Origin of the sequence: Pantoea sp. Fr-CA_6, from assembly GCF_024520895.1 — a bacterium.
Taxonomy (GTDB): Bacteria; Pseudomonadota; Gammaproteobacteria; order Enterobacterales; family Enterobacteriaceae; genus Pantoea; species Pantoea agglomerans.
In genome coordinates, this window is the sequence record NZ_JALNPO010000003.1 from 1 (window position 1) to 228,452 (window position 228,452).

The 228,452-nt window shown below is 53.1% G+C and carries 222 protein-coding genes, 5 pseudogenes and 1 riboswitch (1 of these 228 running past the window's edge); of the genes and pseudogenes, 101 read left to right on the top strand and 126 right to left on the bottom strand.

The features are described 5' to 3' along the window. Nucleotides 1-299 precede the first annotated feature (299 nt). Genes NR201_RS05980 through NR201_RS06015 form a run of 8 tightly spaced genes read left to right on the top strand, consistent with a single transcriptional unit; the run spans nt 300 to nt 9,461 of the window. Nucleotides 300-1,934, top strand: a complete 1,635-nt coding sequence (locus NR201_RS05980) for a TIGR04028 family ABC transporter substrate-binding protein (RefSeq protein WP_052061784.1) — start codon at nt 300-302, stop codon at nt 1,932-1,934. Between the two features lie 12 nt (nt 1,935-1,946). Beyond that, nucleotides 1,947-2,888, top strand: coding sequence for an ABC transporter permease (locus NR201_RS05985; RefSeq protein ID WP_045140088.1), 942 nt, complete (start codon nt 1,947-1,949; stop codon nt 2,886-2,888). Further along, nucleotides 2,885-3,736, top strand: coding sequence for an ABC transporter permease (locus NR201_RS05990; RefSeq protein WP_256849494.1), 852 nt, complete (start codon nt 2,885-2,887; stop codon nt 3,734-3,736). The genes NR201_RS05985 and NR201_RS05990 overlap by 4 nt, the downstream gene beginning before the upstream one ends. After that, the gene (locus NR201_RS05995) at nt 3,733-5,352 is read left to right on the top strand and encodes an ABC transporter ATP-binding protein (protein ID WP_060679216.1); all 1,620 of its coding nucleotides are present in this window, start codon (nt 3,733-3,735) and stop codon (nt 5,350-5,352) included. Before NR201_RS05990 ends, NR201_RS05995 begins: the two co-directional genes overlap by 4 nt. Next, nucleotides 5,349-6,356: a putative FMN-dependent luciferase-like monooxygenase gene (locus tag NR201_RS06000; protein WP_062758887.1), complete on the top strand. Its 1,008-nt coding sequence runs from the start codon at nt 5,349-5,351 to the stop codon at nt 6,354-6,356. Before NR201_RS05995 ends, NR201_RS06000 begins: the two co-directional genes overlap by 4 nt. Continuing rightward, the gene (locus NR201_RS06005; RefSeq protein ID WP_256849495.1) at nt 6,353-7,453 is read left to right on the top strand and encodes an alkylhydroperoxidase domain protein; all 1,101 of its coding nucleotides are present in this window, start codon (nt 6,353-6,355) and stop codon (nt 7,451-7,453) included. The genes NR201_RS06000 and NR201_RS06005 overlap by 4 nt, the downstream gene beginning before the upstream one ends. A 2-nt stretch (nt 7,454-7,455) precedes the next feature. Continuing rightward, on the top strand, nt 7,456-8,595 hold the full coding sequence (locus NR201_RS06010) for an amidohydrolase (RefSeq protein ID WP_256849496.1): 1,140 nt from the start codon (nt 7,456-7,458) through the stop codon (nt 8,593-8,595). Nucleotides 8,596-8,615: 20 nt separating this feature from the next. Continuing rightward, the gene (locus tag NR201_RS06015; RefSeq protein WP_010670393.1) at nt 8,616-9,461 is read left to right on the top strand and encodes a VOC family protein; all 846 of its coding nucleotides are present in this window, start codon (nt 8,616-8,618) and stop codon (nt 9,459-9,461) included. 114 nt (nt 9,462-9,575) lie between these two features. Here NR201_RS06015 and NR201_RS06020 read toward each other — a convergent pair whose 3' ends face one another. Both NR201_RS06020 and fhuE read right to left on the bottom strand, forming a co-directional pair. After that, nucleotides 9,576-9,986, bottom strand: coding sequence for a type II toxin-antitoxin system HigA family antitoxin (locus NR201_RS06020; RefSeq protein WP_010247048.1), 411 nt, complete (start codon nt 9,984-9,986; stop codon nt 9,576-9,578). A gap of 170 nt (nt 9,987-10,156) precedes the next feature. Then, the gene (gene fhuE / locus NR201_RS06025) at nt 10,157-12,379 is read right to left on the bottom strand and encodes a ferric-rhodotorulic acid/ferric-coprogen receptor FhuE (protein ID WP_256849497.1); all 2,223 of its coding nucleotides are present in this window, start codon (nt 12,377-12,379) and stop codon (nt 10,157-10,159) included. Nucleotides 12,380-12,823: 444 nt separating this feature from the next. On the opposite strand from fhuE, the gene pagP (NR201_RS06030) reads away from it, so the two are divergent. Further along, a complete protein-coding gene (pagP, locus tag NR201_RS06030) occupies nt 12,824-13,393 on the top strand; it encodes a lipid IV(A) palmitoyltransferase PagP (RefSeq protein WP_033768928.1) in 570 nt (189 codons plus the stop codon). 18 nt (nt 13,394-13,411) lie between these two features. Here pagP (NR201_RS06030) and NR201_RS06035 read toward each other — a convergent pair whose 3' ends face one another. Next, the gene (locus tag NR201_RS06035; RefSeq protein ID WP_256849498.1) at nt 13,412-14,518 is read right to left on the bottom strand and encodes a site-specific integrase; all 1,107 of its coding nucleotides are present in this window, start codon (nt 14,516-14,518) and stop codon (nt 13,412-13,414) included. A 306-nt stretch (nt 14,519-14,824) separates the two neighbouring features. On the opposite strand from NR201_RS06035, the gene NR201_RS06040 reads away from it, so the two are divergent. Next, nucleotides 14,825-16,999 (top strand): TonB-dependent siderophore receptor, encoded by a 2,175-nt coding sequence (locus NR201_RS06040; RefSeq protein ID WP_256849658.1) that lies wholly within the window; start codon nt 14,825-14,827, stop codon nt 16,997-16,999. A 294-nt stretch (nt 17,000-17,293) separates the two neighbouring features. Next, nucleotides 17,294-17,515, top strand: a complete 222-nt coding sequence (locus NR201_RS06045; RefSeq protein ID WP_010247042.1) for a hypothetical protein — start codon at nt 17,294-17,296, stop codon at nt 17,513-17,515. 175 nt (nt 17,516-17,690) lie between these two features. Here NR201_RS06045 and NR201_RS06050 read toward each other — a convergent pair whose 3' ends face one another. The 4 genes from NR201_RS06050 to NR201_RS06065 all read right to left on the bottom strand — a co-directional run bounded on the left by NR201_RS06050 (nt 17,691) and on the right by NR201_RS06065 (nt 19,969). Then, on the bottom strand, nt 17,691-17,873 hold the full coding sequence (locus NR201_RS06050) for a hypothetical protein (protein ID WP_073999505.1): 183 nt from the start codon (nt 17,871-17,873) through the stop codon (nt 17,691-17,693). Beyond that, nucleotides 17,870-18,508 (bottom strand): TetR/AcrR family transcriptional regulator, encoded by a 639-nt coding sequence (locus NR201_RS06055; protein ID WP_061703176.1) that lies wholly within the window; start codon nt 18,506-18,508, stop codon nt 17,870-17,872. Before NR201_RS06055 ends, NR201_RS06050 begins: the two co-directional genes overlap by 4 nt. Before the next feature lie 171 nt (nt 18,509-18,679). Continuing rightward, nucleotides 18,680-18,991, bottom strand: a complete 312-nt coding sequence (locus NR201_RS06060; RefSeq protein ID WP_022624371.1) for an antibiotic biosynthesis monooxygenase — start codon at nt 18,989-18,991, stop codon at nt 18,680-18,682. 111 nt (nt 18,992-19,102) lie between these two features. Continuing rightward, entirely contained in the window at nt 19,103-19,969 is an 867-nt protein-coding gene (locus NR201_RS06065; RefSeq protein WP_060679232.1) for an alpha/beta fold hydrolase, read from the bottom strand. A gap of 175 nt (nt 19,970-20,144) precedes the next feature. Between NR201_RS06065 and NR201_RS06070 the strand changes: the two genes are divergently transcribed. After that, the gene (locus NR201_RS06070; RefSeq protein WP_033760565.1) at nt 20,145-20,546 is read left to right on the top strand and encodes a VOC family protein; all 402 of its coding nucleotides are present in this window, start codon (nt 20,145-20,147) and stop codon (nt 20,544-20,546) included. 206 nt (nt 20,547-20,752) lie between these two features. Here the strand turns inward: NR201_RS06070 and fetB are convergent, their stop codons facing one another. From fetB to NR201_RS06090, 4 genes are all read right to left on the bottom strand, one after another. Beyond that, nucleotides 20,753-21,532, bottom strand: a complete 780-nt coding sequence (fetB, locus tag NR201_RS06075) for an iron export ABC transporter permease subunit FetB (RefSeq protein ID WP_256849499.1) — start codon at nt 21,530-21,532, stop codon at nt 20,753-20,755. Continuing rightward, the gene (fetA, locus tag NR201_RS06080) at nt 21,519-22,187 is read right to left on the bottom strand and encodes an iron ABC transporter ATP-binding protein FetA (protein WP_010247035.1); all 669 of its coding nucleotides are present in this window, start codon (nt 22,185-22,187) and stop codon (nt 21,519-21,521) included. Before fetA ends, fetB begins: the two co-directional genes overlap by 14 nt. Nucleotides 22,188-22,488: 301 nt before the next feature. After that, nucleotides 22,489-22,977 carry a hypothetical protein gene (locus NR201_RS06085; protein WP_256849500.1) on the bottom strand — a complete coding sequence of 163 codons (489 nt, stop codon included), beginning with the start codon at nt 22,975-22,977 and terminating at the stop codon, nt 22,489-22,491. Nucleotides 22,978-23,411: 434 nt separating this feature from the next. Continuing rightward, nucleotides 23,412-24,770: an esterase-like activity of phytase family protein gene (locus NR201_RS06090; protein WP_256849501.1), complete on the bottom strand. Its 1,359-nt coding sequence runs from the start codon at nt 24,768-24,770 to the stop codon at nt 23,412-23,414. Between the two features lie 305 nt (nt 24,771-25,075). Here NR201_RS06090 and NR201_RS06095 point away from each other — a divergent pair, with 305 nt between their 5' ends. Then, nucleotides 25,076-25,675, top strand: a complete 600-nt coding sequence (locus tag NR201_RS06095) for a hypothetical protein (RefSeq protein WP_010670405.1) — start codon at nt 25,076-25,078, stop codon at nt 25,673-25,675. Nucleotides 25,676-26,204: 529 nt separating this feature from the next. Here the strand turns inward: NR201_RS06095 and NR201_RS22680 are convergent. Beyond that, nucleotides 26,205-27,380, bottom strand: a complete 1,176-nt coding sequence (locus NR201_RS22680) for a PAS domain-containing protein (protein WP_111534220.1) — start codon at nt 27,378-27,380, stop codon at nt 26,205-26,207. A gap of 818 nt (nt 27,381-28,198) precedes the next feature. Here NR201_RS22680 and NR201_RS06110 point away from each other — a divergent pair. Further along, a complete protein-coding gene (locus tag NR201_RS06110) occupies nt 28,199-29,371 on the top strand; it encodes an EAL domain-containing protein (protein ID WP_256849502.1) in 1,173 nt (390 codons plus the stop codon). Between the two features lie 166 nt (nt 29,372-29,537). On the opposite strand, the gene NR201_RS06115 is transcribed toward NR201_RS06110, so the two are convergent. Further along, nucleotides 29,538-30,401: a LysR family transcriptional regulator gene (locus tag NR201_RS06115; RefSeq protein WP_256849503.1), complete on the bottom strand. Its 864-nt coding sequence runs from the start codon at nt 30,399-30,401 to the stop codon at nt 29,538-29,540. A gap of 101 nt (nt 30,402-30,502) precedes the next feature. Here NR201_RS06115 and NR201_RS06120 point away from each other — a divergent pair, with 101 nt between their 5' ends. The 3 genes from NR201_RS06120 to NR201_RS06130 all read left to right on the top strand — a co-directional run bounded on the left by NR201_RS06120 (nt 30,503) and on the right by NR201_RS06130 (nt 33,465). After that, a complete protein-coding gene (locus NR201_RS06120) occupies nt 30,503-31,354 on the top strand; it encodes an alpha/beta fold hydrolase (RefSeq protein ID WP_033773445.1) in 852 nt (283 codons plus the stop codon). Nucleotides 31,355-31,358: 4 nt separating this feature from the next. After that, the gene (locus tag NR201_RS06125; RefSeq protein ID WP_256849504.1) at nt 31,359-31,961 is read left to right on the top strand and encodes a glutathione S-transferase; all 603 of its coding nucleotides are present in this window, start codon (nt 31,359-31,361) and stop codon (nt 31,959-31,961) included. 376 nt (nt 31,962-32,337) lie between these two features. After that, on the top strand, nt 32,338-33,465 hold the full coding sequence (locus tag NR201_RS06130; RefSeq protein WP_256849505.1) for a GGDEF domain-containing protein: 1,128 nt from the start codon (nt 32,338-32,340) through the stop codon (nt 33,463-33,465). 33 nt (nt 33,466-33,498) lie between these two features. Here NR201_RS06130 and NR201_RS06135 read toward each other — a convergent pair whose 3' ends face one another. From NR201_RS06135 to NR201_RS06210, 16 genes are all read right to left on the bottom strand, one after another. Continuing rightward, nucleotides 33,499-35,106: a mechanosensitive ion channel family protein gene (locus NR201_RS06135; RefSeq protein WP_372340243.1), complete on the bottom strand. Its 1,608-nt coding sequence runs from the start codon at nt 35,104-35,106 to the stop codon at nt 33,499-33,501. Between the two features lie 64 nt (nt 35,107-35,170). Continuing rightward, nucleotides 35,171-35,968 (bottom strand): hypothetical protein, encoded by a 798-nt coding sequence (locus NR201_RS06140; protein WP_182504810.1) that lies wholly within the window; start codon nt 35,966-35,968, stop codon nt 35,171-35,173. 61 nt (nt 35,969-36,029) lie between these two features. After that, nucleotides 36,030-36,314, bottom strand: coding sequence for a YicS family protein (locus NR201_RS06145; protein ID WP_256849506.1), 285 nt, complete (start codon nt 36,312-36,314; stop codon nt 36,030-36,032). A gap of 48 nt (nt 36,315-36,362) precedes the next feature. Further along, nucleotides 36,363-37,376 (bottom strand): HAD family phosphatase, encoded by a 1,014-nt coding sequence (locus NR201_RS06150; RefSeq protein ID WP_182504985.1) that lies wholly within the window; start codon nt 37,374-37,376, stop codon nt 36,363-36,365. Then, nucleotides 37,376-38,392, bottom strand: a complete 1,017-nt coding sequence (locus tag NR201_RS06155) for an oxygen tolerance domain protein (RefSeq protein WP_256843882.1) — start codon at nt 38,390-38,392, stop codon at nt 37,376-37,378. Before NR201_RS06155 ends, NR201_RS06150 begins: the two co-directional genes overlap by 1 nt. Continuing rightward, nucleotides 38,389-39,915 (bottom strand): VWA domain-containing protein, encoded by a 1,527-nt coding sequence (locus NR201_RS06160; protein ID WP_256849507.1) that lies wholly within the window; start codon nt 39,913-39,915, stop codon nt 38,389-38,391. The genes NR201_RS06155 and NR201_RS06160 overlap by 4 nt, the downstream gene beginning before the upstream one ends. Further along, complete coding sequence (locus NR201_RS06165) at nt 39,912-40,889, bottom strand: VWA domain-containing protein (RefSeq protein ID WP_256849508.1); 978 nt, start codon at nt 40,887-40,889, stop codon at nt 39,912-39,914. The genes NR201_RS06160 and NR201_RS06165 overlap by 4 nt, the downstream gene beginning before the upstream one ends. After that, a complete protein-coding gene (locus NR201_RS06170; protein ID WP_256843885.1) occupies nt 40,882-41,319 on the bottom strand; it encodes a DUF4381 family protein in 438 nt (145 codons plus the stop codon). The genes NR201_RS06165 and NR201_RS06170 overlap by 8 nt, the downstream gene beginning before the upstream one ends. Next, on the bottom strand, nt 41,300-42,226 hold the full coding sequence (locus NR201_RS06175) for a DUF58 domain-containing protein (protein WP_256843886.1): 927 nt from the start codon (nt 42,224-42,226) through the stop codon (nt 41,300-41,302). Before NR201_RS06175 ends, NR201_RS06170 begins: the two co-directional genes overlap by 20 nt. Next, nucleotides 42,226-43,224, bottom strand: coding sequence for a MoxR family ATPase (locus NR201_RS06180; protein ID WP_256843887.1), 999 nt, complete (start codon nt 43,222-43,224; stop codon nt 42,226-42,228). The genes NR201_RS06175 and NR201_RS06180 overlap by 1 nt, the downstream gene beginning before the upstream one ends. Further along, complete coding sequence (locus tag NR201_RS06185; RefSeq protein WP_256843888.1) at nt 43,224-44,516, bottom strand: anaerobic sulfatase maturase; 1,293 nt, start codon at nt 44,514-44,516, stop codon at nt 43,224-43,226. Before NR201_RS06185 ends, NR201_RS06180 begins: the two co-directional genes overlap by 1 nt. A gap of 54 nt (nt 44,517-44,570) precedes the next feature. Continuing rightward, nucleotides 44,571-46,154 (bottom strand): arylsulfatase, encoded by a 1,584-nt coding sequence (locus NR201_RS06190; protein ID WP_182686921.1) that lies wholly within the window; start codon nt 46,152-46,154, stop codon nt 44,571-44,573. A 107-nt stretch (nt 46,155-46,261) separates the two neighbouring features. Beyond that, a complete protein-coding gene (locus tag NR201_RS06195) occupies nt 46,262-47,446 on the bottom strand; it encodes an OmpP1/FadL family transporter (RefSeq protein WP_256849509.1) in 1,185 nt (394 codons plus the stop codon). Nucleotides 47,447-47,478: 32 nt separating this feature from the next. Continuing rightward, on the bottom strand, nt 47,479-47,772 hold the full coding sequence (locus tag NR201_RS06200) for a YicS family protein (protein WP_256843890.1): 294 nt from the start codon (nt 47,770-47,772) through the stop codon (nt 47,479-47,481). Between the two features lie 115 nt (nt 47,773-47,887). Continuing rightward, nucleotides 47,888-48,679 carry a hypothetical protein gene (locus NR201_RS06205; protein WP_256843891.1) on the bottom strand — a complete coding sequence of 264 codons (792 nt, stop codon included), beginning with the start codon at nt 48,677-48,679 and terminating at the stop codon, nt 47,888-47,890. A gap of 66 nt (nt 48,680-48,745) precedes the next feature. Further along, nucleotides 48,746-50,722 carry an alkyl/aryl-sulfatase gene (locus NR201_RS06210; RefSeq protein WP_256843892.1) on the bottom strand — a complete coding sequence of 659 codons (1,977 nt, stop codon included), beginning with the start codon at nt 50,720-50,722 and terminating at the stop codon, nt 48,746-48,748. A gap of 1,313 nt (nt 50,723-52,035) precedes the next feature. Here NR201_RS06210 and NR201_RS06215 point away from each other — a divergent pair. Next, entirely contained in the window at nt 52,036-52,383 is a 348-nt protein-coding gene (locus NR201_RS06215) for a hypothetical protein (protein ID WP_031591685.1), read from the top strand. A gap of 163 nt (nt 52,384-52,546) precedes the next feature. Here NR201_RS06215 and NR201_RS06220 read toward each other — a convergent pair whose 3' ends face one another. Together NR201_RS06220 and NR201_RS06225 are read right to left on the bottom strand one after the other, a co-directional pair. Further along, complete coding sequence (locus NR201_RS06220; protein ID WP_256849510.1) at nt 52,547-53,890, bottom strand: MFS transporter; 1,344 nt, start codon at nt 53,888-53,890, stop codon at nt 52,547-52,549. Between the two features lie 483 nt (nt 53,891-54,373). After that, nucleotides 54,374-55,537 (bottom strand): mandelate racemase/muconate lactonizing enzyme family protein, encoded by a 1,164-nt coding sequence (locus tag NR201_RS06225; protein ID WP_256849511.1) that lies wholly within the window; start codon nt 55,535-55,537, stop codon nt 54,374-54,376. Nucleotides 55,538-55,729: 192 nt separating this feature from the next. Here NR201_RS06225 and NR201_RS06230 point away from each other — a divergent pair, with 192 nt between their 5' ends. Next, nucleotides 55,730-56,656, top strand: a complete 927-nt coding sequence (locus tag NR201_RS06230) for a LysR family transcriptional regulator (RefSeq protein WP_256849512.1) — start codon at nt 55,730-55,732, stop codon at nt 56,654-56,656. Between the two features lie 161 nt (nt 56,657-56,817). On the opposite strand, the gene NR201_RS06235 is transcribed toward NR201_RS06230, so the two are convergent. Next, on the bottom strand, nt 56,818-56,970 hold the full coding sequence (locus NR201_RS06235; protein WP_080701291.1) for a DUF1232 domain-containing protein: 153 nt from the start codon (nt 56,968-56,970) through the stop codon (nt 56,818-56,820). Nucleotides 56,971-57,193: 223 nt separating this feature from the next. Then, the gene (locus NR201_RS06240) at nt 57,194-57,814 is read right to left on the bottom strand and encodes a TetR/AcrR family transcriptional regulator (RefSeq protein ID WP_033773452.1); all 621 of its coding nucleotides are present in this window, start codon (nt 57,812-57,814) and stop codon (nt 57,194-57,196) included. A gap of 173 nt (nt 57,815-57,987) precedes the next feature. Here NR201_RS06240 and NR201_RS06245 point away from each other — a divergent pair, with 173 nt between their 5' ends. After that, a complete protein-coding gene (locus NR201_RS06245) occupies nt 57,988-59,196 on the top strand; it encodes an MFS transporter (RefSeq protein WP_256849513.1) in 1,209 nt (402 codons plus the stop codon). 106 nt (nt 59,197-59,302) lie between these two features. Here the strand turns inward: NR201_RS06245 and NR201_RS06250 are convergent, their stop codons facing one another. The 3 genes from NR201_RS06250 to NR201_RS06260 all read right to left on the bottom strand — a co-directional run bounded on the left by NR201_RS06250 (nt 59,303) and on the right by NR201_RS06260 (nt 61,881). Then, nucleotides 59,303-60,295: an MFS transporter gene (locus NR201_RS06250; protein WP_187505819.1), complete on the bottom strand. Its 993-nt coding sequence runs from the start codon at nt 60,293-60,295 to the stop codon at nt 59,303-59,305. Further along, nucleotides 60,276-60,740 carry a cytochrome P450 gene (locus tag NR201_RS06255; RefSeq protein WP_256849514.1) on the bottom strand — a complete coding sequence of 155 codons (465 nt, stop codon included), beginning with the start codon at nt 60,738-60,740 and terminating at the stop codon, nt 60,276-60,278. Before NR201_RS06255 ends, NR201_RS06250 begins: the two co-directional genes overlap by 20 nt. Before the next feature lie 187 nt (nt 60,741-60,927). Beyond that, nucleotides 60,928-61,881, bottom strand: coding sequence for an MBL fold metallo-hydrolase (locus NR201_RS06260; protein ID WP_256849515.1), 954 nt, complete (start codon nt 61,879-61,881; stop codon nt 60,928-60,930). A gap of 81 nt (nt 61,882-61,962) precedes the next feature. Between NR201_RS06260 and NR201_RS06265 the strand changes: the two genes are divergently transcribed. Further along, nucleotides 61,963-62,889, top strand: a complete 927-nt coding sequence (locus NR201_RS06265) for a LysR family transcriptional regulator (protein WP_256849516.1) — start codon at nt 61,963-61,965, stop codon at nt 62,887-62,889. Nucleotides 62,890-63,086: 197 nt separating this feature from the next. On the opposite strand, the gene NR201_RS06270 is transcribed toward NR201_RS06265, so the two are convergent. The 5 genes from NR201_RS06270 to NR201_RS06290 form a co-directional block, all read right to left on the bottom strand. Beyond that, entirely contained in the window at nt 63,087-64,511 is a 1,425-nt protein-coding gene (locus NR201_RS06270; protein ID WP_256849517.1) for a trehalose-6-phosphate synthase, read from the bottom strand. Between the two features lie 454 nt (nt 64,512-64,965). Then, a complete protein-coding gene (locus NR201_RS06275; protein WP_022624394.1) occupies nt 64,966-65,406 on the bottom strand; it encodes a GNAT family N-acetyltransferase in 441 nt (146 codons plus the stop codon). Nucleotides 65,407-65,521: 115 nt separating this feature from the next. After that, on the bottom strand, nt 65,522-66,199 hold the full coding sequence (locus NR201_RS06280; protein ID WP_256849518.1) for an anti-sigma factor domain-containing protein: 678 nt from the start codon (nt 66,197-66,199) through the stop codon (nt 65,522-65,524). Further along, complete coding sequence (locus tag NR201_RS06285) at nt 66,196-66,744, bottom strand: sigma-70 family RNA polymerase sigma factor (RefSeq protein ID WP_052271357.1); 549 nt, start codon at nt 66,742-66,744, stop codon at nt 66,196-66,198. The genes NR201_RS06280 and NR201_RS06285 overlap by 4 nt, the downstream gene beginning before the upstream one ends. A 61-nt stretch (nt 66,745-66,805) precedes the next feature. Continuing rightward, nucleotides 66,806-67,366, bottom strand: coding sequence for a fasciclin domain-containing protein (locus NR201_RS06290; protein ID WP_033768877.1), 561 nt, complete (start codon nt 67,364-67,366; stop codon nt 66,806-66,808). Nucleotides 67,367-67,964: 598 nt separating this feature from the next. On the opposite strand from NR201_RS06290, the gene NR201_RS06295 reads away from it, so the two are divergent. From NR201_RS06295 to NR201_RS06305, 4 genes are read left to right on the top strand one after another with little or no spacing between them, the layout of a single operon-like run. Next, complete coding sequence (locus NR201_RS06295; RefSeq protein ID WP_072044071.1) at nt 67,965-68,123, top strand: IS3 family transposase; 159 nt, start codon at nt 67,965-67,967, stop codon at nt 68,121-68,123. 35 nt (nt 68,124-68,158) lie between these two features. Beyond that, nucleotides 68,159-68,413, top strand: a complete 255-nt coding sequence (locus NR201_RS22715; RefSeq protein WP_354438813.1) for a helix-turn-helix domain-containing protein — start codon at nt 68,159-68,161, stop codon at nt 68,411-68,413. 34 nt (nt 68,414-68,447) lie between these two features. Continuing rightward, nucleotides 68,448-69,503, top strand: coding sequence for an HNH endonuclease signature motif containing protein (locus NR201_RS06300; protein WP_045140067.1), 1,056 nt, complete (start codon nt 68,448-68,450; stop codon nt 69,501-69,503). A 7-nt stretch (nt 69,504-69,510) separates the two neighbouring features. Further along, complete coding sequence (locus NR201_RS06305) at nt 69,511-70,017, top strand: YrhA family protein (protein ID WP_064703955.1); 507 nt, start codon at nt 69,511-69,513, stop codon at nt 70,015-70,017. A 276-nt stretch (nt 70,018-70,293) separates the two neighbouring features. Here the strand turns inward: NR201_RS06305 and NR201_RS06310 are convergent, their stop codons facing one another. Next, nucleotides 70,294-71,868, bottom strand: coding sequence for a methyl-accepting chemotaxis protein (locus NR201_RS06310; RefSeq protein ID WP_245115009.1), 1,575 nt, complete (start codon nt 71,866-71,868; stop codon nt 70,294-70,296). Between the two features lie 298 nt (nt 71,869-72,166). Here NR201_RS06310 and NR201_RS06315 point away from each other — a divergent pair. Continuing rightward, nucleotides 72,167-72,445, top strand: a pseudogene (locus NR201_RS06315) (GrpB family protein); the annotation flags it as partial. A gap of 27 nt (nt 72,446-72,472) precedes the next feature. On the opposite strand, the gene NR201_RS06320 reads toward NR201_RS06315, so the two are convergent. The 3 genes from NR201_RS06320 to NR201_RS06335 form a co-directional block, all read right to left on the bottom strand. Next, entirely contained in the window at nt 72,473-72,994 is a 522-nt protein-coding gene (locus tag NR201_RS06320; RefSeq protein ID WP_050679304.1) for a GNAT family N-acetyltransferase, read from the bottom strand. Nucleotides 72,995-73,103: 109 nt separating this feature from the next. Then, on the bottom strand, nt 73,104-73,778 hold the full coding sequence (locus tag NR201_RS06325; RefSeq protein ID WP_256849660.1) for an SOS response-associated peptidase family protein: 675 nt from the start codon (nt 73,776-73,778) through the stop codon (nt 73,104-73,106). Nucleotides 73,779-74,871: 1,093 nt separating this feature from the next. Then, on the bottom strand, nt 74,872-75,288 hold the full coding sequence (locus tag NR201_RS06335) for a cell envelope integrity TolA C-terminal domain-containing protein (protein ID WP_033743904.1): 417 nt from the start codon (nt 75,286-75,288) through the stop codon (nt 74,872-74,874). A gap of 340 nt (nt 75,289-75,628) precedes the next feature. Between NR201_RS06335 and NR201_RS06340 the strand changes: the two genes are divergently transcribed. Both NR201_RS06340 and map read left to right on the top strand, forming a co-directional pair. Beyond that, nucleotides 75,629-75,874: a ParD-like family protein gene (locus NR201_RS06340; protein WP_033780321.1), complete on the top strand. Its 246-nt coding sequence runs from the start codon at nt 75,629-75,631 to the stop codon at nt 75,872-75,874. Beyond that, entirely contained in the window at nt 75,871-76,656 is a 786-nt protein-coding gene (map, locus tag NR201_RS06345; RefSeq protein WP_010247003.1) for a type I methionyl aminopeptidase, read from the top strand. The genes NR201_RS06340 and map overlap by 4 nt, the downstream gene beginning before the upstream one ends. A 35-nt stretch (nt 76,657-76,691) precedes the next feature. Here map and NR201_RS06350 read toward each other — a convergent pair whose 3' ends face one another. Together NR201_RS06350 and NR201_RS06355 are read right to left on the bottom strand one after the other, a co-directional pair. Further along, entirely contained in the window at nt 76,692-77,786 is a 1,095-nt protein-coding gene (locus NR201_RS06350) for a sensor domain-containing diguanylate cyclase (RefSeq protein WP_045140061.1), read from the bottom strand. A 202-nt stretch (nt 77,787-77,988) separates the two neighbouring features. Continuing rightward, nucleotides 77,989-78,297 carry a hypothetical protein gene (locus NR201_RS06355; protein WP_010247001.1) on the bottom strand — a complete coding sequence of 103 codons (309 nt, stop codon included), beginning with the start codon at nt 78,295-78,297 and terminating at the stop codon, nt 77,989-77,991. Nucleotides 78,298-78,527: 230 nt separating this feature from the next. On the opposite strand from NR201_RS06355, the gene NR201_RS06360 reads away from it, so the two are divergent. The 3 genes from NR201_RS06360 (at nt 78,528) to NR201_RS06370 (ending at nt 79,777) form a co-directional block, all read left to right on the top strand. Further along, the gene (locus NR201_RS06360; RefSeq protein WP_010670434.1) at nt 78,528-78,752 is read left to right on the top strand and encodes a hypothetical protein; all 225 of its coding nucleotides are present in this window, start codon (nt 78,528-78,530) and stop codon (nt 78,750-78,752) included. Nucleotides 78,753-78,754: 2 nt separating this feature from the next. Further along, a complete protein-coding gene (locus NR201_RS06365) occupies nt 78,755-78,997 on the top strand; it encodes a hypothetical protein (protein WP_045140060.1) in 243 nt (80 codons plus the stop codon). A 93-nt stretch (nt 78,998-79,090) separates the two neighbouring features. Further along, a complete protein-coding gene (locus NR201_RS06370; RefSeq protein WP_256849520.1) occupies nt 79,091-79,777 on the top strand; it encodes a hypothetical protein in 687 nt (228 codons plus the stop codon). A gap of 220 nt (nt 79,778-79,997) precedes the next feature. Here the strand turns inward: NR201_RS06370 and NR201_RS06375 are convergent, their stop codons facing one another. Further along, a complete protein-coding gene (locus tag NR201_RS06375; RefSeq protein WP_033780325.1) occupies nt 79,998-81,047 on the bottom strand; it encodes an NAD(P)-dependent alcohol dehydrogenase in 1,050 nt (349 codons plus the stop codon). 111 nt (nt 81,048-81,158) lie between these two features. Between NR201_RS06375 and NR201_RS06380 the strand changes: the two genes are divergently transcribed. Further along, entirely contained in the window at nt 81,159-81,551 is a 393-nt protein-coding gene (locus NR201_RS06380; protein WP_010246990.1) for a helix-turn-helix domain-containing protein, read from the top strand. A gap of 29 nt (nt 81,552-81,580) precedes the next feature. Here NR201_RS06380 and NR201_RS06385 read toward each other — a convergent pair whose 3' ends face one another. Continuing rightward, nucleotides 81,581-82,402 (bottom strand): Cof-type HAD-IIB family hydrolase, encoded by an 822-nt coding sequence (locus NR201_RS06385; RefSeq protein ID WP_139016403.1) that lies wholly within the window; start codon nt 82,400-82,402, stop codon nt 81,581-81,583. Nucleotides 82,403-82,657: 255 nt separating this feature from the next. Between NR201_RS06385 and NR201_RS06390 the strand changes: the two genes are divergently transcribed. Further along, nucleotides 82,658-83,920 (top strand): DUF1479 domain-containing protein, encoded by a 1,263-nt coding sequence (locus NR201_RS06390; protein WP_256849521.1) that lies wholly within the window; start codon nt 82,658-82,660, stop codon nt 83,918-83,920. Nucleotides 83,921-83,996: 76 nt separating this feature from the next. Continuing rightward, the gene (locus NR201_RS06395; protein ID WP_158149835.1) at nt 83,997-84,746 is read left to right on the top strand and encodes a DNA-binding transcriptional regulator YciT; all 750 of its coding nucleotides are present in this window, start codon (nt 83,997-83,999) and stop codon (nt 84,744-84,746) included. On the opposite strand, the gene NR201_RS06400 is transcribed toward NR201_RS06395, so the two are convergent. Continuing rightward, nucleotides 84,743-85,762 carry a LacI family DNA-binding transcriptional regulator gene (locus NR201_RS06400; RefSeq protein ID WP_256849522.1) on the bottom strand — a complete coding sequence of 340 codons (1,020 nt, stop codon included), beginning with the start codon at nt 85,760-85,762 and terminating at the stop codon, nt 84,743-84,745. The genes NR201_RS06395 and NR201_RS06400 overlap by 4 nt on opposite strands. 256 nt (nt 85,763-86,018) lie before the next feature. Here NR201_RS06400 and ascF point away from each other — a divergent pair, with 256 nt between their 5' ends. The 6 genes from ascF to NR201_RS06430 all read left to right on the top strand — a co-directional run bounded on the left by ascF (nt 86,019) and on the right by NR201_RS06430 (nt 92,385). Continuing rightward, nucleotides 86,019-87,485 carry a PTS cellobiose/arbutin/salicin transporter subunit IIBC gene (gene ascF, locus NR201_RS06405; RefSeq protein WP_256849523.1) on the top strand — a complete coding sequence of 489 codons (1,467 nt, stop codon included), beginning with the start codon at nt 86,019-86,021 and terminating at the stop codon, nt 87,483-87,485. Between the two features lie 36 nt (nt 87,486-87,521). After that, on the top strand, nt 87,522-88,952 hold the full coding sequence (locus NR201_RS06410) for a 6-phospho-beta-glucosidase (RefSeq protein ID WP_122889425.1): 1,431 nt from the start codon (nt 87,522-87,524) through the stop codon (nt 88,950-88,952). Between the two features lie 106 nt (nt 88,953-89,058). Continuing rightward, nucleotides 89,059-89,161: riboswitch (TPP riboswitch) on the top strand. Between the two features lie 68 nt (nt 89,162-89,229). Continuing rightward, nucleotides 89,230-89,931 carry a TenA family protein gene (locus NR201_RS06415; RefSeq protein ID WP_256849524.1) on the top strand — a complete coding sequence of 234 codons (702 nt, stop codon included), beginning with the start codon at nt 89,230-89,232 and terminating at the stop codon, nt 89,929-89,931. Further along, on the top strand, nt 89,928-90,668 hold the full coding sequence (locus tag NR201_RS06420) for an ABC transporter ATP-binding protein (RefSeq protein WP_256849525.1): 741 nt from the start codon (nt 89,928-89,930) through the stop codon (nt 90,666-90,668). Before NR201_RS06415 ends, NR201_RS06420 begins: the two co-directional genes overlap by 4 nt. Continuing rightward, entirely contained in the window at nt 90,665-91,426 is a 762-nt protein-coding gene (locus NR201_RS06425; RefSeq protein ID WP_010246973.1) for an ABC transporter permease, read from the top strand. Before NR201_RS06420 ends, NR201_RS06425 begins: the two co-directional genes overlap by 4 nt. 23 nt (nt 91,427-91,449) lie before the next feature. Beyond that, nucleotides 91,450-92,385, top strand: a complete 936-nt coding sequence (locus tag NR201_RS06430) for an ABC transporter substrate-binding protein (protein WP_010246971.1) — start codon at nt 91,450-91,452, stop codon at nt 92,383-92,385. A 42-nt stretch (nt 92,386-92,427) separates the two neighbouring features. On the opposite strand, the gene NR201_RS06435 is transcribed toward NR201_RS06430, so the two are convergent. Beyond that, nucleotides 92,428-94,194 (bottom strand): EAL domain-containing protein, encoded by a 1,767-nt coding sequence (locus NR201_RS06435; RefSeq protein WP_033760659.1) that lies wholly within the window; start codon nt 94,192-94,194, stop codon nt 92,428-92,430. A gap of 152 nt (nt 94,195-94,346) precedes the next feature. Further along, complete coding sequence (locus NR201_RS06440) at nt 94,347-95,573, bottom strand: FAD-dependent oxidoreductase (protein ID WP_256849526.1); 1,227 nt, start codon at nt 95,571-95,573, stop codon at nt 94,347-94,349. 165 nt (nt 95,574-95,738) lie between these two features. On the opposite strand from NR201_RS06440, the gene NR201_RS06445 reads away from it, so the two are divergent. Next, complete coding sequence (locus NR201_RS06445) at nt 95,739-96,047, top strand: YicS family protein (protein ID WP_256849527.1); 309 nt, start codon at nt 95,739-95,741, stop codon at nt 96,045-96,047. Between the two features lie 154 nt (nt 96,048-96,201). After that, nucleotides 96,202-97,530: a H(+)/Cl(-) exchange transporter ClcA gene (gene clcA, locus NR201_RS06450; protein WP_061902398.1), complete on the top strand. Its 1,329-nt coding sequence runs from the start codon at nt 96,202-96,204 to the stop codon at nt 97,528-97,530. Between the two features lie 19 nt (nt 97,531-97,549). On the opposite strand, the gene NR201_RS06455 is transcribed toward clcA, so the two are convergent. Then, the gene (locus NR201_RS06455) at nt 97,550-98,074 is read right to left on the bottom strand and encodes a phenolic acid decarboxylase (protein WP_256849528.1); all 525 of its coding nucleotides are present in this window, start codon (nt 98,072-98,074) and stop codon (nt 97,550-97,552) included. A gap of 398 nt (nt 98,075-98,472) precedes the next feature. On the opposite strand from NR201_RS06455, the gene NR201_RS06460 reads away from it, so the two are divergent. Next, a complete protein-coding gene (locus tag NR201_RS06460) occupies nt 98,473-98,985 on the top strand; it encodes a LysR substrate-binding domain-containing protein (RefSeq protein WP_233273093.1) in 513 nt (170 codons plus the stop codon). 1,081 nt (nt 98,986-100,066) lie between these two features. Here NR201_RS06460 and NR201_RS06465 read toward each other — a convergent pair. Continuing rightward, a complete protein-coding gene (locus tag NR201_RS06465) occupies nt 100,067-100,747 on the bottom strand; it encodes a type 1 glutamine amidotransferase domain-containing protein (RefSeq protein ID WP_033787144.1) in 681 nt (226 codons plus the stop codon). A 161-nt stretch (nt 100,748-100,908) separates the two neighbouring features. Between NR201_RS06465 and NR201_RS06470 the strand changes: the two genes are divergently transcribed. Together NR201_RS06470 and NR201_RS06475 are read left to right on the top strand one after the other, a co-directional pair. Then, entirely contained in the window at nt 100,909-101,826 is a 918-nt protein-coding gene (locus tag NR201_RS06470; protein ID WP_010670454.1) for a LysR substrate-binding domain-containing protein, read from the top strand. Nucleotides 101,827-101,935: 109 nt separating this feature from the next. After that, nucleotides 101,936-102,151: a YdgH/BhsA/McbA-like domain containing protein gene (locus NR201_RS06475; protein WP_022624516.1), complete on the top strand. Its 216-nt coding sequence runs from the start codon at nt 101,936-101,938 to the stop codon at nt 102,149-102,151. A gap of 63 nt (nt 102,152-102,214) precedes the next feature. Here the strand turns inward: NR201_RS06475 and NR201_RS06480 are convergent, their stop codons facing one another. The 3 genes from NR201_RS06480 to NR201_RS06490 form a co-directional block, all read right to left on the bottom strand. After that, entirely contained in the window at nt 102,215-103,417 is a 1,203-nt protein-coding gene (locus NR201_RS06480; protein WP_022624517.1) for an MFS transporter, read from the bottom strand. Nucleotides 103,418-103,583: 166 nt separating this feature from the next. After that, entirely contained in the window at nt 103,584-104,324 is a 741-nt protein-coding gene (locus NR201_RS06485) for a nitroreductase family protein (protein WP_256849529.1), read from the bottom strand. 470 nt (nt 104,325-104,794) lie between these two features. Next, entirely contained in the window at nt 104,795-105,034 is a 240-nt protein-coding gene (locus NR201_RS06490; RefSeq protein WP_256849530.1) for a DNA polymerase V, read from the bottom strand. 205 nt (nt 105,035-105,239) lie between these two features. Here NR201_RS06490 and NR201_RS06495 point away from each other — a divergent pair, with 205 nt between their 5' ends. The 3 genes from NR201_RS06495 (at nt 105,240) to NR201_RS06510 (ending at nt 110,463) form a co-directional block, all read left to right on the top strand. Further along, nucleotides 105,240-106,235, top strand: a complete 996-nt coding sequence (locus NR201_RS06495) for a P63C domain-containing protein (protein ID WP_256849531.1) — start codon at nt 105,240-105,242, stop codon at nt 106,233-106,235. Between the two features lie 516 nt (nt 106,236-106,751). After that, nucleotides 106,752-108,368, top strand: coding sequence for an AAA family ATPase (locus tag NR201_RS06500; RefSeq protein WP_256849532.1), 1,617 nt, complete (start codon nt 106,752-106,754; stop codon nt 108,366-108,368). An 862-nt stretch (nt 108,369-109,230) separates the two neighbouring features. Then, the gene (locus tag NR201_RS06510) at nt 109,231-110,463 is read left to right on the top strand and encodes a hypothetical protein (RefSeq protein ID WP_256849533.1); all 1,233 of its coding nucleotides are present in this window, start codon (nt 109,231-109,233) and stop codon (nt 110,461-110,463) included. 131 nt (nt 110,464-110,594) lie between these two features. Here the strand turns inward: NR201_RS06510 and umuC are convergent, their stop codons facing one another. Beyond that, nucleotides 110,595-111,659: a translesion error-prone DNA polymerase V subunit UmuC gene (gene umuC / locus NR201_RS06515; protein ID WP_256849534.1), complete on the bottom strand. Its 1,065-nt coding sequence runs from the start codon at nt 111,657-111,659 to the stop codon at nt 110,595-110,597. Nucleotides 111,660-111,738: 79 nt separating this feature from the next. Continuing rightward, a complete protein-coding gene (locus NR201_RS22720) occupies nt 111,739-112,320 on the bottom strand; it encodes a DUF6886 family protein (RefSeq protein WP_245115039.1) in 582 nt (193 codons plus the stop codon). 1,584 nt (nt 112,321-113,904) lie between these two features. Here NR201_RS22720 and NR201_RS06520 point away from each other — a divergent pair. Further along, a complete protein-coding gene (locus tag NR201_RS06520) occupies nt 113,905-114,816 on the top strand; it encodes a phytanoyl-CoA dioxygenase family protein (protein ID WP_182504846.1) in 912 nt (303 codons plus the stop codon). 49 nt (nt 114,817-114,865) lie between these two features. Next, the gene (locus tag NR201_RS06525) at nt 114,866-115,504 is read left to right on the top strand and encodes a LysE family translocator (RefSeq protein WP_182504847.1); all 639 of its coding nucleotides are present in this window, start codon (nt 114,866-114,868) and stop codon (nt 115,502-115,504) included. Between the two features lie 130 nt (nt 115,505-115,634). Here the strand turns inward: NR201_RS06525 and NR201_RS06530 are convergent, their stop codons facing one another. From NR201_RS06530 to NR201_RS06550, 5 genes are all read right to left on the bottom strand, one after another. Beyond that, nucleotides 115,635-115,847 (bottom strand): hypothetical protein, encoded by a 213-nt coding sequence (locus NR201_RS06530; protein ID WP_182504848.1) that lies wholly within the window; start codon nt 115,845-115,847, stop codon nt 115,635-115,637. A 426-nt stretch (nt 115,848-116,273) separates the two neighbouring features. After that, nucleotides 116,274-116,576: a hypothetical protein gene (locus tag NR201_RS06535; RefSeq protein ID WP_182504849.1), complete on the bottom strand. Its 303-nt coding sequence runs from the start codon at nt 116,574-116,576 to the stop codon at nt 116,274-116,276. After that, nucleotides 116,576-116,878 (bottom strand): hypothetical protein, encoded by a 303-nt coding sequence (locus tag NR201_RS06540; RefSeq protein ID WP_182504850.1) that lies wholly within the window; start codon nt 116,876-116,878, stop codon nt 116,576-116,578. The genes NR201_RS06535 and NR201_RS06540 overlap by 1 nt, the downstream gene beginning before the upstream one ends. Nucleotides 116,879-116,935: 57 nt before the next feature. Further along, entirely contained in the window at nt 116,936-118,312 is a 1,377-nt protein-coding gene (locus NR201_RS06545) for a glycoside hydrolase family 10 protein (protein ID WP_256849535.1), read from the bottom strand. 97 nt (nt 118,313-118,409) lie between these two features. After that, on the bottom strand, nt 118,410-119,900 hold the full coding sequence (locus NR201_RS06550; protein WP_182500568.1) for a PLP-dependent aminotransferase family protein: 1,491 nt from the start codon (nt 119,898-119,900) through the stop codon (nt 118,410-118,412). Between the two features lie 110 nt (nt 119,901-120,010). Here NR201_RS06550 and gabT point away from each other — a divergent pair, with 110 nt between their 5' ends. Both gabT and gabP read left to right on the top strand, forming a co-directional pair. Continuing rightward, nucleotides 120,011-121,297, top strand: a complete 1,287-nt coding sequence (gene gabT, locus NR201_RS06555; RefSeq protein ID WP_256849536.1) for a 4-aminobutyrate--2-oxoglutarate transaminase — start codon at nt 120,011-120,013, stop codon at nt 121,295-121,297. 76 nt (nt 121,298-121,373) lie between these two features. Beyond that, complete coding sequence (gabP, locus tag NR201_RS06560; RefSeq protein ID WP_256849537.1) at nt 121,374-122,789, top strand: GABA permease; 1,416 nt, start codon at nt 121,374-121,376, stop codon at nt 122,787-122,789. A gap of 318 nt (nt 122,790-123,107) precedes the next feature. Here the strand turns inward: gabP and NR201_RS06565 are convergent, their stop codons facing one another. From NR201_RS06565 to NR201_RS06575, 3 genes are all read right to left on the bottom strand, one after another. Further along, nucleotides 123,108-123,410: a type 1 fimbrial protein gene (locus tag NR201_RS06565; RefSeq protein ID WP_172608613.1), complete on the bottom strand. Its 303-nt coding sequence runs from the start codon at nt 123,408-123,410 to the stop codon at nt 123,108-123,110. 485 nt (nt 123,411-123,895) lie between these two features. Further along, nucleotides 123,896-124,315: a VOC family protein gene (locus NR201_RS06570; RefSeq protein WP_256849538.1), complete on the bottom strand. Its 420-nt coding sequence runs from the start codon at nt 124,313-124,315 to the stop codon at nt 123,896-123,898. 38 nt (nt 124,316-124,353) lie between these two features. Beyond that, nucleotides 124,354-125,235, bottom strand: coding sequence for a LysR family transcriptional regulator (locus NR201_RS06575; RefSeq protein WP_022624525.1), 882 nt, complete (start codon nt 125,233-125,235; stop codon nt 124,354-124,356). A 146-nt stretch (nt 125,236-125,381) separates the two neighbouring features. Here NR201_RS06575 and NR201_RS06580 point away from each other — a divergent pair, with 146 nt between their 5' ends. Beyond that, a complete protein-coding gene (locus NR201_RS06580) occupies nt 125,382-126,233 on the top strand; it encodes a Vmh family MBL fold metallo-hydrolase (RefSeq protein ID WP_256849539.1) in 852 nt (283 codons plus the stop codon). Nucleotides 126,234-126,323: 90 nt separating this feature from the next. On the opposite strand, the gene NR201_RS06585 is transcribed toward NR201_RS06580, so the two are convergent. The 3 genes and pseudogenes from NR201_RS06585 to NR201_RS06595 all read right to left on the bottom strand — a co-directional run bounded on the left by NR201_RS06585 (nt 126,324) and on the right by NR201_RS06595 (nt 128,194). Further along, the gene (locus NR201_RS06585) at nt 126,324-126,995 is read right to left on the bottom strand and encodes a hypothetical protein (protein WP_256849540.1); all 672 of its coding nucleotides are present in this window, start codon (nt 126,993-126,995) and stop codon (nt 126,324-126,326) included. Nucleotides 126,996-127,209: 214 nt separating this feature from the next. After that, nucleotides 127,210-127,305, bottom strand: a pseudogene (locus NR201_RS06590) (transcriptional regulator); the annotation flags it as partial. Then, nucleotides 127,283-128,194, bottom strand: coding sequence for a LysR family transcriptional regulator (locus tag NR201_RS06595; RefSeq protein WP_256849541.1), 912 nt, complete (start codon nt 128,192-128,194; stop codon nt 127,283-127,285). The gene NR201_RS06595 and the pseudogene NR201_RS06590, both read right to left, overlap by 23 nt. A gap of 97 nt (nt 128,195-128,291) precedes the next feature. Between NR201_RS06595 and NR201_RS06600 the strand changes: the two genes are divergently transcribed. Beyond that, on the top strand, nt 128,292-129,350 hold the full coding sequence (locus tag NR201_RS06600; RefSeq protein ID WP_256849542.1) for an SDR family oxidoreductase: 1,059 nt from the start codon (nt 128,292-128,294) through the stop codon (nt 129,348-129,350). 58 nt (nt 129,351-129,408) lie between these two features. Here NR201_RS06600 and rluF read toward each other — a convergent pair whose 3' ends face one another. Together rluF and NR201_RS06610 are read right to left on the bottom strand one after the other, a co-directional pair. Beyond that, nucleotides 129,409-130,287, bottom strand: coding sequence for a 23S rRNA pseudouridine(2604) synthase RluF (rluF, locus tag NR201_RS06605; protein ID WP_033768811.1), 879 nt, complete (start codon nt 130,285-130,287; stop codon nt 129,409-129,411). Nucleotides 130,288-130,390: 103 nt separating this feature from the next. Beyond that, nucleotides 130,391-130,861, bottom strand: coding sequence for a GNAT family N-acetyltransferase (locus NR201_RS06610; protein WP_256849543.1), 471 nt, complete (start codon nt 130,859-130,861; stop codon nt 130,391-130,393). A gap of 312 nt (nt 130,862-131,173) precedes the next feature. Between NR201_RS06610 and sfnG the strand changes: the two genes are divergently transcribed. After that, complete coding sequence (gene sfnG, locus NR201_RS06615) at nt 131,174-132,259, top strand: dimethylsulfone monooxygenase SfnG (protein WP_031594135.1); 1,086 nt, start codon at nt 131,174-131,176, stop codon at nt 132,257-132,259. Between the two features lie 145 nt (nt 132,260-132,404). On the opposite strand, the gene NR201_RS06620 is transcribed toward sfnG, so the two are convergent. Beyond that, complete coding sequence (locus NR201_RS06620) at nt 132,405-134,378, bottom strand: autotransporter outer membrane beta-barrel domain-containing protein (protein WP_256849544.1); 1,974 nt, start codon at nt 134,376-134,378, stop codon at nt 132,405-132,407. A gap of 204 nt (nt 134,379-134,582) precedes the next feature. Next, the gene (locus NR201_RS06625; protein ID WP_010670553.1) at nt 134,583-135,473 is read right to left on the bottom strand and encodes a MurR/RpiR family transcriptional regulator; all 891 of its coding nucleotides are present in this window, start codon (nt 135,471-135,473) and stop codon (nt 134,583-134,585) included. Nucleotides 135,474-135,944: 471 nt separating this feature from the next. On the opposite strand from NR201_RS06625, the gene NR201_RS06630 reads away from it, so the two are divergent. After that, complete coding sequence (locus NR201_RS06630; protein ID WP_167430110.1) at nt 135,945-138,065, top strand: TonB-dependent siderophore receptor; 2,121 nt, start codon at nt 135,945-135,947, stop codon at nt 138,063-138,065. Nucleotides 138,066-138,087: 22 nt separating this feature from the next. Further along, a complete protein-coding gene (locus NR201_RS06635) occupies nt 138,088-139,194 on the top strand; it encodes an ABC transporter substrate-binding protein (RefSeq protein WP_256849661.1) in 1,107 nt (368 codons plus the stop codon). On the opposite strand, the gene NR201_RS06640 is transcribed toward NR201_RS06635, so the two are convergent. The 5 genes from NR201_RS06640 to NR201_RS06660 all read right to left on the bottom strand — a co-directional run bounded on the left by NR201_RS06640 (nt 139,183) and on the right by NR201_RS06660 (nt 144,683). Further along, nucleotides 139,183-140,166, bottom strand: a complete 984-nt coding sequence (locus tag NR201_RS06640) for an XdhC family protein (protein WP_033760766.1) — start codon at nt 140,164-140,166, stop codon at nt 139,183-139,185. The genes NR201_RS06635 and NR201_RS06640 overlap by 12 nt on opposite strands. After that, the gene (locus NR201_RS06645; protein ID WP_256849545.1) at nt 140,163-140,729 is read right to left on the bottom strand and encodes a nucleotidyltransferase family protein; all 567 of its coding nucleotides are present in this window, start codon (nt 140,727-140,729) and stop codon (nt 140,163-140,165) included. The genes NR201_RS06640 and NR201_RS06645 overlap by 4 nt, the downstream gene beginning before the upstream one ends. Before the next feature lie 95 nt (nt 140,730-140,824). Next, nucleotides 140,825-143,209 carry a xanthine dehydrogenase family protein molybdopterin-binding subunit gene (locus NR201_RS06650; RefSeq protein ID WP_033760772.1) on the bottom strand — a complete coding sequence of 795 codons (2,385 nt, stop codon included), beginning with the start codon at nt 143,207-143,209 and terminating at the stop codon, nt 140,825-140,827. Further along, nucleotides 143,206-144,198 carry a xanthine dehydrogenase family protein subunit M gene (locus tag NR201_RS06655; RefSeq protein WP_033768799.1) on the bottom strand — a complete coding sequence of 331 codons (993 nt, stop codon included), beginning with the start codon at nt 144,196-144,198 and terminating at the stop codon, nt 143,206-143,208. Before NR201_RS06655 ends, NR201_RS06650 begins: the two co-directional genes overlap by 4 nt. Beyond that, on the bottom strand, nt 144,195-144,683 hold the full coding sequence (locus NR201_RS06660) for a (2Fe-2S)-binding protein (protein WP_022624540.1): 489 nt from the start codon (nt 144,681-144,683) through the stop codon (nt 144,195-144,197). The genes NR201_RS06655 and NR201_RS06660 overlap by 4 nt, the downstream gene beginning before the upstream one ends. A 439-nt stretch (nt 144,684-145,122) precedes the next feature. Here NR201_RS06660 and NR201_RS06665 point away from each other — a divergent pair, with 439 nt between their 5' ends. Next, the gene (locus NR201_RS06665; protein ID WP_256849546.1) at nt 145,123-146,016 is read left to right on the top strand and encodes a LysR family transcriptional regulator; all 894 of its coding nucleotides are present in this window, start codon (nt 145,123-145,125) and stop codon (nt 146,014-146,016) included. Between the two features lie 20 nt (nt 146,017-146,036). Here NR201_RS06665 and NR201_RS06670 read toward each other — a convergent pair. Next, nucleotides 146,037-146,246 (bottom strand): annotated as a pseudogene (locus NR201_RS06670) (metal ABC transporter permease); the annotation flags it as partial. A gap of 804 nt (nt 146,247-147,050) precedes the next feature. Between NR201_RS06670 and NR201_RS06675 the strand changes: the two are divergent. Beyond that, nucleotides 147,051-147,419 carry a type IV secretion protein Rhs gene (locus NR201_RS06675; protein WP_256849547.1) on the top strand — a complete coding sequence of 123 codons (369 nt, stop codon included), beginning with the start codon at nt 147,051-147,053 and terminating at the stop codon, nt 147,417-147,419. Beyond that, the gene (locus NR201_RS06680) at nt 147,419-147,844 is read left to right on the top strand and encodes a putative T6SS immunity periplasmic lipoprotein (RefSeq protein WP_050499133.1); all 426 of its coding nucleotides are present in this window, start codon (nt 147,419-147,421) and stop codon (nt 147,842-147,844) included. The genes NR201_RS06675 and NR201_RS06680 overlap by 1 nt, the downstream gene beginning before the upstream one ends. Nucleotides 147,845-147,913: 69 nt before the next feature. Here the strand turns inward: NR201_RS06680 and NR201_RS06685 are convergent, their stop codons facing one another. The 5 genes from NR201_RS06685 to NR201_RS06705 form a co-directional block, all read right to left on the bottom strand. Then, the gene (locus NR201_RS06685; protein WP_033768791.1) at nt 147,914-148,237 is read right to left on the bottom strand and encodes a hypothetical protein; all 324 of its coding nucleotides are present in this window, start codon (nt 148,235-148,237) and stop codon (nt 147,914-147,916) included. A 97-nt stretch (nt 148,238-148,334) separates the two neighbouring features. Continuing rightward, nucleotides 148,335-149,186, bottom strand: a complete 852-nt coding sequence (locus NR201_RS06690; RefSeq protein WP_256849548.1) for a metal ABC transporter permease — start codon at nt 149,184-149,186, stop codon at nt 148,335-148,337. Further along, a complete protein-coding gene (sitC, locus tag NR201_RS06695; protein ID WP_010246899.1) occupies nt 149,186-150,046 on the bottom strand; it encodes an iron/manganese ABC transporter permease subunit SitC in 861 nt (286 codons plus the stop codon). The genes NR201_RS06690 and sitC overlap by 1 nt, the downstream gene beginning before the upstream one ends. Nucleotides 150,047-150,048: 2 nt before the next feature. Beyond that, nucleotides 150,049-150,864: a manganese/iron ABC transporter ATP-binding protein gene (locus tag NR201_RS06700; protein ID WP_256849549.1), complete on the bottom strand. Its 816-nt coding sequence runs from the start codon at nt 150,862-150,864 to the stop codon at nt 150,049-150,051. Continuing rightward, nucleotides 150,861-151,751 carry a metal ABC transporter substrate-binding protein gene (locus NR201_RS06705; RefSeq protein WP_370516265.1) on the bottom strand — a complete coding sequence of 297 codons (891 nt, stop codon included), beginning with the start codon at nt 151,749-151,751 and terminating at the stop codon, nt 150,861-150,863. Before NR201_RS06705 ends, NR201_RS06700 begins: the two co-directional genes overlap by 4 nt. Before the next feature lie 482 nt (nt 151,752-152,233). Between NR201_RS06705 and NR201_RS06710 the strand changes: the two genes are divergently transcribed. The 4 genes from NR201_RS06710 (at nt 152,234) to NR201_RS06725 (ending at nt 153,904) form a co-directional block, all read left to right on the top strand. Further along, a complete protein-coding gene (locus NR201_RS06710; RefSeq protein WP_256849550.1) occupies nt 152,234-152,527 on the top strand; it encodes a hypothetical protein in 294 nt (97 codons plus the stop codon). A 247-nt stretch (nt 152,528-152,774) separates the two neighbouring features. Further along, complete coding sequence (gene ycgZ / locus NR201_RS06715; protein WP_010246891.1) at nt 152,775-153,020, top strand: regulatory protein YcgZ; 246 nt, start codon at nt 152,775-152,777, stop codon at nt 153,018-153,020. 174 nt (nt 153,021-153,194) lie between these two features. Next, entirely contained in the window at nt 153,195-153,488 is a 294-nt protein-coding gene (locus NR201_RS06720) for a hypothetical protein (RefSeq protein ID WP_010670560.1), read from the top strand. 161 nt (nt 153,489-153,649) lie between these two features. Further along, a complete protein-coding gene (locus NR201_RS06725; RefSeq protein ID WP_010246887.1) occupies nt 153,650-153,904 on the top strand; it encodes a biofilm/acid-resistance regulator YmgB/AriR in 255 nt (84 codons plus the stop codon). A gap of 469 nt (nt 153,905-154,373) precedes the next feature. Here NR201_RS06725 and NR201_RS06730 read toward each other — a convergent pair whose 3' ends face one another. After that, entirely contained in the window at nt 154,374-154,568 is a 195-nt protein-coding gene (locus tag NR201_RS06730; RefSeq protein WP_010246886.1) for a hypothetical protein, read from the bottom strand. 424 nt (nt 154,569-154,992) lie between these two features. Between NR201_RS06730 and NR201_RS06735 the strand changes: the two genes are divergently transcribed. Beyond that, nucleotides 154,993-156,009, top strand: a complete 1,017-nt coding sequence (locus NR201_RS06735) for a substrate-binding domain-containing protein (RefSeq protein WP_052271318.1) — start codon at nt 154,993-154,995, stop codon at nt 156,007-156,009. A gap of 116 nt (nt 156,010-156,125) precedes the next feature. Continuing rightward, nucleotides 156,126-156,521 carry a cupin domain-containing protein gene (locus NR201_RS06740; protein ID WP_010246880.1) on the top strand — a complete coding sequence of 132 codons (396 nt, stop codon included), beginning with the start codon at nt 156,126-156,128 and terminating at the stop codon, nt 156,519-156,521. Nucleotides 156,522-156,541: 20 nt separating this feature from the next. On the opposite strand, the gene NR201_RS06745 is transcribed toward NR201_RS06740, so the two are convergent. Next, complete coding sequence (locus tag NR201_RS06745) at nt 156,542-157,426, bottom strand: LysR family transcriptional regulator (RefSeq protein ID WP_256849551.1); 885 nt, start codon at nt 157,424-157,426, stop codon at nt 156,542-156,544. A 99-nt stretch (nt 157,427-157,525) separates the two neighbouring features. Between NR201_RS06745 and NR201_RS06750 the strand changes: the two genes are divergently transcribed. Further along, on the top strand, nt 157,526-158,251 hold the full coding sequence (locus NR201_RS06750; protein WP_256849552.1) for an SDR family oxidoreductase: 726 nt from the start codon (nt 157,526-157,528) through the stop codon (nt 158,249-158,251). Nucleotides 158,252-158,297: 46 nt separating this feature from the next. On the opposite strand, the gene NR201_RS06755 is transcribed toward NR201_RS06750, so the two are convergent. The 4 genes from NR201_RS06755 to NR201_RS06770 form a co-directional block, all read right to left on the bottom strand. Continuing rightward, a complete protein-coding gene (locus tag NR201_RS06755) occupies nt 158,298-159,038 on the bottom strand; it encodes a YoaK family protein (RefSeq protein ID WP_029519590.1) in 741 nt (246 codons plus the stop codon). 211 nt (nt 159,039-159,249) lie between these two features. Continuing rightward, nucleotides 159,250-159,579 carry a DHCW motif cupin fold protein gene (locus tag NR201_RS06760; RefSeq protein WP_010670565.1) on the bottom strand — a complete coding sequence of 110 codons (330 nt, stop codon included), beginning with the start codon at nt 159,577-159,579 and terminating at the stop codon, nt 159,250-159,252. Nucleotides 159,580-159,612: 33 nt separating this feature from the next. Further along, nucleotides 159,613-160,305, bottom strand: a complete 693-nt coding sequence (locus tag NR201_RS06765; RefSeq protein ID WP_033760791.1) for an aspartate/glutamate racemase family protein — start codon at nt 160,303-160,305, stop codon at nt 159,613-159,615. A 67-nt stretch (nt 160,306-160,372) separates the two neighbouring features. Then, a complete protein-coding gene (locus tag NR201_RS06770) occupies nt 160,373-161,530 on the bottom strand; it encodes an MFS transporter (RefSeq protein WP_010670567.1) in 1,158 nt (385 codons plus the stop codon). A 137-nt stretch (nt 161,531-161,667) separates the two neighbouring features. On the opposite strand from NR201_RS06770, the gene NR201_RS06775 reads away from it, so the two are divergent. Further along, nucleotides 161,668-162,174, top strand: a complete 507-nt coding sequence (locus NR201_RS06775) for a MarR family winged helix-turn-helix transcriptional regulator (RefSeq protein ID WP_022624551.1) — start codon at nt 161,668-161,670, stop codon at nt 162,172-162,174. A gap of 5 nt (nt 162,175-162,179) precedes the next feature. Here NR201_RS06775 and NR201_RS06780 read toward each other — a convergent pair whose 3' ends face one another. Further along, nucleotides 162,180-162,782, bottom strand: coding sequence for a helix-turn-helix transcriptional regulator (locus NR201_RS06780; RefSeq protein WP_033768765.1), 603 nt, complete (start codon nt 162,780-162,782; stop codon nt 162,180-162,182). A 43-nt stretch (nt 162,783-162,825) separates the two neighbouring features. Between NR201_RS06780 and NR201_RS06785 the strand changes: the two genes are divergently transcribed. Together NR201_RS06785 and NR201_RS06790 are read left to right on the top strand one after the other, a co-directional pair. Next, a complete protein-coding gene (locus NR201_RS06785; RefSeq protein ID WP_033768764.1) occupies nt 162,826-163,521 on the top strand; it encodes a B3/4 domain-containing protein in 696 nt (231 codons plus the stop codon). A gap of 115 nt (nt 163,522-163,636) precedes the next feature. Beyond that, complete coding sequence (locus NR201_RS06790) at nt 163,637-163,957, top strand: hypothetical protein (protein WP_256849553.1); 321 nt, start codon at nt 163,637-163,639, stop codon at nt 163,955-163,957. Between the two features lie 294 nt (nt 163,958-164,251). Here NR201_RS06790 and NR201_RS06795 read toward each other — a convergent pair whose 3' ends face one another. Next, entirely contained in the window at nt 164,252-164,590 is a 339-nt protein-coding gene (locus tag NR201_RS06795) for a type II toxin-antitoxin system RelE/ParE family toxin (RefSeq protein WP_010246865.1), read from the bottom strand. A 14-nt stretch (nt 164,591-164,604) separates the two neighbouring features. Further along, entirely contained in the window at nt 164,605-164,880 is a 276-nt protein-coding gene (locus NR201_RS06800) for a hypothetical protein (RefSeq protein WP_010246864.1), read from the bottom strand. Between the two features lie 450 nt (nt 164,881-165,330). On the opposite strand from NR201_RS06800, the gene NR201_RS06805 reads away from it, so the two are divergent. Next, nucleotides 165,331-165,708: a RidA family protein gene (locus tag NR201_RS06805; RefSeq protein WP_191924091.1), complete on the top strand. Its 378-nt coding sequence runs from the start codon at nt 165,331-165,333 to the stop codon at nt 165,706-165,708. Between the two features lie 25 nt (nt 165,709-165,733). Here NR201_RS06805 and NR201_RS06810 read toward each other — a convergent pair whose 3' ends face one another. From NR201_RS06810 to NR201_RS06820, 3 genes are read right to left on the bottom strand one after another with little or no spacing between them, the layout of a single operon-like run. Continuing rightward, complete coding sequence (locus NR201_RS06810; RefSeq protein ID WP_033768760.1) at nt 165,734-166,261, bottom strand: DUF4865 family protein; 528 nt, start codon at nt 166,259-166,261, stop codon at nt 165,734-165,736. Beyond that, nucleotides 166,258-166,647: a tautomerase family protein gene (locus NR201_RS06815; protein WP_089414711.1), complete on the bottom strand. Its 390-nt coding sequence runs from the start codon at nt 166,645-166,647 to the stop codon at nt 166,258-166,260. The genes NR201_RS06810 and NR201_RS06815 overlap by 4 nt, the downstream gene beginning before the upstream one ends. Beyond that, nucleotides 166,647-166,952, bottom strand: a complete 306-nt coding sequence (locus NR201_RS06820) for a carboxymuconolactone decarboxylase family protein (protein ID WP_256843967.1) — start codon at nt 166,950-166,952, stop codon at nt 166,647-166,649. The genes NR201_RS06815 and NR201_RS06820 overlap by 1 nt, the downstream gene beginning before the upstream one ends. 96 nt (nt 166,953-167,048) lie before the next feature. Here NR201_RS06820 and NR201_RS06825 point away from each other — a divergent pair, with 96 nt between their 5' ends. Next, nucleotides 167,049-167,930 (top strand): LysR substrate-binding domain-containing protein, encoded by an 882-nt coding sequence (locus NR201_RS06825; RefSeq protein ID WP_033779946.1) that lies wholly within the window; start codon nt 167,049-167,051, stop codon nt 167,928-167,930. Here the strand turns inward: NR201_RS06825 and NR201_RS06830 are convergent. The 3 genes from NR201_RS06830 to NR201_RS06840 all read right to left on the bottom strand — a co-directional run bounded on the left by NR201_RS06830 (nt 167,917) and on the right by NR201_RS06840 (nt 169,433). Further along, on the bottom strand, nt 167,917-168,483 hold the full coding sequence (locus NR201_RS06830; RefSeq protein WP_022624560.1) for a TetR/AcrR family transcriptional regulator: 567 nt from the start codon (nt 168,481-168,483) through the stop codon (nt 167,917-167,919). The genes NR201_RS06825 and NR201_RS06830 overlap by 14 nt on opposite strands. 127 nt (nt 168,484-168,610) lie before the next feature. Further along, nucleotides 168,611-168,742: a hypothetical protein gene (locus tag NR201_RS06835; protein ID WP_022624561.1), complete on the bottom strand. Its 132-nt coding sequence runs from the start codon at nt 168,740-168,742 to the stop codon at nt 168,611-168,613. A gap of 142 nt (nt 168,743-168,884) precedes the next feature. Continuing rightward, entirely contained in the window at nt 168,885-169,433 is a 549-nt protein-coding gene (locus tag NR201_RS06840; protein ID WP_010670580.1) for a GNAT family N-acetyltransferase, read from the bottom strand. 409 nt (nt 169,434-169,842) lie between these two features. Between NR201_RS06840 and NR201_RS06845 the strand changes: the two genes are divergently transcribed. Then, the gene (locus NR201_RS06845; RefSeq protein ID WP_010246855.1) at nt 169,843-170,460 is read left to right on the top strand and encodes a pyridoxamine 5'-phosphate oxidase family protein; all 618 of its coding nucleotides are present in this window, start codon (nt 169,843-169,845) and stop codon (nt 170,458-170,460) included. A gap of 124 nt (nt 170,461-170,584) precedes the next feature. Here the strand turns inward: NR201_RS06845 and NR201_RS06850 are convergent, their stop codons facing one another. From NR201_RS06850 to NR201_RS06860, 3 genes are all read right to left on the bottom strand, one after another. Beyond that, nucleotides 170,585-170,977 (bottom strand): VOC family protein, encoded by a 393-nt coding sequence (locus NR201_RS06850; protein WP_256849662.1) that lies wholly within the window; start codon nt 170,975-170,977, stop codon nt 170,585-170,587. A 289-nt stretch (nt 170,978-171,266) separates the two neighbouring features. Then, complete coding sequence (locus NR201_RS06855; protein ID WP_029519587.1) at nt 171,267-171,632, bottom strand: type II toxin-antitoxin system PemK/MazF family toxin; 366 nt, start codon at nt 171,630-171,632, stop codon at nt 171,267-171,269. Then, the gene (locus tag NR201_RS06860; RefSeq protein ID WP_033773606.1) at nt 171,632-171,904 is read right to left on the bottom strand and encodes an antitoxin; all 273 of its coding nucleotides are present in this window, start codon (nt 171,902-171,904) and stop codon (nt 171,632-171,634) included. The genes NR201_RS06855 and NR201_RS06860 overlap by 1 nt, the downstream gene beginning before the upstream one ends. A 151-nt stretch (nt 171,905-172,055) precedes the next feature. Here NR201_RS06860 and NR201_RS06865 point away from each other — a divergent pair, with 151 nt between their 5' ends. Together NR201_RS06865 and NR201_RS06870 are read left to right on the top strand one after the other, a co-directional pair. Continuing rightward, on the top strand, nt 172,056-173,246 hold the full coding sequence (locus NR201_RS06865) for an MFS transporter (RefSeq protein ID WP_256849554.1): 1,191 nt from the start codon (nt 172,056-172,058) through the stop codon (nt 173,244-173,246). Nucleotides 173,247-173,355: 109 nt separating this feature from the next. Next, nucleotides 173,356-177,888 (top strand): ATP-dependent helicase, encoded by a 4,533-nt coding sequence (locus tag NR201_RS06870; RefSeq protein WP_256849555.1) that lies wholly within the window; start codon nt 173,356-173,358, stop codon nt 177,886-177,888. Here the strand turns inward: NR201_RS06870 and NR201_RS06875 are convergent. Further along, nucleotides 177,853-178,800 carry a LysR family transcriptional regulator gene (locus NR201_RS06875; protein ID WP_256849556.1) on the bottom strand — a complete coding sequence of 316 codons (948 nt, stop codon included), beginning with the start codon at nt 178,798-178,800 and terminating at the stop codon, nt 177,853-177,855. The two genes, NR201_RS06870 and NR201_RS06875, sit on opposite strands and share 36 nt — an antisense overlap. A 95-nt stretch (nt 178,801-178,895) precedes the next feature. Between NR201_RS06875 and NR201_RS06880 the strand changes: the two genes are divergently transcribed. Further along, complete coding sequence (locus tag NR201_RS06880; RefSeq protein WP_122459681.1) at nt 178,896-179,750, top strand: aldo/keto reductase family oxidoreductase; 855 nt, start codon at nt 178,896-178,898, stop codon at nt 179,748-179,750. A gap of 39 nt (nt 179,751-179,789) precedes the next feature. Here the strand turns inward: NR201_RS06880 and NR201_RS06885 are convergent, their stop codons facing one another. The 4 genes from NR201_RS06885 to NR201_RS06900 form a co-directional block, all read right to left on the bottom strand. Beyond that, a complete protein-coding gene (locus NR201_RS06885; RefSeq protein WP_256849557.1) occupies nt 179,790-181,289 on the bottom strand; it encodes an alpha/beta fold hydrolase in 1,500 nt (499 codons plus the stop codon). 18 nt (nt 181,290-181,307) lie between these two features. Continuing rightward, entirely contained in the window at nt 181,308-181,868 is a 561-nt protein-coding gene (gene pagP / locus NR201_RS06890; protein WP_010246837.1) for a lipid IV(A) palmitoyltransferase PagP, read from the bottom strand. Nucleotides 181,869-182,213: 345 nt separating this feature from the next. Beyond that, complete coding sequence (locus NR201_RS06895) at nt 182,214-183,665, bottom strand: sugar porter family MFS transporter (protein WP_022624569.1); 1,452 nt, start codon at nt 183,663-183,665, stop codon at nt 182,214-182,216. Between the two features lie 199 nt (nt 183,666-183,864). Beyond that, nucleotides 183,865-184,767: a LysR substrate-binding domain-containing protein gene (locus NR201_RS06900; RefSeq protein WP_022624570.1), complete on the bottom strand. Its 903-nt coding sequence runs from the start codon at nt 184,765-184,767 to the stop codon at nt 183,865-183,867. Nucleotides 184,768-184,964: 197 nt separating this feature from the next. Here NR201_RS06900 and NR201_RS06905 point away from each other — a divergent pair, with 197 nt between their 5' ends. From NR201_RS06905 to NR201_RS06920, 4 genes are read left to right on the top strand one after another with little or no spacing between them, the layout of a single operon-like run. Further along, the gene (locus tag NR201_RS06905; RefSeq protein WP_256843973.1) at nt 184,965-185,714 is read left to right on the top strand and encodes an SDR family NAD(P)-dependent oxidoreductase; all 750 of its coding nucleotides are present in this window, start codon (nt 184,965-184,967) and stop codon (nt 185,712-185,714) included. A gap of 54 nt (nt 185,715-185,768) precedes the next feature. Next, entirely contained in the window at nt 185,769-187,067 is a 1,299-nt protein-coding gene (locus NR201_RS06910; protein ID WP_010246829.1) for an MFS transporter, read from the top strand. A gap of 12 nt (nt 187,068-187,079) precedes the next feature. Beyond that, nucleotides 187,080-187,922: a transketolase gene (locus tag NR201_RS06915; protein ID WP_031292457.1), complete on the top strand. Its 843-nt coding sequence runs from the start codon at nt 187,080-187,082 to the stop codon at nt 187,920-187,922. Between the two features lies 1 nt (nt 187,923). Then, on the top strand, nt 187,924-188,934 hold the full coding sequence (locus NR201_RS06920) for a transketolase family protein (protein ID WP_256849558.1): 1,011 nt from the start codon (nt 187,924-187,926) through the stop codon (nt 188,932-188,934). Between the two features lie 1,144 nt (nt 188,935-190,078). Here the strand turns inward: NR201_RS06920 and NR201_RS06925 are convergent. From NR201_RS06925 to NR201_RS06935, 3 genes are all read right to left on the bottom strand, one after another. Then, nucleotides 190,079-191,050, bottom strand: a complete 972-nt coding sequence (locus NR201_RS06925; RefSeq protein WP_010246824.1) for a ParB family protein — start codon at nt 191,048-191,050, stop codon at nt 190,079-190,081. 7 nt (nt 191,051-191,057) lie between these two features. After that, nucleotides 191,058-192,257: an AAA family ATPase gene (locus tag NR201_RS06930; protein WP_010246822.1), complete on the bottom strand. Its 1,200-nt coding sequence runs from the start codon at nt 192,255-192,257 to the stop codon at nt 191,058-191,060. A gap of 1,878 nt (nt 192,258-194,135) precedes the next feature. Beyond that, on the bottom strand, nt 194,136-195,065 hold the full coding sequence (locus NR201_RS06935) for a RepB family plasmid replication initiator protein (RefSeq protein WP_010246820.1): 930 nt from the start codon (nt 195,063-195,065) through the stop codon (nt 194,136-194,138). Nucleotides 195,066-195,524: 459 nt separating this feature from the next. Here NR201_RS06935 and NR201_RS06940 point away from each other — a divergent pair, with 459 nt between their 5' ends. Continuing rightward, nucleotides 195,525-196,895 carry an aldehyde dehydrogenase family protein gene (locus NR201_RS06940; protein ID WP_256843976.1) on the top strand — a complete coding sequence of 457 codons (1,371 nt, stop codon included), beginning with the start codon at nt 195,525-195,527 and terminating at the stop codon, nt 196,893-196,895. 3 nt (nt 196,896-196,898) lie between these two features. Here the strand turns inward: NR201_RS06940 and NR201_RS06945 are convergent, their stop codons facing one another. Together NR201_RS06945 and zigA are read right to left on the bottom strand one after the other, a co-directional pair. After that, entirely contained in the window at nt 196,899-198,077 is a 1,179-nt protein-coding gene (locus NR201_RS06945; RefSeq protein ID WP_045139965.1) for an FAD-binding oxidoreductase, read from the bottom strand. Nucleotides 198,078-198,169: 92 nt separating this feature from the next. Next, nucleotides 198,170-199,399 carry a zinc metallochaperone GTPase ZigA gene (zigA, locus tag NR201_RS06950; protein ID WP_256849559.1) on the bottom strand — a complete coding sequence of 410 codons (1,230 nt, stop codon included), beginning with the start codon at nt 199,397-199,399 and terminating at the stop codon, nt 198,170-198,172. 119 nt (nt 199,400-199,518) lie between these two features. On the opposite strand from zigA, the gene NR201_RS06955 reads away from it, so the two are divergent. Beyond that, nucleotides 199,519-199,857 (top strand): ASCH domain-containing protein, encoded by a 339-nt coding sequence (locus NR201_RS06955; RefSeq protein ID WP_256849560.1) that lies wholly within the window; start codon nt 199,519-199,521, stop codon nt 199,855-199,857. Here NR201_RS06955 and NR201_RS06960 read toward each other — a convergent pair whose 3' ends face one another. Continuing rightward, the gene (locus NR201_RS06960; RefSeq protein ID WP_010246810.1) at nt 199,858-200,406 is read right to left on the bottom strand and encodes a helix-turn-helix domain-containing protein; all 549 of its coding nucleotides are present in this window, start codon (nt 200,404-200,406) and stop codon (nt 199,858-199,860) included. Nucleotides 200,407-200,517: 111 nt separating this feature from the next. On the opposite strand from NR201_RS06960, the gene NR201_RS06965 reads away from it, so the two are divergent. From NR201_RS06965 to NR201_RS06980, 4 genes are all read left to right on the top strand, one after another. Continuing rightward, the gene (locus NR201_RS06965) at nt 200,518-201,186 is read left to right on the top strand and encodes an AzlC family ABC transporter permease (protein WP_010246808.1); all 669 of its coding nucleotides are present in this window, start codon (nt 200,518-200,520) and stop codon (nt 201,184-201,186) included. Continuing rightward, entirely contained in the window at nt 201,183-201,506 is a 324-nt protein-coding gene (locus NR201_RS06970; RefSeq protein WP_010246806.1) for an AzlD domain-containing protein, read from the top strand. Before NR201_RS06965 ends, NR201_RS06970 begins: the two co-directional genes overlap by 4 nt. Nucleotides 201,507-201,613: 107 nt before the next feature. Then, the gene (locus NR201_RS06975; protein WP_010670596.1) at nt 201,614-202,516 is read left to right on the top strand and encodes an alpha/beta hydrolase; all 903 of its coding nucleotides are present in this window, start codon (nt 201,614-201,616) and stop codon (nt 202,514-202,516) included. A gap of 56 nt (nt 202,517-202,572) precedes the next feature. Next, nucleotides 202,573-203,265: a DJ-1/PfpI family protein gene (locus tag NR201_RS06980; RefSeq protein ID WP_187491787.1), complete on the top strand. Its 693-nt coding sequence runs from the start codon at nt 202,573-202,575 to the stop codon at nt 203,263-203,265. On the opposite strand, the gene NR201_RS06985 is transcribed toward NR201_RS06980, so the two are convergent. From NR201_RS06985 to NR201_RS06995, 3 genes are read right to left on the bottom strand one after another with little or no spacing between them, the layout of a single operon-like run. Then, a complete protein-coding gene (locus NR201_RS06985; RefSeq protein ID WP_010670598.1) occupies nt 203,251-204,216 on the bottom strand; it encodes an acyltransferase family protein in 966 nt (321 codons plus the stop codon). The two genes, NR201_RS06980 and NR201_RS06985, sit on opposite strands and share 15 nt — an antisense overlap. Then, entirely contained in the window at nt 204,209-207,271 is a 3,063-nt protein-coding gene (locus tag NR201_RS06990; RefSeq protein WP_256849561.1) for an efflux RND transporter permease subunit, read from the bottom strand. The genes NR201_RS06985 and NR201_RS06990 overlap by 8 nt, the downstream gene beginning before the upstream one ends. Beyond that, nucleotides 207,271-208,359 (bottom strand): efflux RND transporter periplasmic adaptor subunit, encoded by a 1,089-nt coding sequence (locus NR201_RS06995; protein ID WP_256849562.1) that lies wholly within the window; start codon nt 208,357-208,359, stop codon nt 207,271-207,273. Before NR201_RS06995 ends, NR201_RS06990 begins: the two co-directional genes overlap by 1 nt. 514 nt (nt 208,360-208,873) lie before the next feature. Here NR201_RS06995 and NR201_RS07000 point away from each other — a divergent pair. Further along, complete coding sequence (locus NR201_RS07000; protein ID WP_010670601.1) at nt 208,874-211,603, top strand: cation-transporting P-type ATPase; 2,730 nt, start codon at nt 208,874-208,876, stop codon at nt 211,601-211,603. On the opposite strand, the gene NR201_RS07005 is transcribed toward NR201_RS07000, so the two are convergent. The 3 genes from NR201_RS07005 to NR201_RS07015 all read right to left on the bottom strand — a co-directional run bounded on the left by NR201_RS07005 (nt 211,592) and on the right by NR201_RS07015 (nt 213,705). After that, a complete protein-coding gene (locus NR201_RS07005; protein WP_256849563.1) occupies nt 211,592-212,623 on the bottom strand; it encodes an AI-2E family transporter in 1,032 nt (343 codons plus the stop codon). The genes NR201_RS07000 and NR201_RS07005 overlap by 12 nt on opposite strands. A 171-nt stretch (nt 212,624-212,794) precedes the next feature. Beyond that, nucleotides 212,795-213,265 carry an RES family NAD+ phosphorylase gene (locus NR201_RS07010; protein ID WP_256849564.1) on the bottom strand — a complete coding sequence of 157 codons (471 nt, stop codon included), beginning with the start codon at nt 213,263-213,265 and terminating at the stop codon, nt 212,795-212,797. Continuing rightward, nucleotides 213,262-213,705 (bottom strand): antitoxin Xre/MbcA/ParS toxin-binding domain-containing protein, encoded by a 444-nt coding sequence (locus NR201_RS07015; RefSeq protein ID WP_022624589.1) that lies wholly within the window; start codon nt 213,703-213,705, stop codon nt 213,262-213,264. The genes NR201_RS07010 and NR201_RS07015 overlap by 4 nt, the downstream gene beginning before the upstream one ends. Nucleotides 213,706-214,085: 380 nt before the next feature. Between NR201_RS07015 and NR201_RS07020 the strand changes: the two are divergent. Then, nucleotides 214,086-214,238 (top strand): annotated as a pseudogene (locus NR201_RS07020) (aldo/keto reductase); the annotation flags it as partial. A 25-nt stretch (nt 214,239-214,263) separates the two neighbouring features. Then, nucleotides 214,264-215,253: an aldo/keto reductase gene (locus NR201_RS07025; RefSeq protein WP_256849565.1), complete on the top strand. Its 990-nt coding sequence runs from the start codon at nt 214,264-214,266 to the stop codon at nt 215,251-215,253. Nucleotides 215,254-215,287: 34 nt separating this feature from the next. Here NR201_RS07025 and NR201_RS07030 read toward each other — a convergent pair. Further along, nucleotides 215,288-215,705, bottom strand: a pseudogene (locus NR201_RS07030) (LysR substrate-binding domain-containing protein); the annotation flags it as partial. 213 nt (nt 215,706-215,918) lie between these two features. On the opposite strand from NR201_RS07030, the gene NR201_RS07035 reads away from it, so the two are divergent. The 7 genes from NR201_RS07035 (at nt 215,919) to NR201_RS07065 (ending at nt 221,986) form a co-directional block, all read left to right on the top strand. Beyond that, nucleotides 215,919-216,533, top strand: a complete 615-nt coding sequence (locus tag NR201_RS07035) for a TetR/AcrR family transcriptional regulator (RefSeq protein WP_256849566.1) — start codon at nt 215,919-215,921, stop codon at nt 216,531-216,533. Between the two features lie 50 nt (nt 216,534-216,583). Then, a complete protein-coding gene (locus tag NR201_RS07040) occupies nt 216,584-217,483 on the top strand; it encodes an alpha/beta fold hydrolase (RefSeq protein WP_228312738.1) in 900 nt (299 codons plus the stop codon). Between the two features lie 241 nt (nt 217,484-217,724). After that, the gene (locus tag NR201_RS07045; RefSeq protein ID WP_033760875.1) at nt 217,725-218,912 is read left to right on the top strand and encodes a M20 family metallopeptidase; all 1,188 of its coding nucleotides are present in this window, start codon (nt 217,725-217,727) and stop codon (nt 218,910-218,912) included. A gap of 21 nt (nt 218,913-218,933) precedes the next feature. After that, complete coding sequence (locus NR201_RS07050; protein WP_010670606.1) at nt 218,934-219,782, top strand: transporter substrate-binding domain-containing protein; 849 nt, start codon at nt 218,934-218,936, stop codon at nt 219,780-219,782. Nucleotides 219,783-219,788: 6 nt separating this feature from the next. Further along, nucleotides 219,789-220,514 carry an ABC transporter permease gene (locus tag NR201_RS07055; RefSeq protein ID WP_176442685.1) on the top strand — a complete coding sequence of 242 codons (726 nt, stop codon included), beginning with the start codon at nt 219,789-219,791 and terminating at the stop codon, nt 220,512-220,514. A 9-nt stretch (nt 220,515-220,523) separates the two neighbouring features. Then, a complete protein-coding gene (locus NR201_RS07060; RefSeq protein WP_010246777.1) occupies nt 220,524-221,210 on the top strand; it encodes an ABC transporter permease in 687 nt (228 codons plus the stop codon). Continuing rightward, nucleotides 221,207-221,986 carry an ABC transporter ATP-binding protein gene (locus NR201_RS07065; RefSeq protein ID WP_045139956.1) on the top strand — a complete coding sequence of 260 codons (780 nt, stop codon included), beginning with the start codon at nt 221,207-221,209 and terminating at the stop codon, nt 221,984-221,986. Before NR201_RS07060 ends, NR201_RS07065 begins: the two co-directional genes overlap by 4 nt. A 122-nt stretch (nt 221,987-222,108) precedes the next feature. On the opposite strand, the gene NR201_RS07070 is transcribed toward NR201_RS07065, so the two are convergent. After that, the gene (locus tag NR201_RS07070; RefSeq protein WP_022624594.1) at nt 222,109-222,831 is read right to left on the bottom strand and encodes a glutathione S-transferase; all 723 of its coding nucleotides are present in this window, start codon (nt 222,829-222,831) and stop codon (nt 222,109-222,111) included. A gap of 136 nt (nt 222,832-222,967) precedes the next feature. Between NR201_RS07070 and NR201_RS07075 the strand changes: the two genes are divergently transcribed. Continuing rightward, a complete protein-coding gene (locus NR201_RS07075; RefSeq protein WP_050679225.1) occupies nt 222,968-223,537 on the top strand; it encodes a TetR/AcrR family transcriptional regulator in 570 nt (189 codons plus the stop codon). Nucleotides 223,538-223,626: 89 nt separating this feature from the next. Here the strand turns inward: NR201_RS07075 and NR201_RS07080 are convergent, their stop codons facing one another. Continuing rightward, nucleotides 223,627-224,223, bottom strand: a complete 597-nt coding sequence (locus NR201_RS07080; RefSeq protein WP_033760897.1) for a TetR/AcrR family transcriptional regulator — start codon at nt 224,221-224,223, stop codon at nt 223,627-223,629. Between the two features lie 141 nt (nt 224,224-224,364). On the opposite strand from NR201_RS07080, the gene NR201_RS07085 reads away from it, so the two are divergent. Beyond that, a complete protein-coding gene (locus tag NR201_RS07085; RefSeq protein WP_033768711.1) occupies nt 224,365-224,790 on the top strand; it encodes a RidA family protein in 426 nt (141 codons plus the stop codon). A 75-nt stretch (nt 224,791-224,865) separates the two neighbouring features. Next, on the top strand, nt 224,866-225,066 hold the full coding sequence (locus tag NR201_RS07090; RefSeq protein ID WP_022624598.1) for a helix-turn-helix domain-containing protein: 201 nt from the start codon (nt 224,866-224,868) through the stop codon (nt 225,064-225,066). Nucleotides 225,067-225,121: 55 nt separating this feature from the next. On the opposite strand, the gene NR201_RS07095 is transcribed toward NR201_RS07090, so the two are convergent. Then, nucleotides 225,122-225,631, bottom strand: coding sequence for an anti-virulence regulator CigR family protein (locus NR201_RS07095; RefSeq protein WP_033760899.1), 510 nt, complete (start codon nt 225,629-225,631; stop codon nt 225,122-225,124). A 463-nt stretch (nt 225,632-226,094) separates the two neighbouring features. On the opposite strand from NR201_RS07095, the gene NR201_RS07100 reads away from it, so the two are divergent. Further along, nucleotides 226,095-226,664, top strand: coding sequence for a DUF4142 domain-containing protein (locus NR201_RS07100; protein ID WP_256849567.1), 570 nt, complete (start codon nt 226,095-226,097; stop codon nt 226,662-226,664). 174 nt (nt 226,665-226,838) lie between these two features. Here NR201_RS07100 and NR201_RS07105 read toward each other — a convergent pair whose 3' ends face one another. After that, the gene (locus NR201_RS07105; protein ID WP_033780002.1) at nt 226,839-227,207 is read right to left on the bottom strand and encodes a helix-turn-helix domain-containing protein; all 369 of its coding nucleotides are present in this window, start codon (nt 227,205-227,207) and stop codon (nt 226,839-226,841) included. A gap of 100 nt (nt 227,208-227,307) precedes the next feature. On the opposite strand from NR201_RS07105, the gene NR201_RS07110 reads away from it, so the two are divergent. Further along, a complete protein-coding gene (locus NR201_RS07110) occupies nt 227,308-228,054 on the top strand; it encodes an NADPH-dependent F420 reductase (protein WP_033768704.1) in 747 nt (248 codons plus the stop codon). A gap of 142 nt (nt 228,055-228,196) precedes the next feature. Here NR201_RS07110 and NR201_RS07115 read toward each other — a convergent pair whose 3' ends face one another. Then, a protein-coding gene (locus NR201_RS07115; protein WP_236571057.1) for an NmrA family transcriptional regulator crosses the window boundary here: on the bottom strand, nt 228,197-228,452 show its 3' portion. Its footprint extends 23 nt past the window's final position; 256 of the gene's 279 nt are visible here — the last part of the coding sequence; its start codon lies beyond the right edge, outside the window; it ends in the stop codon at nt 228,197-228,199.

Consider the following 228,452-nt stretch of genomic DNA (forward strand, 5'->3'; position numbering starts at 1 on the left):
CCCCGAACGGTTCGTCGGCACGACGTCAAAGCCGAAGGTACCGCGTGAGCGGCGCGAGGACGGCCCGGCAGCAGCAGAGGTGCGCTGGCCCGCACTGCGGCTCGCTCGCCCGGAAAAAAAGCTGCCACGTCTGACCGTGACAGCCTTTTACAAATCTAATCTTAACTGATCAGCTTCCCACCCAATCCCGCATTTATTTTTTTCAGATAAGCTTTGACCAAATCGTTACTTTATCTGTGTGTTGCGTCATTCGATGATGATTCCGCCTGCTGAGGCAATTGATAACAAAGGAATTCACCATGAAGACGTTATTTCCCCTTAAACCACGCGCGCAAACGCTGGTTTTTACTTTACTTGCCGGGACGCTGACCTTTAACGCGGTGGCTGCACCGGTCAAAGGCGGTACGCTGATTTATCTTGAACAGCAGGCACATACCAACCTCTATCCGCCTGCCGGTGGCTTTTACCCTAATGGCGGCATTCTCAATCAGATCACCGATAAATTAACCTGGCAGAATCCCGAAACGCTGCAGGTTGAACCCTGGATTGCAGAAAGCTGGACTACCAACGCCGACAAAACCGAATACACCTTTAAATTACGGCCTGGCGTGACTTTTTCCGATGGCACACCATTAGATGCGAACGCGGTGGCGAAAAACTTTGATACCTACGGGCTGGGAAATAAAGCGCTGCGCCTGCCGGTATCGGAAGTGATTAATAACTATGAACGCAGCGAAGTGATCGACCCGCTGACGGTGAAATTCTATTTTAAAAAGCCCTCACCCGGATTTTTGCAGGGCACCGCCACCATTGGCTCTGGCCTGGTCTCACTGAGTACCCTGGCGCGCAGTTTCGATCAGCTGGGCGATGCCCGTCACATTATCGGCTCCGGCCCGTTTGTGGTCAGTGATGAGAAACTCGGTCGGGAGGTGGATCTGGTAGCGCGTAAAGATTATCAGTGGGGACCGAAAAACATTCAGCAGCAAGGTCCGGCCAATCTGGATGCGATAAAAGTGATCGTGACGCCGGAAGACAGCGTGCGCATCGGTGCACTGCTGGCGGGCCAGGCAGGCCTGATCCGTCAGGTGCAGGCCTACGATGAGAAGCAGGCTAAAGATCAGAACTTCCCGGTTTATGCCGCGCCGACCCGTGGCGTAAACGACAGCCTCAGCTTCCGTCCGGATAATCCGCTGGTCAGCGATATCCGGGTGCGTCAGGCGCTGCTGCACGCCACCAATTCCAAACAGGTGGTTGAGACGCTCTTCTCGCCGAACTATCCGCAGGCAACCTCGGTCGTGGCGACCACCGCCGCCGGCTACGTCAATCTGGCGGACAAACTCACTTTTGATCTGGCAAAAGCGAAGGCATTGCTGGACCAGGCGGGCTGGCAACCGGGTGCCGATGGCATCCGTGAAAAAGCTGGCCAGCGACTGGCGCTAACCGTCTATGAATCACTGCCGCAGCCGCAAAACAAAGAGGTGCTGCAACTGGTGGCGCAGCAGTGGCGCCAGGCGGGCGTCGCCCTCAGCGTTAAAGCGGGCGATGCCGGCAGCAAAACGCTGGATAATCTCGACCCCCTTAAGACCCCGCTGAACGTCACCGAAGTCGGCCGCGCCGATCCCGACGTGATCAAAAGCAGCTTCTACCCGGCTAACCGCGACAACCTGCTGCAGAAAGGCGGCTCCAGCGACAAAGTGAAAAACTTCCGCGATGACAAACTGAACCAGCTGCTGGTCGCCATCTCCGCTGAAGTTGACCCGGCAAAACGGTTACAGCTGACCGGTGACGTTCAGCGGTATCTGTTGGATCAGGCCTATGTGATTCCGATCTTCGAAGAGCCGCAGGTCTATGCCGGTGCGCCCTGGCTGAAAGGGGTCAGTTTTGAAGCGGTAGGCCGTCCGGCGCTCTATGGCGCCTGGCTGGAAAAACAGTAACCGGAGGTGAGGATGCGTCATTATCTGCTGCAACGTGCTGGCCTGGGGGTATTGGTCCTGTGGGCCGCGTTTACCCTGTCGTTTGTGCTGCTGCAGGTACTGCCAGGCGATGCGGTCCTGATCAAATTTCAGAATCCGGATCTCGGCCTGAGTCCGCAGCAGATTGCTGAGATGCGTCAGGCCTATGGCGCGGACAGCCCGCTGTGGCAGCAATATCTGCACACGCTGGTGGCGATGCTGCACGGCGACTTCGGCTATTCGGTGCAGGCGGGCGTGCCGGTCAGTGAACTGCTGACCAGCAATCTGCCTGGCACGCTGCGACTGGCCCTGTGCGGCTTTTTGCTGGCGACACTGCTGGCATTCGTGCTGGCGACACTGTCGCGGCTGCCTGCCCTGCGCGGCCTGCGTAATCTGCTGCAGTCACTGCCCGCGCTGTTTATCTCAGTGCCGACCTTCTGGCTCGGCATAGCCCTGATTCAGCTCTTCTCATTCCAGCTGCGCTGGATCCCGGTAATCAATCCCTCACCGTGGCAGGGACTGATTCTGCCCATTATTACGGTCGCCGTTCCGATCTCAGCGCCGCTGGCTCAGATTCTGTTGCGCAGCATCGATGAGGTCTCAACCCGGCCTTTTGTGGCGGTGGCGCGCGCCAAAGGGGCCAGCGAGCACTCTGTGCTGTGGCGGCACATCCTGCGCAACGCCATGCTGCCGGTGCTCACCGTGGCGGGCCTGCTGCTGGGAGAACTGATTGCCGGTGCGCTGATCACCGAAACGGTGTTTGGCCTGGGTGGTCTGGGACAGCTGACGCAGCAGGCGGTGAACAATCAGGATGTGGCGGTGTTGCAGGCGGTGGTGATGATCTCCGCGCTGGGTTTTGTGGTGATCAACCTGCTGGTGGATCTGCTGATGCCGCTCTTTGACCCGCGCTTACAGCTGTTACGAGGTGCAACATGAGTCTGGTTGATTACGCTGCTGCGCGGCAACCCGTGGCGGCAAAGATGCGCACTTTACGGTTTTCGCCGGGCCTGTGGCTCGCCGTTTCAGTCATGCTGCTGGCCGTACTGGCAGCCCTGTTCCCGGCCCTCTTTACCCAGGCCAGCCCGATTGAAGGAATTGCGGGTGCACAGCGACTCGCTCCGCAGGCCGGACACTGGCTCGGCACCGATCAGCTCGGCCGCGATCTTTTTGCCCGCATCGTTTACGGCGCGTCCCATTCGCTCTCCGCCGCCGTCATGGCGGTGGCGATCGGACTGCTGGCAGGTACCGCGCTGGGTCTGGTGGCAGGGGCTATCGGTGGCAAAACTGAATCAATTGTGATGCGCGCAGTGGATGTCCTGCTGGCGATTCCGGCGCTGCTGCTCTCTCTGAGCGTGCTGATTTTACTCGGCTTCGGCACCCTGAATGCCGCATTAGCGGTGGGCATCGCCTCCATCGCCAGCTTCGCCCGACTGGCACGCGCCGAAGTGGTACGCATCCGTCACAGCGAGTATGTCGAAGCGGCTTACGGCAGTGGCGGCCGCTTTTTCAGCGTGCTGTGGCGTCACATTCTGCCCAATGCGCTGACGCCGGTGATCGCCTATGCCGCCCTGCAATTTGGTCAGGCGATTCTGGCGCTGTCGACTCTGAGCTTCCTCGGCTACGGCACCCCACCGCCGGTGCCGGAATGGGGTCTGTTAATCGCTGAAGGGCGTAATTATCTGGCTACCGCCTGGTGGCTGACCACTTTTCCTGGTGTGGTGGTGGTCGCTGTGGTGCTCGCAGCCAACCGCATCAGCCAGCAACTTTCAGGAGGACGCCGATGAGCGCTCAGCCGTTACTCGCGGTCAACAATCTGACGCTAAGCTATCGCAGCGGCAACCGTTGGCAGCCGGTGGTACATAACGTCAGCTTCGAGCTGCAGCCCGGTGAGATGGTGGCGCTGGTCGGGGAGTCCGGCTCCGGTAAAACTACCACCGCACAGGCGATAATGGGTCTGATGGCGGAAAATGGCCGTCGCGAAGGGGGCGAGATTCTTCTCAACGGCGTGGATATCAGTCAGTGGTCGCAAAAGCGTTTCGATACGCTGCGCGGGGCGCGCATCAGTCTGGTACCGCAGGATCCCGGTAATTCCCTGAACCCGGTGAAAACGGTCGGCGAACAGGTGGAAGAGATCCTGCGACTGCACCTGAAATTACCGTCAGCGCAGCGCCAGCAGCGGGTGATTGACCTGCTGAATCGCGTCGGACTTAGCCATCCGGAACAGCGGGTTAAGCAGTATCCGCATCAGCTGTCGGGCGGCATGAAGCAGCGGGTATTGATCGCCATTGCCCTCGCCCTGCAGCCGGAGATCATTATTGCGGATGAGCCGACCAGCGCGCTGGATGTCACGGTGCAAAAGCGCATTCTCGATCTGCTGGACAACCTGCGGCAGGAATCCCGCACCGCCGTGCTGTTTGTCACCCACGACCTGGCGCTGGCGGCGCAACGCGCAGATCGTATTATCGTGTTTCGTCACGGCGAGATTCAGGAATCGGGCCGCACTGAACAGGTTATCAGCGCGCCTGCTCATCCTTATACCCGTCAGTTACTGAATGATGCGGCACCGCAGCGACCCGCCAGAGTTAAATCTGCAACCGCCCGTTTTTCTGCCCCCGCCATCCGGGCAACCGGCGTGATGAAAAGCTTTTCGCTGGGCAAACAGCAGCGTTTGCAGGCGCTGAACCAGGTCAGCTTTCAGGTTGCGCGCGGCACTACGCATGCACTGGTAGGCGAATCCGGCTCAGGCAAAACCACGCTGGCGCGCATCGTTATGGGTTTTGAAACCGCAGACAGCGGCGAGGTGACGCTGGATGGCATCGTGGTCAACGGATTACGCGGCGAGGCGCTGCGTCAGCTGCGGCGGAAGATCCAGTTTGTCTATCAGAACCCATTTGCCTCGCTCGATCCGCGTCAGACGCTATATGCAATTATTGAAGAGCCACTGCGTAATTTTGAGCGACTGAGCCGCAGTCAGCGCCGTGAGCGCGTAGAAGGGATGACCACGCGGGTGGCGCTGCCGCTCTCTCTTCTTTCACGTCATCCTCACGAACTTTCCGGCGGACAGCGGCAGCGTGTGGCGCTTGCGCGGGCACTGATCTGCAAGCCGGAGATTCTGGTACTGGATGAGGCGACCTCGGCGCTGGATGTCACGGTGCAGGCGCAAATCCTCGACCTGTTGCAGCAGCTCCAGGCCGAACTGGGTCTGACCTATCTGTTTATCACGCACGACCTGGCGACGGTGCGGCAGATTGCCGACAGCGTCACGGTGTTAAAAGCGGGCGAAGTCGCAGAGCAAGGTGACGTTGTCACTATTTTCAGTGCGCCACAGCATCCTTATACCCGGGAATTAATGGCTGCCATTCCTCCGCTTATTCCCTTAACCCACAAGGAGTCAGCATGAGCCGACGTCTCGGATTTTTTACCCGACTGCTGGATAAGGTGCCGGCGAAACAGCGCTATCAGCTGGCCACCGAACAGATTCAGCATGCCGAACGCTGCGGATTTGATAATGCGTGGATTGCTCAGCACCATTTTCATCAGGATGAGGGTGGTCTGCCGTCGCCGCTGCTCTTCCTGGCGCATGTCGCCGCGCAGACCCGCACCATCCGGCTCGGCACCGCCATCATCACCCTGCCAATGGAAAATGCGCTGCGGGTGGCTGAAGATGCCGCAGTACTGGATCTGCTGGCAGATGGGCGGCTGGAGATCGGGCTGGGCTCCGGTGGCACGCCGGATTCGTTTTTGCCGTTTGGTCTGACCTTTGCCGAGCGCGGTGCCGCTTTTGCCGACCATCTGCATACGCTGCTCAGCGCCTGGCGCGGGGATTCACTGGGGCATCCTGATAATCATCTCTATCCCGCCGCGCCGCAGCTTGCCGGACGGGTGTGGATCGCCACCTTCTCGGTTGAGGGCGCAATCCGTGCCGCTCAGGGCGGCCATGGCCTGATGCTGTCCCGCACCCAGCCGCGCCCGGCGGGCCAGCCTGAGCTGCCGCTGGATGCATTGCAGAATCCGCTGATCGATGCCTATCTTGCGGCACTTCCTGCGGGAACCACTCCGCGCATCCTCGCCTCCCGTACCGCATTCGTGGCCGATTCTGACCGCTATGCCCGTCAGGTAGCTGAACCGGGAATTCGTCAGCAGGCTGCGCAGTATCGTGGCGAATTACGCGGTGAACGCTTTGATGACCTGCTGGCGCAGTTTGATGCCCATGTTGGCGGCATCGATCAGGTGCAGCACTCGCTGGCGCAGGACAGCGCACTGGCGCGCGTCACCGACATCTCATTTCAGGTGCATTCGGTTGAGCCTTCGCATGCCGACACGCTGCGCTCGATTGAACTGATTGCCCAACATCTTGCGCCCGCGCTTCGTGCCGCTGGCGAACCTCACAGGAGAATTTCATGAATCAACCTGACGATTTGATCGCCACACTGGCAGATATCAATCCCGATTCCGAACTGGCCCATGCGCGCCAGACACGTCACGCCGCCACACAACATGCTCAGGGTAGCTACACCCTGTTGTTTAGCCAGGGTGATGAAGATTTTCCGCTGGCGGAGCGCCGTCTGCTGGCCGCTCAGGTTGCCGGCTGGCATGCACAACCAGGCCTGCAGGCGCACTACCAGCCACAGGAGAGTCTGGCCGGGAGTGATCGGATCAACGCGGCACAGGCTTTTGCCCATCGCCTGACCTTTGAGCCGGTTACTGCTGCTCCCGCGCATCTGGAGGCTTTAAAACAGTCGGGCTGGAGCCTGCGCGGCATTGTCACACTGGCACAGCTGGTGGCATTTGTCAGTTTTCAGAGCCGGTTGCTGGCGGGTCTGCGCAGCTTACAGGGCGATGAGGCGTCGGGTGAGGTTGCCCCGGTAGTCGCCGGTCACTGGCACGAGGCCTTACATACCGCCAGCGGCAAAACTGCCCTGACCGCGTTTACGCAACAGGAACTCGGCTGGGAGCCCTGGCTGCCGGCAAAACCGCTGTCGGAATTCAGCGAGGAAGAACAGGCGACACTGGCAAAATTCGGTCACACCGACTCCGACTATTTTCGCCTGCTGGCGCGCAATCTGCCGTTGCTGGAGCAGCGCACCCTGACCGATAAAGGCATTTTTTATACCGCAGGAGGGCTGCCACGCGCCGAGCGCGAACTGGCTGCCACCGTGGTGAGTAAGGTCAACGGCTGCATTTACTGCGCCTCAGTCCATGCGCGTAAAGCCAGCCAACTCTCAAAGCAGGATGAAGCGGTACAGAAGCTGCTGAATGTTGCACCCGGCGCGGTGTTATCTCACGGACACACCGCGCGCTGGCAGGCGATCATCGAATTCTCAGCAGCACTGTCACTGACACCTGCCCAGCCGACACAGTCGCAGCTCTCTGCACTGCGTGAACAGGGTCTGGATACGCTCGCCCTGCTCGATCTGATTCAATCAACCGCCTTTTTTGCCTGGGCTAATCGCCTGATGCTGACGCTGGGCGAACCTTTTCTGCCGGAACAACAGGGATAATCATGACTTTGCCTTTAACCGACCAACTGGTGCAGTGGCGTCGCGAACTGCATCAGCATCCGGAACTTTCGAATCATGAATTTGCCACTACGGAACGTATTACCCGCTGGCTGGAGCAGGCCGGGATCCGGCTGTTGCCGCTGGGGCTGAAAACCGGCGTCGTGGCTGAAATCGGTCAAGGCGAATCCCTGATCGCCCTGCGCGCGGATATCGATGCGTTACCGATTGAAGAAACCACCGAACGCCCGTGGCGATCACAGCAGCCGGGCGTGATGCACGCCTGTGGTCACGACGTTCACAGCGCCGTGATGCTCGGCGTGGCGTTACGGCTGAAACAGCAGGAAGACACACTGCCAGGCCGGGTACGGATTCTGTTTCAGCCCGCTGAAGAGACCTTCAATGGCGCACGTCAGCTGATTGATGCCGGTGCGCTGGAAGGCGTTCAGGCGATATTCGGCCTGCACAACGCGCCCGACCTGCCGCTGGGCACACTGCGTAGCCGGGCGGGTGCGTTTTATGCCAACGTAGACCGCTTTGTTATCCGCATTGAGGGCAAAGGCGCCCATGCCGCGCGACCGCAGGAGGGCATCGATTCGATTGTGATTGCCAGCCATATCGTAACGGCTCTGCAGACCCTGCCGAGCCGGGTATTCAGCTCGCTGGAAACGGTGGTGCTGAGCGTGACGCGCTTTACCGCCGGTAACACCTGGAACGTGCTGCCACAAAGCGTTGAGCTGGAGGGCACCGTGCGCACCCACAACGGCGAAATTCGGGCGCAGATCCCGCACCGCATGCGATCCCTGATTCAGGGTATTGCCGCCGGGTTTGGTGCGACCGCCGAACTGGAGTGGACTGAAGGACCGCCGGCCCTGATTAACTCGCCAGGCTGGGTGGATGTTGCGCTGGACGTTGCCCAACAGAGTGGCTATCTCGCGGAGCACGCTGAGTCGCCGCAAATGGGAGGAGAAGATTTTGCCTTCTATCTGCAGCAGGTGCCGGGGGCATTTGTCAGCATCGGCAGTGCCAGCGAATTTGGTCTGCATCACGCCGCCTTCGATCCTGATGAAGCGTTGATTGGACCGGCGGTGGACTACTTCACGCAGCTGGTGCCGCGCGCGTTGCAGATTGTGGCGGCGCAATGACGAAAAAAAGGAGTGCTGCTATGTCAGTTCAGGTTCCACAACCGATTCTTGATCATGCTGTGATTAACGTGGCCGACCAGCTCGACAGCGCCAGCGCGCGCTTCCGAAGGCTCGGCTTTCAGCTCACTGAACGGGGTCATCACTCGCTGGGATCGAGTAATCACCTGGCTATTTTTGGTGAGAACTACCTGGAACTGCTGGGCTATGAGACGGGCAAAGGGAGCCAGCGCGCCGATCTCTGGCAATCGCCGCTGGGATTGAGCGGTCTGGTGTGGAAAAGCAGCGATGCAGAGAGTGAGTTTCAGCATCTGCAACGGCAGGATCTGGATGGCGATCCGCCAGCGGCTTTTCATCGTCCGGTTACCCTGCCCGACGGTTCGGTGAGTGAAGCGCACTTTAGGACCGTACGGATTCGCCCTTCGCTGGTACCCAATGGCCGCAGCTTTTTTTGCCAGCATCTGACGCCCGAAGCGGTATGGCAGCCGGCATGGCAGCGTCACCCCAATGGCGTGCGTAATATCAGTGAGTTTGTGATTGTCGCGCAGGATCCGGCGCTTTCAGCGCTGGTCTATAGCCGCCTGTTTGGGGCCGCTAAAGTGCTCGCCTGTCCCGAAGGCGCCTTTGTCCTGCGCGCGGGTGCTGCCACGGTTCGTTTTGCTTCGGCAGACTATGCGCAGCAGCGATTTGGCCCGCTGCCGGAAGACTATGATGGCAGCGCCCGGATGGTCGCGCTGGGTTTTGAGACGGAAGATCTCGACCTGGTGAAACGCGCGCTGGTGAAGGGTGAAATTGCCTTTCAGGAGCAGCCCGAGGCGATTGTGGTGGAGTCGGCAGAAGGTTTTAACCTGGCATTGCGTTTTACCTGAGTGCAGATTCAGGAGGTGATGAAAAACGCCTCAAGTGAGGCGTTTCTTCAGAGCACGGACCGATAAAATATAAAGACTTATCGAATCTTAATAGTCCATCGCAGCACGCTTAAATCAGAAAAACAGAGATGGCGACAGGCCAAACCGGGCGCATAATGCCCGGATATGCGACACAGTCAACTGACGTTCGCCGCTGAGGATTCGGCTAACCAGCGATTTTTTACCGATCTCATTTTCGAAGTCGCTCAGGCTAAGATTGTGTTGCTCAATAAGCACGCGCAGAATGCCGGGGCCTGTGCTGATTTCATTTTGACGTGCATTAAATTCGGCCAGCTCCGGATCTTTATCTTCATAGTGAGCAATGCGCGCGCAAAGCAGGTCAACCAGCGGATTATCCGGCTCATGTTCAATCAGATATTCGACCAGTTTCAGTGCTTCTTCATAATCCTCGCGCTGGCTGCTGCCAGCCAGCAGCGGTACCGCTTCAGCGAGCTCATTTGACAGCCTGATAGCTTCAGTATTCATTCGGTAACCTCCCGATATTTCGCGGACAACTGTTGATCGCTCTGCACATGCTGTGAAGCCTTTCAGCCGATCGTTTCAGCAGACAAAGGCCATAAAATTAAACTCTCCGATCTTAATATAAAAAAACGCCTCAACTGAGGCGTTTTTCACAGGCTTTACAACGACACAAATCAGAAAGTGTAGCTGGCGGTCACTGAGAAATTACGCGGTTCGCCGTAGACTACGGAGCTGGCCACGTTAGTGTCATACTCTTTGTCGAACAGGTTATTGAGGTTGCCCTGCAGCGACAGATTTTTGTTCACCTGATAACGGGCGAAGAGATCAACCAGCGCATAGCTGCCCTGACGGGCACGCCAGGTGCCATTGCCTTCCGGGCCACCGACGTCATTCCAGATATGTGTCTGCCAGTTCACGCCGCCACCCAGCGTCAGCTGCTGCAGCGTCGGCAGGCGATAGCTGCTGAACAGGTTAAAGCTGGTCTGCGGCAGTTGCGGGTTAAAGGTGCTGCCATCGCGGTTTTCCGCAATGTAGCGCGTGCCGCCCAGGGTCATCTGCCAGTTGTCGGTTAATGCGCCGTTGACTTCAAACTCCACGCCACGACTCACCACGCCTTTACGGCCAATGTACGCGACATCACCTGACCCCTGAACCGTCTGAGTGGTTGCTTCACCGACATTATTCAGCTCGGTGCGGAACACCGAAATCGAGGTGGTGAAGCGACTATCCATCCAGTCAGATTTCAGGCCTGCCTCGTAGTTTTTACCGATGATCGGCGACAGGTAATCGCTGTTTCGGTCGCGATAGTCCTGTGGCTGGAACACCGAGGTATAGCTGGCGTAAGCCGACCAGTTTTCAGCGAAGTCATAAATCAATCCGCCGTAAGGGGTGGTGTTATTTTCTTCCATTTCACCACCAGGCGTTTCACGGTTCCAGTTGGTGTAACGGGCACCGATAATCAGGTGCAGCGGATCGGCGAGCGACAGACGGGTCGCCATATAAGTCGATTTCTGGCGAACCAGTTGGGTATCGCTGGCAGGCAGACGCGGCGTCCAGGCCGATTCCGGATACTGACCGTTAAACTCGTTGTAGTTGCCCAGCGACTCTGATGAGATATTCTCAAAGGTACTGAAGTACTTGTTATCCTGGCGGGTGTAATTGACGCCGACCATCAGCTCATGCTGACGACCCAGCAATTCATAAGGACCGCTGGCGAAGGCATCAACGGCATCCACTTTACGTTTACCCGTGTTGTAACCGGTCCCGCCTACCACCGGATAGTTGGCATAGGAAGAGACGCCCGCCCCGGTGTTACGATCGAAATAGCCATCAAGATAGATCTGCTTACTGTCGAGGCGCATCTCGTTGTGCGCGCCGTTCAGCGTGATGTTCCAGCCGTTATCGAAGTCCTGTTTCAGGTTCACAAAGACTTTACGGTTCTCTTTATCGTTGTAGGCCCAGTCAGGTGCGGTGTTGTAGCCGCGTCGGGTATGTATCTGCGTGCCGTCTGTGTACCAGCGCGGCGCGCCACCCCACATGGTGGAATCCGTATTGACCTGGCTGAATTCATAACCGACCGAAAGCGTGGCAGAGTCGGTCAGGTCAGCGTCAACCACGCCATAGATGAACTGTTTTTTGGCGCCATAGCGCTCTATGAAGCTGTTGTTATCCTGCCAGCCCGCGATCAGCCGGCCACGAACATTGCCGGAGTCACTGAGCGGAGCCGAGAGATCGGCCACGTAACGCTGCTTATTCCAGCTGCCGTAACTGGCGGAGACAGTGCCGCCGAACTCTTTGCTGTCGGCGTGTTTGCGCACCATATTGATGGCGGCTGATGGATTACCCGGTCCGGTTAACAGACCGGTCGCTCCGCGCACCACTTCAACGCGCTCATACATTGCCATATCGGTCTGCGCATCACCCAGGTTCCAGCGAGCGGCAAAGGCAGTAGGGATACCATCGACCATGTAGTTGTCGATCATAAAGCCGCGCGCATAGTAGTTGGTGCGATCCATATCACCACTGATACCGCGAATACCGGTGGTATTTGCGAGCACATCATTCAGCGACTGGAGTTGCTGATCGGCCATACGCTGCTTACTGACGATGCTGACTGACTGCGGGACATCACGTACGGTGCCCAGCATTTTAGTGCCCGCACGGGTAACCGGTACGCTGTAATCAGTGGCGGGCGAAGCGGCTACGGCATCATCGGCTGACGCGCTGACCGTCATAGTCTGGTTATCGCTGGCAGTGGGTGCGCCTGTCTCTGCGGCATGAGCAGCGTTATGCGCCAGCGACGAGGCGACGATGACAGCCAGCAAGGAGAAGCGGAATGGACGTTGCAGAGCAGAAGTGTCCGTTGCCCTGGGGTGTTGAAGATCGAAAGCGTTCATTAATTCCTCAATTATCTTTATGTTTTTATGCTGCCACTGTCACGACCATGCTTCCTGCGGACATCGCTGCCCTGCTTATGGTTTGAGGAACCAGAAACCTTTCCCTGAGCGCCTGCGCGCGGGTGTGATGAACTTCTAAAACAAATGAGAAATATACGCATTGCGATTATCATTGCAAGATTTTGTTAGCAAACAATACGAATTTTTTCAGGGAATTGTCTGCGCGTGAAAGGCGGCTGGAGGGTAATAAAGGCAAGGAGGCGTTTATGGGGTCAGCGCGCCCGCTGACTTGTCAGAGAAGCAGGGCTGCTGCATCATTTTTTGATAAAGATAAAATCCTGTAATGGCCGTTCATTGAACTGTAGTTGTCACTCCTGATGCCACAATATCCGTCTTAAATCTTTTATCACCTTATTTAACACCAGATATTGCAGGAATTCGTACGTGCGCAAAATTTCAATGCTTAAAGCGCTGATAACGACCACCGTTTTCAGTGTTTTTTCAGCCCACTCCGCCACACTTGTGGAGACCGTGAGTGCGGGCTGGGATAATTTCAGTGATAAAGTCGCCACAACCTGGCAGCAGCCTGAAGGTTACGACTTTTATCTGCCCGCGATTACCTGGCACAACCGTGCCACTTACGATCGTGAACACATCAATAAATATAATGAAAGACCCTGGGGCGCGGGCGGAGGTATCTCCCGCTACGATGAAAAAGGGAACTGGAACGGCATCTACTTAATGGCGTTTAAGGACTCCTTTAATAAATGGGAACCCTTTGGTGGCTATGGCTGGGTGGCAACCTGGCGTCCGCTGGCCGACCAGAATTTTCACTGGGGCGCGGGTTACACGGCGGGCTTTACCGCACGGCACAACTGGGATTATATTCCGGTGCCAGCGCTATTGCCGCTGGCCTCTGTCGGCTATGGCGATCTCGATTTCCAGATGACCTATATTCCCGGCACCCATAACAACGGCAACGTCTATTTTGCCTGGCTGCGCTACCACTTCTGACAGTTGCCGATATAAGCGTTAGCGTGACATTGCCATGAGCGAGAGATCGTCCAGCGTGAGGGTTTCGCCATCATAGCGATGACGCAGGAGATGGTAGCTTTCGCATTCAATAATCTGCTCAACCGCGTCCGAAAAGATAGTCATGGCGCTGCGCATCTGGCTCAGATAGTCATGAGTGTCATAGACCCGATCGATACCTTCCAGCGCATGGTTCATGATTTTTCGGGCGACGTCATTAGGCGTGTCGAGCGCTGAGAGTTTTGAACGCGCAGTCCTGCGCAGATCGCGCGGGGTAAACGCCTCCAGTCCCAGCCCACGGGGAGCGCGGATCATCCGGCGAAGTGCCTGATTCATCGCGCCTTTTGACAGCGGCTGTTGCGGATCGCGTGGCGCGGGCACCAGCCAGGGTGAGGCTGGCTCGGCGGCGCGCAGCAGTGCTTCGATGCATTGACGCATCAGCGGTGAAATGGGCAGCACATGCTCCCGCTGCGATTTATTGCGCGTACCCTGCATCCACAATCCTAATTGCAGATCGAACTCCGCTTTCTGCGCCTGCACAATTTCATCCGGCCGCCGGGCGCTGACCAGGCATAAACGCAGCGCCCAGCGCGCCTGTTCCGAGAGTGCCCAGTTATCCAGCCCGTGCCAGAACACCCAGATTTCTGCATCGGTAAGTTGCCGACTGCGCGGCGGCGTAGCGCGACCCGCGACATCACGCTTTTTCATTGAAGCGATGGGTGAATGATCGAGATAGCCCTGCATCTCGGCCCAGGCAAGAAATTGTTTGGTCAGCGCGAACACCCGCCGCGCCTCCTCTTTTTTACCGTCGGCGATCAGAATGTTATAGAGCCGGTTAAGGCGTAAGCGGTTCAGCGTTTTGAGTGGCTGCGAACCGATGTTCGGCAGGACATGTTTCAGCAATGAGGAGATGGCGATCTCAGGACGACGCCGGCTGATCAGCAGCGAGAGTTTTACCCAGACCTTCATCACCTGCTCCACCGTGCCTTCATCGCCAAAATTATCCAGCTCGCTAAGTGAAGCCTTTTTAACCTGCTCCAGCCAGATCAATACATGGCGGCCTACGTGGGCTGAACGCGCAGGGATCTGTGTCAGATCTGGGGTCACATTTATACCTGTTAGACATGAAGAGCGGGCCATTCTATCCATTGTTTATCTGTGACTCCAGACCTAATAAGTCTGGAGTCATAAAGACGCGTTCTGATGAAATCTGAGGAAGTTTTCGGGTGATGACCAACAAGTAAAACTAACGTCACTTCTCCCTTCTGGTCACGGTTATGGCGAATAAATAGCCCATTGTTATGGAATGTAAAGGTGGCTTACCGCGATATACAATGATAACTATTATCATTATCATACGCATTTGCTTACATGCCTTAATACTTCAGGGAGATTTTCTAAGTGAATGTAACCATGCGTGTCCATAAGCGCCCTGTTGCGCTACTGCTGGCCGGTTTATTGAGTACCTCTGCTAACGGCGCTAATCAGGAAGAGACAGAAAAGCTGGCTGATGATGAGACGATGCTGGTCACTGCTGAACAGGAGCTGAAACAGCAGCCTGGCGTTTCGGTGATCACCTCGCAGGACATTGAGAAAAACCCGCCGGTCAACGACCTTTCCGACATTATCCGTAAAATGCCAGGCGTTAACCTTACCGGCAACAGCGCCAACGGCGTACGCGGTAACAATCGTCAGATCGATATTCGCGGCATGGGGCCGGAAAATACGCTGATTCTGATCGATGGTGTGCCGACCACCTCGCGCAATTCGGTGCGTTATAGCTGGCGCGGCGAGCGCGATTCCCGCGGTGACTCAAACTGGGTACCACCAGAAATGGTTGAACGGATTGAAGTGATTCGTGGACCGGCGGCAGCGCGTTACGGTTCCGGCGCGGCCGGTGGCGTGGTTAATATCATTACCAAACGCCCGACCAATGACTGGAGCGGATCGCTGTCGCTTTATACCAACCAGCCGGAAGATGATAAAGAAGGCGCAACCCGCCGCGCTAACTTTAACCTGAGTGGTCCGCTGGCGGGCGATGCTCTGACCATGCGGCTCTATGGCAACATCAACAAAACCGACAGCGATGCTTTCGACATTAACCAGTCGCACAATGGCTCCGGCGCCGCCGGTCGCGAAGGCGTTCGCAATAAAGACATCAACAGCGTGCTGTCGTGGAAGATTACGCCATTACAGGTGCTGGATTTCAGCTACGGATACAGCCGTCAGGGCAACATTTACACCGGGGATACCCAGTACAGCAACGGTGCCGGTAATGCCTTGATCGAATCTCTCGATGGTTCGGAAACCAACCGTCTGTATCGTCAGACCTGGGGCCTTGCGCATAATGGCATCTGGGACTGGGGACAATCTAAGCTCACCTTTAACTATGAAAAAACCAATAACACCCGCCTGAATGAAGGCACGGCGGGTGCGGGTGAAGGCCGGATCAACAGCAACACGTTCTCAACCAGTCGCTTTGAAAGTTACCGGGCAGGAGGCGAAGTCAGCTTCCCGCTGGAACTGCTGCGTGAACAGACCGTTACGCTGGGAGCCGAGTGGAACCGTGATGAGCTGAACGATCCAAATTCAATGAACGGCACCAGTGCGCCTGGCGTATCCATCGACGGTGTCAGTGGTGATGCGGGCAGCCGCAACAGTAAAAACAGCGCAACGCTGAGCTCACTCTATTTTGAAGATAATATTGCTGCGACCGATAGCACTGAAGTGATCCCCGGTCTGCGCTTTGATTATCACGACACCTTTGGTGCGAACTGGAGTCCGTCGCTCAATATTTCTCAGGCTCTGGGAGAAAGTTTTACCCTGAAAGCGGGTATCGCCCGTGCGTTTAAAGCCCCTAACCTTTATCAGTCCAGCGAAGGCTATTTACTGGCGACGCGGGGAAATGGCTGTCCGATCAACGTTACCCGTGGCAGTTGCTATCTGCTGGGCAATGAAAATCTCGATCCTGAAGTCAGCATCAATAAAGAGCTGGGTATCGAGTTCAGCCAGGATGGCTATGTTGCGGGTATCACCTGGTTCCGCAATGACTATAAAAACAAAATCGTCTCCGGGACGGAGGTGCTGGGTTACGCCTCTAATGGTAACAATATCCTGCAATGGAGTAACGGCGGCAAAGCGGTAGTGGAAGGTCTGGAAGGCAATTTCACTATCCCGCTGGTCAGTGACGAGCTGGAGTGGCGGACTAACGCAACTTATATGATCGAGTCGAAGGATAAAAAGACCGGTAATCCGCTGTCGATCATTCCTGAATACACGATCAATACAATGCTGGACTGGCAGGTGACGCAGGATTTCTCCACTAATCTGAACTGGACAATGTATGGTCGTCAGAAACCACGCCAGTATGCGGAATCCCGCACAGAAAACAATTCTATGTCGAATCGCGAAGTCGGCGCTTATTCAGTATTTGGTGTCAATTTTAATTATGACATCACCAAAAATCTGCGTGCCAATGCCGGGATTAATAACCTGCTAGATAAGCAGCTATATCGCGAAGCTGATGGTGCATCAACCTATAACGAACCGGGACGCGCATATTATGCCGGGCTGACAATGTCCTTCTGATCTGCAGCAGCGCTTCCCGGTGGAAGCGCTGTTTTTTCGTCTTCGTCGAAAAACCTCCTGTTTACACTCCCCCCGATTTATCTTCTCAGTGCTAATCTCTGGCTGCCGCTTATCGAGCCGGAAAGTATCTGGCTCACGGGTATGGCATTAAATACTTACATTCCCTCTGGAAAGCGTAACGATAGGTAACTAATGTCGTGATTCCTGTATCCCGGCCAGCGAAACACCCCAGAGTACGGCTATGCTCTGTCGGGTTCAACCTGCAACTATAACTAGCTATCAGGATATTAAGTGATGAAAAAATTATCAGTTATCGTTATTGCTACCGGACTGTTTTTGTCGGTGAATTTACAGGCTAATGCCCAGGGCTGTCTTAAGGGAGCCGCAGTAGGCGGCGTCGCAGGTCATGTTGCTCATCATGGTGTGGCCGGTGCCGCAGCGGGCTGCGCAGTCGGTCATCATATGGCAAAGAAAAAACAGAAAGAGGCTGAGCAAAATCAGCAGTCTCAAAAATAAGCTGAGTTTGTAGCATCGATGTAAATCAGCCGATTACCGGGCAATGATAATGTCCGGTAATCGCTGAGTGATAACTATTCAGAGTCTGTTGCATCGCTAAAGTACGGCGCATTAAGGGCAGCCGGTTATGTTAATTATGTTTATTTGAACTCGATGTCTTTAAAGGTGCAGTGATTTAGGTGAGTGACCAGAAATTTGAATAAGGTACGCATATTTTTAATTCAGACAGTGGAAAACGTCTTTTGAAAAAACGTCCTTTATCGACCCAGCCGCACAATGCCATGCCATCTTCATATTCAATTACCACCATTATTCTTCTTCTTTTTCTTCGCCGAACAATGGTGCCCACTTCAATCATGCGGATGCCTTAACCGCACTATTGCCGGTTACGTCATGGGTATCTGAAAGTATCGTTCTGACAATGAAGTCATTACTTTTTCTCAGATCTCCAATCGCTGGCTGGAGTTTTCCATATATCCGCATACCTTCCAGCATCATGAAAATGCTTTGAGCCATGACTCGCGCATCTTCATCCTGGCGAAATACCCGCTGATCCTGGCCTCTTTTTAAGATGTTCTCTATCTCGTTAATTAAATGGTTAAATTTAAAGGAAACTTTCCCTTTAACCTCTTCGTCTCCGGGTAAAAGTTCACTGGCTGCCGCAATAGTAAAGCACCCTTTCTCTCCGGCAGGAGCAGATGATAACTGAGCCACAAATTCGAGCGTTTCTCGCAATGCAGCTTCTGGCGACATTTCTTCATTTCGTTTCACTGTCCTTGAAATGCCTTCATCCATATATCGCTGCAAAGCAGCCAGGTAAATAGCACGCTTATCGGGATAAAGTTTATAGATGCTGGCACTTGCAAGACCTGATGCTTTCATAAGATCAGCCATAGATGTTGCCTGATATCCCTTCTGCCAGAAGCATTCAAGTGCGGTGTTGAGGAACGTCTCTGGATCGAATTCTCTGGGTCTGCCTGCTGATGCTTTCATGAGGTTCTCCTGTTTTGAAGATTGATTGTAGATCGATCAATCTACAATTAAAAGGCTTTATCTAAACCTTGTGTTAAAAGTCATGCTTTTTGCCTGGTAAAATTTAATGCTGAGTCAGCGGACAGGTTCAGGTGAGTCATTGGCCGCCTTCTGGCGGCGGCAGGCAAATACTTATAATGGGATTACAGTCTGGACCTGATGCTGAAAAACGTAGGGATCTGATAGCAACTCATATTCTTCATCGTCCGGATAGGTAACAGCAATTTGATACTGTTCGCCTGCAAAGGCTTTGATGGCTTCTAAATCTTCCCAGTACGTCGCAAGGAAGAAATGTTCCCACTCACCCTGCGTTTCTCTGCGTACATACGCTCCCAGATTCCCTGGCGTCGCTTCTGAATGTTCAACACCAGTCTTCTGCAAGTGAGTTGCAAAACCTTCAGCGTGCCTGGCCGGTACGCATCCGTGCCATGTTCTGACAATCATGTTGCTATCCTCATGTTGTTGAAGGGTTTTAACCATAACATGACAATGCAGGAACAACGATTCGTTTTCTGGGGTGGAGAATGGGATGTTATGTTACTGCGCACCGGCCAGTTAAGGATTCTCATGCAACAAAAAATGCCGGAGCTCAGTGGTAACTTCTTCTGGTGCTTCTTCAGCCATATGGTGACCGCTGGCTATCGCTTTACCCCGAACATGCGGTGCCCAGGATTTCCAGATGCCCAATACGTCGCCGTAAATATCTTCCAGATCATCATATTTTGACCATAAACAGAGCGTCGGGCATTCAATCAATCGCCCATTCTGACGATCATAAAGCTCATGCTCTTTGTCTATAGTAAGACCGGCACGATAATCCTCGATCATCCCATGTACAGTCTCCGGATCGTGTATAGCTCGTCTGAATTCAATGTATTCATCATTCCCCATTGTTTCGGGCTGGCCTCCATACCACTTGTCCGGATCGGCTAAAATTGCCATTTCGGGTTTTTCAGGCTGAGCAAAGAAGAACCAGTGATACCACTGTCGGGCAAACTTCTCATTACATCGGTTTAGCGCTTCAAGTATGGGTATACAATCCAGTACAGCAAGCCGTGTAATTCGCTCAGGGTAATCAAGTGCGGCCCTATATGCTGTATAACTACCTCTGTCATGTCCCACCAGCGCGAATTGATCAAAACCTAACTGGCTCATCAACTCAATACAATCTTTCGCTTTAGCTCGCTTAGAAGAACCAGCATGATTGGGCTCATCTGCAGGTTTAGATGAGCGGCCAAATCCCCTTAAATCGGGACAAACCACGGTAAAAGATTCGGCAAGTTGCGGGGCCACCTTTGACCAGGTTACATGGGTGCGGGGGTGTCCATGCAGCAGCAAAACCGGAGGACCATTACCTCCATAGCGAACATTTAGCACTGCTTCAGAAAGTCTGATTTGTGTATGAGTAAATCCCTCAAACATTTTTTGATACCCGCGCCATGGATTTATAAAAATTATAGGCTTAAGTCAGCTGATGTATCTTTATTACAACGGCTTAATACTGTGAAGACTGAATCAATTCACTTAAACCAGGGATACTCGTTTGTGTTAAAACAATGTTTCAAGGCAACCAGGCCTGAAACATGACGGAGCAGAAATGAGAACGCAAAAGCGATGTATGGGATATGTGGCCATCGTGGTTGATGACTATGATCGGGCAATTGAGTATTACACCGAAAAGCTGGGTTTTACCCTTGTTGAGGATACACCGCAGCCAGGTAAACGCTGGGTTGTAGTTACACCTGACCCTGAAAGCGACTGCAATCTTCTTCTGGCTCGCGCTTCAGATGACAGACAGGAAGGTTTTATCGGCAATCAGTGCGGCGGAAGAGTATTCCTTTTTCTGCAGACGGATGACTTCTGGCGAGACTACAAAGCCATGAAATCGAAAGGCGTTACATTCTCCCAGGAGCCTCGTGAAGAGGAGTACGGAACCGTGGTGGTTTTTGAAGATCTGTACGGCAACCGCTGGGACCTTTATCAGAACAGGCAGAATTAAACACCAAAGCCAGTTGTGTATCAGGCATTCAGATGAACAATCAAAGCACGAACCCTGCAGGGATATTTCAGATCAGCGGGGAGTTTTTTGCAGCATCCCCTGAGCACTCTGCTATCAATTAAGCGCTCGCGAGCAACAGAGCGCCGTGTGATAGCAGACTTACTTTCCTCACCAGCTATAACCTTCAGATCCGCCAATCAGTTTCGCTAATCCAGCGATCTATCCGATATGTTTAGCTGCGCCCTGGCATTATAAAAACGACGATAGGATAAATAGACAGCAATGATCGTTGACAGACTGGCAGTTCCTATCAGCATAAACGTAACCATAATCTGATACTTAATCGCCTTGAGCGGATCTATTCCGGCGAAAATCAGTCCGGACATCATCCCTGGCAGGCTGACCAGTCCGACGGTTTTGGCAGCGTCCACCGTCGGCATCATAGCTGTACGAATGCTGTCGGCAATGATGCGGCCCGATGCCAGCTTCACCGATGCGCCAAGGCTCAGCATCTCCATAATTTTCTGCTGGTTGTCGCTGAAGCGCTGGTTCAGGTTGCTGTAACAGAGCCCTACTGCGACCATGGCATTACCGGCGATCATGCCCGTGATGGGGATGACCTGCATCGGAACAAACGCTATCGCCCCGCTCAGCACCAGAATCGTTAGCGTGATAACGGTGCCACTAAAAATAGCGACAAACGATATCGTAAAGGCGTTATCAATATTTCGTCCGCGTTTACGGGCGTTGATCGCGGCATTAACGCAGATAAACAGCACCATCAGTACCGTCAGCCAGCTGTTATTAACATCGAAGATCGACTTTAATACAAAGCCGACAATGACCAGCTGAATTATCGCCCGGGATACACTCCAGAGAATATCTTTGCTCATGCCGAGCTTTTCTTTCTGGCTGATAAGCAGCGCTATGGCCACCAGCGTCAGTGACAGCAATAGAGAGGTGTCACTGATATTATGCTGATTCACGCTTATTCTCCTTTTCTGGCGGCTCAAGCCGAAGCACCTGCTCAGCCTGCTGGATATCGTTAACGTCATGGCTAATCCGCACCACGGCTACCTTTTCTTCAGCTGCGATCCGGTTAATCAGTGAAAGTACTGATAGTCTGTTCTCTTCATCAAGTGCGCTGGTGACTTCATCCAGTAACAGTACCTCAGGCATAAACTGCAGATTGCGCAGTAGTCCGACACGCTGCTTTTCTCCGCCTGATAGTTGTTCAACAGGTTTATTCAGCATATCCGGAGAGAGATTTACGCTTTCCAGCGCAGCAACAAGTTTGTCCCGCTGAGGTTTCTGACGTCGAATCTGCCATGGCAGCGCCAGGTTGTCATATACCGTCTGACCAAACAGTTGCGGCGTCTGAAAACAGTACGAGACCTGCTGGCGATAGGCCTCTGCTCTCAGCGTGGTGATATCACTGTTCCTGAAGAAAAGTTGCCCGGAGGTGGGGGTAATCAGCGAAGCAAGGATTTTGAGGAAGGTACTTTTTCCGCTTCCGGATGGGCCGGTCAGCAAGACGCAATCACCCTGATATAACTGCAGGGAGACCGGTTTCAGTAGCTGCCTATCCCCGACTGAAAAAGCGACATCCTGCACATCCAGCAGGAGTGAAACTCTGTCCATATTTGCGCCTCAGGACCTGACAAATTGAGTGTTGGCAGTATCAAAAAAAGCAGGAGTTACCCTTCATAGGCAAATTACCGGTACTGCATGTTGCAGCGCACTCACACTGCTGGCGTGGGCGCTGCAAGGCAAATGTACATCAGGCTATGAAATATAAGGCATTTAATTGCGGCTATGCATCTTCTGAGTAAAAAATCAGTGTGTAAAGGTGTCCGCCAGCCAAAATTCAATATGATCCTGCGCGAGGAAGTGACAGGCACCGGGTTTGAATCAGAGTGGCAGACACGCTGCCACCCGACAATTATTTGTTTTTCCAGCTGGTTGAAACCGGGTTGGTTACGGTGTTTTTTTCCTGAGTATAGGTGCCGTTCTGCTGCGCAATGGCTTCACCGGTATCCACAATGGCATTCTGAATAAAGACGTTCTGCTTGTCACCTCTGATAAAAGTTAACTGATGAAAAGCCGTTTTATTGCCCCAGTCAGCAGAAGGCAGAGAGATAAAACGCACGGTGAAAGTTTCATCATCAAACTTGCCCTGCATGACGTAAACACCGTAGTGGTTTTCGCCCTGAGAAATGATTTTATAGGTACCGTTGTCGTAATAATAAATCTCCGCATCCGGAAACGGCTTTTTGTCATACATTTTTCGGTAGTGCAGCACCTGTTTGATGGTGGGCTGGCCGAAGCTGACGGTGAGGTTTTTACCATCTGCCGACGTCGTCAGACCTTCAGCGTGAACACTGCTCATCAGCATTAACAGACTTGTAGCGGCCATTGCGGTTGCTTTCACTCTCTTTCTCCTCAGCGGATTATGGGGACAACAAACGTATAAGATCCCAGAACTTACACGGTGTGGAGGGTCTGTTGAAGAGGCAGATAACACATTATTACACAATGTTATAATCACGCCCTGTAACCTGCGGTGGTGAGCCGTAGTTGGCCGGGTTGCCCGCTATCGAAAGCCATCCTGTGCGGAATAAGACGGTTATCAAACTGAAAGTAAAAAATAACCGCCAGGCTGGCGTTTAAAGTTCGCTAGTGACGCTTAGCATCGCAACGCAACGCAGTGGAAAGCTGTTTAACTGCTTAAACGAATATCGGTCTGCTGCCGGCCGCTATAACAAAACGGCGCAGACCGATATTTCGCGGGTATGTCCGGGCTGTATCCTGCTCTTTTACAGAAAGTCAGGAAATTAAGGAGACAGCCCAGGGTAAGGGGAACGTTTATTTCAACGATTCCGGCAGCGTTACGATCCATAACTCGCTGTCCGACTCCGGTTTCTTCAGCGGCTTCACGCCGATCGTCGTTGCAACCGGCTTACCCTCTACAGTAAGTTCCCCCTTTTCGTTCAGCCGATAATCCTTGCGCTTCTTACCTTCCACCGGATTTTGCATGACCGTTTTCACGCCGAAGTCATTGTCATTGGTGACTGCCAGAGTTTTACTGTCGATCAGCGCCAGTCCTTCGGCCTTCTCCTGCTGCCAGCCGAGTTGACGTAAATCGACCACCAGCGTTTTAGCTGCGAGCTTAATGCCTCGCTGCGCCAGCGCTTTCTCATCGTCCGACTCCGGATACTCACCAGGCTTGTCGAATGCGGCAAGATCGGTAGCCGCACTGAGGTCCACCTTATAGATAAGGTTGCGCATCGCGTCGTTTTTATCGCTGCCTTGTTCAATTAAGAGGATATGCTGATTATCGAGCGCCACGATATCGCCAATTTTGGCGTCGCTGTTTTTACTATAAGCCTCGCTGTCGATAGGGTATCCATACATCGCGGTTTTACCGGTCGCCGGATCGAAGCTCACCAGCCGGGTAAAGCGCGCCTGCTTTTTACTTTTACCGTCGATATCCAGCGTACTCTGCACCGCGGCGATGATGCGCCCGTCCGGCATACGGGTAAGCCCTTCAAAACCACGATTAGGCTGACGCCACTTAAGAATATTAGGCAGTCCGCCCGCAATGGATTTTTCCCCTGCCATGGCCTGCGGCCCGTGAATCGCCAGAATCTTGCCGCGTTGATCAACGTTAATCAGAAACGGGCCATATTCGTCGCACAACCAGTACCCGCCCTTCCCGTCCGGCGTAATGCCTTCCGTATCCAGACCACGGTTATCGCCCTTCAGCACTTTCAGTGTGTCGCTTAACGCGACTTCATTGGTTGAGCCGATGACACCATCCTGTAGCGGCAATCCGTTAATGTTGCCCTTGTCGTCATGCAGCGGTCGGGCATCCGTGGCTTCTGCTTTGCCGTTCTGCACCCGAATATTCATCAGCAGCGGAGCGAAGTCTGGCGTGACGAAAATTTTTGACTCATGCTTGCCCACATCGGGTGAGTCGGCATTCGGCCCGCGATCGGTGACGGTCGCGAAGGTGAGCGCATCCCCCTGCTTACCGGTAAAGAGCAAACCGGAGCCGATTCCCACCGGCAAACCATCCGGAAACGCACTGGCGAACGCGCCGCTGTAGCTCACGCGCGTACCTTCCGGAAAACTGACGATATAGTGCTCAGCCGGAGGTTGCGCCGCAAGACCAGAAAACGAGAGCGCACAACTGATAATCAAAGAAATCGTTTTTATTTTCATAATATTAAAATCCATGAGGGAAAGCTGACAGCGTAAAGACGATAAATGACAGGAAAATGATATTTGCGGTAAAAACGGACTGCTAACAGGTTGATTTTTCCACCGTTAAGGCGCCGGCTGGTGAGGTGGTGAACGTAGAGTGAACGTTGCCTTGTGCGCAACGCTGCCTGCTCAGTGCCAGGAGCTGACATTGGCAGAAAAATGATTGTTATTCATCACCATATTGCTATCGTTATGCACTTCCGGATGTGAACCACAGATGAGAAAGCTTACGGGCTACTCACTTTTCAAAAAAAGGATTTGATATGTTTATGCGCCGTGCTTCTCTGTTTTTAATGTCAATGATGGCTATATCCCAGGCCCAGGCTGCTAACCTGCGGGCTGCCGATGTAATCACCTTTGATGTTGCCGGGGTAAAAACCGGTATGGATTATGATGAGGCCGTAAAAGCCATGACTGAGCACTTTCATGTGCCAGCATCATCGTTAGACGTTGATAAATACCCGGCTCTAAATGTGGTAACAGGAGATAAGCAGCCACAGTATATTGCTTACGAAAAAAATGGCGTCAAACTGCTTGTACATTTTGAAGGCCGTGTTCCTGCAGATCCGAAACATGCGCTGGCTGTGTCTCAGATTTCTTACGAGCTCCCATACTCCACTGAAAATAAAAATGCCATGGCCAAAGCCGCCGTTGAAAAATATGGTGTCCAGTCAAATGCACCTTACACACCGATGGTTTGGTGTAAAGCGCCCGGCAAGATGGCAACCATGGCATGCGGCCCGGATCCTGAGCAGCCGGTACTGAAATTATCAGGTACATCCCTGGAGATGAATGACCCATCGTGGACGAATGCCCGTATTAAAATGATGGACAGTAAACAAACCCGCACACCTGGTTTCTAAAGTGACTGATGCCGCCAGATGATCTTCTGGCGGCTAAGTGCCAGACGCTGATCATGGTTTTATGACAAAGGCTGAAGAGCAGCAGGTGATATTCAGGCGAGATGATTATCAAACGTGATGCGGGACAGATCTGCACAAAGCCAGCTCAGATAAGCTTTCAGTCCTTATTGAAAATTTTCATAAACACACAGAGCCTCAGCCACCAGCAGGCTGACATTCTCTAATGACTTTAACCTGACTCAACGTATGCCTTGCGCCCTTAACAAACCTCTATCAGACACATGATTTCTTAAAGCCCAGGCTGATAAAAGATGACAAGGCCATACTCTCTGCTCTGAGGTGGTGAGTAACTCTCAGAGCAAGTTTGCATACGGAAATGTGTACTCGCTCCGGGAGAATTTTCATAGGGTGAAACTGCGAACTGAACTGATGTTCTGGTTAGAGTAAATCAGAGACAGGCCGTCGTATCTCTTCACCAGAACATCCCTGTATTTACCTGTGGTAAGTGTTCATCAATGTGTGATGTTTATTATTCAGGCGATTTTTCTATGCCGCTAGCCGAATTACTTATTCGCATCTGAAGACGAGAAATGTGTCCGGTGATATCTGCCGTTCTTTCTGCTAATCCCCGGATAGCACTGGCGATGACAGAAAACCCACGGCCATGTACACCTGCTCTCGCGGCTTCGATACTGGCGTTCAGTGAAATGAGTTTGATCTGCGCAGCAATAATCCCGTTTTCAGAGACGAGTTCGGCAATTTCTTTTGCGGTTTCGGCGGTCTGAATGTTTCGCCTGACTTCGCTTTCCTCATGTCGCCCACGGTCTTTACGGCCCTGAATATCAATAAGCGCGCCGACGGCACGCAAAGGGGTACCATCAGGTGCACGTTTAGTCTGCCCGCGGGCCTGAAACCACCGGTATTCACCACTTCGCAGTTTAAGACGATATTCAATATCAAAACCGGTTTTACCACTGAAGTCCATCAGGTGGTTGACGAAAGCATCGAGCGCATTCTGTTTGTCATCCGGGTGAAGGCGTGATGCCCAGCTGTCCATCACATCAGGGAACTCTTCAATGGTTTCAAAACCCAGCAGCTTCCTGAACTGCGGTGACCACCAGAATACGTTGTCGGGATTCAGGGGATTTCCGCCAATAATATCCAGATCCCAGAGGCCGTCATTAAGCATTTCGCGCGACAGGTCAAAACGGGTGGAGACAATATCAAACTTGCGGGACTGTGACGTTTCTTCTTCTGTATTCTCTATAACGGCAACCAGGCGCGGCGGCGTAAATTCACGACTGTATGATGCACGGATGCAAAACCACTGAAAGGTATTTGCGCCAGTTTTGATCAGGCAGCGTAACAGCTTTTCATCACCGCTATGTTTGAGTGTATGACTTATCAAACCTTTGAACGCTTCCCGGAAATCCGCATGGATCATCTGGATCAGCGAAGAGAGCCCGACCTCCTTCTGCAGAGGCAATCCCATAAGCTGGCGTGCTTCAGGTGAAACAAATGCAGGCGCGTCACTTTTAAGATCGGTCGTCTCAACATACCAGTAGCCTTTCTGGCTGAGGTTCATAATACATTTCAGCAGCGTGGCATCACTATGATCCACATCCAGCGTTTCATCGATAAATTTCTCAGCGATATCCATCGTTGTCGGCTCTTTGGCGGACTGTTTCCGGAATAAATTCAGCATTATTTCTCCTGGTGAGCATATACAGGCATAAAAATATGCCTGAAAGGGTTATCGGCAGAACTTTCTGGATATTCAGTTAAAGGTCGCTGGTTTGAATTAATACTGTAACAAGATGCTATAGATAGCTCGCCAGCTAAAGCTACCGGAACAGAGATGATGGATGAGCATCACCACCAGCGTGCTAAATGTATTTTTTTGAAATCATGTGGCACAAAATTATCTTTGGTCTATGATATCTGAAAAATTTCAGGCCTTATAATCCCGACGCTCCGATCCCCCATGAAGATTCACAGTGAATTGTTATGCTGAGTTTTGACATACGGTTGTGAGTTTATATTTTCCGGCTATCGCAGGTATTAAATGAGTGGCTTAGCTTTGAGCTGCCACCTCTGCCTGCAGACAAAAGTCCGGACATGACTTATTGATATCCATAAGTATAATTCGTCAACGCATAAGAGAGCCTAGCTGCTGATCATATTGGATGTATTAACAGGGTTTAATATTTAACTTAAGCGATATTTTTATGAGATTGGTTTCACTTTGTTTCTGGCTTACCATACCAGATACCATCAGCCTCATGCAGACCCGTGAGTTAAATAAGTATGGCATTTTATGTTCATGAACTTTCCCCGCTCACTGACATCATAGCTATGTGTATCGCACTTAATAACCATAGACAATTTAAGGCCTCCGCAAAATGACGTTTGCAAAAGATTAATTTTTCCGCCGCAAACAAAACAGGGTTTTAAAAAAGGTTTTCTATTCCATTCCCGCTCAGGTCATCAATGCCTTACAGAAATACGTTTCAGGATATTTAAATGAATGAAAAATTGAAAGATACTGATTCTCGTGCAGCTTGTCAGCAGCTAATTAAGTCGGGCGAGTTTAAACCTTTTTTTCAGCCGATAGTCTCACTTGAGGATCAGCGCGTAGTAGGTTTTGAATTGCTGGCACGGCGTATTTTGCCCGAAGGGCTTATCGTATCTCCGGCTGAGTTCATTCCGGCTATGGAACATCATGGGTTACTCAATGAGCTGATGACAAGTCTGGCCACTCAGGGATTCATGACAGCGAGCACCTGGCCAGAACACCAGTTTCTGTCTTTAAACGTTTCTCCTTCACAACTGAACGGTAAGCACCTTCCCGAAATTTTAAGAAAACTGGCTGAACGTTATCAGTTCAGCCTTTCACGGCTCAGGATAGAAATCACCGAGACAGCATTGATCGATGATATTGAGACGGCTCATGCAGAACTCGAAGCATTGTCTGAAATGGGTTGTATGATTGCTATGGATGACTTTGGCACCGGCTGTTCAAGCCTTGCCTGGCTTATCCAGCTTCCCGCCAGCACGATTAAGATTGATGGCAGTTTTATTCGTTCAATGCTTCAGAAAAAGGATAGCCGGAAAATTATCTCCAGCGTAGTCGGTTTGGGCCGCAGCCTGGATATGGACGTCATTGCTGAGGGTGTTGAAACAGAGGAACAAGCTGAGATGTTGCGGGGTATCGGCTGCGCTTATGCACAAGGCTACTTATTCAGCAGGCCGATCCCGGCTGAAGAAACACATAATTTTCTCACCGCTGGCTCTGGCCGTAAATTTCATAGTCGTGTGGCACGAATGTCTCTTGAGCAGCGCGCGCATCAGATTTCATCGATGTATGCTGCGCCTGACACCTCTATCTGTTTTCTCAGCCCTGAACTGATGATTGTTGACGCAAGTGATACCTTTGCAGCGCGGGTTGGCTGGCCAATGCAGGACATTACCCATCGCCATATTTTTGAAGTGATACCGTCTCAAGCCGAGAAGTTGCTTTGGTTGCAGGATTTCAGGATAAAAGGTCTTCCTTACCCTCCGTTTGAAGTAAAGCTGCCCGGCGGTAGCACCGATTTGGTTATGATTACGCGGGTGGAGGATGAGGCAAAAGATTTACTGGGGTTTTGTGTGTTTGGCTTTAACATTGACCGTCAGAACAACCTTGTTCAGCCTTAGTGCCAGTTTACGACATCAGATGATACTTCCCTGTCGCTAAAATAACCTTAACGGTGCAGGCTTCAGTTTCAGGTTGTTAGCTGAAGATGGGGATAAGTCCGCCTGGTCGGAAGCGGACATTATTAACAACGCCTCTTTTCATCAACTAATTGCAGCCACTTCACTTTCAATCTTTATGCATCAGCCGGGTCAGCATCTCGCAGAAGGCCTCGCTTGCTGGATTAACGCGGTGTTTATTCAGGCGTAGCAGGCAATCGACCGACGGCAGAGGCATCAATTTCTCAAGTTCAGACACGCTACAAATCGCTTTATCAACGCTGTATTGATTGAGTATTCCCACCCCCAGCCCCGTGGTTATCGCCGCAAGCATACCTGCTACTGAAGGACACTCCAGCATCACAGCAAATGGAATGTTTGCCTGGCGAAGTTTCTCCTCAGCCAGGTTACGGTAATAGCAATCCGGTCCCCAGGTAATAAGCTTCAGGCTCTTATCCGAGTCATGTCGCCAGGCAGGCGTTGCGTACCAGTATAAATTTTCACTCCACAATACCTTATCTTCCATCGATGCCGTGCCCGTGAAATCCTGATGTAAAATGATCTCCAGACTTCCTTCAGAAAAATGCTGACGCAGGAGATGACTTTGCTCCACCACCAGTTGTATATCCACCTCTGGATGGTGGTGAGTGAAGGTTGAAATCACCCCGCAAATTTCAGTCATTGAGATGTGTTCAGTGACTCCGATTCGCAGCTTGCCACGCAGCGCCGAAGGCGAAAAATAGGCTACGGCATGATCGTGTTCAGTGAGTATTTTTTCCGCATGTTGCAGCAGAACGCTGCCCTTTTCTGTCGGAACGGCTTTTCCGGCGATTCGCGTTAGTAGCTGGCATTGAAGTTGATCCTCAAGCCGTCTGAGCTTCCAGCTTACAGCGGACTGGCTCAGGTTGAGGAGTAATGCGGCCTTACTCATATTGCCCGTTTGCAGCACGGTCCGGAACACTCTGAGTGAGTCAACGGAGAGTCGTTTATTCATTTTTGTATGACAAAAGTAGGATTGCAGCGGGAAAGAATGTCACTGGTGTCATATTCAGTCAACGGATAGCCTGACTGAAACAAACATAACGGAGAAAGCAGATGCCCGCTAATAACCCATTACTGAATGACGACGTTCTGATAAATGGTTGTCGCATTGCGACCGGAGTCCATGGTTCAGGAAGACCTCTGGTGCTGGTTCATGGCACGCCCGCACACTCAGTAATCTGGCAGTCACTGGTGCCGGTATTTGTCGATGCGGGTTTTCATGTTCATCTGTATGACCTGGCTGGGTTTGGCGCGTCAGAGCGCCCTTTGACGGCTGATACCTCGGTTGCCGCTCAAGTCGGTTTTCTGCTGAAACTGCTTGAACACTGGCAGCTCAAAAAAACAGATCTTTTTGGTCACGATATAGGCGGGGCCATTTCACTCAGACTGGCGTTCGACAACCCATCCCTTCTGAAGACGCTTACGATTGCGGATATTCCGAGCTACGATTCCTGGCCTTCGCCCACATGGAAAGATATGCGGGATCACTATGCGGATTATGCGCTGATCCCCGCCACTGAGCATTACCGCGCGATGTGTCGCCAGTTAAAGATGGCTGTTTTTAATAAGGATCGTATGACAGAGCAGCGGCTGGATAGTTATCTTGCACCGCTTTGTGGTGTGGTAGCGCAACCTTCATTTTATCAGCATCAGGTTGCGCACTATAATGAGTGTTACACCAGTGACTTTGCAGAAAAATTGCCGCAACTCCGGCTGCCAGTACAGATTTTATGGGGCGCCGAAGATGAATGGCAACCCGTTGAGTATGCAAGGCGTTTGCAGCGCGACATCGTCTCTTCCACGCTGCATATCTTTGAACAGGCCGGACACTTTTTAATGGAAGATGCCCCCTTGCCAGTCGCCGCACAGGTAATTGATTTTGTTAATCAACATAATATGAGGTAGAGCCATGATCCTTATCGGAATGCTGGATTCACCCTATGTCAGACGGGTTGCTATTTATATGAAAGTATTGGGTATTCAATTCGAGCATCGCCCGCTTTCGGTATTCGGCGATTTTGATGCCTTAACGAAAATTAACCCGGCCGTTAAAGTTCCAACGCTTATCACAGATGATAATCAGGTGCTGATCGATTCCACACTAATCATTCATTACCTTGAGAAATATTGCGGTCATTCGCCTGCACCTACATCAGCGTCCGGCGTAGAAGAGTTCCGGGATCTGCATCTTACCGGCTTCGCCCTGGCCGCCTGCGAAAAAGCGGTGCAGATTGTGTACGAACAGCGTCTCAGGCCGGAAGAAAAACAGCATCAGCCCTGGGTGGATCGCGTAACTCAACAACTGCATGGTGCCTGGCAGACGCTGGAGAACGGGCTGCGGGAAAGTCATCCTGACATGCTGTCCGTGGCCGGTATCAGCATCGCAGTGGCCTGGAGTTTTACAGAATTGATGCTGCCGGATACCGTCAGCCGTGAGCGATATCCGGAATTGGCCGGGTTTACATTGCTAGCCGAACAGCGACCGGAATTTCTGGCTACGCCTTTACGTTAGAGAGAGTGTGTTGCGCCTCACTGATGCAGTATCTGCGTAAGTGAAACACTACTGCATCAGAATCAGCGCGTTGCAAAAAGCGACTCTATGGACGCCAGTTGAATATCTATAGAAAAAAATCATATCCCTTCATTCCAGCTAAAGTACACAAATCGTTTTCAGCTGCTTTTGATGATAATGGACATATGTAATACGCGCATGTATGCCTGGTGCCAGAAGCGGACAACAGTTCCAAATAAAAAGTCCGCCTGATTTGTGCTAATGGATAAATTTTGCATTCCTCCATAATACTTATCCCACCACTCCGGACATTTCCTCCTGAAATATATCTGTCTATTACACTGGAAGGTAATACTTCATTTATGAGGCTCTCAGGATGGTACAGAACACGGACAGACGCCGTGCTTTAAATAAAGATAAAGTGTGGCAGGATCAAAAGGATATGGTCAGGCAGGCGCTATCAGCGAGTCTTCCATGGTTTGCATTTGTGAATGTCAGTTTTGCTCTGATCATTCTGTTCCGGCATGTTCTTATTCGTGATTTTGACCGGTCCATTAGCGCTCACACTGAAATACTGCCGTTAATCGATCTCACCGCGGGCGCTATTATCGCTTTCTCACTACTGTTACTCCTTCTTTCATACCGCCTGCCAGCGCGCTTGATACCGCTAAGCACGGTGCTGTTGCTGATTCTCGGCGTGATGTGGAGCTATTGTAGCTACTGCTTTATTGTCTGGTGGCAGCTGCCTTTTGCCTGGCCTCTCAGTGTCATCCTTATGCTCACCGCACTGGCGGCGTTTTATTATCACCCTCCCGCGTTAATGCTGTTTACCATACCCCTATGGCTTACTGCCCTGTTGGCCAGCGTGCAGCTTAACCAGGGGGTGAATATCCGGTTTTTACTGGTCTGGCTTCCGCTTACCGCTATTCTTATTTATGGCCGCGTTATCCTGCAGCGCTGGTTTGATGAAGCCTGGTTGCGTTATCAGGATAACCGGATGCTTATCGCCCGACTCGACCTGTTGGCGCATCAGGATGCGCTGACCGGGACCGCTAACCGGCGTCTGATGGAGAAGTTTCTTGCTGACGCTTTTCGCCAGGCACTGCCGTTTGCGCTGATCATGCTTGATGTGGACTATTTCAAACGCTACAACGATCACTACGGACATCAGGCAGGAGATACATGCCTGGCGAAAGTGGCCGATATTTTGAAATCATCAGTCCGGACACCCGCGGATCTGGTGGCGCGTTACGGGGGCGAAGAGTTTGTTGTTGTGCTACCCGCGGCTTCTCTGGATGAAGCTACGCGGGTTGCTGAACGTATTCAGGCAATTCTTCATGAAACGGCACTGCCACATGCAGCATCAGCAGTTAGCGAGTCGGTCACTGTCAGCATGGGGATCGCGCTTTCAGGCATGCATGATAACGCAGAAGGCGTGATTGCCCGGGCGGATGAGGCGCTTTATCGTGCAAAACAACAGGGACGTAACCGGTGGGAGAAATAAATCCACTCTTTCAGCGCTAATCACTGGGATATCTCACTCCTGTTTTTCTTCAGCCGGTGGGGCAAACCAGTTCGGCCTGGTCACAATTACAGGCTGTTCGGGCTGACTGATGAAGTTTGGCGACATGATTTGTACACCGAATTGATTGAATACATCCTGTATATGGCCGTGGAGAACGCTCCTTACTCCGGCCAGCGACTCTCCCGGTCGGAGTCGGACCTGTAGCTCATAAGCCACGTACCAGTCCTGAAGCGCAAGCTGGCGCACCAGCGGCGCGATGTCGTGGTTAATGCCCGATGTGCGGCTGGCAGCCAGCTCCAGCATCGCCTCTACCTGCCGCCAGGGCGTGTCATAACCAATCGTGACGCTGGTCGTCATATTGATGCCTTCGCCTTTAAGCATTGCGCTTAAATTCACGATCCTGCCACTGACGACCACCGCATTAGGAACCGTGACTTCATAATTTTCTCGGGTCAGAATTTTGGTGGCCAGCATGCCCACTTCACTGACCACGCCCTCATGATCGGCAATCCTGATCACTTCTCCTTTGCGCAGTGCTCGTGAGTAGGTCAGAACCAGCCCGCTCATGGCATGGTTCATGATGCCAGCTGAGCCCAGCGTCAGCATCAGGCCGAAGAACACGCTGATCCCTTTGAAGGCGAGTGAATTGGCGCCTGGCAGAAAGGGATATGCCGCTGACAGCGCGAATAGCCAGATGGCGATGCTGATCAGTTTACGCGTCACCCCCACCGTATCCGGATGCAGGCCCGGCAGGCGTAACTGTCCGGTCTCAACCCGCCTTAGCACCAGTCTGATTAATCGCGTCACCAGTGCCGTAATGAGGAAGATAACGACGACAATCAGCAGGCCTGGCAGCGCAGAAAATATCGCCAGCCCCAGACGCTGCAGCAGGCCTGTCGCATACCCGCCCAGCTCCATGCCCCAGATCCGTGTCCATGGAAACAGCCGTAATACCCAACTCACCCAGAGGTAAAGTGCTACGAGTACGGCGGCGATTAGCACCAGGGCATAGAGCCGTACCTCAACCGGACCGAGGAAGGCGCGCAGTGCATCAGGGATAAGGCTTTTTCGCTGCAGGAGTCGTGCAGCATAACGCCGCTTCAGCCAGTCATGGGAGCGGACGGCAAACAGAATGAACAAAGCCAGCAGCATCGCACCCGCCACACTTTTCACCGAAGAAAGCAGAAGATAACGGGAAGAATACTGTTCACCCAGTGAAAGACGGAGGGTATCCAGCCGCAGCCGGATGCGTTCAACCGCCTGGGCAAGTGACAGGTCATCGCCCTCATCCAGATCGCCCTGTGCCAGCAGCATAAAAGGTTTGCCGTTAACCGAAAAGAGCACGGCAGGCTGCCGGTAACGCGTCACGTTATGGGTTTCTACCGGCTGTGCCAGGTCATGATCATTGAGCGATCGCAATAGCGTCACGATACGCTGTACCCGCTCTTCGGGCGTGGTGAGTCCAAATGTTGCCTGTAGCATAACAACGGGCTGATTAAGCAGATACAGGGTACGAGCGCGCTCCTGCGGCGACGGCGCCTGACGCGGCTCCGCACCGGTTGCACACTGTACGGTGAAAAGCATCATGCAACAGGCTAAACACAGAAGTGTTTTAAACATTTCGCCTCCTGATCAACGTTATTACCGGGCTGAGTTTCAGCCCGGCGGCTACTCTTCATATCCGCTATTCAAACTGCCAGGTATAAGAGACCAGAAAGCGTGTGTCGGGATCGTCCAGATAAGTATTGTTATCCATAATGAACGTCAGCAGGTTTACTGAACTGTGTTGATCAAAATGGTAACCAGCTCCCAATCCGCCAAAATAGCCCTGGTAATGGTTACCTTCCTCATTTCTGGAACCGTAAGAGCCTGCCGCAAATCCAATCATGGTCAGTTTCGAAGTCAATGGCCGCAGCGTAAATGCGCCCAGATAGCCGCTGCTGCCGGAGGTGGTGATAGTGCTGAAGCCATACTCTGAGGGGATAGCATCGGTGAACTGAGGCGCTTTGCAGTCAGCCGGATTACCGGTGCTGCAGCCCGTTATCTCCCCGGTGTTGTAGGTATAGCCGGCCATCGGGAATATCTGGAAACCCGCAGGCGTGAAGCCATAAATGCTAAGGGGGATAAAGGTACCGACGGAATAGTTAGTCTGGGTTGCACCGTTGGTGTACTCGTTTTTGCCAAAGTTAAAGTTGATAATCCCCACCGGAAACAACCAGGAGCCGCCAACGCGCCATTCACTGGCGTCGCTGTTAACCCGCGCATTCAGTTTCTTAGCCTTATCCAGCGCCACAGAGCCGGAAAAAGAGAGATTGCTGTCGTCCATGTCGTAGGTATCTGACCATGAAACCCCAGCCTTGGTTGTCACCTTTGTCGGGTCATCATCCAGCTTGTCACGATGATCGTTAATTTCTGCGCTAACGGCTCCCTGGCTTAGTGCCAGCACTCCGAGAACCCATGCTTTACCAAAATGATCTGACATAGTCACACTCCGGCTCACGTTGATTTGGTTTCCCGGAAGCGTGGCGCCCCAGGCTATTTCGTCATTCAGGACAGTTAACTTGGTTCAGGGAGATCTGATAACGCTGCTGATTATTTTCGCTCATCGCTTTTACGGCTGACAGCACGGCAGAGTTATCATGCGTACTATTAAGAAAGCGGGCCCGTAACTGTTCATCAGATACAGACGCCGGTAGCTGACACTTTTGTCGCAGGTCATCGGTAATCTTCTGCTGTCTCAGCGCGTAGGCCAGATTTTCGTAGGCGGAGTTAGCCAGTGCTGGCGTTTGTGACAGCAAAATTAATACGATCGGTATCAGGTATTTCACTCTTATCTCCCGGCCCATTCTGGCCATTTTTACACCCGGATTAAGCCCTTACTTATCGCCTGCAACCGCAGCACATTGCGCAGGGTCAAAAACCGTTTTCCACTCTTTTTTCATATCAACAATCACCCAACCCTTTTGGGGTGCCAGTTTGAGACCGCTGATAAGCTTGCCACTGGCGGGCGGATGCGTGTCGTAGGCATATTCACGCACCGCATCGGTGTGGTGAACCAGTAAACCAAAGGTTTTATAGGTCGGATTGGCGGAGGTGTACTGAAGCATCGGCACGTCGCCGTCGCTGTTGCCGAAAGCACCGACCGGACGCCGCCCCATAAACAGATGAATGGCGACCGGCTTCATCGCTTCGTCATCGTAGAAGGCACCGTTCATGGTTTTACGTAATTGCGTGCCATTATCTGTCAGTGAAAATTCACTCAGCGAAAAGGAGCCGACTACCTGCTCAGGTGGAATGCCATACATTTTTTCTGCCAGTACGCGCATAAAATCGATGCCACCGCCGGATACAATCCAGGTTTTGAATCCGTTATCCCGCAGATAATCGAGGAGCTGACGCATCGGCTGATAGCCAAGCTGGTCATAACGGCAGCCGAAACGCACATGTCGATGACTATCAACCCAGTTGCTGACGCGTTGACTGAATTCTTCCGTCGTCATGCCGCTGTGCGTGAGAGTCATCAGCTGCATCAATCCCTTTTTGCCCGACTGCATCACCGCGTTCATATCGTTGTTAATTACTGCCTGCACTAACGCATCGCTATTCCATTCCGGGTGTTGCGGAGCGAGGCGTTTGATTTCATCAATCACGAACTGCAGCTGAAAGGTCAGCGGGGCTTCCGGCCACAATGTGCCGTCATTATCAAACACCACATAACGCTGACTCACAGGAATGAACGCTTTGCTATTGGCTGTCGTAGCGCCATTCACCCATGTCTTAATCGCCTGTTTTGCGTGACCGTCATTCCAGGCACTGAGCGGATCGTCTGCCGCAACAGCCGAACCGAGATACGCCGTTAGCAGCAGTGCCAGCAGAGGATTTAATTTCATCATCTTTTCCTTTTGGTCGGAATGAGGTCAGGTAGCGGAACGATCCGCCAGTATTCCCGTGTGCGCTGCACTACTCTTTGCAGGCTTTTTTTAAGGGCGTGTCGAAAAAAGAAGCTCAACAGCAGCAACGTCAGCAGGATGGCCGGGCCCATCAACAACGACGTCCAGTTGACCGGGGCGTGGGCTTTCAACGTTTGTTCACTGCCCGCCGGACGCGCAGCGGCAATGGCGTAATGCGTTCCGGGTAATTCGGCCAGTTGCCACTGATGCTGACGTGTATCCCACCAGCGTAAACGCAACGGTGGTATCACCAGTTCACCAGGCTGAGAGGGCAGATATCGCAACCGCTCTTCTCGCTGTGCGCCGATGATTTCATCGCGTCCCTGCGTCAGGTTGCTGTTTACCGGCGGCAAACGTTGCGCACCGGAACCGGGAATGGCGTAAAGCAGTTGCGGGATTTGTACAGCAATCACATCGGTCGCGCGCAATGTCACGACGCGCTCAATGACGTCACCGACATGGAGCTGCTTATCCTCAGTAGCGCGATAAAGTTTCCATTGTTGCGAAAGTTCAAGACTGCTGGCGGGCAAGAAGCGGTCAGGCTGACGCACATCCGCGGGCCAGCTGACCGGTTTCTCCAGAAGCGGCAGCGATACCGTTTTCGGTGGCTGATTCGCAGAACGCATCACCACATCCGCAGCGGGAAAACGCAGCTTGCCCTGATCCCACGCCATCACCTGACGCTCCATGCGGATACCGCTCCAGCTGACTCCGTCGCTATTACGCGTTACCAGCTGGTTGGGCAGCGGCGTATTAAGTAAATTACCGTTTTCAATCACCATATCCGGCCACTGTGGCGGTGGATTGAACCAGCTATCCGTCCAGAAGGTCACCGCAATCGTTACGGGCTGGCCTGGCACCAGTTGTTCGGGTGCAACCAGCTCACGCGTCATGGCCATTTCAGCCCGAACCGGCAGGTTAATTAGCAACAGCAGACAAAGGAGAAGTCGCTTCATGGTGCCTCCGCCGGCGCTGAGCGGTAGAGATTTTCCAGCAAACCGCCAGGCGAAAGCGTGAGATTGCTGTACCACTGTTCAGCCGAGGGCGCAGCGCCTGCGATGGGTTTCATATCCAGCTGATTCACGCCCTGTTCGGGTTTGAGATCGTGTTTAATGGCATCAGGATCTTCATCTTTTTGCTCATGCTGATCGGCCTGACGGTCGCGTTCTTTTTGTCGCAGCTGCATGATGATGTGCGCAATTTTTGCCCGATTTCCCTGAGCCATAGCCCATTCGGGACGTAAACTCAGCGCCTGATCGTAGTTGTTCAGCGCCTGCTGCCAGGATTTCTGCTGTGCGTAGCAGTTGCCAATCCACAACAGACTTTCCGGAGTAGCGGGAACCTGACGAAAAGCACCCAGCGCCGAAACGAAATCCCCGGCGTAGTAGAAGGCAATCCCCCGTCGCAACGGATCCTGAAAGCGCTGCGCAGCAGCTTCATAATTACCGTGATTAAAGGCAAGCTGCCCTTGCACATCGGGCCTTACCCAGGCATCCAGCAGTGCTGCTGAACTGCCGGGAGACCAAAGCAGTAAGGGCAGCATCACGACAGCCAGGCAGAGCAGTTGCTGTCGCCAGAGCAGTAAAAGCAGCAGCATAGGAATAACCAGCAAATAGCCACTGTTCTTCCACTGCAAATCCTGTCGGCTGTTCTGCTGCGCCGTCACGCTCTGCTGAATGTGGCCGCTGACCGCACGCAGATCATCATCTTCTGCAGAGACCAGCGTGACCGGAATCCCGCCATCACGGATTTGCTCGAAGCGTGCGACATTGAGTCGCGTATCGATGCCCTGCGATGCCTGCGCTTCCGGCAATCTGCCGCCGTTCGCCGTGCCTGCTACCCAGATCTGCAGAGGCAGATTTTGCTGCCGCAGCCATTCAGCGTCCTGCTGTGCCACATTATTCGCGACCAGAATTAGCGCGCGTGGTGCTTCAGGCGCTGAGGGCAAATTTTTAAGCGCCAGAGCGATGGCCTGACGCAGTCCGGAACCCGCTTCCTGCGGCACCAGCGTCGGCTGCTGAGCCGTCAGGAACAGATTATAAAAATCGGCATCACTGGTCAGCGGCGTGGTAAGCCAGGCATTCGCGCTGTAAACCACCAGACCAAAGTGACTGCCGGGCATTTGCGCCATCAGCGCGGCGATTTTCTGTTGCATGCGCTGATGACGGTCAGGCGGCACATCCTGCGCCAGCATGCTGAGATCCTGCTGCATGATCACCATCACATTATTTTCAGGCGTGAAGGCGGCGGGCAAATCGCGTTGCCAGCTCGGACCCGCTAAAGCCAATACCCCCAGGCCAAAGAGCCACGGTAATACCTGTCGAGCCCGTACGTGCTGACCTTTAATCAATGCCGACGCAAAAGGCTTTTCCATAACACGATGCCAGGCACTGCCCGAACGCTGAGCCAGAAAATAGAGCACCGGAAAGAGCAGCAAACCCAGTAATCGCCAGGGATAGAGGAAGTGGAAATCGCTCATGCGCGTCGCCTCATCATTGTGCTGCCGATGGCGAACAGCAGTAAAATCAGTAGCGCTACCGCTAGCGGCCAGACGAACAGCGGACGATGCCAGGATAAACCCAATATTTTCACCTGTTCCGGAGTCTGGGCATCAATTTGCTGCCACACCTGGGCCAGCGCATCACGGTTAGTGGCGGCGCGCCAGGCGTTACCGCCGGTGATACTGGCAATGTTATCCAGCAGCGCGGTATCCACTTTGTCCTCGCCGCTGCTGTTAACATCGCCAAAGGCGATGGTGTGCACCATAACGTGATGCGCGGCAGCGAGTTGTGCGGCGAGCGTGGGTTGCAGCTGAGAGGCAGTGTCATTGCCATCGGTCAGCAGAATCGCCATTTTGGACGCATCGGCTTCAAGGCTGTGATCCAGCAACTTCACTGCCACGCCCAGCGCATCCCCCACCGCAGTCTGCTGGCCAATCATGCCCGGCGCGAGCTGGCTGATGCGCGCCTGCAGCGCCTGTTTATCTTCGCTGATCGGCGCAAAAGGCCACGCCTGGCTGGCAAAAATCACCAGACCGATGCGATCATTTTTGCGCTGATTGATAAAGGTATGCACTGTTTGCTGTACCGCCTGTAAGCGCGTCTGACCATTCTGCCCGTCGCTTGTCTCCATTGAGCCGGAAACGTCCAGAATCAGTACGATGTTGCGCATGGGTTTTATCACCGTTTTCGGTGGCATCAGATATTCAGGGCGGGCCAGCGCAGTAACCATTAAGATCCATACCGTCCAGAACAGTAGCCGATGGCGCCAGCTGGCCTGCGGTGCTGGCGCAGAGAGTTGCAGGGCTTCAGCCAGTTTAGGTAAAAAAGGCACCCTCACCTGTTCACTCACTGGCTGTTTTGCCGGGAGCAGATAGTGCGTAATCAGCGGCAAAAACAGCAGCACGCCCATCCATGGCCAGGCAAAATCGATCTGCGATAAAAACTCAGACATGAGGCAGCGTCTCCAGCCAGTGGCGTAATTGCTGTGCGATACGCTGATTGATAACGCCTTCCAGTTGATTATCCGGCTGACAGTAGCGACGACACATCAGCGCGCGCAGTTCTTCGTCCAGCGGCGTCTGTGCCAGAAGCTGTTCCGGCGTTTGCCACTGGCTGACCTGGGCGCGAGGGTGTTGCACCAGTAGTACCCGCTTAACCCATGTAATCCAGCCATCCACCTGCTGCTGGGCGAGTTGTTTTCGCGCTTCACGCCGCCAGCGATTACGACGAAAGCGCGCGAGCAATATCAGCAGGACAATGAAAAGCCCCAATAACAGCATCACGCCGAGCACCGTCCAGCCTGGCGGGAGCGGGAACCACGAGGCGGCGTCTGGCAAAGCAGGATGTGCCAGTTCCGGCGTGCTAAATCCTTTTGCCAGCATGTGCATCCTCCTGCTTTAGCTGAGGCAGAATTTCCTCACCGGTCACGACAGTTTTCACCGTGATCCCCATACGCTGTAACCGGCGCTGCTGCTGCGACAGACGTTCGGTAACGCTTTGCTGGATGCGATCGCTGAGGTGTGAGGTGAGATTGAGTGCGGTGCTCAGGTCATGGTAATAAGCCGCAAGTTGGCCGCGTGGCGGCAGGCGGCGATGAAGATCATCCAGCGTGACATAAGCGGTAATCTCGCAGCGGTGACGCAGGTAGGCCAGCACTGCATCGCAGCGCGCATCCAGATCGTGAAAGTCACTGATGATCCCCAGCCAACTGCCCGATGGCAGCAGGGGGACGATACGCTGCAACGCCTCTGATAAAGAGACGGCTTGCCGGCGATTTTGCGCGTAGTGGTCGGGAAGCATGGCGTTCACGCGCTGAATATCGGTGAGAACAGGCATCAGGTTTCGTTTTGGTGCACGACAGGGATGCAGGGCCAGTTCATCATCGCCCAATATCGCGCAGCCCAGCCGATCACCGTCATGCCAGCTTCGCCATGCCAGCAATCCGGCAATCTTTCCAGCGGCCACCGATTTCATCTGCTGGCGGGTGCCGAAGTACATGTCCAGTCGCTGATCCACAAGGATAAACACCGGGCGTTCGCGTTCCTCATTGTAGAGGCGGATCCACGGTGTGCGCAGACGCGCAGTGGCTTTCCAGTCGATCAGCCTGACGTCATCACCGGGCTGATAGCGGCGTAAGCTATCGAAGTTCAGGCCACGTCCCTGCTGGCGGGACACGCGCTCACCGCTTAACGCGCCGGGTGGGATTTGCCCCGGCGGATTATCCAGTCGCTGTGCATCAACTGCCAGCGACATCAGGTCAGCCATTTCAAGCGTCAGCGGCTGCGGCATCACGCCACCACTGCGTTAAGAAGCATGGCAATCGCCTGATCGGGCGTGCAGTTATCGGCATTTGCCTGATAGCTCAGCAGCAGGCGATGGCGCAGCACCGCCGGTGCGATGCGTTGAATATCTTCAGGCAACACCGCATCACGTCCATCCAGCCACGCGCAGGCGCGGCCACAGCGGTCCAGTGCCAGCGTACCGCGCGGGCTGATGCCCAGGCTGATGTAACTCGCAAAAGCTTCGCTGACCTGATCAGGATGACGCGTCATCTCCACCAGATTAACGATGTACTGCTCTACGGTTGGCGCGACATAAACCGTGGCAATTTCACGCCAGCAGTCGGCGATATCCTGTTGCCCAATCAGTAAAGGGTCCGTAGCTGGTGGCGGATTTTCATGCCGTGCAGCCTGATATCTGGCTTGCTGCTCGGCGCGCACCAGTTTCATCACCTGCAGCTCATTCTCTTTCGACGGATAATCGACAATCACCTTCATCAGAAAGCGATCAAGCTGGGCTTCAGGTAAGGGCCAGGTGCCTTCCTGATCCACCGGGTTCTGTGTCGCCAGGACCATAAATACGCCCGGCAGCGGCCAGGTTTTGCCCGCGACGGTCACGTGACGCTCTTCCATGGCCTCCAGCAGCGCTGACTGCACGCGGGCTGAGGCGCGGTTGATCTCATCGGCAAGGATAATGTTGCCGAACACCGGGCCGGGACGGAACCGGAACTGATCTTCTTCTCGCGTGGCATTTTGCTGATAGATTTCGCTGCCGGTAATGTCTGACGGCAGCAGGTCAGGCGTGAACTGAATACGACGAAATTCCCCTTCGATATGGCGAGCCAGCTCACGCACCGCGCGCGTTTTCGCCAGACCCGGTAAGCCTTCCAGCAGCACATGACCGTCACACAACAAGGCGACGATTAGCATCCGCACCAGCTCCTGCTGTCCGATCACCTGTTTGTTCATACTGGCTTCCAGCGCCAGCAGCTTTTCACGATTATTCATTATGCAGGTTCCACCGTCTGACGTTTGAGCAGTGTCCCGATGCCAACCAGAATCGGTTGCGCATAGCTAAAGAAGGCCTTGATACCGGGACAGAGATAATTCATCCCCAGTTCACCCTCCTCGCTCCTGACGATGCGGTTTTTCGGGCATTCGCCGTAACAGAGCTTCAGATAGGGACAGCGTTTGCAGGCAGCGGGCAGCGTATCGCGCTTACCTAAACCAAAGGCTTTTTGTCTTTCAGAAAAGGCCATGTGCGCCAGCCTGGTACTTTGCACATTACCTAATTTGTATTCGGGATAGACGTAGTGGTCGCAGGAGAAGATGTCGCCGTTCTTTTCAATCGCCAGCCCTTTGCCGCAGAACTCTGAAGTGATACAAATCTGCGCCGGCATGCCCATGGTCTGTGCCACCGCAGTTTCAAACAGGTTGACCTGAACGCGGCCTAAATCGTTGTTTACCCACTCTTCAAACACCGCAATCAGAAAGCGGCCCCAGTCATCGGGATCCACTGACCAGTCGGTGACAATCGAGTCGAGATCGCCGGGTCTGGCGCGGCGGGTCCCGGTAACCGGTATCGTGTCATCCCGCCAGAACTGCGGAGCGGTTTGCTTAAAATCCACCGGCTCAACGCAAGGATTGAACTGGATATAGGTGGCACCCAGCTCGCGCGTCAGAAAGTGATAGACCTCCAGCGGGAAGCGCGCATTGGTTCGGTTGACGGTAACTAAGGCGTTGAAGGGAACTTGGTGGCGCTTCAGCGCCGCAACCCCTGCCATCACTTTCTCAAACGTGGGTTTACCGCTGCGCGTCACGCGATAGCGATCGTGCAGCTCAGCCGGCCCATCAATCGAAATGCCGACCAGAAAATTGTGCTGGCGTAAAAAGCGTGCCCAGTGGTCATTTATCAGAATGCCGTTGGTCTGCAGATCGTTTTCTATGCGCTGGCCTGGCTTCTGATATTTCTTTTGCAGCACTACTATTTTTTCAAAGTACTCCAGCCCCATTAGCGTGGGTTCGCCGCCCTGCCAGGAGAACACCACCTGCTCGCCATCCTGGCTGTCTATGTACTGCCGGATGAAGGTTTCCAGCACCTCATCGCTCATCCCACTATGTCGGTCCTGTTCCAGAAGCTGTTCTTTGTGCAGATAAAAACAGTAGTTGCAGTCGATATTGCAACGCGATCCGGTGGGTTTCGCCATCACATGAAAACGGCGCGTGTAGGCCGGTCCTTTGCCACTGAATTTTTCCGCCGTAGGAAGAGGTTTAACCGGCAACGTAGTGCTGTATTTCATGAGCGCCTCCTGAGTACCGGGTGAACTATTTCACCCGGTAGTGTGGTCAGAGCATCAGTTGGTAGCCGGACTGCCTTCCTCAATCAGTTTCGAAACATCAGAAACGGTGAATGAACCCGGTTTCTGACGTGGCGGAAACTCTTTGAAGCTCTGCAGCATTTCAGTGGCATATTTCTGCGCACCGCCCAGCAGGAACAGGCGATCGTAGAACCAATGGTTGTAATCCATGCCATCGGTGCCTTTTTCCAGAGGGTCGATTTTCAGGTCAAAGATCAAGGGTACGCGCAGTTTGACGAACGGGTATTTCCACACATCCATGCCTGACCGTTCCTGAATCATGAAGTGTGCTTTCCAGCGACCGTAACGCATCGCCAGCAGATCACCGTCATCACTCCAGTAGAAGAACTCTTTGCGCGGATCCTCCTGAGTTTTACCGGTGATGAAATCAAGCTGGTTATAACCATCCAGATGCACTTTGTAGGTCATGGCACTGGTTTTGTAGCCTTTCAGTAACTGCTGCTTGATGTCCGGCACGCCTGCTGCTGCCACCAGCGTTGGGAACCAGTCATTACTGCCGATGATGTCGTTGATGAGCGTTCCGGGTTTAATATGTCCCGGCCATTTCACCATCGCAGGCACGCGGAAGCCGCCCTCCCAGCCAGTATTTTTTTCACCCCGGAACGGTGTGATACCGGCATCGGGCCAGGTTGCTGTCATCGGGCCGTTGTCGGTGGTGTAAACCACAATCGTATTGTCTTCTATGCCAAGATCTTTGATTTTCTTCAGCACTTCACCGACGATTTTGTCGTGCTCCACCATGCCGTCGGCATAGTCACCTAAACCGGTCACGCCTTTGTCGCCCGGTTTAATGTGCGTTTTGTTATGCATACGGGTGGTGTTGTACCAGGTGAAGAACGGCTTGTTAGCTTTTACCTGCCGCTCCATGAAGTCGTTGTTCGCCGCCAGCGTCTCTTCATCGACGGTTTCCATACGCTTAGTGTTCAGCGGGCCGGTATCCTCAATTTTTCCATCCGCGCTGGACTTGATCACGCCACGCGGGCCGAATTGCTTCTTATACTCAGGATCTTTCGGGTAGTCCGGATTCTCCGGTTCTTCTTCCGCGTTCAGATGGTAAAGGTTGCCCATAAACTCATCGAAACCATGCGCGGTAGGCAGAAACTCGTTGCGATCGCCGAGGTGGTTTTTCCCGAACTGACCGGTGGCATACCCCAGCTGTTTAAGTACAGTGGCAATGGTCGGATCTTCTTTCTGCAAACCTTGTGGGGCGCCGGGCATGCCGACCTTACTCATCCCGGTACGGAATGGCATCTGACCTGTAATGAACGATGAACGGCCAGCCGTAGAACTCTGTTCCGCGTAATAAGAAGTGAACTTGGCACCTTCCGCCGCAATACTGTCAATATTGGGGGTTTGATAACCCAGCATTCCCTGATTGTAGGTACTGACGTTCCAGTACCCGATGTCATCGCCGAATATGACGACGATGTTGGGCTTCTGATTATTCTGCTCCGGCGCCGTCGGAGTGGTGCTTGCCGGGGCTGCATAGGTGCTGGTCGCACAACAGGCGACAGACAGCACTGAGGCGAGCAGCGATTTGCAAAATGGCACTTTTGACATTTCTGTGCTCCAGATAAGTGGACTCTCATAGGAAAGGCATAAATTTCGCCCATCAGGTCAGATCGTTCGATATCAGGTTATGTGATGCGCCTCCTTGGTTTGCCCGGTCAGAATGTCCGGCTGTAGTTGATGCCAAAAAAGTAGAGAGCAGGGTTGTCATAACGCCCTTTAATCAAGGGCGATGCGACCTGGGAGGAGTCAATGTGCGCGTATTCGAAGGCCGCGCCGATGCTGCTGGCAGGATCGAGCTGGTAACGCACGCCAGCCCCCCAGCGCCATGTATCGCCGGAAGGCATGGTCAGGGAGGTATCCTGCTGGTTGCGGTAGAAACTGCTGTCGAAGGCAACGCCGGTATTCAGCGTCCAGTCAGAAGTGAGTCTGAATTGGGTACCCAGCGCGAGGTGCCAGGTATCACGCAGACGTCCGTTATCGCCCACCTGATTGCCTGCCACGGTTATTTCACTGTTGCTGTAATCGCTCCAGTCCTGCCATCCCGCATCACCCATAACAGCCCAGCGATCATTTAGCTGGTGGAAAAGGCTGAGCATGATCTGCTGAGGCGTATTGACGGTGGCGGCAATGGGTAATGTCCAGGACGGGGAATTATTGAGCTGGTCAAGCCGGATAGTGTTGTTAACGTTGAAGTGATAATTTGTCCGGCTGGTATAGGTTAATCCGGCACGCGTCTGCGGGGTAAACTGCCACAACGCACCGACTTTTCCATTGAGCGCCCAGTCATGGTCGGAGAGTTCATCGCCGCGGGCGCGTTTGATTTTTAGCAGGCCATAGTTAATCCCGACACCCGCACCCAACGAAACGGCGTCGTTGAGTTGCCAGGCAAGCGCAGGCATCAGGGTGACCGCCAGTAGCGTACTGTCCCTGATCAGGTTTTCTCCGGCCCAGTCACCGAAATGCAGACCCAGCCCGTAGTTGCCGTAAAATCCTACTCCGGCACTTACGGTTGGGTTGATCCGTTGCGTGTAAAAAGCGCTGCCACCGGGAAACCAGCCAATAACATTGCCAGGGCTGTTTCCGCTGAGTTGGGCATCATCGTCCAGATGATAAGGCGCATCGCCATACAGGGCCTGTGCACCTATCGTTAGCATTTTATCTGGCAGCATTGTCATGCCCGCCGGGTTGGTGAACAGGGTTGAGGCATCCTGCGCACGTGCCGCCTGACCGGCACCAGCCAGACCGATATCATCCGTACCAATTTCATAAAGGTACAGCCCGCTGGCCTGTGATGAAGCGGAAACTAAAAGCAGTGCAAACAGTCCTGTGATTCGCCGCATAGCGTCTCCGGAAGATTATGGCTGTGGCGGGTTTATTTGATGTCGGGACACTGAATCTTTTCTACAGACTCTGCGTAAACCTGCTGGTTACCCGCAGAGAGAGCCTTTGCTGCAGCAAGGATCAGGTCATGACTGCTTTCGTTGCTAAGAAATACGGACCGGATTTTCTCATCCGAAATGTTTTCTCCGAGCGTGCAGTGTGTCCGCAGGTCAGAAATAATCTTCTGTTCCTTTAGTGCGTACTCAAGATTCTGGTAGGGCGAGGCCGCAATCGGCATCGCTGATAACAGTAGCAGTGAGCCAACAGCGGCTGAGGTAAGTTTCATTTTCGGGCTCCGCTAAACGGTGAAATTTTGCCTGATTTCCTGTAAAGCTTCAGGCCGGTGGCGCGAATCATTCTTCTCTCTTCGCCGGTAAAAATGTTGGGGCATCCCCCGGCTATCAGTTCAGGAACTGCAGGTTAAGCCCGGCAAAAATCTGCCAGCGTGGCTGTCCCGGACCGTCGTCGGCGACCGATGCCTGCGGCTCAACGAAAAAGTTATAAACCGTTTTACCCTGTTTGATGACCTGCCCGACGCCCAGACCCAGCGGCAAGCCATAGCTGTCGTTCTGGAAGTTATAGTTCCAGATTGGCGCGGAACGCAGATACGTTCCCCCGCCCAGCTGGTAGAAAACAAACGGCTGAAAAGCACCCAGATTAACGTCGCTGCGATCGCCCTCGCCCGCAAAGCTGTGCTGCCAGGAGGCCAGATAGCCATACTGAATTTTCGGTGAGCTGGCATCAAACAACACGTTCACCAGCCCGGCGGACCACTTCTCGCTGCCGAGTGAGTTTTCGGTCGCGGTGGGTGCGGTGATCTGCGGGCCAAAGCCAAAACTGACAGCCGGATTGCCGGTATCTATCAGATAAGCGGTAAACAGGTTCAGGTCGCCCAACCCTGTCTGGTGTCCGCCGGTGGGCGGAGAGGGATAAGTATTCACAGGAAGCGAGGCGCGAAGCAGCCATTTGCTTTCACCCAGCGAGAAAGGCTGGGCGTAGCGGAACCAGAACTGGTTGGCGTCTTTGTCACTTTCGCTGACGTCACCGATGTAATAATTCTGCATGTTAAAAGCAGTCATGTTCGCCAGCGGGTTATTCGCCTGAGCGGCGTCTGCCGGCGGTTCGGCTGAGTACGCATTGCCTGCAAGGGAAGAAAAAAGCAGACACGCGACGCTCATCTTGGCAGTTTTCATTGAATATCACCCGGCGTTTCTGTCGCTTAAAAAAAAGCCGGTAGCGTTATGCTACCGGCTGGGTTTTTACGGCGTAACCATGTTGAACCAGAAGTCGAACTTATCCATGTAGCCCAGCAGCTCGCTGACCTTGTCGGCGTTGCCGGTGATTTTTACTTCGCCTTTATCCTGCGCCTGCTTCAGCGTTTCCTCTTTCAGGATCACCTTATTCAGGGTTTCACGGGAAAGCGTCAGCGTTGCATCCGCGTTCTGCGCTTCTGAATTTGCCGTGTGGTTAAGCACGCCATTTTCCAGCTCCAGCTTGTACTTGCCGCCGTCTTCACCAAAATCTACGTTCAGCACGGCTTTGGCATTGGCCGCTTTTTCACCGTTAATGTGCAGTGCCAGGTAATCAAAGAACATCTCCGGCGTCATGGCACGGACCGTATCCGGACTGGCGGTATTCGGCGTCGGCAGCTGTTTCACGCCGTTACGCAATTCCTGCGCACCCGTCAGGTAGAAGTTACGCCACGGGCCGGATTCGGCCTGATAGCCCAACTGCTCCAGCGCATCGGCTTCCAGATTACGCGCAGCTTTATTCTCCGGATCGGCAAACACCACTTTACTGACTACCTGGGCGACCCAGCGGTAATCCCCTTTGTCATAGTCCGTTTTGGCTTTCTGCAGAATGCTGTCGGCACCGCCCATGTACTCAACGTATTTCTTCGCAGCATCTTCCGGCGGCAGTTCATCAAGCGTTGCCGGGTTGCCGTCAAACCAGCCGAGATACAGCACGTAGGTCGCCTTCACGTCATGGCTGACCGAGCCGTAATAGCCGCGGTTGGCCCACATGGTGGCCAGTGACGGCGGAAGTTTGAACTGAGCGGCAATCTCATCGCGCGTCAGGCCTTCGTTGGCCATGCGCAGAGTCTGGTCATTGATGTAACGATAAAGGTCGCGCTGACTTTTCAGCAGCTTGTTAACATTCTCATTGCCCCAGGTCGGCCAGTGGTGCTGCGCCATCAGGATGTCTGCCTTGTCGCCCCAGCGGTTAATGGCGTCATTGATGTACTTGGACCAGGGAAGCGGCTCACGGATTTTGGCCCCGCGCAGCGAGTAGGTGTTATGCAGGGTATGAGTGACGTCTTCGGCTGTCTGGATGACCTTCTTCTCTTCGATAAACCACAGCATCTCTGCCGGAGCTTCCGAGCCGGGAGCCATCATAAAATCGTAGGTCAGACCATCAATGACGCGTTTCTCACCGGTTTTGGTCACATAATCGGTAGGCGCTATCAGGGTGACGGTGCCAGCAGAAGTGGTGGTGCCCAGCCCTGCACCTACCTGACCTTTGGCATCGGCTTTCAGCAGGTTGCCGTACATGTAACTGGCACGACGGCTCATGACATTGCCTGCCATAATGTTTTCAGAGACGGCAGATTCCATAAAGCCGGCCGGTGCATAGATTTTGACTTTGCCCGATTTGACGTCAGCTTCATCGACAACCCCACGCACGCCGCCATAGTGGTCAACGTGGCTATGGGTATAAATGACCGCAACGACAGGTTTTTTACCGCGGTTTTTGAAATAGAGATCCATACCGACTTTGGCGGTTTCAGCCGAAACCAGCGGGTCAACCACGGTAACGCCCTCTTTACCCTCAATGATGGTCATATTGGAAAGGTCGAGATTACGAATCTGATAGATTCCCGGTGTCACTTCAAACAGACCGCTGATATTGATCAACTGAGACTGGCGCCACAGGCTGGGATTGACCGTATCCGGTGCTTTCTCACCCTCTTTAATAAAGGCGTACTGTTTCGGATCCCAGATAACATTGCCGGACTCGCCTTTAATGACGGCATCAGGCAGTGCAGCAATGAACCCTTTATGGGCATCTTCAAAGTCGCTTTTGTTATCGAAGGGTAATTGCTGATAGAGGGCATCATTGGCCTGTTTGGTAGCAGGCGCGGCATCCTTTTGTGCCTCATCTGCAAATACACTAAGCGAAGCGGTGGAGAGTAAACCGGCCAGGGCCAGACTGCGGGCTAGAGGTGTTAATTTCATGAGTTCCTCGGGATTTCAGACGAATGAAGACTGTATCCGGTACAACGGAATTAAAGACGTGCTTACAGCGTCCGGCATAATGCGCCAGCAGCAACTGTTACGAGGTAGCAATAATTGCTAACATTTGTTTTAACGTTAGCAAATCCTTTAAAAAACACCAGTTTGAGTTAAGTAAAACAGTGGATTTTATTCGCTAAATTTGATGAGTGTCAAAAATTGAGAATTTAAAATTACAATGTAAATCTTTATATCCATATGATTTTTAAAGAATATTTTACTTATTCAGCTAAATTCAGGTTTATCCCTTCTGTAAGTCAGCATCTTAATTTTTGAGAATTACCTCATTTTTTTAATGTGATGAATGTTCAGGAAGAATTACTAAAAAAAACCAGAAATAAATGGTCCTGACGCGCATAATGACCTGACGCTCCTGAATTCAGGTTATGCAAATCAGATACTTTGCTGACCGCGCTTTTGTCCGGTTTCTGTTGTGAGACCAATTCAATGCTGATAGTGTCGCAGTATGGTATACGTCATGAGAGAATTGATTGTCAGAAGGCTTTTAACATAGCCTTGCGATGTCAAAGTACTCATTCGCCTGTAATTTCGTCAGAAAGGTGAATAATGCTTTCAGCCTGTCAGGGTGAATAAATAACCTATTTCATTTGTGGCAGATATAACGCGCTTCATTTCCGCCCCGTCACTTTGGGCTGTCAGTAAATTAATATCGTTCGCGTTGCCGTAGAGGCGATCGCTCTGGCGATGGTGTCTGCATGTTTAACGGAAATGAATGTTCAAAATTTAAAATTACCGTTCATGGGTATAGGTCAGAGGTAATGCACCAGGGTGCTGGATGGCGTCAGTACTGAGCTGACTGCAGCGTTGCTACACGGATAACAACAGTATATGAGTCAGCACCTGATGTCATACTGATGGCTTACGGTTAAACGTGACGGCCGGATTGAGAAATGAGCGATTGAAGAGCGCGAAAAATCTTAAACTTAATCTGATGTTCATCCTGTTAAGTGGCTGAAACACGCAGCTAACGCATTGCGCGTACAGATAAATACATTCCCCACTGGAACGATTAACCTGCCACCTGCGGGCCTTTCCTTAAGTCAAATCCGCACCCCACCGCCATGATCGGGTTACACGTCAGTTATTAATAGTACCAGCGAAAACTGGAGTGAAAATAACGCGCGTTATCGTAACCTTTGAATTCTACATTTTTCATTCAAAAACAGTAACTTCTCCTCTGATTACAGTTCGCCTATGCTGGCGGCTCATTAAGTTTCGCTTCAGAAGGATCTGTTATGTTTGTTGTGCCCGCATCCTACAGTGCAGAGGCTGTTGAGTGCCTTTATGAAGTCATCGGCATACTCAACCTGAACGGCGTACGCTGCCACGTTATCTTTGACAGTCAGGCATCCCGCGCCGCAGTGATCCAGGCGGATGCGACAGAGGAACATGGCGAAATGCGCCATCCTGTGCTGGCCGTGCTGGAAATGGAACGCGTAACGAGTATCAACACTATACTGCGCATCAAATCGTTCTGGACCGATTCCGAGGGCGCTCAATCAGGTGTGGAACCAGGCACTCTGGCAAAAGCGTTATATAAGGCGCTGACAACAAAGAAACATATCACGCTGGTGGGATTGTAGGCATTCTGAAGCCCGTGAAGTACGGGCTGTAACAGTCAGGTATTGAGAGAGATACACGCCGGGGATGAGCATGATAATTCCACAGGTGCACAAGAGTGCTTAATGCTGATCCGCGCATCCTGACCGATCGGGCGTTCGATGGCAGTGTGAAGATTCCGCTTTATTATTGACGTGTTGATACTGCTCTGTGTGAAGACACAGAGAATGCCTTGCTGAAGTCCCGGATGCGTTCCTCACGTCCCACGGCAAGGGCAAACAGCATGCCACCCACAATTGAGAACAGCCCCAGAACACCCCATGCCAGCGTCATATCACTACCGCCACCCAGATGCTTGAGGTATCCGGCAACAAGGGGGCCGCCAGACTGTCCAATGAAGTTGCTGCATGCGCCGACAAAAGCCACCGCAGGGACTGCTTTCTTTGTCGGGAGAATTTCAGTCAGCCTGACGTAAACCAGCGGCACCAGCATCTTCATTGTCAGGCCGACAAACATGAACAATCCTATCTGAGTCCAGTAATATGACAGCGGCACAAAAGCGGCTGCCAGTAATGCCACACCACAGAGGACGGTAGGAATAGCGGCATGCAGTCGTCGCTCCTGGTTGTACTTATCTGAACGCCGGGTGATGTACCAGATGCCCAGCATCGTCATCAGGAATGGCATCCCACTGATGAGACCGACCATAAATTCACTGAGCGTGCCATACCCTTTGAGAGCTGTCGGCAGCCAGAGCGTAAAACCGTAAGCGAGCATGCTATGCAGGGAGTAGCCGATCAGCATCAACCAGAGGGCCGGTATTTTGAGAATGGTCCACCAGGGATCGGATTTCTCATTCCTGTAGTTTGACTGCTCAGCCGCCAGGTCTTTCTGGATATAATCCCGATCTTCGGCACTCAGCCAGCTAGCAGCCTGAATACTTTTAGGAACCAGATAAAACCAGATGATGCAAAACAGCCAGGCCGGAGCACCTTCAATCACCATCATCAGGCGCCAGTTATGATGTGCAAGGATCCAGCCAGATATCGGACCGGCCAGAAACGCGCCCGCACCCAGGCTAAGATTCCAGATTCCGAATGCCCGCCCCCGTTCAGGCTTCATAAACCACTGGGCAAGGAACATGGCCGTGGCGGCCTGAATTGGACCTTCAGCGATGCCCAGTAAGAAACGGATCGCTACCAGTTCACCGAAGTTACGCGTCAGGCCGGTAAGCATTGCGCAGGCCCCGAACAAAAACAGGCTGATGCCGATTATTTTCCGTGATCCAAAACGGAGAGCCAGCCATCCTGCAGTAAATTGTGTGGCGACGTAACCCCATGCAAATGCGCCGCCAAGCCAGCCGGCTTTAACAGGACTCAGGCCCATTTCAGCTGTTATATGGGGCAGCGCCATGCCTATATTTACCCGATCAAAAAATGAAATGGTATACATGATGAATACGGCAGGTAATATGATTGTCCAGCGTTTATTTCCGATAAGCGCATGACCCTTGAGAGTTTTCTCACTCATGATAACTTCCTCATTTAACACTGTGGCAGGGGGAAGAAATACTGATTGCAAATCCATCTGAATATCAGTCAAAATGTTTTATTCATTACCCGTAGGATGTAACGGAGAAATGAGCGATCTGAAAGCAAAAGGCGCGGATAAACAGGCCGGGCGCCAGGGTTAATGAGTGGTTCGAAATGCCTGATATTTCTCAAAATTTCCAGTGCATATCTAATCCAAAAATAATATCTGAATGCCGATAATTCAATGGATGGCTGATATACCTACAAGAAGATGTTGTGCCTGAATCAAAGCCAGCCCTTCAACCCGAAATTATTAACAATGCTACCGTTAGCCAGTTCAATAACGCCCTCTCCTCTCAGATTCAGATAAATTTATTCTTCCTGAGGCGTCAGGTTAATTAAGAGATTGATATTTTTCCGCAGCCCCTCGGCTTAACGAGGGGCGCATTGACATTAAACATACCGTAATGTAAGCGAAAACTTATTCAGCCAGCGCCCGCATCTCTTTAATAAGGTCTGATTTGCCTTCGAAACCGATACCCGGCAGTTCCGGCATAATAATATGGCCATCTTCAACTTTCACCGAGTCAGGGAAACCGCCGTAAGGCTGGAAAAGATCGGGATAGCTTTCGTTACCACCCAGACCGAGGCCGGCGGCGATATTCAGGGACATCTGATGGCCACCATGAGGTATGCAGCGTGACGGTGACCAGCCAAACTGCTCCAGCACATCCAGTGTGCGCAGATACTCAACCAGCCCATAGGAGAGCGCGCAGTCAAATTGCAGATAGTCGCGATCCGGACGCATACCGCCATAACGCAGCAGGTTTCGCGCGTCCTGATGTGAAAAGAGGTTTTCGCCCGTTGCCATTGCGCCTGGATAGAACTCCGACAGGGCTGCCTGCAGAGAATAATCGAGCGGATCGCCAACCTCTTCGTACCAAAAGAGCGGATATTCACGCAGCATTTTTGCGTAGGCAATACCGGTTTCCAGATCAAAGCGACCATTAGCATCAACGGCGAGGCGCGCTTCGCTGCCGATTTCTTCGAGTACGGCCTCAATACGGCGGCGGTCTTCGTCCAGAGAGGCACCACCGATTTTCATTTTCACAACGTTATAGCCGCGGTTCAGGTAGCCGCGCATTTCCTGTCGCAGTGCGCCAGGGTTTTTACCCGGATAGTAGTAACCCCCAGCCGCATAGACGAAGACGCGCGGATTAGCCTCAACGCCCTTCATTTCGGCCAGCAGGCGGAACAGCGGCTTGTTTGCAATTTTTGCCGTTGCATCCCAGATGGCCATGTCCAGGGTTCCCACTGCAACTGAACGCTCGCCATGACCGCCAGGCTTTTCGTTGCTCATCATCACAGCCCAGACTTTATGCGGATCCAGGTTGTTACCTTTGCCATTCAGCAGGCTTTCGGGATCGGCTTCCAGGATGCGGTCACGGAAGCGTTCCCGGATGAGGCCACCCTGGCCATAACGGCCGTTAGAGTTAAATCCGTATCCCACTACACGGTGCCCGTCGACTTCAACATCGGTCACAACGGCGACAAGGCTTGTCGTCATCTTGCTGAAATCGATGTACGCATTACGAATAGGGGAAGCAATGGGTTTGGTAATTTCTACAACATCAAGGATGCGCATGATCTCTCCGGTAGTTCTCAGTCAAAGACTGTTTTACTAAAATACCTACGCAATCAGTTATGTCATGCCATCTGTTTATCGGCATTCATCGGCACAATGAAGTAGCGTAGTGTTAAGGGACCTGATTGTTCTGTCTGCTATTATCCTAAGCAGTACATGGGTTCCGTTCTAATGCCAAAGAGGCAGCCTGTAATGCAAAATCGGCATCACCTGGAGTTAACCTGGCTTGAAGACTGTATTGCGCTGGCGCAATCACTCAATTTTTCCCGTGCGGCAGCTTCACGATATGTGACACAGCCTGCATTCAGCCGCAGAATCGTCTCGCTAGAAGAGTGGCTTGGCACGCCAATTTTTGAAAGAAATCGTCGGGGCGTCAGCCTGACCCGCGCCGGAGAGGTTTTCGTCAGGCAGGTGCCGGAACTTATTCGTGCACTTTATACACTGAGGAGTGAATCTATCGAGGCCGCAGGAGAAGCCCGACCGGATGTTATTTTTTCCGCCACGCACGCGCTGTCATTTTCTTTTTTTCCGGCACTGATGCGGAACAACGAAAAAATTGCCCGCTTCGGATCTTTTCGACTGTTATCAGACTCATTAAGTGCCTGCGAACGCATGATTGAGAAAGGTGACGCGCAATTTCTGCTTTCTTATTACCATCCTCATATGCACATTCATCTCGATCAGTCGAAATATCTCAGCGTACGGCTTGGACGGGAAGTTTTACAGCCTTATTCACGATGCGATCCGACAACGCATGAGCCTCTATTCCATGCGTCAGGCGGTAAAAAGTTTCCTTTCCTCTCCTATTCTGCTGAATCCGGCCTGGGCCGCATCCTGTCTAATACCTCACAGGTTAACCGGGCCAGACGCGGAATGGATATTGCTTTCACGGCTGATCTTGCTGCCACCTTACTCGCCATGGTCAAAGCCGGAGACGGCATCGCATGGCTGCCGGAAACACTGGCAGCGTCGGATGTTGATGCTGGCTCGATTGCCGTAGCAGCTAATAAGGAGAGCGCACTCTGGATACCCATAGAGATCCGGCTGTTCAGACCCGCAGCGAGGATGTCCCGGGCGGTAGAAGCGTTGTGGGAAATTTTCTTAGATGGTCAAATCTGAGCGGAAAACCATTTTGCGCTGATCGCGACGGCATCTGAAATGAATAAAGCGAGAACACATCAGAACCACAAGCTGACGCTCTAAGTGGCCTGACAAGCAGAGTAGCACAAACTACCCATATCAATATAAACACCGCTTGCCTTCATGCGACCGACCGGAGATTAACTAGCTTGCGCTGCGGTTTCCCGGTTTTCACGCATGACATCGACTGGGTAAGACGTCCCAGGCACTATAAGCAGGTAATCGGGATAACCGATGATGGGAATGAAATCGGGTATTAAATCAAGTGGGTTAAACAGTATAGGCTGCGACAGTCAACGCCAGCACTTCAGCGAGCATCGGCGTGCGGAGATCGCGGGCGGCAAGCCATACCGCGTGCAGTCCCGTTTGATGTCTCACACCCATTGTCTGGTGTCAGCAATAAGTTTGATACTCACTAACAGGCATTAACTTATTGAGACGTGCTTACTTTACGCTTCCGCACAGTTGCTCTCTGACAGGCACAAGCTTCGTGCTGAAACTAAGCGCCGTTCTCTGTCACTCAACAACGTTCAGTGCATTAGCATCCCAGGCTTTCATCGCGGTTGATACCGCCGAATCGAGTTCATTGCCGGTTGCGCCATCACGGGCTTCAGTCGACAGGCCGATCTCAAAACTGTGAAGGGTCGTGGCCAGCGCGCGCACGTCGGTATCGAAAGCCAGGAGTCCCGCCTCTTTCGCTCTTGTGACACATCGCAAAAATCCCGCCCTGGTCCGATCGCGCTGCGCTGCCAGAATCTCACGAATGTGCTCGTTCGCTGGCGAACAGGTATTAACGGATAGCGCAATCAGGCAACCACTGGGATGCCCCTGTTCTGTCTGCATTTTTGCAGAACGACGCAACGCTAGTTCAATAGCGTCACGGGGTTCAAGCGTGTCATCCCATAGGCAATCGTTAACCTGACCAAAAGTCGTCATATAACAATCGACAACCTCCTCAAACAGCGCTTCTTTTGAACCAAACGCGGCGTAGAAACTTGGGGCGGTGATGCCGTTGCCGAGGTTTGACTTGAGCATGGCAAGCGAAGTGGACTCGTAACCATGCTGCCAGAAAAGGGTCATCGCCTGACGAATTGCCTCGTTCCGGTCAAATGTCCGTGGGCGTCCCATCTGAGCCATATCCGCTCCTTTTTCGCTTATCGTATATAAATACTAATCGATACATATATACTTGACAAGCCTCAGTGTAGCCTATACTTTCTGATATATACCGATCGGTATATATATTGTAAAACCCGTTATCCGGAGGGTTTCGCAATTTTTAGTCGTTACAAACTAAAAAAGGGGCCAACGTGCACGCCAATACAGTATTCAGTGAGACCACAACACAACGGGGTCTGCCACTGGCTTCCCTGCTGGCATTTGCCATGACAGGCTTTATTGCCATCCTGACCGAGACCCTTCCGGCGGGTTTACTTCCGGAAATTGGAATGGGTCTTGACGTATCTCAGGTGATGGCGGGTCAGTTGGTCAGCATTTATGCGCTGGGTTCGCTACTCGCGGCAATCCCTCTGACGGTTCTGACCAGTGGCTGGCGTCGTAAAAAGGTACTATTACTCGCCGTAGGTACCTTCCTGATTTTCAACACTATTACCACCCTTTCGTTCAGTTACTGGCTGACGATGGCAGCCCGATTCATGTCGGGTGTGGCTGCAGGACTTGCATGGGGAATTCTGGCGGGCTATGCCCGCCGCCTCGTTCCTGCTGAAATGCAGGGCCGCGCTCTCGCTATTGCTATGGTTGGAATACCGGTTGCCCTGTCCCTTGGAACCCCGGCTGGCGCATGGCTTGGCAGCACGATGGGATGGAGAGTCCCCTTTGGTATCATGGCAGCATTGGCAGTCATTCTGTTCATCTGGACATGGGTGGCGGTTCCTGACCTGCCGGGACAGCAGGCCGACCGCCGACTACCGGTATGGCAAGTTTTCCAGATGCCCGGAGTCAGACCTGTTCTGGCGGTTATCTTTCTATGGATGACGGCACACAATATTCTTTATACATTCATCGGACCGTTCCTGCAGTTGTCGGGGCTGACCGGAAATGTCGGGCTTATCCTGCTGATTTTTGGCATTGCGGCACTTATTGGCATCTGGATAACCGGGATGCTGGTGGATCGCCATCTGCGCAATCTGGTTCTGCTCAGTCTGGCGGCACTGGCGGCGGTTTCTGTGGCACTCGCCGCAGGCATGCGGGAACAGATTGTGGTCTTTCTGGCCGTCATCGTATGGGGATGGTCGTTTGGCGGCGCGTCAACTCAGATGCAGACGGCTGCCGCTGATGCGGCAAGCAATCATGTCGATGTCGTTCAGGCAATGGTTACAACTGCCTGGAATCTGGCTATCGCAAGCGGCGGCGTCATTGGTGGTCTGCTTCTCAATAATGCCGGTGCGGTATCTTTCCCATGGGCGCTACTGATCTTTATGGCTGTTGCGTTGATTATCGCCTGGTGCGCGAAAAAGCATGCTTTCAGGCCCGGTGCAAGAGAACCTTTAGTAAAATAGTGACTTCCAGGGACGTCCGGAACGGACGCCCTGTTTTGGCACCAACCGCCTGCTTTGAATATCTAAAAGAGACCTCAGTTATTTAAGTCGTCCATTTGGGCACTCTTTAAACAGAACTATCGGATTCGTTGCTTCCCGAAATATTCTTTTGTTTTTTGTCTGGAAGACAAGCCATTGAGATAATGCCAGTGAGTACGATGAGAGAACTCATGCCTGCAAAAACAACCATCAGACTCGCAGCGGCGGCCAGTCCGGAAAGGAGACCAGAAAGTGCTTCAGCAGTATTAGCCAGGGTAGAAAACGTGCCGAATGTCTTGCCTGTGTTCTCTGCAAAAGACCAGGACTGTATGAGTGTCACCAGAGAAATATCAACGAATGCACCACTCATACCAAGGACGAATGCTACCGGCAGCAGAGCCTCGAGCGAATAGAGGGCAATAAATGACATTAAAATCAGTAAAATTCCGTAAAAGAACCAATTGCGCATAACATTCAATGGTGAAATATTTATGGCAAACCGTCCGTAAATGAGCCCCCCGGTAATTGTGCCTGCAGCCATTAGAGAAAATATCCAGCTGGTAAATATCTCCCCATTCCCCTGACTGACAGCTACAGCGGGAATAATAAAACGAAGTAATGATCCGGTAAAGAGAATGCAAACAGATGAACCAAAAATAGCAATAAATAAGCCAGGAGCTTCCTGAAATAAACTTTTAATGCAGGATAGATTCTCCTGATATACTTGTTTCAATCTGAACGCCGACGTTTTATTCTGTGAATTTTCTGAAAACGTACAAAGTATAACAATTGAAATTGCATACGTTAATGTATTGAACATCAGCACCCAGGGCTTGTCTGCCAATGAGAGTATAACTGAACATTTGATGCGCCAATTGTCTGCCATCCAGCCACCAGCGGGGCCGAAAAATAGAAAAGGAATAAAACGAAAAAAATAGACGCAGCCGGCAAGAAGATAATTATTATGCGTGTTCTCGAGCACAATAAACACAAAAACGACCTCATATACATAATCGCCCAACTTCGAGATGAAAAGAGAAGCGAGTAACGTGCGGAAATCTTTAATTTTCAGCCAGTTCATTGAAGTCTATTCCAATATTAAAATCTGAAGCACCTGGCGCAGACACACCCTCTGCAAATTCGATTATGCTAACGTCCCTGAGCATGTAATGTGAGTTCATGTGGCCAATAAACGACGAAGCAAAGCTGAGTGCTATGCCCATACCAATACACATATGCATGCCCGTGCCGAATGATAGTGGCTTTTCTTTTCGCCCCGCAATAAAACGGAATGGGTTATCGAAAACTTTTTCATCGAAGTTAGCCAGCGCCGTGTAAAACATGACCCTGTCACCTTCTTTAAGGTTCTGGCCTCGGAAAATCAGGTCCTGCGCTATTACTCTACCTACAGAAAGAACGGGACTGTATAAGCGAGAAGCTTCTACAACGATATCCCGAACATTGACTGTATTCACCTTCAGGTTGAAGTGAGAAATGGCCCAGAGCGCAGCGACAATGAGTGGCATAACGCTGTCGACTTTATCAGCCCCATAACCTCATTGATTACTAATCTGTACGGCAACGCTCTGGCCCCTCTTACAGAGAAGCCTCTAAACTAAAAGACATTATTCAATTTGTTAATATTGAAGCGCCGCCTGTTAACTTACATCAAAATTTTTCTCCCTGATATTATTACATTTTTTAGTTAACAACCTACTGCCCGAGCTGCGTAGTGTAATTAGCGGGCACCCAGCGATAAGCGTTACCTTCATGTTGAACATGGCCCAGGCCAGGGAAGGCGATATGCGCCGCAGCCACCCAGTAGCCCTGATCTGCAGCCTGTTTCAGTACCCTTTCACGTGCAGTGATAGCCTGTTTCTGATCGACATCAAAATGGATGGCCACTTCAGGATCGGGCAATTGCACCGCTTTGGCATGGATGATATCTCCCCACAGCACCAGGGTCTGACCTTCACTCTCTACGCGATAAAGTACGCTACCCGGCGTGTGCCCAGCTGTCGACTCTGCACGGATTCCCCCCGGTAGTGTGGCTGGTGCCATAAACGTTTTAAGCAGGCCAGCATTGATGACTGGGCGAAGAGTCCGTTCAGATTCTGCAAAGGTATGGGCCTGACTGGTCTCTACCCTGCTGACGTTAGCCGGATTAAGCCAGAAATCGACATCCCGTTTATCCACGAACACTTCGGCCTTTGGAAAAGCAGGCTTGCCCGCGCGTGAAACACCGCCTGAATGATCGGCATGAATATGGGTTAAGAGTACGGCATCGATCGACTCTGCCGGATAGCCAGCGGCGGCCAGATTAGTCAGCAGATGTCCGCCATTGTGTCCAAAAAGCTCACCGGCCCCGGTGTCGATTAAAATGCGCTTTTTACCATCATCGATAACGAAGGCATTGATTGATGTTTCGGCCTGCGGCGTCATCGAATCTCTGGCCATTGCATGGTTTAGTTTTTCAGGCGAAATGTTAGTCAGTAATTTATTCAGGGGAACGGTTACCGTGCCGTCGGAAACCGCGGTAATGCGTAATTTCCCCAATGTCATCCGGTAATAACCCGGAGCTTGCTGATCCCGTACAGAGGTCTGTTCGGCAGCATAGACCGGACTGAACGCGATAAGAGAAGCCACCAGCATCAGTAAAATTTTCATAAATATCTCTCCAGAAAGTTTCATCACAACGTGGTGGGCAGTATCCTTACGCAACCTGTATCACTCAAATTGATTAAACTGATGCTCACTATCAGAGAAAATGATTTTCATCGAATCGATCTGAATTTACTGACGGTGTTGTTGGTTCTGAAGCGGGAAGGCAGCGTGTCGCGTGCGGCAGAAAAGCTGCATCTGGGTCAGCCAGCAGTCAGTAATGCACTGGCCCGATTGCGGCTAATGTTCAGCGATCCACTGTTTGTGCGCACGGCGAAAGGCATGGAGCCTACCCCGCGTGCTGAAGCGCTGATCGCTGAGCTGGGCCCGTTAATGGCACAGATGCAGAACGTATTGTTTCAGCCAGCATCCTTCACGCCTTCTGAGGCGACACATGTTTTTCGGCTTGGGATGAGCGACTGGGTTGAACGCTGGCTGATGCCGGGACTGTATGCGCGCATCACGCGCACCGCTCCCGGCGTGACGCTTCAGGTTACGGCCAGCGATCCCTTCCGGGATGCAGAACTGGTCGCGCGTGGCGAGATCGATCTTGCCATTTCGGTTGGCGAGAGCACACCCGCCACGCTCCAGCGCGAGAAGATTGTGTCACACAACTTTTGTACGTTGTGGCACCCGGAACAGCTTTCGTTGCATGCACCGCTGACGCTGGAGGATTATGTGGCGCATGATCATCTGCTGGTTTCCTATCGAGGGGCGAACTGGAGCGCCATCGATGACCAGCTTGCGGCATCAGGAAAGGCACGTTCGATTCGCTACGTGACGCCGCATTTTTCCTCTCTGCCTCCGCTGCTGGCGCGCGCACCCGCGTTAGCCACCGTTCCCGCCGGGCTGTCGGATGAGTGGGTGACGCATTACGGCTTATGCTGTAGCCCCGTTCCCGTTGAAACACCGGAAATAGCCCTGTCACTGCTCTGGCATAAACGGTTTGATAACGATTTGTCACTGCGCTGGCTCAGGGAGGAACTGCGTAGCGTGATGACAGAACGAACCTGAATAGCTGCTCTCATGTGAAGCTAAGACCTGTAGTGACACCTTCGTTCGATGAGGACCTTAACCTCATGTTATTGAGCGCAAACTCAAAGAGCCCATGAATAAGCAGGTAAAAGTTTTACCTGCCCTGTTCTCTATCCGCGTGATGCTGTTTGACGTCCACACCATCCCTTTTAAATCGCCGTTTTAACCTATAAAACTCAGTACCTCGCCCGGCTACTGCTCAGGTGCGGAAAAAAGGCAGGCGACGGCAAGGCTTCCGGAGCAGTTGGCTCAGCGTTCAGCATGCGCAAAAATGACTCAGCCCAGTGATGGCTGTTGTGCATATGCAGTCCCTTCATCAGACGGGCATGCAGAGACCGCCGTTCGTGTAACGGCATCTGCAATGCACGATGTACCGCACTGGCCATTGCATCAGGATCATAAGGATTGACGATGATGGCACCCTCCATCTGCCCGGCTGCACCGGCAAACTGCGAGAGGATAAGCACCCCGGGTTTTTTCGGGTCCTGTAAGGCGATATACATTTTGGCCATCAGGCTCATGCCTGCCATCAACGGCGTCACCAGCGCAACGCGTGAGGCACGATAGATACCAGCCTGCTCTTCCCGGCTGTAACCATGAGTCAGATAGTTCACCGGATACCAGTTCATTGTGCCATGCACGCCATTAAGTTCCCCGCACAACGCCTCCAGAGCGTGACCGAGTTCTGACGCATCATGTGCGTGTCCGGCTGCCGGAGGCGCCAGCTGCAACAGCGTGATATTTTTCTGGTAGCAATCATGTTTTCGCAGCAGCACCTCCAGGGTGCTGATTCGGTAAGGCAGCCCTGAGCTCTCATCAAGATGGCCGCCGCTTAGCACGGTATTTTCGGGCAGGCTTTCGCGGCACTGCATTTCCATGTAAGCACAGCTATTGCTATCACGCAGAGACTGGACATCGTCAAGGTCAATTCCGACAGGAAACACACCCACCCTGATAATCCGGCCATGAACACGAAAGCTTTGCGCCTCCAGCCGTTCTATACGGAATTCGCTCTCCAGCCAGACAAGGAAGTTATTCATATCCTGCACGGTCTGAAAGCCAATCAGATCACAACATAACAGTGAGTCAGTGAACCAGCGCCATTCGGGTATGGTTTCAAACATTCTGCCAGCCGGGAAAGGCTGATGCAGAAAAATACCCACTAAGTTGGTCAATCCTTCTTCACGGATATAGGTGGCACAGCCTAGCAGATGGTAATCCTGAATCCAGATAACATCGTCGGGTGCGGCGTTTTCGCAGATGGCGCGCGCATAGGCTTTATTGATGTTTTTATATTCCTGATAGCCGCTGGCGGAAAAACGAGCCATGTCCGGACGCTGATGAAAAACAGGCCAGAGCCCTTTATGAATATAATTGTGGTACCCCTCATTAAGCTCGCCAGGCGTATACGGGAAGGTCACGGTTTCATACTGACCCATCTGCTGCACGGCGTAGGGTCTTGACGCATCCGGAGGCATCACCCTGCTTTCACCATCCCAGCTAATCCAGACGCCTCCCTGACGGGAAAGGATGCCGTCATAAATTGCAGTAAGCGTCGAACGTTGACATTGATTATGCGAAACAAGAATAAGGCCTGACATGCTGTATTCCTTAAGAACCCGCTGCGGAGAGGCACCAGTGCCTGGCAGCGAGCCGCTATTAATAGGAGGTCGGAGAATAAACTGGAGAAAACCACTCATGAATGTGCACCCTGTCCACTTAATGCCTGCAGACGCTTTTTGCAAAATCGGGTTGTGACCGCCATCGTGTAACGTTGTCACGTAAATGCCCGGTGCCGTTAATTAAACCGAACGGCCTGTAAAAAAGGCGTAAAAAGAGTCTGATGAAGTGTAAAAACGCTGCAAATCACGCGCCCGATATAGCATTAGCGGGCAGCGATGGCGCAAAAAGTCAGTGAGTTGAAGACAGTGAATATACGCGGGTATAAATAAGGCGGGTTGGCCCGGTTCCGCTCACCCTCAAAGCTGGTTTGATAAATGCGTGGCCGGGCCGTTTTATTGCGGAAACAGAGAACCTAAAAATCTCTTTGTTAATTCAGAGCTGAGCGATCATTGTCTGGAATGATACGCCGTTAAAAAATTTGACCTCCCCGACTTTTTTAAATCCCCTTTTCTCATAAAAAGGGACGGCAAGGAGTGATGACCGTACGCTGATTTCTGAACGCAGTTCGGGAATCGCCCGCTGCCAGAGTGCCCTCGCTACCCCTTTTCGCTGAAATTTCGGATGTACAAAAAGGTATTTAACTAAATTGCCTTCGAAAAGGGTGAGTACGCCTGTCACCTCACCTCTTTCCACGGCAATCAGCCAGAGATAGTCATCTGAAACAATCAACGGCTGAAGCACATCGGGCTTTGTGCTGTCGATAAACCATTGCGGACAGGGCTCTGTCTCTGAAAAATTACATTGCACAGACACAAGCTGTATCAGCTCACTGATGCCTGCCGCATCAGACTCCAACGCCGTTCTGATTTCCATTCTTTTGTCATTCCCCCTGATTAGGTTAAGGCAAGGGCATGGAGGCCTGCCATTCGAAAAGCCATCCACTCCCCTTTTCCGCTGAATCCCGGTCCGTGGACCCGCGTCCTGATGATTAAAGCACCGTGACTTTGCCCTGGAAAATCACCGGACCGGACGGCCCGCTGAGCTTAGATCCCCCCAGCGGCTCCAGACTTACCGCCAGTACCGTCTGATTATCTAACTCGCCAGGCGGTAACCGGAAAACATTACTGTCGCGGTGATTGATCAGCCCCAGAGATTGTGGCGCAGCACTGCCCCTGATCAGCCAGAGCTGCAGGTTTTTATTCTCTGGCAGCGTGATGTTCAGCGCCGAAACCTGAAGGAGTGAAGCTGACTTATCCAGATTCACCACAAACTGTGCATCGGGCTGTGCGCCGCTGAGTACCGCAATCGGCTGCAGAGACTGTGGGGCATCCGGCTTGCTTAAATGGGTGAAAATGAGGATGCCAGCCATTGCCGCCGCCAGGCCCCAGCCGAGCCAGAAGCCAGGATGCCTGCGGATTGATGGCGTGCCAGAGACGCCTGCATTCCGGCCAAGATCCTGCTCAATCTGCTGCCAGACCGCAGAAGGCGGGATAACGGCGTGAGTGAGCAGATCAATGCCGCTGAACGCTTTCTGCCAGTTCAGCACTTCCGCGGCGAATACTGAATCGTTATTGAGGCGTTTATCCAGCCGATGACGGGTCACATCATCGGTAAGACCAAGCACATATTCCGCGGCAGTAAGATCATGTTGTTCCTGACCAGTCATAGGCCTATGCACTCCCGAAGATGGGTTAACGCGCGACGGATCCAGCTTTTCACCGTCCCTTCAGGCTGACTCATTGAGAGCGCAATCTCACTCTGTGAGAGGCCACGATAATAGGCGAGCGAAATGCTTTGTCGCTGCTCAGAGGGTAAGTGCGCCATGCAGTGCTGAAGGCGACGCGCCTCCGCATGACTCGCATCGGCAGGAAGTGGCGTCTGGAAACCTGCTTCCGCTTCGCTGATCTCATCCACGGAACAGCTTCTGTTTTCATGTTTACGAAGGAAATCAATCGCCCGATTTCTGGCGATGTGACTGAGCCAGATATGCGGCTCACTGCGCTTATCGTCGTAATAGTTAGCCGACTGCCAGATTTGGATAAACGTATCGTGAAGGATCTCTTCTGCCCAGTCCCGGCGTCTCACCATTCGCAGAATGATCCCATAGAGTCGGGGCGACAGAACGCGATAAAGCTGCTCAAGAGCAGCTTTATCGCCGACGGCTATCTGATTCATTAAATCGGCCTGAATATGGGGCACATTTTTTGTCATCGGCTTCCCTGTGAAAGATGTAGCCACGCGATAAGTGGCTACACACAGTATAGGTAACGCCTTACGGCATCAGCACGGTATCAATAACGTCAATCACACCGTTACTCTGGTTCACATCATACGTGGTGATACTGGCAATATTGCCCTGAGCATCTTTAAGCTGAATATTGTGCGGGCCATTTGCCATCACCCACAGTGATTCGCCATTCACCGTTTTCAGCTCGGCTTTGCCTCCTCCCGCTTTGATTTTTTTCTCCAGCGCTTTCATGTCCAGTTTTCCTGCAACCACGTGATAGGTCAGGACACTGGTGAGTTTTTGTTTATTCTCTGGCTTAAGCAGGGAGTCGACGGTGCCCTTAGGCAATTTATCAAAGGCGGCATTGGTGGGCGCGAAAACGGTAAACGGCCCCTTCCCTTCAAGTGTCTGGACCAGACCGGCGGCTTTAACAGCCGCGACCAGCGTGGTGTGGTCTTTCGAGTTAACAGCATTCTCAACAATATTTTTCGATGGGTACATAGCAGCACCGCCGACCATCACCGTGTCGCTGTCCATGCTCGCCGCGTAACTGGCGCCACTGAAGACTAATGCAGAAAAAATCAGAGTTGGCAGGAATGGTTTCATTTTCACTTCCCTCATTGAGTTAACGGACAGGGCGAGAGCGCCCTTATCTGTTAATACGAATGAGCAGCGAAAACGGATGCAAAAAAATTTAAATTTTTTTAGCGGGGGGTGTTCTGCTTCATGAGAATGCGGATTGACGGGTACAGAACAGCCCTGTTTATGTTGCTCATGCCTGACTTATCGGACTAACGATAAAGCCATGAAGGTAATTACTAAAACGGCTCCTTTCCTTCAAGCTGATACTGCCAATGCGGACATAACGGCGGTTAATGACCATATATTTGTTAAAATGACGGATAAGGTTTACTCCTTCACAAACTCTGCATTTTTCTACGATGGTAAGACGCCAGTGATGCCACGTGTTGATTTAACTTCAACCGCGCCCGACCCATGGAAGTAGAGGTTAATCTTGTGATTTATCATCATTTCCCTCATAAACAAACCTGTTTTTCAAAAGGCTAAAACTTACGGGCGAGGTCAATATGTTTACATTGAATATTTCAGTCTCTGAGCGTCCCGGAATGTCCGCCAAAAGAAAAGCCCTCCGATTGAACTGCACCCCAAAAGTTGGAAACCCGACTGATTAAGGTGCAGTTCAGTGAGCAGTCCTAAGTTTCCCCTTGAATTACGGCTCGCCGTTGTCACGCATTATCTCAACAGCAGGGATGGTTATCGTGAGACGGCTAACCGTTTTGGCGTGGGCCGCACGGCGGTTCGCCGCTGGGTTTCCGCACGGCAGCCGGCATTGACGGGCTGACATGGAAAACGGGTGACTACACTCCTGAGTTCCGGCTGAAGGTTGTCCGCGCCGTCATCAATGATAAACTCTCGCTTCGCGATGCCACCGCTCAGTTTAACCTTCCCAATGAGAGCACCGTTTACCAGTGGGTCAAACGCTTTCAGGCGTCCGGGGCCGGGGCGCTCTCCGGCCTGAAACGCGGAAGACCGAAAAAGCCGGCACCAGAATTTAGGTGCAGACTTCTGATCTACCACCAAAAAAGTATTCCGCTGCTCATTTTTTCCATTAACTACGCTAATTCTCTATAATTGGAGTGTCACCGATATAGCGTAAAGGGATATTATGCTACGTAACTGCCAGGCCAGAACTCTGGATGATATCTACCTCAACGATATTCCCCATATTGTTCCCCCCGATACCGCGTACAGCTATCTTTCAGATACGGCAAATCCCGGACGTATCATTCGTGAGTGGGATTTGCCTGATGGATACTCGCTGCTTGTAAGGCGCTATCTCAGCATGCATTTCCAGCAGCCACATATGGCCTACCGGGACGCGTTGTATGAGGTGAGAAGCGGAAATATCGTTATACTCCGGCGCGAAAGTGGCACAATTTACGGCAGTGTTGCTAACTCAGACGGCAGTCTTATCAGTACGCTGCCGCTTTTTCTGCGTTCTCGCCTTGAAGTTGTGATAAGACGACAGCTTGTCCGCCCCGTAGCCACCAGAGGTAATCCGGCTCAGCGCCCACAGACAGGTAATACTATCAACAGCAAAGCTGCGGGAAGGCTTCTGGCCGCTGGCGGGATTTATAATGGCAATCCGGAAGGATTCAGAAAGACCGCCGAACAGTTAGGCGGTGATGCGGTGAAGGGATACGACAGCGTTCTCAACGAAACCACTTCCGGGATGATGGTCGCAGCTGCTTCACTGCTGGTTGTCCGTAACCCAGTTGCTGCGGAAGAATTGACCAGCTATCTGGGAAAATACAAAAAGGCACACGTTCTCCTGGATGATGTCAACGTGTCAGAGTTGAACTATGTTCGCCGTGACCGCGCTGAATATGCCGCGCTACGTGGTGAGTTCAACAGTTCTGTTCGTCCCAACTTCCTCAAATCGATTTCCGGGCACCCTGATGCACTATCAACGTTTGATTCTAACAATCTTATACGCCTTGCCGATGGTAAAGTGCCGCCCGGTTGGCAGGTTCACCACAAGATCCCACTCGATGACAGTGGAACAAATGCTTTGAATAATCTGATACTGATCCAAAACTCGCCATATCACTCCGCGCTTTCAAAGACACAGGCGATAATCACTAAAGACCTCCCATACAACGCCAGCACTAACGTTTTATGGCCTTCGCCGAACGGCGTAATTTACCCTGTAGGGAAGTGAAAACGATATGAATAACACAATTCAGATAATGGGTATCTTCAAAAATTTGATGATTTCCGATAGTTACCCGATAGCCAGCCCAATAGCACCAGATGTTATTACGGACTTGAAGCGCAATCCTGCGCCAATGGAATGGGATGAAACTAAACGCGGTGTTTACTCGGATATTCAGAAACTAGTGATGAATCGCCAGGACTACGCCGATATGCTCGAAGTCATGGATGGTCTGGAATACAACGGACTCACCCTGTATAGCCTGACGCAGGCAGAGAATGGTGAGTTGGCATGGTCAAATATCTATATCAGGAACATTGATACGCGCGATAATGACGTCTACGTTGATCCCAATCTGACAGACAAACTGCTGATTGGTGAAGATGGAATGTCCGTATTCGTGTACAGCTTCAAAGAGAAATGTTTTCAAATTCGTGACAAAGCATCAACTGATTACGTTATTGAAGAGTACGAAACCTTCAGCGACCTCTTATCGGCCCTTATCGACATAGTAAAATAAAGTTATCTCTGTCTTAGGGGCATTGACAATAGAACACCCAAAGTTGATAGAACACAGAATTATAAAGTGCTGTTGAAGCCCCCCGACCAATATATATCAAGATGGTCGAGGGGATCCTCCGATGAAACAGTGTCCAACATTACGGGGACAGTTCACGATGGAGGGCTTGTACTAATCTGAGAGAAATCGCTCCCTGACATCCATTCCGGCAATATGAAACGGACAAATCAGCCGCGTTTCTCCCGCATCTTTCAACGTGAGCTGTAACCATAATGCTTAAATGCGAAAAGCATTCACGGCTTCACGTAAAGCGTGTGCCTGGGCTGAAAGCGACTGTGATGCCGAAGAGGACTCCTCAACCAGCGCGGCGTTATTCTGCGTGACGCCATCCATCTCGTTCACTGCGATGCTGACCTGTGAAATGCCCTGCATCTGTTCAGCTGAGGCGAGTGAGATGTTATCCATCGCGACGGCGAGTTTTCCAACCATCGCATTGATATCAAGAATGCTCTTGCCGGTCCCGGTTGCCACGACAACACCACTTTCGACCTGCGCCACAGCCTCTTCTATCAGATGTTTAATATCTCTGGCTGCCGTTGCACTGCGCTGCGCCAGCGTCCTGACTTCACCCGCGACGACGGCGAAACCTCGACCCTGTTCGCCCGCTCGCGCAGCTTCGACTGCCGCGTTAAGCGCCAGAATGTTGGTCTGAAATGCAATTCCTTCGATAACGGATGTGATATCCCGGACTTTCACCGCGCTTTTTGAAATATCATTCATCGTCTCTGACATGCGCTGCATATCGTGTTCACCCGAACGCGCCAGCGCAGCGGTTTCACGGGCCGAATCCGCAGTCTGCTGTGCGCCCGCTGCATTGCTTTTCACTGTAACCGTGAGCTGTTCAATACTGGCGGCGGTTTCCTGCAAAGCGGCGGCCTGCTGCTCTGTACGGGAAGAGAGTTCGGTATTGCCCTGGGAAATTTCATCAGCCGCCATGGCGACCAAAGCGGAAGAATCTTTAATCTGCGAGACCAGGTCGCGCAGATTGCTCTGCATGCTATCAAGAGAAGCCATCATGCTGAGGGTATCCCCCTGACGAAGGGTCACTTTTGTCGTCAGATCGCCCGCCGCAATCGCAGCGGCCAGGCCCTGCGCATGAGAAGGTTCGCCACCCAGCTGAGTCTTGATCCAGCGGGTAATCAGCCCACTCATCACAAATCCCATCACAACAAACAGGGTGGTCAGGCCTGCCAGCGTCATATAAACACCGGAGAGCGCCTGCGTGGACGTTTCCGCCGTTTTACTCGTTACCCGCGCCTGATAATCAACCATCCCATCTACCGCACTGCGGTAGTGCGAAAGCGCAGGGATCAGTTCACCACGGAGTTTTTCCGGGAACGTAGTGGCGTTCTGCATAAACAGGTTTTGCTCTGCCTGATGAAGCGGACCCGCTGCCACTTCGATTTTATTTAATTGCGTGGAAGCCTCTTCTACTTCAGCAAGATTGATCCCCGGAATGCTTTTGGCACCGTTGATCAGTTCGCGAAAATGCGCGGTGGTATTATCACTGTTGGTCTGCAACGCAGAGAACTGGGTTTTTATAGTGGTCTCTGCCTGAGGCTGAGTGTCTGAAGCCACGGACAGTAAAAGGACAGTTTGCTGAGTTAAATTATCTTTTAGCGTCTGCAGGGCCTGGAGATCGCCCAGCCGCGCGCGCGTCAATTCCTGCTGATCGCTGGCCGTATTGAGTTTAAACCCGGCAAATCCTGTCACAAAAACGCCCGTTAAGATGACTGTGAGGAATGCCGCAGTGAGCATGACGCTTAATTTTATTTTTTTGTTCCGATACATAGGAGACCCCGATGTTTGAATTAATAGGTTATCACCGACGTTCCGCTTCTATGGCTCGCTGGTACTGGATCTGTTATCGGCAGCGGGGAAAGAAATTACAGTAATGAAAGGGGTAAGAAGCGATGATTCCTGGGCTGAGTAAAGGGTAAATCCCTGACGGATGCCATTAAGGCAGTGAGTGTTATTCTCGTAACTTGTCGCCTGAATGCGGATAAAACTATTCCAGCTTCGCTTGTGGCACCACGGATTTAACAGACTCTTCAGCGTCATTTGAGATGACTGACAATAGAAGTGTCCTCGTGGTGAGAACGGAATCTCAGGCCGCAGATATTTTATTAAGGGTGGGGAACGGCGTAGCCATCAGGTGCATGCGTTTGCAGCTGGAGACGAACAGATAATAAGGCACCTTGCTTTCCGTGATTACCTCAGAGAAAACAGAGATATCGCAGCAACCTATGCTGAGATAAAGCGTGAAGCAGCATCACTCTGTAACAACGATGCTCAACGCTACAGCGCGCTGAAAGCGAACTTTATAGCGCATCATCTACAGCTCGCACTGATTGACCTGAAACGATAGGTACTGACAGGACAGGATATATCCTCCTCACCCCCGTTTTTGATTCCATTCATCCTGACTCAGGGTAAACAGCATGCTTGCGGGCGCATTTTCCACATCATAAATATCCCGGGTATGACGGAGTCCGGCCTTAATCAGAACCTTTTGTGAAGCCAGATGATTCGCTCTTACGACTGCAGAAATTTCAGCCAGTTTTATCTCTTCGAACCCATAACTAACTGCATAGTTCGCAAATTCCGTCGCCAGTCCTTTCCCCCAGGATTCCGGAGAGAAACGATATCCCAGATTATTGATCGTGATATCGGCAAAGCTTCTGATGCTCAATCCCCCAAAACCGATGATTCTTTCTGGATTATCCTGAAGCGAGATAGCCCAACTGCCGAAGCCATTCAATTCCCAGTGACGGATAGAGCGCGATAGCACCTCCCGTGAATGATGGATATCCGGATGAGGGCCCGCGGGATTAAACGTATTCGTCGCAGGGTCGCCGTAGATCCTGTAAAGATCATCGGCATCTGATGGGGTGACTGGCCGAAGAAACAACCGCATAGTGTCTGGCTGCAAAATAAACGCTCTCAGATTAAGAAACGAGTGATCCTGTTTTTATAACGGGAAACGGTGCGGGAAACTATGTAAATCTCTCACCTCATCAGTCTGTTCAGTCAGGCTTGATCTCTTTAATAAGCGCTTCACCCTGATTGTGGATGTTGCCGACTTTGGCTGTAACAGGATGCCAGGTAAAGTCCTTTTCCGGCAATGCGGCTTCATGTGCAATTTCCTGAGCACGTTCTGACGTGGTTTCGGCACTGAGCCATTCGCGTACAGCATCCGCACTTAAAACCAGCGGGCGTCGGTCATGGATATCAACCATGCCTTTATTGCTCGCTGCCGTTACGATAACAAAACCCTCATGCCCATGATCCTTACCATAAGGAGCGTTGCCGATAGCGGCGAAGAACAGCGGTTCTTTCTCTTTGTGGTAAATAAAGTAAGGCTGTTTTTTGTCGCCCTCTCGCTTCCATTCATACCAGCCATTGGCAGGAACAATGGCGCGACCATGCTCCCACAGCGGTTTGAACATGCGTCCCGTCGCAGCGGTTTCACCACGCGCATTGATAAGCGGTTGTTTGTCCCACCACTCCGGACCGTAACCCCAGTAAACCGGATCAAAGTGCAGTTCATTATCCCGCTCATTGAGCAAGAGCACTTTGGTGCCTGGAGCAACGTTAAAGCGGTCTATCGGCTCCGGATCATAAATAATTTCATCGGGCTTCATCCCCAGGGATGCAAAGTAATCGTCTCTGCTGCTGTACTGCGCAAACCGTCCACACATGGGGACCTCCTCCCATAAGGATAGCGCAGCGTTGAACGAGTTAAATAAATCTAAAAAAATTGTTCTTCTGGCTGAAGATATCGTGATTTTTGACGAGAACATAATTAATGAATATGAATAAACTGGAGCAGTAATGAAGGGAATTATTTTAAGTCTGGCTATGGCATCACTGATGGCTGCCTCGTTTACAGCTGATGCGCGCGGCCATCGTGGTGGGGGTGGGCATAGAAGCTACAGCCATAGTTTTAGTTCAGCTTACTCATCACAAACAACGACACCCAGAATCAAGAAGAGATATTCCAGCAGCAAGCGAACGGCCAGATATGCTACTGCGGGCGTGGCGGGTTATGGCGCATACCAGGCCCATAACTACACGTCATCCTAAGTGCGTGAGAAGGGCCGTCAGGCCGCAAGAAAACCCTCAACGAACAGCTATGACAACCAGTATCCAAATCAGCCCCAGGCTCAGCCAGTTAGCCAGAATATGGCACCGACATGTTCACCCTTATCTATGGTAAGCCAGCCGGGCTATACAAACCTGCCTGTATGCCTGGGCAGTGTTAATTGATTTCAAGCCTTGTAGCGATGAAACGACGATGAATTGATATTTTTCAGGAAGACACATTTTACAGAATGCCACTTACCGCACCCCGGAGAGGTCATATTTTAGTGACTTCGTAGGGACACGAACCTTTAATAATATGAGATATAACTCATGACCATAGTTTTTATACCTGCCCTCATCCCATTACTGATGAGAATTGAGAATGAGAAAGGAAGCCCGCTTACTGAGCAGGAAGTCAGTAGCATCCGTGATAATGCCACAACTATCGAAGTGCCGCGTGATGTTGCTCTCGCCATGGCTGAATGCCGCGGTTACTTCGATATCAACCCTGAAAGTTGCTGGGCTGAATGGAGCTTGTACCGGAGTAAGAGTTTGCTGTCTGTTGCTGACAACGGATAACTGCATCGCGGTGCACAGTTTTAGCAGCCGGTATCTGACGGCATAGCTTCAGAGCAGCACGGTGCCTTATGGGATTGTGAGTTTAGACATTTAAGTGCAACGCTTAACACTTTCCTTAGCTATGTAATCTTATTGCGGAGCAAAATGTATCGGGATTTCATCCTTCATAAAGGCGGGTCTCATTGGAAAAGTGTGGGCATCTGCAGCTTGTTTGATTGCTTTAATTGCAGCAGCGCACAGAGCTGGATCTCCGCCCTGAACGTTGATGCTTACCGGAGGCTCGCCTTCCGGCTGCCTGATCCTTACATCACATGTTTTACCGCGATAATTATCTGCATCGAAAAACCGATATTGTATTGCTGTAACAGCCTGGCAGAGCCAAAGCTGAGTTTCACGCTCTTGAGTTTGCTGTGGTGTCTGAGATTCACACTGACTTTTAATCTCTGACGCGTCGGGAGTCTTAATTCCCTTTTGTCGGATGTGATTTGTGCTCATATGGCATCCTGAAACTGCCAATGCGGCAGTCAAAGCAATTATTCTTTTCATGATTACATCCCTGATCTTTGCCCATATTTTATACCATTAATTCTACTGACTTAATATCCACAGCCACCAGAACAACCCAGTATTTCATCTGCTCAGTCATCAGCTAACCTTTCAGCAAATAGCCAGTGTGTCAGTGCTTTTTCGGCGGAGCTTGCACTACTGTTACCTGGCCATACACACCTCTCTATTATCTATAAATTTTTCTGTTCCGATCGAAATGCGTGGCCGTTGGTCATCATTCTGTACCCTGCTTCAGACGCGCAACAATCTCACCCCTCTTTTCAAATCACGCCGATAACGTTAAGCTATACGAAACATATACGTTTCATATAAGGCTTGCATGGGTATCGTAAAAATCTCCGATCTGATGCATGAGAATCTGCGCATCGCCAGTCAGGCGATGAGCCGCTCAATTAATGCACAGGCAGAACACTGGCTAAAACTCGGTATGCTGGCTGAACTCTATCCGCAGCAGACTCAACATCAACTGGCGCAGATGCTAATCCGGCTTGAACTGGAAGGCAGCGCTGATATACGCAATATGCTCTCTAAAGAGAGCCTCACCACACAAGGAGACGTGTCATGAACAGCGTTAAAATTCATACCGCAGCGGAAATCGAAATGGCACGGGCAGCCGGACAGGCTGCGGCTCAGGTGCTGGCGATGATTACACCTCACGTCCGTCCCGGCATCACCACGGAAGAGCTGGATGATATCTGTCACGATTTTATTGTGAATGAGCTTAAAGTGACGCCAGCAAACATCGGTTACCACGGTTATACCCGTACCACCTGCACGTCGGTTAATCATGTGGTCTGCCACGGCATTCCGGCCAGCAAAAAACTCAAGGATGGCGATATCGTTAATATCGATGTAGCGATCATTAAAGATGGCTGGTATGGCGATACCAGCCGGATGTACTTTGTCGGCACACCGTCAGTCCGTGCAAAACGTCTGGTCGAGATCACCTATCAGTCGATGGTCGCCGGTATCAAAACCGTCCGTCCTGGCGCGACGCTGGGCGATGTGGGCGCGGCTATCCAGCGTGTCGCTGAATCGGCTGGCTTCTCGGTGGTGCGTGAATATTGCGGTCACGGTGTCGGCGAAATTTACCACACCGATCCACAGGTGCTGCACTACGGCACGCCGGGCGAAGGGATGCCACTCAAAGCAGGCATGATTTTCACTATCGAACCGATGATTAATGCCGGTAAAGCCGGAACCAGCGTGCTGTCAGATGGCTGGACGGTGGTCACCAAAGATCGCTCGCTCTCGGCGCAATGGGAACATACCGTCGCCGTTACCGATGAGGGTTTTGATCTGCTCACGCCCTGGCCTGAAGGAACCGGCGACTACCCGGCGATTTAATCTCTCAGCCTGAGACAGGGTCTCAGGCTGCATTGTTAACTGCCCCTGACTTCACTCAGCGTTTCCAGCGTGCCGGAATGCCACACCTGCACATCGTTACGTCCGGCGCGCTTGACCTGATACAGCGCCTCATCGGCGCATCTCAGCCATTCATGAATTGTCGCCGCATCGCATGCCGGTGCAATCCCGATACTCACCGAGCACTGAAAGGTAGATGAAGCCGGCAGCCGCAGCAGGGCAATCCCCTGTCTGATCTGCTCTGCCAGCAACATGATGCTGGTTTCATCCGCATCCCGCACAATCACACACAGCTCATCGCCGCCAAAGCGGGCAGGTATATCTTTCAGGCCGACGCTGTCACGCAGCAGTGCCGAGATTTCTGCCAGCAGGAAGTCGCCGGCTTCATGCCCGAAGGTGTCGTTAACCTGTTTGAAGTGATCGACATCCAGCAGCATCAGCCAGGCTTTACCCTCACCTCGCTGGGTACGTAAAAACTCGCTTTCAAGCCGCCGCTCAAACAGACGTCGGTTAGGTATTTTCAGACCAGGATCCATCAGCGCAATGCGTTCCAGCTCCTGATTCTTCTTTCGCAGACTCAGGGTCAGATTGTGTGAAACCACGCTGAGCGCCAGCAGATAGCCGCTGGCGAGCGGCAGAGTCAGCCAGACGGTGCGGGTAGAGAAGGTCAGCTGCAAAGGCGCCTTTTCGGCTAACCAGGCCAGTAAAAAGGTCAACAGAAAGGCCTGCAGAGCAGACTTCAGCTGAACCCAACCGCCCGCCGAGTAACGATCAGAGATCAGTACCGCCATGATAATAATCGAGGGAAGCGGACTCAGCGCCATGGTTGCCACCCAGAAGCCGCCGAATGCGGCATCCAGCGTCAGATTCTTACGTTCAAAACCCGTGGGATCGCGCGATCGCAATGCCAGTCTGAAAGCGGCATAGGGCCAGACAAACGCATTAGTAAATAGCAGTGCGCAGAGTTCCAGGCTTTTTCCCAGCTCCATCAATACTGACAGAATGGGCAGGAAACAGAGAAAGGTGCCGAGCTGGCGCATCATGAACATGCGGCGCACAAATCGCGTCGATCGGCGCTTCAGCTGAATATCGTCAGGAGTGTAGTAATTCATATGCAGACTGAAGCAGCAACAGGTTATGGCAGTTTATCGGCAATTAATGAATTAAGGTAAACTATTTACAGAATATTCTTATTGCGGGCCGCGAAAGGCATCTCGTTAGGCTGTGACTTGTGTGCCGGGGACGATGGCAGTCAGGGGACATTAGCAGTAATGTGAGAAGATACCGCGCGCCATGAATACGCGCGGAAGCTTTTTATCGGCGGCCTTTAACCACTGAGGCAGACCAGTTGAAATCGCTGACTTCACTGGCGGTCATTGAAGAAGGTTTTTTCTTACGCAGCGGTTTTTTCTTCTCCTTCTCAGCCTGCGCCCTCTCCTTCTCCAGTTTGCTGGTCATGATGATCTGACGAGCTTCACTATTGAATTCTTTCTCTTTTTTGCTATCAGGCTCTTTACCGGTTCGTTGACGGTACTTCTCGGCCAGGCCCTTATAGGTTTGCTCGACGGCCAGTCGTTCATCAGCGTTGAACTGATCAATGGAAATCATCTTTTTATCGTTCATAGCGGCGTGTCCTGTGGCGAGTTATTCCGGCAAGTGTACCGCATTTGCGGTCCGTTAACGCAGGGAATGGCATTAATCCGGTGAGCTGCTGATTCCGTCAGCACATGCAGCCCGGTAATTTCTCTGAAACCTGCGCTTAGCCCTGTAAAAAATAGGGTTATCTCTTAATATAAAACTAATGTTCATCAGGTTTACTGGCAGTGACCACGTACTGCCGAGGAGCTGAAGGAATGATAAAAGAGACCGATCGCCTGTCACAGGCACTATTACGGCGGCATGGGATTGGCGTTAAACAGAAACGTATACACTTCCGTGGCAGGGATCTGCTGTTTCAGCTGCACAACGCCCGCTATGAGGTGTTCAACGGCGATCGCTGTATTGCAACCGTCGATACCAACAATATCAATGAAGCCATTAAGCAGTTTAAAGCGCTGGACCAGCCTGGGGAGAAATAGCCATGCCAGACTATCGTCTGTTTCAGAAAGAGCAAACAGTCAGAGCCGTGAACACTGAGCGGCAGGATCAGCAGGACGCGTTAATGGCTGATGGCTATAAGATGGCGTGGGACGTGGTGCATGCCGATAACGCCGATGCCGCCCTGCTGCGCTATCAGCAACTGCGTCACGAAGAGGATAATGCTGAGCAGAATTTCGCAAACGATTCAGTTTTAAGTAGTCTGATAAACCTGATATCCCGCTGAGTCAGTGCGGGGCTGAAGGTATAAAGCCAAAGTTACTGTTAATTCATGCTGTGCTGATTAGAATAAAGAAAATTTCCCGAATACAGGTTTCTGATGAAAATCACCATTCACAAAGAAGATGAGCTGTTTATGCACAACTTCTTTGCTGCGCCATGCCACACCGTTGAAACAGACTCACCACAGGCACAACAGATTCAGCAATCGCTACAGCTGGCCATCCAGCAAAAAGGTGCAGAGGCCGATGGCGACTGGAAACGTAGCCTGACTTTTTTGATTCTGTTTCTCTTTTTATATGCTGCGCTGGGTGCCTCGCTGACGCTTGATCTCAGTACCACGGGCACGCCTCATAAGAGTATTGAATATGCGCTGGAAGCGATTCCGGTGCTGATCGCCTTCTCCGGCTTCTTCATCTCTATTCTCTATCTGTTCCTGACCCGCGCCAGCGCGCGTAAACAGCGTAACTGGGAAAGGACTATCCTGGTACTGGAGAAATACTCCATCGGAAATCTGTTTAAAGCGACGCATACCCAGGGCGGTGGTACCAGCAACTACTCCGTACCCAATCTTTCCATTTCGCTCGCGCTGTTTATCTGCCTGACCTGGCTGGTGATTTATAACTTTCTGACGTTTACCACCAGCGGGGTGTTTGGCAGTGTCATCTCCCTGTTTATCAGCACCATGGTTTATGTGATTCTGGATATTCAGCTGCTTAAGCCTTTTACCCATGCTGTGGAGAAAGCAGAAGCGGAAAAGAGTGACGCGGATAAAGAGCAGGATTAACTGCGCCTGGTAAGCGGCAAAAGAGATACCCGGTCAATGAGCCGGGTATTTTTTTGTTTAATCAGAACGATCTTGCTGCAAGACCCCTGCTGCACGGAGTTCAATGAGGTGGGTTGATATTAAAACATTTGAGTATGTTGTAACTATATGCAGGGCTTAATCCTTTGGGTTCAGCCCGTGTAAAAGTCAGACGGCCCGCTTTCACAGCGGGCCGTATTCATCACCAGTGGGTTTTCTGCATATCAATGACAAAACGATATTTCACATCGCTGGTCAGCATACGTTCAAAGGCAGTTTCGACCTCTTCACCTGTGATCATCTCAACATCAGCCGTGATGTTGTGCTGACCACAGAAGTCGAGCATCTGCTGCGTCTCCTGGATGCTGCCAATTGAGGTGCCAGTGATGCTCAGGCGACGAAACACCATCGGTGTCACATTCGGTGATGGATGAGGTTGATCGGGTATGCCCACCAGCACCAGCTGACCATTGGTTTTCAGCGCACCGAGATAAGGATCAAGGTCGTGTGGTGCAGCGACACAGTCCAGAATGATATCCAGTGACGACTGGCAGTCAGCCATTTGTGCGGCGTCTCGTGAGATCACCACGTTCTTAGCGCCGAGCCGGCGTGCATCTTCCCCTTTCGCCGGAGAAGTCGTAAACAGGGTGACTTCTGCGCCCAGTGCACTGGCCAGTTTAACCGCCATATGGCCCAATCCCCCAAGCCCGACCACACCCACACGATCGCCTGCTTTGACTTTAAAATGCTGCAACGGTGACCAGACGGTCACGCCAGCGCACAGCAGCGGTGCCACCGCATTCAGTGCCAGATTGTCGGGCACCGTGACCACAAAATGCTGGTCGGCGATGACATGCTGCGCATAGCCGCCAAATGTCGTATTGCCGGTGTATTTATCCGTACCGTTGTAGGTCGGCGTGAAACCCGCCTCACAATATTGCTCTTCCTGCTGCTGACAGAAATGGCATTTACCGCACGAGTCGACCATCACGCCCACGCCAACCGTATCCCCGGCGGCAAATTTAGTGACGTTGCCGCCCACTGCCACTACGCGTCCGACAATTTCGTGACCGGGAACCAGCGGATAGCGGCTGACTCCCCATTCATTACGGGCCATATGCAGATCGGAGTGACAGACACCGCAGTAAAGAATTTCGATTTTCACATCGTCAGCCTGCAGCTCGCGTAACTCTACCTGGCCTGCCCGCAGCGGCTGATCTGCCTGGGACGCTATCAGTGCGTTAATTTTCATCTGTTGCCTCTTTTCACCTGGTGGTCGTAAAGAAAGCGGCCCACTATAGACACACGGAACCCCATTTGGTAGTAGTTACCTTTTGGTTACCATTATGTCTGGGAAGTCACTATGCCGGTCTGGGTTGAAGGAAAACTTTGCTTTTATGCGGATTCACCGCCACGCCGCCTGCTGGAACTCTTTTCGGTGAAGTGGAGCACGATGGTGCTGCATGCGCTCTATCACTGGCCGGAAAATCGGGCACGCACGGGTGAACTGGAGCGCAGCCTGCAGGGTATTTCGAAGAAGATGCTGATTCAGACGCTGCGTGAGCTGGAGCAGCGCGGACTGGTGTCGCGTCAGGTCTGGCAGGTGGTGCCACCAAAAGTGGAATACAGCCTCACGCCGTTGGGGCATACCTTCGCACAGCCAATAGAGCAGATGTATCAGTGGGGACTGGAGAATCAGGCTGCGCTGGATGAAATGGAACATCACGCGCGCAGCCATCAGGAGAGTGGCGGATAGAAGGCCGCCAGTTCTCACGCAGTGCAGGCTTAATCGAACGGGAATTCGCGCGCCAGCACGCGGGAAATGACATTCAGCGCGCCTTCATCATTGTTGCTCTGAGTCTGATAGCGCGCCACGGCAGCGACCGAATCAGCGGCATTGGCCATTGAGAAACTGAAGCAGGCCTGACGCAGCATCTCAATATCATTGGCGCTGTCACCAATTGCCAGCACTTCGCAATCGCTGATGCCCCACTTTTCCTGCAGCAGCGCAATGCCGTGTGCCTTATGGCAGCCGGGAATAATGAGATCAATAAAGCCAAAACCGCTGGATACCGGATGCATGATGTTTTCCAGCTCGCCCAGACGGGAATGCAGTCTTTGCAGCAGTGCATCCACCCCTTCGTGCTCCAGCTTCAGCGAGAATTTGAAAATGGTGTCGTCGATGGCATAGAGGTCATCGCGTTTTTCCAGCCGGTGATAGTGGTTTGCAAGCATTGCCATCACCTCATCAGAGGTGGATGAATGCATATAGGCGCCGTTGCGTCCACAGACCACGACCGCGATGTCAGGTTCATGCGCCAGGATATCGAGGATCTTATGCACTTTCTCCTGAGCTAACTCTCCGCAGAAGATCTCTTCATTACAGTCAGAAACCCATGCGCCATTTTCCGCCACGAAAGCGATCTCATCTTTGATGTCGGGAAAATAGCGCTGCAGCTGGTAATACTGATTACCACTGGCCACCACAAAACGGATGCCCTTCTGCTTCAGCAGCGCATACTGACGTGAAAACCGCTGAACGTTGTACTGCTTATTGTCGTCCAGAAAGGTGCCGTCCATATCCACCGCAATCATCTTAACCGCCATCTCGCCTGCCCCTATACGTTCGCCGTTCTGTCCTTTCGGCTGATTGATTTGATTCATAAAGCTTACTCGCTGTGTGGATTAATGAGAATGCAAATAGTGACTTTGCTAACGGCTTTCAGAGCGTTCCGGTTCCGGAGTTGTGTTATCACGCACGTTTTTTTTCGTTAAAAGGATGTTAACCTCAGTCGAATATTACGAATGAAGGTTATTTTAATTACATTCGTAACTCAACCCCCAGATATTCAGGAGCACGAGATGCGTGAAGATTCCCGATCAACCCCTTTACCTGACGACGTCAAAACCGCTATTCGCGAGATGAAACAGCAGTTACGTCAACAGATTGGTGATGTCGATGCCCTTTTCCGTCAGGTTTGCGACAACATCACTGCTGCGATTGCTGAAGCAAAAGCAGATGAAAAGCGCACGGGCAGTGCCTGGCCGGTAGTGCCCATGCAGGACATTGCAGCGGGAAAGGTTTCGGATGAAACCCGGGCGCTGATTAAACGTCGCGGCTGTGTGGTAATTAAGCAGCACTTCGCGCGTGAGCAGGCGCTGGCATGGGATAAGTCGATGCTCGACTATCTGGATCACAACCGGTTTGACGAACACTATCGCGGCCCCGGCGATGACTTTTTTGGATCGCTGGCCGCCTCCCGCCCCGAAATCTATCCGATTTACTGGTCACAGGCGCAAATGCAGGCGCGGCAGAGCGCGGCAATGGCTGACGCGCAATCTTTTCTGAACCGGTTATGGAAGTCTGAATCACAGGGCAAGCAGTGGTTTGACCCGGATGTCAGCGTTATCTATCCCGATCGCATCCGTCGCCGCTTGCCGGGCACCACCTCGAAAGGATTAGGCGCCCATACCGATTCCGGCGCGCTGGAACGCTGGTTACTCCCCGCGTATCAGCAGGTTTTCAGTAAGCTGTTTCACGGTGATTTTGCCGCTTACGACCCCTGGGATGCAGCTCACCGCACCGAAGTGGATGAGTATGATCTGCCGGGTACCACCAAATGTTCCGTGTTCCGGACCTTTCAGGGCTGGACCGCACTCTCCGATATGATCCACGGTCAGGGCCTGCTGCACGTGGTGCCGGTGCCGCAGGCGATGGCCTATGTTCTGCTGCGCCCGCTGCTTTCAGACGTACCTGAAGATGAACTGTGCGGCGTCGCGCCGGGCCGGGTGTTGCCCGTTAATGAACAGTGGCATCCGCACCTGATTGCAGGACTCTGTTCGATACCGGCCTTAGAGGCGGGCGATTCGGTATGGTGGCACTGTGATGTGATCCACGCCGTTGCACCGGTTGAAGATCAGCAGGGCTGGGGCAATGTGATGTATATCCCCGCTGCACCTATGTGTGACAAAAACCGCGCCTATGCCCGGCGGGTTGCACAGGCCCTGGAGCAGGGACGTTCGCCGGGAGATTTTCCGCCAGAAGATTATGAAACAGAGTGGGACCAGCGTTTTACGCTGCAGGATCTCAATCTTAACGGACGCCGGTCGCTGGATTTGTCCTGATCCCAATCCCGCGTTGTACACCAGCGCGGGATATCCCTGTTACACTGGAGCTTCTTTTTTTCTGCGAAACGCAATTATGAACCCGCGACATCATCAGATTATTCAACTGGTTAATAGCCGGGGCAGCGTAACGGTCAGCGAACTGGCGCAGCTTACCGGGGTTTCTGAAGTGACGGTGCGTCAGGATCTCACACTGCTGGAACGCGACCGGTTGCTGCGGCGGGTTCACGGTTCCGCGCTGGCGCTGGACAGCGATAACGTCGGCACCCGCATGAATACCCGCTATCTCACTAAGCAGGCGCTGGCACGACATGCGGCCAGCCTGGTTCAGGCGGGTGAATCGGTGTTCATCGAAGGCGGCAGCACCAATGCGCTGCTGGCGCGTGCGCTGGCTGACCGCGCCGATCTTACGCTGATTACCGTCAGTCACTATATTGCCCAGCTTCTTCGGGAAGCCACCTGTGAGGTGATTGTGCTCGGTGGTCTGCTTCAGAAAAGCAGTGAGTCGGTAGTCGGCCCGCTGACGCGGTATTCCATCCAGCAGGTTCATTTTCATCGGGCATTTGTTGGCGTGGATGGCTGGCATCCCGAAACTGGTTTTACTGGCCGCAACATGCTGCGCTGTGATGTGGTGGATGCCGTGCTGGCGAAAGGCGCTGAGAGCTATGCCCTGACCGACGCCTCCAAGTTTGGTCAGATTCACCCCTATCCGCTTTCATCCGGTTTTCAGGTCGGGCACGTGATTACCGATGAGACGCTGGATGCGGCGACGGTAGCGCAGCTCAGGGAACAGGCGATAGAGGTGATACAGATCGCCGCAGGTTAAGCAGAACGGCCGGGGCCTTTAGTAACGGAGTCCCGCAGCATCAGGCTGGCCGTGAAAGGTGCCTGAGTATGCCAGTCTCCGCCATCCAGCATGGTCAGCAGGCGGTTAATCGTCTCATCGATCATCTCGGTGACCGGCAGTTTCATGCTGGATAACGACGGCGTGATGAAGGGCGCCAGCGGAATATCATCGAAGCCAATCACCGAAACCTGCCCGGGTACCGCGATGTTGCATTCAGTCAGACGCTTGATGGCACCAATCGCCATCTCATCATTACTCGCCACCAGCGCGCTGAATGTCACCCTGCGTTCCAGCAGCATGTCCACGGCCGCCATACCGCTCTGCGCCGTCCATTTACCGGTCACGATTCGCCGGGAATCGGCTTCAATGCCCTGTGCGGCCAGCGCAGCGTGATAGCCGGAAAGTCGCTCGACGCCGGTCGGCGAATCGAGCGAACCGGTGATAAACGCGATCTCGCGATGCCCCTGATTCAGCAGATAGCTCACCGCCGTGGCGCTGCTGGCGTGCTGATCGCTGTAAATGCAGTAGCTATGGTTGACGCGCAGCCGCCGGTTGATCACCAGTATCGGCTGTTTGTGCCGGGAGATAATCGCATCCAGTGCGTCAATGCTCAGGAAGCGCGGATAGATAATGATGCCGTCACAGCGCAGATCGAGCAGAAACTGAATCGCCGCCTCTTCCTGCTCAGCGGTGTGTTTGCCGTCCGCCAGAATCAGCTGGCGGCCCTGCTGTTCCAGTATGCGCGCGGAGTGTGCCATTAGTTCAGTGAAGTAGCTGCCGCTGTAGAGCGTATTGGTGATCACCAGTCCAATGGTCTGAGACGTTTTTGTCGCCAGGTTGCGCGCCAGCAGATTGGGCCGGTATCCGGTTTCGGCAATCGCCTTCAGTACTTTTTCACGCTTTTCCTGCCCGACATAGCCATTGCCCGAGAGCACACGTGACACTGTCGCTTTTGAGACGCCCGCCCTGTTTGCCACTTCCTGAATCGTTGCCATGGTGATGCTCCTTTGCTGCGTCGTCCTGCAGTCTACCTAAGCCTCTCAATGTTGGAAATATTTACCCCGCCCTTGCGCGAAGTTACCTGGCAGCATCAGGTGATGGAGTTCACAAAAAAGAGATCTTGATGCTTTTGGCACTTGTCGGCGCTGTGAAAGCACTTCATGATTTTGTGAAACCGGTTTCCTATTTGCCTGCCCGCAGGCGCAAAAACATAAAAACTTTAACCGATTTACCCTACAGAGAAGAGCGATCATGCCCAGAAATTATGCCGAGGTGTCACGCGCCATCGTCGATGCGCTAGGCGGCCTCACCAATATCGAAGCCGTAACCCACTGCATGACCCGCCTGCGGTTTGTGTTGAAAGATGAAGCTCAGGTCGACTATCCCCGGCTCAAGGCGATCAATGGTGTTATGGGCGTGGTGCACAACGACACTCAGTGCCAGGTGATCATTGGTAACAACGTTTCACAGGCTTATCAGGCGGTGCTGGAGCTGGGCTCGCCCGCAGCGACATCGGCTGCACCCATGAAACGTAAAATCACGCTGCGAGGCATCGGTGCAGGGATTCTTGATGCGCTGGTGGGCACCATGTCGCCGCTGATTCCGGCCATTATTGGCGGGTCAATGGTTAAGCTGCTGGCGATGATCCTGGATATGGCGGGCGTGTTTGAGAAAGGCTCATCAACGCTGGTCATCCTCAACGTGATTGGCGATGGCGCATTCTTCTTCCTGCCGATCATGGTGGCCGCCTCTGCGGCGCTGAAATTCAAAACGAACATGTCGCTGGCGATTGCCATTGCCGGTGTACTGGTTCATCCCAACTTTGTTGAACTGATGGCGAAAGCGGCACAGGGTCAGGCGGTGGAATTTGCTTACATCCCGGTGACCGCGGTGAAATATACCTATACGGTGATCCCGGCGCTGGTGATGACCTGGATCCTGTCGCACATCGAGCGCGGCGTGGATCGTATTACCCCTGCCGTCACTAAAAACTTCCTGAAACCGATGCTGATTGTGCTGATTGCGGCACCCATCGCGATTGTGCTGATTGGTCCGATTGGTATCTGGATCGGCAGCGGCATCTCCGCGCTGGTCTACACCGTGCATGGCTATCTTGGCTGGCTTTCCGTCGCGATTATGGGCGCAATCTGGCCGCTGCTGGTGATGACCGGGATGCATCGGGTGTTCACCCCCACCATCATCCAGACCATTGCCGAAACCGGCAAAGAGGGCATGGTGATGCCGTCAGAGATTGGTGCCAACCTCTCGCTGGGGGGATCGTCGCTGGCGGTGGCGTTCCGGACCAAAAACCGTGAACTGCGCCAGACCGCGCTGGCAGCGGCGGCATCAGCGATTATTGCCGGCATTTCAGAACCGGCGCTGTATGGCGTTGCGGTCCGCTTAAAACGACCGCTGATCGCCTGTCTGATCAGTGGTTTTATCTGCGGCGCGGTAGCGGGCATTGGCGGGCTGGCCAGCCACTCCATGGCCTCTCCCGGCCTGTTTACCAGCGTACAGTTCTTCGATCCCACCAATCCCATGAGTATTGTCTGGGTCGGTGCGGTCATGGTGTTGTCTGTGGTGCTGTCATTTGTGCTGACGCTGCTGTTAGGTTTTGAAGATATTCCTGAAACCGAACCCGAAATCAAAACCGCACCCGAAAGCGCAACGCAACCTGCGCCCGTTACCGAACGCGCTAACGCGATTAATAGCCACTAAAGGAAAGGGTCACGCTGACCCGGAAAAGAGGATTGCATGTCTGATTCAAGGTTTCCGCAAGGATTTTTATGGGGCGGCGCACTGGCCGCCAACCAGAGTGAAGGCGGCTTTCGTGAAGGCGGAAAGGGCTTAACCACCGTCGACATGATTCCACATGGCCTGCACCGTATGCCGGTTAAACTCGGTCTGGAAAAGCGTTTTACCCTGCGTGACGATGAATTTTATCCCAGCCATGAAGCCATCGATTTTTATCACCGCTATCCGGAAGACATTGCGCTGATGGCGGAGATGGGGTTCAGCGTGTTCCGCACGTCGATTGCGTGGAGCCGTCTCTATCCCAATGGCGATGAACTGACGCCCAATCCGCAAGGCATCGCCTTTTACCGCGCGGTCTTTGAGGAGTGCCGGAAATATAATATCGAACCGCTGGTCACGCTCTGTCACTTTGATGTGCCGATGCATCTGGTGACTGAATATGGCTCGTGGCGCAATCGCAAAATGGTCGACTTTTTTGCCCGCTATGCCCGCAGCTGCTTTGAGGCGTTTGATGGCCTGGTGAAATACTGGCTGACCTTCAATGAGATTAATATTCTGCTGCACAGCCCCTTTTCCGGCGCCGGTCTGGTGTTCGAACCCGGTGAGAACAAGGATCAGGTAAAGTATCAGGCGGCCCATCATGAACTGGTCGCCAGCGCGCTGGTAACGCGCATCGCGCATGAAGTAAATCCGATGAACCAGGTCGGCTGCATGCTGGCAGGCGGCAACTTCTATCCCTGGTCGAGCAAGCCGGAAGATGTCTGGGCTGCGCTGGAAAAGGATCGCGAAAACCTGTTCTTTATTGATGTGCAGGCGCGTGGGGCCTATCCGGCCTACGCCGCGCGCGTGTTCCGTGAAAAAGGTGTGACGCTTGAGATCGCTGACGGCGATGCCGACATTCTGAAAAACAGCGTCGATTTTGTCTCGTTCAGCTATTACGCCTCACGTTGCGCCTCGGCAGAGATGAACGAGCAGAACAGCAGCGCCGCCAATGTGGTGAAATCCCTGACCAATCCGCATGTACCGCGCAGTGAGTGGGGCTGGGGTATCGATCCGCTCGGCTTACGCATCACGATGAATATGATGTTTGACCGCTATCAGAAGCCGCTGTTTCTGGTGGAGAATGGCCTGGGCGCGCGCGATGAGATCGAATCAAATGGCGAGATCAACGATGATTACCGCATCAGCTATCTGCGCGAACATATCCGCGCCATGGGCGACGCAATTGAGGATGGCGTGCCAGTGATGGGCTACACCAGCTGGGGCTGTATCGATCTGGTTGCCGCCTCAACGGGTGAAATGAGCAAGCGCTACGGATTTGTCTATGTGGATCGCGACGACCTGGGTAACGGCACGCTGGCGCGCACGCGGAAGAAATCCTTCTGGTGGTACAAAAAAGTCATCGCCAGTAATGGCGCGGATCTTGAGTGACAACGTCACTTAAATTCTATCGTCATGCTGTTACTGGCGCGACAACAACGCCGGAACAGAACGCTTATTTCTGCCGTTGTACTCCGGCAGTAATTATCGTATAACCAATGTCTCCGAGGGGTGTCCTGTAATGGGCTGAGATGGCGTAAGCCGAACCCTTTGAACCTGATCTGGGTCATGCCAGCGAAGGGACGGGTCGGCAGATTTTCTGCGTCATCTCCTGCAACATTCCCTGTTCCAGACCGTATGCCCGGATCTCCCTGTTACTGGAGATCCTATGTCACATCCGCTTTTCGACACCGGCTTTTATGGTCGTCTGCGCCAGCAGGCGGGCAGTCAATGGCACGCCTATATCGGGCACGATTTTGTGCGGCAACTCGGTCAGGGCACCCTGCCACCCGCCGCCTTCCGCCACTATCTCACCCAGGATTATCTGTTTCTGTTGCACTTCGCCCGTGCCTGGGGCCTGCTGATCAGCAAACTTTCCGAGCCAGAAGCCTTACGCAGCGCAACGGCATCGCTTAACGCCATCGTCAGCGAACTGCCACTTCACCAGGCTTACTGCCAGCAATGGGGCATCAGCGAGGCGGCTATGGCGAGTGAACCCGAAGCCGTGGAAACGCTCAACTACACCCGCTACGTGCTGGACGTGGGTCACGCCGGGGATGCGCTGGAGCTGCTGACCGCGCTGATGCCGTGCGTTGCCGGTTACGCTGAGATTGGCCTGACACTACTGCATGATCCCGCGACCCGCTTTGAGGGAAATCCTTACGCGGCATGGATAGAAAATTACGGCGACGAAGCGTATCTGGCTGGCGTTCGCTCCTCACTTTCACTGTTTGAAACCCTGGCCCGGCAGCGCGCCGGTGAACACCGGTTTAACCCGCTGGCGGAGATTTTTACCACTGCAACCCGGCTGGAAGCCGCTTTCTGGCAGATGGGTCTCAACCATGCTGCCGCCCAGCGGATCAACTCATGAACCTGCCGTGCCATCCGGTGCCGCCAGGCATTTCAATTCGCCAGCTCAGCCTGAATTATGGCCAGCAGCCACTCTTCAGCCAGCTTGATCTGGAGATCGCGGGCGGTGCTTTTACCGCTTTACTGGGTGCCAGCGGCGTCGGAAAAAGCAGCCTGATGCGGGTCATTGCTGGTCTGACGCCACCCACCGCCGGGCAGGTCAGCGGCAGCGACGGCCTGCCACTGACCGGACGCATCGCCTGGATGGGGCAACAGGATCTGCTCTATCCGTGGCTGACGGTTGAACAAAATGTCTGTCTCGCCAGTCGCCTGAAAGGTGAAAGGGCCGATCGCGACTGGGCGCAGCATCTGCTGATGCGGGTAGGTCTGAGCCACTCTGCGAACGCGCGACCCGCGACACTTTCCGGCGGGATGCGTCAGCGCGCCGCGCTGGCCCGCACCCTTTACACCCGCCAGCCCGTTGTGCTGATGGATGAGCCCTTCTCCGCACTGGATGCCCTCACCCGCGCTCAGATTCAGACGCTGGCCGCAGAAGTGCTGGTCGGACACACCGTGCTGCTGATTACCCATGACGCCGCTGAAGCCTGTCGGCTCAGTCACCACATGCTGGTGATCGATTCTGCGGGAATTGAAACCTGCCCGCCCCTGCCGGATCAGCCACCGCGGGCTGCAGACGACATACAGGTATTGCAGAGTCAGGCCGCATTGCTGAAGCAGCTGAGCAGGATAGCGGGATGAGATTACACAAAGGTTTTGCCGGTCTTCACCGTGGAGTGATGCTGTTTGCCGGACTGATTGCGCTGTGGTGGCTCGCCACACTGACTTCGGTTCCGGCCTTTCTGCTGCCCTCACCCGCTGCGGTCGCCATCGCACTGTGGCAAAACGCAGGTTATCTCGGCCATCACACTTTGATTACCCTGACCGAGATCGTCAGCGGCATGGCCCTCGGCGTGCTGCTGGGGAGTGTGCTGGCGCTGGGCATGACCTTTTCGCCGTGGCTGCAGCGCTGGATGATGCCGCTGGTGATCACCAGCCAGGCGATTCCGGTTTTTGCCCTGGCGCCGCTGCTGGTGCTCTGGTTTGGTTTCGGCATGGGCGCCAAAGTCGCGATGGCCGTCCTGGTAATCTTCTTCCCGGTGACCTCCGCCTTTTTTGATGGCCTGCGTCGCGTCACCCCCGGCTATCTCGATCTGGCCCGCACGCTGGGCGCATCACCTGCAGCGCAACTGCGCCATGTCCGGCTGTTAGCCGCGCTGCCCGCTCTGGGCTCAGGATTGCGGATGGCGGCAGCCGTCGCGCCAATAGGCGCAATCATCGGTGAATGGGTCGGCTCGGCCGAAGGGCTGGGCTACGTGATGCTGAATGCTAACGCCCGGATGCAGAGCGACCTCTGTTTCGCCGCCTTGTTTATTCTGGTGCTGATGACGCTGGCCCTGTGGCTGACCCTCGACATCCTGCTGCGCCGCCTGATTACCTGGGCACCCGAGACACATTAATGACTAAACCAATGAGACAACCCATGACAAAAATGCCTCTGTTTACCCTGCTGTTCAGCGCCACCTTAGCCACACAGGCTCAGGCGATGGAGAAACTGACTCTGGTGCTCGACTGGTATATCAATCCCGATCATGCGCCAATTATGGTGGCCCAGCAGACCGGCGCGTTTGCGGCAGAAGGGCTGGAGGTTAACATTGTGCCGCCTTCCGATCCGGCGCTGCCGCCGCGTCTGGTGGCAGCAAAGCAGGCGGACTTAGCGATAACCTATCAGCCGCAGCTGCATTTCTTCGCCGATCAGGGATTGCCCTTGATGCGGGTGGGGACGTTGATTAACAGTCCGCTGAATACGCTGATGACGTTAGACGAAACGGTAAAAAAACCAGCCGATTTAAAAGGGAAACGTATCGGCTATTCGGTCAGCGGCATTGAACAGGCGACGCTGGCGACCATGCTGAACCATGATGGCGTTAAGGCCGATCAGGTTAAGCTGGTTAACGTCAATTTCCAGCTCACCAGTGCCCTGATGACCGGGCAGGTGGATGCCGTTATCGGCGGCTATCGCAATATCGAAGCGCTTGAGATGAAACAGCACGGTAAAAACCCGGTAGTCTTCAACGTCGAGGATTATGGTGTTCCGGCCTATGACGAACTGATCATCGTCGCCAACCGTGATGAGGCACACTCGGAGAAAATCAAAAAGTTTTTGCGGGCACTGAAGAAGGGTAATGCGCAGTTGCAGGCGCACCCGGAGGAGAGCTGGCAGGCTTTTGCCCGCGCGCATCCGGAGCTGAACACGCCGCTGAATCATCAGGCATGGCGTGCTACCCTGCCGCTGTTCGCTGCCGATCCGGCAAAACTGGATCGCGCACGCTATCAGGCTTACGAGCAATTTCTGTTTGATAACAAGCTGATTAAAAGCATCACGCCGGTTGAGCGCTACGCCACCGGCAGTGAGTAATAAGAGAGCCCGCAACGATCGCTGCGGGCCATTTGCCTGGCATCACTTCTGATAAAGCCAGTGTTCAATATCGCTGGCTGGCAGCGGTTTTGAAAAGAAGTAGCCCTGGATTTGATCGCAACCGTAAGTTTTCAGCAACGTCAGGGTGGCTTCCGTCTCAACGCCTTCGGCCAGCACGGTGTAGTTCAGCTCTTTCAGCATCTGAATAATGCATCTGACGATGATTTTTGATGCATCATCTTCACCCATACGCGAGATCAGGGATCGGTCGATCTTGATCACATCCAGCGGGATATCCTGCAGATAGCTGATGTTGCTGTAGCCGGTGCCGAAATCATCCAGTGAGATCACAAAGCCGTGTGATTTCAGCGCTTCCAGCCCGCTGATCGCCACATTGGTTTTGGTGATCAGTTCATTCTCCAGACACTCAATGCCCAGAATAGAATTGGGTAACTGAGCCGCCGCTAATTTTGCCACCAGCCGATCGGCAAAATCGGGCTTTGCGAAGTCGCGTTCGCTGACGTTGATCGAAACCGGAATCAGATCGTATTCGCGATCCCAGCGCGCAAGCTGCTCAATGGTGTGATCGATAACCCAGTTGGTCAGATCGGAAATCAGGTTGGTTTTACCCGCTAACGGAATGAATTCTGAAGGGAAAAGCTCGCCCCGCTCAGGATGATTCCAGCGGATCAGCGCCTCCAGCCCGACCGTTTTACCGCTTTTGAGACACACTTTAGGCTGCCAGGCCAGGTAAAGCTCTTCGTCTTTATTCAGCGCCTGAGCCAGATCGTTCATGATCATAAAGTCATCGGTGCGCCGCGAGTCGTAACTCTCTTCAAAACACATTGCACTGATGTTCTCATCCACCGCCTCATGCAGCGCGCTCACGGCCTGACGCACCGTTTCATTGGCATCCATCTGGCCCGGTACAAACTCTGTTTCACCGGTAAAGACATCCAGGTCGAGCGTGATATTTTCCGCCAGATCGGCCTTCATGCCCTTAAACAGGTCGATCATGTTATGTGCGGTATAACGACCCGAGTAGGGCTGAACAATGGCAAAACGGCCTGGAGCGAAAGTATAGAGCGTTTCATTCTCCGGAAGATTGAGCCGGTGAGCGACATCCTGCGCCATCTGCTTTAGCAGTTTCTCCATCGGCGCAATGCCCACCGCACGGGAAAGCTCATAGGCGCGAATGATGTCGAGGCAGTCGATAAGAATCAGGCGAAAGCGGCTCTGTGGTGCGACAAGGGTCAGCTGCTGAATATCACGAATCAGACGTGGGCGATTCGGCAGGTGCGTAATGACGTCGGCAAAACCCGCATTGTTCCAGGCATCCAGAAATGAGGTGACCAGCGTAGCCAGTGAGCGCAGCGTAGCGAGTTTCTCATCCGTAAAGGGATGTGGCTGGGTGTCGGTGACGCAGAGCGTGCCCAGCACCGCGCCGTCGAGGTTCTGCAGCGAGACACCGGCGTAGAAACGAATATGCGGATCGCCTTTCACAAACGGGTGCGTGACAAAGCGCTCATCCAGTAAGGTGTCATACACCACCAGATGTCCCTCACCATCAATGACGTGGCGGCAAAGAGATTCATCACGGGTCGATTGCTTAAGATCGAAGTTGCGGGACGCTTTAATATATTGGTTATGATCGTCAATAATTGAAATGAAGCTGCCAGAAATACCCAGCACCTGGCTGGCGAGATTAACGAATCTTTCCAGCACCTTATCCCGGGCTTCATCCGGGGACAAAAGTGCCTTGATCGCACTCAGACGTTTTACGTCGCTGCCATTTTGCTCGTTATGCACTGAAACCTCTCCTATGCAGGCGCAAAAATCGAAAATAATTTAGCTCAGGAATGCTCAATTAGCGCCCAATTATCAGATAAATAGCGGCTCAATCTGACAGTACTTTCACAGTGAAACAGTGTCGCATGATATCTGATCGCTGTCGAAATCATTTAACGCTCTTCTTTCATGCGCGCAACCTGCGGCGACTCCGTCCTGAAGCCCAGACCGATCAGGCGTCCCAGTACAAAACGCAGAAACGGCAGGCGCTGGATAATCGCGGGAACCTTGCTGCTTCCCGTAGGTTTTCTTTTTGCTTTACTGCGGCTCATTTTGATCTGCAAAAACTGTGTGGCGACGGTAGGGAACTGACGGCGCTTCTGCACTTTTTCCAGGTCGCGCAGCTGCAGTTCTCCCCGCTTCAGAGGATCGGTCAAAAGATTCGCCGTCGCTACCGCATCCTGAATCGCCAGATTTACGCCAACCCCACCAATCGGCGACATGGCATGCGCCGCATCACCAATGCAGAGAACCCCGGGCTTCGCCCACTTGTCCAGGCGGTCGATACGTATCGACAACAGTTTGAACGCCTCCCAGCTCTCGATTTCCGCCATGCGCGCAGGCCCGAACGGCGACAGTGCGGCAACTTCCGCTTTAAATGCGTCGAGTCCGGCGGCCTGTTTCGCTTTAAACTCCCCTTTCGGAATAGTCAGTCCGCACTGCCAGTAGTCGCCGCGATCGATAACAATAAAGTTCTGGCGTGGCCCTTTATGCCCCATACCCAGATCGGGATCCTGCGGCTGTTTACTTAAGCGGAACCAGATGACATCGCGTGCTGCGCCGAATTCCTGTCCGGTCAGTCCCGCCGCTTCGCGTACGCGTGAATGGCGGCCATCTGCACCGACCACCAGTTTACAGCGGATGTGCAGTTGCTGATTCCCGCGGGAAGCGATCACACCACTGACCTTGCCATTTTCAACATTCAGCGACTCAAAAGAGGTCGACTGCAGCAGGCTGAAGCCCGAATACCGGGCGCTCTGTTCAGCCATATAGTTCAGGAAATCCCACTGCGGCATAAAGGCGATAAAACGGCACTGAACCGGCAGCCGTGAGAAATCGGCCATCGTAATACTCTGTCCGCCGATTTCCGCCTCCAGCTTTTCAGCACGCTGATGCGGCAGCGTCAGGAAAGATTCCAGCAGACCGAGCTGGTGCATAATTTCCAGCGTCGAGGGATGGATGGTGTCACCGCGAAAATCGTGGAGAAAATCGGCGTGCTTTTCGATCACCACCACGCGCAGGCCTGCGCGGGCGAACAGATAACCCAGCATTAATCCGGCCGGGCCACCGCCGACGATACAACAGTCAGCGGTGAGAATTTCAGTGGAATGTGGCTGCATGTCAGCTCCCTGTCACGCCAGTATTGCTATGATTATTGCGTCGACCGTGGCGACGTTGCCGCAGTCGGTCGGGGATATTGTGCTCAGGCTAATCACTCAATGCGATTAATATCAACTGAAAACTGCCGAAGACCCGATCCTGTCCTCAGCAGTCAGGAGACCATCATGAACGTGATCCGCAACACGCTGTTTATTCTGCCGCTGTTAAGCCCGCAGATTGTGGCAGCCGCACCCTACGACACGCTGAAGTTTGCGCTGCGTCAGCAGCAGATAACTGACGATCTGCGCCAGAAGTGCCAGTTATCGCCAGCCATCTCCGATGAAAAACTGCGTCAGAGGTTTCTTAACGATAAGCAGAACCAGAAGCAGAATCAGGTCACGCTGGCCGCGGCGGCTCAGGCGCTGAAAAACCAGGATGATCCAGCCTACCGCGAACGCATGGCGCAAGTGGTTTGTCCACCACAGACGAATTAACCCTTTACCCCGATGAAATTGATCCTGACGTTTGTTTTCACCTTATCACTCAGTAAACTGGGGCGCTGGTCTGGTTGAACAAGAATGTCTCTCAATGAATGAAGAATCACCGCAGCCGGTTTATGTTCCCCGCTCCATCGCGGCGCGCAGCCGGATGTTTCGCGCCCTGCTCTATCGTGATAAAACGCCGCTGGCGATGCTGTTCTGTGCCGCGCTGGTCGGTACGCTGGTTGGCCTGGCGGGCGTGGCGTTTGCCCGGGCCGTTGAAACAATACAGCAGTGGCGTGCTGACACGCTTATACCATCGCAGTTTCAGGGCTGGATGCTCTACGCCGCCGCCTTTGCCATCTCGGCTCTGCTGGCGATGGTGGGATATTTTCTCGTCAGGCGCTTTGCTCCCGAAGCGGGTGGCTCCGGTATCCCTGAAATTGAAGGGGCGCTGGAAGAGCTGAGGCCTGTGCGCTGGTGGCGGGTGATTCCGGTGAAGTTCTTTGGCGGCATGGGCACGCTGGGTGCCGGTATGGTGCTGGGCCGGGAAGGCCCGACAGTGCAGCTGGGCGGGAACATTGGCCGCATGGTCATTGATATTCTGGGGATGCGCAGCAATGAGGCACGCCATACGCTGCTGGCAACCGGCGCGGCGGCCGGTCTGGCGGCAGCGTTTAATGCGCCGCTGGCGGGCATCCTGTTTATCATCGAGGAGATGCGTCCGCAATTCCGCTATAACCTGATTTCAATTAAAGCCGTGTTTACCGGTGTGATTATGGCCAGCATTGTGTTCCGCTGTTTCAACGGCGAGCAGGCGGTGATCTCCGTCGGCAAGCTGGCTGATGCGCCGGTGCAGACGCTGTGGCTCTATCTGGTGCTCGGGATGATTATCGGTATGGTCGGCGTCCTGTTTAACCGCCTGATATTTATCACGCAGGACCTTTTTGCGCGCTTTTATGCCGGTAAAACGGCGCGCGTGGTGCTGGCCGGTGCATTACTGGGCGGCAGTTGCGGTATTCTGGCTCTGCTGTTTGCACCTGGCGCAGGCGGCGGTTCAGAACTGATCCCACAGGCGGTCCATGGCGTCTTCCCGTTCACCCTGCTGTTGATCATCTTTCTGGTCAGGCTAGTGACCACCCTGCTCTGTTTTGGCTCAGGTGCGCCGGGCGGTATTTTTGCGCCGATGCTGGCGCTGGGTACGCTGCTCGGTACAGCCTTTGGGGTGGTCATGTCGGACCTGTTCCCGTTTTATCATCTGGAAGCGGGCACATTTGCTATCGCGGGGATGGGAGCACTGTTTGCGGCGTCGGTAAGGGCACCGCTGACCGGTATCGTACTGGTGCTGGAGATGACCGATAACTATCAGCTGATATTACCGATGATTATTACCTGTCTGGGCGCTACGCTGCTGGCGCAGTTTCTGGGAGGGAAACCACTCTACTCCTCAATACTGGCCCGCACGCTGGCGCGTCAGGCAGAAGCTACCCGCCCGTAGGGGCGGGTAACCGACTTAATTACTTACCATCAAAATAGTCAGCGGGCATCTGTCCGGGTGCCTGATTGATCACTTCATCATTATCTGGACCTTCATTTTTCATATAGGTCACTTTCGCAAACTCTGGAATGATCACATACGGATAAGCCGGGCCTTCATCGCGGAAGCGGTGCATATCTTCAATGAAGTCATTCTGATAACAGATAGTTTTTTCCGGATGCTGACCTTCACCGGCAATCCACTGCGGGAAGAAAATTGTGCCGTGAAGCAGGGTGCGATTCAGATCAAAAAGCAGGCTGACGCAGGTGCCGGTGGGTTCATGCCAGTCTACTTTGTAGATGCCCGGGGCGAACTGAATCGCGTGCATTTTCTGGTTGGTCACCCAGCGGCCACCTACCAGTCCCTGATGAATGCGGTAGTCGCAGGTGGTTTCGTTGCGAGCGTACCACTCATATTTCCAGCCATTATCGTAGGTATAGACAAAATGCGTACCGACGAACTGAGAAAGATCGCTGGAGATATTCTCTGGAGATTCTGCAGACATTTTAACCTCTGTTTGAATAGCGCACTTAACAGGCGCAGATGAATTTCAAAAGAAAGCTATAGCGCAATAACTCGGTGAATATTGACTATGACGCAGATTGATTTTTTTGCCATTTGAAACGGAAAAGGTTTGCGATGGGTAAATTAAAAATCCATTAAAAAACCCTTCCCGGCCCCCTGAAGGCTATAGACTCCAGAAAAGAGATATTTTCATATAAATTACTAATTAAATCTTATAGATGAATAGTTTTGATGTGAGATATCTATCAGTCATCTATCACCATGCTGAGTAAGTCTTTCTTCAGTATATTTTGGATATAGAGCTTATTTTTCAATAATTTAAAAATTTATAACGGATGTATTTTCCTTTTTTGGGTTGATTATGTTTTCATCATTACTTTGCCAGATAAGACCCTGTCAGGACAATTTGAACATGGGGACGTTGATGTGGCGTTGCTGACGCCAGAGACCACGCCGCCGACATTGCATACGCAGCAACTGTTCAATGAAGAATATGTTTGTCTGCTGAGTGAAAATCATCCTCTGGCGGGCAGTGCGACGCTGTCGCTGGGTGAGTTCTGTGCGCAGGATCATGCGCTGGTTTCGTGGCCCGTCGGAAAATTTCATGGGGTCACCGACCAGGCTTTGGCTGCGATTGGCCAGGCCCGCCGTGCAACGCTCTCAGTTTGCAGTTTTCTGGTGCTCCCGGAAATTTTGCGCGTCACTGATTTGGTAAGCGTGGTACCGAAACGACTTGCGGTCGACACTACGGGTCTGGTCATGTTGCCAGCACCGCTGATCATCCCTGGCTTCAGTAAAATCATGGCCTGGCATAACCGAACCCATCATCACAAAGGGCATGAGTGGCTGCGTGAACGACTGGCGTCCGTGGCTAAAACGGTGGTGTATTAACAGAGATAGCGGACTGCGGCTCACTGTTTTGCGATTTTGTTTAAGCAACAGACAGGATAACGGGGCGTTATATCGCATTCTGTCCGACGTCGAAAAGGCAAAATCGCGCTTTGCTATGTCGATAGCGGGGTAAAAATTGATGCTGGGGAATTCAGGAAAAAGAGTGTTGAACTGAGGAAAAAATAGCAGAAAAATAAATCGCGCGTGAATCACTTTAAATATTATCGATAAAAGCTGCTTTGATAATGTTAATTACTCATATTTACGTTCTGAAAATAACTGACAGACAACGTAAAATGATAAAAGCCCTGACTGAAATAGCCAGGGCTTTTAAGGTACTACAGATTTTACGTTTACCATTAACTAACTTAATTGATAGGTACTACTTCGGTACTGCTATTTATGAACAGATCCTGCGGATAATAATGATCACGATACTGAAATGTCACTATTATTATCGGTTTCAACCACCTGATAGTCTTTCAGGAGACAAAGACAGGTCAGGCCCGTATAAATCTGCACACCCCCATCGCGATATATACTCTTTGATGCGTTGCCTTACTTTCATTACGACGTTTAAACCGCAATCGTATCCTGTCGTAACGTAACGTTCAGAACTACGAGGCCTTACATCATCGCGACGCGATACTACATACTTCTTAAAGACTTACTTCGACTCCATTTAACAGGGTTATCTTAACTAACGAACAGTTTTAAAGAACAATGTTTAACAGAACCACCGACAACTTCAACTCAAACACTTGTCGGCACCTTTAACACAAAACACCTTTGGTTTTCAGTCTATCAGGGCAACTGCACGCCGCTGATGAGTCCTACTTTACGGATATAAAAAACGATGTCAACACTGGTTTTAAAAACATGTTTATATTTGCAGTGAATTTTTCAGGCAATAATTTAGCTCTGAAACGCCCGTAAATTTATTATCAATGTTAAGAAAAATTGAGCCCTAATCTATTCAACCTGAATAATTAAGCAGGTCACTATCTGCCCTGGCACTTAGAGGTAGGAATAAAAAAGGCGCCCGCAGGCGCCCTTATCACTCAGCATGCTGTAAAGATCTTTATTTCGCCAGGCTTGCCAGTAAAACCTTCGCGGTTTCGGCTGAAGAACCTGGGTTCTGACCGGTAATTAGCAAACCATCCTGAACCGTATAGGATTGCCAGTCATCACCGCGTGAGTAAAGGCCGCCGTTCTGTTTTAGCACATCTTCAACCAAGAACGGCACCACGTCAGTCAGGCCAACGCCCTCTTCTTCACTGTTCGTAAAGCCAGTAACTTTCTTTCCTTTGACCAGAGGCGTGCCATCAGCATTTTTCACATCACGCAGGACACCTGGAGCATGACAGACCAGCGCAACCGGTTTGCCCGCCTGCAGGGTTTGCTCAATCAGCGAAATGGAGTGTTTGTCGTTTGCCAGATCCCATAAAGGACCATGGCCGCCTGGGTAGAAAACGGCATCAAACGCTGCCTGATCAACAGTATCAAGCTTGACGGTCGAGGCCAGTACTGCCTGAGCAGCAGAGTCGGCATGGAAGCGGCGGGTCTCATCAGTCTGAGAATCGGGTTCATCACTTTTTGGATCGAGTGGAGGCTGTCCGCCCTTCGGTGAAGCCAGGGTAATCTCTACGCCCGCATCAAGAAATGCATAGTAAGGTGCCGCAAGCTCTTCCAGCCAGAAACCGGTCTTCTTGCCAGTGGTGCCCAACTCATCATGCGAGGTCAAAACCATTAAAATTTTCATTTCCGCTCCATATAACAGTTAGTCGGTTTCAGGTGTAAGGATAGCCAGAACCAGCGTCTGAGCCGCTATCTTCTGCGTTGACCCGTTAATCATGGCGGGGTTACGAATATTTATGAAATTTATTTCTTCAATTTCAGTTATTCACATAGCATTATAGCTTAATGAAATACGATCTGAATTTACTGCCAGTTTTGCTGGTCATGATGGAAGAGCGCAACGTTACCCGCGCAGCGGAACGGCTTGGCATAACCCAGCCGGCGCTTTCTAATGCATTAAACCGGCTGCGTGAAACGCTCAACGATCCGCTATTTATCCGCGAGCGTTACGGGATGCGACCGACGCCGAAAGCGGAACAGCTGGCCCAGGTGGTCGGTGCTGCGCTGTCATCGATCGACAAAGTTATTCTTGGCCAGCAGGACTTTGATCCACTTAATGCCACCCGGCTCTTCACGCTTGCGCCTAACAGCTATGTCGAATTCATCATGATGCCTGCCATCGTGGCCCGCCTGAGGAGCTGTGCGCCCGGCATCCGACTCCGCCTCACTCCTTTTGGCAATGACGTCACTGAAACCGGTGTGATTTCAGGTAATACCGATATGGTGCTGGGCCGTATCGTGGAGCCGCCCGACAATCTCGTCGTTCAGCACCTGATGAATGAAGGTCTGGCCTGCGTGATACGCGCCGATCATCCGCTGGTGGGCGAAAACCTCAGCGCAGAGCAATATGAGCAGCTAAAGCACGTCAACGTTCTGCCGCCTGGCCGTATGCGCGCCGGTTTATATCAGGCGCTTGAACAGCGAGGCCTGCGTCGTCAGGTTGCAGTCTCCGTCACACACTTTCTGGCCGTGCCGGAAATGATTGCGGTCACGGACTACTGCGCGACCCTGCCGCGTTTGATCTGTCAGCACCTTTCACGCGATCAGCGGCTCAGAATCATTCCCGCGCCGGTTGACCTGGGCACCTTTCCGGTTGAAATGGGCTGGCATGCACGCTATCGCGACGATCCTGCCCATCGCTGGTTCAGGACGTTGATTGCGGAGACGGCACAGTCGCTGTCTGATCCTCAGATAAACAATTAGCACGATCACCATTGCCGCACTAATAGTTAATATTGATATCATAACCTGAGTTACTATTCTTCCCATCGGAGGCAAACATCCTCCCAATTCATAACTCAGGAATATGACCATGAAAAACGTAAAAGCACTTTCAATCGCCGCACTCGCAGCTCTTTCTCTAATCTCTTTTGGCAGCTTTGCCGAGAGCGTTTCTGTCACCTCATCCACACTGGATGGCGCAGAATCAAAAATTGCAGCTCAGGCTCAGGAACAGGGCGCGCAGTATAAAATTACGGAAGCGAACACCAACAACCGTGTTCACATGACCGCAGAACTGTATAAATAACGGATGGTCGCAAACGGATTTGCCAGAACAGGCTGCCCAATGGGCAGCCTTTTTTGTATTTGATCAGGCCAGACGGGCGGCTGGGGCGCTACTGGTGCGCCACCATAGAATCAGCGCTGCCAGCGCAATTGCGCCGAGTACCGCAAACGCGGTGCTGTAGGAATAACGTGCGGCGATCATGCCCGTCATGGCGGGACTCAGCGCGGCACCTGCGCCCTGCATCAGCATAATAACGCTTTGCCCGGCGTTAACATGCCCCGTACCCCGCAGCAGGGAGACAATATAGCCTGGCACTGCCACACCGAGAATCCCAGCCGCAATACCATCCAGAACCTGAACCGGAATGACAAAAATCGGCCCGGCAAAGCCGGCGGCGAGAACCGCGCGCAGCGGTAATATCATCAGGGCGATCATGATAAACAGGCGATAGCCGTGCGTATCAACGCGTTTAGATACCCACAGCGCGACCGGGATCATCACCAGTTGGGAAATCACCACCGTTGCCGCCGCGTAAAGGCCCGGACTGATCGCCGCCTGGCCGCCTGCCGAGGCGACGCGCATGCTCAGCATCGGCAGCAGCGCGGCATTGGCAAGATGAAACAGCAGCAGCGTCAAACCGGCGATCATCAGCGCCGGGTTTCGCAACAACATTGATAAGTGCAGCGCTGGCTGACGCTCTTCATGCGGTTCATAACCGCGTGCCACATCGTTATCGATCTCATTTCCGCGAATTGCCAGCGTAGCGAAAGCAGCGAAAACCGCCATTACCGTCATAAGAATGAAAACGGCACCCATGCCCCAGTACCAGGCTGAAAAACCGGCCAGCAATGCAGCAATCGTATTCCCGCCATGATTAAACGCCTCGTTGCGTCCCATCTGCTGGTTAAAGCCGCGCTGACCCGTGAGCCCTAAGGTGATCCCCGCCACCGTCGGGCCGATAAACGCCGCAGCCAGGCCTGCTACAACCTGCGAGACCATCGCCGTCCAGGTCTGATTGCTGTACCACAGCAGCAGTGTGGCAACGGTAATCACCAGACAGCCCAGCAGCACAATGATTTTTTTATGACGGGTCGCATCGGCGGCGATCCCTGCCGGTAGCGTGGCAAGTAATCCGGCGATACCGCCACAGGTCATTACCAGACCGATTTCGTCGGGTTGCCAGTGTCGCTCCGTAAGAAAGATGCCCAGAAATGGCCCCAGGCCGTCGCGGACATCGGCCAGAAAAAAGCTCATTAAACAGAGCGCGTAGAGTGAACGCTGAGACATGTTATTTCCCTGGAAGGTAAGTTTTAGAGGCAGTTGCGCTTCGGTTAAAAGGGAAATTATGTGTTACGACGTGGAAAGTCACCTTTCGTTATAGTAACAAAATGAAAAAGGCCACCCGTAAACGCTACGGATGGCCTTTTTCTATTCACTCAATAACGAGAGCGAACTATTTATCTGTGCCAAAACCCTGCTTCAGCAGTGCTGGCAGTACATTCGGGAAGTAGATGTTTTTATAGTAACCGCTGACGCTTTCGCTCCAGCTCTCACCGTCATTACGACCAATCGTCTTCCAGTGCTGAACCATCTCATCGTTGTAGGCCGCAATCTGCTGCTCCAGACCCTGCGTCTGGTAAGTCTCATCATGGCGGAACGTCGCCAGAGGCAGACGTGGTTTCTGATGAGCCGGTTCGTCTACGTGACCGATTACCACACCCGCTACCGGGAAGGTCAGTGGCGGCAGCTCCAGCAGTGAAATCATCGCCTGCGGGTCGCGACGGATACCGCCAATGGGCACAATCCCCAGACCTTCCGCACGCGCAGCCGCCATTACCGATCCCAGCGCGATACCGATATCAGTAGAACCCGACACGATACTCTCAATGCTCTGATGGGCGATCTGCTGCTGATCGACAGCGGCCATTCCCACGGCTGATTTATGCATATCCAGCACAAAGGTGATAAACACCGGTGCTTTGGCAATCCACGGCTGACCGCCTGCAATGGCGGCTATCTGTGCGCGACGTCCTGCATCACGCGTGATCACCACAGAAACCTGCTGCGAGTTTACTGATGTCGGTGCGCGATAAGCGGTACTGATAATCCGATCCAGCACAGCTTCATCGACAGATTGCTCAGTGAAACTGCGTTCACTTTTGTGACTTGTAAAAATATCAATCAGTTCGCTCATGGTTCCTCCCATATAAAGCGCAACTATAACAGTACTGCGCCCACACGCTTGGTAAATGGAGGGTTTTCTAGCGTGATTTTGTAACTGTTTTTTATTATGTACACTAATATATACACGATAAAAATCTATGATGGGAACCTGCTGATTTATATTTTAGGCCGTAATGGCTCATACACGGCCATAATAGTGGCAGTAACTTTTCCTAGCACAATGATTCCCTCTAGTCCTTCCCCGTCGATAGTTTCACCGTCCTGCGTGATAATGCCTGTTCTGAACAATCTGCCCAGCTGAGAATGCTCCCCAAGCTGAAATGCTACGTTATCGCCTGTCAGACCTTGAATTGTACTATCGATGATAGCGAAGCCAACCGGCGTCTCAATCATCAGCATATGAGCCGGGTGAGGCATAAGGATTTTGTCAGCTCAATGCGCTGCTCAACATAGTCTTGCGCCGGTGATGGGAAGCCCATGCTATAGACCTCCGTTCGGGTTAAACTGCTTGTAAGTTTTGGCCTCACCTTCCTGCGTCGACGCTTCGCGAAACGTCACGGTATTTGCTTTGATCCACTGATTAGCCTCCCGCAGGCTGAAGTGCCAGTTGAGTAGTTCCAACTGGCGCATGAATTCTTGCGTAGTAACGATAACGCTCAGCCCCGGCTCCCGCCTCATAGCGTTCATGAATGCATGTTTGATTTCATAGTTTCGTGGCATGATAAATCTCCCATAAAAAAATACTGTATAAATAACCAGTAATATCTAAGGGCAGTTTTGATCAAGTTGAACCATAGATTTTTTTGCGGAAAAGTTGGCAAGTAATACTAAAAATTAAATGCAAATACTCGTGCGAAAAAGAAATTGCACGTTTCAACGTGCATATGCTTAAATGTCCGTACATTCACAACACGAGCAAATAAACATGACTGAAGTTATTGAAAACGACGATAAGCAATCAGGAAAGGCCAAGGGTGGTAGGGCTCGTGCAGCTAAAATGACTCCAGAAGAGCGAAAAGAGTCAGCAATCAAGGCTGCGGCAGCTAAAAAAGAATTGGCATCCCTTCCAATTGCAGAATATGGATCTACTGAAACTCCACTCAAGATTGGCGGTATTGAAATACAATGTTACGTACTCGATGATGGGTCGCGTGTTTTATCTCAAAGGGGGATGTCTGCTGGGCTGGGTATGTCTGCAGGTGCTGCTGAGCGACTTATTAATTTTGTCGGTGGTGACAGGATAAAACCTTTTATAAACAACGATGTATTGGTGATGATCGAAAACCCCATAAAATTTCGACATCGCACCGGTGGTGGTGTTGCTTTTGGATATCCAGCAACTATTTTGGCTGACATTTGTGATGCTATTTTGGCTGCGAGAAAGGAAGGTAAACTTCAAAAACAACAGGAACACCTAGCTGAGAGAGCTGAATTATTAGTTCGTGGTTTTGCTCGTGTTGGTATTGTTGCCCTCATCGATGAGGCGACAGGTTATCAAAGGGATCGAGAAAAAAATGCCCTTGCCAAAATTCTAGAAGATTTTGTGGCCAAAGAATTACGCCCTTGGGTTACCACCTTTCCCGCTGATTATTATGAAGGGATGTTTAAAATTTATGGGCTTCAGTACCCTCCTGCAGGAAACAAAAGTTGGCGTCCTTCTTTCATTGGAACCATAACAAATAATGTAGTTTATAGCCGCCTGGCACCTGAATTGCTTCCAGAACTTAAGCGGGCTGCCACGAAAGCCGAAAAAAAGGCAAAACTACATCAGTGGTTAACCGACGATATCGGACACCCAAAACTTCGAGAGCATTTGGCATCTATAGTTACCCTTTTGAAAATTTCAAAAACTCCAGAAGAGTTCTATGAGCTAGTTGATACAGTGCATCCTAAATTTGAAGTTAAAAGTGATTCCGAATAATGATCTTAAGCCGGTCACCGCGCCGGTTTTTTCACGCCCGCCGCTTGGTACCTGTTCTGATGCTCACCTAACCTTGATGAACACACCCCGCATCCTGCTAAGACAGGAGCGGCTGAGTCATTTCCCCGTCGCCGGGGATTTTTTATGCCTGCAGCAGCACAGACAGTGCAATACTGGCCGTTAGGTCATCACAACGTTCTGAGAGAGTCAAAATCCTTCTGGATATGTTATCGAGTGTCAATTACTCCCCTGTCGTCTCCAACTGCCAGACAACAGTACCAAATGATTTTTACAGAAACATGTTTTAAGCAGTTTAGAAAATCTCTCGGAAGGTCATTCGCAGCCCGAACAAATGGCCGGCATTGTATATACTAATTATCATAAATTCACTTGTGCCGTGTTGAGTATTGGTATCATGATTGAATCTATCGCTTGCATATAGATCCAAACCATAGTGTAGGTGAGGAAGGTTAATACTTTGGTTCATTTAACTGGCATCATGAAAGGAGTTCTCATTTGACGTTCAATTTTCAAATTCCTAGCGCAGATAGTTCAATATCCATATCGATTGATCCAGGCTCATCCATTGTCTTGGTAGGGGCGAATGGTTCTGGAAAAACGCGCCTAGCTGTTTTTATCGAAGATGCCGCAGGCCTTGACGCTCATCGTATCTCGGCTCACCGGGCGCTCAATCTCAATCCGGCTGTACCGAAAATCCGTGGTGCCGAGGCACTTAGAAAACTCAGAATCGGATGGGATCATGAGAACGCAGAACTTATACACCGAACGGGCAATCGATGGCCTAACTCAAAACCAGCGGTGGGAATGCTGAACGACTTCGACAGTCTGATTCAGGCACTTTTCGCAGACCAATCCGTTAAAACATTGGATACGCACAGTAAGTACAGGGCGGGTACCCTCACGGAAGTGATACCGACAAAATTCGAAATACTAGCGGATATTTGGCAGCGCCTTCTTCCACACCGGCAATTAGTGATTACTGGCGATGATATTCAGGTCTCCGCTATCGAAGGTTCGGGAACTTATCCCGCTTCAGAAATGAGCGATGGCGAACGTTCAATTTTTTATTTGATAGCGCAAGCCTTAGTTGCTGCTGATAATTCTCTTCTCATTATCGACGAGCCTGAACTGCACGTTCACCCCTCTATTATTTCAAGCCTGTGGGATGAAATTGAGGCATCACGAAAGGATTGCGCATTTATATTCATCACACATGACTTGCACTTCGCCACAGCGCGGTCAGCCCAAAAATACGTAATTAAGTCGTATGTTCCGACGCCGGCATGGATGATAGAAAGCGTGCCAGAGAACAGCGGCTTCAGCGAGGAAGTCACAACGCTTATACTCGGCAGTCGCCGTCCAATTTTATTTGTGGAGGGGGCGGGAACAAGCCTAGATTTAGCGATTTATCGGTGCTGCTATCCAGACTGGACTGTAATAACACGGGGTTCGTGTGAGCACGTCGTACACGCAGTTGTCACTATGCGTGCGAACGCACAGCTAACTCGCATTACCTGCGCGGGAATTGTTGATGCCGATGACTACACGATAGACGAAATCCAGCATCTAAACAGTTTAGGCGTCTTTCCTTTGCCGGTATCCGAAATTGAAAATCTTATTCTCCTACCAGATGTCAGCCGTGCTATTGCCCAGACTGAAGGATACGCGGGTGCTGAACTCGAACAGAAACTGACGAATCTTAAGACTGGAATATTTAACAGCTTAAATTCTCAAGCGGCAATTGAAGATGTGGTTGTTAGATACTGTCGCCGACGAATAGATCGGGCTTTGAAAAAAGTCGATCTTTCCGATTCTAAGAACATAAACGAAATAATTTCAGAGTTCGAGGTTCGCACCTCTGCTTTAGATATCGAGGGCATCGCATCAGTCGCGACTCAAAAGATCCAAGATGCTCTAGATAATGGTGATTTGACTAGCTTACTAACCATTTATGATAACAAAGGATTGCTTGCCCTTGCCGCTCAGCACTTGAAGCAGACAAGATTAACTGCCTTTGAAGCGTGGCTTACTCGGATGCTGCGAGATGAGGAAAACGCCCAAGACTTATGTGCAACACTCAAAAGATTTCTACCACCTGTACAGGCGAGTTAATTTCACCTTCTCTCATCAGCTTTTTTCAAATGCGGTTGCATTCTCCTGATGCAGCCGCCCCTCATATCCAACTAACAGTGCCGATCACTCAGAGCATTATTGCTTAAAACCAGCATCGGCTTGCCACGTAGATCGGGACGGAAAACCGTCTCATAACTGGCATGGAACGAGTTAACATCCACCAGCGCAAACATCACATATAGTCATTCGGGTTGAAAACCTGAAAGGTACGTTCTTCACCTTCCGGTCTTGAAACATCCCGGAAATCTGATTAGTGCGTTTCTATCCACATGTTTGCTTCCATGGCCGTGAAATGCCAGTTCAGCTGATGAAGTTCCCGGACAAAATCGAGCATACTGCGGTGTACCTGCGGCGCGCGTCCCGCTTGATGGCCAGTCTAAAAGCGTCTTTGATTTTATACTCACCTGTCATAGTCATCTACCTACATGAAAAGCACTGTATCCATATACAGCAATATCTACCAACAGAATTGATCAAGGAGAAAGTAATGGAAAAATTGTAAAGCCGCTAAGTATGTTGGATTTATAGACTGGTGGGTTAATTTTTATGCAACCAATCTCAAATCTTGTTCACTAGTAATCTATGCGGTTCCCTCTATCCGTGAGATGCATTTTACTATGTTCATAACCCACTAATTAGTTTGCATTGCATCTGATATTCAACGTCAAATCAGCCTCTATTCACATCAATACAATATTCTATACTGCCTTAATTCAAATTAATCTTAATCATGCTAAATTTTGAAAATTAAAAAAACAAGACAAGTAAATTAAGTTAAAGTATCTTTGTGAATGGGCGTTTGACGACTAATCTTATGGAGCAATTACAGGAGAGTGAAAGAGTGAAGGAAAACAACGAAGTTAAATCACTTATCTGTATAATTGATAAAGAAAACATAGACATGGATTTTGCCGAAGGCGAAAGTTGCATTCGTCTTACGGGTTTTTTCAGAGAGGCGATTGACGAAAAGACGGAAGCTGTTGAGACGTTTACCGTCGATATTCAACGCGACATCTTCTTTGGCTTAAAGTCCCGCAAAGGCAATTCTTACATTCCTTATCATATCAAACGATTCTTTCGTGATGAGTGTTACATACTCTTAAAGTTCTACGAAGTGAGACAGTCTCAAGCTTACTATTACCGTAGTTATGTATCATTAGAGGAAAACCCTGCTGCGGTTCGGTCACCGATATATTTTGAAATAGTTACTCTTGCTTTCGCCCACCAGTACAATAATTTCATACATAACAACCAAAACATATTTAATTTTCTTTTTCGCGCCCCGACACTGCTCGTTAATAATTATGTTTTAAACCTGCCGGGTAACGTAACCTTGCACTCATATCATGTCGGGCAAGGAATGTGCGCCTTAATGCATAATGGTAGGGAAGGTTTTCTAATAGACTGCGGTGCTGGGACACCAATTAAGCAACTTAGTTACTCATCTTTAAAGTCAAATAAACTAATTGATGACTTACGCGGGTTAAATAAAGTTTCAATGATTCTTTCGCATTTTGATAGTGACCACCATCGATTACTATCTTGGGATAGCCATATCCTTGCTAAAATCAGTAGCCTCTATGTTCCAGCGAATGTGTCCGCAGGGCTTATTAAAGATGTAGAAATAAAACCTATCGTTAAAGCTTGCACCTCGATTGAAATTAATTTAGATAACGGCGCCCTACAAGCTTATCGCACGATCCCTCATAATGGTAAAAAATCGAAAAATAATAACGCGCTTGTTTCTATAATTCACTCTAAAGAAGACAAATATTTACTTCCCGGCGATTATATCTATTCTAAAATAGCATCAGATGGAAATATAAAAATAAGTGAATTAGCTGCAGAATCCTTTAGCTATGTGGTTGTGCCACATCATGGTGATGAGCCTAGCAGTATAGGTGTTTTTAAACCACGTAATGAATCTTCCTCAGCATATTTTTCTGCAGGAAATCACTCAACTTATCTCCATCCACGTCCATTATCGCTGAAAGCGCACATAACAGCCAATTATAAAATAATTGTTGATAATAATAATGATCAAATTGATCATTCCGTGACTTTCCACTTTTAATTAATGAATGATACTTGAAATTAGCTATTCCTTGCTGTTGCCTGGTTGGCCTCACGTGGAGCTGGCTTTTAGCACAAAGTTTACTTTTTGCTAAAAAGTACTACACTATCAACTTCGCCTATTTTTTAAAATTACTTTATCCTAGGAATATCTTTTATTCTCGTTGTGTAACGAGGTGACAGCATTTCACGTTTCATCTGCCATAAACTATCGCGATCCCCCTGCCCTGCAAACCATACCTTGCCTTTTCTTGAGCGATTGATACCGTCCAGCGCTGCCATTAAAGCGTCTGCATTCGCACGCGGCTGCTGCTCACTAAACATGTCAAACTGCGCCACGCCTGACGAGTAAAAATCACCCAGCATCACCCCCGCTTTGGCATACCGGTAGCCATCCTGCCAGATAGTGCCAAGACCGCGAAGAGCAGATTCGATGATGTCACGCGTATCATTGGTCGGATAGTCGAGGATGCACGATGCAGTATTCGAATATCGCGGCTCATCGCCGTGCCTGCCGGTAGCAATTGACACGCTAATATGGTGGCAGCGCGAATTCTCCTCCCTGAGCTTTTCCGCCGCACGCGTGGCATACAACACGATAGCCTGCTGCATGTCTTGCAGTTTTGTTACTCTCTCGCCAAATGATCGCGAATTCAGGATGTGCAGTTTCGGCGGTGGCGCATCTTCAAGAGCTATACAAGACTCGCCGTTTAGCTCACGCGTAATACGCTCAACGATAACGTCAAAATTTTTTCGTATCATGCTGATGTTGCTGTCTGCAAGCTGCAAAGCCGTTGTTATTCCCAGCTGGCTCAGCCGTTTACTGATACGCTGACCAATTCCCCAGATATCGCTGACGTCAGTCAGATGCAGGAGCTTTCGCTGCCGATTTCTGTCAGACAGATCAACGACGCCGTTCGTCTTTGTCCACTTTTTGGCTGCGTGATTGGCAAGTTTGGCCAGCGTTTTAGTCGGCGCAAATCCAACGCCGATTATCAGTCCGGTTTCTCTCCGGATACGCTCGCGCATCTGCTGGCCGTATGTTTCAAGTGGTATCAGGCTGCTGATTCCGGTGACATCCAGAAAACACTCGTCAATAGAGTAAACCTCCTGTCCTGCAGCCATCTCCCCCAATATCGCCATCATACGCGCTGACATGTCGCCATTTATGTGGAATGGAAAATCTACAGAAATCATTGGTGCTTTAAGGTCCGCTATGAGCGAGAGGCGGACATCACTGACGTTGGCTCAAAGGCCTAACTTCTCAATTATAAATTTAAACGATAACCTGGCGGCCCGGTTTCGAATGCGTCCAGCCTGGTTTTCCCCAGTCTTGTGCGTTTCTCAATCTAATGCCGCTAGCGTGAAGCGATGTCAGCCATATACTTTTGAGTGGCGTGAGTCTCTCCATTACACGAAGCGTAATATTCCTTGATACAAGTTCAGCATCCAGGTTTGAAATTACCTTCAAGCCAGTTGGGATAACGTTTGTCCGGGATACCCACATACCGACATCTCCCGTTGGCTCAAAGTGATCTACAGGCAATTCATACCTATAAACTTTTCCATTTTGAAAGCGTGATAGCCATGCATGCTCAATGCAGGCAATGGCAGTAGCATGTGAGTTGTTTCCCATCCATTGTTCAAGGTCCACTCTGTTTGTATTAGGTAGTGGCCAAAATACGATGCGCGGGCACTCCCGAGGGAAAAGATAAAGTAATTCGTGAGCTTCATCAGTAGCCCATATCAGTGACCCATTTAACCACTCTTGTCCAGCAGGCCTATCGACATGAACCCTTATTGGGCGAGGTTTGAATGTGCTGATATCAGGACTATCGCTGAAATGAAAAAGACGCACTTAAGGCTCCATTCAAAATGTATCCAATATTCCGAATAAATCATTTTGAGTATCTAAAGTGTCATCCATATGAATGTTACTTAGCTTAATTTCCTTGAAGTAGGCCGCAGCGGATCATATGCGAATGTGGATATGTGAGATGTCCGCTACTAGCACAAAGCGGTCTGGTGCAGTTCCTTTGGAGCATGCAGGCGCAGTGGGACCTGAAGCTGGCTCAGCGGCAGGCCGATAGGCAAAAGTACATGGGCCTACGCATGGCCCCTAAAGCTTTCCAACAGAACCGGAGAAGTAACCTTTATAGGCTAACCGGACCAGTGAAGGACGAAGGGATGCATTTCGGGTGTGAGGGCATGGGTGCAATGGTCTTTATAACAAAGCATCTATTGAAGTACAGCCGATAATCACATTGCGAAAAAAATAAACTCAATGGTGGATCAGGCAAGGCTGTAAGGAGTATAGGGTTTTAAATTTTGGAGGCACAAATTGTTCTGCTTTAAGGGGGGTTCAAAATGAATATCAGGCATTTTCAAATTGGGAAGCAGAGGTTGAGCAACACATTTGATAAGAAGATCTCGTTATAATTGGACGTGTGCCATAAGAGATATTAATCCTTGTATTTATGCCCTAAATGAATCTATTAACATGCAAATAGTTTCACATTAAAATCATGATGTTAATATTCGAAAGAATTATTCACTCTAAAAAACATATATATTCTATGCTTGATATTAATTATGGTCATAAATTATCCATTATAGTTTATGTATCTGATTTGATGGCGCTGAGCAGTATTTTATAAAATCACGGCTTTAAAATGCACTAAGAGCTGCTTAAAATTTAACCTTACCTCTCATTTCTAGCTTTTTAACTCTTTAAAAACAGATAGTTAATTTTATAATGACAAGTAAACCAAATGTAGTTAAAGTAAATTTTATGTAAACATCAGGTCTCGCCTTGAGTTTTGAGGGGATAATTTCAGGGCTAAAATAGACATGAAAATTGTCTTATTTTTTATGTTATTAATCATTTTTCCTGAATATTATTTGCAATCACATGCGCTAGAGAGAATTCTTAAGAAAGTCGGTTTAATGATAAAATGTTGATGATGTACAGAGTGATATGCTCCTAAAAATCCTCTCATACCCTGATTAGCTTATGTTTTAAGCAAAAAATTAACGCTGGTCTTCGGATGCATTTAAAGTGAAATCGATAGTGAAGGGCATTTTTATCAGTTGGTAGCGTTCATTGCTGCACAAGAGTTGGCCATCCCATTTTTACCTGACAGGCTGATGCAAGTGCGTGCAGGCCAGGAATAAATAATAAAAGAGGCCCTGCGATTTGAAGTATTAAGAAGTAATGTCGATTCTTCTGAACGATGTATCAGTAACTGATTCGTTCCAATGCTCGGTAACAACATAAAAAAATAAATGTAATAATGCCAGAAGCTTCGAATTATTTAGATGCTCAGGTCTGACATTATGATGTATTGCTGAACTTTTTAATTTAATCACCCCAGGAAGCAGCATTTACCTCAACCTATATGGTTGGCCTTGCCCTATTGGGCTTTTAAAATGGAGTAGTGCAATGATTAATAAAAATTTTAGCTTAAACCAAGAGCAGATTTCAGACTTTAGAGAAAAAGGCTTCCTTTTATTAAAAGGGTTTTATTCTTCGGAGTTCATCAGCTATATCAAATCAACTATTGGGCAGTACATTGATAAACCTACTGATAAGTATCAGACGGGATTCAGTCGCTTAGCATTTGACATGTATGATGGCGATGAAGTTGTGATAGGACTTTTGAAAGACCCGGCATTTAAGAAAGCAATGAGAGACCTGACGGGTCGAAATATGTTTTATGCGCAAGCATTATCTTTTGAGCTTGAAAAACTCAAAAATAAAGGTTTTCCATGGCATATAGGAACTCAGAGTTTTGGCTACCATCATGCAGAAGATTTTGGATGTACAATCTGGGCTCCCCTAGTCAATATCAACCCAAAAGGACAGCGCGGAGGTATGGCTTACGTACCTAAAAATCGCGTTAATGGTGATTACCTTTATAGCCATATCGATCCTGCAGTATTCCAGATGTTGAAGGAAAAAATTGATGCTAAAGAGAATCCAACCACAGATGATTTTGTTCAGTGGCGCGATGGACCTCTCAACGACAATGCTCAAATGGCTATTCTTAACCACTTTGGTGTGGAAGATGAATTTGAGGTTGGAGATGCACTTATTTTCGATAAGTACGTCATCCATCGTAGCATCATGCTGGGAGAAGGTGAGGTAGACATTCGTGCAGCATTTGTAATGCGTTTCTTCTGTTCTGAAAGCACCTATGATGCCAAGCGAGCAAGCGATCTTGAGATTCCACGAAACTACTTCAAGTATGCGGGCCCAACGAAGTTCCATCTGGAAGTCGCAAAGACTGATGGCGATCGCTTGGTTGACAGCCCACTGTTTGCAGGTCAGGAATACAGAGATCTTTCACTCTAATCTTTCAACTGCCGGGGGGAGATACCCCCCTTTTTTTCAGGGCATCATAATGTCTCAGATTTACCTTTATATCTTAATTGCAAGCCTAACCATTGCGAGCCCTGGACCGGGTGTCCTGCTCACACTAACTAATACTCTTAACTACAGTTTGCGCAGTGCACTAGTCGGTATTATTGGTGTGGCAGTTGGTATGGGTGTAATTTCTATCATTGCTGCCAGTAGCCTTGGCATAATCATCACTACCTCTCAGTTTGCGCTGATTGTCGTCAAAATTGTCGGAGCCGCTTATCTTGCTTATCTTGGTGTGAAGCTATTTCGCTCAACTCCAAGAAAGATGAACGAGCTTGGCAACGAAGGATCGCTGATTCTCCCATCAAAATCTTCAAGATTCCGGCAGGGTTTTTTTGTTTCATTACTTAATCCAAAGCCTATTGTGTTTTTTATGGCGCTGTTTCCACAATTCATCAATGCTGAAAAACCTTTCATAGGGCAGTTTTGTACCCTTTCGGCTATATTCTGCGCATTAGTCGTAATCATTCATTTTTTTTATGGCGCATCTGCAAGTGCTGTTAAGAAAAAATTGGCTGCGGGTAGAGCATTCTCATATCTTAATAAGACGGGTGGTGCTGTGTTCATGATATTTTCGGTTGGCCTACTGATTTCCGTAATCACACCGTATATGCATTGATTAACAACTTCTTTACGAGGGCGCCTCACCTGCAGAGGCTGCCTTTTTTTATAGAATAATCAGTCTGATGCGGGCTATAAAGATGAAATAAATCACACAACGTTACTGACATGAAATTTGTGCCGGAATTCTAAAGGGACTCATAATGCGAATTGTAAGCTTGCAGCAACACTGATAGTGCAATGCTGGCAGCTAGGCCATCACGATGCTCTGAGAGCACCACAATCTTTCTGGCGATGGCATCAGGCGTTAATTGCTCACCTGTTGTCACCAACTGCCAGACTGCTTCCCCAATAGCCTTACATACAGCATCGTGTACTTGCTCTTCAAATCCATTTTTCATATTGCTGTTCCCATTCTATAAAAAACCGAATGTAACTTATCAAATCGTTCTTTGAATATTTGGAAGTCAATATTGCGACACGTCTTCCAAATAATATTGAATAGATGCATTACATAAAAAAACCCGGATAAACCGGGCTGGTGTTGGCACTTCAAAAGTGAAACCAATAATATTTATATATTTCTATCAGTCCAGTTATTGTTATCACCCAAGCTATCACACATCCAAATAATATTAACGTCCACGTTGTTCTCCTATTCATATATCAGGCTCCCTCTAACCATGATTAAAATATACTCAGTTTTAGGGTGGCTCCAACTGGTTGTACCGATCAATTTTCGAAGATTGATCGGTATAATAGATCGATTGGTTTAAGTGCATGAAAATAAAAGATTTACTTCCAATTTTATAGCAGCCTTTTTTCAGTTAATCATCAACCTCAGTACCAGAGCTTTCGTATATTTTCTGTAGATACGTTTGGAGGGCATATTCAGCCGCCTCAGCAGTTGCATTGGTGCCGTCATAAGTAAAGGCGTAACGAAACCGATAGTTTAGTATCGTTCCCTCAATAGTAAGTGTGAAGCAGCACACAACCTGTTGGGGCTCGGTTTCGATAATCTCTACCACATCCAGAAAATCAAATTCGACGTTGTAATAACCGCGAGCATCGGGCATACCAATCCCATCGACAATTGATTCGTCTGGTATAAATTTAGCTGTGAAGGCCATTAAATAGGTTTCCACTTTTCTGATGGATTGTTAACCGGATACCACAACCCGTCATTTGACGCGTAGAGCATCTGCATTTTTGGCGTGCGTGTTGTATCGGTACAGAAACACATCCCATAAGTTGTTTTAGCCGGGTCTGGTGACTCAGCATATGTATAACGAGGGAATCGGATAGCGTTATTGAATTCCTGATACTGTATGTAACGCGGCTCGCCATTGATAAAAATCGGGATCCATTCGGTAGCATTCACTGATTTCAGATTGGATGATTGCAGCAATAAGTTTCCTGCATCCAGATCCATACCAAACCCGTTACCGTCATATGACCCAGAGTTAATGGCCCAGCGTCGCGGCGTTTCTCAGCCTCCCCAGCGGCTTTTAAGATAGCTTACCGCCTGCTGAGTCTGCGGCTGATTCAGATAGTTCTCTCTGAACAGAATCGTGCCATCAATATTGGGGTTCGATTCATTAAGGTCGAGCTGCTTTTTCAGCTCCGGTAAGCCGCCCTGCTGTGTCCAGTCAGGCTCAACTTTTGACGGCTCGCCCACTTTATAGAGAGCAAGGCCGATGTAGAGCCGGGTTTTAGTCGGTTTCACGACCTCTGCCCACCAGTTTGCCAGCACATCGTATCGGGCCGCCTGACGGGAAAAAGGCCAGTAGAGCTGAGGTGCAATGTAATCCAGCAAGCCCTGCTGCACCCAGCGGCGGGTATCGGCAAAAGCTTCATCATACGCCGCCGCTCCGCGGGTATCGGAACCGGCAGGATCATGCGACAGATTACGCCAGACGCCCGCCGGGCTGACACCAAACTCCACGTCCGGCTTCAGTTGTTTGATGGTACGTGACACCTGCTCAATCAGCTGCTGAGTATTGTGACGCCGCCAGTCCGCTTTGCTGGCAAACCCCTGACCGTAGCGGCTGAAGGTCTGATTATCGTTGAGCAGTGAACCGGCAGATTCCGCATAGAAGTAGTCATCGAACTGCACACCGTCGATGGGATAACGCGCCACCACCTCGGCCACAATACTGGTGATCCAGTCACGCGCCTCAGGGATACCCGGATCGAGTACATAGCGATCGCCTGCAGTGCGGATCCAGTCGCGATGCAGCACAAAAACGCTGGCCGGATGCAGTGACAGCGTGCGGTTGAGTTCGCTAACGGTAGACGATTTAGTGTTTACCGACACCCGGTAAGGGTTGAACCAGGCATGGACTTTGATACCGCGCTTATGCGCCTCATCCAGCATAAACTGCAGCGGATCATAGCCCGGATCTTCACCAATTTTTCCTGTCAGCATATCTGACCAGGGGAGGATTTTTGAGGGCCAGAGCGCAGTGGCATCAGGCTTAACCTGGAAAAACACCGTGTTGATGCCCAGGCTTTTCAGCTTATCCAGCTTGTCGATCAGCGATTGCTGCTGCTGGCGGATACGCTGCGCCGGACTGGTGCCATTCACCGAGGCAACCGGCGGCCAGTCAAGACGTGAAACCGTGGCTAACCAGACGCCCCGCATCGGTTCCTGCGCATGAGGTTGTGCTGGCTTGCCGGGCGTCGGTAGCGGCTGTTTCGTCACGGGCGGAAAAGGTGTGACCAGCGATTTCGGCGGCTCAGATGCGCAACTGACCAGCAACAACGCGGCAGCCAGCGCGGCGCCTCGCTTAATAGCCGCACGGGCCGGTGCAGTAAAGGGATTAAAGGCGATGATAGACTCCGGTATTGTCTGGTCGGGGCGCAAAGAGGAGTATTCTCGGTGACTCTGATTAAATGTCAATGCGTTAGCACAGAGGCGGCAGTAAAACCGCCCTCCTTCAAAAAAAGCACCCTTGAACCCGCTAGCGCTGCGGAGTGAATACCATTCCGGCGGACGCAAGACAGGCTTTAAGTGTGCCAAACGCATCCTGACACTGCCGCTCATTGACGCAGGCGTAACCCAGCAGCAATCCGCGCGCCTCCTGAGGGTGCATATAATATTGCGAAAGTGGCCGTACTTTGACGCCGCGCTTTAGCGCCTCCGCGGCTATCGCCACGTCATCCGCGCCTGCTGGCAGCGGGATCACCAGATGCAGTCCCGCTTCATGATTGAATGCCGGTAAAAAGGCTGGCCCCAGATAGCGCTCGATCAGCCTGCAGAGAAACTGCCGCCGCTGGCGGTAAAGCAGGCGCATCCGGCGGATATGCTCCATGTAATGGCCCAGCCGGATAAACTCCGCCAGCGCACGCTGAATCAGCAGATGTCCGCCGCGATAGAGCTCTGCCGCGGCGATGCGCAACGGCTGTGCCAGCGGTTTCGGCACCACCATGTAGCCAATGCGCAGCGCGGGATAGAGCGTTTTGCTGAACGTTCCCATGTAAATGACCGGCGCATCCGCTTCCAGCCCCTGCAGTGAGGGATGAGGCTGGCCGGAAAAACGAAATTCGCTGTCGTAGTCATCTTCCACAATCCAGCTCTGATGGCGACGTGCAAGGGTGAGCAATGCCTGACGACGGGCCAGGCTTAGATGCACACCCAGCGGATATTGATGAGAGGGCGTCACAAACACCATCTTTGGTGCCGGGCCGCTGTCCGGCACCAGTCCCTGCTCATCCACGGGCATCGCCCGAATCTTCAGGCCATTCATGCGCAGCAGATTGCGTGTTCCCCAGTAGCCGGGCTCCTCCATCCAGACCCGATCGCCAGGATCGCACAACACCCGCGTCACCAGATCAACCGCCTGATGAACCCCTTCGGTGATCAGGATCTGGTCAGCATCGGCCCGCACTGAGCGTGCCACCCGCAGATAATCCACCAGCGCATGGCGCAGATCGGGACAGCCACCGCCGCTGCTGTAGACCAGGCGGTGAACGTCAGGTTCGCGATTCAGACGCGCCTGAATCTGACTGAACAGCTTGTGGGGGAATTCGGTCACATCGGGCGCGCCGGGGACAAACGCGCCCCACTGGTAAGGCGATGCTGTCGCGTGCCCCAGCAGACTGGCGCCACGCTTCGACAGCGTAGCTGGTCGTTGCGCCTTCACCGCCTGAAGGTCAGCTATCGCATCACTCTGCAGAGAGTTTTCCGGCAGCGTCTCTGCAATCCAGGTGCCGCTGCCGGTCCGCGCGGTGACATAGCCCTGAGCCATCAGGCTCTCATAAACATGCATAACCGTGTTTCGCGACACGCCCAGTTCGCGCGCCAGATCGCGGGTTGGCGGTAAACGGCTTCCGCGCGGAAACACCTCTTCAGCGATCGCGGCCTGCATGCAGTTCAGCAGCCGCTGATGTAATGAGCCAGTTCTTAAAAACTGTAACCGCGCTAATAGATGATCTGCGTATAAGAGTCGCAATTGGCTCCACCTTTCCTCTGACAATTGGCTCTGGCAACTCACCACGCCTCAGGCATAAATAAACGTGTTTGTCGGGAATTGTAAACACGCATATTAACGAGGTGGAATAAATGAGCGAAAAAAATAACCTGTTGCAGCAGCGCAAAGCACAGGCTCTCCCCAAAGGTATCGGTACGCTGTGCGACTGGTACGTTGCCCGGGCAGAGAACGCCACCTTATGGGATCAGGAGGGTAATAGCTGGATCGACTTCGCGGGCGGCATCGCGGTACTGAACACCGGCCACCGCCATCCACGCATTGAACAGGCGATTGCCGATCAATTAACAAAGTTTACCCATACGGCTTTCCAGATCACCCCTTACGAAAGCTACATCGCACTGGCCGAGCGTATTAATCAGCGGGTTCCCATCGCCGGTGCGGCGAAAACGGCCTTCTTCACCACCGGGGCGGAAGCGGTAGAAAATGCCGTAAAAGTGGCGCGTGCCTATACCCGCCGTCACGGCATCATTACCTTTGGTAACGCATTCCATGGCCGCACCTTTATGACCATGGCGATGACCGGAAAAGTGGCGCCTTACAAGCGAGATTTCGGCCCGATGCCGCCGTCAGTCTTCCATGCACGCTATCCCAGTGCGGTTCAGGGGATTAGCATCGAGGCGGCACTGACCAGCCTTGAAGAAATTTTTACGCAGGACATTGCGCCTCATGACGTCGCCGCAATCGTGCTGGAGCCGGTGCAGGGCGAAGGTGGATTCCATGCGGCACCCGCAGAGTTTATGGTGCAGTTGCGGGAGCTGGCTGACCGGCACGGCATTCTGCTCATTGCGGATGAAGTCCAGAGTGGATTTGCCCGTACCGGCAAACTGTTTGCCATGGAACACTACCCGGTGAAGGCCGATATCATCACCATGGCGAAAAGCCTGGCAGGCGGGATGCCGCTCTCCGCGGTCGCTGGTCGTGCAGAGGTGATGGATGCACCTGCACCAGGTGGGCTGGGCGGAACCTATGCCGGAAACCCGCTGGCTATCGCCTCGGCCCATGCGGTGCTGGATGTAATAGAAGAGGAGCAGCTCTGCCAGCGCGCCGTTGATCTCGGTGCCCGGCTTGAAGCAGAACTTCAGGAACATCAACGCAAACATCCGGACATTGCTGAAGTGCGTGCGCTGGGTTCGATGGTGGCGATGGAGTTCTATCAGGCCAGCACCGCGCAGGCGGTTCAGAAGATGGCGATGGAACAGGGCTTGCTGCTGCTGACCTGCGGAGCCAAAGGCAACGTTATCCGCTTCCTCTACCCGCTCACCATTCCGGATGCGCAGTTCAGCCAGGCGCTGACCATTCTCTCCACGGTGCTCAATCACTGTGTCGCACCCGCCGGACATCCCGTCGTCCCGGCCTGATTTCGCTGACGCGTTAACGCAAGTTCATCCCCGTTCGTCCGGCCATCCAGGCCGGACGTCGACAGGAGACGTTTACATGACGATGACTCAGAGTGCGAATGCAGATTCGCTGGCTCAAAACCTGAAACCGCGCCACGTGCGTATGCTCTCAATTGCGGGCGTGATTGGCGCCGGGCTGTTTGTTGGCTCCGGCCATGCTATTTCTGAAGCGGGCCCCGCGGTGCTGATCTCTTATGCCGCTGCCGGTGCGCTGGTGGTCCTGATTATGCGGATGCTGGCAGAGATGGCCGTCGCCTCACCCGATTCAGGCTCGTTCTCAACCTACGCCGATAAAGCGCTGGGACGCTGGGCCGGATTTACCATCGGCTGGCTCTACTGGTGGTTCTGGGTGCTGGTGATCCCACTGGAAGCCAACGCAGCGGGAACCATTCTTCATGCCTGGTTCCCCGATGTCGCCATCTGGCAGTTCACGTTTGCTATCACCCTGTTGCTGACCATTACCAATCTGCTCAGCGTGAAAAATTATGGTGAGTTTGAGTTCTGGTTTGCATTGGTCAAGGTCGTGGCCATCATCCTGTTCCTGGGCGTGGCAGGTGCGGCAGTGTTTGGTCTGCTGCCTGACAGCAATACCAGCGGCCTGTCGCATCTCTATGACACTCACGGATTTATGCCAAATGGTATCGGCGCGGTGGTGGCTGCCATCCTGACCACCATGTTCTCTTTTATGGGCACAGAAATTGTCACGATTGCCGCCGCAGAGTCGAAGAATCCCGGCAAGCAGATTACTCAGGCAACTAACTCCGTTATCTGGCGTATTGCGCTGTTCTATCTGCTGTCGATTTTCTTTGTGGTGGCGCTGGTGCCGTGGAATGCGCCAGGACTGGTCGAACAGGGTTCATGGCAGACAGTGTTACAGGCGATGAACATCCCGCACGCCCGACTGATTGTCGATCTGGTGGTGCTGATGGCGGTGTGCAGTTGTCTTAACTCTGCACTTTATACCTCTTCGCGCATGCTCTACTCTCTGTCACGCCGCAAAGATGCACCGTCGGCTGCCTCACGTACCAATCGCAGCGGCACGCCGTGGATTGCTGTGCTGCTCTCTACCGCGGCTGCATTTCTGGCGGTGATCGCCAATTATCTGGCGCCCAGCGTGGTGTTTGAATTTTTACTGGCCACGTCGGGAGCGATTGCACTGCTGGTCTATCTGGTGATCGCTGCGTCCCACCTGGTGCTGCGTAAAAAGCGCGAGAAAGCGGGTGAAGTCCTGAGTTACCGGATGTGGTTATTTCCTGGCCTGACGTGGGTCACTATCCTGTTTATCGTCACGGTGCTGATAATCATGTTGTTTGATGCGAAACATCAGGCTGAATTACTGGCAACCGGCGGTTTGACGCTACTGATTATTACCACCAGCCTGGTGCTGCGTCGTAAAAAGGAGAAGCGTCAGAACACGAAATATTTTACTCAGCGCTCTTCTGACTCTTACTGATCTTCACGCAAGCTTTTTGTAAATTAAACCCACCTTTGACAGTAAAGGTGGGTTTTTTTGCATATCAACAGATGCAACGCGTATTAACCCTCGATTATGCAAGGGATTAATAAGATGCACACATTATCTGCTGATGATGAATACGGTAAACTGAATTCCCCGATGCTGACTTAAAAATTACAAAAAAGATACTTCACTGACTCTTAGTGACTTAATGATAAACCCTGTATTGGCTATGGGTTTATATCTTTAGGTTCCATGTCACCGTTGCTGCTAAGGCATTGCACTGTCGTTCAGAATAAAACCTCAAGAGAAGCATTAAAGATAGGTAACGTAAAGTATCCCTTTGCTCTTTTCAGGATTAAACCAGTGCATTTTTAATTCCAGGGGTAATTTGGTCAGCAATTCGCGATTCATCAGGTCAGCAGTAGTGGCCACAGCCTTACCACTGGCGGGATCAAAACAGTCAAACACGACAGGATTTTGTCCGACATTCATATTACATGAACCATTAGTAATGGCTCCGCTGAAGGTTATAGTGCCAGAATCTGAATCCGCAATAACCGGTCCGGCCAGGGCAATCAGCAACGTGCTAATGCAGACAGATAAAAAAGATTTCATTGTGCGTCCTCCTGAGTATGTATCACCTGTTATCGGCTCACATTCCCAAAGATTAAGTGCTGAGTGAACGAATAAATGTAAATGTACGAACGCTTAGCCCAATGAAATCCCTTAAAAAACTTTTGTTAAGAATAATCCCAATCCAGCCAGCTAACGAGAGTGTAGACCATCGCTGGATAAATTTTCTTTCTTACATTCATTTTTTATTATGGCCTTGTAGCAGCAAATCACGGCTGCCTGTGGCTTAATGACGCGTTGCAATAGTTAACACGCTATTAATGCGCCTTCCGTTAGTGGAAAAGGTCATGATTAATGTGACGGTGGTAAACAGCAGGTAACTCTTCGCGCTTTAGATGACTTTACTACGCTGCTATTAAAGGCTTCCGTTGATCATGATTGAACAGTCAATATAAAATATCCGAAGAGAACGTTTATTTTACTCAAGCCATTCTCCTGCTGATTAATATTGCCAAAACACGTTCAGCTTATTCCAGATACTGGCTGAAACGCAGCAGATAACCATCGGGGTCCTGCACCAGAAACTCCCGCTGACAGGCGGTGGTCTCGCCGATGTCATAGTGGTTGTCCCGAAGCGGCCGATAGAGCGGAACAGCATGCTGCTGCAAACGCGTCAGCACAGCCTGAACATCATCGATTTCAATCTGGAAATTAATACCCCGCCCCAGCGGCCAGCGCAGATCGGCTATGTTCCAGCCCTGCGGATGGAACTGCTCAATCATCAATTGCACCTCTCCATAGCAGAGGTAAGCAAAATCAGGCTGCTGGCGCTGTATTCTCACACTGAAACCCAGCACCACGGTGTAAAAATGCAGCGAAGCAGTAAAGTCAGTGACGGTCAGTTCTGGCACCATAGGGTTCCAGTAATGGGTTTGATTATCACTCATAGTAAGGTTCCATTTTGATCGGTTACTCTCCCCTCTCATCACCGGCTCTGGATTCTGCTTTGCAGCTCATCCAGCATCAGCCGCAGTGCGGCAGACTGGTGCTCACGCGACAGGTAAAGCCCCCATATGCCAATACGTTGCGGCTCATAATCGGGCAGTAATTTTACCAGCTTCCCTGCTTCCAGTGCGTGGCGAGCCTCCTGCTCAGGCACCATCGCTATCCCGCAATGCGCTATCGCCGCGTCACACAACAGTGAAGAGATACCCGCACTGAAATTTCCTCTGACGGCAACCGCGATTTTCTCCCCGCCAGCCGCCGTAAAATGCCAGCTCTGTCCGGCAAAGCGACTGTAGTAGAGGCAGTTATGCTGAGCCAGATCGTCCGGGGTTTCCGGGTTACCCCGCGCCTTAAGATACTCAGGTGAGGCGCAGAGTACCGAGTGGCATTCGCCGAGACGGCGCGCGATCGCCCCCGGCTCTGGCGAGTCGGTGATGCGGATAGCGAGATCGATGCGCTCACCAATCAGGCTTACTGGCTGATTGTTAATTTCCAGCTCAATGCGCAGTGCCGGATAACGCGCCAGAAAATCGGGGATCACCGGGCCGACAAGATGAAGAGCCGTAAAGTGGGCGCAGGCGATGCGAAGCGTTCCGGCCGGGACGCCCTGGGTAGTTTCCTGCTGGATCGCCTCTGAGATCAGGGCCAGCTGACGGGTTTTTTGCAGGATCGCCTCACCGGCAGGCGTAAGGGTCAGCTGGCGAGAAGAGCGATGCAGCAGACGCGTTCCCGCCCACTTTTCCATCTCCTCCAGATAACGGCTGACCATCGGGCGGGAGATCCCCAGCGATCGTGAGGCGGCACTCAGGCTGCCCAGTTCACATATCCGGTTGAAAACGGCTGCCGCCGTGACTCTGTCCATCCACTCCACCTGTTCGGATTATGAAACTCAGCATCTCTGATTGCGGGAATTCTAACAGATAGCCAGATGCGTAGAATAGCACCACTGATACTGAACATTACCCGTTACGCCTGCCTGAGTCGGGCATTTATCTCTGAGGATCCTCAATGAAAACTATGCTGTTACCTGTGATGCTGGTGCTGGCCTCGGCCTCCGCCAGCGCGGCCACCCTGCAACTGCAAACCTATAATCCGCAGGAAAAGGGCATCTTTGCCGTCTCCTCAACGCTGGTTAGTGGGCCAACCGAAGCGATTCTGTTTGATGCCCAGTTCAGCACCCAGGACGGTGAAAAACTGGCAGAGATGATTAAAAAGAGCGGAAAAACGCTAAAGGAGATTGTGATTACCTCTGGCGATCCCGATTTCTACTTTGGTCTGGAGCCAATTGTTAAAGCCTGGCCGGACGTGAAGGTGGTTGCCGCGCCGGCGGTGGTGAAGCATATCCAGCAGACGCATGACGCCAAGCTGAAATACTGGGGTCCACAGATGAAGCAGGGCGCGCCGGATAAGGTGTTTGTGCCTGAAGTGACCCATCAGACCCGCTTTAGCGTCGACGGCGAGGTGCTGGAGCTGCGTCATCCGGAGCAATACGCCGCTTATATCTGGATCCCGTCTGCGAGCACCATTCTGGGCGGTACCGCCCTCTCCTCGGGCATTCATGTCTGGACAGCTGACACTCAGACCGTTCAGAGCCGCGCTGAATGGCGTCATATCCTGACCGAAATGCAGACGCTGAACGTGAAGAACGTGATTCCGGGTCACTATCTCGGTGCCCGGCCGGCCGGTTCACAGGCGGTGGATTTCACCCTGAATTATCTGAAGAGTTTTGAGGCGGCGCTGGCGCAACATAAAACCTCAGCGCAGGTGATTACCGCCATGAAAGCCGCCTGGCCGAAACTGGCAGAACCGGCTTCACTGGAACTCAGCGCCAAAGTCAATACCGGCGAGATGAAGTGGTAAATCCCGCTGAGAGATCAGCTGACTACCGGGTTTGCAACGTTTAAGCAGACCCGGCTGAACCCATTGACCTGATCTGAAGATGCCCGGGCGCTATCTTTTAGCCAGATAGCGCCTGTCATCGCGCGCCTGCAACCGCGCCTCCGCCGGTGAGGGGAAGATATAGTGAAACAGATCGCGGTAAAAACTCAGGTGCTTCAGTAATCCTTCCTGTATGGATCTACTGATGTCTTTGATCAGAAATTCCTGGGTGGTGCTGAAGTTAGTCACGCTAAAAAAGGTTTTGTCATAGACGTTGACCACACCTTCCCATTTCATCACCTGCTCTTCCGGGGAAGCCCCTTCTGAGGCGACAAATATCCCTTTATGGGATTTCACACCCTGCTTGCTGACATAGGTAGTTAACGCATCATAGCCGCGCTTGTTACGCCAGCGGCAGAATTCGTAGGGCACATCGTAATGGGGCAGCACAAAGTCCGGACTATGAAAATGTTCATCACCATTTAACCCATCCAGCGTGACCGTGAAATGCAGAAAGTCCTGCAGGAAGTCGAACTGGCGGGTTTTAGTCAGTGTGACATTAATGGTGTAGTGACCTGCATGCACATACCAGTAATTGGTAAAGCCGGTGACCAGAATACAGAACGCCTGCCAGTCACTGAGTCTTCGATCCCCCGCCAGCCCCCTGAAACGACTGATCATCATCCGTGATTTGGGATGCTGATACGCTTTCAGCAGCGGATCGTTCATACCTTTCAGTAACATCAGGCACACTCCTTGATAGATTGCGCTTATCCTGCCACGCCCTGATCAGGGTGAAAAGTGTCGTTGGTCTGAATGTGACCCCCATTAAAATCTGGCCGGAGGCATGAAACGGACTATCGGATTGGGGAGAGGGGTTAGCGTTTTAAATTCGTCAGAGAGGGGAAAGCGGAGGCATCGATAATGAAACAGGATGCCAGCCTTACGGGCTGCCCTGTCAGAGCTTCGCGAGCGTCTTCAGCGTTTCTGGGTTCTGCTGCACCATGCGGATCAGTAAAACTGCCTGGGCGTTAGGTCTCGCCCTGCCCTGTTCCCTGCAGCCGCACCAGCTCCTGAGTTAACAACGTGACCAGCTTCCGCACTTTATTCGGGATAAAGCGGGCATCGGGGAAAACTGCATAAAGATAGCGGTCGGGAAGCCGCCAGTCCGGTAAAACCCGCACCAGTCGGCCGGATGCCAGCGCGTCTGCGCCGATAAGTGTTTGTAACCCACCGATCCCCAGCCCCGCTTCAAGGGCCTGCATCATTGCATCACTGTTGTTAGAACGAAATGCACTTTCCACCGGCACAGACACCCTCGTGGTCGCGGACACCAGCTGCAGCGGCGCATCGGGCGATACGCCGCTAAAACGTATGTGGGGATGGTGCTGCAGGTCACTGGGAGTTTGCGGCGTGCCGTTTCGCGCTATCCACTCAGGGGAAGCCACCAGCACGGTTTCAACCGTGGTGAGTGAACGGGCAGCCAGTGTGGCGGGCGGCGATTCGCTGAGGCGGATTGCCACATCAACGCCTTCACCAATGAGATCCGACAGGCGATCCTCCAGCGCAATATTCAGACGCAGTGCGGGATGCGCCTGCTGGAATGCAATCAGATACGGCATAAGCCGCTGCCCGATGCCGCTCGGTAGTTGCATATAGAGTTTGCCGTGAAGAGGCTGCGACTCAGGCCGTAGTTGCTGCTCCAGCTCTTCCATCGCGCTGAGCAGCTGCCTGACCTGCTGCAGATAATGCTGACCCTGCTCCGTCAGCGCCATTTTGCGGGTGGTGCGGTGCAGCAACACAACCCCCAGCGCCTCTTCAAGCGCGGCAATCTGCTGGCTTACCGCCGACTGCTTCATGCCGTTTTGCCGGGCCGCCGCCGAAAAAGATCCCGCTTCCGCCACCCGGATGAAGGTCTGAATCGCATTCAGTTTGTTCTGCATTTATTGATTTTCCTGATAAGTGACATCCGGTTCAGGGGATTTAATCAGAAATAAACGCAGGTGAGAATGCAGCTTCTCTCTTAACAGGGCAATGATCATGAAAACGACGCAGGATAAGAAGGTTGCGCTGGTGGCGGGTGCCAGCGGGATTGTCGGTCAGCAACTGAGTCAGGCGCTGGTAGCAGACCACTGGCAGGTCAAAGCACTGACGCATCGGTCAGACTCTGCAGTCAGCGGCACAGAGGTGATTGCGGTTGATCTGCGCGATAGCCAGCAGTGCCAGCAACGGCTGGCATCACTCACCGACGTCAAGCATATCTTTTACAGCGCCTGGCTGAACGCTTCTGACTGGGGAACGATGGTCGGGCCAAATCTTGCCATGCTGCAAAATCTGGTTCAGACCATGGAGGATGTCGCCCCACTTGAGCATGTCAGCCTGATGCAGGGATACAAGGTGTATGGTGCCCATCTCGGACGCTTTAAAACGCCGGCGCGGGAAAGCGATCCTGGTGTACCGGGTGCTGAGTTTAACGCCGCGCAGCTGAACTGGCTGACCGCACAACAGCAAGGTAAAGCCTGGCACTGGAGTGCGCTGCGGCCCGGTGTGGTCGGCAGTGACAGGCCGGGCAACAGCATGAACCTGGCGCTGAGCCTGGCGCTGTACGCTTCAATCTGTCGCGCGGCGCGGCTGCCCTTACGCTTTCCCGGTTCGCCGGAAACCTGGCACAGTATGGTCGATTTTACCGATGCCACTCTGCTGGCCGACGCGACGATCTGGGCCGCGCGTACTCCAGACGCACGCAATCAGGCCTTTAATATCAATAATGGCGATCTCTGGCGCTGGAGTGAGCTATGGCCGGTCATTGCAGCGTGGTTTGAACTGGAGATCGCGCCGCCGGTTTCGCTGTCGTTCCGGCAACTATTTCAGGATTATCGTGCGCTGTGGCGGGAAATCGCCGCTGCCGACGCGCTGCTCCAGCCCGATATTCTGGCGCTCAGTGATGGTGTCTTCGCTGATTTTGTTTTTGGCTGGGATTACGACATGTTTGGCGACGGCAGCAAGCTGCGGCGGGCGGGATTCCACGGTTATCGCGCAACGGATAAGATGTTCTGCGATCTGTTTGCCCGCTTCCGGGCGGCCCGGATCATTCCGTGATGATCCGCTGATTACCGATGCAGAGAGCAGGAAAGCCGCTCTCTGCATCGGGCCAGCATTAGCGCCCTTTCTTCTTACGTCCCGGCTGGACAAAGCGCTTGCGTGAGGCACCGTTAGCATCCGCTTTTTCAGCGGGTTTCGCCGCACTCTTCTGCGGTTTTTTAGCGGCGGCCGGTTTCGCCGGAGCTTTAGCTTTCTTCGCTGGTTTATCTTCTGAAGAGGAGTTCTCCAGCAGTTTAAACAGCTCAACGAGTTCGTCGTCAGTGAGATCGCGCCACTCCCCCAGCGGCAATCCCTTGAGATTGACGTTCATGATGCGGGTGCGCTCAAGCTTCGTCACTTCAAAGCCAAAATGCTTACACATACGGCGGATCTGGCGATTCAGCCCCTGGACCAGCGTGATGCGGAAGACAAACGGCGCTTCTTTCTTCACTTTGCACTTTTTGGTCACAGTGCCCAGCATCGGCACACCTGCGCTCATTCCGGCAATAAACTCATCGGTGATCGGCTTGTCGACCGTAACGACATACTCTTTTTCGTGGTTGTTACCGGCCCGCAGGATCTTGTTGACCAGATCACCGTGGTTGGTAAGGAAAATCAGGCCCTGAGAATCTTTGTCGAGTCGGCCAATCGGGAAGACGCGCTTGCTGTGATTGACGAAATCGCTGATGTTATCGCGCTCGCCCTCTTCCATGGTGGTGATAATCCCCACCGGCTTATTCAGGGCAATCAGCACCAGATCGTCTTCATCGCGCGGCTCGATAAGCTGACCATTGACCTTCACCACATCGCCTGCAAATACCTGCGCGCCTACAGTGGCGCGTTTGCCGTTAATGAAAACGTTGCCCTGCTCGATGTAACGATCGGCGTCACGACGGGAGCAGATGCCGCTCTCGCTGATGTATTTATTAAGACGAGTTGATGAGTCAGTCAGCATGATTCCTCCAAAAAACGCGGACTATACCTTACCAGCGGGGGCTTGCGAAGTCTTTGCACCGGAAACTTTTGCCCTGCTTCGCCAGCCTGACTGCAGCGGGCATTCACAGATCAATCGCCATCTCAGTACAGCGCAAATCGCTGCCCGCCAGCTTTGACGGATAGAAACTTTCGCCCAGCGGCCGGAAGCCATGCTGCTGGTAAAAGCCCACGGCGTTCGGCGTCGACGCGAGCGTCAACCGGTGGTAGCCACGCTGCAGCGCCTCCGCTTTGATGGTGTCGATGATCAGCCCAGCCATTCCCTGTCCGGTAAATCCGGGCAGGGTAAAAATGGCTTCCACGCTGGCGGCGGCAAGGTCCAGCGATCCCATAGCAACCGGCACGCCGTCCGGGCCATCAATCACGAAGAAGGGATTCATGCGGATCATTGCAGGAAAGCTGGCGGGCATGCGGTCCGGCGTCCGGGCGGCGAGCACGTCGGGTGGATAAGCATGCTGGCAGCCATGACGGATGGCCAGATTTCTGATGTTCCATAAATGGTGCGCCTCTTCGGGCGATGCCTGTCTGACAATCATAGTGCCCTCCGGCTCTGCAACAGAACCGCTACGTTATCACATCGCTTTGCGGCTATCTGCGAATACCGCCGGGTTCAGATGTCCCTGGCCTCGCCGCAGTTACGCGCCGTGATGAAGCGCTGCTGCATTAGCAACCGGGCTGTTTCTGTGTTGCTGCATTTGCAACAGCTCGCTTATGCAAAACTGGATTTTAATCCTTTAACTTCAATTATTTAATCTCTGGCATGGTTACTGCTTGGTCTTTTCTTTTATATCTGAAAGTTTGGAAGATTTAACTTTTCCATTAATCCAGCTATATGCCAGGAGAAAACCATGTCACTGAACCAACCTTTACAGTTCGCCTACTGGGTGCCGAATGTCTCGGGCGGACTGGTGATCAGTCAGATAGAGCAGCGTACCCGCTGGGATGCCGAATACAACCGCAAACTGGCGCAGATCGCTGAACAGGCGGGTTTTGATTACGCGCTGACGCAGATTCGCTTTACTGCAGGATATGGCGCAGATAATCAGCATGAATCGGTCACATTCTCGCAGGATTTACTTAGTCACACCTCGAAATTAAAAGTGATTGCCGCTCTGCTTCCCGGCCCGTGGAATCCGGTATTGGCGGCAAAGCAGATTGCCACTATCAGCCATCTTTATGGTCCACGCATCGCCGTTAATATTGTCAGCGGCTGGTTCCGGGGCGAGTTCAAGGCAATTGGTGAACCCTGGCTCGATCATGAAGAGCGCTATCTGCGTTCAGAAGAGTTTATTCGCTGCCTGCGCGGCATCTGGCGTGAAGAGAGTTTTAGCTTTGCCGGCGATTTTTATCGCTTCCGCGATTACGTGATGAAACCCAAGCCGTTGTCACCGCTCCCGGAAATTTTCCAGGGTGGCAGTTCACGCGCGGCGCGCGACATGGCCGCCAGGGTGTCAGACTGGTATTTTACCAACGGTAATACCCCGGACGGTGTCCGTCTGCAGGTCGCGGATATCCGTGAAAAAGCCGGACGTAATCAGCATCAGGTCAGAATCGGGCTGAACGGTTTTGTGATTGCCCGCGAGAGCGAACAGCAGGCGCAGGCGGTGCTTCATGAGATCATCAGCAAAGCCAACCCGGATGCGGTAAAAGGCTTTCAGCATGAGGTCAAAAATGCTGGCAGTGCCTCACCCGAAGGAGAGGGGAACTGGGCGAAATCGTCGTTTGAGGATCTGGTGCAGTACAACGACGGCTTTAAAACCAATCTGATTGGCACACCGCAGCAGATTGCTGAACGCATTATCGAACTGAAGCAGGCCGGTGTGGATCTGCTGCTGCTGGCATTTCTGCACTTTCATGAAGAGGTCGAATTCTTTGGCCGCGAAGTGATACCGCGGGTCCGCGAACTGGAGGCGCAGGCTTTGATCGAAGCGTGAAAAAGGTACGCCACAGAAGAGAGTTATACCCGACTGCATCCGGGGTGTGATGAACGCTCAGATCTGCTGCAACGTCGCCCGCCGCTATCATTATGAGAGCGACGGACAACGTCTGCAGGGCTTTTCACTCCGCAAAGCAGATCCGTTAAAAGCGGGCGTTAAGCCCGACGTTCCATGTCACCTGATGCATGTCGCTGTTGCCTGTGACCGCCGAGACGCCCGCAAAGGCATTCACCGAGGTGCCAAGCGGCACGCTCGCACCCACCGCCATATCGATCCAGTTATCATCACTGGAATCGCTGCTACGGGTAAAGGCGGTGCGGGTCGATTTCAGTCCGGCGGTCACCGCCGAATCGCTGTCACCAAACTGGTGATTGTAGCTGACCTGCGCCCAGGGATTGATCAGCAAATCTTTGCTGTCGATACGCCAGCCCACTGCGCCGATTTGAGAGTGCAGCGTCTGGTCGCCAAAGCGCATTGAGGTGCTGCTGTTGCCTTCCTCTTTATAGCCATCGACCTGGGTGTAGTCGAGCGCATAGCTGGCCACTGGGCCAGTAGAAACATAGCTACCCAGCGGCAAATCCCAGCCGGTCTGCAGCCGCATTCCCAGCACCTTACCATTGCTGTTGCCCTTTTCCGTGCGGGTCGCCGGTCCCAGCCTGATCTGACGCTCAATATCATCAAAGTCGAGATCCGCATAATGGGCGTCCGCATTAATCCATCCCCGATCGAGATAATTCAACTGACTCCAGAGCGCCACCAGATTGCCGCGTAAACGGTAATCAAAGCGCGACGAGGGATCCTGACGTTGCGAGGTCGTAGAGAGCATGGCACCGGCCTGCCAGTGATCGGTCAGCTGATAGCCCACACCCACGGTACCACTGGCGCTGGTCGCATCGCCATCCTGCAGGCTGTCGCCGCGGAAATCACGCTGCTGCCCGGCATAACCGCCGAAAACCGTAAATTCCCCGGCGTTAGCGGACTGCTGACGCTGCTGCTGCAGATGTCCATCCAGCGTATTATGCGCATCGCCCACCAGCATCGACGGCGCCCGACTCAGCGCAGCTACCTGCAGCGGCGCATTCAGCACCGACTGAATGTAATCGGCGATCAGCGCATGGACCGCCGGGCTGGGATGCAGTCTGTCTGCAAACAGATACTGCTGTGACTGCGAAAATCCTGTCGTCGAGGAGGTGCAGTCCATCGCCGAGACACCTGGCGGACAGGCCATTCCGGCCGTATTCGTGAGTCCATACAGGCCCGGATTATCGATCACCTCATTAAACAGGCCATTGATATCCACTCGCGCGATGTTCCCGCGTGCGGTCACCAGCCCCTGCTCTTCAGCCTGGTTGTAACGGTCGGTGAGTGTCGCCGCCTCCTGACTCAGTAACTGCCAGGCGGCAATCAGCTGCTGTGCAATGGCATCCCGGATCAGCGGAATTGAAGAGATTTGTCCGGCCGCCTCGCCAAGCGCGGTTTCAATCGCCTGCTCTCTTGCGGCACGGTCAGGCGTAGTGGTGGTGCTCAGCGACTGAAACAGCGCCGCCGTGGCAGGTTGTGCCGCTGGACCAGGCACCTGCAGAATCGCCTGCAGCAGGGCGGGCGTTGCCCCTACATTAGGTACCGTCGGAACAATCACCGTTCCGGCTCCGGCATCCAGCAACCGGCTGACCTGTGAGGCCGCTGCACTGGCGCTGTTATCCACTATCTGCCGGGCAGCGAGAGGGGCAAGAGCCGCCGCCGCTAAATCATTGCCGCCAATCCAGTGAATATAGAGACCGTCCGAATCAGCTCGTCCGCCTCGCGCCGCAAGGTAGTTATCAAGCTGATCCTGAGTGTTAAACAGGGGATTAATTGCAGGTACCGCAACTGCGCCACCTTCGGCATAGTTGCTTCCGCCCTGCGATGAAGGGCGCAGGTTATCACCCAGCGACTGCGCTACGATCTCGTCATAGAGCGGATGGGTCGCGCCATCATAGGTAAAGCGCCCGACGTTCCCGCCATCACTCAGGCTATCGCCAAAGACGGTGAGGTCGCTCCAGGCCATCGCAGGCAGCGGCGACAGCAGGCTCAGGGTGGCACAGCAGAAAAGGTATTGCGCGTGAAGGGGTTTCATCAGCAGCTCCGCACAAATCAAATGAAAGTCAGTATGAGTAAGAACCGCACCGGCTGGCGCAGCAAGCTGTAAGCGTAGACGGCTGAGGAAAGGGGTGGCAGAAAATACGGGATCGCGCTCGCAAAGCGGAGAAATTTGACTTAAAGATCAGCCGTGCTGGTTCAGGTGAAATACCGGGAACCCACCACGGCGTCGTTACACGGGCTACTTTTTGCTGGCGGGCTTCAGCCCGCGATTAAGATCCTGTAACCGTTTCATCGTCTTAACGGTACGCTGTGGCAGCGTTGAGGCAACCGACAGGATCAGCATCTCCAGACAGACCATAATCGTGCCGTGCAGGGGAATGCGTCCCTTCTCGCCGCCGCGCGGCACATTGATTACGACATCCGCCTCGCGGGCGAAAAAGGAGTCGGTGGCGTTGGTCAGCAGAATAATCGGAATATCCAGCCGCTTCGCTTCACGTACCACGGTTGTCCCTTCCCGGTGCGCCGACTGTTGCGCCATCATGATCAGCACGTCGCCACGCTGTAGCGCCAGCATCTGCTCTGCCAGCGCAATTCCTGCACGGTTAAGGGAAAAGGCGGGCAGACCGATACGGTTGAGCAGCCGCACGCTGTAGTCCGCCAGAATACCTGAGGCGTTGATGCCAAAAATAGCGACCTGCCGCGCTTCGCCCAGCAGCGCCACGCTATCCGCTACCGCCACCCGATTCTGCGGCTGCGACAGCACCTCACAGGCGTGACGGTGGCCCTCCAGCACAAAGTCGATGGCGCTGTTCACATCACTGGTCACCTCACTGACGGTGGTAATCATCTTATCTTCAGAGGTCAGCGAAGGACCAAACCAGGCCTTTAATGTCTGTTTGAGGTCGCGCAGCCCGCTAAAGCCCAGCGCCTGAATCGCGCGGATTACAGTGGCATCAGAGGTGTGATTCGCCACAGCGATCTCCATCGCGGTGCTCTCCAGCACCGTTTCCCGCTGTTGATCGATATAGCGCGCCACCGCCAGCAGGCGGGGTGAAAGCTGCTTTTCACGGGCGCGAAGACGTTCTGCCACCACATCCACTCTGTTTTTAACGGGCCTGCTCTGTTTCATGCTGCACCTGCAACTAGGGTTAAATGTGTGAAAGACTCATTGCTAGTCTGGCTAAATGGAGAGTTTAAGGGCCAGGAGATGTAGTAAAAACGTCATGCTGTTTTATATTTCACCTGAAGAAGATGTGGATTTAACCAAAAACCTCACCTCCCCATGAAAATATATTCATTATTTTCAATTAAATAAAACTGCCAGCCAACATTTTTGCAGCGATAAACGACACGGAAAAAATGTAGTCAATTCTATTCAAATTATGTTTACTACTACAATATCGGATGTTTGAATGATTCTCAATTACAGATGAGAAGTATTGTCGTCCGGGAGACGAAATGATGTCTGACCCCTGATGCGATTCTCCTCTGCTTAAAGCGCTGCATATTGCAGACCACCTCCAGGGAAGCCCTGAGTGACAGACCGTCATGCAGGGCGTATTTGCTTCAGAAACTGCCAGTTACAGACACCAAAAGAAAAATGATAAACAAAGACTCACGATATCCGGCCCGGCACCCCGCTCTGGTCGTGGCGATCTGCAGCAGCATTATGCTGCCACAGGTCAATGCAGCAACCGACAGCGCCCCGGATATGACCGTGACCGCGGATGCCAGTTCAGAGGGAAATTACAGCGCCACTCAGAGTAGCGTCGCCAGTAAAATGCCGACCGCGCGGATCGATGAGGCGCAGTCGGTCAGCGTGGTCACGCAGCAGCAACTGGACGATTACCAGGCAAGCTCACTGGCGGATGCGATGCGCTTCGTCAGCGGTGTGACCGAAGCGAACACGCTGGCTGGCACCGAAGATGGCTTTGTACGACGCGGATTTGGCAGCAACGCCGATGGCTCCATCTACCGGGATGGCATCCGCAGCAGTCAGGGATTGAATTTCGATGCCACGACCGAGCGGGTTGAGGTGCTGAAAGGCTCCTCCTCGCTGCTGTATGGCATTCAGAATCCGGGCGGCATTATCAATGTAGTCAGCAAAAAGCCGCAATACAGCTGGCACTCCAGCGTCAGCGGACGTTACGCCAGTGAAGGTGGCGGTGCGGGCACCCTGGATGTCACCGGTCCGCTGGGCAACGGCTTCGCCTTCCGCCTGATCGCCGAAAAGCAAAATCAGGATTACTGGCGCAACTTTGGCAGTGAAGAGCACACACTGCTGGCACCCTCTCTGCAATGGTATGGCGAGCAGGCAAGTTTTCTGATCAGCTATGCCGATTACCGCTATGACATTCCCTACGATCGCGGCACGGCCTTCATTGACGGCAAGCCAATCGACATCGGTTATAAAGATCGGCTGGATGACAAAGCCAATCACGCCTGGGGCCATAACAAAACCCTGAATGCCCACTATGACTGGCAGTTTAATGATGAGTGGCGCACCCGGTTAACCCTGGGCTGGAACCAGCGGCGCTATGACAACAATGAAGTGCGCGTGACGGCGGTGAACGCCAGCAGCGGCGTGGTCACACGTCGCGCCGATGCCAATCGCGGGTTTAACCACAAAACCAAATATCTGAGCTGGGATCTGCTGGGTAATCCCGAAATTCTGGGTATGCAGCACGCGCTGGTGGTGGGCACCGACTATGAGATGAACCAGACTTATCGCGCCCATCAGTATCAGGGCAAGGTCAACCGCCAGTTCAACTATTACACGCCTGAATATGACCTGCTGTCACCGGTCACGGACGCCAGCACGGAAAATAGCGCAGCAGCCAATAACCTGAACCGCATTCATAGCCGATCGCTCTACGCCAAAGACAGTATTTCTGTGTCACCCGACTGGATTGTGGTGCTGGGCGGTCGTTATCAGCATTATGAACAGCGCGCCTCGCGCGGCTTTAATCCGCAGGTGGAAACCCTGAATGATGAGGGTAATAAGTTTCTGCCGCAGGCGGGGGTGATCTACAAATTCACACCTGATCTCTCTTTCTACACCAGCGTCAGTAAGTCGTTCACCCCGTCAACCGACGTGGATGATGATGGCAATGTCGGCAAACCGGAACAGGGCACCAGCTGGGAAGTTGGCAGTAAATGGCAACTCTCGCCGAAACTGTTCGCCACCGTCGCGCTCTATCGGATAGACGAAAAAGCGATGTCGCTGAATATTAATGGCAGCACGCGGGCCATTGATAAAGCCCGATCGACCGGCGCTGAGTTTGAGCTGAACGGCGAAATTTCACCCGGCTGGGATTTGAGTGCGAACTACAGCTATGATCAGGCAGAGATCGTAAATGACCGGGTTAATCCGGATAACAATGGTAATCGTCTGCAGAATGCGCCGCGTCATGCCGGTGCGCTCTATCTCAGCCATGAGATGCAGATCAGCAGCCTGCCCGGCTCGTTCCGGCTCGGCGGAGGCGCACGCTATGTCGGCAGCCGTGCGGGCGATCCCGATAACAGTTTCACCCTGCCCGACTATGTGGTGGCAGACAGTTTTGTGGCATGGAACAACCGCCTGTTCGGTGAAAAAACGCAGCTGCGTCTGAACATCAATAACCTGTTTAACCAGCACTATTACAGTTCAAGCGGCGGCAACCTGCGCGTCCGTGAAGGTGAAACCCGCAACCTGATGGTACAGGCCCGTGTTGAATTTTAAATCGCTGCGCTGTGCGTTATTAATGCTGAGCGTGATACTGGTCAGCGCTGGCGCACACGCCCGCACGCTGACCGACATCACCGGCCGTAAGGTAGAGATACCCGACCATCCGCAGCGTATTGTGCTGGGTGAAAGCCGGATGCTCTACAGCGTCGCGCTGCTGACACCCGGCAATCCGCTGCAGCATATCGCTGGCTGGCCACAGGATCTGAAAAAGTATGATCCCCAGACCTGGCAGATTTTTGCCAGTAAGTTTCCGCAGATGGAGGACATTCCGGTACTGGGTCTGGATGGCGTCAATGACATGAATCCCGAACAGGTGATCGCACTGAAACCGGACCTGGTGATCCTGCCGCAGCTGGCGCGCGGCAGTGAAAGCGGAGCAGTGCTGGAGAAGATGCTCAGCGCGGCGCATATCCCGGTGGTGAAGATCGATCTGCGGGTTGAGCTGCTGAAAAATACCGAGCGCAGCATGACCCTGCTGGGCGAGGTGCTGAATCAGCCCCAGCGGGCTGCTGACTTCAATCGCTTTTACCGCAGCCACATGCAGCGCATTGAGAGCCGACTGGCGGGCTATCACGGTGCTAAACCTAAAGTTCTTTTGCAGCTGCATCTCGGGCGGCGCAGTGAATGCTGCGTGACGTCGGTGAATGGCAACCTGGGTGAGCTGCTGCGCTTTGCCGGGGGCGACAACATTGCCAGTCAGCAGATCAAAGGCGTGTTCGGACGGCTGAGTGAGGAGAGTGTGATTGCGGCACAGCCCGACTTTTACTTCGCCACCGGCACCGGCAGCGCCGATGAAGCGGGAGCCTTAAAACTCGGCCCCGCCGTCACAACAGCGCAGACCCGGCAGAGCCTGCTGGCGCTGACCGGTCAGCAGAATGCGCTGAAGCAGCTGACGGCATTGCGGGACGGTCATGCCGGGGCAATCTGGCACAACTTTTACCTCAGTCCGTGGCACGTGGTAGCGACAGAATTCTTCGCCACCACGCTCTATCCGCAACTGTTCCGCGATGTCGATCCTGAACAGACATTGCGGCAGCTGTTCCATGATTTCCTGCCGATCCCCTATTCGGGCAGCTACCTCTACCGGCTCGCACCGGAGGCGACGCCGGACTCAGGCGGCTGACAGCCCGCGATTTTTCACCCGGACGATATCGGCCATCACCGACAGCGCAATCTCCGCCGGGGTTTTGCTGCCGATAGGCAGGCCGATGGGCGCATGGATGCGGTCCAGTTCGGCACGATCCATGCCGGCGATCTGTTGTAGTCGCGCCCGTCGTTTCTCGCTATTTTTCGCCGAGCCCATGATGCCGATATAGAACGCGGGTGTCGCGATCGCCTCCATCATCGTCAGGTCATCAATGCGGGGATCGTGGGTCAGTGCCACAATCGCCACCGCTGCATGCGCGCCGTTCAGCTCCAGCCAGCGCGCCGGATGCTGTGACACCAGCGTCACGTTGTCCGCAGCGCTGAAGTGGCTCTCCAGCTCCGTCAGCATCTCCGGTCGGTGCTCACAGACCCGCACGTGAAATCCCAGCATCTGCCCGAGCCGGATGCACTCATATGCCACAGTCGAGTAGCCCGCGATCAGCAGTTCCGGTATCGCACCAACCGGCAGTAACATCTGCTGTTCACTGGCATCCAGCGCAGGCAACACCCTGTCCGGGGCGAGCACTTCCCACTGCGCACGTTCGCCGGGTCGTATCATTTTCACCATCGGCTGCTGTCCGCTCAGCGCGCGCTGCATGGCCGTCAGCAGCGCCAGCGTGGCATCATCGGGCGGCAGAAACTCAATGACGATCTCCAGGCTGCCGCCGCACGGCAGGCTGACGTCAGGACGCATTCCGCCTTCACCGTACCGCACCCGCTGACTGCTGGCGCGATAGGCTCCTGCCGCCAGTTGCGCCAGAAAGTCCTCTTCAATGCAGCCGCCCGACAGCGATCCGCAGTAAGCACCCGTTTCGTTGACCGTCATCAGGGTGCCAGGCGCGCGCGGCGAAGATCCATAGGTGCGCAGCACCGTGCAGAGCCAGACCTGCTGACCCGCCTGGCAGCTGCTCAGTGCCGCATTAATCACACGTTGATCCAGCGTAATCATGAAAATTCCTTTATTAACTGCAGATCAGCAGGGAGATCGATATCACACAAACAGCCGCGATCCTGAAGCGGCAGCCGGACGGCGAGTGACTTCACCGCCGCCTGCGGCCCGGCATCGCCCTGTAGCGTGCTCAGCATCGGATAGCAGGGGTGCTGAAAGCCAACCGGATGGCCCGGCCTGCCGTCAATCCACGGCCTGACGATCGGCGTGTCCGCCAGCGCAGCGCTGACGGCTCGGTAACTTTCAGGCGTGACAAACGGCATATCGCCCAGCGCAATCAGCCAGCCGTCATAGTCACGGCTGGCTTTGACTCCTGCGGCGATCGATTCGCCCAGCCCGCCGCTGTCACACAGCACCAGGGTAGCCTGCGAGCAGAGCGCCTTAAGCGCAGAGGCGTCCGGGCGCGTGACCACAAACAGGTCAAGACCACTGGCAGCGGCCTGCTCCAGCGTGCGTTGCAGCACCGGTTTGCCATCCAGATCGGCCAGCAGCTTATGCTCACCCGCCTGCTGGCGAAAACGGCGACTCAGCCCGGCAGCCAGCACAATCAACGCTATCTTCACTCTTTCTCTCCGCTAAGCGTGAAAAACGGGCGCAGGTTTCAGCCCGCGCCCGCATATCCTCACATCGACCTGCTGGCAGCAGGTCAGGAACAGGCTCAGATAATCTTATCGAGAGTAATAGGTAAGTCGCGCACCCGCTTACCGGTGGCATGGAACACCGCATTACTGATCGCTGCCGCCACGCCCACGATACCCAGCTCACCCACGGCTTTACCGCCCATGGTGGTCGCCTCAAAATCGGGCTCGCCAACGTTGATGGTGGTAATGCTCGGGATGTCACCGTTAACCGGCACCAGATAGTCCGCCAGGTTGTTGTTGATCACCCGACCATTGCGTGGATCGACGATGCCCTCTTCCATCAGCGCCTGACCGACGCCCATGATCATGCCGCCAATCCACTGGCTGCGCGCCAGTTTAGGGTTGTAGAGACGACCGCTGTCGAGCGCCGCCACCATCCGTTTGACCCGGATAGTGCCGAAATCTTCATCGACCCGCACTTCCACAAACTGCGCGCTCCAGCTGTGGGCCGAGAATTTTTCAGGGCGGCTCATGTCATTAAGGTTGCGCACCATCTTGTCGCGCTCGCTCTGTGACAGATCGTCCGGGAAAGTGCCGCCTTTCACCGTCAGACTCTCCGCCGGTGCCAGGCTTGCCAGCCGGGCAAATGAGACCGCCAGACCGCTGCGCAGATTATGCTGAACCCCGTCGCCTTTCAGCGTGAGCTGAGATGCCGGAGTGCCATTCAGTGGCGACTGTGGCAGCTCGCTGGCGAGTTTCAGCAGCTGGTCGCGCATTCGTCTGGCGGTATCGTTCACCGCCGCGGTCACGTTGCCCGCAAGCTGCGATCCACCTGCGACACCGGCACGCGGCAGCTCAGTATCACCCAGCTGAACCTCAATGGTGGTGGAGGCGACGCCAAGAATGTCGGCAGCGGTCTGCGCCAGGATGGTATAGGTCCCGGTGCCGATATCCGCACCGGCGCACTGCACCACAAATTTACCCTGTGGGGTCAGGATGATTTTTGCCTCAGCAGGCAGTTTGTTGACCGGATAGGTGCCAGAGGCCATGCCCCAGCCAATCAATTCACGCCCTTCGCGCATCGACCGCGGCGTCATAATGCGCTTATCCCAGCCAAAGGCTTCAGCCCCTTTCTGATAGGCTTCTTTCAGGCGACGCGAACTCCACGGCAGATCGAGCTGATAATCTTTGTCTGCCCAGTTGCGCAGACGCAACTCCAGCGGATCGATATTCAGGGCATAGGCCATCTCGTCCATCGCCACTTCCAGGCCAAAGGCGCTGGGGTTTTCACCTGGCGCCCGCATCCAGCCTGGCGTCACGGTATTGATCGGCCTGACCTGATGCTGGGCGGAGACGTTGCCCACCGCATACATGCGGGCGGTGACTTTGCTGCAGTTCTCAGCAAATACATCGATTAATGAGGTTTCACTGAAGCTGCGCTGGATAATCGCCTGGATTTTGCCGTCACGCGAGGCACCCAGTTCCAGCTGCTGCGAGGTGGCGGGACGTCCGCCCAGACCAGTAAAGGTCTGCGGTCGGGTCAGCGACACTTTGATAGGACGCTTCAGCGCTCGTGATGCCACACTGGCCAGTGCGACGTGGGTGTAAGGCACCGGCTTGGACCCAAATCCCCCGCCGACATAGGGCGAAATAATCCGCACATCTTCAACGTCAATGCCCATCCACTCGGCGATTTCCACCTGCGCGCCTGCCACCCACTGACTCGGCTCCCAGACGGTCATGCGTCCATCCTGCCACTCAGCGACACAGGCGTGCGGTTCCATCGGCATGTTGTATTCGCGCGGCGTGGTATAGCGCTGGCTCAGACGCACCTCGGCCTGCTGCATCGCCGCCTGTGCATCGCCCATATCGATATCCTGTTTCGATACCGGTTTCGGTTCGACACCCTCATCGGTGGCAAAAATCAGTGCAGGCGAGGTTTCATAGTCGATCTCCACCAGCGAGGCGGCATAAGTTGCCTGCTCAAACGTCTCTGCCACCACCAGACCGATGTTCTGGCCGTTGTGAATAATCACATCGTCCTGAATCGGGGTATAGGTTGACTGCGCCGCGCCGCCGTCTGCAATCGCGGTAGGTTTGTTGATCTTCAGGCTATTCAGATGGGTATAAACCGCCACCACTCCCGAGGCCTGCTGCGCCTTTTCCGTCGACATCCGGCTGATACGGCCGCTGGCAACAGTAGACTGGATCACCACGCCATAGAGCGGATTTCCCGGCTGATGTTCTACCGCATACCGCGCCTCACCGGTGACTTTTACTTTGCCGTCACCCCGCGAGCGCCCGGCGCCCAGTCCCTCAATCGGATCGGTGGTTTCTGGTTCCGCCGTGGCAGTATCACTGGCACTGGCGCTTTGCATACTCAGCCCCAGGCTGCCCGCCGCTGAGATCGCCGCCGTCGCCTTCAGTAACTCCCGACGTGATTTGTCATTTACGTCACTCATGCGGTTTCTCCTGCTGCCATCAGCGCACGTGCAATCACACGCGGCGCCAGTTTTACTTTATAGGCGTTGTGGGTCAGCGCCTGCGTCTCCTGTGTAATCCGTTCTGCCGCCTGGAAGACCGTCTCTTCATTAAACGGCTGGCCCTCCAGCGCCTGCTCCACCGACCTCACCCGCCAGGGTTTGGTGGCGACGCCGCCCAGCGCAATATGGACCTGACGCATCACGCCGTTCTCCAGCGTGAAGCCTGCGGCCGCGCTGGCTGCAGCAAACTCATAAGAGCTGCGGTCACGGACTTTAAGGTAGTGTGAGTGTCGCAGTGACTCGGTTTGCGGCACTTCGATAGCCACAATAATTTCGTCATCGCGCAGATCGTGCTCACGATCAGGTGTGTCACCCGGCAGCAGGAAGAAATCATCAATCGCGATGCGGCGGGTTTCGCCCTGCTGATTCTGCAGGACCACGATGGCGTCAAACGCCACCAGCGCCACCGCCAGATCGCCGGGATAGACCGCGATGCAGCTGTCGCTGGCGCCCAGGATGGCATGATTGCTGTTAACGCCATCCAGTGCGGCGCAGCCGGAACCCGGATTGCGTTTGTTGCAGGCGGAAAAGGTCGCCGGATCGCGGTAATAGGCGCAACGGGTACGCTGGCGTATATTACCGCCCAGCGTGGCCATGTTACGAATCTGCGGTGACGCGGCCTGCCACAGGCTTCCGTAGATGGCTGGCGCGTTCTGCTGGCAGGCGGGATGATCCGCCAGGCTGCTCATGGTGACCAGCGCGCCGGCCGTGATCTTATCGTCGTCAAACTGCAGGTTTTTAAGCCCGGTCAATCCAGTGATGCCGATGAGCTGCGGCGGCGTGAAGACCCCACACTTCATCAGATCGAGCTGTGTGGTGCCGCCTGCCAGAAACTGGCTGCCAGACTGCTGTTTCAGGGCTGCGGCCTCCTCAGGCGACTGCGCGACTTTCCAGCTGAATTCATTCATGCGGACTCCTTCGCCATCTCTGCTGCGGCCTGTTTAATCGCATCCACAATGTGCGGATATGCTCCACAACGGCAAAGGTTGCCGCTCATATACTCACGGATCTCATCTTCTGAACCCGCATGGCCCTCTTTGATGCAGGCGACGGCGGACATAATCTGACCCGGTGTACAGTAGCCGCACTGGAAGGCGTCATTCTCCATAAAGCAGCGCTGCACCGGGTGCAGCTCACCTTCGGTGGAAGCCAGCCCTTCAATGCTGGTCACTTCGGCGCCATCCGCCTGAGCCGCCAGCGTCAGGCAACTCAGCACCCGCTGGCCATTAATCAGTACCGTGCAGGCACCGCACTGCCCCTGATCGCACCCTTTTTTGGTGCCGGTCAGGTTAAGATGCTCACGCAGCGCATCAAGCAGGGTGACACGGGGATCGACCTGCATCTGCTGCGACTGACCATTAACCTGCATTGTTAGCGATATTTTTTCCGACATTGTCTGCTTCCCATTGTTGGGGGCCAAAAGATGTAATTTTTTATAGGTTTATTTCTGACGGGGTTCGAATCGGGGGAAAATCGTGATAACCCTAATCTTTACGCGCGTATCTCTGCTTTAAGGTTTAGCAGCTTTTTGGCAATTTTGCGGGGAAGCCGGGAAAAGTAAGTGTTATCTGAATGGCGGAGCGAGGTTGAATCGGGATAAATATGTGTTCATACAACGCTCATCTAAATGATTTTATTAATTTTATTGAAAAAAGCTTTTATAGCCGTCGTTCATAGGGTTTATCTGTCCGCCTCATTAATCCTGCCGCGAAATGTGTAACCCTGAAAGGCAATTTCGGGTCTGATAGCAGGTCGGGTAGCGAAGCCGTAGTTAACGTCGATAAATCGGCCTGTCCCGACCGGGATAACCGATCAAACAGGTCAGAGGACCTATGCTGAAAGAAAATTTTAACGATCTGATCTATCTGGTGGTGGTAGCAGAAGAGCGCAGCTTCACCCGGGCAGCGGCGAAGCTGGGTGTGTCGCAGTCGGCACTGAGCCACGCGATTCGCGCTCTGGAAGAGCGTCTTAGCGTCCGGTTGCTGACGCGCACTACTCGCAGCGTTGCCCCGACAGAAGCCGGTGAACGGCTGATCACTACACTCGCCCCGCTGTTCAGCGAGATTGAGTCTGAACTGGTCAATGTCACTGACAGTCAGGGTAAAATCTCCGGCAACATTCGTATCACCGCAGGCGAACATGCGCTCACCTCTACACTCTGGCCGCTGCTCAGACCCTTTCTTCAGCAATACCCCGATGTCCATGTTGAAGTGTCGGTGGATAACAGTCTGACCGATATTGTCAGCGGCCGTTTCGATGCAGGCGTGCGACTGGGTGAGCAGGTCGAAAAGGATATGGTGGCGGTACGCATCGGGCCGGACTGGAATATGTGCGTGGTGGCAGCCAGCAGCTATTTTGATCAGCACGGCAGACCTGAGACTCCCTATGATTTACAGCATTATAACTGCATCAACCTGCGGCTGCCGACGCTGGGTGGCCTCTATAACTGGGAGTTTATGCGTGATGGCAAGGAGATCAGGGTCAAAACGCAGGGTCAGTTAATTTTTAATCATCTCGCGTCGCGCATTGATGCCGCACTGAGCGGGATGGGGATCTGCTATGTGCCGCAGGATAGCGTTGCGGAACACCTTAAAAGTGGCCGTCTGGTTCAGGTTTTGGCTGACTGGTGTGAGCCTTTTCCGGGTTATTATCTTTACTATCCCAGCCGCAGACAGCACACCAGCGCCTTTACACGTTTGATTGATGCGGTGCGCTATCGCGGTTGAGAGACAGCCGCGATAGCCAGTCAGCTGGCATTAAGCCGCTGGCGCTCCAGCTGTCGCGTTTTGCGGCCTGAAATCACCATCGCCACAATAAATACCAGTGCAAACAGCACCACGATCGTGGGTGCTGGCGCGCTGTCGATAAAGAACGAGAGATAGACCCCACTCAGCGACACCAGCACCGACACCAGCAGCGCATGTGAAAAGCGTCGGGTCAGCAGAACTGCGATAGCACATGCCAAAGATGACTTTTGGTTACGTAAAAGCAGATGTACTGGCAGACAAGGATGCCCAGTTCAAACTGATTAACTTCTGCAGCATTGTCTGCCAGTCGCAGTGGCAGAGCTGATACCAGACGGTGTAAAAAGGAAGAATACATGAAAGCGCCACATTTAGCAGAAGCCCTGCCATTTTCTGTGGCGCTTTTCAGGGTGAGCTTAAATAATTTTTGTTTTATACGCCTTTGCTGAACAGTTTGGTCAACGGTGAGATCCCCTTCGGCTGATTGCTCATAGTTTCTTTAACGTGACGAACTTACAGGTATACTCGCGGATGTGAAGAAAGTAATGAACGTGCATCATCCTTTTCGGCTTACTATAAATTTAGATTTTGAGATTATTTTCACCAGATGACGATCTCTATCCTTTACAGTGTGTAGGACAGGGACTTCAGGATAAAAAATGGCAATAGTTTGCCGCCGGGATTACACCTCAAGTTAAAAGCTCCTCGATTAACGGCCAAAACCATATTTGAGACAACTCCCGTCTTTTTTGCTAAAATCCATCACCAGTCGTGGGATTCAGATAAGTTAACTATAGGTGCATTCAGCCTGAACTCTATATTTGTTCATTAAAATCAAGAAATTAAGGAGGATTTCATGAGTGATAATGAAGGGAGTCAAAGGCTCCTGACACTTGGCGAAATAACGTTAGCAAAATCGATATTCGGAAATTCAATCGTCTATCCTCGCGTGTGGATTCATCATGCAAGTTACTTTCCCTTCAAACTTCAGGGTAGAAATACCGCAATGAGCCCCAATGGAGAATTATATTTCCGGGACTGGTATTGCGAGAACTTTTCAATTCAATCTTTTTCAGTTTCAACATCTTTTCATCCATGAAATGTCGCATGTCTGGCAGTATCAAAGGGGCATATGGGTACGTATGAGAGGCCTTGTTAGTGGCTTTGTTAGCTACGAATACTCTTTTGAAGAAAATAAAAAGCTGTTTGATTATAGATTAGAACAACAAGCACAAATTATTGCTGATTACTTTTTGCTTTCTAAATTTGGGCTTAATATGTGGCTGGCAAGACGTGGTAAAGATGGCGAAGTTTCTTATGTTGGATCAGTAGACAATAAGATTCATTCAAAATATCAAAAAGTTCTTGAGGGGTTCCCGTTCTAATGAATATTTTAACTAAGACCTTAATCCCTGTAATTTTTCTCTTGAGTGGTTGCACGCTGGGCGAAAACCTGGATAATCGATATACTAAAGAAACACCTGTTCCGGCCCATGTCCAGAATAGTGATGTATGTGTTTCTATACCAATACAAAGTGATGAAAAGGTTGTATCCGCGTTAACTTATAATATGAAAAACCCCTCAGAACAGGTTATTTTCCCTGCTGACAAACAACCCAAAGCTGGCCTTTTTTGCATTCAGCCAGAAGAAATAAAACTTGAAAATGGACAAACATACCTCATTTATATTGAAGTAAATAAAAAAGCAGGCGGTGAGAATAAAAAGGCGACAAGAAAGGCCTATGTCTCTACCTTCCAGGCTGTACAACAAGGCAACAACCTGACAATCACTCCAGCAATGAAAAAATAAATTAAAAGCCCGCATACTTTGTATGCGGGTTAATTTACCAGATTGCAGCCAATCAATTTCCACCCCAAATCAGTCAACGCAACCAAAATTATTATTATATTTTTCCAAATGGTGATAAAAATATCTTTCATATTCTTCAGCTGATTCAATTAAAATCGTCACTTCTGTGAGCTTTTCATCAATTTGCTCGGAGCTATCCACAATAGTTATAAACTTCGTATGAATATGCAGACTCCCATCTCGCTTAAAAAGTGCAAGTTCAGTCATTGAATCATTTCTTTGATAAAAAGTGGTAGGCTTAAATTCTCCATAAACAAACCCCATCGGAGGATCACCGAACTCCAGTTCAGTGAGACCAATCACATTACTTCCTTTTCTGATCTCAAATGTCATTACCATTTCCTTTGAGTCATGTTCATAGGTTTAGAATACTCTGAACATCCGTTTGCTCATAAAGTCCCAACTTACCGCATTCATGCTGGTCATCACTCTACTCATGCCTGCCGCTCTCGCGAAGTCTCAGACGCTCCAGCTGTCGCGTTTTGCGGCCTGAAATCACCATCGCCACGATAAACACCAGTGCAAACAGCACCACGATCGTGGGTGCTGGCGCGCTGTCGATAAAGAACGAGAGATAGACCCCACTCAGCGACACCAGCACCGACACCACGACCGCCACCAGAAGCGCATGTGAAAAGCGGCGGGTAAGCAGAATTGCGATAGCACCGGGTGCAATCAGCAGGGAAATCGACAGTATAATCCCTACTGCTTTCAGCGTAGCCACAATGGTCAGCGAGACCATGCAGAGCAGCCCATAATGCAGCCAGCGTGCGGGTAAGCCAGAGACCTGTGCCTGCTGCGGATCAAAACTGAACAGCATAAAATCACGCCATTTCACCGCAATGACCCCGACGATCACCGCTGCGATAAGCGAGGTCTGAATTATGTCAGCGCCCGTAATACCCAGCATGTCACCAAACAGAATGTGATCAAGATGCACCTCCGGTTTCACGGCGATATAGAGGATCAATCCCACCGCGAACATGCCGGAGAAGACGATTCCCAGCACCGTATCCTGCTTGATGCGACTGTTGTCCTGCAGAAATCCACTGGCAACTGCACAGAACAGACCTGCGACAAACGCACCCACCGCCAGCGGCAGCCCGGCCATCCAGGCGAGGACGATGCCGGGGAATACCGCATGGCTCATGGCATCGCCCATCAGCGCCCAGCCTTTCAGCACCAGAAAGACCGACAGCAGCGCACAGGGGATCGCCACCACCAGCGCAATCAGCAACGCACTGTTCATAAAAGCGAACTGGAAAGGTTCAAAGATCCACATCAGCCAGGCTCCTTTTCGGGACGATGGCGGCCACGACGCCGGTTAGCCAGCAAGCCATGTTTGGGCGCAAAGACAAACGCCAGCAGGAACAACAACGTCTGCGCCACCACGATGATGCCGCCCGTTGCGCCATCCAGGTAGTAACTCGCCCACGCACCGAGAAAACTGGTGATACTGCCAATCGCTACGGCAATCATCAGCAGACGCGGGAAGCGGTCGGTGAGCATCCAGGCCGTCGCGCCTGGCGTCACCACCAGACAGATCACCAGAAATGCACCGACGGTTTGCAGCGCAGCCACGGTTGAGACTGCCAGCAGGGTAAAGAAGAGGACTTTCAGTCGTTCAGGACGCAGTCCGATAGCGCGCGCGTGATTCTCATCAAAGAAGGTGACCATCAGATCCTTCCACTTAAACAGCAGAATGATGATCGACAGCCCGCCAATCAGCGCCAGCTGAAGTATATCTGCGGGCGCAATCGCCAGAATATTGCCGAGCACAATGGTCTGAATGTTTACCGCGGTCGGATTGAGCGACACCATAAACAGACCCAGACCAAAGAAGGAGGAGAAGATCAGGCCGATGATTGCATCTTCTTTTAAGCGGGTTCGCTGATTGAGTAACAGCATACTGCCCGCCGCCAGCCCACCTGAGAGAAACGCGCCCAGCGCAAAGGGCAGTCCCAGCATGTAAGCACCCGCTACGCCCGGCACGATGGAGTGCGACAGCGCATCGCCAATCAGCGACCAGCCTTTGAGCATCAGATAGCAGGAGAGAAACGCACACAGGCCGCCGACCATGGCGGAGACCCACATCGCGTTGAGCATGTAGTGATAACCAAAAGGCTCCAGTAACAGTTCCATGGTCAGTTCCCGTCTTCAGGTGCCGTACATGGCGCAATAAAAGGCCGCTCATCGTCGGTGATAATCTGATCGTCCAGCCCTTTCACCATCACATGACGCAGCACCCCACTGAATGCGCGCTCAAGGTTGGCGGCGGTAAAGGTGGTGCGGGTCGGGCCGCTGGCCAGAATGGTGCCTTTAACCATAACCGTGTAATCGCAGAACTCCGTGACCGATCCCAGATTATGCGTTGAGACCAGCATGGTCTTGCCTTCATCGCGCAGCTCACCCAGCAGGCTGATGATTCTGGCCTCAGTCTGAACGTCCACGCCGGTAAACGGCTCATCCAGCAGGATAACGCTGCCCTGCTGGGCAATGGCGCGCGCCAGAAATACCCTTTTTTTCTGTCCGCCGGAAAGTTCACCGATTTGCCGATGGCGGTAATCCAGCATATCGACCCGCGCCAGCGCATCACTGACAATCTGCTGGTCGTGTGGTTTGGGTCGACGCAGCAGGCCCATATGACCGTAGCGACCCATCATTACCACATCCTCCACCAGCACCGGAAAAGACCAGTCTACCTCTTCCGACTGCGGCACATACGCCACCAGACTCTGACGCAGTGCTTCACGGGTTGGCATGCCGAGCACCGAGATGCTGCCGCTGGCGAGCCGGACAAAGCCCATCAGCGCTTTGAACAGGGTTGACTTGCCGGAGCCATTCACACCCACCAGCGCCGCAATCGATCCACCCGGCACGCTGAAGCTGGCATCATGCAACGCGGTGTGACCGTTGCGATAGGTCACGGTGACATCCGAAACAACGATGGTGTCTGTCATTGCGCTTTCTCTCCCGCTTTAATGCCCTGCGCCAGCGTCTCCGTGGTGACTCTGAGCAAATCCAGATAGGTCGGCACCGGTCCCTGAGCGTTGCTTAATGAGTCGACGTAAAGCACCCCACCGTAATGCGCACCCGTTTCCCGCGCGACCTGACGGGCTGGCTTATCCGACACGGTGCTTTCACTGAACACCGCCGGAATCGCATTTTTCTTCACTTGGTCGATCACTTTTCTCACCTGTTGCGGCGTGCCTTGTTGATCAGCATTTACAGGCCACAGGTAGAGTTCTTTCATGCCCAGGTCGCGAGCCAGATAGGAGAATGCGCCTTCGCTGGTCACCATCCAGCGTTTATCCTCCGGGATGTCGGCAATCTGCTGGCGAAGCGGATCCAGCGCTGCGGTGATTTTTTGTTTATAGGCAGCTGCGTTCTGACGATAGGTTTCCGCATGCGCCGGGTCATATTTCACCAGCGCATCACGGATATTATCGACATAGATCAGCGCATTGTCCGGAGACATCCAGGCGTGCGGATTCGGTTTACCGTTATAAGGCCCCTCGCCAATACCGATCGGTTTTACCCCGGCAGAGACAATCACTTCCGGCACCCCATCCAGATGCTGATAAAAACGCTCAAACCAGCGTTCGAGATTAAGCCCGTTCGCCATGATTAACTGCGCACCCTGCGCACGTTTGATATCGCCGGGCGTCGGCTGATATTCGTGTATTTCAGCACCCGGTTTGGTAATGGAAGTGACTTCGGCCGCATCGCCCGCCACGTTTTTTACCATGTCAGCGATGACCGTAAACGTCGTCACTACCTTAAATTTTTCTGCTGCATAGCTGCTGGTCGCCATCAGGGTTGTCAGTAGCGCACTCAGTAGCATCATGGTTATTTTTCTTTTCGGGACCATAGGGCGATCTCCAGAGGTGATTAAAAACAGAACATAATTAGCATAGGCTATTTTTTATAGCACAGGCTATACCTTTGTAACAGCGAAGGGTTGTGAAGTTTCTTCAGCGTCCGGGCCCGAATGTGAAGTTTTGTAAGCTAGGTGTTTTACTTATTGATATGTAAAAAGTTAATTTCATTGATGGAAAGTTTATGGAAAGCGTGATGTATAGCTATAACCGGGTTTTACGCCTTTCTCATCTGTGGTTGAGTAAACCGCAAAAGCGATAACAGGATTACAAAAAGGCCATCCTGGCTGTGCAATTGACCGAAAAGCGCTCTGACACCTGGCGGCACTCACATGACACGCATAGCAGACCGACAATTAAAATAATCTTATTGATAGGCTGAATTGATTAAGCTTCGTAAATTTTTTTGCTACAGTTAATGTTACTTACCGCAATCACCCAGGAGGATAATTTGTATTTTTCCAGCGACGAAAAAGCGAATGTCATCATTGGCGAAGCCGCAATGAACCTGTTTAATGCCGGTCAGGAAGTGAATGTTGAACTGCTGATTAATGAACTAAGGGTCATGGCTGACTCTGAAGTTAATGAGAGTCGCCTTGAGCAGATGCAGCATGCGCTTCAATGGCTGATGGGGTTCAAAACCATCGGTTCCCGCAGCACCGCCCCGGCGAACTGGCTTGCCAAAACCATTGGCAAAGAGCCCGCTGCTCCCGTCTCTGCTGATGACATTTTCTTTAAACACTAACCCAGGTGTGCCGTTCCTCTCCGGCCTTAATATTCAGGTCGGAGCGTCGGTGGGGTGTTAATGATACAAGAATCTGGTACAATTTTTACCTCGCTACAAACTCCTCGTAACACCCTGTTTTAAAAGCCTTAGCACTTTTTGCACAAAAAAATCAATCCCAAAAATCCAAAATTCTGTACAAGTTTTGCAAAGATGTATAACTTGCGCATCCAGAGTGCATACATTTAAATCACCTGAGGACAACAACATGCGTCAGAACGGACAAGCCCCGGAAACGATCAGCGATATTGCCCGTTACTTCAATCAGGCCAGCTCACCGTCGCAACAGGAGACGCTGGGTTCGGTTGTGGTGGAAATTCTGCGCGCAGGTCACAGCCTTAGTCGGAAAACGATTTGCAGTAAACTGCTGAGTCGCCTTGAACTGGCTGCCACGCCAGAAGAAGAGAGTCATCTGCATGAACTCATTGCGATGCTTTTTCGTCGCGAAGATTAATGCCCTCTCACGGTCGTGCATGTTAATCAGGACGCCTGTTTCAGCCATCACCCAGGAAGATCTATCCTAGCAATAAAGCCCAGTTCTGCTTCCCGTATCGGGTGCACTAAGTCGCACCCGCTGACGCATACGGACCCGCAGCATGGCCATTGATTCGCAATCAGAGAAGCCAGTATGTACAGAAGTGAAGATGAGAAACTGACAGATGTTATGATCGGCGAAGCCGTTCTGACATTACTCAAGTCAGACAAACCGGTATCCAGCAACGCCTTAATCGCACAGCTCGAACTGATGGCTGCTGATGCTGACGACGCCGTGAAAGTGTCAGTGATTCGCAAAGCCATCACTGAAGTCCGTAATGGTATGGTTGCCGCGCGCAAACGCGTGCAGGGCGACGGTGCCGAACGTGATAACACGGCTCATCGTATGAACAGTGATGGCCCGCCTGAAGGTTCGAAAAAGCACTGATTGAGCGTACTGCGTACCTGATACATGCGGCTAATTTTAAGCGAAGCGGCAGACCTGAACAGAATTTTTAAGGCGGGCTGGGCAAAACGAAAACTGCGCCTACACTCGTTTTTGACTTCAACCATTGCATCTGACCCATTTTCCTCAGAGAAAGAATAATCATGCAGCATTCATCATCAGATTCTTCAATCATTGACTACTTCCGTAGCGCAGGCGATCAGCTTGCTCCGGAAACTGAACTGCTGGGCGCAGTGATTCGTGACATTGTTGCTGATCAGGGACGTGTAACCAATAAAGCGATCATCCTCTATTTGATCGCTGAACTGGAATGCACTTCAGATGTTGTCAGGCTGGATGTGTTACGCAAAACGCTGGAAATCGTGGTTGGCCGCACGCCAGACGATACCGGCATCTGATACGCCATTCTGCGTTACCTCTGGTAACGCAGGATACTCTTCCCCCTCGCCCGCTTTTGTTTCCTTCCCTCACTTTCGCTGTATACCCGATATGCCACACAGAAATTATCCGATATAAAAATTCTTTTGCAGGTTAATGATGTAGCAGGGATTTGATCCCGACGATAACGCTTTTTTGCAATCATGCCAGATGATGATCATTCAGGCTTAATAAGACCTGCCAATGAAAAGGCGAACTTCTTTATCAGAAATTCGCCACCCCTAATGAATAATCAACAGAAAGATCTGACTGACATTTTTAATGAGGTCATCAACCGTCTCGCTGAATAAAAAACAAACGACTCACAAAAAATCCGTTTTAATGGCTGCGAGCAATATGCAAAGCCTCTTATGATCGCCGATGTCAAAGGTAGCAGGGACGCTATCATGACACAGGCCGGGACAACGCCCGGCATCAGGCCTGGCAACCTTAATGCATCTTACGAGTGAAAAAGCTTATCGCTTCCTGACACAATGCTTTCAGCCTGCTGTCACGCGTCTCTTCGCTCAGGCGAAACAGCGCGTCCGTAATGTCGTGGAAATGAACCGGCTCTCCCGCCTTGATCAAATCACTGACTACCGCACCAACCAGCGCACGGATTTCATTATCGTTGTCGTACTTCACACGACCTCCCGATGGTGTATGCATATACAGTCTATCATTAGCGGGAGCCAAAAAACAAAAAAGCCGTAGGGTGGGAAATATAAGCGAAGCGGCAAAAAGGTTATTAACTATACAACTTCAGAATATTATCTTGCTTTATTTTCACCCCATGCAGCCCTGAAGCTATAAATAGCCAAAACGTGGTAGCAACCGCTGTAATCTATTTATGCCCATGTATATTGAGAGTTGGATAGTTATATATCGCGGAAACAGACTTTTGGCTGAATGTGTTATAAACACTTTTTCGACTCACTGTTTTTTGCGATAACCTGCGCGGCAGGCTTCCCTGCCTGATATGTTCTGACCAGCCTGTGTTAAATGATCATCTGACAATGGCCAGCAGTATGATAAAACTATCGTCATCCTCTGGTGTCACGAGCAGCACATGGCTAAATTTACCCTGAAACAGATTGCTGCCCAGTCGGGACTCAGTCTGGCGACCATCGACCGGGCCCTGCATCAGCGCGGCAACGTGCATGCCACAACCCAGCACCGAATCCAGCAGGCGATAGCGGACCTGGAACTGATGCAAAAAGCGGGACTCGCCAGGGGAAGAACGATCTATTTCGACGTCATCATGCATACACCTGACCGCTTTCAGCCACTGATACGTGAGGCGTTCAGCAGTCAGATTGCCAGTTTTACTGCCTTTAAACTTCAGCTGCGTTTCCACTTCGGCGCGAATTTGACTGCGGAGGCGATTAACGCGCTGCTGAATAAAAAAGCGTTGCATAGTCACGGCGTCATTCTTAAGGCAGCCTGTTCTGGTGAACTTCATCCCACCCTTGAATCACTGCTGAAACAACGCGTTCCGGTGGTCACCATGATGAGTGACCTGCCCGGCAGCGCGCGCCTGCGCTATATCGGCATGGATAATTTTGATGCCGGTAAAGTGGCGGCTTTTCTGATGTCAAAATGGCTGCGGGTGAGTCGTTCACATATTGTGGCTGTGACCGGCAGTCACGATTTCATTGGCGAACAGGAGAGAATTCAGGGGTTTCAGCGAGCAATGCAGGAGTTTGCGCCCCAGCATCAGGTGAGCGTGGTGGCAGGCGGTTATGGCATTGACGCCCGGATGCAGCAGTCGGTGACACAGTTCTTGCAGAGCCAACCGGATGCAGATGCGGTCTACACCGTCGGTGGCGGTAATCCCGGCATACTGCGCGCTTTTGCCGAACAAAAGCGGACGGTTAACGCTTTTATTGGTCACGATCTCGATCGTGAGAATCGTGCACTGCTGCAGGCCGGTAAAATTGATGCATTAATCGAGCATAATTTACAGCTTGATGCGCTGCACGCCTTCAGAACGCTGCTGGCGTTTCATGGATTTTTGCCCGCCTCAGAACCGCCCGCGCCCTACTCTAAAATCAACATCATCACCCGTTACAACATGACAGCCTGAAAAACTGTCAGGCAATTAATGAGCCCGGCTCATAACCGTTTGCCGACTGAGCGGGCTAATCACGCTCCGGCTTGCCGGTTACACTGTGCATGACACGTTAACAACAGGAGTGAGTAATGAAAATTATCGCCAACGGATCGCTGCCTTCGCGTAAAGGACCTGCTGAATATTTTACCGGCACGGTTCGGATTGATGCACCATTCCAGGCAACCGAACCCGCCCGCGTGGGTGGCGCAACGGTGACTTTTGAACCGGGTGCCCGCACCGCATGGCATACCCATCCACTCGGGCAAACCCTGATCGTCACGCATGGCCAGGGCTGGATTCAGTGTGAGGGTGAAGCCATTCAGGTGATGAACACCGGTGATATCGTCTGGATCCCGGAAAACGTGAAGCACTGGCACGGTGCAACGCCGGATAACGCCATGACGCATATTGCTATCGCTGAGTCACTGAACGGCTCGCCGGTTGACTGGCTGGAGCAGGTCAGCGATCAGCAATATCAGCGCTAAATCAGACGTGCACTCTGTCGCTAAAGTCTGACGTGATCGATCAGCGCCCTCAGCTTGGGGGCCAGGTTTTTACGGCTGGGAAAATAGAGATAGAAGCCGGCAAAGGCAGGCAACCATGCGTCGAGCAGGGTCACCAGTTCGCCACGTGCGATGTAAGGCTGGAAGGTTTCTTCCATGCCAAAGCTGATGCCGCCCCCGGCGCAGGCGGTGCGGATCATCACCCCCATATCGTTGGTGGTGAGTTGCGGATTGACGGCAACATCAAACTCGCGTCCCTGCTCTGCGAACTCCCAGCGATAAGGGGCCAGACCTGGCCCTTTTCGCCAGCCGATGCAGCGATGATTGACCAGATCCTGAGGATGTTGCGGCGTGCCTGCGCGAGCCAGATAGGCGGGTGACGCCACCGCCACCTGACGCTGCGCGGTGGATACCGGCACCGCAATCATATCCTGAGCAATCACCTCCCCCAGCCGCACGCCCGCGTCATAGCGCTGCCCGACAATATCAAACTCCTCATCGGTGACGGTGATATCCAGCTCAACCTGCGGGTAAGCGGTAATAAAGCTCGCCAGCAGTTCTCCCCCCAGCATCCGCTCTGCAATCGAGGAGATCGCCAGCCGCAGCTGGCCCCGAGGTTCCGCAGCCAGTTCGGCAATATCGGTCACGGCGCGATTGAGCTGGTTGATCGCCGGCGCCACTTCGGCATAGAGCCGCTGTCCGGCTTCTGTCAGCTGAACCGATCGTGTGGTGCGCTGCATCAGCGTGATGTTAAGCCGGTCTTCCAGACGCCGCAGACTCTGGCTGATCGCCGGACGCGTAACACCCAATTGTTCTGCGGCCAGCCGGAAATTTCGCGTCTGCGCCACAATCACAAAAACTTCGAGAGCATTTTTATCGGCATTCATTGGTCAGATTGAGTTACCAGTGCGTAAAGCGTTCGGTGGATTATCTTTATAATCCAGTCGCCGTATGATCGCCAGTGACAACCTGACTGGAGAAACAAAATGACTCAGAAAGTGATTTTAATTACCGGCGCCTCAAGCGGCATCGGTGCAGGCATTGCACGTGAACTGGCGAAAACAGATGTCATTCTGCTGCTGGGTGCGCGGCGGGAAAGCCGCCTGGCCGCGCTGGCTGAAGAGCTGCAGTTCAATGGTGCAGAGGTGGCGATCAAAGCGCTTGATGTAACGCGCCGCGAAGAGATGACGCAGTTCGTTGAGTATGCGCTGGCGAGATGGGGCCGGGTGGATGTGATGATCAATAACGCCGGTATTATGCCCTTGTCACCGATGGCGTCGCTGCGGGTGGAAGAGTGGGAACAGATGATCGACGTAAACATCAAAGGGGTGCTGTATGGCATTGCGTCAGTGTTGCCGACCATGCTGGCCCACCAGCGCGGCCACATCATCAACGTCGCGTCGATAGGGGCGCTGGCCGTGTCGCCCACCGCGGCCGTCTACTGCGCCACCAAGTTTGCGGTGCGGGCGATTTCAGACGGATTACGGCAGGAGAACAGTCAGCTGCGGGTGACCTGTGTTCATCCCGGTGTGGTGGAGAGCGAGCTGGCATCAACCATTACCGATCCGGCAGCCGCCGAGGCGATGCAGCACTATCGCGCTATCGCGTTGCAGCCGGACGCCATTGGGCGCGCCGTGCGCTATGCCATTGAACAGCCTGAAGAGGTGGATGTGAACGAAATCGTGGTGCGGCCAACCCGAACGCAGCAGTAAGCAACCCGCCCGATGCGCTGTGTGCATCGGGCGGGCGGTTTTACTGTCAGTAGAGGCTTCTGCGGGTACGCTGCACGGTGATGGCGATGGCCGTCAGTGCCACCAGCATCAGAAATATCCCCAGTCCAACCATGGCGTTAAAGCCATAGACTTTGAACAGCAGCAGACCGGCAATACAGCCGCTCAGGAATGAAAACACGGTAGTCAGATGGGTGTGCAGAACCTTCTGGAAAAAGCGACGATCGTCGGTTTCAAGATGCACGGCGTGGGACGTATGGGCAAAGATCCACGACCCCAGCGCAATACCCGCATCGGTCAGCGTGCCGGTAATGTGGGTCGATCTGACGCGGCCATTGGAGAGCTGTGTCGAGGTCGCATTATGAATCCCCATTAAAAAGCCCAGCATTAACAGCACTTCCCCGTTAAAGCTTGGCCGGTAGAACACGATCTCAAAGATTGATGCCGCCGTCAGTGCCGCCCCTTCCGCCAGAATGATCAGACAGAATATGGTGCGTAACTTATGTCTGATCCCCACTACCACCGCCAGCCGGGCAACGGTACAACCCAGCACAAAGGCAATAATCAGTGCCATCAAAAACAGCATAGTATGGAGGTCGCTGGTGGTCACTTCCTGGGAGATTTGCGACGTGTTACCGGTCATATGCGATGGAAAAAATCCAAACGCGCCCAGCGCCATGGCATTAAGGATGCCGGCGGTGGTGGCAAGCACCAGCGCCAGCAGTCGATCTTCGGTATGCGAACGAACTTTCTTCTTTTTTATCAGCACAGGCTTCCCCACCTCAGGTGAATGCAAAACGTTCATATAAGGCTTCTAGCATACAACCTGATGGAAATTATTCCTGTCAGAACCAGATAACTCTGATGAAATAAGCCATTAATTTTGCTGATTTTTATAAAGCTGATTCAGTTTACTTTTAAAAGTGTCAACGACGCGATGATTCACCAGCAGCTGATCACCAGAGAGGCTGATGGTGAACTCAGTCAACGATGAAGAGTTGCGCGCCTGTGGACGTAAAGGAGCGATGTGGTTCAGCATCGTCCGCCACCTGATAGCTGACGCCCGGTGTCAGCACGAAACGGCGACCATCTGCCAGTTCAGTGTGCAACTCACCCGCCATGCACAGCAAAATATGGCCCTTTGTGCACCAGTGATCGGCGACATAGCCTGGTGAATAGTCGACCATCCGCACCCGGATATCGTTAAACTTCACGGTTCGCCAGGTCGCCTGCCCCTGGTCGCCGGGATGAATCGTCTCTTCAATCTGATCCCACTGGGTCAGGCCAAACGGCAGATTTTCAATTTTCATGCGATTCCCTCAAGGCTAAGTGCAGGATAAACGTCAGGCCAGTGCCTGGGTAACGGCCTCTTCCGCGTGGATAAGCGTGGTATCAAACAGTGGCACGCTGGCATCCGTGGCATCCACCAGCAGTGTGATTTCGGTGCAGCCGAGAATAATGGCCTCCGCCCCCTGCGCGACCAGCTGCTGCATGATCTCCCCATAACGGCGACGCGACGCGGGATTGATCTCGCCCAGACAGAGCTCGTGGTAAATCACCTCATGCACAAAAATCCGATCCTCTCTATCCGGCGTGATCACCTCAAGACCAAACTGCTGCTGAAGTCGCCCGCGATAGAAATCCTGTTCCATGGTGAATCGCGTCGCCAGTAATCCGACCTTACGCACCCCGGCCTGCTGAATGCGCCGTCCGGTGGCGTCGGCGATATGCAGCAGCGGGATGCCCGTTGCGGCGCTGATTTGTGCTGCCACTTTATGCATGGTGTTGGTACAGAGTACGATGAACTGCGCGCCAGCCCGTTCCAGATTGCGTGCCGCTTCAGCCAGTATCTCTCCCGCCTGCTGCCACTCGCCCGCGGCCTGTAGCTGCTCAATGCGCTGAAAATCCACGCTATAGAGCACCAGCTCCGCCGAGTGCAGGCCGCCCAGCCGCTGCTTAACCTGCTGATTGAGAATGCGGTAATAGAGCGCGGTAGACTCCCACGACATACCGCCTAACAGACCAATCACTTTCACAATGCACTCCGGGTTCAGGGGTTTTATTCCAGCATGCCAGATCGACATTGATCGGCAACGGCTTTGTTCAGTTGATACTGTTCTGAGGTCTGAAGCGTCGGGCAATCACCATCAACAGCACCACGCCAGCGCTCATGATCAGCCAGGCCTGGGTCATTGACGTGCCGCTATCACGCACCCAGCCTGCCAGCAGCGGCATCAGAGCCGCAATCAGATATCCGCCTCCCTGCACGCGTGATAGCAGAATGCCCGCCTCTCTGGCACTGCGCGCATGATCCAGCGTGACGATCAGCGACAGCGGAAAGAGCGCACCGATGCCCGTACCCAGTAACAGTGAAGAGAGTATCGGCATCGTACCCGGGTAAAAGACCAGACTCAGCAGCCCCAGCAGCAACAGGGCCAGCACGCCGAGCAGCAGCGGACGGCGATCGGGAAAGCGATGTAACGTCGCCGAGACGATGAATCCTGCCACCACTTCGGTTAACGTCAGGGCCGCGAGCAGATAGCCACTGTGGCGAGCACTCCAGCCCAGTTGAATATAGAATGGCGGCAGCCAGGCCAGCACTAATGTATAAGCACCCGTGCCAATGCCGAAAAAGAGCATCAGCAACAGGGTACGCCGCACAGGCAGCGTCGCTGCATCAGAGGCCACGCTCACCTGCGGCGATCGTCTGACTAAAGTCAGCCAGATCAGCAGTGTGACCAGCGTTAACCCGCCGGAAAGCGCCAGCGCGGGTTGCAGGCCCAGCCATGAAAACAGCGGGTCGGCACCGGCAGCAGTCAGTGCCGCGCCCGCCATAATGCCCGTGCTGAACAGCGCCATCAGCGTCGCCGCGGCCTCAGCAAAGCGTTGCCGGATCAGAGCGGGCATCAGCGCCTGTATCACGCCAATTCCTGCGCCCCCCGCCAGCGCGGTGAGCAGCAGCTGAGAGGGAGTAAGCGTAACCCCGCGCCACAGGCAGGCAAACGTCAGACAGAGCAAACCGGCGGCGATTCCCTTTACCGGCCCGATGCGGGCGATCAGCCACGGGCCAGAGAGTGCGGCCAGGCCCATCATCGCCACCGGCAACGTGGTCAGCAGACTGAACGTCGTCGCCGACAACCCGGCCTGCAGTTGCAACACCGGGAACAGCGGGCCGATAATCGCCAGCATTGGGCGCAGGTTCAGCCCGATAAGAAAAGCGATCACGGCAAACAGAATGGGGAACAACACCTTATTTTTCATCATCGACGCCTTAACAGAGGATTGGCGATGACAGCAACGGGCTGCCAACATTTATCTTAACGTTAAGATAAATTCCCCCCGGTGTTAAGAGGCTGCGCACAACCCGACAACATAACCACAATATTTAAAGGTGATTTATGCATGACCATATTGATTTCGTTGTCAGTCAGTGGGACGACGCGATGCCCGATCTCGACGCCTCTTCAATGCGGATCTTCGGCAGGGTGCTGCGTCTGATGAAACATCTGGCGAAAGCGCGCAGTCAGGCACTTGAGCCTTTTGGTTTTCAGGAGGGAGAATTTGATGTGCTGGCGACATTGCGACGGGCGGGATCGCCTTTTCGCCTGTCGCCCACCCAGCTCTACCAGGCGCTGCTGGTGACTTCCGGTGCGATGACAAATCGTCTGAACCGTCTGGAGCAGCAGCATCTGATTGAGCGTATTGCCGCGCCAGAGGATAAGCGCAGCATGCTGGTCGGGCTGACGCCCCACGGGCAGCAGCAGATTGAGCATGCACTCCGCGTCCATACCGCTACGCAGGAGGCGTTGCTGGCCCCGCTTGGCGCTTCAGAGCGTGCCGAACTGGAAAGGTTGCTGAAAACGCTGCTGCTGGCGTGTCCAGGCGAAGCGACAGCCGCAGAATAGTGCCGTCAGCGCTGCAGTTCGGCCACCGTCATGGTGAAGATAACCGGCAGGTGATCGGCGCTGGCATAGGCATGCGGCATATCGGTTCGCGCTACGGCTGCACAGCCCTGCTGCACCACGAGGGTCTGCTCACCCACCGTTAAGGCGAGCGTGCCCTGCTCGACATGCAACAGTTCGAGTGTGCCTGAGGAGTGACCGGCAGAACGGAAAGCTTCGCCCGCAAACATCTGCCAGCGCCAGAGCTCGATCATATCCGGCCCACGGGTTCCCGCCAGCAGCTGCGCATAACCGCCCTGCTCGCCCTGCCACAGCCGGGGCATTTCGCTGTTCTCAATCAGCCAGGCGTCAGGCGCATGCGCAACGTTGACGATATCTGCCACCGAGACGCCCAGTGCGGCAGCCACTTTACAAAGAATGGCAATGCTGGGATTGGCGGCACCCTTTTCGATCTCCACCAGCATGCCTTTACTGACGCCAGCCCGGCGGGATAACTCATCCAGCGAGAGTTTCTGACTTTTACGCCAGCTTTTGATGCTGTCCGAAACAGCCTGATTGACACTGGCGACATCGGCACCCGCATCGGTCGTTATATTGACTTTTTTGGTCATCGGTCATTACTATGAAATAAATTAGTCACTGAGAGAGTATCCGATGTTATCTGTTCACCCGTCAATCGATCCTGCTGTTTTCGCGCTCGCTCCCGGCTTTCGTGCCATGAGTATTGTGGTGGAAGCCACACCGATTACCCGACCAGACGTTGCCAGCGATGCAATGAAAAGCGCATGCCAGCAGGTGTTAAATGATGATGCGACGTGGGCAGACGCGCATCTCGCCGCCTGGGCTGAGGTGTTTAAAGCCTTTGGTGCCAAAGCGAAACGTACACCCTGTTCGGCAGAAGCATTGCGTAAGCGTGTGCTGCGGGATGGCGCATTGCCTGCCATCGATCCGGTTGTCGATCTCTATAACGCCATCAGCGTTCGTTATGCGCTGCCGGTCGGGGGTGAAAATATCGCGGCCTATGCTGGCGAGCCACGTCTGGTGATTGCTGACGGCAGTGAACGTTTCGATACCGTTAAAGAGGGCGAGGTGGTTTATGAGTCGCCGGAACCGGGTGAAGTGATCTGGCGCGACGATCAGGGCGTGACCTGTCGCCGCTGGAACTGGCGTCAGGGTGTAAGAACCCGACTGGATGCCAGCGCGCAGCAGATGTGGTTCATTCTGGAAAGTCTGCCCGCTATGCCGCTTTCCGCGCTGCAACAGGCCAGCGACGATCTGGTTTCGGGATTACAACAGATGATGCCGGGTGCGCAAATCAGTACGACGCTGATTGAAGCGCCAGCAAACTGAACATTGCCTCAACAGGGGCTGAACGAAGTTAACGGTGAGCAGAAATTGTGGCAGGATACGCGCCCTGCGTCTGGCCATACCCGGCTGACTTAACGGCACTCAACCGGTGACTAAAATGGCTAAAGTAAAATATATGCTGCCCCTGCTGCTGATCCTCGCCCTGGCCGCCTGGTGGTTTATCCCACACGACAGTGAGGAAGATAAGGCGTATTACGTCGCGGTGCTCTGCGCGATTGATCATGATAGTAAGCAGCCTCTCGACCGGCAGATGCAGAACGTCATTGAAGGCGGCAACTCTGATTATGCGCTGCAAAAAATCACTTATAAATCGGGGCTGGGCAGCAGCGTGATTGCTCGCTGGCAGCAACTGACACCTGATGAACAGCAGCGCGCCGCCCAGGATAACCTCGCCTGCCAGCAGATGCTGAAGCGCTGATTTCTGACGGGCGTGTTCATATCATTAATCATATGATTTCGCGCTGGTCATCATTATGGCCGCGCCCGTCCTGGCTTATCCCTACGCATCTGAAATTACCGTGTTTTTTGTCTACGACTTACAGGTAAGCGGGCTTATGAATCCCTGATAACCTGATGCCGGAAGAATATGGGCTTATGGCTGAGAATCCGCAAATCTCAAAAATTGAGTGAAACTAAAACGGGGATGCTGAAAGTGGCACTTACGTTCATAAGCTTTCATTATGCAAAAGCCTGCATTAGCGGGCCCTGAGCGTCATTTCAGTATGTTGTATCTGTAGAGCAAATTTCCGAAATCCTGTTTCATGCTAACGAAAAGAAGAATCTGGATAGTATTGTCCACGAAATCGTACAGAACACGATACTCTCCTTCAACATCAAGACGTTCGCGTAACAAAAGCCCGCGCTCTGAAAGATAAGCATTGTAGCGATACCTTTCAGGATCCTGACTGATATTGTCGACTGAATCCATGAGTAGATTATCGACAAATGCAGCCGCTTGCTGCGCCCCAACTGTTCCGCTCTTATAGGACTCAATGTCCTTGAGACACTGTTCAGCCAGAGGCGCGATTACCAGCTGATATTGTTCTGACACTCAAAGCCTCTCTATTATTTTCTTGCGGCACGTAACCTTCCCAGAACGTCTTCAGGGGTCATGCCTTTGCCATCAGCGACTTCCTTTTTAGCTTGCAAGGCCAGCTTGAAAAGGGCGTTTATGTTTCTTTCCTGCTCGATCTCTCTAATCTCAGCCTGACGCTCAGCAGCAGTCTGGATGAAGAGTTCAGAGACGCCGTTTTTTGTTACGTATACTCCACCTTCGAAGGCGGCAGCATTTCCGAGACTGTCTCTGGCAAGCTTCTGGGACATGGTTTGATTTGAGTTCATACATGATTTCCGATTAGACAGGACGGGTAAAATCAAAGGGATTGCCGGTAGAGCCATCCAGATTTCATCGTTAGTTAAAATACTTCACAGACTGTAAGATTTGAACTGACCCTCTCTTTTCCGAGGGACATAGGGTGAATATAACCCAGGAGTGAAATCGTGTACATATTTATCCACCCTATCCACGTTACTGAATCTGGATGGCAAGGCATCGTCCTGATAGGTTTAAAAGCAGAAGGTAGTCATGCTATTCAATGTATTGTATATAGCACGCAACACAGGTCCGGCGTTGATGTCTGAAATCGACTGAAATCGTCAAAAGATCGCCTTAACCACCAGCAATCACCTCTTCTGCCTATTGCCGATTTGTTAACACAACCCGCTATCGACTCTCGGCCTGCTTTAATGCCAGTAGCCTGTATGGTTTGAAATCACTTAAAAGAGAAAAATATGACGATGCCAGAACGCAAAAATTACCCGCAACTGGGCGAAGTAAAAGCGCCTTATGTCCACGCAGTGAAGCATGGCGCGACGCTGTATGTCTCAGGACTGACCGCTTTTGGTACGGCGGCTCAGCAGGGAGATATGGCTGAACAGGCAGAAGCCATTTTTAATCAACTCAGGGCGGTTGCCGCGGCTGAGCATACGTCGCTCGCAGCGCTGCTGAAGGTCACGATATTCATCACCTCTTTCACAGAGATCACCGCGCTGCGGGAAGTGCTTTATCGCAACTTCGGCGAGCATCTGCCCGCCAGCTCGCTGGTACAGGTCAGCGGACTTTTCTCCGCTGACCTGCGCATAGAGATAGAAGCCATTTTTGCCCTGTGAGTAGAAAGCAGCGACATTCCCGATGCTAGAGTTGCAGATCCGCGGCGGCTGCACCCCGTGCCAGATAACCGATCCGATAGACTTCCTGCTCGCCAGCGGGGCGCTGGTGTGAAGCGTTAACGTCTACTCCCTGCCAGCGGCTCACATCCCAGGCGCTGATCCCTGTTGTTACCGGCAGTGTCGTAAGGTCTGAATGCGGTGGAATCGTCCAGCGGTTCAGCGTTATAAAGCGGGCATCGGCCAGATCCGGCATGTGGGTCTGCCCCTCAAGCGCCAGCCAGCTTTCGATGATCGGCCAGCCAAAATCCCTGACCAGCGTCGCAAAGCCAGGACTTTGCAGGAAACGCTGCATACCACTCGCCTCCCGCCAGAAATAGAGCGGCGCATAACGGTTTTCATTCTGTCCGTCATCATCACGGCAGGTGTAGAGATACGCCTTGGCCACCAGCCCTGGAAAGCCATCAAGCCGGGCTCCGTTCAGACTGATGCGCTGTTCAATGATGCCCATGTCGTAGTCAGCGGGCAGGGTAAAACGGTAGTGCATGATAATCATAACGCCTCCTGTGCCAGCATCCTGCCGCCGCTAAAGCTCCACTCTTCGGTGCTGTTAAACTGAATGATGATCATCACGTCGTCAGGATCGATCGCCATCTCCGCCTGAAGCGTCGTACAAAGTGAATGATAAAACCGTTGCTTCTGTTGCCGGGTTCGCGGTCGGCCTGCCGTCACCTGAAACAGCACGAAATTGTCGCTACGCCCGCCGCTGAGATAGTGACGATCAAATACCCGCTGTCCGGCGGGCAGCATCTCAATCAACTGAAAGCAATCATGCTCAGGAACGTCAAATTCCGCGACCAGCGCCTGCTGAAGCAGCGTGGAGATGTGATGCAGAGCCGCCTCGCTGTAGCCCTGACGCAGCGTAATTCGGGTAAAGGGCATCAGTAATTATCCTCCAGATAACCCAGCGCGGTGACGGCGGCGGGCCAGCCTGCGTAAAACGCCAGATGGGTGAAGCTCTCCACCAGTTCATCCTGCGTCAGCCCATTTTGTCGGGCGAAATCGATGTGCCACGGCAGCTGCTGGACCCGCCCCAGCGCGGTTAACGTTGCCAGTGTCAGCAGGCTGCGTTCACGCGTTGACAGCAGTTCGCGCTGCCAGATATCGCCAAACAGCACCTGCTGTGTCAGTTCGGCCAGTTTTGGCGCGCGCTGCGCCAGTGTTTCCCGATCAAGCGATTTTTTCATTGCACACTCCTCAGTGGTGAGACAGAGTGTCACTCAGGCCTTCAATCCTGAAAATCAAATTAATCAGCTATTACCATCCATAATTACAGGACAATAATGAACAAGGTACCGGAGTCCCTCGATATGGATGCGCTGCGCAGTTTCGTCGCTGGCATTGATGCCGGCAGCTTTGCCCTGGCGGCACAGCATCTGTGTCGGTCTGCCTCGGCCGTGAGTGCGCAGCTTAAGAAACTGGAGCAGCAATGCGGCACGGCGCTGGTGATGAAAAAAGGGCGTCATGTGCAGCTGACCCGCAGCGGTGAACAGCTGATGAGTTACGCCAGACGCCTGCTGTCGCTGAACGATGAGACATTGCGGGCAGTGAAAGGCGAAGCGTTGCAGGGCGAAATACGCATCGGGATGCAGGAGGATTTTGGCGAGGCGTTGATGCCGGACATTCTCGGCGCGTTCAACCGGCAGCATCCGGAGGTGATGCTGACCGCACGCGTCGACAGAAATCTGCCGCTGCTTACGGCGCTGGCCCGTCATGAGCTGGACCTGGCGCTGCTGTGGCAGGCAGAGCAGCAGGCTGGCACGCAGTTAATTGGTCAGTGTCCGTTAGCCTGGATACAGCATCCGGCGTTTGATCTGGCGGGATATCTGCAGCGCGGCGAGCCGCTGCCGCTGGTGGCATTCGATGCGCCGTGTGTCATGCGATCGCGCGCCATTGAGGCGCTGGATAAGGCAGGTATTCCGTGGCGAGTAGTGTTCACCAGCCACAGTCTTAGCGGGATCTGGGCGGCATTACAGGCCGGGCTGGGCATCACCCTGCGCACCCGCGCAGGGTTGCCGGAGACGCTGGTGATTGAATCACACCGGCTGCCAATGCCCGGCTATCTGGGTATCGCGCTCGCCCGCTCAGATCAGGGTGACGATCCGGCGCGAGCACTCTTGCAGCATCTGATCACGCAAGCCGCCCTGCCCTTTATTCAGCGCTGACTGCTGTCTGAAATGCCCGCTGAACCAGAGACGAACAGTATTTTGCTGAGATGTCGCGGTCACCGAACAGAATATGAAACATCACCGGCGCCACGACCACATCGATGATGCGATCAACGTCAAAGCCTGATTCGCCGCGTGCCTCGGCCCGACTTTTCAGTGTTTCAAGATGCTGATAGGTAAACCCACAGCATTTCTGGCTCGCCACTTCAGCCTGACTTCCTATCACATCAGCCAGAAGCTCACGACCGACTTTGGACGACATCTCTTCAGCATACTGCTGGATGAACGCGGTAAGATCGCCGGCCGTCGATCCGGTATCTTCCGGTTCTGCAATGGGCCGCATCCGTGCCACGGCCACATCCGCCAGCAACTGGGACAGATCGCCCCAGCGCCGATAGATCGTGGAAGGTGTCACACCTGCCTGTTCGGCGATCATCGGCACTGTAATAGCTGAACGATCAAGCGTTTCAAGCAAGCGGTTAACGGTGTTATGCACTTCCGCCTGAATACGTGCGCTGCGCCCACCCTGCCGAATCATCTCCCTCGCCATCTCTTTCTCCCGCTTTTATCAGCCTGAACGTCATGGTTAAAGCAACGAAGTTGCATTAACAGATACCGGCAGTGTACCGCATCTCAGGCTGAGCAGGCGCTAATGTGTGCTATCGGGCGATTGAGAATCAAGGCTGCAGTTTACTCAGGACAGATTTAACCGGCTCGGCGGTGAGACGTGACGAACGGTTATCTGATGCGCCTATCCATAAAAGACTGACTGCCATAACTGCTGAAATAAAAATTGTACGAATATCCATAAAGCCTCCCCTGATTAAGGTGGCTAAAGTAATCCACACAGGGGAGTATTAATCGCGGGATAAGAGAGGGTTTAAAGGGACTTTGCGCGAAAAGGTGGCGCAGATTTCGCCACGCCTGAATCACAAACGGGAAAGATCAAACTTATTCGGTAACGATGTTGCCAGCCGCAAGCCAGTCACGTCGTGTCAGGGTGTACATCAGGCTGGGAGGCAACCCCTCAGGATCGTCGACCTTTTTCAAAAAGGTCAGGCCCGCTTTTTCCAGTACCCGCCGCGAAGCCAGATGGTTTTCGCGCGTCACACCCGTAATGATGCTCAGCCCGGCCTCTTCGAATCCGTAGCGAATGGCTCTGCGGGAAAGCTCGGTGGCATACCCTTTTCCCCAGGCAGCAGGCTCAAACCGGTAACCGAGATTATTCGTCTGACGACCGTCAAACTGGCTTCTGAAAACGCCCCCAAAGCCAATGATTTTATCCGGATGGGCTTTCTCAAATATCGTCCAGTCGCCAAAACCCTGTTCCTGATAGCTCTGTAATATGCGCTCTATGGCCTGAATGGCATACGTTCTGTCGGGCCATGGACCTCGCGGGTTAAATTTATGCGTTTCGGGGTCGCCATAAATTCTGAAGAGGTCGTCAAGATCCTCGCGAAGAGTATATCTGTAGAGCAGCCGCTCTGATTCCCAAACCATCATGCGCTCCTTTTGGGTGCTGAATAAGCAATCTTTACTCTTTATATCAGCAACTTCTGCTGTCACCAACTCTGTTAATACGCTTAACGAACGGTGGCTAATTTCAGAGCACAAGCCGCGGTTTTGTACTCATCTGATTGCAAAATATGGATCTCTCATCAGAGGCTGTCACTTCGTTGTGTTGTGCTTCTGATATTGGTAAAGGGTGGAAAGAGGTTGCCGCCCCAGGTAATAAGCTGTTTTCGCGGCGGGAAGACGGATTCACCTGGGGCGATTGCCATAAAGGGTGGCGAACGGGTTCTGAATACGCTGCATGGGTGTTAAAGTGCAGCTTAAACTGGCGCGTCGGGTCTGTGTAGTCTCACCTTCAGCGTTATGAGGATCTGAATAGTGAAAGGAAAGTGCAAAAATGTCTGAACAGAGCAGCATTATCACTGAACTTACCGAACTTGAAGGTCTTTACGGCACGGTCGCCCGGCCCTCTGTCGCTAAAGAGACGGATCATATTCATCCCGCCTATCGTCCGTTTATCGCCGCCTCGCCTTTTGTGGCGCTGGCAACGTCGGGGCCTGAGGGACTGGATGTTTCACCGCGCGGCGATCCGGCCGGATTTATCGAAATCGAAGATGACAAGACCCTGTTACTACCCGACAGACGCGGCAATAACCGCATCGACAGCCTGCGCAACATTCTGCATGACAATCGGGTAGCGCTGCTTTTTCTCATCCCTGGCATTGGCGAGACGTTGCGCGTGAACGGCACGGCAGCAATCAGCACCGACCCGGCGCTGCTTGAGCGCTTTGCCATCAACAATCAGCTGCCAAAAACCGTATTGCGCATCACTGTGGAGAGCGTTTTCTTTCAGTGCAGCCGGGCGATTATTCGCTCCGGATTATGGGATGCCGAAACGCAGATCTCACGGCAGTCGCTGCCCAGCACCGGTTCCATCCTCAAACAGATTGCAGAGATTGATGGCGATGCCTACGACAAAGCGCTGCCTGAGAGATTGAAGAACTCACTTTACTAATCGCCGTTCAGGGCCTGGAGGCTTCACTTGATCCGGCGTGCTGATGAGTGAAGTACTTATACTTTCGGAACGGAGATCACAAGTGCGCCTGCAGTCACGCCTCTAAGCGCAAACAGCGATAGCGTTACGCAAAGCTCTCCAGTATCTGCTTTGCATCCAGGTAGTCGTAAGAGGTCACTTCAATTTTATTATTGCTGAGATCGCTGAAATAGACGGACATCGACACGTCATGGTCGCTGACGCTGAAAGAGATTTTATTCTTACGGAGTACAGGCATAAGTTCGTTGAAAAATGATGCTGCCACCCCGAAAGCCACCGTATGGCCTGGTGGCTGAGATTTTCGCAGGAAAAGAGAGAGTGATGCCCTGTTATTTCTTATGACCAGCGGCCCACCCTGTTCAAACCAGAAGTACAGGGAAGGGTCGCGTTCAAAGCCCAGGATCTTGTTGTACCACTTTTCTGCCTGTTCAATATTTTCAACGTAGAGATGGATATGATCGATCTCAGCTATCTTCATCATCTGGCTCCCTGATTGTTATTAACAGTGAGACTCGCCGAAATATTATTGATAAACAACCCGCAAAGCACATAACAACACGTATCAGGAAACGGACAGAGAAGAGCGCAGGAAAGCGGCCCGGAGAGACAAAGCGCAGGCGAAGGGAGAGCGGATGTGAGTTAGCATAAACGAGCCCCATTTGGGGTTGTAACGCTTGCATCAGGTCACACGATCACAATATGGACCAGACCTTTATGCTTTCCAGGAATTTATAATTATTAAGTTTTAACTTTCAGCCAGTGTTGATTTACCGCGGGTCGATAAGGTCTACGACCAAAGACAATATTTCATCCATAACATGTGGCTCAACTGTGGCGGCATAGCTTGCCCTGCGCGCAGTCAGGTCAAGCGAGCGCACCTGATAGCACAGCGCCACGCCGGTCACTTTGCCGGTATCTGTGCTGTTACCGTCCAGATAAACGGTCACGCCCTGTGAGCGTGATGCGCCGCCGCCACTTGTTACCGGCACGCAAACTGCCGTTCCCAAAGCCGCAACCAACTCCCGTTGCGAGATAACAAGGTAATAATGCGGCCCTTTAAACTCTCGCCCTTCAACCGGATCGCCATTAACGTGCCAGATTTCGCCTTTCTGCGGCACTCTCCTTGAAACCATCAGATATGCTCCCTGCCCTGCGTCGCGTCGTTCAGCCCGTCCGCGGCCTCTTCGTTATACTGTTGAATTTCCTGCTGATCGATACCGGCCAGCAACTGAGCAACTGTGCGGCGACCGCGTGGTACACGCGTTACCGGCACAATATTCACGGATTCGCCTTCTGCGGTGACGTCCAGCTCAATGCCAACAGTCCAGCCCGCTCTGGCAGCAATCTCGCTGGGGATAGTCAGCACGACCGCCCCGCCCTGCTGACGAAGTCTTGTTGAAGCCATATCTCCTCCCATGTGTGACTTAGTAACACAAACCTTACCACAGGGTGACACTAAGTCACACAGCAAAATAGGTTAAAGCAAAGATATTGCATTAAGGCACAGATAGCCGTATACCTTATTAAAAGCTAATACTTTGCATTAAGGTAATTTCATGAACCCCACATTGACGCCTCAGGCTGCTGCCCGCACCACGCTTTTCAGTTTTACCGGTGCGGCGCTGATTTCCGCCACCAGCAGTGCGCCAACGCCGCTCTACCCACTTTATCGCAGCCTGTTTCATCTGACGCCAACCATGCTGACGCTGATCTTTGGTGCCTATGCTTTCGCGTTACTGGCCGCGCTGCTGACGGTCGGTAAAGTGTCCGACTATACCGGCCGCCGCCCGCTGATGCTGCTGGCGCTGGCGATCAATGCGGTCGCGCTGGTGATCTTTATGACTGCCAACTCTGCCACCACCTTAATCGCCGCCCGACTGGTGCAGGGCTTTGCTACCGGTATTGCCTTACCGACCTTTGGTGCCAGCCTGATTGACGCCAGTAAAACCCGTGGGCCACTGCTGAACTCATTCACCGCCTTTCTGGGGATGACGCTGGGCACGCTGGCGGGCGGCATACTGGTCACCTTTGCGCCCTTTCCCACGGTGACGCTTTACGCGCTGCTGCTGATACTGATGCTGGTTGCCATGGCGCTGTTGCCGCTAATACCAGAAACCATTGCGCCTCAGCCGGGTGTTCTGGCCGCACTGCGACCTCAGGTCAGCATACCGCGACGCGCGCTGGGCCCGCTGTTAATGGTGACGCCGGTTAATATCGCAACCTGGATGCTGGGCGGATTTTACCTTTCACTGATGCCCTCAATGGTGGCGAACGCAACCGGCCTGACCTCGCCTTTTATCGGCGGCTCGATTGTGGCGACGCTGATGCTGAGCGCAACGGCAGCAGTATTTCTCTTTCGCCCGTTACCGCCTGCGCGGGCATTAGTTATCGGTACGCTGATGCTGATAGCGGGCGTCAGCGTCACGCTTACAGGCCTTTCTCTGCACAGCGTGGCCTGGCTCTATCTCGGCACCGCTATTGCGGGTCAGGGATTTGGATCGATTTTCTCCAGCGTGCTGAAGATCATTATGCAGTTAGCTGAAAGTCATGAACGCGCCGGACTGTTCTCCGCCTTTTTAATCAAAAGCTATCTCGCCTTTGCCCTGCCTGCGATTGCCGCCGGAATGGCAGCGCCCCATATCGGGCTGAACCAGACCGCCTGGTTCTATGGCATGACTATTATCGTGCTGGCACTGGTGTCGCTGCTGGCGATCAGAGGTCGCGCTTTAGCCGGAGCGGCCAGTTAATAAACCCGCCCGACGCGGCCAGATATCTGCCGCGTCATCCACAAACGGCAATTTTCACTTACACTCAACGGATTAATTTCAGGCGCAGTTGCTGCGTGATACCGTGAGTATGATGTCGAAATCCCAATCTGATGCGGTTTTAGCCCGGTTTTCATCCGCCACACGACGCTGGTTTTCTGCCACCTTTGCTGCACCCACGCCGGTGCAGCAGGCGGCATGGCAGGCGATAGCCAGCGGAGAGCATGCGCTGGTGATCGCCCCGACCGGTTCAGGGAAGACGCTGGCGGCCTTCCTCACCGCCATCGACACGCTGTTTCAGTTCCGAACCGCGCAGCCCTCACCTGCACGTGAAACGACCACCCGCATACTCTATATTTCACCGGTTAAAGCGCTGGCCGCGGACGTACAGCGCAACCTTAATCTGCCGCTGGCAGGCGTTTACGCTGAGCGGCAGGCGCTGAATGAGCCAGAGATCACTCTGAATATCGGAATGCGATCAGGCGATACGCCCGGTGCAGAGCGCGCCAGGCTGGTGCGCCGCCCGCCCGATATCCTGATCACCACACCCGAATCACTGTTTCTGATGCTGACCTCAAAAGCGCGAACGACGCTGCAGGGCGTGACCACGGTCATCGTCGATGAGGTGCATGCGGTGGCGGGATCGAAGCGGGGTTCCCAGCTGGCGCTGAGCCTGGAGCGGCTGGATGCGCTGCTGCCACAGCCCGCCCAGCGTATCGGGCTTTCCGCTACGGTACGACCGGTTGAGCGGGTCGCCGCCTTCCTTGGCGGCTGTCAGCCCGTTCAGGTCGTTAATCCGGCCGCCGATCGGACGCTGCACCTGACCATCGAGGTTCCGGTCGAAGATATGACCGATATCGCCAGCCCCGATGACCTGACCGGTGAAGCCACCTCTGCCAGCGGTTCGATCTGGCCGCACATTGAAGCGCGCATTCTGCAGCAGATCATGTCCCATCGCGCCACGCTGGTGTTTGTGAATTCGCGTGGCCTGGCGGAAAAGCTGACTGCGCGGCTCAATGCGCGTTATCTGGCGCAGCAGACAACCGCTGGCGATCGGGATGCAGAACCGGACGACAGTGACGATCTTATTGCCCGCTCGCACCACGGGTCCGTCTCGAAGGAGCAGCGAGGCGAGATTGAAGCCGCACTGAAGCTGGGCAGACTGCGCTGCGTGGTGGCGACTTCCAGTCTTGAACTGGGCATTGATATGGGGCCGGTGGATCTGGTGATCCAGGTGGGCGCACCGCTTTCAGTCGCCAGCGCACTGCAGCGCGTGGGACGCGCCGGACATCAGGTTGGCGGCGTATCAACCGGCATCCTGTTTCCGCGCACCCGGCGCGATCTGCTGGATTCGGCCGTCATATTGCAGTCGATGCGTGCGGGCCAGCTCGATGCGCTGGCTCCGCCGCGTAACCCGCTCGATATCCTGGCGCAGCAAACCCTGGCGGCCGTCGCAATGGATCCCTTACAGGTCGATGATTGGTATGCGCAGGTCTGTCGGGCCGATCCGTTTCGCACTCTGTCGCGTCGGCTGTTTGATGCCACGCTCGATATGCTGGCGGGTAAGTTTCCCTCAGACGCTTTTGCTCAGCTACGGCCGCAGCTGGTGTGGGATCGTCAGAGCGGACTGCTGACGCCGCGACCCGGCGCTCAGCATCTGGCCGTGACCAGCGGCGGCACCATTCCCGATCGCGGCATGTTCAGCGTCATCCTGCCGGAAGGCGAAGAGCAGGCTGGCTCACGTCGTGTCGGCGAACTGGATGAAGAGATGGTCTATGAGTCGCGGGTCAATGACATTATTACCCTGGGCGCAACGTCGTGGCGGATTCAGCAGATTACCCACGACCAGGTACTGGTGGTGCCTGCGCCAGGCCGTCCGGCTCGTCTGCCTTTCTGGCGCGGAGAAGGTGTGGGCCGCTCGGCCGATTCGGGTGCCAGCCTCGGGCTGTTTCTGCGTCATCTGAGTGCGGCTTCACCGGCGGACGCGCAGGAGCAGTTGCGTGCGCTGGGGCTGGATGCCCGCGCAGTCACGAATCTGCTGGCTTTGCTGGCTGAACAACGCGCCGTCACCGGCGTACTGCCGGACGATCGCACATTGCTGATCGAACGCTGCCGTGACGAAATCGGCGACTGGCGGGTGATCCTGCATTCGCCCTGGGGAAAGCGGGTCAATGCGCCCTGGGCGCTGGCGATTGCCGCCCGAATCCAGCAACGCCTGGGCATTGATGCTTCTGTTGCGGCCAGCGATGACGGCATCGTGGCCCGCTTTCCCGCCAGTGAGGGAGTATTACCCGGCGCTGACCTGTTTATGTTCGACGCTGACCAGTTGACCCGGGAGGTCACTGAGAGTGTCGGTCAGTCGGCGCTGTTTGCCGCCCGCTTCCGTGAATGTGCCTCACGCGCTCTGCTGCTGCCGAGGCGAAATCCGGGCAAACGTTCGCCGCTCTGGCAGCAGCGGCTGCGCGCCGGTCAGTTGCTGGAAGTTGCACGACAGTATGACGATTTCCCAATCCTTATCGAAACCGCACGCGAATGTCTGCAGGATGTCTACGATCTGCCTGCCCTGCACCAGCTGATGGAACAGATGGCACAGGGAAAGGTAAAGCTGGTCGAGGTGACGACCGAACAGCCCTCCCCTTTTGCCGCGCCGCTGCTGTTTGGCTATGTTGCAGAGTTTATTTACGCCAGCGACGCCCCTCAGGCAGAACGGCGCGCCTCACTGCTGGCGCTCGACAGTAACCTGCTGGGTGAGCTGCTCGGCCAGACCAGCAAGCGTGATTTGCTGGCACCTGACGTCGTTGAGCAGGTTGAACAGGAACTGCAGCGCATTGATTCCCGCTATCAGGCACAACACGCCGAAGGCATTATCGATCTGCTGCGCGATCTTGGCCCGCTCCCGGTTGCCGGTATTGCGGCACGTTTCAGTGGCAACGCCCAGCAGATCGCGGAAGCCATAACGCAGTTCGCTGCCGCGCAGCGAATGATTACGGTCACCCTTGCCGGTGAAGAGCGCTGGGCGATCATTGAAGATGCAGCCCGCCTGCGCGATGCACTGGCCGTTGTACTGCCTGACGATCTACCCGAAACATTTCTGGAGCCGCAGGCCGATCCGCTACGCGATCTCATTAATCGCTACGCCCGAACCCATACCCTGTTCACTGCCCGACAGCTGGCCACGTATTTTGGTCTGGGTGTGGCCATTGTGAATGAGGTGCTGCTTTCTCTGCATCAGCAGGGCAACCTGCTAAATGTGGGTTCGCCAGAGGGCGCATCGGAAACGGAGTGGGTTTCCACAGAGATCTTCAAACGGTTACGCTTACGTTCACTGCAATCAGCACGTGAGGCAACCCGGCCTGTTCCACCTGCCGCCTGGATCAACCTGCTGCTGGAGCGTCACGGTGTGCTTAACACACAGCGTGAAGAGCATCAGGGGGTTAGCAGGCTGTTACGGGTGATTGAGCAACTTGCGGGCGTGCCGCTACCGGCCTCGCTGTGGGAGTCACAAATCCTGCGCGCCAGGATAGCCGACTATCAGCCCGCGATGCTCGATGAACTGTTAGCCAGTGGCGAGGTTACCTGGTGCGGACATAAAGCGCTGGGTCAGAATGATGGGTTGATCTCGCTGCACCTCACGGAATATGCCGCTGAAACACTGCCGGTGATTGACACCACACAGCCTTTGACGCCGATTCAGCAGGCGACTCTCGACGCATTGAGCCGGGGTGGCTCGTGGTTTGTTCATGAGATCATGGCACAGATGGACGAGGCAGAGACGCAAACCACCGACGTTTATGCTGCCCTGTGGCAACTGGTGTGGCAAGGCTATGTCACCGCCGATAGCTGGATTGCGGTGCGTGGGCTGCTGACCACGCCAGGCGCCCCCCGTTCACGTCCCGCGCGTACCCTGCGCACCCGTTTTGGTCAGCGTTTTACCCCGGGCGCACTTTCTGCACGCCGACCAGCGGTCAACACGCTGGCTGGTCGCTGGTCGCGGATTAACCGACAGGAGATTGATCCTGCCCGGCTGGCCCTGTCGCTGGTGGAAAATCTTCTCGACCGTTATGGGGTGATCAGCCGTGGTTGCGCGATATCGGAACAGATCCCGGGAGGATTCCCCGTGTTACAGCCGGTATTACGCAGCATGGAAGATGCCGGACGGCTGCTGCGTGGCCGGTTTGTCGCTGGTGCGGGCGGCGCGCAGTTTGCCGACCATAACACCATTGAGCGGCTGCGGGAGCTGGCAGAAAAGCCGCTGACCGCGACAGAGGCTGTGGCGCTGGCCGCACCGGACCCGGCGAATCCGTTTGGCGCGTTGCTGAGCTGGCCGCTCCACGCCAGCGGCATCCGCCCGACCCGCCGTCAGGGGGGACGCGTGGTGATTGCAGGCGGCGCGCTGGTGCTTTATCTGACGCCGGGAGGCAAAGAGTTGCTGACATTCATCGACGATCCCGCGCTGCATCAGATCGCGGTGGCGGCGCTGGGCCTGGCACTGAAGCGTGAAAAGCCCGCGAGTTTCACGCTTGAGAAGGTAGATGGTGAACCGGTTTCGCAGTCACCGCTGCTTAACGCGTTGCGACATGCCGGATTTTCACGGGTGCCGCAGGGGTTTAGCTGGTATAGCTGAGCTGTTTTCGCGCTCGTTTTTTTCGCGGACAAAGTCGATAAATGCCTGAAGCGGAGCGGGGATCAGGCGGCGATCGTTGTAATAGAGCCACGGACCGGAGAAAGTCAGCCACCAGGGCTGCAGCAGCGGTTCCAGCCTGCCGCTGTCAAGGGCTGGCCTGAGCCACTCGTCAAACAGATATATCACGCCGCTTCCGGCGATGGCCGCCTCCACCGCCAGATCCATTGCGCCACCGACCGAAACCACCAGCGGCCCGCTGGTTTCAACGCTGATCTCTTCGCCCTCGTGGCTGAAGGTCCAGTCAGCCATGATGCCGCTGGCATAACGGCCACGCAGACAGCGATGATGGATCAGGTCGCGCGGATGTTCCGGTCGGCCATGTTCTGCCAGATAAGCCGGAGAAGCCGCCAGCGCGAACTGTTGCTGTCTGGGGCCAATGGGCATCGCCACCATATCCTGCTCCAGCCGCTCATCATAACGAATCCCGGCGTCACAACCGTCACGAAAGACATCCTGCACGCTGCTCTCCGCCACAATTTCCAGCCGGATGTCGGGATAACGCTGCAAAAATTCCGGCACCAGCGCCGGCAGCACCAGCCGGGTTGCACTGACCGGCACATTCAGCCGCAGCGTGCCACCAGGGGTGTTACGGTAGCGATTCACCGCATCCAGCGCGGCGTTAACTTCATTGATCGCGGGCAGCAGACGTTCCATCAGCGCCCTGCCCGCTTCGGTTAACACCACGGTGCGAGTGGTGCGGTGAAACAGACGAATGCCCAGCTGTTGTTCCGCCCGTCGTACCGCATCGCTCAGGCGTGACGCATTGCTGCCGGTGACGCGTGCCGCTTCCCTAAACCCTCCCGCTTTTGCCACCGCCACGACGGCATCCAGCAGCGCCATATCGATCGCCATTGTGCATCACCCCGTACAGTCTGTCCTGATTTCACCGGATAGTTGCACAGCTGAATCACCGTTACAATTGATCTACATTCACGCAGGAGGTTTTCATGTCAAACACCACCATGACTTTTACGTTAGGCGATCGTGAAGTTAACCGTATTGGCTACGGCGCAATGCAACTGGCCGGGCCGGGCGTCTTCGGCCCGGTAAAAGATGAAGCCCGGGCAATCCAGGTTTTGCGCGACGCTGTCGCGGCAGGCGTTAATCATATCGACACCAGCGATTTTTACGGTCCGCACGAAACCAACCAGCTGATTAAAAAGGCGCTCCATCCCTATCCGCAGGATCTCTGCATCGTCACCAAAGTGGGTGCCCGACGCGACGCCAAAGGCGGCTGGCTGGCGGCGATGGAGCCAGAGGCGCTGACGCAGGCAGTGGAAGATAACCTGCGCAACCTGGGGCTGGATGTGATTGAGGTGGTGAACCTGCGCAGTATGTTGCATCCGGCCAGGCCCAAAGAAGGCTCTCTTAAGCCACAACTGGAGGCGCTGCTGGCGTTACAGGCACGCGGACTGATTCGCCATATTGGACTGAGTAACGTTACCGCCACGCAGATCGCAGAAGCTCAGGCGATGACGCCGATTGTCTGCGTGCAGAATATGTATAACCTGGCGCATCGACAGGATGATGAGCTGGTGGATCAGCTGGCGCAGCAGGGAATTGCGTATGTGCCGTTCTTCCCGCTGGGCGGCTTCTCTCCGTTGCAGTCGGATCAGCTTAATGAAGTGGCTGCATCCCTGAATGCCACGCCGATGCAGGTCGCACTTGCGTGGCTGCTGCGGCGATCGCCAAATATTCTGCTGATTCCAGGCACCTCTTCCCCGGAACATCTTAAAGAGAATCTTGCCAGCGGCAGCCTGGAACTGTCGGATGAGGTGATGGAAAAGCTGAACGCTATTTAACATCAGGCCCGCACGATGCGGGCCTGATGCTGTACTGATTCAGAAACTGCTGAGGCAGGCCGCAAGTTGCGGCTTGTCGCTACAACTGATGTGATGATCGATTCGGTTAATCATATAAGGATAAAACGGGTTAGAGGTGGCGCGCATAATTGAGTCCAGCCCGACAATCAGCACTGCACTCTCGCCGCGCAGTGACAACGTCCCAAAACTGATACCAAACTCATTCTTCTGCGCGGGCGCACTGCCATATAACCCATCCTCGGCCGGGAACGGAATCGCAACGTGCGACAGCGAGTAGAGACCCGCAGGATAGGCAATTGCCAGCGGCTGAATCCGTTCCTGCATCTCTCCCGCGGGAACGCTTTTTGTCACCATCTCCAGTGAGGTGGCGGAGGCATTAGTGATCACCGTGGATGAGTAATTCCGACGCGCTGCAGGCAACAGCTGATTAACCGCGGTATATGAGGAGTGTCGGAATAACGGACTGACGCTGACCGCCTGATTGATATCGAACAGCACCAGTTCGCTGCCGTTCACTGGCAGATAATTATAGAGCGAGCGGATGACCGAAGGCGTACTGACGGTGGAGTCCATCACCGACTGAAAGGTTAGCACGGGCGGGAAACCGGAGAGCTGCTGATTACGCGCATATTGCAGGATCTCTTTCTGCAGCGCCTGCGTCAGCAAATAGGTCTGCCGGGCAGCGTGAACCGGAAAAGAGTTGTATTTAAACGGATTAAACTCCGGCACGATATTCAGCCAGGCCGTTTTCGAAAAGGCAGGGAAAACAGAGGGCAACCCGGCAACACCTGCGAACCGGGCAAAACGAGTCACACCGATCATCGGCGATAACAGAATCAATTGCTGCGGACGACGCAGCGTGTGATCGCCCAGGCTGTCGAGCGCATATTTTATCGCCAGCGCCCCGCCGTTCGAGAAACCCACCAGATGCAGCGGCGTCTGCGTGCCCGCCAGCCGGGTCGCTTCCCGCACCGCCAGGCGTGTGGCGGCCATCCAGTCCTGCCAGTCAACATCGGTCAGACCCGCAGGCACCGTACCGTGACCCGGTAACCGTATCGCCACTGCCACATAACCCTGCTGACGGTAAGCCTCTGCCACATGCCGCAGACTGTAAGGACTGTCGGTCAGTCCATGTAACAGCACCACCCCACCGCGCGGCCTGCCCGTCGGTTGCAGAATATAGGAACGGTTCCAGTCCTGCGCGAAATGCCCCGGATAGATCATGCTGCCAGCATAGTATCGGTTGAGTGACGTTTTATCTTCCGCATCCAGCCGGTTGCTGACCTGCTGCTTCATCTCGTCGAACAGATGATTTTCGGCCTTGAGGTAGTCGGCATAGGTCGCATTATCAAGCTGTTCCACTGTCAGTTCATGCGGGACCCAGGTGTGCCAGCGATGTAACTCCGGCCCGCGCTCCGCTTCATAGATTCGAATAATCAGTAGCAGCAGTAACAATACTCCAGACACAATCGCAAGACGCCAGAGCCTGCGGGTGACGGTTTTCCACCTCCGGGTCATAAATCCTTTCCTGAAAAATTAAAATGCATAGCGAAACCACGCGAACAGCACGTTGCCATTATTGTACGTGCCCGGAATATAGGTGAACTGTACATTCAGCGCCTTATAACCGGCAGAGAACAGCGGCAGAATAATCGGTAGCGGGATATAGTTACCAAAATCTTCGCGTGCAGTGATACCGGCGGTTAATCCCGCGCCAAGACGAAAGTCCTGATTCGAACCAGGATACCAGCCCTTCTCCCAGCCATAACCGACAATCGGCTGCCACTCATTGTGTGAGTCTTTGAAAGCCATTGCATAAAGCGCGCTCCAGTTGCCGCTGTCGCTGTAGCGGGAAATGCCCAGACCGCCTCCCCAGGGATTCTCGTTATAGTTATCGGTTTTTTCTTTGTCGTACATAAAGCGGGCGTGCCAGCTGATAAATGGCAGGTAGAGATCGGTATGCTGAGGCGCGTTCCAGGTCTGCGCAACATCGTCAGTGAATCCATTCCACCAGGAGGAGATTGGTGTGTTTTCAGCATGCAATGGCGCAGCAGTCAGCAATGCGGCAAAAACTGCCGTCGTGGTTGAAATTTTCATAGTGCGTACCGGTCAGCGTGCGGAGCAGATGAAAAATGAGTATAGCGCAGAGCCTGAGGCAATCTTTGTCAGCGGTCATGCTTCGCTTAACCGGGGATTTCTGAAGACAATAACGACAGTTCATTAAGTCAGTTTCTGGCGATTTCAGCCTGAAATCGCCAGAACTGTATGGAAATTAATCGAGGGAAAATTGCTGATTACAGTGAATGTTGTCTGATGGTACTTAGTGAGGATAAGGACGGGGAAATGCGGTGCAACGGTTAGTAAGAAGATAAGGAGGTAACAAGATAAGGCGATAAGGAGGTAAAACCGGATTCAGCCGGTGGGCTGAATCCGGTGGGAGACTCAGGAGGCTTCAGCCTCTTTTGGCTTTTCACCAAACTTCTCTTTCATGTGTGACTCAATCTCTTCCAGGCTTTTGCCCCGCGTCTCTGGCACCATCGCCATCACGAAGATCAGCGACCCGACGTTAATCGCGGCAAAGATAAAGAAGGTGGTGCTGCCGGCATATTCCATTATCGGTGGAAAACCAAAGGCGACTATCGCGTTAAAGATCCACTGTAGTGAGACAGCGCCGCCGGTTAACACGCCGCGCAACTGCATCGGGAACAGTTCCGACATCATCAGCCAGTAGACCGGGGAGATGCACATCTGCATGCAGAACAGGAACAGCAGAATACAGGCCAGGGCGAGGTAGCTCTGCATCAGGCTGGGAGCGATAAAGGTCATCACGCTGCCCAGCATAATCTGCGAAGCGACCACCAGACACAGGCCGGTAATCAGCATCGTCCGACGCGGGAAGCGACTAACCGCCCAGATACCTACAATCGCCGCCACCACTGAGACCACGCCGTTACCGATGGTCGCGGCAATCGACGCGCTGGTGCCAAGTCCGGTCTGTTTAAGGATGATCGGGGTGTAATACATAAAACCATTAACACCGGTGAACTGGGCGACAAAGCCCAGCCCGACGCCGATAACCATCAGGCGAATCACCCACTTTTCACGGATCAGGGTTTTCGCATCCGGCCCACGTTCCGCCGCCCTCGCCTGCTTCTTCATCTGCGCCATCTCATGGCGCACTTCACGCGGCGTTTCACGCAGATACTTCAGGATCTTTTTAGCCTCTTTCAGACGCCCTTCCGCGACCAGCCAGTGTGGTGAGGCAGGAACGAAGAACGTGCCGATAAACAGCAAAAGACCCGGCACCATGGCAATTGCCAGCATGTAGCGCCACAGGTGCTCATCATGTAGCAGATAGCTCAGCAGCGTACTGGCAACATAAGCAATGAGCTGTCCGGTAACGATCATCAGCTCATTGCGGCTGACCAGCGGCGCACGCAGGCGCGGTCCGGCAATTTCGGCGATAAACACCGGCACGGTAGAGGAACCGCCGCCGACCGCAATCCCCAGCAGGAAGCGCATTGCCACCATGACGTTGACAGAAGGCGCCAGCGCTGTTCCCAGTGAACCCAGCACAAAAATAACCGCCAGGCTGCGTAAGGTAATACGCCGGCCAAACCGGTCAGAGAAGAAACCACTCAGGAAAGAGCCGATTGCGGCACCGAACACCAGCGAAGAGGCTACCAGCCCTTCAGTGAATGAGTTCAGTCCAAGTCCACCCTGATCGGGTGGTGAGGTCATGTAGGGTAACGCACCCGAGATAATCCCGGTGTCATAACCAAAAGCCAGCGCGCCCATAGTGGCAACCAGTACCACTAAAAAAATGCGCTGGCGTACCGTATCCGCAGGCGCGTGATCGCCCGCTTCACCAGAGTCTGGTGTATTCGTACTCATAATATCCCTGCCATTAATAAGTTAAACATCCGTTTGATTAAATTTCATACGGAATAGAAATGGAACATATTTACCGAGTGGGTAAAGAAGTGTAGACGGTATTTAAAAGTTAGCTTTAGCAATGCGATTTTTATAACAGGGATAGTTAACCGGATAAATAAACCGGCGCAATAATGACGACGTGAAAGTTATTTTAACATTAGGTTAACACTTTCAGTTCCTGCTGGATCCAGCTCAGGAAATGCGCGACGCGGGGAAACTGGGCAAATCCACGCGGGAAGACCAGATGATGGGCGCTGACGGGCAGACTCTCCTGTTCGGACAAGACTCTGACCAGTTTTCCACTGCGCAGATAATCCTCCGCCAGCAATTCACTTTCAAATATAAGACCGTGGCCTAACATCGCCGCCTCAAGACTCATATAAGAGCGATCAAAGCGAAATAACCACTCTTTATCTGGCTGAGGTAATTGCTGAGAAGCAAACCACTGCGGCCACTGAATAAGCGGCGACTCCGATAATATCAGCGCATGATGAATTAACTCAGCGGCCTGATTAACAGGATGCTTTTTCAGATACTCAGGCGAGGCCAGCACCGACATTCTTTCGTGGCGGATCGTTTTAATCTCGAATGAGTTCCAGTCCGGGAATCCATGGCGTATCGCAATATCAATATTGTCGCGGCTGAAAGATAAATTCTCGTAAGAGCAGGAGAGCGTGAGCTGGAACTCGGGATAGCTGTCGCGAAATTTATGGATGCGCGGCAACAGCCACAACAGACCGAAACTGGGCGCGCAGTGGATCCTGAGGTTGCTGCGGGCTTTCTCGTTACTGATGCGTGCAGTCGCCTGCGTCAGACTCAGCAGTATCGGACCAATCTCCCTGAGGTAGTGCTCACCCGACAGCGTCAGCACTACGCCCTTTGCCGAACGATTAAACAGAATACAGCCCAGTTCACGCTCCAGTTTTGCCAGCTGATGACTGGCCGCCGAAGGCGTAATACTTAATTCCTCGGCCGCACGCGCGACATTACCAAAATGGGCCACCTGCTCAAAAACCCGCAGTGATTTAATCGAAGGTAAGTGATCAGACTGCTTTTCCATCCGCCTCTCCACACTGGAATTTTGTGATGTGTGCCCATTTTTAAATCGCAGAATTGTTAACTGCATCAAACCAACAAATTCATTCAGCATCAAATGAATTTTTTTGCATTGCCAATATTAGCCGCTTTATCAATTCTGATCGTGACCCTGCCGGTAGCGATACCGAACCACTAATAATTATTTTTCTGGAGTGGACAATGTTACTCGAAAATAAAGTTGCGATTATTACAGGTGCCGCCTCTCAGCGCGGCATTGGCCGGGCCACAGCCGCCTGTTTTGCTCAGCATGGCGCGCGCGTGGTGGTGCTCGATTTAGATCTGCAGGCCGCCCAGGCCAGCGCACTGTCTTGTGGTGATGGGCATCTCGGCCTGGCCACAGATGTGACCGATCCCCTCTCTGTTCGTCGTGCCATCGACCAGGTTCTTGGGCACTTCGGCCGTATTGATGTGCTGGTCAACAATGCAGGTATTACTCAGCCGGTTAAAACACTGGAAATCGGCATCGAGGATTACAACCGTATTCTTGATGTCAATCTGCGCGGCACGCTGCTGATGTCTCAGGCGGTGATCCCCACCATGCAGCAGCAGAAAGGCGGCAGCATCATCTGCCTGTCCTCGGTCTCAGCACAGCGCGGCGGCGGGATTTTCGGCGGTCCGCACTACAGTGCCGCTAAAGCGGGCGTTCTGGGCCTGACTAAAGCGATGGCGCGCGAATTTGGCCCTGACCAGATACGCATTAATGCCCTGACGCCCGGTCTGATCCAGACGGACATCACTGGTGGCCTGTTACAGGATGAACGCCGCCACGCCATTCTCGACGGAATTCCGCTCGGCCGCCTTGGGTCCGCCAGTGACGTCGCCAACGCTGCGCTGTTTCTCGCCAGCGATCTCTCCGGTTATCTCACCGGCATCACGCTGGATGTGAACGGCGGCATGCTGATCCATTAAATAGCGCCCTTCCCTGCCCGCACGCCTGGCGGGCTAACCTCGGGAGTGAACACCATGACCACGCTTAATCTGAGCGCAGCCTCTGCTGCGCGCGATATCACCTATCGCAAAATTGCCTGGCGCCTGATGCCCTGGCTGATGCTCTGTTATCTCTGCGCCTATCTTGATCGCGTCAATGTGGGCTTCGCTAAATTACAGATGATGGATGATTTGTCTCTCAGCGAAACCGTGTATGGACTGGGTGCCGGGATCTTTTTTATCGGCTACTTCTTCTTTGAGGTGCCGAGTAACCTGATCCTGCACCGTGTCGGCGCACGCCGCTGGATTGCCCGCATTATGATCACATGGGGAATCATCTCAGCCCTGTTCGCCTTTGTAGAAACCGCATGGCAGTTCTACCTGCTGCGCTTTCTGCTCGGCGTCGCCGAGGCCGGTCTTGCGCCAGGTTTACTGCTCTACCTGACCTACTGGTTTCCATCACACCGTCGCGCACGTATGACCGTGCTCTGGTTTGTCGCCATTCCACTCTCAGGGATGATTGGCGGCCCGCTCTCAGGCTGGATTATGGCGACCTTTGCAGGCTTTCACGGATGGGCAGGCTGGCAGTGGATGTTTATGCTGGAAGCTATCCCCACCCTTGTTATGGGATTAGTGGTACTGCTGGTTCTGAAGGATCGTGTTGAACAGGCAGATTGGCTGGACGAAGATGAGAAACGCCGGGTGCGTGCCGATCTGGATGAGGATAATCAGCAGAAAGCCTGTCATGGCACGGTAAAAGCCTTTGTCGCCGACCGTCGTCTGTGGCTGCTGGCGCTGATCTACTTCTGTGTGGTGATGGGTCAGTACGCCCTGACGTTCTGGTTACCGACGCTGGTGAGAAACTCAGGCGTCAGTGAACCGCTGCATATTGGGCTGCTGACCAGTCTGCCTTACCTCTGCGCCATTATCTTTATGCTGCTGGCCGGGCGCAGTGGCGATCGCTATCGTGAACGCCGCTGGCATCTGATTGTTCCAATGCTGATCGGACTCACCGGACTGACGCTGGCAACTCTGCTGAGCCATAGCGTTTCCCTGTCACTGCTCTCCCTTTGTATTGCCGCTGCGGGCATTCTTTCCGCCTCATCGCTGTTCTGGATGTTGCCGACCAATCTGTTAGGTGGCGTCTCTGCCGCCGCAGGCATCGCCGCCGTGAACTGCATTGCTAATCTGGCCGGTTTTTTCTCACCGTGGCTGATAGGCACCATCACCACCGCAACCGGTACGCCCGCTTCCGGAATGTACTTTATTGCTGCCGTCCTGCTGGGTGGCGCGCTATGCGTGCTGCGCATCCGGGCAGCGGACGTTAATCGTTAATCAGGAGGTAATATGACTGACTCTCGTCACGCTTCACACGTGCTCTCATTGCAGCAACGAGCCACCAATATTCGCCGCCATGCCTTATTAATGGGGCAGATTCAGGGGCAGGGATATATCGGTCAGGCGCTGGGTGCCGCCGATTTGCTTGCTGTCAGCTATTTCCACGCCATGAATTACCGGCCGGATCAACCTGAGTGGGAAGACCGCGATCGCTTCTATCTGTCGATTGGCCATTACGCTATCGCCCTTTACGCCGCCTTGCTGGAAGCAGGCGTGATACCTGAAGAAGAACGGGAAACTTATGGGACTGATGAGAGCCGCTTGCCGATGTCCGGCATGGCTGCCTATACCCCAGGCATGGAAATTACCGGCGGTTCACTGGGTCATGGCTTAGGTATTGCTGTAGGTGCCTGTCTGGGGCTGAAACAGAAAGGCTCGCAGGCACGAGTCTATAACCTGCTTTCAGATGGTGAACTGAATGAAGGCTCTACCTGGGAAGCGGCAATGTCCGCCTCACACTGGCAACTTGATAACCTGATCGCCCTTATCGACGTCAACAATCAGCAGGCTGACGGCCATAGCAGTGAGATTCTCGCTTTTGAACCCATTGTGGATCGCTGGCAGGCTTTTGGCTGGTACACCCAGCGGGTTGATGGCAACGATATCTCTGCTTTGCAGGCCGCCTTTGATGCGGCTCGCAGCTGGCCCGAACCCCAGCCGCGCGTCATCATTTGCGATACCCGAATGGGCAAAGGGGTACCGTTTCTGGAAAGTCGTGAGAAAACCCACTTTATTCGGGTCGATGCCGATGAGTGGGACAAAGCCCTGACCGCACTTGAGCAAGGAGTCTGAGATGAGTTCACAACCGCAAAAAAAACGTCTGACCACATCCGCCATGATCGCCTCGATCGCCGCTGAAGGCCAGCCCACGGTTTCAGCTCCTTTTGGACATGCCCTGGTCTCTCTGGCAGAGCAGCGCTCAGATGTGGTGGGGCTGACGGCTGATTTAAGTAAATACACCGATCTGCACCTGTTCGCAGAGGCTTTTCCGAAACGCTTTTATCAGATGGGCATGGCGGAACAGTTACTGATGAGCGCCGCAGCAGGTATGGCGCGTGAAGGCTTTATGCCTTTTGTCACCACTTATGCCGTCTTTGCTTCCCGCCGCGCTTATGATTTTATCTGCATGGCCATCGCCGAAGAGAATCTGAACGTTAAAATCGCCTGCGCACTGCCGGGCCTGACCACCGGTTATGGACCGAGTCATCAGGCGACTGATGACCTGGCAATCTTCCGTGGCATGCCGAACCTGACTATCATCGATCCCTGTGATGCACTGGAGATTAGCCAGGTGATACCGGCTATTGCTGAACATCAGGGCCCGGTCTATTTACGCCTGCTGCGCGGTAAGGTTCCGCTGGTGCTGGATAAATATGACTATCGCTATCAGCACGGTAAGGCTCAGCGCCTGCGCGGCGGTAAGCATGCCATTATTATCAGCAGCGGATTGATGACCATGCGGGCGCTTGAAGCCGCTGAAGCGCTGGAGAAGCAGGGGATTGAGGTCGGTGTGGTTCACTCACCCATGATTAAGCCTCTGGATGAAGAGACCATCCTGCGTGAGGCGGGGGTAGCACTGCATCATAACCAGCTGTTTATCACCGCTGAAAATCATTCGATAACGGGTGGCTTAGGCGAAGCTATTGCCGGCCTGTTAATGCGAAATCATGTGACGCCGCGCTTTAAACAGATTGCGCTGCCGGATGCTTTCCTTGCAGCAGGCGCACTACCGACGCTGCATGACCGTTATGGCATCTCAACGGATGCCATGGTTAAGCAAATAACCGCCTGGCTTGAAGCCTGATTCATATCAAAACCGGGCCTGGCCCGGTTTTCTTCTGCATAGGTTCGGTTCTGCCGTGGAAGATCATCATTGCATTACGTCACTTCACATCGGTCTGATTACTGATTGCAGTGGTCAGCACTCTCTGCGCATCAGCAACTACGCTGTATGCTGATAACAGCCACTGATAACCCGTTTCAATGCCATACAGACGTTATTTCTCGCAATTCACTGTAAACAGCAGTGCAGTGAGCCATCGCCTTTTATCAGGTAGGCCGATAGGGGCTCTTCGTCCGTAAGCTGCCGATTTCATCTGCTTTACCCAATACAGTGAATCTGATGCCATGCAACTACCTTTCCGTCATGAGCAGACTGTGACAATCTTTTCGCGCTGATCAGGTTTTAATGGAGTTCCCTGCCAAAGCTGCATCTTGTATCGCACCTCTTCAAAAAAAATTTTATCGCGCAGAAAAAGTTATCCACTTTTTCTGTGGATAAGTGAGGGATAGTTTCTGAGTATCTTTTTTCACTCTCTGTTCAGGACTTTACTGCTCTCAAGATACGCCTCTTTTCTGATCTTATCCGTTCGCCCTCAGGCCTGAAACGAGGGAGCGTTTAACTGCAGGCATGGCGATTTCAGGCTGAAATTCTTGCATCTTTTATATTAAAAACAAACAGTTAATCACGAAATATCGCTGGCGGGCTAATGTTTGGAGAAAGGCCAGGCAGAGGGTTTAGCGGAGTGTGTGAAGCCGGTACGCTGTTACTGAGGTTTAGTAAAGTTGATTGGTTACTAATGAACCAGTCCCGGAAAATCATTACTTGCAATATTCTGACCGTCGGATGCGCGCTGACGGCGATGAGATTCATCAACGATAGCATCAGACGAAAAACGTTATCTCTGTTTATAGTGACCTGTGCGGTTTGGAAGGGGCCTGGGTATCTGGCGAAAGAGTTCAGCGAAGTGGCGATTTCATGCAGTTTTTCAGCAAGAGATAATAAAGCAATTTATTATATTTCAATATCTTAAGCAGGAATTCACACTTAAAAATCTGGCGATTTCAGCCTGAAATTTGGGTGTCCGCCATCTCTTTTAACGACGACTCGCTACAAAAATCGAAAAAAAAGCCAGCGTTTATCGCTGGCTGATTTGAGTGCATATACGTTAACGGTTGAGATATTTTTTCAGGGTCTCCGCAATAACTTTATCCAGCTCTTCCTGCAACTCTTTCGACTGCCGGTTAAATTCATAACTGAACATCCGTCCGCGTACCTTTTTTCGGGCGAACCGATCTTTATCAGCAAAAGACCAGAGCGCAGTCGCCTGGGTTTTATCTTTCTCCGGTTCTTTGATCAGAGTCTGGCTGCCCTGTCGAATCAGACGCAGAATATGATTTTTAAGCTCGTCCTCGGCCAGACCTTCACGGGCACAGACCACATCAATTTCCCTGGAAATGGATTTGATCAGAGCTTCAACGCTTTGCCCCGACTCACTCAACTTGTCAGCAGCCTGTAACAACGCTTTATAGTCGGGATAGGTCAGCTCAGCGTGATTAGGAAAAAGTGAAATCAAATCTGATGGAACGCTGGCGGCCTGCAGGGCACGCGTCACTTTCGCCTGGGACAAACCCTGATTTTCAGCAATCTCCTTCTGCGACAAACCGCCATCTTTAAGTGTTAACAGACGCATACCCACTTCGCGTAGATTGTGTTCCCGTGCCGTCTGAATATCCTGCGCCAGTCGGCGGGCTTCATCAGCGGTGATGGCCGCGTCAGTGATCAGCACGTCCAGGCCGGTTTTGCAGTAGAGTGCGGCTGCACGACGACGTGAGCCATCCAGGATTTCGATGCGGTCATCGCGCATCACGCCAATAGCGGGAAAGAACTGCTGCAGCTTAATGGTCCGGATAATGTCGCGCAGCGAATCAGGTGTCAGGCCTGCCTGATCGCGACCGTTGGTTTCCATTGTGACAAACGTTTTGCTTTCAACGTCGCTGGCGGCAATGCGTTCAAAACGAAACAACGCGCGCTTGCCCGTTGCCAGAACGAATGTCTGGTTGTGCTGGCTGTCTGGCGTGTCATTTTCCAGTGGAGTCTGGCTGAAGGTTCTGCCAATCGTAATTCTTTTTGCGCTCATACAAACCTCAGTTCAGGCGAATAAATTCGATACGGTCGAAGACGGCTTTAGCAAAATCTTCTGCGGCGGATCGTGCATTCTTCAACGCTTCGCTGCTGCCGACGTAGGTCGAAGGATTGGCGGAGATAACCGTATCAAAGGATTCGCCACAACGTTCGAAACCATCAAGGCGGGGAAGGGCAGCATCAAGCATGTCGCCACCAAAAATCTCTTTCGCCAGGCTATGACAGAGTTTATGGTCCGCTTTATTGGAGAGCTTAGACATGAAGCCAATATTGCCCTGCAGCCGACAGGTCGCGCCGGAGTCTTCGATAATCGCAATCAGTTCCGGAAGACGTGTCAGGTATTTTAGTGTCGAGTGAAAGTCTACCTGAGCCGGTGGCACTGGAGTCATCAGAAGATCAGACGCTGCAATCGCATTCTTCAGGAAAGCATCAAGATGCGGGCCGCTATCGATAAAGATGAAGTCATAATCTTTTTTCAGTTTGGCAATAACGTTGTCATACAACACGGCGTGAACGTTCTGTTGCGGAAGATGCTCAGCACAAAGCTGATCCCAGCTTGAGGCGATAAAGGCGTCATCAATCGATGCAGGCAGCACATCCACACCCGGAATGATCGACGGAACGATAAACTCGTTGACCAGCTCATCTCGTGAGACATTCTGCAGCATTGCCTGCGCCGCAGTCGCTTCCACCAGCCCGACGGAGCGCTCGTGGTTCAGGAACATGGTTGCTGAGGACTGCGGATCAAGGTCGATAACCAGGATGCGCAAATCTTCAAAAAGCAGATGGGGATGTGCGCGCAACGCATGTGCCAGCGAGACGGTTGAAACCGTTTTAGAGACACCGCCCTTCAGATTACCGACAAACAGGGTGTAAGCGTCACTATGGCGATCGCGATACTTCGGCACGCCACGATGATGATAGATATCGATAATATTCTGAATCGACATAGCATATTTAACGGAAGAACCGGCCGCACGTTTATCAAATTGATAACCGCTCTCTTCCATCTCATTGACTGCGTAATCCACACTGGCTCGGGTCAGTTTGGGCAACTTTGCCAGCGCCGCTTTGGCATAGACCTGATAGTAAGTATTTTCATGCAGTTCCTGCTTTTGCGCCTGAATTTGCTCGGTGAGGCTTAGCAGCATGCGTTCTGAACGCTGCGCAACCTTCATCACCTGCTTGTCATCATTAGCCATAGTTGCTCCAAACATGTAGGATTTATGACTTTATACAGAAATCCTGCACGTGAGGCAATAAATTATCTTCTCAACATAATCTCCGTTTTTATGTAACCACACGGGTTTTGGTGAGCTTCATCACATTATTTCGTCTGGCCGAATATATTTTGCAGGTTAATTGCGGTAAGCATTCACTGTAATCAGCAGAACATTCACTGTAGTGAGCAAACAGGTTTAAAAAATCATCAGACAAACCGGGTACATTGAGCGGGAAAGGGAAAACACAGAAGACAGCCCTGGAGAGATCAAACGTTCACTGTAGTCAGTAAAGCTTGTGTCTCATTCGGTGACGTTATGGAGCAGGCGAAAGAGCGATGGATACATTCATAAACGGATTTTCAGGCAGTAACTGCGTTTGCTGTGCTGATCTTTGCCACTGCATCACTGCAACATTCACTATAGTCAGTAGCGTTTTACGTGTTCAGCTCTGTGAAGAGCAACGTTCACTGTAATCAGTAAACTTGCCGATCAGGAGCCAGAAGAGGGAGCTGGGCAGAGTAAACGTTCACTGTAGTCAGTAAGGATGGGTTGAATAATCCTCAGCGGATGATAAAAGCATCGGAATCTGGAGAGGGAATATACACCGGCAATGTCACAACAAGGTCTGGTGTGCGATACAGAAGCGTAAAGCCCATAAACGTTCACTGTAATCAGTAAATCCAGAAAGCAGTAAACATTCACTATAGTCAGTAACACTACTAGTGGAAGAGGGATGAGAAGAAGAACAGCCACGCAAACATTCACTGTAGTCAGTAGTCAGTAGTCAGTAGTCAGTAGTCAGTAGTCAGTAGTCAGTAGTCAGTAGTCAGTAGTCAGTAGTCAGTAGTCAGCAGTCAGCAGTAAGTAGACAGAGGCGATTCCATTCTGCATCAGGGCGTGCCGACAGGGTCGTAATATGAGTCAGTAGTTAGCAGTAAGTAGACAGAGGCGATTCTGTTCTGCATCAGAGTGTGCCGACGTTGTTCCGAGTCATGAAGTGACCAGACCTTGCGAGCAACGGCTTCTTCTGTCGCCCTTCAGCCAGTCATGCACCAGCCCCGTATCGTATACATCAGCAATGCCGTCAGCAGGTTCACTTTAACGTTCACTGTAATCAGTAGAATGCACAATGCCTTCAGGTACACCGCAGCAAACATTCACTGTAATCAGCAGGACGTTCACTGTAATCAGTACAAGATTAGCATCCCGCCATGGCAGTTATGACTCGCCTCAGACCGGGCATCTGGTAACAACGTTCACTGTAATCAGTAGCGATCCGGAAAGCCGTTAAAGAGATTCAATGCTGAGGCGAGGGTAGTGCCCATCAGCAGACATTCACTGTAATCAGTAACAGTGTCACGCTGTTCTCTATGGTTACGTGTGTCATTCAGGTCATACGTATCATGTGAATCACGCTGAGCAGACCCCTCATGGTAAACCGCATCCAACCCTGATTTGCTGGCCAGCCAGTAATGCCCTTTGAGAACAGGGCAGAGCAAAGGCATTCACTGTAGTCAGTAAAAAGGATTCACTGTAATCAGCAGAGAGAGGCTTAGCCAACCGAAGTCAGGGCATTCACTGTAATCAGTAAACACAGTATAATTGAGTGCTAACCAATATGAGAGTAAGCACTAACTTACTTATAAGCCCTTGTTATCAGGTGCATTGAAGGGGGGTAGGGTCTGAACACACTTTTGCACGGCGGCCCGGTTACTGATTACAGTGAACGTTACTGATCACAGTGAATCCCTGGGGAGTACTGATTACAGTGAATGAAGAGTGGATGGCGCAATGTCACCGGTGACGCAGAAAGTGACACTGCCACGCAGGAATACTGATTACAGTGAACGTGAGGGGTTAATCATCAAACTCGATCTCATCCAGCGAATCGATGCTCTCAAGATTACTGATGCCATCAAGCTTAGGCGTACGGCTGTGGATAATAAAAAAGACTGAGCGGCCACGCTTCACTTCTGAGTAATCCAGATAACCGATCTCTTTCAGCTGCTCCATCGCGCGCCGCACGACATGGTTCTGCGTGGTGGTCTTAGAGCCGAGGTTCAGGCGCATACGCAGGCGTGCAAGCGAGATAGGCGCCGGATTGGTTGGCAGGCTTTCCAGGAAGGTGTAAAGCGCCTGCGCAGACTCTTTACGCTTCAAACGGGATATTGCACGGAGCTGAAGCAGGACCTTGTGGTCGAAGTTATAGAGTTCGAACAGCTTGGGGTCGGCCTGGATGCGCACAATATCTTTTTCGCGATCGTAATAAGCAGACTGAACAAGGTGCGTATGATAGGCCTTGCCGTTACCTTCAAAAGAGAGCGTATTGGTCGCGATGCGGCGCAGAGAGGCATCAAGACGCTTGCGCAGGGCAGCTGAAGAGTTGGCAGAGGGAATGCCACACATCTTCACAAAATCGATAAACGGCAGCGTGACGGTATCGCCTTTGGTCGGATAGCGGGAAAAAGATTGAATAATACCCGCCCAGGTTTTGAAATCGTTATCCATATCCAGCCGCGCGCCGGTAATGGTAATCTTTTCGTAGCCTTCCGCTTTCACCAGCGTCAGATTCTTCAGCTCTTTCGTCGCATCCGTTGATGCCATCGCACCGGATTTACCGCGTGCAGTAGATTTCAGCGTCGGCACGAACAGCCCAAGACGCATTAAAGCGACAGGCTGAACGGTATTATTCTTGTTGGGATGAAGCTGAATAACTTCACCACTGTTTTTTGTCACTGACAGAAAAGGTTCAAGTAACGCTTTGTTTTCGTTGTCTTTATCTGCCATGGCGTAAGATCTTCATTCTGTGGATGAAAGGGATCGTTTTCTGACTACAGTGAACATTAGCACTGTTTACAGTGAACATTCTACCTGGTACAGTGAATAAAGTACTGATTACAGTGAACACTTTACTGATTATAGTGAACGCGATCACCCTTTCAGCCCTTGTGGGGTGCGGCCTGCGACGATCGGGGATCTCTTAGGATCTCTATATGATCTATTAAGGATCGTTTATTAGGATCTGGTCACTGTATAAGTGGAAAACTTAAGGCGTGACATCATTTTCAGACGTGTTGACCACCAGCAAAAACTGGCCCGCAATCTGCCCACTGCCTGACCGACTAATCGGTCATAGCCGCATTCATTCTCAATCGATAAACAACTTCCTCACTATTATTCATTTTTCATCATCAACTACAGCGCGTATCGTCTCTCCATCACTGACAGAATGAGGAATACGGCACCATGACTGAACATGCCCTATCACGTAACCCTACAACTGGTGAAATTCTGGCACGCTATCCTTTGCAGAATAGTGCAGAGCTGGAACAGACACTGACTGAAAGCGCATCTGCTTTTGCTGCATGGAAACAGAGCACCATGACGGACCGCGTTCGCGTATTGCGTCAGCTTGGCGAACAGATCCGTCTGCGTGAGCAGGATCTTTCCCGCATGATCACCCTGGAGATGGGTAAACCCATTGCACAGGCACGCGCTGAAGTTCTGAAATGCGCTAACTTATGCGACTGGTATGCGGAACATGGCCCTGCAATGCTGGCCGATCAGCCCACTCAGATTGCCGATGCGTGGCAGCGATTCCGTCCCATCGGGGTGATCCTGGCTGTGATGCCATGGAATTTCCCCCTGTGGCAGGTTCTGCGGGGCGCAGTGAGTATGTTGCTGGCAGGCAACACCTATCTGCTTAAACACGCGCCTAACGTCATGGGAAGCGCCACACTGATGGCTGATCTGTTCAGGGCAACCGATCTCCCTGCTGGTGGCTTTAACCTGATCAACGTTGACAACGACGATGTCTCCGTAGCCATCAAAGATGACCGCATTGCCGCCGTTGCCGTTACCGGAAGTGTCCGGGCTGGCGCCGCGATCGCTGCACAGGCGGGCGCAGCACTTAAGAAAACCGTGCTGGAGCTGGGTGGATCCGATCCCTTTATCGTGCTGGCGGATGCCGATCTTGATGAAGCGGTTAAATCAGCCGTTATTGGACGTTTCCAGAATACCGGACAGGTGTGTATGGCTGCCAAACGCTTTATTGTGGAAGCTCCGATCGCTGAAGAATTTGAAAAACGCTTCACTGCCGCGGTCCAGGCACTCACCATGGGCGATCCGCTGGATGAAAATACCTTCCTGGGCCCGATGGCACGCGCCGATCTGCGTGACGAACTGGATGGACAGGTAAAGGCCACGCTGCGTGAAGGTGCACGTCTGGTACTGGGCGGCGAGAAAGTGGCAGGGCAGGGTAACTACTACGCGCCGACCATTCTCGCTGATGTCACCAGCGACATGACCGCGTTCAGGCAGGAGCTGTTTGGCCCGGTAGCCGCTATTGCGGTCGCAAGGGATCCACAACATGCGCTGGAGATCGCCAACGACAGCGAATTTGGCCTCAGCGCCACCGTCTGGAGCGGTAATGAAGAGATTGCCGATCGTCTGGCGCTGCAGCTGGAAGTCGGTGCTGTGTTTATTAATGGCAACGGCGCGTCCGATCCGCGCGTTACCATTGGTGGTGTGAAGAAAAGCGGCTACGGCCGTGAGCTGTCGCACTTTGGTGTGCACGAATTCTGTAACGTGCAGACCGTGTGGAAGAATCGTCGCTAGTGTTTACTGTGCCGACGGAAGATAAGCGGGCGCTGTTTTAGCGACCGCACTGAGCGGACGCAGCAACCGATGCGGTGCAAACGCACTCAGCATTGGTGAGCCTGTGCCGCTCAGCATCTCCTCAGCCACCAGCCTGCCCAGCAATGGGGCAAGTGTCATGCCGCTATGGCTGATCATCAGATAAACGCGTGCTGACTCGCTGATGTAGCCTAATGCCGGCAAGCCATCTGCCGGACGCGACCGCTGTCCTGTTTCAATCCGCTCAATTCTCGCGCCTTCCGTGTTTTTAAACAGCCGCCGCAATCGACGCAGCATCTCTTTGCCAATCAGTCCATCCGGCGAGACCGGCCGCGCCGGATCGGCGTGCTGATCCAGATCCAGCGCCTGCAGCATCAGACGGCCACCGCCATCCGGCCGCACATTCAGTTCCGGGGTAATCAGATTGCATTTAAGTGGGATCGGCAAAGGCTGGGTCTGCGCCAGAAAACTGCAGGCAACAGGATCGGCTCGATTCGCATCGGTCATCGCCAGTTCAAGCCCGCACTGACTTATCAGTTCCGGTGCCCAGCGGCCGGTCGCCAGTACCAGCTGATCGCCGCGCCATTCATCACCACTGGCCAGCGTAAGATGGACATCCTGCGCCGATTCAGTGAGCGTCGTCACTTCATTGTTGCAGACCAGCTGCCCGCCACTGGTACGCAGGTCTGCCAGCAGAGAGGCGATAAACAGGCTCGGATAAAGCAGACACTCCGACGGGAAAGACCAGGCGTGCTGAACGCGGGGATCGAGCCGCAACTCGGGCATTGCACCCAGAAGTGCGGCGCGGCTACGTTTCTCTACGGGGTAATCGAGCGTCGTAAGCTTTGCTGCGCGCTGCGCCAGCTGGCGCAGGGATGATTCATCGGCTGCCCACTCCAGCGTGCCGGTTTCCAGCAGCCATCGGGGCGATGCAGGATGGCTGGCCTGCCAGCGCTTGTGCTCGTCTATCGCATGGGCATTAAGATCATGATAGCTGGTGGGTTCTTTGCCGTTGGCATTGACCCAGGCATAGCTGATCTGACTGGTTCCGCTGCCAGGATAGTTTTTATCGAAGACGGTGACCTGTGCGCCCCGTCGCGACAATGACTGCGCGACGGCTAAACCCAGCACGCCTGCACCGATTACGGCAATACGTTGTGGCATATCTGGTCTCTCCTGAACAGGGATTAGTGGAAAACTGCTACCCGCCGGTTCGTTTACTATTGCGAAGTCAAAGAAGTACGTCAACCGCAGCGTCAGGCGGTGGTTTCATCGAACCACGCGGGCACCGGATCGGCCAGAGTGATCCACTGTTCAGGCCCCGCAGCCATCTCCTGTGGTGTCAGCAGCGCATGATCCAGCGCGGCACGGACGCTCTTCTCGTCCATCTCAATGCCGATAAAGACCAGTTCCTGGCGCGCATCGCCGGTACCTTCCTGCCACTGTTCAGCGATAAAGTTGAGTGAATCTGCATCCTGTGGCCATTCAGTTCGCGGCACGCTGACCCACCAGCGCCCGGCATAACCCTGACGTGCCACCGCGCCCGCCTGCGACCACATTGCGGCATATTCCGGCCGACTGGCCAGCCAGAAGTAGCCTTTAGAGCGGATAACGCCGTCAAGCTGGTGGTTTACTGCATGCCAGAAACGCTGCGGATGGAACGGACGACGGGCGCGATAGACAAAGTTACGAATGCCATATTCCTCCGATTCCGGCTGATGCTCACCGCGCAGGGTCTGCAGCCAGCCGGGTGCCTGCGCTGCCCGGTCAAAATCAAACCGGCCGGTATTCAGCAGGCAGTCCAGCGGAATCTGCCCAAACTCACTGTTCACAATAAGCGCGTGCGGATTAAGCGCCTGCAGCATGCCCTTCAACTGGTGCAGCTGCGCCGAGCTGAGCAGGTCCGTTTTGTTCAGCACCAGCAAATCACAAAACTCAATCTGATCCACCAGCAGATCAACCACTGAGCGCTCATCCTGCGCGCCCAGCGATTCGCCACGTGACTGCAGATCATCGGCTGAACGATAATCGCGCAGGAAGTTAAAGCCATCGACCACGGTGATCATACTGTCCAGCCGGGCATAGGCTGACAGACTTTCACCCGCTTCATCTTCAAACGTAAAGGTTTCGGCAACCGGCAGCGGTTCAGAAATGCCGGTAGACTCAATCACCAGGTGATCGAAACGCCCGGCCTGAGCCAGACGTTTTACCTCCAGCAGCAGATCTTCACGCAACGTGCAGCAGATGCAGCCGTTACTCATTTCGACCAGCTTTTCATCGGTGCGGGAGAGCTGCGCGCCGCCATCGCGCACCAGCGCAGCGTCAATATTAATTTCAGACATATCATTGACGATCACCGCGATCCGCCGTCCTTCGCGGTTGTTCAGAATATGATTAAGCAGGGTAGTTTTACCGGCACCGAGAAAGCCGGAGAGAACGGCAACCGGCAGACGGGGATCGTCGGATGTCAGAGCAGAGAGTGTCATGGTGTTACCTGTGAAAATGCGATTATAGATACGTTATAACATAACATTAGTGAGTTTGTTTTCAATCCTGATTTGTGTTTTTGTTGTGGGTACCAATGAGCGTTTAAAAGGGAGTGGAAATGCAACAACTCACGCTTGTCCCGCGTCTGACGCCAGCCGTCAGGTCCGGAGAGAAAACCTCGACGATTCGCTGGCAGGAGGGCGATATCACCATGGGTCCGCTGAGACTGGTGAATCAGCACGATGAAACGGACGCGGTAATCGTGTGGGTGACGCAGGTCGACACGCTGCGCTTAAGCGAAGTCGCCGCGACGCTGGGGAAACAGGAGGAATGGCCTGATGAGGTGCTGCTGGAAGGGATGCGCGAGCACTATCCGGAGATCAGGCTGAGCAGTGAGGTGCAGCTAATCACTCACCTCACGCCCGCAGAAACCCTGCAGAAGCTCACTAAACAGTGATCAGCTGTGCTCAATCACCAGCAGCGCCATCGTATCGGCTTCCAGCGCCCGAAAGATATGCAGCTCATCGCCCGGATAGGTAATGTAATCCCCCACATCCAGCTCCACCGCACTGTCGACCGGACCCACCAGCGCACGCCCTTTAGCGATAATAATATGCTCAATGGTATTGGGGATATGGGGCTGGGAAATGCGTTCGCTGCCGGGCTGAACTTCCAGCAGATAGATATCACGCCGAACGCCGGGCGGGCAGGAGGCCAGCAAAACGGCCTGATAATCGGCAAGATCGGCGGTAACCGTCAGGCCCTCTCCACGCCGAATCACCTGCAGACGACGCGCATCCGGCTCCAGCAGACGTGAAAATGGAATGTTCAGTGTTACGCAAAGCGACCACAGGGTTTCAATGCCCGGATTGCCATTACCCGCTTCCAGCTGTGACAGCGTAGATTTAGCGATCCCTGCGCGGCGCGCCACTTCAGCCAGTGAAAGACCGGCTCGCTGGCGTTCACGTACTAAGGCATTGGCAATAATGCTGATAGGGGTATTCAAACGCACTCCTGATAACCTGAATGTTTTTTATATCGAACATAACGTTCATCTTGTAAAACGTTTTCGCAGTGTTCATTATATCGGATTATATGTTCATTATGAGACAGAGTGATGCTTTTTCCGCAAATGCAGTTGCTGGACAAAGGGGTGATCAAAGCGATTTTTCTGGTCTGCCTGGCTGATGGAATTGTTGGTTTATCCTATGGCTCGCTGGCGTCGGCCGACGGGTTTCCGCTCTGGGTGCCGCTGGCGCTCTCAACGCTGGTGCTGGCGGGGGCGTCGGAGTTCCTGTTTATCGGCATTGTGGCCGGTGGCGGCAGTCCATTTACCGCCGCCGCAGCGGGCCTGCTGGTAAACGCACGTCATTTGCCGTTTGGCATCGCGGTCAAGGATCTGGTGGGGCAGGGTCCGTCAGGCTGGCTGGGCTGTCACATCATGAACGATGAAAGTGTGGTGTTTGGGATCTCTCAGCCGCAACTGGCGCAGCGCCGCAGTGCTTACTGGCTGTGCGGTATCGGTATCGGCTTGATATGGCCGGTCAGCGTCATGATCGGGGCAGCAATCGGGCAGTTTATTCCTGATGTCTCGGTGATCGGACTGGATGCGGTGTTTCCGGCGATCCTGATTGCTCTGATCTTCCCGGCGCTGCGCCAGCGACGCACCCGGATCCCCGCGACCGTCGGCGCGCTGCTCTCCTTGCTGGCGACGCCACTGGTTCCGGCGGGCATGCCGGTGCTGTTTTCACTGCTGGGCCTGCTGACATGGAGATCGCGCAAATGACACATCAGGGAATGATTATCGCCGGGATTGCCCTGCTGGCTGCCGGAACCTATCTGATGCGGTTTGCAGGCGTCAGGCTGGGAAACCGTCTGCCGATCAGCGAGCGCACCCAGCAGATGCTCTCCGACGCCGCCACGATATTGCTGCTGGCGGTAGCGGCCACCACCACGCTGTTTGAAGGCCAGCATTTTGCCGGTGTGGCACGGGTGGCGGGCGTGGGCTTTGCCCTGTTGCTGGCGTGGCGTCGTGCGCCGCTGATTATGATTATTCTGGGGGCGGCGGCGATGACGGCGCTGTTGCGTTTTCTCGGCGTGCCCTGAGGATGTTATTAACCCCGGCAAAAGCGGGGATGTTATCGCAGTGAAAATTTGTCAGGATGGCACTCTCTCAGGCGTGATTAGCCCGATAACCTTGCAGGGATTGCTGAATGAACACTATCCGTACCTGTTTCCTCCTGATGCTGCTGACCATGATGACAGCCGGTTTAACCGCCGTTCCGGCTATTGCCCGACCCGATATGCGTCCGCTGGGCAAGAACATCGCCGACACAGGCTCCGCCTGGTATCGCTTCCAGAGTAAAAAGTTTGTCTCACAGGATGGGGAACGGCACTATCGGGTGTGGCTTGCTATCCCCAAAAGCGATGCGCCGCCAGGCGGCTATCCGGTGCTCTGGCTACTGGATGGCAATGCGGCGATGGCACATTTGACAGAACCTCTGCTTAAAAAGCTGAGCAGCGGCACGCCGCCAGTGCTGGTCGCGGTGGGTTACGACACCCATTTGCCCTTTGATGTGGTGGCGCGTAATTACGACTACACCCCACCCAATGATGCGCCTGATACTCTGGTCACTCAGCCTCATGGCCGCAAAGGCGGAGGCAGCCATCAGTTTCGTCAGCTGCTGCTGAACACAATTGTCCCGTGGGCAGAACGTCTTGCGCCCAGTAATCCGCAGCGGCGTGCGCTCTGGGGGCACTCCTACGGCGGACTGTTCGTGCTGGATACCTTCTTTCATGCCGCCTGGTTCAGCCATTACTTTTCGGCTGCTCCCTCGCTGAGCTGGAATCATCAGCGCATTCTTACCCTGGCCCGACGCGCCGACGCCGGACCGCTTAAACATCTGTCGCTCTATCTGATGGAGGGCGATGGCATCACCGAACGCCGAACCGGCCACTCTGACGATCTTCAGCAGGAAGAGCGTGCGCTTACCGACATCCTGCGCCCGAGCGGTGCCAGACTGATTCTGACGCGTTATCCCGGTCAGAGTCACGGCCAGATATTACCCTCATCGCTGGTGGATACGCTGGAAATAGTTTCCGGTAGCCGGGATTGATATCTGACCGGGCATCGCGGCATGATGGCGTTTCATCACCTGCCCGGAGTTCACGCATGAATCGTCCGCTACAGATTGGTCTTTTGCTGTTCCCTGATGTCACTCAGCTCGACTTAACCGGCCCGTGGGAGGTGTTTGCGCGCACGCCTGGTGTCGAATGCCATCTCATCTGGAAAGATCGCCAGCCGGTGCGTTCCGATCGCGGCCTGTCGATATTGCCGACCACTACGTTTGCAGATTGTCCGCCACTGGATGTGATCTGTGTGCCTGGCGGGCCGGGACAGATCGCCCTGATGTCGGATGACGTCACGCTGAATTTCCTTCGTCAGCAGGCCGAACAGGCGAAGTGGGTTACGTCGGTCTGTACCGGTTCGCTGGTGCTGGGGGCCGCCGGACTGCTAAAGGGATATCGTGCGACCTCGCACTGGAGTTCCATCGATCAGCTGGCACTGCTGGGCGCGGAGCCGGTCAGTGAGCGGGTGGTGCGCGACCGCAATCGTATCAGCGGCGCAGGCGTGACCTCTGGTATCGATTTTGCCCTGACGCTGGTGGCAGAAATTGCGGGTGACGCGGTGGCGAAATCGGTTCAGCTGCAGATGGAATATGATCCTGAACCGCCGTTTACCAGCGGTTCGCCGCATACCGCATCGCCACAGGAAGTGGAGCAGGCGCGGGCGAAAATGGCTGAGTTTCTTGCCACTCGTCGTGCGGCAACCGAACGAGCCGCCCTGCGACTACAGGCTGATTAGCTTACTGACGCCGGGGATGCGCAACAGCAGCAGTGACAGCGCCATTGAGAAGATTAACGTCAGGGCGATGACCAGCAGTTTATCGCCCAGCGTCTGGATGCGGATTGCCGCCGCCAGCAGGCCAAAAATCAGATAGTGCAGGATATAGACGCCGGTCATGGTCTTCCCCAGGGTCGTCAGAAACGGCGTCAGCCACTGGACTTTTTCCGGCAGGCGAATGGCGTTAATGCTGATCACAATCAGCACCACCAGCAGATAAACCTGCGAGCCCGTCAGCACCACATCGTTATGGGTCGCCAGAAAGCGCGCAAGAAAGTAATGACGCTCATACAGCCAGGTAAAGAGATAAACCGCGGGCAGCAGCAGCAGGCTGATCTTTATCACTCTGGGTGATGTCAGCAACTGCATCACGCGCGGCGCGGCCATCAGCCGACCCGTGAGGTAGTAGAGCACCCAGGTCCAGATTCGGTATTGCGGCAGCAGCGAAAAGGCCCGCTGGCCCGGGTAGAGGCTGGCGAGCAGGTCATAGGCAAAAGCTAACACCAGCAGCAGTAAAATCCCCGATGCCATCAGCCCAGGCCGCTGAATGAGTCGGTCAATCAGCGGATGCGACACATAAATCACAATCAGCGCAATTACAAACCACGGCTGAATCAGATAGCCCTTATGATGCATCCCGGCAAACCAGAAAAAGCTGAACCAGAAGATAAAAATCAGCAGAATGCGGCGAATTTTGCCGAGCTGCCACGCGGGTGTATGCAGCTCACCGGCATCAATATAACCGCTGAGCAGAAAATAGAGCGGCGTGGCGATTGTCGAAACAAAACTCAGCACGTTCAGCGTCAGATTAATGTCGTAATGGTAGCTATCGTAGCTCTGGTAAAGCGTGAAAAACGAGACGGCGGTGATACAGGCCAGCGTCTTCAGCATTGCCAGTCCGCTCTTATTCACCGCGCGCCTCCCGGCCATGGAAGCAACGATAGATGACCGGCAGCACCAGCAGGGTCAATACTGTCGCGAACCCGAGGCCAAAAATAATGACCACCGCCATGCTCTGGAAAAAGACGTCGCGCAGCAGCGGCAGCAGGCCAAGCACCGTGGTGAAGGCAGTGAGCAGAATAGGACGCAGACGTGAGGTCGCCGCATCAATAATCGCCAGCTGCAGCGATTTCTCCTGCCGGAACAGCCTGATCTCCTCAATCAGCACGATCCCGTTACGGATCAGCATACCCGACAGGCTCAGCAGCCCAATCAGCGCCATAAAGCCAAACGGAATACCGGTGAACAAAAAGCCACAGGTGACGCCAATCAGCGCCAGCGGCACGGTGATCCAGATAGCGACGGCGTCGCGCAGCGAGTTAAACATCAGCACGGTAATGATGAACATCGCCAGGAATCCCACCGGCAGCGAACTCAGCAGCCCGCTCTGCGCTTCACGTGAACTCTCCAGCTCACCTCCCCATTCAAGCCGGTAGCCCGCCGGGAGTTTAAGCTGGTTGATCTGTGGCTGAACCCGCGCCACCACTTGTGCGGAGGTTAACCCTGAAGCGGGATCGGGATCGGTCTGCACCGTCAGCACGCGCGTACGATCGCGACGCATAATCAGCGGATTCTCCCACTCCAGCCGGAAGTCAGAAATCACATTGCTCAGGGGCACAAAGTGCTGCAGGGCCGCACTCCACAGCTGAATATTCTCGATGTGATCGACACTCCGCCGCTCTTCATCAGCCGGATAGAGCATCACCGGCATCAGCCGCGAACCGTCACGGAAAATGCCCACCGCGTCACCGCTGAAATTCATTCTCAGCGCCTGATCGATGTCACGTTTATCGATACCCAGTTCCTGACCACGCAGCGCCGAATAGACCGGGCGGATCACTTTGCTGCGCTCCTGCCAGTCATTGCGAACCGGAAACGTTGAGCCATCCGCCAGGAAAATGGCATCCAGCTGGCTGCCGATGTGGCGCAGCACTTCGGGATCGGGGCCGATCACCCGCAGGGCAATGGCGCTGTCACTGGCGCTGCCAAACTGGATACGTTTGATGCGCTGATTCACCTGTGGGAAGTTCTGCTCAATATAGGCCTCGGTTTTCAGCGCCAGCGCATCAAGCTGTCGGCCATCCTTAACCCGCACCATAATCTGGGCGAAGTTGCTGTACTGCCGTGCCGCGTCATAGGTCAGGGTAAAGCGCAGAGCGCCCTGGCCCACCGTCGTGACCGTGGCTGCGACCTTAGGATCCTGATTAATGAACCGGGCAATATCCGCCGCCGTATTCGCGGTGTAATGAATATCGGTGCCATAGGGCAGCCAGAGATCGGTGAAAAAGACCGGCGTGCTGGAGGAGGGGAAAAAGTTCTGCTTCACGAGTGTAAAGCCATACAGCGACAGAGCCAGCAGTGCCACCATTACCGTCAGCGTGGTCAGGCGGAAACGCAGCAGGCCGCCCAGCGCCTGACGATAGAGCCGGAATACGATGCCCTGATAAGGCGTGGAGGGTTCGGTTTGCTCAGGCTGAGCCGTGCTGCGGCGCTTCTCACTCCAGTTGATAAACACCGGCGTTAAGGTCAGCGCCGTGACCCAGCTCAGCATCAGTGAAATCAGCAGCACCTGGAACAGCGATTTACAATATTCGCCGGTCGAATCCTGCGACAGGCCAATCGGCGCAAAGGCGAGAATCGCAATCACCGTGGCACCCAGCAGCGGCAGGGCAGTGCGCCGTACCATACGGGCAATGGCCTGCTGTAAAGGGTGACCGCGCTGGTGATCGATTTTGACCCCTTCGACCACCACAATGGCATTGTCCACCAGCATGCTGAGCGAAATAATCAGCGCGCCCAGCGACACCCGCTGCAGCTCAAGTTTAAACAGGTACATGATCAGGAGTGTGCCAAGCACGTTAAGCGCCAGCGAGGCGGCAATCACCATGCCGCTGCGCAGGCCCATAAACAGCAGCAGCGTTCCCACCACAATCGCCAGCGCCATCAGGAAGTTGAGGATAAAGCCATCAACCGACTGTTTCACCTCATGGGCCTGGTTATAGAACACCTTCAGGCTGATACCGGCGGGCGTATCCTGCTGGTAGTGCGCCATTCGGGCGGAAAGCGCGTCGCCAACATCAATCACATTGACGCCGGGCGCGAACGAAATGCCGATAGCCAGAGCCGCTTCACCGTCTGCAAAGTAGATATTGGCGGGATTGTCGGTAACGCCACGCGTCAGGGTGGCGATATCGCGCAGATGCACGTTCTGTGGGTTGCCAGCGGGCAGAATCGGCAGATTAGCCAGATCGTCCAGCGTCTGCAGTTCGCCGGTGGGATGAAAACGGATCGATTCGCTGTCGACCCGCAGCGTTCCGGCACTGGCAACACTGTTATTCCGGCTCAGCAGATCGGCGACGCGCTGCGGCGTCATACCATAGGCGGTCATTTTGCTGGCGGAGAGAGCGATGCGGATCTCCTCCTGCTCGACGCCCGCTACCGCAACTTTAGCCACACCCGGCACCAGCACCAGATCGCGCCGCAGCTGATCGGCATAGTTGCGCAGTTCGCTGTTGGTAAAGTCTTTACCGTGAATGACGAAGAAGTAGCCATAAACATCGCCGAAATCATCGTTAACCAGCGGGGCCTGAACGCCAGGCGGGAACTGCCGGGCCGCATCGCCGACCCGACGACGTAACTCATCCCAGATTTGCGGCAGCTGATCGGCCAGATAGCGGGTATGAATATTAACGGTAATCTGCGACAGGCCATTGCCAGAAATGGACGTGACATTGTCCAGCGACGGCAGGCGCTGCAGCGCATTCTCCAGCGGCAGCGTTACCTCCTCTTCAACCTGCTGTGCGGACGCGCCGGGATAGTGGGTGACAATAACCGCCGACTTAATGGTAAACAGCGGATCTTCGAGGCGGCCAATGTTGAGCAGCGCATAGATTCCGCCCACGCCCAGCAGCAGAATGACCATCCAGATACGAATGGGTTTATCAAGAAAATGCTCCTGAATACGCATTATAACCCCCGCTCGCGCTGCCAGATGCGCACCGCTTCACCGTCACGCAACTCACCCACACCGGCGGCAACGATACGGTCGCCCGGCTTCAGCCCGCTGATGATTTCAATGCCCTGGGCGGTGAGACGACCCACTTCGACAGGTCGATCTTTGATGCGCAGCGCCTCGCCATCCTGCTCAACCAGCCAGACGTGCGGCTGATTGGTGGGGCTGCGATCGGGATTGAACACCGCCGCCGCAGGCACGACCAGACGCGGCTGGGCAGGGGCATTCGGCAGGTTATGCAGCCTGACGCGCACCGATCCGCTGAGGCCGGCAACGCCAGGGAGATCAGCCGGACGCGGCATGGTCAGCACCACCTGATAGGTCAGCGTGGCGGCATCCGTCTGGCTGGTATGCTCTTTGTATTGTGCGGTGAAAAAGCGGCCTGACAGGGCGTTAAACTGCACCTCAGGCTGATAGTCAATATTCTGGATATCGAGGCTGGTGAAGAGGGTTTCGGGCAGCGTAAAGATGACGTCGAGCAGATCGGCACGGGTCAGCAGCGCAATGGGCTGTCCGGCGGCCACGACCTGATGATTACGCGCCTGTACCCTTGCAATCACGCCATCAAACGGCGCGCGAAGGCTAAGAAACTGTAACTCCTCCTGTGCGATTTTCAGCGCAGTCGCGGCGGCATCGCGATTAGCACGCTGCACATCCATTTCAGACTTTGAAACGGCGCTGCGCTGGGCCAGCGTATTGAAACGCTGAAATTGTCGCTCCGCCAGCTGCAGTGCAGTCTGGCGGTCGCGTACCCGTAGTTTCGCATCTGCATCATTCAGGGTAGCGAGAAGCTGTCCCGCTTTCACGGGCGTTCCGTCACGAATATCAAGCTGTACCAGCTGGCCTGCCCGTTTAAACGCAAGATCGGTATTATCACCCGCCTGAATACGCGCAGGAAATACCCGGATATTTTGAGCGATGTCCGACTCAAGGGTGAAAACTTTAATTACGCGGGGCGGGGGAGCATCCGGTTCTTTTTTTTCATCGCACGCTGTCATAAAAAAACAACAGAGCAAAATGAGGATAACCTTGCGTTTAATCATTTTCTTCGCCTTAACATCAGCTTTTAAACTGCGGTTTGATAAGCATTAAGGCGTAATAAACCCTGATGCTTATCGCGACCGGGATAAACTTATTTTTAATCTTCGTCATATAAGTTTAACGAAGCGGCAGGGCCGCTTCGCCTGAATCGGCTTACGCCGCCATCTGAGAGACCACCAGCCAGGTCAGTAAGCCCACCAGAGTCGTTGCGGCGACCGCGAGAATAACGAAACCGCAAAGCATGATAATGCTCTGTTTTTTCATCAGAGTTTCCTTTTGCGAGCCAGAGTATAAACCGATGCACACTGCATCAGCATACTTAAACCTTAGCTAAACAAAAACAACGTTGTCATTCTCATAATATAGGTTAGATTTAATTTAGCCATTTTATGTTATTCGTCAGACGTTTCTTACGTAAATATGATATCGGTCATTACCTGCAGGAGGGGCTGCCTGCAAAATGCATGTCTTTTAATTGCGCCTTTATTTCATCGCTAAATGGCACGAGGTTTATATATGCTAAATAATGATAAGCAGGATAAAGCGTTAGCTTTATCTGAGCGCCCCTGGTATCAGCGTAGTGTGGCAGAGATATTCTCCGAACTGCAGAGCTCATCAGCAGGATTATCCACCGCCACTGCGCAGGAACGCCTGCAGAAACACGGTCCCAATGCCCTTCCGCAAAAAGCTGAGAAATCGGCTCTGCTCAAATTCATCGCGCATTTTAAAGATGTGCTGATCTATATTCTGCTGGCCGCGGCGGTGATCACCGCGATCATGGGTCACTGGGTCGATACCTTTGTCATTATCGGCGTGGCCGTCATTAACGCCCTGATCGGCTTTATTCAGGAGAATAATGCCGAGAAGTCACTGAAAAGTATTCAGAACATGCTTGCCAGTGAAGCGATGTTGGTGCGGGATGGCAAACAGGTCACGGTCGCGACGCGCGATATTGTGGTCGGTGATGTGGTGATGTTACGCCCCGGCGATAAAATCCCGGCTGATCTGCGACTGTTTGAGGTCAATAATCTTCGGGTTGAAGAGGCGATTCTCACCGGGGAGTCGACGGTGGTGTCGAAGAACACCGATACGCTGAGCGGTGAAAAATCGCTGGGCGACCGTCTGAACCTGGCTTTTTCAGGCACTACCGTCAGTTCCGGCACCGCCGCAGGCGTGGTGATCGCCAGCGGCGGTGATACTGAGCTGGGCCATATCAACGAAATGATCAGCGGCATAAAAGAGGTTAAAACCCCGCTGCTGGTGCAGATCGACAAACTCGGTAAAGCGATCTTTTTCATCATCCTGCTGATGATGGTCGCCCTGTTTATCTTCGGCTATCTGCTGCGTGACATTCCACTGGGCGAGTTGTCGCTGTCCGTCATCAGCCTGGCGGTTGCTGCGGTTCCGGAAGGTCTGCCTGCCATTATCTCTATCATCCTGTCGCTTGGCGTGCAGTCGATGGCGCGGACCCAGGCGATTATCCGTAAGCTGCCGACTGTTGAAACCCTGGGCGCGATGTCGGTGATCTGCTCCGATAAAACCGGCACGCTCACCATGAATGAGATGACGGTGAAAGCGGTGGTGCTGGCGAAGAGCCGCTGGCGCGTCAGCGGAAACAGCTATGAACCCAAAGGGGAGATTGTTGCTGAGCAGGGCGACGCAAGTGGACTCTCTGCGGCACAGGATCCGCTGTTTCAGCAGTTCCTGCATGCGGTAGACACCTGTAATGAAAGCCAGCTGCGTCAGGAAAGTCAGGGACACTGGACGATTGTTGGCGGCCCGACTGAAGGCGCGCTGAAGGTGCTGGCGGCGAAGGGTCAGACGACACCTCAGCCAGTTGAGGTGGTGAGCAAGCTGCCGTTCGATTCCCTCTATAAATATATGTCGGTCAGCTGTGTTGCCAACGGCGAATCTTATGTGCTGCTGACCGGTGCGCCAGACGTGCTGCTGACGCTATGTCAGCAGCAGCAAACACCGGAGGGTGCAGAGCCGATAGACCGTGCGTACTGGGATGCCGCCATCACCACCTACGCCAGCGAAGGGCTGCGCACCGTTGCCGCCGCCTGGAAGAGAACCTCTGCACCCGTTACCGCGCTGGATCATGCCGATCTGAGAAGTGACATGGTGCTGCTGGGTCTGGCCTGCATGATGGATCCCCCCCGTCCCGAGGCGATTGCCGCCATTGACGAGTGCCAGAAAGCGGGCATTCGCGTCAAAATGATCACCGGCGACCATCAGGAAACCGCTATGGCGATTGGTCAGATGCTGGGAATCGGCAACAGCCAGGCTGCTATCACTGGCTACCAGCTTGAACACATGAGTGACGCCGAACTGGCGGACGCGGCAAAAACCTATGACATTTTTGCCCGCACCAGCCCGGAACACAAACTGCGTCTGGTGAAAGCGCTGGAAGCGAGCGGCGAGATCGTCGGCATGACCGGCGACGGCGTCAATGATGCTCCGGCGCTGAAACAGGCCAACGTCGGTATTGCGATGGGTATCAAAGGCACCGAGGTGACAAAAGAGGCGGCCGATATGATTCTGGCCGACGATAACTTTGCCACCATCGCTGCGGCAGTCAAAGAGGGACGTCGGGTTTACGACAACCTCAAGAAAACCATCCTGTTTATTATGCCCACCAACCTGGCACAGGGTCTGCTGATTATTATCGCGATTCTGATGGGCAATCTGCTGCCGTTAACCCCGGTACAGATTCTGTGGATGAACATGGCAACATCCGCCACGCTGTCGTTTGGTCTGGCGTTCGAGCCTGCTGAAGCGAATGCGATGCGCCGGCCACCGCGCAATGTCAAAGCGCACGTGATGGACGCTTACGCTATCTGGCGCGTGGTGTTTGTCGGTCTGCTGATTTCAATCAGTGCCTTTGTGCTGGAAGCATGGCTGCAACCGCGTGGCTACAGTGCCGAGTTTATCCGTACCGTGCTGCTGCAGATGCTGGTGACTGCGCAGTGGGCCTACATGCTTAACTGCCGTAACTCTGATGGCTTCTCACTGGATCGCGGTCTGCTGAAAAATCGCGGTATCTGGCTGGTGACGCTGGTACTGATTGTCCTTCAGGCGATCATTATTTATGTGCCATTAATGAACACGCTGTTTGGTACCCGTCCACTGCCGATCAACTACTGGCTGATTTCGCTGATTGTCAGTATCGCGATCTTCATCATAGTTGAGATTGAAAAACGCCTCACCCGCGCATGGCGGGTGAAGACGCCATCACTGAGTTAATTCTGCCTCCGGGTCCTGCTGCGGATAGCTCGCCAGCAGGACCTTTTTAATCAGATAGGTTAGTGGAATAGCCAGTATCCCGCCCGTAATCCCCAGTAACGCCTGCCAGAACAGAAACGCCAGCAACTGCGTGGTCAGCGCCAGATTGAGTCGCTTCCCAATCAGCAATGGTTCGATCACCGAACTCAGGCAGAGGTTCAGCACCACAAAGAAACCTGCTACCGCCAGCGCGATCTGTAAATCAAACATGATGTAACTCTGGATCACCGGCGGAATCGCGGCCAGAAAGGAGCCAAGCACCGGCACGTAATTAAAGATGAACATCAGCACGCCCCAGAAAAAGGCAAACTTCAGCCCGATCAGATGCGCACCGACGCCCACGATTAACCCGCCCAGAATACTGGTCAGCGTTTTCACTCTGGCATACACAATCACGCTCTGAATTCCCTCCTGCAGCGCCAGATAAAAGGCCTGATGTTTTCCCTTTACCCGCTGTTGCATTGCAGCTTTCAGCAGCGGCATCTCATAGAGCATAAACAGCAGCATCAGGAACACCATGATCCACCATGAGATGACGCCAGGGATTTGCGTCAGAAATGCAGTGACGATGCGCACTATTGCCCCTGCATCCACAAAGGTCAGCAACTGGTCGGGCGTCATACCGATATCAAGCCGTGCAAAGGCCAGCGTCAGCTGTTCAAGCCGGGCCGCCAGCAGCACGGGCGCCTGGCGGCTGAGCTGCATTAAATCGGGCGTCAGCACGGTTAACTTGAGGATAGTGACCACCATGATCAACAGCATCAGCATAATCACCAGCAGTGACGAGACGATGCGCGGTATGCGTTTGTTTTCCAGCCGGGTAATCAGGGGATCAAGCATGATGGCCAGTAACATTGCCAGCAGTACCTGGTTGATCAGCGGTGCTGCCAGATAAAGGCCGGTCAGAATAATGGTCAGACAGGTGAGGATAAACAGCACGCGTGCCATTGGCGGCCAGAGGGTAAACCAGCTCAGTCCCATGATTGGGCTCCTTCAGCAAAGATAAGCTGCAGTATAGATGAGGCTTAAGCTTCAGTGCTTTGCGTCAGGTCAGAGGGGGAAAGGCTTCTCGCAGGGCTTAAGAGACGATCATTGGTGGCTTCCGGCCCTTGTTCAACGCACGAATGCGCGACCAAAAGCTATCCGGATAGTTTATTTACGATCCGGTTTCAGCCGACGATCAAACCGGAACGGAATGGCCTCAGCCTGTTGAACTATCCGGAAGAACTCGGGATATTCAGGATTTAACAGATAGTTATATTCTACAGGGGAGAGGGCACTGGGAACACGCAACGCAACAGCATCGCAGGCAGAGCACCAGGCGTCTCCATAGTCAGCCAGTTCTGCCGGTGCGTCTTCATCAGCCCAGTTTGCAGGCAACTCAGTGATATCAGCGGTCTGAATCAACGCATCGGGAACATCGATGCGCAGAAGTGTGAATGCGTCCAGGATGTGTGCTGAGTGCAGATGGACCAGTGTTTCCAGCAAAGTCAGTGATGCTGTTTCAGAAACATAAACCATGGAGATGCCGATGCTGTTCCAGCGGCCGCCCGCCTCTTTTGCGCCAAATCCCGTCCAGGCTGTTGAAAGATACTTTGTCTTGGTCAGCCTGTAGAAAATCAAGAATAAACTCCGTGCTCCAGGCGCGTGATTAATTTCATGACCTCGTAAGCCCCGGTTTCAGACGCCATCAGTTCTGCGGGCATTTTCCAGCTCAGCGCCCTGTTAGGCTCATTCAACCATTTTAGCGCTTCATCCTTATCACCTTCGAACAGTTCAACTGCGCGATCAATGACACGGATAATACGTACCAGTCGTTCACTTTGTTCAGCGCTGAATTTCGCTTTCACGCTTCGGCTGAACGTCGTGGAGGGAATACCGGACATTTTTCGCAGGTCGTTTTGCGTAATCTTCGCCCAGTTGACGATCAGGTGAGCTACGTTGCCATCAAGGCCTTCATTAATCTGGCCCAGCAGGGCGACACCATCAGCGTTGTTCAGGCCTGCGGCCTGCCATAAGCGTGGCGGCCTGGTTTTATTCGCAGAAAAGCTGAAAGTTTTCATCTGTCACCTCCAATTGGTTATTTAACTATAACCATTTGGTGGGAGGGGCGCAAATTTCAGGATCTGATAAATCAGGAAAACTGGTCACTCTGAACCTTTCAGGGTCATGCGTCAGATCAAGTCGCGACTCACACATATTCATGAGTTTCATTCATATCGCGTATTGATATGAATAATGTGCAGATTGTCGATCTCATGAGCCAGTTTCTTAAAGAGCGAAATCTGCAATAGCGGTCAGACAAAGATCAGGATTAATCATCATTGATGAATAAAAGTAATAAGCCCTAGCTAATTACCCTACTTAATCCAGTTAATCACTTTACGTTATGCTTTTCACACACAACGGCTGAAGGATAACGCCATGCCAACTGTAAAACTCAAAAATGGTAGAGAACATCAATATCCTCGTTTTTGAACGCAGTTCTGAGGATATGTTGCAAATTGCGGCGCTTGATTCCGCAACCAGCGCATTCTTCTCTCATCCCTATCCGGCGATGGTGGAGTGGCTGACTGGCCGCAAACCTGACGTTTAAAACGCAACAGAAGAGGCTTTCAATAATGCAAAAACGCTATCTCGGAAAATCAGGGCTTGAAGTGTCAGCACTGGGTTTGGGCTGTATGGGCCTGAGTCATGGCTATGGTCCGGCGACCGACACTCGTCAGGCTGTTGAGCTGATTCGCGCAGCCGTTGAACGTGGGGTGACATTTTTCGACACAGCCGAAGTTTATGGCCCGTATCTTAATGAAGACGTGGTGGGTGAAGCGTTACAACCCTTACGCGACCGGGTGGTTATCGCTACCAAATTTGGTTTTACCTTTGGTGAGGACAATAAACAGCAGATTTTAAACAGCCGCCCGGAACATATTCGTAAAGCTGTTGAAGGCTCGTTGCGTCGTCTGAAAACCGATGTGATTGATTTGCTGTATCAGCACCGCATCGATCCGGAAGTCCCTATCGAAGATGTTGCGGGAACCGTGAAAGACCTGATTTCAGAAGGTAAGGTCAAACATTTCGGCCTTTCTGAAGCGGGTGCACAAACCATTCGTCGTGCACATGCCGTACAACCTGTTACTGCACTGCAAAGCGAATACTCAATGTGGTGGCGCGAGCCTGAGCAGGAGATCCTGCCATTGCTGGAGGAGTTGGGGATTGGTTTTGTGCCATTCAGTCCATTAGGCAAAGGATTTCTGACGGGCGCGATTAAGTCAGGAACGACGTTTGGCAGTGACGATTTCCGTAGTAAGGTGCCGCGTTTTGCCGCTGAAGCAATTGAAGCCAACGAAAAGCTGGTCACATTACTGGGTGAACTGGCTGCCGGAAAAGGGGTTACGTCTGCACAAATAGCACTGGCATGGTTGCTGGCACAAAAACCGTGGATTGTTCCCATCCCCGGCACTACTAAACTGCACCGGCTGGATGAAAACCTGGGTGCTGCCGACATCACTCTTTCACAGGACGACGTGCGGCAGATAGAAGAGGCGCTTGAAACGATAGAAATCGTCGGCGAGCGTTACTCCCCTGAGCATCAGGCTCGTGTGGGCCGTTAAGATTCAGGCGGGTCTGCATCGAATTGCAGACCCGCTATTCCGGGTGCCGAAGCGCATCTATCATCAGCACAAAAGCGGGCGGATGCTGTTTACGGCTCGGATAACAGAGATAATAACCGGGAAATGCAGGGCACCAATCCTGCAGAATCTGAATTAGCTTTCCGGATTTTACATGCTCCCTGATCGTATCTTCAGGAACACAGGCAATACCAAAACCCGATAATACGGCATCGATTCTTTCTGACAGAAAATTAAACGTGACCTGTCCTTCAACTCTGACACGTAACGATTTTCCTTCCTTCTCAAACTTCCAATGATAAAAGTTTTAATTTCGGCCATACGAGAGTTTGAGCTGCATGCTCCCCTGCGGATAAGCGGATATTGCCAGAGGGCGTTCCATTAAGTTGAACCAGAGAGGCCAGCTCCTGCTCAAGATCGGCAATACGTGGCTCAGATGGGCCTGATTAGATAACGCGAGATTAAAACGGCGTGCCTGACGTGCCGAACATGTCTGGGCCTATGCCTTTCACACGCCGTCGATATGGAGTTTTATCTGAGAAGGTCATGGTGAGGGGCGAGTTCCATTTCCAGGCGAGCCCCAGGCATAAGAAAGCCTTTATCTGGCGGACAAATCAGTCTATCTTTAAGGAAATGATCATTCTCTAATGGTGTTTGCGATGAACGATAACCGTTATAAAGAGCGGGGACGACCGCGGGCGTTTGATACCGATGCGGCACTGGACAGCGCAATGCTGGTATTCCGGCAAAAGGGCTATCACGCCACCTCGATCGGCGATTTGGGCCAGGCTATGCAGCTCACTACCGGCAGCATCTATAAAGCTTTTACCGACAAGCGCACGCTGTTTGCAAACGTCTTCGCTCGCTATCTCTCAATGCGCAACAGCAGTTTAGCCGCGCGGCTGGCGCAATGTGAAAATGGCCGTGAGCAACTGGCGGCGCTACTCAATTTTTATGTGGATTCAGTGCGCGATGTAGAAGGTGAGCGCGGCTGTCTGGTGGCTGTCAGCGCCGTGGAGCTGCAAACTCTGGATGAGGAACTTGCCGGAGCCGTCAGCGCGGCGCTGATACGCAACCAGCAGAATCTGCAGCAGATAATCAGCCTGGGTCAGCAGGATGGTTCGGTCAATCCTGTACTGGACAGAGACGCCACCGCTTCGTTAATGCTATGCATTGTTCTGGGGATGCGGGTCGCCGGTAAAGTTGCTGCTACCCGGCCCGATGCCAGCATCATCCCCCAGGCGCTGAAGTTACTCGACTAAATTTTTTACACATTAAGGAAGCGATCGTTTCCTTATTATCCGGAGGTTTTATGCACGAATATCCACTCTACCAGCACCACTTTATTCACATTGACTCGCAGCGGCTGCACTACCTCAGCGCAGGCAGTGAACACGCTGAGGCAGTGGTTTTGCTCGCGGGTTTCCCGCAAAGCAGTTATGCCTGGCGGGAGGTAATTCCCTTGCTTGCCAGCCGCTTTCAGGTGATCGCACCCGACCTGCCAGGGCAGGGTGATTCTGACTTTCCAGCCAGTGGTTACGACACTGACAGCGTGGCAGAGCGCATACTGGCGCTGCTGAACCAGCTGGGTATCGAACGCTTTCATCTGGCCGGGCATGATATCGGGGCGTGGGTCGCCTGGTCACTGGCGGCAGGCCATCCCGAAAAGGTTAGCCGTCTCGCGCTGCTGGATGGCGGCATTCCCGGCATCACACTGCCTGACTTACTGCCAATGGTGGGTGATAGCGCCTGGAAAACCTGGCATTTTGGATTTCACTGTGTGGATGATTTACCGGAAGCGCTGATCACTGGCAGAGAGGCGATCTACCTCGACTGGTTTTTTAACCGTAAGTCAGCCAATCCACATCGCATAGATGCGGCGGCCCGTCATGAATATCTGCGCGTTTTTCAGCAGCCAGGGGCCTTGCGGGCCGGACTGGCTTTTTACCGCGCTTTCGCAAAGTCGGCAGAGCAGAATCGACAGCGCGCGTTAAAAGGCAAACTGGCTTTACCGCTGCTGGCTGTCAGTGCCGACCAGGGATCGATACCCGATATGGCCACCCCGCTGCGCACCGTAGCGCATCAGGTTAGCAGTGAAACTGTTCTCAACTGCGGCCATTTTATTCCCGACGAACAACCCGAGAAATTAGCGGAAATACTGGCAGACTTCTTTATTCCCTCTCCGGATAAAAGCGAAATATCACCTCAGTGACAGTAGGGAAAGTAATGTCGTGTGGCGGATTATTAATATTATTGCTGATCTGCTGTTATCTCATACAGGTTTCCAATAAATAACACTATCTTATTGATTTTTAAGTATGTAGAGCAGGCTGTTGCGCGTTGCTTTCTGTCGCGTGCTGTGAATAAATAAACGGTCATCAACGTCCGCCATCAGGATGAGATTAAAATAGCGGTCGGCAGCAGAGTGCCGATCGCATATTGCCGGGGCTGCTATGAATCAGGAAAAAGCACGACTGGCCGGGGAAATAAAAGCCAGAGTTAATGAACTTGAATCGCAGTTAGTGGCGATTCGACGTGATATCCATGCGCATCCGGAATTAGGCTTTGATACGCTGCGCACCGCCAGTCTGGTCACAGACTATCTGCAGGCGCTGGGACTTAATCCCCGCACCGGCGTTGGCCGCAGCGGTGTTGTGGTGGATATCGACGGCGCAGAGCCGGGTAAGACGCTGCTGTTGCGCGCCGACATGGACGCGTTGCCGATACATGAGCAGACCGGTTTACCGTTTGCCAGCCGCTATCCCGGAAAAATGCACGCCTGTGGGCATGATATTCACACCGCAACGATGCTGGGTGTCGCAACGATCCTGCCGCACTATCGTCAGCAGCTCAAAGGCCGGGTCCGGCTGATATTCCAGCCAGCGGAAGAGACGCCAGAAAGTGGCGCTGAGGCGATGATTGCGGACGGCGCGGCAGATGGCATCGACTGGGCCGTGACCCTGCATAACAAGCCTGAACTGGCTGCGGGAGAAGTCGCCCTGACGCGCGGGGCCAGTACCGCCTCCAGCGATGAATTCGACGTTACGGTGCATGGCGTATCGACCCACGCGGCACGTCCGCACATGGGCACCGATCCGATCATCGCGACCGTGCATCTCATCAGCCAGCTACAGACCCTCATCTCGCGTGAACGCGATCCCGCTCACTCCGCCGTATTAACCATCGGGCACATTCAGGGTGGTACCACCCACAATATCATTCCCGATAGCTGCCTGTTTCAGGGCACCATCCGTACTAAGTCGCCGGAAGTACGCGCTGCTATGGAAACCTCGTTTAAACGGATGTGCGAAGGGGTGGCGCTGGCGCAAAACGTGCGGGTGGAGGTTAACTTCCAGCGTGGCGTGCCGCCTCTTATGAATGACGATCGTCTGATCGATTCACTGGAACAGATTCTGTCGCATCAGTTTGATAAGCCCATCATCGCGCAGCCCAGCGCCAGCTTTGGTGCCGAAGATTTTTCACTGTTCACGGAACGGGTACCGGGCTGCCAGATTCATATTGGATCGGCCACGCCGGGCCGTGACGATCACCTGCATAACTCCGACTATCAGCCGGACGAACGCAGCATTACCGCCGGGACGCAGGCGCTGACCCGCCTTGCAATTGATTTACTCTCTTAATAATAAATAAATGAGGTTTATATGATGATGCGTAACCGCCTGTTCACGGCTTCTCTGACCGTGGCACTGCTCGCCACTTCCTCGTTCAGCCAGGCGAAAGATTTCGGCACCCTGAAGTTTGCGACTGAAGCGGCTTATCCTCCGTTCAACCAGACCACCCCGAGCGGCAAAATCGTCGGCTATGAGCCGGATATGGTGGCGGAGCTGGCTAAACGTGCTGGCTTCAAATATGAAATCATCGCCCAGAAATGGTCGGGCATGATCCCAGGTCTTATCGACGGTAAATATGATGCGGTGATCGATGCGGTGACCGTAACACCAAAACGTGCTGAAGCGATCGATTTTACCCATCAGTACACCGTCAGCGTCTCCAGCTTTGTGACTGCGAAAAAAAGCCCGCTGGCCACGCTGCCAGGCAGCGGCACGATTGTGACGGCGGATGATGACGCCGGCATGAAAAAAGCGATCGACGATCTGAAAACCACCTTCAAAGGGAAAACCATCGCGGTGCAGGTCGCCACCATTCAGGCGGATTTCCTGCAGAAATACCTGGGCGACGTTGCCACTATCCGCACCTATCAGGCGGGTCCTGAAACCTTCGCCGACCTGATGAATGGCCGGGTGGATGCCGTCATGGCGTCTCGTACCAACCTCAACGCCTTTGTGAAAAAACATGCTGAGGCGATCAGCAGCAGCGGCTATGGCTTCTCCGGTGGCGTGCTGGGCGCAGGCTCGGCGATTGGTCTGCGTAAAGGCAACAGTGAGCTGCAGCAGGTGCTGAATCAGGCGCTGGACTCCATGATCAAAGATGGGACGCTGAGCAAACTGTCGATCAAATGGTTTGGCGAAGATGTCGCGCCGAAAGCGTAACCGCTGATGCTGATGAATATTGACTGGCAGATACTGGGCTTCGGGGATGAGGGCTGGGGTGGCGTGCTGCTTAACGCCGCCGCCGTCACCGTCAGCGTGTCGTTATGCGCCTGGCTGCTGGGTGCGTTGCTGGGCAGCGTGCTCTGCTGGATGCAGATTGCCGGTTCACGCTGGCAGCAGCGACTGGCGGCAGGCTATATCACACTGTTTCGCGGCGTGCCGGAACTGCTGGTGATCTACCTCTTCTACTTCGGTGGACGACAGGTGGTCTCCACCGTGGGCACCGCGCTGGGCTTCCCGGGACCCTTCGATGTGAACGGCTTTGTGGCGGGCGCGATTGCCATCGGGCTGATCTCCGGTGCCTATCAGAGCGGGGTGTTCCGTGGCGCTTTCTACGCCATTCCCGGCGGAACGCTGGAAGCGGCGACCGTGACCGGCATGGGACGGCTGATGATGTTTCGTCGCATTATCGTGCCGCAGGCGTTACGCACTGCGTTGCCCGGCATGGGCAACCAGTGGCAATCGGTGATCAAAGAGTCGGCGCTGGTCTCGGTAACCGGACTGGTGGAAACGATGAACCAGGTCTCCACCGCAGCCAACTCCACCCAGATGTCCTTTTTCTTCTACAGCGTGGGTGCGGTGATCTACCTGATTATCACCACCTGTTCCGATATGGTTTTCCGCTACGTGGAAAAGTTTGCGATGCGCGGTCAACAGCGCGTGAAGGGGTAAGGAGTCCACGTGGATATCATGTTTTTACAGCAGACGCTGCTGGCGCTGCTGAAAGGATTGCCGCTGACCATCAACCTGGCGCTGCTCTCACTCTTTGGCGGCGGCGTGCTGGCGCTGCTGCTTAACCTGCTGCGCATGACGCGTGTCGGCAGCGTTTTCTGTCGCTTCTACGTCTGGCTATTTCGCGGTACGCCACTGCTGATCCAGATCTTTATGGTCTATTACGGCCTGGGCAGTTTACCGGCGGTGCGGGAAAGCCTGTTCTGGCCGCTACTGCGCGATCCCTACTGGTGCGGCTTACTGGCGCTGATTCTCAATGATGCCGCCTATACCTCGGAGATCCTGCGCGGCGGGCTGCGTGCCGTCAGTCAGCAGTCGCTGGAGGCCGCTAAAGTCTCAGGCATGTCGTCGTATAAAATCTTTACCCGCATCACCTTACCGATTGCGATTCGACAGGCATTGCCGGCCTACAGCAATGAGATCATCTCGATGATCAAAGCAACGTCGCTGGTCAGCACTATCAGCCTGATGGAGATGACCGGCATTGCCGACTCGATAGTCTCTTCCACTTTCCGGGCGCTGGAGGTGTTCCTGAGCGCGGCGGTGATCTACCTGATACTCACCATGCTGGTCAGCAAAGGCGTATCGATGCTGGAACGACGCTTATCACCTTACTATTTTGGAGCACGCTCATGACCGCACCTACCATCATGCTGAGTCATCTCAGAAAGAGTTATGCGGGACACGAAGTGCTGCACGACATCAGCCTGACCGCGCAGGATGGCGATGTGATATCGCTGATTGGAGCCAGTGGGTCGGGCAAAAGTACGCTGCTACGCTGCATTCCGTTTCTTGAAGTGCCGCAGGCAGGCGAAATTGCGGTAGGCGAGGTGAACGTCACCCTGGATAACGCCGACGAAAAACTGAGCCGCGAGCAGCGCCGTCGCATCAAGCTGATGCGAATGCAGCTCGGCTTTGTATTTCAGAGCTTCAACCTGTGGCCGCATAAAACGGTGATGCAGAACATCATTGAAGCGCCGGTTCATGTGCAGAAGCGCAGCCATAAAGAGGCGATTGAAGAAGCAGAAGCGCTGCTCCATAGAGTGGGACTCTATGCAAAACGCGACGCCTGGCCGTCGCAGCTTTCCGGCGGACAGCAGCAGCGCGTGGCGATTGCACGGGCGCTGGCGCAGCAGCCAAAAGCGATACTGTTCGATGAGCCAACTTCAGCGCTGGATCCGGAGCTGGTGGGCGAAGTATTGCGGGTGATCCGCAGTCTGGCGGAAGAGGGACGTACCATGATTATCGTCACCCATGAAATGGGCTTTGCGCGCGACGTGTCGAACAAAGCGGTGTTTCTGCACCAGGGCATGATTGAGGAGTCCGGTTCGCCGGAGCAGGTGTTTCTCGATCCGATCTCGCCACGCTGCCGCGCCTTTGTAAATAGCCACTTTGAGCGCAATGCAGGCTGAAGCGTCGTTCTGATAAGGCTGACGCACTGAGATTTCGTGTTTTGAGATCAGAAAACCCCGGAAGATTTCCCGGGGTTTTTTACAGCAGCCAGAACACGTTATCCAGAACGATCAGCGCGATCTTACGCCCGGTCCTGAGACGAAGCAGCAGCAGGGCGGCCCGCTTCAACCATTGCCTGCCATTGCTGATAGCTGGGGCGGCTCTGGATTTTTGCATACCACGCTTTCAGGGCGCGACACTCGTCAGGAACAGCAAGATTCACCAAAGCCGCGAAAATCATTCCGCCGGTTACGGCGATATCCGCCATCGAAAATGTATTGCCCGCGACATAAGGTTGTGAGCGTAAAACGCCGTCAAAGTAGTGCATCCCTCTGATGGCCTTTTCACGCATCTTCGCACCCCATTCCGGATTCTGATAGAGCTCCACCTCCGGCCCCAGTCCTGCTGTGGCATGATGGAAATAGACGCTGACCGCATCAAGAAATTCGATCTCAGCCCGTTTGGTCATCATATGGATAACGCCTTTTTCTGCCGGCGTGACGCCAGTCAGAACCGGATTCTCATCCAGCACATCGAGATATTGCGTAATGGCGGTGCATTCAGCGATCAGCGTTCCGTCATTCAGCGCTAAAACCGGCAGGGTTCCTGAATAATTGATCGCTAAAAATTCAGGTTTTTTATGCTCACCTTTCCACAGGTTGACCGGAATAAATGCGACCTCAGAAAGTAATCCCTTTTCCGCCAGGGCAATCCTGACCCGTGCAGGATAAGGGCCATCATACCAGTCATAAATCTTCATCGCGGGGAGTGACGGAACTGCAGATGCATTGTGGATATCAGTCATGATTAAGTTACCTACCTGTCAATTGGTAGGTTGATTGTGGTGCTGAACTTTCCTTATGTCAATCCCTGTCTACCAGTTGGCAGGTAAATATTTTCCCCTTATAATGCGTCTCCACCTCCTGAAGGAAAACTGAGTTATGAGCCTGAACGCGCGGGAAGCCATTCTGGCCGCAGCAAAAAGTGCTGCCCAGAATCATGGCTATAACGGGATTAATTTTCGCAGTATCGCTGACGAGGTAGGCATCAAGAATGCCAGTATCTATTATCACTTCGCCAGTAAGGCCAATCTGGGGGCCGCGGTTGCCAGCCGATACTGGCAGGATACGGCTGAGGATTTAAAGACTATACGCGAGCAAAGTGCCTCACCGGATGAAGCGTTGCAGCGCTATCCGCAGATTTTCCGCAAGTCGCTTGAAGATGCCAACCGGCTCTGTCTCTCCAGCTTTATGGCGGCGGAATATGAAGATCTGCCCGAGGAAGTGAAGCGTGAGGTTCAGTGTTTTGTCGATGCGAACGTCAAGTGGCTGACAGAGGTCCTTTGCGAAAAGTCGCCCGATAACGCGGAGAAAAATGCGCAGCGTGCGCTGGCAATTTACACCGCAGTTGCTGGCGCGCAGTTAATAGCCCGCACGCGCCAGGATATAACCATTTATGATAACCTGATTGCGACCTATCAGGAGAGCGGCCTGATTCCGCTGTCACACTGAATTAAAACGACACCGCGCCTGAAAGAGATGCAGGCGTCAGCACTCAGAGCTTCAGGGCTATCAGTGAAAGCAGCAGTGAACATTCAGGGTTAAATTGCACTATGGCGCAAGCCGCCTGCCAGTTGTGTGAACACGTCGATCATCTTTGGCAGCGCCTTTTCCGGCTCGCTGCTGGAAGCGACCCACAGTGCGGCATTCAGCGCCGCGCTGTTCAGCAGATGAGCGGCGGCATCGGCGTCGACCGGCTTCATTATCCCGCTGTCGATAAGACGGGTAATCGTTTCACGCGTGGCTTCCAGGCAGCTGTTCTGGCTGGGCCATTGCGAAGGATCTCCCAGAAAAGCCGGGCCATCGCGCAGCACAATACGTTGCACTTCGGCATCCATTGCCATGCGGATATAGGCGATGCCTTCAGCCACCAGCTTCTCCCACGCATCGCTCACCCCAGACGCTGCCGCTTTAGCCTGCTGGGCCATTTCGCCATCAACCTGTGCGACGACCGCCGCAAGCAGCCCCTTTTTGTCACCAAAATTGTGGTAGAGCGCCCCGCGTGTCAGACCTACGCTGGCCGTCAGTTCATCCATTGATGCGGCGGCAAAGCCTTTTTCGGCAAAGGCTGTGCGTGCTGCTGCAATCAGTTTTGCCCGGTTCTCTTCCATTGTTTCAGCGCGACGTTTAGCGGCCATACACTCTCCTTTCACATACGCGAGGTATATTAATTGACATACGCGGCGTATGTGTGATTAATGTGACATACGCCGCGTATATTAAATCAAACTCGTGTGCGCTGCATCCTGCAATCCCCTAAAGACTATTGAGGAAATTCTATGATCACCCGCGAACCCATTTTTCCTGCCAATCGTCACGCTCTCTATGAGCAGCATGGTTATTCAGCGGCTATCCGCTCAGGCGATCTGCTATTTGTCTCAGGTCAGGTGGGCAGCCGTGCCGACGGCACGCCGGAGCCTGATTTTGCTGCTCAGGTTGAACGGGCATTTGAGAATCTGGCAGCCACGCTCGCTGCGGCAGGGTGTACCTTTGACGATCTGATCGATGTCACCACATTTCACACCGATCCGGAGCATCAGTTCGAAACCATCATGCAGATAAAGCAGCGCGTTTTTCCGCAGCCTCCTTATCCTAACTGGACAGCGGTGGGTGTGACGTGGCTGGCGGGATTTGATTTTGAAATCAAGGTGATTGCACGCATTCCCGATCAACGGGACCAACGGAGCCTGTCACAGAGTGCATAAAGCATGAGTGGCAATCTGCCTGTCAGGCACTTTACTCCGGAGACGGGTGCTGCGATGACATGCCGGACGTTAAATATGCTGGCATTACAGACAGGGATGTCCCGCGCTGCATTTGCAAAACACTTTGGTCAGACGGTTGGAATTACGCCCATAGAATATCTGACGCAATGGAGGATGCTACTCGCCAGCGATCGTCTGCAAAATTCAGGCGAGACGATTTCAGGCATGTCTGCCGCGCTGGGATATGAGTCGGAGCGCCTTCAGAAAAGCATTTAAGCGTGTTACTGGCGCTCCACCAGGAAAGTAAATTCGTTCGAAAAAGTTTTGAAGGTTAATCGAAAACCCCATTAATTACGGCGGTCACGACAGCGGTGCTCAGGGCTATCAGCACAAGATTATCTCCGACGGCTCGCCATTCGTAACCAGGGTAATAGGGCAGCTCATTTAGCATTGATGCTGGCAAACTTTTTTTGGCGATACCCGGAGGCAAAGGTTTACCACGCGCAACTTTTTTAGCTATTCCTGGCGGCAAAGACTGATAGCCGACAAGGCCATAATTGACAGCAAGGTTACGTGCAAGCGAGTAGTTGATATCTGATTCGACGTGATCGGGTCGTCCTGCGTTCTTACGATTTCCATGTTTTTCTTTCGGACCCGCATTACCATGCCCCTTGTTTCCGTGCTCTCCGCTTTTGCCGTTATTACCCGGGTTTCCGCTATTACCATTACCCTGACCGCCACCACCGTTGCCGTTGCCCGGATTTGCGAAAACGGGCGCAGCAAGCACGGTACAAGATATCACCACCGCAAATGCGGCTTTTAAAGCGCGAGATTTGAGCATGTGATCTTTCCTTAATATTATTCAGTAATCTGAACCAGAAAATATAAAGCGATGTAAGGAGGTAACATGAGCTCAACCTCTTCACATTATGATGTCACCTGTTAGTTATTAACCAGCATTAAACGGCCGACAACCACATAGCAACCTTAAGAATTATCTCAAAGTAATCAAACAAAAGCTGTACGGTGTTTTGATATTTCGTATAAATTTTATGCTGAAACCCTTGCTAACAATAGATAAATTTTCGGCTTTAAGCGAGGCGGAATACATTTTCGTTATTTTTATGCTGCTGCAATGCATTGTTTATACTTGCGATTACCTGACATGGCTACAACGCTTAATAACTCTGCTACATAAGGTACCTTAAGCGAGACAGAAACCATGTCGACTCATGAGACGGAGCAGGTAATTTTGAGCAGAACTTTTCTGATATCGGTTTTCCCATAATATTCAGGATTACAAAATGAAAAATAATAAAAGCTATAAAGGATGGCTGGCTATATCAGCCGTCGTCGCTCTGTGCAGCACTGCCACCGTACAGGCTGAGATGCAGACAAGCGCCCCGCAGGGCGGGAATACACCGCAGACCGTAAAGAGTGACAAGCTCAGCCCTGGTGATGAAAAAGCACTGAAGGATATGGCGCAGGCCAATCTCAATGAAATTGCCGCCGCCAAAATTGCGCTGAACAAAACACAAAGCGTAGAAGTTAAAACCTTTGCACAGAAGATGGTCGAAGATCATGGCAGTGCCCTGACAAAAGTTCAGGCGGTTGCTAAGCAAAAAGAGGTGACATTACCGACTGCGCCAGACGCTAAACATAAGGTCATGGCCGACAAGCTGGAAAAGCAGAGCGGCGGTGCCTTTGACAAAATGTATATGGAAAATGCCGGAATAATGGATCATAAGATGGTGCTGTCGACGCTGAAGAGTGACGCGACGAAGATAAAGGATCCGGATGTGAAGGCGCTGGCCGACGCGCATACCCCTGTTGTAGAACAGCATCTGAAATCCGCCCAGCACATGGCGATGTAACCGGGCTGGCCGGTTCCGAATTATCCGCAAGCGCTGTTACGGGATCATCGGGACCAGCCAGAAACGACATAATCCACCATCGGCTGGAGTTTCTTTCTCGTTACGCCAGTCTTGGCCTGAACAGCCATGCCCTGCGCTCAGCCACATCGGTATAACTAGGTTGAAATGCGAGCTTCAGGCGCCATCAAGCCCCAGCGTTTCACGACGTAGTAAGGCCCAGTCAATCAGAGCAGTCATTGATGGCCCAAGTGCTTTTCCCAGATCGGTAAGTGAGTACTCAACACGCGGAGGAACTTCGGGATACACCGTGCGTGTCACGATGCCATCCTGTTCCAGTTGCTTAAGCTGCTGGATCAGCATTTTTTGATTTACGCCCTCAATCCGGCGCTCCAGCTCTGAAAAGCGCAGCGGGCCTTTAGCGGCGAAAAGCTGACAGATAATAATTGTCTTCCATTTACCTTCAATAATCTTCAGCGCCTCGGTGGTAGCCTTAGCCCACACCAGTCGCTGCTCCGGAATATCACAACGCCAGTCTCTTTCCATACTTACCTTCAGGTTAGTAACCCACTATTTTGTCGGTTCTTGTTGTTTATTCAGTGAATATATAGGGTATCTCACTTCAACACAGAATCAGGAGCGAAATATGAAAATCGGCGTAATTGGCACAGGTAATATCGGTGGTACCCTGGCACGGAAGCTCAGTGAAGCGGGGCACAAGGTAAAAATCGCTAATTCACGCGGAGTTGATGGCGTGCGTGGTTTTGCGGGTGAAATTAATGCAGAACCCACAGACATCAGGGGAGCGGTTACAGACGTCGAAGCCGTGATTCTCTCCATTCCGCTGCCGGCACTTAGCAGCCTGCCTGATGGGCTTTTCGATCACCTGCCACCCCATGTCCCGGTGATCGACACCAGCAATTACTATCCTGGCCTGCGTGACGCACCGATTACTGCACTGGATAATGGGCAGACCGAAAGCGAATGGGTTCAGGAGCAAATCGGACACCCTGTGGTTAAAGCTTTTAATAATATCCTTGCCGACTCGCTCGCCGATCTGGGCCAGCCGCAGGGAAGTCGGGGTCGTCTGGCGGTTGCCGTAGCGGGAGATCATCCTGATGCTGTGCAGACGGCCATGTCACTGGTTAACGACACCGGTTTTGATCCTGTGTTCTCTGGGACTATCGCTGAATCATGGCGTCAGCAGCCCTGCACACCTTGTTACTGCTGTGACTGGGAAGCGCCCGTGATGCTGCGAGCTCTGGCGTTGGCCAGAAAGGGAGAAGGTCAGGCTCGGTTGCCACAGCTTTATGCCAGTTTCGCGACGCTGGGTGATGCGCCCTCTCATCAGGATATTATCGAAAACAACCGTGCCATAAACTGGCCGGTTTAAATCGCCCGGCAAGGATAATCTGTCTGCATTGAAGTTCTGGATAAAGATTGTTCTGAGAATATTTTTGCATAGTGGCTCTGGCTCAGGCATCTGGTCCACGGTATTGCTCTGCAGGCTTGTCCTTAAGCCTGAGAGATCCAGATTACTCTCCGGCGGGTGCGGTAATAAAGTCACGATAGGTATGCAGTGGGCGACCAGGCAGGGTGACCAGACGTTCCCGGTCGCCCTCTTGTGGAATCATCCCATCACTGACGTAACGTTCAGCCATCAGCCGCATTTCATACGCCATCCAGCGCGGCATAAACTCCGCCATATTGGCTTCGAATGCATCCGGATTATCTCCTCCATAAATTACCGGACGGCCCAGAAGCTGTTGCCAGGCTGCTGCTGCCTCTTCT

Bases quoted from the DNA above. Each gene is read 5' to 3' on its own strand.
- NR201_RS05980 (WP_052061784.1), top strand. From the start codon at position 300: ATGAAGACGTTATTTCCCCTTAAACCACGCGCGCAAACGCTGGTTTTT.
- NR201_RS05985 (WP_045140088.1), top strand. From the start codon at position 1,947: ATGCGTCATTATCTGCTGCAACGTGCTGGCCTGGGGGTATTGGTCCTG.
- NR201_RS05990 (WP_256849494.1), top strand. From the start codon at position 2,885: ATGAGTCTGGTTGATTACGCTGCTGCGCGGCAACCCGTGGCGGCAAAG.
- NR201_RS05995 (WP_060679216.1), top strand. From the start codon at position 3,733: ATGAGCGCTCAGCCGTTACTCGCGGTCAACAATCTGACGCTAAGCTAT.
- NR201_RS06000 (WP_062758887.1), top strand. From the start codon at position 5,349: ATGAGCCGACGTCTCGGATTTTTTACCCGACTGCTGGATAAGGTGCCG.
- NR201_RS06005 (WP_256849495.1), top strand. From the start codon at position 6,353: ATGAATCAACCTGACGATTTGATCGCCACACTGGCAGATATCAATCCC.
- NR201_RS06010 (WP_256849496.1), top strand. From the start codon at position 7,456: ATGACTTTGCCTTTAACCGACCAACTGGTGCAGTGGCGTCGCGAACTG.
- NR201_RS06015 (WP_010670393.1), top strand. From the start codon at position 8,616: ATGTCAGTTCAGGTTCCACAACCGATTCTTGATCATGCTGTGATTAAC.
- NR201_RS06020 (WP_010247048.1), bottom strand. From the start codon at position 9,986: ATGAATACTGAAGCTATCAGGCTGTCAAATGAGCTCGCTGAAGCGGTA.
- fhuE (WP_256849497.1), bottom strand. From the start codon at position 12,379: ATGAACGCTTTCGATCTTCAACACCCCAGGGCAACGGACACTTCTGCT.
- NR201_RS06040 (WP_256849658.1), top strand. From the start codon at position 14,825: ATGCGTGTCCATAAGCGCCCTGTTGCGCTACTGCTGGCCGGTTTATTG.
- NR201_RS06045 (WP_010247042.1), top strand. From the start codon at position 17,294: ATGAAAAAATTATCAGTTATCGTTATTGCTACCGGACTGTTTTTGTCG.
- NR201_RS06050 (WP_073999505.1), bottom strand. From the start codon at position 17,873: ATGATTGAAGTGGGCACCATTGTTCGGCGAAGAAAAAGAAGAAGAATA.
- NR201_RS06055 (WP_061703176.1), bottom strand. From the start codon at position 18,508: ATGAAAGCATCAGCAGGCAGACCCAGAGAATTCGATCCAGAGACGTTC.
- NR201_RS06060 (WP_022624371.1), bottom strand. From the start codon at position 18,991: ATGATTGTCAGAACATGGCACGGATGCGTACCGGCCAGGCACGCTGAA.
- NR201_RS06065 (WP_060679232.1), bottom strand. From the start codon at position 19,969: ATGTTTGAGGGATTTACTCATACACAAATCAGACTTTCTGAAGCAGTG.
- NR201_RS06070 (WP_033760565.1), top strand. From the start codon at position 20,145: ATGAGAACGCAAAAGCGATGTATGGGATATGTGGCCATCGTGGTTGAT.
- fetA (WP_010247035.1), bottom strand. From the start codon at position 22,187: ATGGACAGAGTTTCACTCCTGCTGGATGTGCAGGATGTCGCTTTTTCA.
- NR201_RS06090 (WP_256849501.1), bottom strand. From the start codon at position 24,770: ATGAAAATAAAAACGATTTCTTTGATTATCAGTTGTGCGCTCTCGTTT.
- NR201_RS06095 (WP_010670405.1), top strand. From the start codon at position 25,076: ATGTTTATGCGCCGTGCTTCTCTGTTTTTAATGTCAATGATGGCTATA.
- NR201_RS22680 (WP_111534220.1), bottom strand. From the start codon at position 27,380: ATGCTGAATTTATTCCGGAAACAGTCCGCCAAAGAGCCGACAACGATG.
- NR201_RS06110 (WP_256849502.1), top strand. From the start codon at position 28,199: ATGAATGAAAAATTGAAAGATACTGATTCTCGTGCAGCTTGTCAGCAG.
- NR201_RS06115 (WP_256849503.1), bottom strand. From the start codon at position 30,401: ATGAATAAACGACTCTCCGTTGACTCACTCAGAGTGTTCCGGACCGTG.
- NR201_RS06120 (WP_033773445.1), top strand. From the start codon at position 30,503: ATGCCCGCTAATAACCCATTACTGAATGACGACGTTCTGATAAATGGT.
- NR201_RS06125 (WP_256849504.1), top strand. From the start codon at position 31,359: ATGATCCTTATCGGAATGCTGGATTCACCCTATGTCAGACGGGTTGCT.
- NR201_RS06130 (WP_256849505.1), top strand. From the start codon at position 32,338: ATGGTACAGAACACGGACAGACGCCGTGCTTTAAATAAAGATAAAGTG.
- NR201_RS06135 (WP_372340243.1), bottom strand. From the start codon at position 35,106: ATGTTTAAAACACTTCTGTGTTTAGCCTGTTGCATGATGCTTTTCACC.
- NR201_RS06140 (WP_182504810.1), bottom strand. From the start codon at position 35,968: ATGTCAGATCATTTTGGTAAAGCATGGGTTCTCGGAGTGCTGGCACTA.
- NR201_RS06150 (WP_182504985.1), bottom strand. From the start codon at position 37,376: ATGAAATTAAATCCTCTGCTGGCACTGCTGCTAACGGCGTATCTCGGT.
- NR201_RS06155 (WP_256843882.1), bottom strand. From the start codon at position 38,392: ATGAAGCGACTTCTCCTTTGTCTGCTGTTGCTAATTAACCTGCCGGTT.
- NR201_RS06160 (WP_256849507.1), bottom strand. From the start codon at position 39,915: ATGAGCGATTTCCACTTCCTCTATCCCTGGCGATTACTGGGTTTGCTG.
- NR201_RS06165 (WP_256849508.1), bottom strand. From the start codon at position 40,889: ATGTCTGAGTTTTTATCGCAGATCGATTTTGCCTGGCCATGGATGGGC.
- NR201_RS06170 (WP_256843885.1), bottom strand. From the start codon at position 41,319: ATGCTGGCAAAAGGATTTAGCACGCCGGAACTGGCACATCCTGCTTTG.
- NR201_RS06175 (WP_256843886.1), bottom strand. From the start codon at position 42,226: ATGCCGCAGCCGCTGACGCTTGAAATGGCTGACCTGATGTCGCTGGCA.
- NR201_RS06180 (WP_256843887.1), bottom strand. From the start codon at position 43,224: ATGAATAATCGTGAAAAGCTGCTGGCGCTGGAAGCCAGTATGAACAAA.
- NR201_RS06185 (WP_256843888.1), bottom strand. From the start codon at position 44,516: ATGAAATACAGCACTACGTTGCCGGTTAAACCTCTTCCTACGGCGGAA.
- NR201_RS06190 (WP_182686921.1), bottom strand. From the start codon at position 46,154: ATGTCAAAAGTGCCATTTTGCAAATCGCTGCTCGCCTCAGTGCTGTCT.
- NR201_RS06195 (WP_256849509.1), bottom strand. From the start codon at position 47,446: ATGCGGCGAATCACAGGACTGTTTGCACTGCTTTTAGTTTCCGCTTCA.
- NR201_RS06200 (WP_256843890.1), bottom strand. From the start codon at position 47,772: ATGAAACTTACCTCAGCCGCTGTTGGCTCACTGCTACTGTTATCAGCG.
- NR201_RS06205 (WP_256843891.1), bottom strand. From the start codon at position 48,679: ATGAAAACTGCCAAGATGAGCGTCGCGTGTCTGCTTTTTTCTTCCCTT.
- NR201_RS06210 (WP_256843892.1), bottom strand. From the start codon at position 50,722: ATGAAATTAACACCTCTAGCCCGCAGTCTGGCCCTGGCCGGTTTACTC.
- NR201_RS06215 (WP_031591685.1), top strand. From the start codon at position 52,036: ATGTTTGTTGTGCCCGCATCCTACAGTGCAGAGGCTGTTGAGTGCCTT.
- NR201_RS06220 (WP_256849510.1), bottom strand. From the start codon at position 53,890: ATGAGTGAGAAAACTCTCAAGGGTCATGCGCTTATCGGAAATAAACGC.
- NR201_RS06225 (WP_256849511.1), bottom strand. From the start codon at position 55,537: ATGCGCATCCTTGATGTTGTAGAAATTACCAAACCCATTGCTTCCCCT.
- NR201_RS06230 (WP_256849512.1), top strand. From the start codon at position 55,730: ATGCAAAATCGGCATCACCTGGAGTTAACCTGGCTTGAAGACTGTATT.
- NR201_RS06240 (WP_033773452.1), bottom strand. From the start codon at position 57,814: ATGGCTCAGATGGGACGCCCACGGACATTTGACCGGAACGAGGCAATT.
- NR201_RS06250 (WP_187505819.1), bottom strand. From the start codon at position 60,295: ATGAACTGGCTGAAAATTAAAGATTTCCGCACGTTACTCGCTTCTCTT.
- NR201_RS06255 (WP_256849514.1), bottom strand. From the start codon at position 60,740: ATGCCACTCATTGTCGCTGCGCTCTGGGCCATTTCTCACTTCAACCTG.
- NR201_RS06260 (WP_256849515.1), bottom strand. From the start codon at position 61,881: ATGAAAATTTTACTGATGCTGGTGGCTTCTCTTATCGCGTTCAGTCCG.
- NR201_RS06265 (WP_256849516.1), top strand. From the start codon at position 61,963: ATGCTCACTATCAGAGAAAATGATTTTCATCGAATCGATCTGAATTTA.
- NR201_RS06270 (WP_256849517.1), bottom strand. From the start codon at position 64,511: ATGTCAGGCCTTATTCTTGTTTCGCATAATCAATGTCAACGTTCGACG.
- NR201_RS06275 (WP_022624394.1), bottom strand. From the start codon at position 65,406: ATGGAAATCAGAACGGCGTTGGAGTCTGATGCGGCAGGCATCAGTGAG.
- NR201_RS06280 (WP_256849518.1), bottom strand. From the start codon at position 66,199: ATGACTGGTCAGGAACAACATGATCTTACTGCCGCGGAATATGTGCTT.
- NR201_RS06285 (WP_052271357.1), bottom strand. From the start codon at position 66,744: ATGACAAAAAATGTGCCCCATATTCAGGCCGATTTAATGAATCAGATA.
- NR201_RS06290 (WP_033768877.1), bottom strand. From the start codon at position 67,366: ATGAAACCATTCCTGCCAACTCTGATTTTTTCTGCATTAGTCTTCAGT.
- NR201_RS06300 (WP_045140067.1), top strand. From the start codon at position 68,448: ATGCTACGTAACTGCCAGGCCAGAACTCTGGATGATATCTACCTCAAC.
- NR201_RS06305 (WP_064703955.1), top strand. From the start codon at position 69,511: ATGAATAACACAATTCAGATAATGGGTATCTTCAAAAATTTGATGATT.
- NR201_RS06310 (WP_245115009.1), bottom strand. From the start codon at position 71,868: ATGTATCGGAACAAAAAAATAAAATTAAGCGTCATGCTCACTGCGGCA.
- NR201_RS06320 (WP_050679304.1), bottom strand. From the start codon at position 72,994: ATGCGGTTGTTTCTTCGGCCAGTCACCCCATCAGATGCCGATGATCTT.
- NR201_RS06325 (WP_256849660.1), bottom strand. From the start codon at position 73,778: ATGTGTGGACGGTTTGCGCAGTACAGCAGCAGAGACGATTACTTTGCA.
- NR201_RS06335 (WP_033743904.1), bottom strand. From the start codon at position 75,288: ATGAAAAGAATAATTGCTTTGACTGCCGCATTGGCAGTTTCAGGATGC.
- NR201_RS06340 (WP_033780321.1), top strand. From the start codon at position 75,629: ATGGGTATCGTAAAAATCTCCGATCTGATGCATGAGAATCTGCGCATC.
- map (WP_010247003.1), top strand. From the start codon at position 75,871: ATGAACAGCGTTAAAATTCATACCGCAGCGGAAATCGAAATGGCACGG.
- NR201_RS06350 (WP_045140061.1), bottom strand. From the start codon at position 77,786: ATGAATTACTACACTCCTGACGATATTCAGCTGAAGCGCCGATCGACG.
- NR201_RS06355 (WP_010247001.1), bottom strand. From the start codon at position 78,297: ATGAACGATAAAAAGATGATTTCCATTGATCAGTTCAACGCTGATGAA.
- NR201_RS06360 (WP_010670434.1), top strand. From the start codon at position 78,528: ATGATAAAAGAGACCGATCGCCTGTCACAGGCACTATTACGGCGGCAT.
- NR201_RS06365 (WP_045140060.1), top strand. From the start codon at position 78,755: ATGCCAGACTATCGTCTGTTTCAGAAAGAGCAAACAGTCAGAGCCGTG.
- NR201_RS06370 (WP_256849520.1), top strand. From the start codon at position 79,091: ATGAAAATCACCATTCACAAAGAAGATGAGCTGTTTATGCACAACTTC.
- NR201_RS06375 (WP_033780325.1), bottom strand. From the start codon at position 81,047: ATGAAAATTAACGCACTGATAGCGTCCCAGGCAGATCAGCCGCTGCGG.
- NR201_RS06380 (WP_010246990.1), top strand. From the start codon at position 81,159: ATGCCGGTCTGGGTTGAAGGAAAACTTTGCTTTTATGCGGATTCACCG.
- NR201_RS06385 (WP_139016403.1), bottom strand. From the start codon at position 82,402: ATGGCGGTTAAGATGATTGCGGTGGATATGGACGGCACCTTTCTGGAC.
- NR201_RS06390 (WP_256849521.1), top strand. From the start codon at position 82,658: ATGCGTGAAGATTCCCGATCAACCCCTTTACCTGACGACGTCAAAACC.
- NR201_RS06395 (WP_158149835.1), top strand. From the start codon at position 83,997: ATGAACCCGCGACATCATCAGATTATTCAACTGGTTAATAGCCGGGGC.
- NR201_RS06400 (WP_256849522.1), bottom strand. From the start codon at position 85,762: ATGGCAACGATTCAGGAAGTGGCAAACAGGGCGGGCGTCTCAAAAGCG.
- ascF (WP_256849523.1), top strand. From the start codon at position 86,019: ATGCCCAGAAATTATGCCGAGGTGTCACGCGCCATCGTCGATGCGCTA.
- NR201_RS06410 (WP_122889425.1), top strand. From the start codon at position 87,522: ATGTCTGATTCAAGGTTTCCGCAAGGATTTTTATGGGGCGGCGCACTG.
- NR201_RS06415 (WP_256849524.1), top strand. From the start codon at position 89,230: ATGTCACATCCGCTTTTCGACACCGGCTTTTATGGTCGTCTGCGCCAG.
- NR201_RS06420 (WP_256849525.1), top strand. From the start codon at position 89,928: ATGAACCTGCCGTGCCATCCGGTGCCGCCAGGCATTTCAATTCGCCAG.
- NR201_RS06425 (WP_010246973.1), top strand. From the start codon at position 90,665: ATGAGATTACACAAAGGTTTTGCCGGTCTTCACCGTGGAGTGATGCTG.
- NR201_RS06430 (WP_010246971.1), top strand. From the start codon at position 91,450: ATGACAAAAATGCCTCTGTTTACCCTGCTGTTCAGCGCCACCTTAGCC.
- NR201_RS06440 (WP_256849526.1), bottom strand. From the start codon at position 95,573: ATGCAGCCACATTCCACTGAAATTCTCACCGCTGACTGTTGTATCGTC.
- NR201_RS06445 (WP_256849527.1), top strand. From the start codon at position 95,739: ATGAACGTGATCCGCAACACGCTGTTTATTCTGCCGCTGTTAAGCCCG.
- clcA (WP_061902398.1), top strand. From the start codon at position 96,202: ATGTTTCGCGCCCTGCTCTATCGTGATAAAACGCCGCTGGCGATGCTG.
- NR201_RS06455 (WP_256849528.1), bottom strand. From the start codon at position 98,074: ATGTCTGCAGAATCTCCAGAGAATATCTCCAGCGATCTTTCTCAGTTC.
- NR201_RS06465 (WP_033787144.1), bottom strand. From the start codon at position 100,747: ATGAAAATTTTAATGGTTTTGACCTCGCATGATGAGTTGGGCACCACT.
- NR201_RS06470 (WP_010670454.1), top strand. From the start codon at position 100,909: ATGAAATACGATCTGAATTTACTGCCAGTTTTGCTGGTCATGATGGAA.
- NR201_RS06475 (WP_022624516.1), top strand. From the start codon at position 101,936: ATGAAAAACGTAAAAGCACTTTCAATCGCCGCACTCGCAGCTCTTTCT.
- NR201_RS06480 (WP_022624517.1), bottom strand. From the start codon at position 103,417: ATGTCTCAGCGTTCACTCTACGCGCTCTGTTTAATGAGCTTTTTTCTG.
- NR201_RS06485 (WP_256849529.1), bottom strand. From the start codon at position 104,324: ATGAGCGAACTGATTGATATTTTTACAAGTCACAAAAGTGAACGCAGT.
- NR201_RS06490 (WP_256849530.1), bottom strand. From the start codon at position 105,034: ATGCCACGAAACTATGAAATCAAACATGCATTCATGAACGCTATGAGG.
- NR201_RS06495 (WP_256849531.1), top strand. From the start codon at position 105,240: ATGACTGAAGTTATTGAAAACGACGATAAGCAATCAGGAAAGGCCAAG.
- umuC (WP_256849534.1), bottom strand. From the start codon at position 111,659: ATGATTTCTGTAGATTTTCCATTCCACATAAATGGCGACATGTCAGCG.
- NR201_RS06520 (WP_182504846.1), top strand. From the start codon at position 113,905: ATGATTAATAAAAATTTTAGCTTAAACCAAGAGCAGATTTCAGACTTT.
- NR201_RS06525 (WP_182504847.1), top strand. From the start codon at position 114,866: ATGTCTCAGATTTACCTTTATATCTTAATTGCAAGCCTAACCATTGCG.
- NR201_RS06530 (WP_182504848.1), bottom strand. From the start codon at position 115,847: ATGAAAAATGGATTTGAAGAGCAAGTACACGATGCTGTATGTAAGGCT.
- NR201_RS06535 (WP_182504849.1), bottom strand. From the start codon at position 116,576: ATGGCCTTCACAGCTAAATTTATACCAGACGAATCAATTGTCGATGGG.
- NR201_RS06540 (WP_182504850.1), bottom strand. From the start codon at position 116,878: ATGGATCTGGATGCAGGAAACTTATTGCTGCAATCATCCAATCTGAAA.
- gabT (WP_256849536.1), top strand. From the start codon at position 120,011: ATGAGCGAAAAAAATAACCTGTTGCAGCAGCGCAAAGCACAGGCTCTC.
- gabP (WP_256849537.1), top strand. From the start codon at position 121,374: ATGACGATGACTCAGAGTGCGAATGCAGATTCGCTGGCTCAAAACCTG.
- NR201_RS06565 (WP_172608613.1), bottom strand. From the start codon at position 123,410: ATGAAATCTTTTTTATCTGTCTGCATTAGCACGTTGCTGATTGCCCTG.
- NR201_RS06570 (WP_256849538.1), bottom strand. From the start codon at position 124,315: ATGAGTGATAATCAAACCCATTACTGGAACCCTATGGTGCCAGAACTG.
- NR201_RS06575 (WP_022624525.1), bottom strand. From the start codon at position 125,235: ATGGACAGAGTCACGGCGGCAGCCGTTTTCAACCGGATATGTGAACTG.
- NR201_RS06580 (WP_256849539.1), top strand. From the start codon at position 125,382: ATGAAAACTATGCTGTTACCTGTGATGCTGGTGCTGGCCTCGGCCTCC.
- NR201_RS06585 (WP_256849540.1), bottom strand. From the start codon at position 126,995: ATGTTACTGAAAGGTATGAACGATCCGCTGCTGAAAGCGTATCAGCAT.
- NR201_RS06595 (WP_256849541.1), bottom strand. From the start codon at position 128,194: ATGCAGAACAAACTGAATGCGATTCAGACCTTCATCCGGGTGGCGGAA.
- NR201_RS06600 (WP_256849542.1), top strand. From the start codon at position 128,292: ATGAAAACGACGCAGGATAAGAAGGTTGCGCTGGTGGCGGGTGCCAGC.
- rluF (WP_033768811.1), bottom strand. From the start codon at position 130,287: ATGCTGACTGACTCATCAACTCGTCTTAATAAATACATCAGCGAGAGC.
- NR201_RS06610 (WP_256849543.1), bottom strand. From the start codon at position 130,861: ATGATTGTCAGACAGGCATCGCCCGAAGAGGCGCACCATTTATGGAAC.
- sfnG (WP_031594135.1), top strand. From the start codon at position 131,174: ATGTCACTGAACCAACCTTTACAGTTCGCCTACTGGGTGCCGAATGTC.
- NR201_RS06620 (WP_256849544.1), bottom strand. From the start codon at position 134,378: ATGAAACCCCTTCACGCGCAATACCTTTTCTGCTGTGCCACCCTGAGC.
- NR201_RS06625 (WP_010670553.1), bottom strand. From the start codon at position 135,473: ATGAAACAGAGCAGGCCCGTTAAAAACAGAGTGGATGTGGTGGCAGAA.
- NR201_RS06630 (WP_167430110.1), top strand. From the start codon at position 135,945: ATGATAAACAAAGACTCACGATATCCGGCCCGGCACCCCGCTCTGGTC.
- NR201_RS06635 (WP_256849661.1), top strand. From the start codon at position 138,088: ATGCTGAGCGTGATACTGGTCAGCGCTGGCGCACACGCCCGCACGCTG.
- NR201_RS06640 (WP_033760766.1), bottom strand. From the start codon at position 140,166: ATGATTACGCTGGATCAACGTGTGATTAATGCGGCACTGAGCAGCTGC.
- NR201_RS06650 (WP_033760772.1), bottom strand. From the start codon at position 143,209: ATGAGTGACGTAAATGACAAATCACGTCGGGAGTTACTGAAGGCGACG.
- NR201_RS06655 (WP_033768799.1), bottom strand. From the start codon at position 144,198: ATGAATGAATTCAGCTGGAAAGTCGCGCAGTCGCCTGAGGAGGCCGCA.
- NR201_RS06660 (WP_022624540.1), bottom strand. From the start codon at position 144,683: ATGTCGGAAAAAATATCGCTAACAATGCAGGTTAATGGTCAGTCGCAG.
- NR201_RS06665 (WP_256849546.1), top strand. From the start codon at position 145,123: ATGCTGAAAGAAAATTTTAACGATCTGATCTATCTGGTGGTGGTAGCA.
- NR201_RS06675 (WP_256849547.1), top strand. From the start codon at position 147,051: ATGGAGAATTATATTTCCGGGACTGGTATTGCGAGAACTTTTCAATTC.
- NR201_RS06680 (WP_050499133.1), top strand. From the start codon at position 147,419: ATGAATATTTTAACTAAGACCTTAATCCCTGTAATTTTTCTCTTGAGT.
- NR201_RS06685 (WP_033768791.1), bottom strand. From the start codon at position 148,237: ATGACATTTGAGATCAGAAAAGGAAGTAATGTGATTGGTCTCACTGAA.
- NR201_RS06690 (WP_256849548.1), bottom strand. From the start codon at position 149,186: ATGTGGATCTTTGAACCTTTCCAGTTCGCTTTTATGAACAGTGCGTTG.
- sitC (WP_010246899.1), bottom strand. From the start codon at position 150,046: ATGGAACTGTTACTGGAGCCTTTTGGTTATCACTACATGCTCAACGCG.
- NR201_RS06700 (WP_256849549.1), bottom strand. From the start codon at position 150,864: ATGACAGACACCATCGTTGTTTCGGATGTCACCGTGACCTATCGCAAC.
- NR201_RS06705 (WP_370516265.1), bottom strand. From the start codon at position 151,751: ATGATGCTACTGAGTGCGCTACTGACAACCCTGATGGCGACCAGCAGC.
- ycgZ (WP_010246891.1), top strand. From the start codon at position 152,775: ATGCGTCAGAACGGACAAGCCCCGGAAACGATCAGCGATATTGCCCGT.
- NR201_RS06720 (WP_010670560.1), top strand. From the start codon at position 153,195: ATGTACAGAAGTGAAGATGAGAAACTGACAGATGTTATGATCGGCGAA.
- NR201_RS06725 (WP_010246887.1), top strand. From the start codon at position 153,650: ATGCAGCATTCATCATCAGATTCTTCAATCATTGACTACTTCCGTAGC.
- NR201_RS06735 (WP_052271318.1), top strand. From the start codon at position 154,993: ATGGCTAAATTTACCCTGAAACAGATTGCTGCCCAGTCGGGACTCAGT.
- NR201_RS06740 (WP_010246880.1), top strand. From the start codon at position 156,126: ATGAAAATTATCGCCAACGGATCGCTGCCTTCGCGTAAAGGACCTGCT.
- NR201_RS06745 (WP_256849551.1), bottom strand. From the start codon at position 157,426: ATGAATGCCGATAAAAATGCTCTCGAAGTTTTTGTGATTGTGGCGCAG.
- NR201_RS06750 (WP_256849552.1), top strand. From the start codon at position 157,526: ATGACTCAGAAAGTGATTTTAATTACCGGCGCCTCAAGCGGCATCGGT.
- NR201_RS06760 (WP_010670565.1), bottom strand. From the start codon at position 159,579: ATGAAAATTGAAAATCTGCCGTTTGGCCTGACCCAGTGGGATCAGATT.
- NR201_RS06770 (WP_010670567.1), bottom strand. From the start codon at position 161,530: ATGAAAAATAAGGTGTTGTTCCCCATTCTGTTTGCCGTGATCGCTTTT.
- NR201_RS06775 (WP_022624551.1), top strand. From the start codon at position 161,668: ATGCATGACCATATTGATTTCGTTGTCAGTCAGTGGGACGACGCGATG.
- NR201_RS06780 (WP_033768765.1), bottom strand. From the start codon at position 162,782: ATGACCAAAAAAGTCAATATAACGACCGATGCGGGTGCCGATGTCGCC.
- NR201_RS06785 (WP_033768764.1), top strand. From the start codon at position 162,826: ATGTTATCTGTTCACCCGTCAATCGATCCTGCTGTTTTCGCGCTCGCT.
- NR201_RS06790 (WP_256849553.1), top strand. From the start codon at position 163,637: ATGGCTAAAGTAAAATATATGCTGCCCCTGCTGCTGATCCTCGCCCTG.
- NR201_RS06800 (WP_010246864.1), bottom strand. From the start codon at position 164,880: ATGAACTCAAATCAAACCATGTCCCAGAAGCTTGCCAGAGACAGTCTC.
- NR201_RS06805 (WP_191924091.1), top strand. From the start codon at position 165,331: ATGACGATGCCAGAACGCAAAAATTACCCGCAACTGGGCGAAGTAAAA.
- NR201_RS06810 (WP_033768760.1), bottom strand. From the start codon at position 166,261: ATGATTATCATGCACTACCGTTTTACCCTGCCCGCTGACTACGACATG.
- NR201_RS06815 (WP_089414711.1), bottom strand. From the start codon at position 166,647: ATGCCCTTTACCCGAATTACGCTGCGTCAGGGCTACAGCGAGGCGGCT.
- NR201_RS06820 (WP_256843967.1), bottom strand. From the start codon at position 166,952: ATGAAAAAATCGCTTGATCGGGAAACACTGGCGCAGCGCGCGCCAAAA.
- NR201_RS06825 (WP_033779946.1), top strand. From the start codon at position 167,049: ATGAACAAGGTACCGGAGTCCCTCGATATGGATGCGCTGCGCAGTTTC.
- NR201_RS06830 (WP_022624560.1), bottom strand. From the start codon at position 168,483: ATGGCGAGGGAGATGATTCGGCAGGGTGGGCGCAGCGCACGTATTCAG.
- NR201_RS06835 (WP_022624561.1), bottom strand. From the start codon at position 168,742: ATGGATATTCGTACAATTTTTATTTCAGCAGTTATGGCAGTCAGTCTT.
- NR201_RS06840 (WP_010670580.1), bottom strand. From the start codon at position 169,433: ATGGTTTGGGAATCAGAGCGGCTGCTCTACAGATATACTCTTCGCGAG.
- NR201_RS06845 (WP_010246855.1), top strand. From the start codon at position 169,843: ATGTCTGAACAGAGCAGCATTATCACTGAACTTACCGAACTTGAAGGT.
- NR201_RS06850 (WP_256849662.1), bottom strand. From the start codon at position 170,977: ATGAAGATAGCTGAGATCGATCATATCCATCTCTACGTTGAAAATATT.
- NR201_RS06855 (WP_029519587.1), bottom strand. From the start codon at position 171,632: ATGGTTTCAAGGAGAGTGCCGCAGAAAGGCGAAATCTGGCACGTTAAT.
- NR201_RS06860 (WP_033773606.1), bottom strand. From the start codon at position 171,904: ATGGCTTCAACAAGACTTCGTCAGCAGGGCGGGGCGGTCGTGCTGACT.
- NR201_RS06865 (WP_256849554.1), top strand. From the start codon at position 172,056: ATGAACCCCACATTGACGCCTCAGGCTGCTGCCCGCACCACGCTTTTC.
- NR201_RS06870 (WP_256849555.1), top strand. From the start codon at position 173,356: ATGATGTCGAAATCCCAATCTGATGCGGTTTTAGCCCGGTTTTCATCC.
- NR201_RS06875 (WP_256849556.1), bottom strand. From the start codon at position 178,800: ATGGCGATCGATATGGCGCTGCTGGATGCCGTCGTGGCGGTGGCAAAA.
- NR201_RS06880 (WP_122459681.1), top strand. From the start codon at position 178,896: ATGTCAAACACCACCATGACTTTTACGTTAGGCGATCGTGAAGTTAAC.
- NR201_RS06885 (WP_256849557.1), bottom strand. From the start codon at position 181,289: ATGACCCGGAGGTGGAAAACCGTCACCCGCAGGCTCTGGCGTCTTGCG.
- pagP (WP_010246837.1), bottom strand. From the start codon at position 181,868: ATGAAAATTTCAACCACGACGGCAGTTTTTGCCGCATTGCTGACTGCT.
- NR201_RS06895 (WP_022624569.1), bottom strand. From the start codon at position 183,665: ATGAGTACGAATACACCAGACTCTGGTGAAGCGGGCGATCACGCGCCT.
- NR201_RS06900 (WP_022624570.1), bottom strand. From the start codon at position 184,767: ATGGAAAAGCAGTCTGATCACTTACCTTCGATTAAATCACTGCGGGTT.
- NR201_RS06905 (WP_256843973.1), top strand. From the start codon at position 184,965: ATGTTACTCGAAAATAAAGTTGCGATTATTACAGGTGCCGCCTCTCAG.
- NR201_RS06910 (WP_010246829.1), top strand. From the start codon at position 185,769: ATGACCACGCTTAATCTGAGCGCAGCCTCTGCTGCGCGCGATATCACC.
- NR201_RS06915 (WP_031292457.1), top strand. From the start codon at position 187,080: ATGACTGACTCTCGTCACGCTTCACACGTGCTCTCATTGCAGCAACGA.
- NR201_RS06920 (WP_256849558.1), top strand. From the start codon at position 187,924: ATGAGTTCACAACCGCAAAAAAAACGTCTGACCACATCCGCCATGATC.
- NR201_RS06925 (WP_010246824.1), bottom strand. From the start codon at position 191,050: ATGAGCGCAAAAAGAATTACGATTGGCAGAACCTTCAGCCAGACTCCA.
- NR201_RS06930 (WP_010246822.1), bottom strand. From the start codon at position 192,257: ATGGCTAATGATGACAAGCAGGTGATGAAGGTTGCGCAGCGTTCAGAA.
- NR201_RS06935 (WP_010246820.1), bottom strand. From the start codon at position 195,065: ATGGCAGATAAAGACAACGAAAACAAAGCGTTACTTGAACCTTTTCTG.
- NR201_RS06940 (WP_256843976.1), top strand. From the start codon at position 195,525: ATGACTGAACATGCCCTATCACGTAACCCTACAACTGGTGAAATTCTG.
- NR201_RS06945 (WP_045139965.1), bottom strand. From the start codon at position 198,077: ATGCCACAACGTATTGCCGTAATCGGTGCAGGCGTGCTGGGTTTAGCC.
- zigA (WP_256849559.1), bottom strand. From the start codon at position 199,399: ATGACACTCTCTGCTCTGACATCCGACGATCCCCGTCTGCCGGTTGCC.
- NR201_RS06955 (WP_256849560.1), top strand. From the start codon at position 199,519: ATGCAACAACTCACGCTTGTCCCGCGTCTGACGCCAGCCGTCAGGTCC.
- NR201_RS06965 (WP_010246808.1), top strand. From the start codon at position 200,518: ATGCTTTTTCCGCAAATGCAGTTGCTGGACAAAGGGGTGATCAAAGCG.
- NR201_RS06970 (WP_010246806.1), top strand. From the start codon at position 201,183: ATGACACATCAGGGAATGATTATCGCCGGGATTGCCCTGCTGGCTGCC.
- NR201_RS06975 (WP_010670596.1), top strand. From the start codon at position 201,614: ATGAACACTATCCGTACCTGTTTCCTCCTGATGCTGCTGACCATGATG.
- NR201_RS06980 (WP_187491787.1), top strand. From the start codon at position 202,573: ATGAATCGTCCGCTACAGATTGGTCTTTTGCTGTTCCCTGATGTCACT.
- NR201_RS06990 (WP_256849561.1), bottom strand. From the start codon at position 207,271: ATGCGTATTCAGGAGCATTTTCTTGATAAACCCATTCGTATCTGGATG.
- NR201_RS06995 (WP_256849562.1), bottom strand. From the start codon at position 208,359: ATGATTAAACGCAAGGTTATCCTCATTTTGCTCTGTTGTTTTTTTATG.
- NR201_RS07000 (WP_010670601.1), top strand. From the start codon at position 208,874: ATGCTAAATAATGATAAGCAGGATAAAGCGTTAGCTTTATCTGAGCGC.
- NR201_RS07005 (WP_256849563.1), bottom strand. From the start codon at position 212,623: ATGGGACTGAGCTGGTTTACCCTCTGGCCGCCAATGGCACGCGTGCTG.
- NR201_RS07015 (WP_022624589.1), bottom strand. From the start codon at position 213,705: ATGAAAACTTTCAGCTTTTCTGCGAATAAAACCAGGCCGCCACGCTTA.
- NR201_RS07025 (WP_256849565.1), top strand. From the start codon at position 214,264: ATGCAAAAACGCTATCTCGGAAAATCAGGGCTTGAAGTGTCAGCACTG.
- NR201_RS07035 (WP_256849566.1), top strand. From the start codon at position 215,919: ATGGTGTTTGCGATGAACGATAACCGTTATAAAGAGCGGGGACGACCG.
- NR201_RS07040 (WP_228312738.1), top strand. From the start codon at position 216,584: ATGCACGAATATCCACTCTACCAGCACCACTTTATTCACATTGACTCG.
- NR201_RS07045 (WP_033760875.1), top strand. From the start codon at position 217,725: ATGAATCAGGAAAAAGCACGACTGGCCGGGGAAATAAAAGCCAGAGTT.
- NR201_RS07050 (WP_010670606.1), top strand. From the start codon at position 218,934: ATGATGATGCGTAACCGCCTGTTCACGGCTTCTCTGACCGTGGCACTG.
- NR201_RS07055 (WP_176442685.1), top strand. From the start codon at position 219,789: ATGCTGATGAATATTGACTGGCAGATACTGGGCTTCGGGGATGAGGGC.
- NR201_RS07065 (WP_045139956.1), top strand. From the start codon at position 221,207: ATGACCGCACCTACCATCATGCTGAGTCATCTCAGAAAGAGTTATGCG.
- NR201_RS07070 (WP_022624594.1), bottom strand. From the start codon at position 222,831: ATGACTGATATCCACAATGCATCTGCAGTTCCGTCACTCCCCGCGATG.
- NR201_RS07075 (WP_050679225.1), top strand. From the start codon at position 222,968: ATGAGCCTGAACGCGCGGGAAGCCATTCTGGCCGCAGCAAAAAGTGCT.
- NR201_RS07080 (WP_033760897.1), bottom strand. From the start codon at position 224,223: ATGGCCGCTAAACGTCGCGCTGAAACAATGGAAGAGAACCGGGCAAAA.
- NR201_RS07085 (WP_033768711.1), top strand. From the start codon at position 224,365: ATGATCACCCGCGAACCCATTTTTCCTGCCAATCGTCACGCTCTCTAT.
- NR201_RS07090 (WP_022624598.1), top strand. From the start codon at position 224,866: ATGCTGGCATTACAGACAGGGATGTCCCGCGCTGCATTTGCAAAACAC.
- NR201_RS07095 (WP_033760899.1), bottom strand. From the start codon at position 225,631: ATGCTCAAATCTCGCGCTTTAAAAGCCGCATTTGCGGTGGTGATATCT.
- NR201_RS07100 (WP_256849567.1), top strand. From the start codon at position 226,095: ATGAAAAATAATAAAAGCTATAAAGGATGGCTGGCTATATCAGCCGTC.
- NR201_RS07105 (WP_033780002.1), bottom strand. From the start codon at position 227,207: ATGGAAAGAGACTGGCGTTGTGATATTCCGGAGCAGCGACTGGTGTGG.
- NR201_RS07110 (WP_033768704.1), top strand. From the start codon at position 227,308: ATGAAAATCGGCGTAATTGGCACAGGTAATATCGGTGGTACCCTGGCA.